Consider the following 228,171-nt stretch of genomic DNA (forward strand, 5'->3'; position numbering starts at 1 on the left):
TGACGGTGCCGACGTTGGCCCAGCGCAACACCAGCGTGGGCGAGAGAGCATGTTCATAGTCGAGCGCGGTGGTGGAGCCGAAGCTGTCATCCACCGACCAGAACAGGCTCTCGCGAAAATACACCGCATCACGTGGCGAGAGCATCCACTGGGTGCGGTAACGCGCCTGGGCGTAGAGATTGAAGCCGCCGCGCACGCCCAGGCGCAGATCGATGTCATCCTTGAGGGCATAGCCCAGCCCGGCAAAGAAGGACTGGTCGCCGCTGCGGCTCTCCCGCAGCAGCAGTTGCTCGCGGCGAAACGCTTCGGGCTGGTCGATGATTTCCTCGCGCTCATTGTCCTGGCCAACGAAGGCATAGGCGCTGCGTCGGAGGTTGGGCAGACCCGCACGCAGGCGAAAGCGCGCATTGGCCTTGGTGCCCTGGCCTTCTTCCCACAGGGTGTTGACACGCACATAGCCCGAGACCTTGCCGCGCTGGTCGAAGGGTTCGTCGCCAAACCAGCTGTCGACGGTACTCACCAGGGCATGGGAGCCGCGATACGTCCATGCTCGCACCGATTCGAGCACCGGAATATCGCCATCGGCATCGCCCTGCGGGCCGCTCACTGCGACGGGCACCGCCCCGTTCTGCGCCTCGTTCGTCGCTGCGCTCCGTGCGCCGCTCATGTCGCTCATGTCGCTCAGCCCGTTATGCTGCGCCTGTGCGGCGCCGGGCAACACCCAGGACAGGGCCGCCAGCAGCCCGATGCAGACGACGGCCCAACGCCGCGGCCTCGAAGCCAGGAACAGCGGCGCGCTTGGTGCGCCAGATGGCGGATTTGGCAAGTCTCGCATCGTGGTCTGTCTCCCATTGCGAATCGCCTGCGGGCATATTCTGACCATGGCATGGCAGCCCGCCCGGAGCGTCACAGGCCGATTGTCATGGCCCGGGTGCCGGCGTGCTGTCGGACAAGGCAGCATCCGCATGCCATTCCTGTACCCACTGGCGCAGTTGCAGCGCGGCCTCGGCCACACCGGTCTTCTTCAGGCCGGAGAACATCTGCACGCTGCCACCACCGGCGTTGAGGCGCATCACCGACAGCGCCTTCTGCTGCTGCGAGCGGTTGAGTTTGTCCGCCTTGGTCAGCAGGATCAAAAAACGCAGGCCCTGCTCCACGCGCGGGCGAATGATCTCCAGCAAGGCCTCGTCGAGTTCCGTCAGGCCCAGGCGCGCATCGCACAGCAGCGTGATGCCCAGCAGGTTGCCACGGCTGACCAGGTAGTTGGCCATCACGCGCTGCCAGCGCAGCTTGTCCTGCCGCGGCACCGCAGCGTAGCCATAGCCGGGCAGGTCGGCCAGTACGGCATCGGCCGCGCTCTTGGGGCCGAGCTCGAACAGGTTGATGTGCTGCGTGCGACCCGGCGTCTTGGATGCATAGGCGAGCTGGCGCTGCTGTGTCAGGGTGTTGATGCAGGTGGACTTGCCGGCATTGGATCGGCCCACGAAGGCGATCTCGGGCACCTCCAGCGTCGGCAGCTGGTGCAGCTGCGCCGCCGTGGTCAGGAAACGCGCGGTGTGCATCCAGCCAAGCGCCTGGCGGCCCAGCTCGGCCTGCGACGCCTGCGGCTTGTCGGAATCAGGGGAATTCATGCCGAAGAGTATGCACTGCAATTGAGCAATCGCAAGGACTCGTTAGATAGAATGCCGCGAAAATAAACAAGGTGTATCAGCCTGCTTCACGCGTCCATTACTGCGCTGTATCCGTGCATTGCGCGGACGCTGTGGCAGGCTGTCACCCCATGAACAAGTAGATCGCCAAGGCCCCGTATGAAATTGCTTGCCACCCTGTTTTCCCTGGCTGCGCTGCTGGCAGCGCCGCTGGTCAGCGCACAGACACCCGCCGAAACCGCCGCGCCGAACCTGGCCAAGGGCGCCGAAGGCTTTGCCGGCGTCTGCGCGGCCTGCCACAACGCCGACGGCAATTCGACCATTCCGATGTATTCGAAGCTGGCCGGCCAGCATCCCGAGTACCTGCTCAAGCAATTGCACGAGTTCAAGAGCGGCAAGCGCGTCGATCCGGTGATGCAGGGCATGGCCTCCATCCTGAGCGACGAGGACATGCGCGACATCGCGTGGTGGCTCGCCAGCCAGACCAGCACACCCGGCTTCGCCGCCGAGAAGGACTTGGTCACCGAAGGCGAGCGCATCTACCGCGGCGGCATTGCCGACCGCAACATTGCCGCCTGCGCAGGCTGCCACAGCCCCAATGGCGCCGGCATTCCCTCGCAATACCCCCGCCTGGCCGGCCAGCATGCCGAATACACCTCCAAGCAGCTGAGCGCCTTCCGTGACGGCACGCGCGACAACAGCATCCCGATGCACCAGGTGGCCGCCAAGATGAATGACCGCGAGATCCGCGCCGTCTCAGACTACATCGCGGGGCTGCGCTGAAGCACGAACCCCTGCATCGGTCACGGCATCTGACCATATCCGTATGCGCGAGCGGCAGTACACGCCTGTCGCAACACCGGTACACTGCGCAGTCGGCACCGCCGGGCACCCAGCCATTCGATTCAGTCCCGCTCCAGTTCCCATGATCGGCCGGCCCGGGCACCGGCAGGCCTCCTTCTGATGGCGCGAAACCCCACCGCGCCGCCCCTCCCGCCTCCGCTTCTGCCATGACCTCGGCCCCCGCACCCGCCCCGCATCCCGCACCTGCCGCGCATGGTCACATGCACGCCTTCTGGCGCGGCAGCTACGAACTGCTGTCGTCGATGCGCTTTGCCATCGCGCTGCTGACGGTGATCTGCATCGCCTCGGTGGTGGGCACGGTGATGCGCCAGCACGAGCCGCTGGTCAACTACGTCAACGCTTTCGGACCGTTCTGGGCGGAGTTGTTCCTGACGCTGCAGCTCAATGCGGTCTACAGCGCCTGGTGGTTCGTGCTGATCCTGGCCTTCCTCGTCATCAGCACCAGCCTGTGCATTGCGCGCAACACCCCGAAATACCTGGCGGAGATGCGCCGCTACAAGGAAAACATCCGCATCGGCAGCTTCCGCGCCATGCCCTTCAGGGCCGAGGCGCGGCTGGCCGGCGCCCCTGGCGACCTGGCCCGGCAACTGGGGCAGGCGCTGGTGCAGGGTGGCTGGAAGGTGCGCCTGCAGGAGCGCGGCGGCCGCGCGCAGGAGAGCGGCTGGATGGTGGCCGCCAAGGCCGGTTCAGCCAACAAGATCGGCTACATCGCCACGCATGGCGCCATCGTCATGATCTGCCTGGGCGGCCTGGTCGATGGCGACCTGTGGCTGCGCATGCAGACCTGGCTGGGCAACAAGGAGCCCTACCACGGCACCGGCATGCTCGCCGACGTGCCGGCCAAGCACCGGCTCGGCATGGACAACCCCTCCTACCGCGGCAATGTCATGGTCGGCGAGGGCACGCGCTCGGGCACAGCACTGCTCAATGTCTCCAACGGCATCCTGCTGCAGGAGCTGCCCTTCGTCATCGAACTCAAGAAATTCGACGTGGAGTACTACTCCACCGGCATGCCGCGCCTGTTCGCCAGCGACGTGATCATCTACGACCGCGCCACTGGTGCCGCCAGCGAGCACCGCATCGAGGTCAACCACCCGCTGCGCGTGCATGGCGTGGACATCTTCCAGTCCAGCTTCGACGATGGCGGCTCGCGCGTGCGTCTGCGCCCCGTCGGCCTGACGCGGCCGCTGCAGGCCGAGCCCGTCGACGGCGTGATCGGCGAGCAGGCCGAGGTCGGCACGGCCCAGGGCCTGCCCGAGCAGACCCTGGAGTTTGCAGAGCTGCGCGTGCTCAACGTCGAGAACCTCAGCGAGGCCGCGCGCGGGGCGCCGGGTCAGGGCGTCGATGTGCGCAAGGTCGACCTGCGCAGCAGCATCGACGCGCGCCTGGGTGCCGGCAACAAGAGCACCCGCACGCAGGACCTGCGCAACGTCGGCCCCAGCATCACCTACCGGCTGCGAGATGCCTCCGGCCAGGCCATCGAGTTCCACAACTACATGCTGCCCATGGACCTGGGCGACGGCGTGCCGGTCTTCCTGCTGGGCGTGCGCGAATCGCTGGTCGAGGCCTTCAGCTATCTGCGCGTGCCGCAGGACCAGGAAGGCGGCATGCAAAGCTTCCTGGGCATGCTGCAGGCGCTGCACAACCCGCAGCAGCGCGTCCGCGCCGTCGACCGCTATGTGAACCAGGCCGTCGATGACGACCGCCCCGACCTGCAGGAGCAGTTGCGCCTGTCGGCGCAGCGCACCCTGGACCTGTTTGCCGGCGCCAGTGCCAGCGCCTCGGGTGCCCAGCCGGCCGGCAGCGAGGCCGGGCTGATCGCCGTTTCGCGCTTCATGGAGCAGAACGTGCCTGCCGGCGAACTCGAACGCGCCAGTGAGGTGCTGCTGCGCATCCTCAACGGCGTGCTGTTCGAGCTGCTGCAGACGAGCCGCGCAGACGCGGACCTGCCCGCCCTCGATCCGGCGGACCCGGCCACCCAGGAATTCATGCGCGTGGCGGTGTTCTCGCTCAGCGACGCCTTCTTCTATCCGGAGCCGGTGGTCTTCACACTGCAGGACTTTGACCAAGTGCAGGCCAGTGTCTTTCAGGTCACCAAGGCACCCGGCCGCTATATTGTTTACTTGGGCTGCCTGTTCCTGATGGTGGGCGTTTTCGTCATGCTCTACGTGCGCGAGCGCCGCCTGTGGATCTGGCTGCAGGCTGCTGCCGGCGCGACGGACGGCGAGGCCAGCCAGGCGAGCATGGCCATGTCCTCCAACCGCAAGACGCTCGAGTCGCAGCGGGAATTCGACCAGTTGCGCGAGCGGCTGCTGCCGGACCCCACACCCAAGGCCTGAACGCCGGAAAAAACCATACACAGCGAGCCCGCAGCACCCGCACTGCCTTGTTGGATCACACCATGAGCACCACGATTGAACACAGCTACACGCTCGACCCCGGCTACTTCGCGCGGCGCAACTGGCGCGACTGGGCCTTTGCGCTGCTGGCCTGCGCCGGCGGCCTGTTCGCGCTGCAGCGCTATGGCGGCTTCATGGATGGTTACGAGAAAGCCATCCTGGTGGGCAGCATCCCGGCACTGGTCTGGCTGGGCTGGTTCTGGCGGCCGCTGCAGGCGCTGATGGTGGCCGTCGCCGCCCTGTCGCTGCTGGCCATCGGCCTTTATCAGGATGGTGGCCAGGCCGATCTGGCGCGCTCCGAATCGGTCTTCCTGCTCAAGTACTTCCTCTCGAGCCAATCGGCCATCCTGTGGATGTGCATGCTGTTCTTCATGAGCACGCTGTTCTACTGGATCGGCCTGCTCAGCCGCCAGCATGGCGCGGCCATGTCGCTGCTGGGCTCGCGCCTGGCCTGGGTGGCCAGCACGCTGGCACTGGTGGGCACGATGGTGCGCTGGTACGAAAGCTACCTGCTCGGCCCGGACATCGGCCACATTCCAGTGAGCAACCTCTACGAAGTGTTCGTGCTGTTCTGCTGGATGACCGCCGTCTTCTACCTCTACTACGAAGCCCAGTACCGCACCCGCAATCTGGGAGCCTTCGTGATGCTGGTGGTCAGCGCCGCCGTCGGCTTCCTGCTCTGGTACACACTGGTGCGCGAAGCCCACGTCATCCAGCCGCTGGTGCCAGCGCTGCAGAGCTGGTGGATGAAGCTGCACGTGCCGGCCAATTTCATCGGCTACGGCACCTTCGCCATCGCCGCCATGGTGGCCTTTGCATGGCTGATCAAGCACTACGCCAGCGAGGGCCGCTGGTGGAAGCTGGCGCCGCTGTGGCTGCTGGGCGTGGTGCTGTGCTTCGAGCCAGTGGTGTTCCGCGGCGCCGGCAGCGCCAGTGGCGGCGGCTACTGGATGGTCTACTTCGGCATATCGGCACTGGTGGTGGCAGCCATCCTCGCGCTGCGCCGCCCGATCGCCGCTCGCCTGCCGGACTTCGAGGTGCTCGACGATGTGATGTACAAGGCCATCGCCGTCGGCTTTGCCTTCTTCACCATCGCCACCGTGCTGGGGGCTCTCTGGGCTGCGGAGGCCTGGGGCGGCTACTGGAGCTGGGACCCCAAGGAGACCTGGGCGCTGATCGTCTGGCTGAACTACGCGGCCTGGCTGCACATGCGCCTCATCAAGGGGCTGCGCGGCGCGGCATCGGCCTGGTGGGCGCTGGTCGGGCTGGTGGTCACCACCTTCGCTTTCCTGGGCGTCAACATGTTCCTCTCCGGCCTGCACAGCTACGGCGAACTGTAAGAGCCTGCTCGCGATCTTTTCGAGGACCACGTGGCCCCGTCAGGGACGGCGTAACAGACGGCGGACAAACGGCTAACAAACGGCGGCCTTCCGGCCCGCCGCAACGCGGGCGCTTATGGTATGTTTGCAGGGTTTCCAACCCCTGCCCTGCGCCACCTATGCTGCCCACATCCTCCAAGACGTTCACTGTTGCCCTCTGCATCAGCCTGGCCTCTGCCATCCTGACCACCGGGTGCGCGCCCATGATCATCGGCGGCGCGGTGGTGGCCGGCTCGGTGGCCGTCGATCGCCGCACGGCCGGCGCGCAGGTCGATGACCAGGCCATCGAGATCAAGGTCCGCACGGCGCTCAACGAACACATCGCCGAGGGCTCGCACGTCAACATCAACAGCTACAACCGCCAGGTCCTGCTGACCGGCGAAGTGGCCACCGAAGCCGACCGCCAGAAGGCCGCCGAGCAAACCAGGCAGGTGGAAAACGTGCGCAACGTCTACAACGAACTGCAGGTCATGCCCAGCACCGGCTATTCGCAGCGCTCCAGCGACACCTACATCACCGGCAAGGTGCGCACCCGCATCATCAATACCGAGAACCTGCCAAGCAAGTCACTGAAGATCACCACCGAGCGTGGCGTGGTCTACCTGCAAGGGCTGGTGACACCGCGCGAGGCCGAACTGGCGACCGAGGTGGCGCGCACCACCGATGGCGTGGCCCGCGTGGTGCGCCTGTTCGAATACATCTCGGAGACCGAGCTGGCACAGTCGCAGGCCGACCGCGAAGCACGCACACCGACCGAACCGATCGCGCCCTGATCCGCTGCAGCGGCCATGACGTGCCAAGGCCTTGGCCTTGGCACGTCATATGTAAATTACCCCTGCTCATAACAAACGGCGGACAATGGGCCACTTCCCGTCACAAGTCCCTGCTCCGCCGCCATGCAAACCCTGGTCCGTCTCGCACGCGCGCTCGCTGCCACCACCGCTCTGGCCGCTGCAGCCCTGCCCATCACCCCTGCCGCCGCACAGGACGCGGCCTGGCCCACCAAGCCGATCAGCCTGATCATGGGCTTTCCAGCCGGCTCCGGCGTGGATGTGGTCGCCCGTGTCTTCCAGGAGCCGCTGGGCGAGAAGCTCGGCCAGCCGCTGATCATCGACTACAAGTCCGGTGCCGCCGGCAACATCGCCAGTGAATACGTGGCGCGCGCCAGGCCCGATGGCTACACGCTGCTCTTTGGCACGGCAGCCACGCACGGCAGCAATGCCGCTCTGTACAAGAACCTGCCATTCGACGTGGAAGCCGACTTCGTGCCGGTGGCGCCGGTGCTGGACGTCTCCAACGTGCTGACCATCAACCCGGAGGTCATCGACGCCGCGACGCTGGCCGACTTCGTGCGCCTCGTGCGCGAGAACCCGGGCAAATACGCCTTCGCCTCCACCGGCAATGGCGCCGGCACGCACATGGCCTTTGCCGAATTCAACGCACGCCTGGGCCTGGACATGCTGCACGTGCCTTACAAGGGCGGCCCGGAAGCCATCACATCGGTGCTGCGCGGCGAGACCTGCTGCATCATGAACCAGGTGCAAACCGTGCTGCCGCACTACAAGTCGGGCAAGGTGCGCCTGCTGGGCGTGACCACCGCCAAGCCGGTGGCGGCCGTGCCGGAGGTGCCCACCATCGCCTCCAGCGGCGTGCCCGGCACGGAAGGCTTCGACAGCTCGATCTGGTTTGGCATCTTCGCCCCCAAGGGCACGGATGCGGCCATCGTCGAAAAGATCAACGCCGCCGTGCAGGAGGTGCTGCAACGCCCGGACATCCGCGAACGCTATGAAAGCCAGGGCAATGCGATACGGCTCGAATCCCCCGAGCAGTTCCGCCAGACCGTGCACAACGACCGCCTGAAATGGCAGCAGGTCGTCGAGGACGCCCACATCCGCCTCGAATGAGGCCGCCACCGGTGGCCTAGAATCGTCGCTTTGCCCGCAAGCGAACAACATGCCTGAAGAGACCCCCGTCGGGCTGGCCGATCTGGAGCGCCGACTGGCCCATGACCTGGCCTGCCTGAACTGGCCGGCCGGCCAGTGGCTGCCCGAACGCCGCCACGACGGCCAGCCGCTTGAGCCGGTCGTCATCATCGGCGCCGGCCAGGCCGGCCTGGCGCTGGCCTTCGGGCTGCGCCAGGCCGGCATCGACCCATTGCTGCTCGATCGTGCCCCGGCCGGCTCCGAAGGCCCCTGGGCCACCACCGCGCGCATGGAGACGCTGCGCTCGCCCAAGGAGCTGACCGGCCCGGCCATGGGCGTGCCCAATCTCACCTTCCGGGCCTGGTTCGAGGCGCAGTTCGGCGCAACCGGCTGGGCCCGACTCGACAAAATCCCCCGGCTGCAGTGGATGGACTACCTGCGCTGGTACCGCCAGGTCACCCGGCCGCGTGTACGCAACGAGACAGCGGTCACCCGCATCCTGCCGCACGCCGATCACGTCGAACTGCGGCTTGCATCCGCCGCGGGCACGGCTGGCACCACTGGTGCCACTGGTGCCACCACCTTGCTGGCGCGCCACGTCATTCTCGCTACCGGTCGTGACGGCCTGGGCGGGCCGGCCATTCCGGCCTTCATGCGGGGGGTGGACCGCCGCCTCTGGGCGCACTCTTCCGATCCCTTCGACTATCGCAGCCTGCGCGGCAGACACGTGGGCGTGATCGGCGCCGGCTCCTCGGCCATGGACAGTGCCGGCACCGCGCTGGAGGAGGGGGCGGCCAGCGTGGACCTGCTGATCCGCCGCGCCGAGATCCCGCGCATCAACAAATCCAAGGGCTCGGGCGTGCCCGGCCTCACGCACGGCCACGCCGACCTGCCCGATGCATGGAAGTGGCGCATCCGCCACTACATCAACCGCCAGCAGGTGCCGCCGCCGCACGGCAGCACACTGCGCGTCTCGCGCCATGCCAATGCCTTCTTCCATACCGGCTGTGCGATCGAACGGGTCACCGCCACCGGCGATGCCGCCGCGCCGCTGCTGGTCGACACCACGCAGGGCCGCTTTCACTTCGACTTCCTGTTCGTGGCCACCGGCTTCGTGCCCGACTGGTCGCAACGGCCCGAGTTCGCCGCGTTCGCGTCGCAGGTGAAGCTCTGGCCACAGCGCTACCAGCTGCCGGAGGCGGCCGATGATGCCGAGCTCAACGGCATGCCCGATCTCGGCCCCGCTTTCGAGTTCCAGGAGGCGCAGCCCGGCGCCTGCCCGGGCCTCTGGCGCCTGCATGCCTTCTGCTACCCGGCCGCGCTCTCCTTCGGCACCATCTCGGGCGACATCCCCGCCATCAGCGATGGCGCCCGGCTGCTGGCCACGCGGCTGGCCTCGGCGTTCTACCGCGAAGACCTCGAATACCATTGGGAAAAGCTGCAAGCCTATGCCGAGCCCGAGCTCGACGGCAGCGAATGGACGCGCGCCAATACGCCCACGCGAATCCAGGCCCTGCGCGAGGCCCATGCGCCGGCCGCTCCCCAGACCCTGCCCGACTACAAGCAATGACGCCCGACGCCCCTTCCTCGTCCACATCCGCCACGCTGCTCGAACAGCTGGCATCCATTGCCCCAGAGACAGCCGCCGCGCAGGTGCTCCGGCAACGCCAGAAAGTGGTGTCCGGTGTGCAGAACTGCTTCGAACTGTTCTTTCCCGCCAGCACCAGCACCAGCGCCAGCCCCGGTGCCGACGCCGACCTGACGCCGGCCGAACGCCTCTTCGCGGCCACACTGGTGGCCCGGCAAGCCGATAGCCCCGCGCTGGCAGCCCACTACAGCCAGGGCCTGCAGGCACTGGCCACAGCCGGCGCTGCGGATGCGCGGCAGGTACTGCAGGCACTGGATGCGCCGCGGGCCGCCTCCGCCCGCCTGCAGGCCATCGCCCGGTTCACGCAAAGCGTCGCGGCCGACCCGGCCGCCGCCGCACAGCAGGCGCCAGAGCAACTGGCCGCCCTGCGGCAGGCCGGCCTGGATGCGCCGGCCATCGTGCTGCTGGCGCAGCTGATCGGCTTCGTCAGCTTCCAGCTGCGCCTGCTGGCGGGCTGGCAGGCCTGGCGGCAGCTCGCCGAGCACGCCAGCGCAGCCACCCAGGCATTGCCCGAGACCGACGCCGGCTTCGTCCATCCGGCACGGCTGCCGCCACCGGGCAGCGTGCTGCGCATCCACGGCTTCACCAACGAGACGCTGGACTGGCACGCCTGGCTGCCGGTGCTCGATGTGGCGCAGGCCAGCGCCGAGCAGAACGCCATCCTCGATGCCAGCCACCCCAAGGCGCGCAGCTCGGATTTCTACCTGCTGCTGGCATTGCAACCGGCCATCCTGGGTGAACGCTCGAGCGTCTTCAACACCATCATGTATGCGCCAGGCGGCTTGCCGCGTGCCGAGCGGGAACTGGCCACGGCCGTGGTCTCGCGCATCAACCGCTGCGTTTACTGCCTCTCGGTGCATGCGCAGCGCTTCGAGCAACTGGCCAAACGCAATGACGTGGTCGCGCAATTGTTTGCCGATCCGCACAGCACCGGCACCAATGCACGCGAGCGTGCCGTCGCGCAGCTGGCGGCGGCACTGACCGAGGCGCCCGCCAAGGTTCGCGCCGAGACGCTGGCGCCACTGCAGGCCGCTGGCGCCACGCCGCTGGAAGTGCTCGATGCCATCAACGCCAGCGCGCTGTTCGCCTGGGCCAACCGGCTGATGCTCAACCTGGGCGAAGCCGTTCAGCCCGCCTCCTGATCGCACCGTTGTGCCTGGCCCTGGCCAACAGGCGGGGCGGCCTCCAGCCGGGCCTGCAACTGCGCGCAGCATTGCGCCAGCCAGCGGTGCAGTTGCTGCATCGCCGGGGTGAGCACGCTGCGATCGGCGCACACCAGGTGCAGCGGTGCGGGCTGGCCCCACTGCGGCGGGAACAGCTCGACCAGCCGCCCGGCCAACAGGTCGGCCGCCACGTCCAGGCGGGACTTGTAGAGCAGCCCGTGGCCGGCCACGGCCCAACGCCGCACCACGTCGGCATCGTCGCTGATGCGGTCGCCCCGCACGGCCGCCGTCTGCATGCCGCCGGGCAGGTGGAACGGCCAGCGCTCGAAGAGTTGCTCGCCCATCACGAAGCGCAGGCAATTGTGGTGCGCCAGATCCTGCGGCCTGCGCGGCGCGCCATGCCGCGCCAGATAGGCCGGGGCAGCGCACAACGTGCGCCGGTTGTGCGGCGCCAGCGGCAAGGCCACCAGACTCGAATCGGCCAGCGCACCCGAGCGGATGCCGGCATCGAGCGGGGCGCGAAAGAAATCCGCCAACTGGTCGCTGATGCGCACCTGCAGCGTGAGCAGCGGATGCTGTGCCTGGAACGCATCGAGCCACGGCAGCAGCACGTTGCGCCCCAGATCGGAGGGCACCGACAGCCGCAGCGGCCCGGCCACCGCCGCCTGTGCTTCAGCCAGCGCCAGCGCACCGTCACCCAGCGCAGCCAACATCGCACGGGCGTGGGGCAGGTAGCGCTGGCCGTCATCGCTCAGACGCAGGCTGCGCGTCGAGCGCAGGAACAGCCGCACGCCCAGCGCCCGCTCCAGCCGCTGCACGGCGGCGCTGGCCCGTGCCGGGCTGGTGCCTTGCTGGCGGGCTGCGGCGGAAAAGCTCCCGGCATCGGCGGCCAGCACGAAGACCTGCAGGTCATCGAGGCGCGGCATCTTCGGAAAATCCATGAAAGTGTTTCCAGATCGACGTGGTTTTTCAACATTCTGCAGGCAATCACAATCTCCTTCATGTTCATCCGTCCGTGAGGATTTCCCCATGAAAGCCATTGGTTTCCAACAGCCGCTGCCCATCACCCATCCCGATGCCTTGCAGGATCTCGAACTGCCCGAGCCCGTGGCCGCGGGCCGCGACCTGCTCGTCGAGGTCCAGGCAGTCTCGGTCAATCCGGTCGACGTCAAGGTGCGCGCCAGCGCCCAGCCCGCCGATGGCATGGCACGCGTGCTGGGCTGGGACGCCGCCGGCATCGTGCGGGCGGTGGGCGAACAAGTGCAGGGGTTTGCTGTCGGCGACCGGGTCTGGTACGCGGGTGCGCTGAACCGCCCCGGCAGCAATGCCCAGTTGCAACTGGTCGATGCCAGCATCGCGGCACCGGCCCCGCGGAGCCTGGATTTCGCCCGGGCCGCCGCTCTGCCGCTGACGCTGCTCACCGCCTGGGAACTGCTGTTCGAGCGCCTGCAGGTGCAAACCGCCGACCTCACGCAGGCGCCAAGCCTGCTGGTGGTGGGTGCGGCCGGCGGCGTCGGCTCCATCCTGCTGCAATTGGCGCGCCAGCTCACCGGCCTGACGGTGGTCGGCACCGCTTCGCGGCCTGCCACGCGCGAGTGGGCGCTGCAGCAGGGCGCGCACCACGTCATCGACCACCACCGGCCCTGGGCGGCGCAATTGCAGGCGCTGGGCCTGGCCGACGTCACACATGTGGCCGGCCTGACGCACACCGCCGATCACCTGGCGCAAATCGTCGAGGTGCTGCGTCCCGAAGGGCATCTGGCGCTGATCGACGACCCCGAGCAGCTCGATATCCGTGCCCTCAAGCCCAAGTCGCTGTCGGTGCACTGGGAGCTGATGTTCACGCCCACGCTGTTCCAGACCCGGACCATGGCGCGCCAGCACGCGATCCTGCGGCGCGGCGCCGAACTGGTTGACGCGGGGGTGCTGAAGAGCACGCTGACCGAGCGTATCGAGGGCATCAGTGCCGCCAACTTGCGGCGCGCCCACGCGCAGATCGAAAGCGGCACAAGCTGCGGCAAGATCGTGCTCGCAGGCTGGCCGGCCTGAACGGGCGGAGCGAATCAAGCGGGCTGGAAACCGGCCCTGTCTCAGGTGTTCAGTCCCGGCATTAGATGGATCGGATTGATCCTGAACCGCTCGGGCTCGGTTGTCCACTGCTTGCAGATGCATTCGCAGGGAGTCAGGCCCTTCCATCTCCTGGGCCTGCGCCTTCTGATTGATGCCATGGCGCTTGCAACTGAACCTGGAGGCGACGGTTTTCCACGCTGGCCGCTACTGCGGTGCCTGACAGGCTTCGACGCGAGGCGCTGGCAACCGAGCTTTCACATGGTTCTGGATGGTGAATGCTGGCTGCATCGCCCGGGCCAGGCGTCGGTGCGGCTGCACGCCGGCGACAGCAGCGAGCGCGCCGCCGGCCACGTGGGCTATCGTTCCAGCCCGACGTTCGCGTCGCTGCTGGCGGGGCGCTGCTGTAGCGGCGCCGGCAGCATGGGCGTGGCGCACGGGGGCTGACAAGGGCTGTGGGGAAAATGGGGCGGGCTGGTAAAATCACCGGTCCGGCGGCTGACAGCCGCTCATGCAAAGCCCGCCATGAACACCATCACCGATCCCGTCCGCATCCACAGCGCCGCCGAGAAGGCGCGGCGCGAAGCCATCAAGCTGGAAAAGCGCCTGTGCCGCGAGGTGGGGCGCGCCATCGTCGATTTCAACATGATCGAGGAAGGCGACAAGGTCATGGTGTGCATGTCCGGTGGCAAGGACAGCTACACGCTGCTGGACATTCTGCGTCGGCTGCAGAAGCGCTCGCCGGTGCGATTCGAACTGGTCGCCGTCAACCTCGACCAGAAGCAGCCGGGCTTTCCGGACCACATCCTGCCCGAGTACTTCCAGAGCATCGGCGTCGACTACCACATCGAGACGCAGGACACCTACAGTGTCGTCAAGCGCGTCGTGCCCGAGGGCAAGACCACCTGCGGCCTGTGCAGCCGGCTGCGCCGCGCCATTCTCTACAGCGTGGCCGACCGCCTCGGCTGCACCAAGATCGCGCTGGGCCACCACCGCGACGACATCCTGCAGACCCTGATGCTCAACATGTTCTTCGGCGGCCGCATGAAAGGCATGCCGCCCAAGCTGGTCAGCGACGACGGCAAGCATGTGGTGATCCGGCCGCTGGCCTACGTTCCCGAGAAGGACACCGCCCAGTGGGCGGCTCACCAGCAGTTTCCCATCATCCCGTGCAACCTGTGCGGCAGCCAGGACAACCTGCAGCGCCAGATCGTCGGCGACATGTTGCGTGACTGGGACAAGAAGTACCCGGGGCGCCTCGAGAGCATGTTCCGGGCCATGGGCCATGTCGTCACCACGCACATGATGGACCCCAACCTGCACGATTTCCGCAATGCCCGCGCCACCGGCGTTGCCGATCCGGCCGGCGATACCGCCTTTGATCCGGAAACTTTCACCGAGAGTTTCATACCCAATGCGGATGGCGATACCCTGGGCATCGCCGTGAGCGTGACAACCGCGCCTGAATCACGGGCACAATCGCAGACGCTGTGTTCCTGACCACCCCTCCAGCAGGGCCGGGATTTCAGGCGGTCCGCGCGGGCTGATGCAGCAACGGGCCCTTCCATCAGGGCGGGCCGACAAGGAGAAAGCGATATGGCAATGGCACAGGCAAAAAGGGGCTTGGCCCCGGGACACTGGAGACATTGGGCACTGGGTGCGGCAGCCGCGCTGGCCCTGCTGCTGGGGGGCTGCAGCAGCACCCGCATCATCGACAACGATGTGCAAAGCTACTCGACGCTGGCGGCCATGCCCGAGCCGCCAACCTACCGGATCGAGCGCCTGCCGTCCCAGCAACAGCCCAGCCCGCAGCGCGGCATGATCGAGCGCCTGGCCACCGAGGCCCTCGGCCAGGTCGGCATGCAGCGCGATGACGCCAATGGCGCGCTGCGCCTGGAGCTCAGCAGCTACGCCAACGCATACCTGCCCAATTGGCCGCATTACAGCAACTTCGGCTTCGGCATGGGCTACGGCCCCTGGGGCTGGGGCCCGGGCTTTGGCTACTACGGCTACATGCGCGATCTGCCGCCGACCCTGTATGTCTACCAGGTCCGGCTGGTGCTGCGCGACGCCCAGGGCCAGCCGGTCTACGAGACCAGCGCGCGCTATGACGACATCTGGCGCAGCGACGAGCAGATCTTCCGCCTGCTGTTCCAGTCCGCGCTCGATGGCTTCCCGACGCCACCGCAGGGCGAGCGCCGCATCCGCCACCAGATCCAGCCCTGAACCTCGACCTGATGGCCATTTTCTCCACCACGCCCGCCATACCTGCCGCCGGCGACGACCCGCTCTCCGTCACTCGCCTGACGGTGATCCGCCATGGCGAAACCGCCTGGAACCATGCAGGCCGCGTGCAAGGACACACCGACATCGGCCTCAACGAGACGGGACGCTGGCAGGCCGAGCGCATGGCCCGGGCACTGGTTGGCGCCGACATCGACACCCTCTACAGCAGCGACCTGGCGCGCACCTGGCAGACGGCCAAGCCGTTGCAGGCGGTGCTGGCCGTGCACCTGCATGGCGAGCCCGGGCTGCGCGAGCGTTGCTATGGCGCACTGGAGGGGTTGACGGCAGCGCAGATGCGTGAGCAGGACCCGCGCATGGCGACAGCCATGCGCGACCGCGACAGCACCTACGCACCGCGGGGCGGCGAAAGCATGGCGGCGTTTCGGGTGCGCGTGCTGGAGGCCTTGCAGCGCATTGCCGCCGCATGCCGGGGCCAGCACATCGGGCTGGTCACCCACGGCGGCGTGCTGGACATCCTGTATCGCCATGCCGCGGGGCTTGACCTGCAGGTGGCGCGCGGCTGGCCAATCGAGAACACTTCGATCAACCGCTTCCTGTGGGCGCCACATGGGCTGACCCTGCTGTCCTGGGGCGACAACGCCCATCTCGAAGGCGCAGCCACGCTGGACGAACGCGTCGGCTGAGGGCGGATTGCAGAAGGATTGCCGCAAGGCCGACGCCTCAGCGCTCCGCCAGCATTGTCCCTGGTCGGGTGCGGGGTGAGGTTTGCTGTTGGGGCAGGCCGTGCGAGTGGTTCTTCGTGCCCCCAATCGATCACAGCCGCCTGGTACGCACTGCGCATGAGCGGGATAGCCCGCGTCGCCCATGAGAAAAGCCAGGCATGACGCCTGGCTTGATGGTTTTTATGGCCCCCGCCACCGATGTGGCAGTTGGCAGGGGCTTTGGCAAATCACCGGTCAGATCACAGGTGATAGGCCACTTCGCCATGCGAGGTCAGGTCCAGGCCTTCGCGCTCGGCATCGGGTTCGACGCGCAGGCCGACAGTGAACTTGGCCACCATGTAGGCGATGTAGGCAACCACGGCGGACCAGACGATGGTCAGCAGCACGCCCTTGAGCTGGACCAACACTTGGTGGCCCATGGCGTAATCGTCCACGCCCACGCCGCCGAGCGACGGAGAGACGAACACACCGGTCAGGATGGCGCCGATGATGCCGCCGACACCGTGCACGCCGAACACGTCGAACGAGTCATCGGCACCCAGCAGGCGCTTGAGGCCGGAGACGCCCCAGACGCAGACCACGCCGGCGACGGCACCGATCACGATGGCGCCCATCGGGCCGACGAAACCGGCCGCCGGAGTCACGCCCACCAGGCCAGCGACGGCGCCGGAGGCGGCGCCCAGCAGCGAGGGCTTGCCTTTGACGATGCTCTCGGTGGCCATCCAGGCCAGCACGGCGGCGGCGGTCGCGACGATGGTGTTGACGAAGGCCAGGCCTGCCGTGCCGTTGGCGGCACCGGCAGAGCCGGCGTTGAAGCCGAACCAGCCTACCCACAGCAGCGAGGCACCCACCATGGTCAGCGTCAGGCTGTGCGGAGCGAACGATTCCTTGCCCAGGCCGATGCGCTTGCCCAGCACGTAGGCGCCCACCAGACCGGCCACACCGGCGTTGATGTGAATCACGGTGCCGCCGGCGAAGTCCAGCGCGCCGTCCTCGGCCAGTAGGCCACCACCCCAGACCATGTGGGCGACCGGGATGTAGCTGAAGGTGAACCAGATCACGGAAAACACCAGCACGGCCGAGAACTTGATGCGTTCGGCGAAGGAGCCGACGATCAGCGCCACGGTGATGGCGGCAAAGGCGGCCTGGAAGCCGACGAACACGAACTCGGGGATGGTCGAGAGGGCCGAGGAGATCGTGTCCGGCGTGATGCCTTTGAGGAACACGAAGTCGAAGCCGCCGAAGAACTTGCCCTCGCCGCCGAAGGCCAGCGAGTAGCCGTAGATGGCCCACAGGAACGTGATCAGCGAAAAGACGGCGAAGACCTGCATCAGCACAGACACCATGTTCTTCGAGCGGGCCAGACCGCCGTAGAACAGGGCCAGGCCCGGCAGGCTCATCAGGATCACCAGCACGGTGGAGGTCAGCATCCAGGCGGTGTCGCCGCTGTCGATGGCCGGCGCGGTCTCGACCACGGCGGTCACGGTCTCAACCACGGCAGGGACCGCCTCTTGTGCATGGAGCAGGGGGGAGGCTGCCAGGAGACCCAGGCCCAGGGCAGTCGCTAGGTTCTTTTTCATACGATTCCTTCGAATGATGTGAATGCGGATGGGATGTGCGGGATATCGCTCAGATGGCGTCCTGGCCGGTCTCGCCGGTGCGGATGCGGATCACCGCCTCCAGCGGCGCGACGAAGATCTTGCCGTCACCGATCTTGCCGGTGCGCGCGGCGGTCTCGATGGCTTCGATAACCTGGGGCACGGTCTCGTCGGGTACTGCCACCTCGATCTTGATCTTGGGCAGAAAGTCCACCACGTACTCGGCGCCGCGGTAGAGCTCGGTGTGGCCTTTCTGGCGGCCAAAGCCTTTGACCTCGGTCACGGTGATGCCTTGTACGCCAATGGTCGAGAGGGCTTCGCGCACCTCATCGAGCTTGAACGGTTTGATGATGGCAGATACCATTTTCATGAGCGAAACTCCTGTCACTGGGCAATGCACTGCATTGCATGATGCTGATGGGTTAAGGGTTAATCCTTCAGAAGCCTTGCACGGCAGGCATGCGGAAAGCTTCATCACACCGTTGCACAAGAGCCGGTTGGCTGCATCTTGTCCATGCGCAGGTATGTGGGCAGGAGCAATGCACAGACCATGCCAATCGTTAATCGGCGTTTACATATGGCGTCATGCCCCAGCAATGGGCAAAGAAACGCGGCAGTCTGGCTGAATCGCGTCTTTATGCACCATGATGATGCGAAACCGCACAAAAAATGTGCGTCGCTCTGCCATGGCTCAGCTATGGTGCCAATGTTGGGGTCTGAAATGAGATGACGGGCTATCCATGCCCATGATTGGGGAGGAGTCGGAACATGGGGCTGGCGCAGCTACACAGTCGTGCATTGTTGGGCCTACAGGCACCGGTAGTCACCGTTGAGGTGCATCTGGCCAATGGACTGCCCAGCTTCTCGCTGGTCGGCCTGGCCGAAGTCGAGGTGCGCGAAGCCCGTGAACGGGTGCGCTCGGCCATCCTCAACAGCGGACTGGAGTTTCCTGCCAACAAGCGCATCATCGTCAACCTGGCGCCCGCCGACTTGCCCAAGGACTCCGGGCGTTTCGACCTGCCGATCGCGTTGGGCATCCTGACCGCCAGCGGCCAGCTCGATTCGGCGCGCCTGCACGACTTTGCCTTTGCGGGCGAGCTATCGCTTTCGGGCGCGTTGCGGCCTGTGCGCGGCGCCTTGCCCATGGCGCTGGCCGCGCATGGCGCGGCGCAGGAGCCCGGGCCGATCGATGCGGCCACGCCCTGGGTCCTGCCGCCGGGCAGCGCAGAGGAGGCCGCGCTGGTGCCCGGTTGCACCGTGTACCGGGCGGAGCATCTGCTGGATGTGGTGGACTTCTTCCGTCCTTCCGGAGCTTCGGATGCCGGTGCAGCCGAAGCGGCCGAGAATGCGGCTTCCGGCTGGCAGCGCCTGCCGCAGGCTGATGCTGCCGGGCAGGAACCGCCCCGCTATCCGGACATGGCCGATGTGAAGGGCTTGCCGGTGGTGCGCCGCGCGCTGGAAATCGCCGCTGCGGGCGGGCACCATGTGTTGATGGTGGGGCCGCCGGGTGCTGGCAAATCGATGCTGGCGCAACGTTTTGCCGGTCTGTTGCCGCCGCTGGAGACAGCTGACGCCCTGCAAAGCGCCGCCATGGCCAGTCTTGGCGGGCGCTTCCAATGGTCCCAATGGCGCCAGCGCCCGGTACGCAGCCCGCACCACACCGCCAGTGCGGTGGCGCTCGTTGGTGGCGGGACGCCGCCGAAGCCGGGCGACATCTCATTGGCGCACCAGGGGGTGCTGTTTCTCGACGAGCTGCCGCATTTTCCTCGTGCCGCGCTCGAAGCGCTGCGCGAGCCGCTCGAGACCGGCAGCGTCCACATCTCGCGCGCAGCACGCCAGGCCGAGTTCCCGGCACGCTTTCAGCTGATTGCGGCCATGAACCCTTGTCCATGCGGCTACTGGGGCTCCAGCACCAGGCCGTGCCGCTGCACGCCCGATCAGGTGGCGCGCTACCAGGGGCGGCTCAGCGGTCCGTTGCTGGACCGCATCGACATCCATATCGAAGTCCCCAGCCTGACGCCGCAGGAACTGTTGGAGGCGCAGCCGGGCGAGGACAGTGCCAGCATTCAGCGCCGCGTCATCGCCGCCCGCACATCCGCCCAGGCCCGCCAGGGCTGTAGCAACCATTTGCTGGAAGGACAGGCCCTGCAGCAGCAGGCGCAGCTCGACGGGCCGGCCAGCGAATTCCTCTACCAGGCGGCGCAGAAGATGGCCTGGTCGGCGCGTGCCATGCACCGGGTCATGCGGGTGGCGCGCAGCATCGCCGATCTCGACGGGGCCGAGGCGGTGGCCCGCCGGCACATTGCCGAGGCGGCCCAGTACCGCCGCGCGCTGACCGTGACGTGATCTGACGGACACCCAAATCCAAAGCCAAGGCAAGGTGATCCATGATGGTCGGCAGGCCGCAGCCGGCGATCGTGGTACGGATGAGACGGGGTGAGGCTGGCTTTGCAGCGCGGGCGTCACAAAAGGCGTGATGCAGTGCAAAATAGGGAAAACCCTTGTATTCACAACATCCTGACACGTACCTGCCCGGCATCCGCCATCACGATCTGCGAATCGCCCCATGACACTGACGACCCAGCCCTCCCAGAACCAACAACAAAAGACGGCCGACCAGTCGCAGGCTGAGGCTTCCAAGCGGGCGCCGGTACAGCCACTGATGGTGCCGATCCGCTCGCTGGGACCATCGCACCGGGGGCAGATTCTTGAGCACCTGCTCAAGCTCTCCCCGCAAGACCGCTATCTGCGCTTCGGCTATCCGGCCTCGGACCAGCAGGTTGAGCGCTATGTCGATGGCCTGGACTTTCAGCGTGATGAAATCTTCGGCATTCACAACCGCAAGCTGGAGCTGATTGCCATGGCCCACCTGGCGTTCCCGGCCAGTAGTCAGCCGCAGACGGCGGCCGAATTCGGGGTGTCGGTACTGGGTTCGTACCGCGGCCGGGGTCTTGGCGCACGCCTTTATGACCGTGCGGTGATGCATGCACGCAACGAAGGCGTGGAGACACTCTACATCCACGCCCTTTCGGAAAACACGCCAATGCTGCGCATCGCCCGCAATGCCGGCTCCACCGTGCACCGTGAAGGCTCGGAGTCGGAGGCCTACCTGAAGCTGTCACCGGCCAACCTCAACTCCCGCCTGACGGAAGTGATCGAGCAGCAATATGCCGAGTTCGATTACCGGCTCAAGTTGCAGACGGCGCAGTTCCAGGGCTTTCTCAACAGCCTGCAGCCTTGGCGCTTTTTTCCGGGTGGCGTGCCAGTAGCGTCCAGCGACCCGGGCGACGACAAGTCGTCCCGGACCAGCTGAATTTCCGGCGCCAAGGCGCACAATGCGCGGCTGGGCGTCTGGTGCGACGGGGCATGGGACATAAAGGTCCCATAATTTGCCTATGTCCGAGAAAACCGCTTCCATCCTGGTCGTCGACGATGAGCCGGACCTGCGCCTGCTCTACGAATTGACACTGGTTCGTGAGGGATACACCGTCGAGACTGCGGAAAGCCTGGCGCAGGCGCGTGCCAGTCTGGCGCACCGGTTCGATGTGGTGCTGCTCGATATGCGCCTGCCCGACGGCCTGGGCATCGAGATCCTGCAGGAGCTGCAGGCGGCCGGCCGGCCGGAGCGCTGCGTGGTGGTGACCGCCTATGGCTCGGCGGAGAACGCGGTCGAGGCGTTGCGCGCCGGTGCCTTCGATTACCTCAGCAAACCCGTCGAGCTCAAGCAATTGCGCAGCATCGTGGCGTCGGCCGTGCAGGGCCTGTCCGGCGCATCGGCTGGCATACCCAATGGGCTGCCCAGTATTCCATCCAGTGGCCCACCCAGTGGCGTGAACCAGACGGCTGTGCCGCCAGTGCCCCTTGAACAGGAGGCCGCCACCGCCCCGGCTACCCCCGCAAGTGCAGCGGGGGGGCGTCCCGCCACCCGGGTCGAGGCTGCAGCGCCGTCGCCAGGGCAGCCACAGCAACATATGCAACCGGTTGCCATGAGCCGCGCAGGCCGCGTCGCGCTCGAGCGCATGGTGGGCCGTTCGGCGGCCATGCAAGCGGTCAAGGAGCGCATCGTCAAGGTCGCACGCAGCATGGCGCCGGTGCACATCCATGGCGAATCCGGCACCGGCAAGGAACTGGTGGCACGGGCACTGCATGCGAACAGCCAGCGCGCCGAGGGGCCGTTGGTGGCGGTCAATTGTGGCGCCATTCCGGAAAACCTGCTGGAGGCGGAATTCTTCGGCGCCAAAAAGGGCTCCTATACCGGTGCCACGCAGGACCGCGAAGGGTTTTTCCAGGCGGCCCGTGGCGGCACCCTGTTCCTCGACGAGATCGGCGATCTGCCCCTGGCCATGCAGACCAAGCTGCTGCGGGCCATTCAGGAGCGTTGCGTGCGCCCGCTGGGCAGCACGCAGGAGGAAATGGTCGATGTGCGCCTCGTCAGCGCCACGCACCGCGATCTGGCCAGGGAAGTGGCGGCCGGACGCTTCCGGCAGGACCTGTTTTACCGCCTCAATGTCATCGAGGTACGCATTCCGCCCCTGCGCGAGCGGCGCGAGGACCTGCCGGAACTGACCCGGGCCCTGCTGCAGCGTCTGGCGCAGGATTCCGGCATGGGCCCTTTGCACATGGAGCCCGGGTTCCTCGAAGCCATGGCCAGCAGGGCCTTTCCCGGCAATGTGCGGGAGTTGGAAAATCTGTTGCATCGCGCCGTGGCGCTCAGCGAAAATGGCTGGCTGCTGGTGGCGAGCGTCTGCGATGAAGGCGAGAGTGCTGCCTCTGTTGCGCGCGCCACACCAGCCATGGCGGTGACTCCCGCAGCCGATGTGCTGATACCGCCACCGGCACCGCCTTCTGCGCCGGTCGTCCCGGCGCACGCCCTTCCGCCGGTCGATGCTCCGGTGGCAGCCGTACCTGCGGCTCCGCCCGCGCCCGCCCCGGCAGATGGCGAGACTACGGCGGTGGGGGCCGCGCCCGCTGCCGTGGAAGCCTTGCCGGATGACCTGCAAGCCTGGCTGGACGAGCAGGAGCGCCAGATCCTGATCCGTGCGCTCAAGGAGACGCATTACAACCGCACCGCGGCGGCCAGCCGCCTGGGCCTGAATCTCCGGCAGATCCGCTACCGGATCGAGCGGCTGAACATCCCGGTCGGACCGGAGGAGCGGGGCTGAGGACGTGTCCAGAGTGGCTGATGGTGATCTGCTGCCGTTGTGGCAGGGCGGTGTCTATCGGCCGGCGCAGTGGCTGGCCTCGCCCAACTGCAATGCCCGTCCGGCCGGTGTGCTGGTCGACCTGATCGTCGTGCACTCGATCAGTTTGCCGCCGGGAGTGTTCGGTGGTGACGCTGTGCAGCAGCTTTTCACGAACACGCTGGACTGGGATGCCCATCCTTATTTCCAGGCCATCCGGGGCCTGGAAGTCTCCACGCATTTCTTCATCCGCCGCGATGGCCGCATTCTGCAGTTCGTCGACTGCGATGCGCGGGCTTGGCATGCCGGCGTCTCCAGCTACGGTGGCCGGCAGGCTCGCAATGACGATTCCATCGGCATCGAGCTGGAAGGTTTGGAAGGCGGCCTGTTCGAGGCCGCGCAATATGAAACCCTGGCAAGCCTGTGCCAGGCGATCCGGACCCGTTATCCGATCGCCGATATTGCCGGGCACGAGGACATTGCGCCGGGACGCAAGCAGGATCCGGGCGCCGGTTTCGACTGGCTGCGGCTAGGACGACGGTTGGGCTGGCCTCGCGCGATGTTTCCTGCGCGGGTGCAGGCGTCGTTGGAGCCTTGATGCCTTGATGAACGGGCCTGCAGGTGCTGGCGCGGGCTCAAGGACGCGGCCGCGCCGGCGCATCAGCGCCGGTCATGCCTGCGGCCGTGGTGGTGGGATGGCTGCCGGTGGTGGTGGAGCTGACGCGGCCGGTGATAGACGGGCGGCGCCACGTAGACTGGCGCAGGCGCCAAGTAAACGGGCACGGGAGGAACCACATACACCGGGCTCGGCGGTGCCACATAGACCGGCGGTGGGCGGTGGTAGCCGCTGCCAACGTTGACTGCGACATGCGGCGGCTGGTAGTAGGGGCTGCCGGAACTCACGCCAATGGACCAACTGATATTGTTGCCGGCCTGCGCCTGCGTGGTCATGCCCAGCAGCGCCAGGGATGCTCCTGCGCCCAATGCCAGTCTGCGCATTGCAGTGGGTAGAAACCGTGTCATCTTCGGACTCCTTCTGGTTGCCTGTGGCGCGAGGCGCCCTGCGGCCAGGGTGTGTGGGGGATATCGGTACCGGCCGTGGTGCGACCGTGCCTGCATCTTGCCGCCATCGGCGCCGATGCGTATGTCGGTGCCGTGATTTTTTGTGTCGGGGTGCAAGGACTGCCGATCCGCTTTCACATGTCGCGGGGGGCGTTGGCGTCGCTGGCGACGCCAAACCAAGTGGCCCGGCGTGCATGGATGCGCGCCGGGCCACTTTGCCTGTGATGATAGAGCGCGGCCGACTTACTCGGACTTGTCCTTGAAGATCAGGCTGGCGACGGTGGCTACCAGCATCGAGCAGATGATCACGGCCAACGACACCCAGGTGGAGATTTCCGGGGCCCAGTGAATAGGCTCGCCACCATTGATGAACGGCAGTTCGTTGACATGCATGGCGTGGAAGAACAGCTTGGCACCGATGAAGGCCAGGATGAAGGCAATGCCGTAGTGCAGGTACTTGAGCTTGTCGAGCAGGCCGCCGAGCAGGAAGTAGAGCTGGCGCAGACCCATCAGCGCGAAGATGTTGGCCGTGAACACGATGAACGGGCTCTTGGTGATGCCGAAGATGGCCGGGATCGAGTCGATTGCGAAGATCAGGTCGGTGAAGCCGATGGCGATGAAGACGATGATCATCGGCGTCCAGACCTTCTTGCCCTCGAAGATGGTGCGGATCTTGGCGCCGTCGAAATGCGGGGCGATCTGCATGCGCTTGCGGGCGATGCGCACGATGGCCGGCTCGTGGTTTGCATCCTCGTCGGACTCGCCCGAGAAGGCCTGGTTGTACGCGGTATAGACCAGGAAGGCGCCGAAGATGTAGAAGATCCAGCTGAAATTCTGGATCAGCTGCGCGCCCAGCAGGATGAAGATGCCGCGCAGCACCAGCGCGAGAATGATGCCCACCATCAGCACTTCCTGCTGGTACTTCTTGGGCACGTTGAACTGCGACATCAGCAGCACGAAGACGAACAGGTTGTCGATGGAGAGCGAGTACTCCGTCAGCCAGCCGGCGACGAACTGGCCGGCATACTCGCCGCCGGCAAAGTAGTACATCAGGCCGGCAAAGACCAGCGCCAGCGACACGTAGAAGACCACCCAGGCGGTGGCTTCCTTCATCGAGGGGATGTGGGGGCGCTTGAGGATGATCAGCAGGTCGGCGATCAGGATCAGTGTCAGCACGATGAGCGAGCCGACTTCAAATTTCCAGGGGAGAGCGAGTTCCATGCGTTACCTTGTGGGGAATGGCAGTTGATCGGCTCGAAAGTCTCTCCCCTGCCAGCTGTGGCAAGCTGGCAGCACCCTACCCGGAACGCCCGCCAGGGCATTCGTGATGACGGATAGGGTGGGGCCGACAGGGCGTGTGTGGAGGCCACGCCATGCGCCAGGGATACTCCCCTTCGAATTTGGAAGACGGATTAGACCACAAGTGCGAGCCACTCATGGCCAGGTGAAGCGGCAGCGAAACGACAGGCACCAAAGAAAAGCGCGGGCCGGAGCACGCGCTGATTCTGGCCACATGACCAACCGAGGAGCTTGCGAGCCGAGGTTCCCGCAGCTCAGATGCGCCGTGCCAGCTCGATCGCCTTGCCGGTGTAGCTACCGGGCGTCAGCGCCAGCAGCTGTGCTTTGACCTGCTCGGGAATGTCCAGGCCCTGGATCAGCCCATGCAGGTCGCTGCTGCTGACGGTCTTGCCGCGCGTGACGGCCTTGAGGGCCTCGTAGGCACCCTGGATGCCATAGCGGCGCATCACGGTCTGGATCGGCTCGGCCAGCACTTCCCAGGCGTTGTCCAGATCGGCGGCCACCGTATCGGCATTGAGTTCGAGCTTGTTCAGGCCGGTCAGCAGCGCGTTGTAGGCCAGCACCGAGTAGCCCAGCGCCACACCCAGATTGCGCAGCACGGTGCTGTCGGTCAGGTCGCGCTGCCAGCGGCTCACCGGCAGCTTCTCGGCCAGATGGCGCAGCAGGGCATTGGCCAGTCCCAGATTGCCTTCGGCGTTCTCGAAGTCGATCGGATTGACCTTGTGCGGCATGGTCGAGGAGCCGATCTCGCCCTCCTTGAGCTTTTGCTTGAAATAGCCCAGGCTGATGTAGCCCCACACGTCGCGGCTGAGGTCCACCAGGATGGTGTTGGCGCGCGCGACGGCATCGAACAGTTCGGCCATGTAGTCGTGCGGCTCGATCTGGATGCTGTAGGGCTGGAACACCAGACCCAGGCCTTCGGGGAGGGGGCTTTCAATGACCTTGCGGCTGAAGGCCTCCCAGTCGAACTCGGGCCAGGCCGCCAGATGGGCGTTGTAGTTGCCGACCGCGCCATTCATCTTGGCCAGGATGGCGACGGCCGCGATATTGCGCGCGGCCTGCTGCAGGCGCGCGACCACATTGGCCAGTTCCTTGCCCACGGTGGTGGGGCTGGCGGTCTGGCCGTGCGTGCGGCTGAGCATGGGCACATCGGCATGCTGGTGCGCGAGCTGGCGCAGGCGCGCAATGACTTCCTGCAGCGCCGGCAATACCACCTGGTCGCGTGCGGCCTGCAACTGCAGCGCATGGCTGGTGTTGTTGATGTCCTCGCTGGTGCAGGCGAAGTGCACGAATTCCGAGGCATTCTCCAGCGCCGGGCGGCCCTTGAGTTTGTCCTTGATCCAGTATTCGACCGCCTTGACGTCGTGGTTGGTGGTCTTCTCGATGTCCTTGATGGCCTGGGCATCGGCCTCGCCGAAGCCGCTCACCAGGCCCAGCAGGTAGTCGCGGTCAGCGGCTGCGATGGGCGGAAACTCCTCGAAGCCGGCCTGCGAGAGGGCCAGGAACCAGGTGATCTCAACCTGCACGCGGCGATGCATGTAGCCGAATTCGCTGGCAATCGGCCGCAGCGTGGCCAGTTTCTTTTCGTAGCGCCCGTCCAGGGGCGAGAGGGCGGTGAGTGCGGATAGGTTCATGCTCCGTATTGTACGGTTCGCACGCCTTGGCGCCGTCGCGGGCCGCAGAGGGCCGATCGGGAATGAAAGGGAAAAAGAAAAAGTTACGAGGCTACCCAGAGTGAAGATAGAGAGTGAGGGAGGAGAAGCACTCTGGGAGTCGTCCGTCAGGGCTGGCCTGAAAGCCTCGTAACTGGAAAGACAGGTCTTGCTTGCAATGCTTCCATCAGAGCATGGCAACTGGAGGAAAGTTCCGGCCGATTGCGTGACAGCGCGTGCGGAAGTTTGTCGTTTTGTATCGTCCGTCGCTGCGCAGGAAGGTACTTTGCACGCTGTTTGACAATCGGTTGACTGATTCTACGGTGCGTCGCGAATTCGTGCTGGGTGCCCGTGAAAAATGGCCTTAGCCGGCCGCGGGGCTATGCCCACGCAGGGTGGCCGCGGCAATGCATGCGCCCCATGCGCAACAAAGGCCAAGGGCGGAGCAGGCTACCCCGTTCCTCCCTTGGCCTCGGGCCTGGCTGCGCTGGCGTGCCCGGCGTGTCAGCCCAGACCTGCGGCCGCGCGCAGCGCGGCAGCCTTGTCGGTGGCTTCCCAGGTGAATTCCGGTTCCTCGCGGCCGAAGTGGCCATAGGCGGCGGTCTTCTCGTAGATCGGGCGGCGCAGGTCCAGCATTTCGATGATGCCGCGCGGGCGCAGGTCGAAGTGCTGCTGCACCAGTTCGGCAATCTGCTCGTCCGGGATCACGCCAGTGCCCTCGGTGTAGACCGTGACGTTGATCGGTTTGGCCACGCCGATGGCGTACGAGACTTGGATCTGCGCCTGCCGCGCCAGACCGGCCGCGACAATGTTCTTGGCCACGTAGCGGGCCGCGTAGGCGGCCGAGCGGTCGACCTTGGTGGGGTCCTTGCCGCTAAAGGCACCGCCACCGTGCGGGCAGGCACCGCCGTAGGTGTCGACGATGATCTTGCGGCCCGTCAGGCCGCAGTCACCCTGCGGGCCGCCGATGACAAAGCGGCCGGTTGGGTTGACCAGGTAGCGGGTGTTCTGGAGCCATTCCCTGGGCAGTACCGGCTTGATGATCTCCTCGATCACCGCCTCGATGAAACTGGACTTGAGCTTGGTGGCCGATTCGCTCTGGTCGGGGCTGTGCTGGGTCGAGAGCACGACGGTGTCGATGCTGTGCGGCTTGCCGTCGACGTAGCGCATGGTCACCTGGCTCTTGGCGTCCGGACGCAGGAAGGGCAGGCGGCCGTCGCGGCGCAGCTGGCTCTGGCGCTCGACCAAGCGGTGCGCGTAATAAATGGGCGCGGGCATCAGCTCGGGCGTCTCGTCGCAGGCATAGCCGAACATCAGGCCCTGGTCGCCGGCGCCGATGTTGAGCTCGTCGTCGCTGGCACGGTCCACGCCTTGGGCGATTTCCTGGCTTTGCTTGTCGTAGGCCACCAGCACCGCGCAGCCCTTGTAATCAATGCCATACTCGGTGTTGTCATAGCCGATGCGCTTGATGGTGTCGCGCGCCACCTGAATGTAGTCCACCGTGGCGCCCGAGGTGATCTCGCCAGCCAGCACCACCAGGCCGGTGTTGGTCAGGGTCTCGGCGGCCACGCGGCTGGCCGGGTCTTGGCGCAGCAGCGCATCTAGAATAGCGTCCGAAATCTGGTCCGCCACCTTATCGGGGTGGCCTTCGGAGACCGATTCGGACGTGAAGAGAAAATCGTTGGCCATGAAAAAAGCTCCTAGCAATCGGAAGATCCAGGCGTTGCCGGAAACCATCCATTGAGAGAAGCTCTGGCGAACGCTTTAGCAGTTTTGTTTTGAGTCGCCCTGCAAGTTGCTCTGTTAACTCGGCGACAGTCCCGATTCTATCCCATTGCCGCATGGCCATCTTGTTGCGTGTCTTGTCATTGCTGCCGTCGCGGTTGCTGTATCTGCTGGGTTGGCCGCTGGGCTGGGCGGTCTTTCTGCTGGCGCCCCATTACCGGCGCCGCTTCATTGAGAACGCGGTGCAGGCCGGCTATGCCTTAGCCGAGGTGCGCGCCGCCGTCGGCCAGGCCGGCCGCATGGTCACCGAACTGCCCAAGGTCTGGGCCGGCCGGGCCATCGAGGTCCGCATGGACGATGCCACCCGGCAGGTGCTGGATGCAGCCTGGGCGGCCGGGCGGGGCGTGCTGCTGTTCACGCCGCACCTGGGGTGCTTCGAGCTGTCGGCGCAAAGCGTGGCGCGCCACTGGGGCGACGCGCGCGGGCCGCTGACGGTGCTTTACCGGCCGGCGCGCAAGGCCTGGCTGGCGCGGCAGATGCAGACCATCCGCAACCGCCACGGGCAGGAAGCGGTGCCCACCGACATGGGCGGCGTGCGCGCCATGCTCAAGCGCCTGCGCAAAGGCGGTGCAGTAGGCCTGCTGCCCGATCAGGTGCCGCCCTGGGGCATGGGCATCTGGAGCGATTTCTTTGGCCGGCCGGCGTATACGATGACGATTGCCGCACGCCTCGTGATGCAGACGCGGCCTTCGGTGCTGGTGGGGCGTTGCGAGCGCCTGCCCTGGGGTGGCGGCTACCAACTGCATGTGGAGCAGGTGCCGTATGACGAGGGCGCCGATCAGGAAATGCTGGTGCGGCAGATGAACGCGGCGCTGGAGGCGCAGATCCGCGCCTGCCCGCAACAATACCTGTGGGGCTACGCGCGCTACAAATGGCCACGTGGCATGCCGGTCGATGCGCAGCCGCCGGGGAATAGCTGATGCGCAAGACCTTTTCCGGCTATGCGGTGATCGCGCTGATGCACCTGCTGTCTTGGCTGCCGCTATGGCTGCTACGGGCCATCGGCTGCACCGCCGGGCAATTGCTGTTCTGGCTGGCGCGGCCGCGCCGCCGCGTGGCGCTGACCAATCTGCGCCTGTGCTTTCCGCAAACCGATGAGCCCACGCGGCGGCGCTGGGTCCGCGCATCCTTCATCTATTTCTGCCAGACCTGGCTGGACCGCAGCTGGCTGTGGTTGGGCTCGCCTCGGCTGCTGCGTCGGCGTCTGCACCTGCATGGCGCGCTGGAGCAATATCAGCAGCCCGGCGCGGTGATCGTGCTGACGCCGCATTTCTATGGGCTCGATGCCGCGGCAATGGCGATGGCATTGCACAACGATCGGCCCGTTGCCAGCATCTTCATGAAGCAGCCCAACCCGGTGCTCGATGCCTGGATCAAGGCCGGGCGGGCGCGCTTTGGCGAGGTGCGGCTGATCAACCGTGCGGAGGGACTGCGCCCGGTTATCCAGACCCTGCGCAAAGGCGGTGTGCTGTACCTGCTGCCGGACATGAACTTCGCAGCCGATGAATCGATTTTCGTTCCCTTTTTCAGCGTGCCAACCGCCACAGTGCCATCGCTCTCGCGCTTCGCGCAGATGGGCCGGGCCCGGGTGATGCCGTTGCTCTCGCGCGTGACGCGGCAGGGCTACGACATCGAGTTGCTGCCGGCGTGGCAGGACTTCCCCACTGGCGATGTGCCGGCCGACACCACGCGCATGAATGCCGAGCTGGAGGGGTGGATCCGCAGCATGCCGGCACAGTACTTCTGGGTGCACAAGCGCTTCAAGTCGCGGCCGCCGGGCGAGCCGCCGGTGTACTGAGCCGGCATCCCGCTCCGTCCACGCGCATGCTTGTTCAGCCGAAATGGTCGAACGATGGCAGATCCAGCGGGACGGGCTGGCCGTCGCCATCGACCACGGTGATGCCGTGCCCGGCCACGATGCGGCCAATGCGCTGCACCGGCACCGCCAGCGCTGCGCCGATGGCGGCAATGGCGGCGCGTTCGGCGGGGGCGGCGGTGAACAGCAGTTCGTAGTCATCGCCGCCGGCAAGCGCAAAGGCGATCTGGCGCTGCGCTGGCCAGGCCGCCAGCGCCTGCCACAGCGCGGGGCTGGTGGCCAGCACGGCCACACCATCGATGTGGGCGCCGACCCCCGAGGCCTTGAGAATGTGGCCCAGGTCCCCGCGCAGGCCATCACTGAGGTCCATGGCGGCGCTGGCGATGCCACGCAGGCGCTGGCCCAGCGCCAGGCGCGGTGTGGGCGCCTCGAGGCGCTGGCACAGGTGCTGCCGCAGGGCGGCATCGGCCAGCGTCCATTCGCCACGCAGCAGCGCCAGACCCGCGCGGGCTTCGCCGATGGTGCCGCTCACATACAGATCGTCGCCCGGGCGGGCGCCACTGCGCAGCAGCGCCTGGCCCTGCGGCAACTGGCCGAACACGGTGATGTTGATGGTCATCGGTCCCTTGGTGGTGTCGCCTCCCACCAGTGGGCAGTGATGCTGCCCGGCCAGCGCCAGCATGCCGCCGGAGAAGGCCTGCAGCCAGCGCGCCTCAATGGTCTCGAGCGCCAGCGCCAGCGTGAAGCCCAGCGGCTCGGCGCCACAGGCGGCCAGATCGCTCAGATTCACGGCCAGCGCTTTGTGGCCGAGCCGCGCCGGATCGGTATCGGTGAAAAAGTGGCGGCCGGCCACCAGCATATCGCTGGAGATGGCCAGCTGCATGCCGGGCGAGGGCTGGAGGATGGCGCAGTCATCGCCGATACCAACGGCCACCGCCGCCGTATAGCCCGCCTGGGCAGGGCGTGTGAAGAAGCGCTCGATCAGGTCGAATTCGCCCATGCGCCGCACCGCCGCCGTCAGTGCAGCAACCGGCTGCTGCTCATGCGCGTACTGATGCCGGCCGGCATGTCGGTGGCAATCAGCTCGAAGGTCTCGATGGGGCATTCGAACACATCGCCCTCGTCGGTCACGCACAGATAGTGCCCTTGCATGGTCCCCGAGGCGGTCTGCAGCTGGCAACTGCTGGTGTATTCGAAGGATTCGCCCGGCTCCAGCAGCGGCTGCTGGCCCACCACACCGAGGCCGCGCACCTGCTCGGTCTGGTTGCTGCCGTCGATGATCACCCAATGCCGCGCGATCAGCTGTGCGCTCTGGTTGCCTTCGTTGGTGATGGTGATGGTGTAAGCGAAGCGGTAGACGCGTTGCGCAGGATCCGACTGCTCGGGCAGATAGCGGGTCTGGACCTGCACGTCGAAGGTATTGGAGGTGCGGGCATGTTGGGGCATGGCGCAATGGTAGCGGCTTTTGCGCTGGTGTTCGCCTGGGCGTTCCCCTTGGCGTTTTTTGCGACAATGCCTGCATGACCGCAGCCCAACGCCCCACCTACCGCATCGCTCCCTCGATCCTCTCGGCCGACTTCGCGCAACTGGGCGCCGAAGTTCGCCATGTGATCGATGCCGGCGCCGACTGGATCCACTTCGACGTGATGGACAACCATTACGTGCCCAACCTGACGTTCGGGCCGATGATCTGCAAGGCCCTGCGTCCCCACGCACGGCTGGCCGACGGCACGCCGGTGCCGATCGACGTGCACCTGATGATTGCGCCCGTCGATGCGCTGGCAGCCGAGTTCGCCGATGCCGGCGCGGATCTCATCAGCTTCCACCCCGATGCGAGCGGCCATGTGCACCGCAGCATCCAGGCTATCAAGGCCAAGGGCTGCCAGGCCGGCCTGGTGTTCAACCCGGCGGCGCCGCTCGACGTGCTCGACTGGGTCATCGACGATATCGACCTGATCCTCATCATGAGCGTCAACCCCGGCTTTGGCGGGCAGGCCTTCATCGACTCGGCGCTGCGCAAGATCGAGGCGGCACGCCGGCGCATCGATGCCAGCGGCCGGGACATTCGGCTGGAAGTGGATGGCGGCATCAAGGCCGGCAACATCCGTCTGGCCGCCGATGCCGGTGCCGACACCTTCGTGGCCGGCAGCGCCATCTTTGGCGCCGCCGACTACCACGCGGCCATTGCGCAGATGCGGGCCGCGCTTGGCTGAGGTGTTCAGTCCCGGCATTAGGCTCGGATTGAGCCTGAACCGCTCGGGCTCGGTTGTCCACACTGCTTGCAGATGCATTCGCAGGGAGTCAGGCCTTTCCATCTCCTGGGCCTGGGAGCGAAGTTGTAGGCATCGATGACGTTGGCGAGGTGCTGCCGCAGCTGTGCATGATCGTCGTAGTGTGAGCGCTTGACGGTGGCTTCCTTGAGGTTCCGGCTCATCCGTTCGACCTGCCCGCTGGTCCAAGGGTGAGCGCGAACTTTGAGGTCCGATCGATGGTCACGAAAAGATAGAGCATGCCCTCGGCCATCTGTACTTGGCCGATGTCGACATGGAAGCAGCCGATCGGGTCGCTCTTGAATCGATTCTTGGCGGGTTTGTCGCCCTCGATCTCGGGCAGCCGCGAGATGCTCCAGCGCCAGCAGGGTGTGCCTGCGAAAGGCGACGAGCTGCCTCAGCCTCGACGGATAAAACGGTGGAGCATGGCTGCCTGGGCCCGGTGGGCAGGTCGGCGGCCGAGGTCCGTTTCTTCCACTTGGCCTACGCCTTCTGATTGATGCCATGGCGCTTGGACAGCGCCCTGAGGCTCTCTTGACTATTTTGTATCGCTGCACGGATCGCCTTTGCTTTGTCATGGTGGCGCTCCCATGCAGAACCTGGCCCATAGTGCTTCCTTCCATTCGAGGGAGAAGATCGCACCATCAAAACGGACGGGCACCGCAGCCAGGCGGCGAAGTCCGCTTTCTCGGCCAGCCACTCGTGTGGCCGCACCCACACGCGACGCTGGTGTTCCAGCACGCGAGGCTGCTGCCCTGGCGCTCGATGCGCTCGAACGTGCTCTTCGGCCTGGACTTCAAACGCCATCACCCGCATGCAGATGCAGGCCCTGCTGCTGGTGACACACGACATCGACGAGGCCATCGTGGTGGCCGACCGCATTCTGCCGATGGACCGCGAGGGCGGCGGGCCGGCGCGCATTGTGCGCGAATGGCCGGTCGGCATCGCCTGGATCATGCTGGTGCCCGCCGGGATGCTGGGCGTGCCCTCGGGCCAGGGCTGCCTCATCCTCGATACCCGACCGTCTCGCCTACGACGAGCTGATGGCCACCATCCTCGTCATCGGCGTGCTTGGCCTGCTGCTGGACGTGCTGGTGCGGGGTGCGCACCGGCTCTGGACACACGGCCAGGGGCATGGCGGCAGACGCAACGGCAGGCCGCATCACGGCCGCCGGTTCAGCGCTGACTTAAAATGGCGCCGCAGACCACACCATCATCCCCGCGGGCCCGGTGCCGGACCCACTGGCGCGGTTGATGGGGCTGGTCATTTTCTTTGCCCGTGTTTCTTTGCCTGTTTCGCTGTCCGCCGCGAAAACCGTTCGACCCGCCTACCTCTGGAGCTTCCCCCATGGCCAACACCACCACAATGGCCAATGCGATCCGCGCATTGGCCATGGACGCCGTTCAACAAGCCAATTCCGGTCACCCCGGCGCTCCGATGGGCATGGCGGACATGGCCGTGGCGCTGTGGTCGCGCCACCTGCGGCACAACCCTACCAATCCGCACTGGGCCGACCGCGACCGCTTCATCCTCTCCAACGGCCATGCCTCGATGCTGCTGTACGCACTGCTGCACCTGAGTGGCTACGACCTGCCCATCGAGGAGCTGAAGAACTTCCGCAAGCTCCACAGCAAGACCCCCGGCCACCCGGAAGTGGACGTGACGCCGGGCGTCGAGACCACCACCGGCCCGCTCGGCCAGGGCATCACCAACGCGGTCGGCTTCGCGCTGGCCGAGAAGCTGCTGGCGGCCGAATTCAACCGCGGCAAGCACGCCATCGTCGACCACCACACCTACGTGTTCCTGGGTGACGGCTGCCTGATGGAAGGCATCAGCCACGAAGCCTGCGCGCTGGCCGGCGCCTGGAAGCTGAACAAGCTCATCGCGCTCTACGACGACAACGGCATTTCGATCGACGGCAAGGTCGCGCCCTGGTTCGTCGACAATACCGCCGAGCGCTTCAAGGCCTACCAGTGGAACGTGATCGGGCCGGTCGACGGCCATAGCGCCGAGGCCATCGACCAGGCCATCGCAAAGGCCAAGCAATCGGCCGACAAGCCCACGCTGATCATCTGCAAGACCCACATCGGCTATGGGGCACCGAACCGCCAGGACACCGCCAAGGCCCACGGCGAGCCGCTGGGTGCTGACGAGATTGCGCTGGTGCGCCAGGGACTGGGCTGGAGCGCCGCGCCCTTCGAGATTCCCACCGACGTCTATGCCGCCTGGGATGCCAAGGCCGCCGGCCAGAAGCTCCAATCGGCCTGGGACAAGCGCTTCAAGGCCTATGCCAAGGCCCACCCCGAACTGGCGGCGGAATTCACCCGCCGCATGGCCGGCGAGCTGCCCGCCAACTTCGGCGAAATCGCCGCGCGGATTGCCTCCGACGCCCACGACAAGGCTGCCACCGTGGCCAGTCGGAAGGCCAGCCAGTTGGCGCTTGAGGGCTTGACCGCAGCCCTGCCGGAACTGCTGGGCGGCTCGGCCGACCTTACGGGCTCCAACCTCACCAACACCGGTTCGACGCCAGCCCTGCGCATCGATGACAAGGGCGCCGTGGTCAAGACCGAAGACGGCCGCATCGGCCGCCACATCAACTACGGCGTGCGCGAATTCGGCATGGCTGCCATCATGAACGGCGTGGCGCTGCACGGCGGCTACATTCCCTATGGCGGCACTTTCCTGACTTTCAGCGACTACAGCCGCAACGCCATCCGCATGGCCGCGCTGATGAAGCGCCGCGTGGTGCATGTGTTCACGCACGACTCCATCGGCCTGGGCGAGGATGGCCCCACGCACCAGTCCATCGAACACGCCGCCAGCCTGCGCCTCATCCCGAACCTGGATGTCTGGCGGCCGGGCGATACCACCGAGGCCGCCATTGCCTGGACGGTGGCGCTGAGCCATGCGGACCGCCCCACTGCCCTGCTGCTGAGCCGCCAGAACCTGGCCTACGCGCCCAAGCGCGAGGAAGTGCTCGACAACATCGCCAATGGTGCCTACGTGCTGAGCGAGCCGGCCGACATCGGCCTGAAGAAGCAGGCCCAGGCCGTCATCATCGCCACCGGTTCGGAAGTGCAACTGGCGGTGGCCGCACAGAAACTGCTGGCCGAACGCAAGATCGCCGTGCGCGTGGTCTCCATGCCCAGCACCACCACCTTCGACCGCCAGGACGAGGCCTACCAGCGCAGCGTGCTGCCAGCCGGCCTGCCGCGCATCGCCGTCGAGGCCGGCGTGACCGATTTCTGGTGGAAGTACGGCTGCGCCGCCGTGGTCGGCATCGACCGCTTCGGCGAATCGGCCCCGGCGGCCGACCTGTTCCAGTATTTCGGCTTCACCGCCGAGAACGTGGCCGATACCGTGCAGGTGGCGCTCCAGCGCCGATAAGGCACCCGCCGATAAACCGCAGTCAGGCGAGTCGCTGCACCGACACGCCGCGGCATCGCAGCCAAAAGGCCTCCGAACGGAGGCCTTTTTCATTCTTGCGCCGTTTCGCACGGCATCCGGCGCAGCCCGCTGTTTTTTGCCGGCAACTATATTTTTCATGAAACCGGCACAAACACCATAAGGCATGTACCATGAACCCGTTGATATGTGCAAGACCGTCAGTTCATAGGTTCTTTTTACTCTTTCCGGCTCGCGTCGGCGGATGTGTCTAACTCCATTGATGATTTTCTTGACGTCTCTTCGCCGGGCGTGTTTTTTGCGTTCGGCAATTTCGAAAGGAAACCGATATGACGACACAAACCGGAACCGTGAAATGGTTCAACGAAAGCAAGGGCTTTGGCTTCATCGCTCCCGATGACGGCGGCAAGGATTTGTTTGCCCACTTCCGCGAGATTCAGGACAACGGCTTCAAGACCCTGGCTGAAAACCAGCGCGTCGAGTTCGAAGTCACCCAAGGTGCCAAGGGCCCGCAGGCTTCCAACATTCGCACCGTGAGTTGAGCGCCACGGGGCCCGGCAGTTCCGCCGAGCCTGTGATCACGCCACCTTCAAAGCGCGGGGATTCCCGCGCTTTTCCTTTTTGAGAAAGGCCCTGGCGATGAAGAATCTGCAAGAAGCCACCGAGCGCATCTGCCAGCTCAAGGGCAGCCTGATCGCGATCGACGCCTTGCTCCCGGCCCTGCTGGAAGCACAACCACCGACGCGGCATGCAGCCTTGGCGCGTTCATTCGAGGCCCATGCGGAAGCGGCCCGCACCGTCATGCTCAACGCCGCCATCTCCGACCATGTGCTGGTCGCCTTCGAGCGCGACGTTGCCCGCATGCGCTCGATACTGACTGGCATCGGCCAGAGCGGCCAGCGCGCGGACCAGCACGATAGCGCCACCGCCGTGCTGATGACGACGACGCGCATCACCACCTTTCTGGGACAGTCGGCACTCTCGGGTGCCAGCGGCTTCTTCTTTCGCCGCGACGGCGCGCTGTTCCTGGCGACCAATCGCCATGTGTTCTCTGACGAGAAGGGCAACCACTTTCCCGACCGCATCGAGATCGAGGTACACACCGATGCACAGAATCTGACACGCTATGCGGTGTTTTCGATTCCCCTGTACCGCAATGGCCTGAGCCTGTGGCGCGAGGCCGCCGACAGCGCCGGCGTGGTGGATGTCGCCGTCATCGAGCTGGAAGAAGGGCGCCTGCCCGCCTCATCGGTATTCCAAGCTTTTGACTCGACGCATCTGGAAGCCCGTGGCGAGGATCCGGCCATTGGCGATGCGCTGGCGGTCATCGGCTTCCCGCTGGGCTTTCATGACACGGTGCACCATCTGGCCGTGGCGCGCAGCGCCTCGATCGCCTCGGCCTATGGCATCCGTTTCCAGCAGCAGGGCTACTTTCTCACCGATGCCCGCACCCACCGCGGCAGCAGCGGCTCGCCGGTGTTGCGCCGCCGCGGCGACTACAGCAAGGACGGCTCCGCCCTGTCGTGGCAGTTGCTGGGCGTGCACTCGACCCGCATCGACATGCTCACACGCAATCTGATGGAAGATGAATCGCTCGGCCTCAACGGCGCGTGGTACGCCGATGTGCTGATGACGCTGACCGAACCGCGCCAGCCCATGTTGTGAACAAGGGTTTTCGCTCGGGCATGTCACCGCTCTTGTGCACCATATCCGCATGAAAGTCATCCAGAGAAACCAGACCTTCGGCGAGGAACTGGCCAATGCCATAACCCATGGCATTGGTTGCGCACTGGCCATTGCGGCGCTGCCCATCCTGTCCATCAACGCGGCACAGCATGGCTCGGCGCACGATGTCGTGGGCGCGAGCATCTTCGGCAGCACGATGATCCTGATGTACCTGGCATCGACGATCTACCATGCCCTGCCGGCAGGCCGTGTCAAGGCCTGGATGAACCGCGCGGACCACGCCGCCATCTACATCTTCATCGCCGGCAGCTACACGCCCTTCACGCTGGGGCTGCTCAGGGGCAGCTGGGGCTGGTCGCTGTTCGGGCTGGTGTGGACGATCGCGGCCATCGGCGTGGTGCTGAAGCTGCTCCAGCGGCTGAATTCACCATTGCTCTCGACGGGCCTGTACCTGCTGATGGGCTGGCTGATCCTGGCCGCCACCGGCCAATTGCTCGAGAAGATGCCCACGGCCGGCCTGCTGTGGCTGCTGGCCGGCGGGCTGAGCTACTCCGTGGGCGCCGTCGTGTTCATCTTCGACTCGCGGTTCAAGTACGCCCACTGCTTCTGGCACCTCTTCGTGATCGGTGGCACCGTCTGCCACTTCTTTGCGGCCTTGAGATACGGCTACTGAAGATCTGCTGGTTCGCCGCCCACCTGCCGGGATGACGCCATCAGTGCTGCGCATGCCTGGCGCAGCGCCTGGGCAAACAGCGCCTGCTCGGCCGATTGCGCGCCGCTGGTGCGCTCGAACAGCGTGATGGGCGGCAGCGTCCAGCCGAAGTGGTGCTGCACGATGTCCACGCCGGCGATGCGCGCCAGTTCGTCCGCGATGTCGGCCGGCACGATGGAGATGGCGCGCTCGTTGGCGGCAATCAGCTCGCCAATGAGCTTGGCCGAGAGGCTCTCGACGATGGGCGCGGGCGGCGGCACGCCGGCGCGCAGGAAGAAATCGGTGACCTGCTCGCGCATCGGCGTCTGGCGCGCGCCGAGAATCCAGTCCAGCTCGGCCAGTTCCTGCCAGGCCAGCGGACGGCGGCTCAGCCTGGCGGCCAGGCGCCGATGCGCGATCAGCCGCGGCACCTGCTCATAAAGCACCTCATGGCGCAGGCCATGCATGTCCAGGATCGCCGAAGTGCGGCCGACCACGCAGTCGAGTTCATGGGCGCGCAAGCGTTCGAGCAGGTGGTCGCTGGTGCCCTCGTGCAGGCTGACCGTGATGCGCTTGCCCTGTGGCCGCGTGCGCGCGATGGCGGCAGCCAGCAGGCGTCCGGGCAAGAACGGGATCACCCCCACATGCAGGTGCGCGGCACGCCCGGTCCCGGCTGCGGCACAGTCCTGCGCCCAGTGGTCCAGATCGGTCAGCATGGCACTGGCGCGTGCCAGCACCAGCTCGCCCAGCGGCGTGGGCGCCATGCCGCGCGCCGAGCGGATGAACAGCGGCGCGCCAAACAGTTCCTCCAGGTCGGCCAGCGCCTGCGTCACGGCCGGCTGGCTGGTGGCCATGTGCTGTGCCACGCGGGTGAGTGAACCGTGCTCGCCGATGGCCTGCAGCAGGAGCAGGTGCTTCATCCGCAAGCGCGCGGCCAGGCGCCGCGCCAACGCACTGTTGGAGGAGGAAGTGAACATGGACGTGTCCGGGGATGTGCGCGCAGGCATAAGTCAATTCATATCCAATCATCAGAACATATGATGTTTATCTTATATATGCGATCCTACAATTCCTTCCGGACATTGCGCGCATGTCTCTGACTGACAACCTTCAACAGTGAGAGATGACAATGGATGGCGTTTATCTGATCGTGGCCCTGGGGGCCATCGTGGCCGGCCTGATCCAGGGCATTTCCGGCTTTGCATTCGGGCTGGTGGCCATGTCGTTCTGGGCCTGGGTGCTGGAGCCGCGGCTGGCGGCCACGCTGGCCGTGTTCGGCGCGCTGCTGGGGCAGCTCATCGCAGCCATCACGGTGCGCCGAGGCTTTGATGTGAAGCTGCTGGCGCCCTTCGTGCTGGGTGGCCTGGTGGGCGTGCCGCTTGGCGTGGCGCTGTTGCCGCGGCTTGACATGGACTGGTTCAAGGCCCTGCTGGGCATGTTGCTGGTGCTGTGGTGCCCGGCCATGCTGCTGAGCCGGAGCCTGCCGCGCGTCCGGCTGGAATCGCGCCTCGCCGATGGTGCCGTGGGCCTGGCAGGTGGCGTGCTCGGCGGCCTGGGCGGCTTCAGCGGTACGCTGCCGACACTATGGTGTACGCTGCGCGGCTTTGCGAAGGACCGACAGCGTGCGGTGATCCAGAACTTCAATCTCTCGATGCTGCTGGTGGCCATGGGCATCCATCTGGGCAGCGGACTGGTCACGCGCGATGTGCTGCCGCTGTTTGCCATCGTCGCGCCGGCAATGCTGCTGCCATCGCTGCTGGGCGCGCGGCTCTACATCGGCCTGAGCGAGGCGCGCTTTCGCCAGATCGTGCTGGGGCTGCTGACACTCTCGGGCCTGGCGCTGCTGGCCGCCTCGCTGCCCCGGTTGTTGTGAATGAAGAACCCGCTACTGTCGTGAATCAGAAGTTCGTTGAATAAATGAGGATGTCGAAATCGTTGTCAGGCAAGGCGCAAACCGCCGTGATAGCCATCGCCATCACGAGGATTTGCAACGCAGCATGGCGGCAATCCTCGGCCTCTTTATGAGACGAACTTCTGATTCAGGGCACCAGGGTTGCCACACCGGCAGCCTCCCGATGGACTGCGGCGCTCTCAACGCAGCGGAAAACCCAGCTCGAGCAGGATCTCGCGCAGCTCGTAGCGCGCGTCACCCTTTTGCGCAACGTTGCCCAGCCGCGTGGCCAAGTGCCTGGTCCACAGCGGATGATCGATGTGCTGCTTTTTCCAGAACGCATCGAGTGCCTGGTCGTAGCGCTGCGCCGCCTGTGGCTGGGCGCTGGCGTCGTAGTACTCGCTGTGCAGCACGGCCGGCTGGGGCAGGCGCGGGCGGATGTGGCTGACCAGCCCCTCGGCCGGGTAGCCGATGGCCGTGCCGAATACCGGGAACACATAGGGCGGCAGTTTCAGGTCCTCGGCGATGGCCCGCACATGGCTGCGGATGGCGCCTGCGTAGACAGCGCCCAGGCCCAGCGATTCGGCTGCCAGCACGGCATTCTGCGCGGCGATGGCGGCGTCGATGGCGCCCAGTACCACGGATTCGAGATAGTCCGTGCCGTCGATGGTGACACCCTCGGGCGCATCGGCCACCAGCCGGTCACGCGAGAGGTCGACGAGCCAGACCAGAAACAGCGGCGCCTGGCGCACGAAATCCTGGTTGTTGGCCCAGATCGCCAGCTGGTTCTTGTGTGCCGCATCCTGAATGGCCACGACGCTCCAGACCTGCAGGTTCGACGAGCTGGAGCCCGACTGCGCCGCGGCCACCAGTGTCTCGAGGGCATGGGGCGGCAGCGCCGTGGGCGCGAAGGCGCGCACCGAGCGGTGCTGCAGAAGATGGCGCAGGATGGCGTTGTCCAGCACCTCATAGTGCTGGCTCGCTCCATAGCGTTCCTGCAACAACTGGGCGATGTCGGATGCGGACGGGTTGGCGCCGGGATTCTGACTCATGGAAAGCAACCTTTCGAATCAAATGGGAGGCAAGGACACAGAGGAGCAGCAGGCTCGACGCCAGCAGCGCGGGCCGGCGCAGGCCGCTCAGGCGGCAGGCGCGACTGCCGGCACACGCCCCTCGACCGGGTGACCCGGGTCGTTGAAGCCGGGCGTCGAGGGGTGGCCCGGCGCCACCAGGCGGTCCACCAACGCCTCGTCCTCGGCGCTGAAGCGGTAGTCCAGCGCCTTCACATAACCCTCCCATTGCGCCAGTGTGCGTGGCCCGGCAATCGCCGACGTCACCAGCTGGTTGTTGAGCACCCAACCCAGCGCGAACGAAACCGGGTCGATGCCCTTGTCCGCGACGTATTCGCGCAGCTGCTGGGCAATGCGCACCGATTCCTCGCGCCACTCGGTCTCGAGCAGGCGCTTGTCCTGGCGCGCCGCGCGCGAGCCCTCTTGCGGCGCCTGCCCCGGCAGGTACTTGGCGGTCAGCACGCCGCGCGCCAGCGGGCTGTACGAGACCACGCCCAGCCCATAGGCCGCGGCGGCGGGCAATTGCTCGGCTTCGGCGGTGCGGTTGACGAGGTTGTAGAGCGGCTGGCTGGCCACCGGGCGGTCGATGCCCTCGGCATCGGCCAGGTGCGCCACCTCGGCGATGCGCCAGCCACGAAAGTTCGAGACGCCGAAATAGCGCACCTTGCCGGCGCGGATCAGATCGGCAACCGCCCGCACACCCTCGCCCAGCGGCGCATTGAAATCGGCCCGGTGGAAGTACAGGATGTCGATGTAGTCGGTGCCCAGACGCCGCAGGCTGGCCTCGACGGCCTGGATGATCCACTTGCGCGAGGTGCCACGCTGGTTGGGGCCCTCGCCGGCCGGGTTGGCGAATTTGGTGGCCAGCACCCAGTCGTCGCGGTCCGGCGCAATCGCGCGGCCCACCACCTCTTCGGTGCGGCCCTGCTGATAGACGTCGGCGGTGTCGATGAAGTTGACGCCCTGCGCCTTGGCACGGGCGATGATCTCGTGGGAGGAGGCCTCGTCGGTCGGGCCGCCGAACATCATGGTGCCCAGCGCCAGGCGCGAGACTTTGAGGCCACTGCGGCCCAGATAGCGGTAGCTCATGGATCCAATCCCTTGGCAGTGAAAAACGCAGCAAAAACACAGCACATCCAGCGCCGCGGCGACCGGCGACCGATGCAGGTCCCGGCCATTCTAGGCAGCGCGCCGGCGCGCGCCAAATACGCTTTCGCGATAACCACATGCCCGGGCGCCGCAACACCCCCAACGTCTGCGCCGGCATGGCATTCGGCCAACCGTGCGGAGTGCAGGCTTTGGCGAAATGTGGCACAACCATGGCATGCGCGCCGCTGCGCCACCTCCACTCGCACCAGGACAAGGACTGCCAAACATGCCATCGCCTCGCCAACTCAAGCTCGGCGCCTTCATGCGCCCGGTCAGCATCCACACCGGCGCCTGGCGCTATCCGCAAGCCTGGCGCGATGCCAACTTCAACCTCACGCGCCTGAAATACCTGGCCGAGCGGCTGGAGCAAGGCCGCTTCGATGCCTTCTTCATGGCCGACCATCTGGCGGTGCTCAACATGCCCATCGACGCGCTGCAGCGCAGCCATACCGTGACCTCGTTCGAGCCGTTCACGCTGCTGTCTGCGCTCTCGCAGCACACCACGCACCTGGGGCTGGTGGCCACCGCCTCGACCACCTTCGAGGAGCCCTTCCACATCGCGCGGCGCTTCGCTTCGCTGGATCATCTCTCGGGCGGGCGCGCGGGCTGGAACATCGTCACCACCAGCAACCCCGATGCAGCGCGCAACTTCGGGCTGGAAGACCACGTCGAGCATGCCGAACGATACCGCCGCGCGCGCGAGTTCTACGACGTCGTCACCGGCCTGTGGGACAGCTGGGCCGATGACGCCTTCGTGCGCGATGCGGGCAGCGGCCAGTTCTTCGACCCGGCCAGGCTGCACGTGCTCGATCACAAAGGGCCGCATTTCTCGGTGCGCGGGCCGCTGCACATCGCCCGGCCGGTGCAGGGCTGGCCGGTGATCGTGCAGGCCGGCGCGTCCGAAGCCGGGCGCCAGCTCGCCGCCGAGACCGCCGAGGTGGTGTTCGCCGCGCACGGCACCCTGGAGGAAGGCCGGCGCTTCTACGCCGACGTCAAGGGCCGCATGCGCGCCATCGGCCGCGACCCCAACCACCTCAAGATCCTGCCCGGCGCCTTCGTGGTGGTGGCCGGAACGCTGGCCGAGGCGCGCGCCATCCGCGCCAGGCTGGACAGCCTGGTGCACTACGAGAGCGCCATCGCCTCGCTGTCGATCTCGCTGGGCGTCGATGCCTCGCAATTCGACCCGGACGGGCCACTGCCCCGCGATCTGCCCGACACCAACGCCAGCAAGAGCGCGCGCGAGCGCGCCATCGCCCTGGCCGAACGCGAGGGCCTGACGGTGCGCCAGCTCGCCCAGCGGCTGGGGGGCTTTTCCGGCCTGTCATTCGTGGGCACGCCGCAGACGATCGCCGACGAGATGCAGCAATGGCTGGAGCAGGAAGGCTCGGACGGCTTCAACATCATGTTCCCGTGGCTGCCCGGCGGGCTCGATGCCTTCGTCGATACCCTGGTGCCCGAGCTGCAAGGCCGCGGCCTGCTGCGCCGCGAATACGAGGGCACGACCCTGCGCGAAAACCTGGGCCTGCCGCGCCCGGGCAACCGCTTCTTTCGCTGACGGCTTGCGCTGACGATCAGGGCCGCGCCGCTCAAGCCGCCGATGGCATGAACCGGTCCATCGTCTGTGCCAGCACCTCGAAGGCCGGATCGATCCGCTCGCTGGGCACGCAGGCGTAGCCCAGGATCAGGCCCGTGTGCATGGTGCGCACCGAGTTGTAGTAGCCGCTGAGCGCGCGCGTCAGAATGCCCTGCGCCAGCGCGGCCTGGCTGACGGCCAGATCGTCGCGCACCTGCGGCAGCCCGAGCACCATGTGCAGACCCGCCTCGCCACCGAAGACGGGCAGTGCATCGCCATAGTGACGGTGCACGGCATCGATGAGCAGGCCGCGCCGCTCGGCATACAGGCCCCGCATGCGGCGGATGTGCGAACCCAGGTAGCCCTCGTCGATGAATTCCGCCAGCACCGCCTGCTGCATCATCTGGCCCTCGCGGTAGAGCTCGGCAATGCCCTGCGCGAAAAAATCCGCCATGCTGGTGGGTACCACCATGTAGCCCACCCGCAGGCCGGGAAACAGCACCTTGCTGAAGCTGCCGACGTAAATCACCTGACCGTGCGGGTCCAGCCCCTGCAACGAGGCCAGCGGATGGATGCCGTAGCGGAATTCACTGTCGTAGTCGTCCTCGATGATCCAGCAGTCGTTGGCCGCGGCATAGTCGAGCAGCATGCGCCGGCGCGTCAGACTCATCACGCAGCCAAGCGGATACTGGTGCGAGGGCGTGCACACGATCAACCGCGGCGGCCTGGCCAGATGGCGTGGCGAGGGGTTCATGCCCTCTTCGTCGACCGGGATGGGGATGGCCTTGAGGCCCGATGAAATCAGCAGGTTGCGCACGCCCCAATAGCATGGGTCCTCGACCCAGACCTCGTCGCCCACATCGCACAGCAGGCGCACCGCCAGGTCCACCGACTGGTGGATGCCGGTGGTGATGACGACCTGATCCGGCTCGCAACTGGCCGCACGCGCCACCCGCAGGTAGTCGGCCAGCACGCGCCGCAGCGGGCGGTAGCCGCCACCCTGGGCATAGGTCATCAGTTCGGGGCGGATCTGCCGCCAGACGCGGTTGTGCAGACGGTTCCAGACCTTCAGCGGGAATTCGGTCACGTCCGGCACCCCCGGCATGAAGGCGCCCCACTGCAGCTTGCTGACCCCGGCCATCTCGATGGTGCGCCGGCCCCGCTTGGAGAGACGCTGGTGGTCGCGCAGCGGTCGCCGGCCCGTGCGAGGCTCGGCACGCAGGCGCTCCAGGCTGGTGTCGGCCACATAGGTGCCACTGCCGCTGTGCGACTGCACATAGCCCTCGGCCGCCAATTGTTCATAGACGTGCGTGACCGTGTTGCGCGCGATGCCCAGTTCGGCCGCCAGCGCGCGCGAGGAAGGCAGGCGCACGCCGCTGGCGAGCCGCCCCGACAGGATGGCCTGCTGCAGCAGACGCGCCAGGCGCCGGTAGGCCGGCTCCTCCCCGGTCTCGTCAAGCCGCGCGCGCAACCACTCGGACAGATTCGACAGCATGCCTTCTCCTCGTTAACCCGTACAAATTGGCTCTATGGATATACACCAAATGGCTCTAAGCGCCAGAGCCATACCTGATGATACTGCGCAACATGTTCCAAGCCAGTCCAACCGTCATGGGAGTCGAGATGAACAACGCTTCATTGCAGCGCCGCCGCGAAGCCGCCTCGCCGCGCGGCGTCGGCGTCATGTGCAGCTTCTACGCCGATCGTGCCAGCAATGCCGAACTGTGGGATGTCGAAGGCCGCCGCTACATCGACTTTGCCGCCGGCATCGCGGTGCTCAACACCGGCCACCGCCATCCCAAGGTGACGGCGGCCATTGCCGCACAACTCGAACGCTTCACGCACACCGCCTACCAGGTCGTGCCCTATGCCTCCTATGTCTCTCTGGCCGAACGCATCAATGCCGCCACGCCGGGCACGCATGCCAAGAAAACGGCCTTCTTCACCACCGGTGCCGAGGCAGTGGAAAACGCCATCAAGATCGCCCGCGCCCACACCGGCCGCCCCGGCGTGATCGCCTTTGGCGGAGCGTTCCATGGCCGCACGCTGCTGACGCTGGCGCTCACCGGCAAGGTGGCGCCCTACAAGACGGGTTTCGGCCCCTTCCCGGGCGATGTCTACCACCTGCCTTTTCCCAACGCGCTGCATGGCATCACACCAGAGCATGCGCTCGAGGCGCTGCAGCAACTCTTCAAGGTCGACATCGAGCCCGGCCGCGTGGCCGCCATCATCGTCGAGCCGGTGCAGGGCGAAGGTGGCTTCAACCCGTTGCCGCCGCTGTTCTTCCAAGCGCTGCGCACGGTCTGCGACCAGCATGGCATCGTGCTGATCGCGGACGAGGTGCAAACCGGCTTTGCCCGCACCGGCCGGCTGTTCGCCTGCGAGCATTTCGATGCGCTGCCCGACCTCATCACCTTCGCCAAGAGCCTGGCCGGCGGCATGCCGTTGTCAGGCGTGTGCGGCCGCGCCGAGATCATGGATGCACCCGGCCCCGGCGGCTTGGGCGGCACCTATGCCGGCAACCCGCTGGCCGTGGCCGCCGCCCATGCGGTGCTGGACGTGATCGCCGAGGAGCGGTTGACCGAACGCAGCCAGGTGCTGGGCGAGCGCCTCAAGGCGCGGCTCGAGGGCCTGCACGCGCAGGTGCCGCAAATCGCCGAGGTGCGTGGCCTGGGCGGCATGGTGGCAGTGGAATTCAGGAATGCCGAGGGCCAGCCCGACGCAGCGTTTACCCAGGCCGTGCTGGCGCGTGCGCTGCAGCGGGGCCTGCTGCTGCTCAGCTGCGGCACCCATGGCAATGTGATCCGCTTCCTGTTTCCGCTGACCATCGGGGATGCGGTTTTCGACGAAGCGCTGGACATCCTGCAGGCCGCGCTGCTGGCACAGCCGGACACCGCCGGCACCAACGCCACGCAACCTGCCACCGAATCGGCCCCGCCGACCGCCGACCTCCGCACCAGCATCAAGCTCGGGATGCGCAAGCATTTCGACAACATCGGCAAAAGCCTGGCCCGACTGGAAAGGAACCCATGACCGCATCCTCCGTCCCCGCCGCCACCAGCGCCGACGTGCTGGTCAGCTTCCGCGGCGTCAAGAAGACCTATGACGGCGAGCATCTCGTCGTCAAGCAACTCGACCTGGACATCCGCAAAGGTGAATTCCTCACGCTGCTGGGCCCCTCGGGCTCGGGCAAGACCACCTGCCTGATGATGCTGGCCGGCTTCGAGTTTCCGACCGGCGGCGAGATCCGCCTGGATGGACAGTTGCTCAACCGCGTGCCGCCGCACAAGCGCAACATCGGCATGGTGTTCCAGAACTACGCGCTGTTCCCGCACATGACGGTGGCGCAAAACGTGGGCTACCCGCTGCAGGTACGCGGCGTGCCGGCCGCGCAGCGCAGGCAGCAGATCCACGAGGCGCTGGCGATGGTGCACATGGAGTCGTTCGCAGCGCGCTACCCCTCGCAGCTCTCCGGCGGCCAGCAGCAGCGCATTGCGCTGGCACGTGCCCTGGTCTTCAAGCCGCAACTGGTGCTGATGGACGAGCCGCTGGGCGCGCTCGACAAGCAGTTGCGCGAACACATGCAGATCGAACTCAAGGCCTTGCACCAGCAACTGGGCATGACCTTCGTCTACGTCACGCACGACCAGAACGAGGCGCTGACCATGAGCGACCGCGTGGCCGTGTTCGAGCAGGGCGTGATCCAGCAGCTCGCGCCTGTGGACCAGCTCTACGAAGCCCCGGACAACCTGTTCGTGGCCGGCTTCATCGGCGACAGCAACCGCTTGAGCGGTCAGCTGCGCGCCGGTGCTCCGGATCAGGCCGGCCAGACCGCTCTTTGCACCCTGGCGCTGCCCGATGGCCAGGCCATTCTGGGCCAGGCCATCGGCAAGACGGCGGCAGGGCAGGAGGCCACCGCCAGCATCCGGCCCGAGCGCATGCGCCTGCTCGATCCGGCCGAGGCCGCCCCGGCCGCCGGCAGCCTGCTGCGCGGACGCGCCGCCGGGCTGATCTACTTCGGCGACCACGTGCGCCTGCAATGCGAATTCGCGCAGCAGCCTCACCAGTGCTTCGTCAAGGTGCCGCTGGGCACGCCGGCACTGCGGCACATCACGCCCGGCGATGCCGTCACGCTGGCCTTCGAGCCCGAGCATCTGCGCGTCTACGCCTGAAACCGTCCCCCCCCTGTTTTTCTCCCATCCACCACTTCCCGAGAGGTTCTCCATGGCCACTTCCCATTTCGTGCGCAAGCTCAGCATCCTGTCTGCCACCGCCCTGTTCTCCATGGGCGCGGCAGCCAAGGACCTCACGGTCGTCAACTTCGGTGGCGCCAATGGCAACGCCCAGAAGACGGCCTATTTCGAGACCTTCGAGAAAGCCAGCGGCAACCCCATCATCGGCGTCGAATACAACGGCGAGCAGGCCCGCGTCAAGGCCATGGTCGAGACCGGCCGCGTGACCTGGGACGTGGTCGAGGTCGAGACAGGCGATCTCACGCGCGGCTGTGACGAGGGGCTCTACGAGAAGATCGACTGGTCGCGCGTCGTCCCCGAGGATGCGCTGATTCCCGAAGCCGTGACCGAGTGCGGCGTCGGTGCCTTCGTCTGGTCCACCGTGCTGGCCTATGACAGCAACAAGCTCAAGACCACGCCAACGGGCTGGGCCGACTTCTGGGACGTGGAAAAATTCCCCGGCAAGCGCGGCATGCGCAAGCAGGCGCTCTACAACCTGGAGTTCGCGCTGATGGCCGACGGCGTACCGGCCAAGGACGTCTATGGCGTGCTGGCCACCAAGGAGGGCGTGGACCGCGCCTTCAAGAAGCTCGACGAGATCAAGCCGCACATCCAGTGGTGGGAAGCGGGCGCGCAGCCGCCGCAGTTCCTGGTGGCGGGCGACGTGGTCATGTCCACCGCCTTCAATGGCCGCATCGACGCCGCCAAGCGCGAGGGCCAGCCCCTCAACGTGGTGTGGAACGGCGGCATCTACGACCTCGACTACTGGGTCATCCCCAAGGGCACGCCCAACAAGGACCTGGCCTACGACTTCATCAAGCACGCCAGCGGCGCCGACACCCAGGCGGTGTATGCGCAGCACATCGCCTACGGTCCGGTCAACCTCGAAGCGCTCAAGGCACTGGACGCCAAGACCGCTGCCGACCTGCCCAGCACCCCGGAAAACGCCGCCGTCGGCGTGCTGATGAACGGCGAATTCTGGACCGACCACGGCGAGGAGCTGCAACAGCGCTTTACCGCCTGGTCCGCACGCTGACCCCCGGCATCGCCCTCCCATACCAGCAGAGACCGCCATGCACACCGAGGCCATTCTTCCCCCCCAGGCCATACCGGCCGAGGACGCGCGACGCCTGCGCCGTGAGCTGCGCCACGCCGAATGGCGCAAGAAGGCCCAGGCACTGGCGCTGATCGCACCGCTGGCGCTCTTCCTGTTCGCGGTGTTCCTGGTGCCGATCGCGCTGTTGCTGCAGCGCTCGGTGGACAGTCCCGAAGTGCACGATGCCCTGCCGCAAACCGTCGAGGCGCTGACAGGCTGGGACCGCCGGGCATTGCCCGCCGATGCCGCCTATGCCGCGCTGGCTGCCGACCTGCAGCACCTGACGTCCGGCGATGGCAACGCCGGCAACCTGGCGCGGCGCCTGAACAACGAGATCAGCGGCTACCGCTCGCTGATCACCAGGACCGCCCGCGCCCTGCCGCTCGAAGGCCCTCCGCGCGAGGCGCTGATCGCGCTCGATGCGCGCTGGGGCGAGCTGCCCTACTGGCAGGCCATCGCCAAGAACGGCGCGCCCTACACTCCCTTCTTCCTGCTGGCCGCACTCGACCTGCAGCAGGACAACTTCGGCAAGATCGAGGCGGCCGATCCGGACGCGGCCATCTACCGCGCCATCCTGGGGCGCACCCTGTGGATCGGCGTGGTCGCCACGCTGATCACGCTGGCGGTGGCCTTTCCGCTCGCCTACTGGGCCTCGACGCTGTCCGCGCGCAGCGCCAACCTGGTGATGATCGGCGTGCTGATCCCGTTCTGGACCTCGGTGCTGGTGCGCATCGCCGCCTGGATCGTGCTGCTGCAGCAAAACGGCCTGATCAACTCGGCGCTGCTGGCCAGCGGCATCATCGACTCGCCGCTGGCGCTGCTGTTCAACCGCACCGGCGTCTACATCTCGATGGTGCACATCATGCTGCCCTTCATGATCCTGCCGCTCTACAGCGTCATGAAGGCCATCCCGCCAAGCTACGTGCGCGCCGCCATCTCGCTGGGCAGTCATCCCTTCGCCGCCTTCTGGCGCGTCTACATCCCGCAGACCTACGCTGGCGTGGCCGCGGGCGTGCTGCTGGTGTTCATCACCACCATCGGCTACTACATCACCCCCGCGCTGCTGGGTGGCCCGGGCGACCAGATGGTGAGCTACTACATCGCCTACTTCACCAACACCGTGGTCAACTGGGGCATGGCCTGCGCCCTGGGCGCGCTGCTGCTGGCGGCCACGCTGGTGCTGTATGCCGTCTACCAGCGCGTCGCCAGGCCCGGCGCGGCCGCGACGGTCCGCTGAGGAGGAACCCCCATGAACCGCCTGCTGCCCACCTTTCCGCCCTACACCTCGTGGCCGGAGCGCCTCTGGTACTTCGCGCTGCGCGGCATTTGCGCGCTGGTGCTGCTGTTCCTGATCCTGCCGATCCTGGCGATCATCCCGCTGTCTTTTTCCAGCGGCAGCTTCCTGGCCTACCCGATGCCGGGCTTCTCGCTGCGCTGGTACGAGAACCTGCTGGGCGCGCCCGAATGGCTGCGTGCGGCCAAGAACAGCTTCATCATCGCGCCGGCGGCCACGCTGATCGCCACCGTGCTCGGCACGCTGGCGGCCACGGGCCTGGCCAAGGCCGAGTTCCGCGGCAAGGGCCTCTTGATGGCGGTGCTGATCTCGCCGATGGTGGTGCCCGTCATCGTCGTCGGCGTGGGCATGTACCTGTTCTTCGCACCGCTGGGCCTGGCCGACAGCTACACCGGGCTGATCCTGGCGCATGCGGCGCTGGGCGCCCCTTTCGTGCTGACCACCGTGCTGGCGACGCTGCAGGGCTTCAACCACAACCTGGTGCGCGCCAGCCTCTCGCTGGGCGCGGGCCGGCTGACCACCTTCTTTCGCGTCACGCTGCCGCTGATCGCGCCGGGCGTGATCTCGGGCGCGCTGTTCGCCTTTGCCGTCTCGTTCGACGAAGTGGTGGTCACGCTGTTTCTCGCCGGCGCCGAACAGGTCACGCTGCCGCGCCAGATGTTCACCGGCATCCGCGAGAACATCAGCCCGACCATCGCTGCCCTCGCCACCATCCTGATCGTGCTCTCGACCAGCCTGCTGCTGGTGCTCGAATGGCTGCGCGGGCGCCTGGCGCGCCGGCTCAAGGCCTGACCAGTCAAACGGGACAGCGATCCGCTGTCCCGTTCATCCCGCGCACCTTGGCGGGCAAGCCTCCCGGAAGCTCAGGCCTCAAAAGGCGTGCCGGATGCCAAACGAGTAGCCCTGCTCCTTGCCGGATTCGGAATACTTCGTGTGGTTGAAGTTCACGAACAGCGCCGTCTGTTTGGACAGTGCGTAGGTGCCGAACAACTCATAGGACTTGCTGGTGCCATCGACCAGCGCCAGCACGTCCGCGTCGGTGTTGTAGCCAGCCTGCGCGCCGACCCGGAAATTGCCCAATGGCACGGCCACACCGGCCGTATAACCCTTGCCCAGCGTGCTGTGCGCCATGCGGTTGTAGCTGGCGCTGACCTCGGCCGGCCCGAAGTCGTAGCGCGCGGCCAATGCGTAGGCCACGCGGTTGTCATCGCCGCCCTTACCTTCCACCGTCGCACCCAGCATCAAGGCCTCATGACGATACATGGCGGCGGCCTGGATCAGCGTGCGTGCCTCGCCCATGCCGTGCCAGAGGGTCGACTGGCCGGAACTGTCGCTGATGTCATCCTTCAGGGCCACGCCGACGCGGGCCTGGAAGCCGCCGACCTCCGGCGTGATGTACTGGAACTGCCCGGCCCCGCCGATCGGGCTGTCGTAGTTGAACCAGGAAATCAGGCCCGCCTTGTAATAGGCGGAAAACGAGGTCGTGCCATTGATGTCGAACCAGAACGTGGTGTCATCCACCACGGTGAACATGCGGCCCAGGCGCACTTCGCCGAAGGTGCCCGACAGGCCGACCCAGGACGCGCGCGAGAAATAGGGCGTGGCCGCCTCACCCGTGGTCGGCGTCAGACCCGCCTCGTACTGGAAGTTGACCTTGGTGCCGCCGCCCAGGTCTTCCGAGCCCTTGATGCCCCAGCGCGAGGCGAGATCGGGATTGCGCAGGAACATCAGGCCTTCGCTGGTCGACGGGCCCGACAGCGGCGTGAACTTGGTGCCACCAAGCCCGACATCGATGAGGCCGTACAACTGCACGGACGACTGCGCAAAGGCGCAGGAAGAGCAGGTCAGCAGGGCTGCCAGGGGAATTGCAAAGGGTTTCATCGCTCGGGCTCCTTGAGACAGGGTGGACAGGGGTGGGACAAACAGGAAAGAAGGGAGAAGCCGACACGCAGGCAACAGCACACCATGGCAGGTGCAGGCACCGGCCAGACAGACCACCGGCACCGGACCGATCCGGTCACCGGGAAGAGAGCGAGGGACCGTTCAGCCGCTCACGCCGATTTCGTGGTAGCGGCGATCGAAATACACCAGGCTGCCCGTGCCAGCGCCAAGCTCCACCGCCAGCACCTGGCAGAACAGCACCTCGTGGGTGCCGATGCAGGTACGGCTGGTGACACGGCAGTCGAACGAGACAGCAGCCTGCGCCAGGATGGGCGCGCCCGAAGCGGCCGTCTTCCAGTCACAGGCGGCAAAGCGCTGTGCCATCGGCGTCTTGCCGCCAAAGAGGTTGGAGAGGTGCTGGTGCCCCGGCCCCAGTGTGTTGACGCACAGCGCCTGGTTGTCACGAAACGCCGGGTAGACCGAGGCACTGCGGTTGAGGCAGACCAGCAGGGTGGGAGGCGTATCGGTGACGCTGCTCACGGCAGAAGCGGTGAAGCCGGCACGCCCGCCCGGACCATCGGTGGTGATGATGTTGACGGCAGCGCCAAGCCTGGCCATGGCATTGCGGTAGTCCTCCCGGGACAGCCCGCCGACGGGCGGCGGCATGGTGGCGATGGACAGGGCCGCATGGCGGCTGTCATCCACATGGAGATTCTGGGCAACGGACATGAAATCCTCCGGAAGGATCGGGTCGGGAGCGGGAACGGCACGACAGGGGCACGGCAAGGACTGGCGCGGCAACCTTCAGGGCTGCGCCAGGCCCTGCAGATAGTCGATCAACTGGGCATTGAAGCTGCCGCTGTCGGTGACGCTGTTGGCATGTCCGCCATGCGGCATCAGCGCCAGCGTGGCATGGGGCAGGCCATCGGCCAGCTGGCGCGAGCGCGTCCATGGCACCAGGACGTCATCCATCGTGGCCATGACCAGCGCGGGCGCGGCAATGTCCGGCAGGCGCTGCACCACATCGAATGCCGACAGCGCCGCGATGCGTGCCTTCATGGTGGCCGCGCCAGGAAAATGCTGCAGCGCATGTTCGACTTCCGCCTGCACCTGGTCGGCGTGTTCCGCACTCCAGGCGGCCGGGTACAGAAAAATCGGTTGGGCCTCGACATAGGCCCGCGGTCCGACGGCATCGAGCAGCGCCAGTCGCGCCTTGAAGCAGCGCGCCGAGTGCGGGTTGGGCCCCGCCCAGGCATTAACCAGCACCAGGCTGGCGATGCGGTCGGGCGCCTGCAAAGCCAGTTGCAGGCCCACCAGCCCACCCAGCGCATGGCCGACCAGATGGCATTGGGACACCTGCGCGGCGTCCAGCACCGCCAGGACATCGGCTGCCATGTCCTCGATGCGGTAGTCCTGTGGCAGCTCGGCGCGGCTGCGGCCGGTGCCGCGCTGGTCGTAGGTGATGACTTCGAAGCCGGCCTGCCGCAGGGGCTCGATCTGCGTGCCCCAGAAACCGGCCACGCCCCCCAGGCCCGAGGCCAGCAGCACCGTGCCGCGGCGCGGCGCCGCAGGCGGATGGATGTCGTAAGCGGGCACCATCGGTTCAGCCCTTGGTCCCGACGTGGGCGATGGTGGCGATCTCCACCAGCGCATCGGGCTTGACGAGGCCGCACTGGATGCAATAGCGCGCGGGCTTGTCACCGGGGAAGAATTCGGCATACACCGCGTTGACGGCTGCGTAGTTGGCCCAGTCGGTGATGAAGATCGAGTTGAAGGTGACATCGGCCATGGTGCCGCCTGCCGCCGTGATGACGCCCTGGATGGTCTCCAGCACATGGCGCGCCTGCGCCGCCGGATCGCCCGGGTGGACGACGTTGTTGTCTTTGTCGAATGGCAGGGTGCCGGAGACATAGACCACGCCGTCGGCCAGCGTGCCCGGCACGAAAGGAGCGATGGGGGTGCCGGTTCCCGGCGGGATGATGACTTGCTTGGGCATGGACAGACTCCGTGATGGCAGTGAATGAATGAAAAGTGGTGAACAGGCCGGGACAGATGGATGCGGGCGCTGCGGGTTCATGCCTTGCCGGCGCCGGCGGCCGCGGCAAGGCAGAAGGCTTCGACGCTGGAGACCCAACCGAAGAAGGTCTCGACGTTGTAGACGCTGGCCGCCTGGATGGCCGGGCCGCCCAGTTCATGGGTGGCGTCCTCGAGCATCACGCAGAAATATTCGAGATGGAACGCATCCCGAATCGACGATTCAACGCAGACGTTGGTGGCAATGCCGGTGAATACCAGGTTGCGGATGCCGCGCGCGCGCAGCGTGCTGTCGAGCGTGCTGTTGAAGAAGCCGCTGTAGCGTGTCTTGGGCACGACGATGTCGGCCTGCTGCGGCGCAAGCGCATCGACCAGCGCATAGTCCCACCCTCCCTTGGCCAGGAACCGGCCATGCAGTTCGGGCCTGGCGCGCATGGTCTTGAGCGCGTTGGACTTGTGCCAGTTCGGCGAGCCAGGCCCGCCAGCCTCGACATAGCGCGCGTCCCAGCCGTTCTGCAGGAACACCACCTGGATGCCCGCGGCGCGCGCGGCGTCCACCGTGCGCTGGATGTTGGCGATCACGCCCTGTGCGCCGGAAATGTCAAAGCCGGCCTTGTCCACGTAGCCGTCCAGCGAGGCATAGGCGTTTTGCATGTCGACCACGATGACGGCCGTGTCATCGGTGCGGAAGGTCACCGGCTCCGGCCGCGCCGGCAGCACACGGCGCAGTGGATCGCCGTCGGCGTAGGGCAGTCCCACCGGCGTGTTCGATGTGAGGGTGCGGTTCTTTTCCTGCATGCGTGTCCCCTCAGGCCGCCGATGCGACGGCCACCGCCCGGGATGGCACGGGGGAGTCGGCACCGACCCGGCTGCGCATCAGCGGCTGGATGCGTTCGCCAAAGTTGCGCACGCCAGCGACGAAGTCATCGAAGGTGAGCAGCACACCCTCGGTGCCGGGCACCTCGGCCATTTCATCGAGCATGCGTGCCACACTCGCATAGGACCCCACCAGTGTTCCCATGTTGATGTTAACGGCCGACGTGGGATCGGCCATCTGGCGCACATTCGTGTCGCTACCCGAGCGCGTGTCGGCCGCGCCCTGCTCGCCCAGCCAGGCAATGGCCACCTGGTCGGCACCGGCCTTGTAATGCTCCCACTTGGCACGGGCGGCCTCATCGGTTTCGTCGGCGATCACCATCATCAACACGAAGGTCGTGACGTGCCGGCCGGTCTGGGCCGTGGCCGCAATCAGCTTCTCGGCGGCGGGCGCGAAGGCCTTGGGCGTATTGACTCCCTTGCCAAAGGCGAAGTTGTAGTCCGCATACTTGGCCGAGAACGCCATGCCCGCGTCGCTCTGGCCCGCGCAGATGACCTTCATTGGCACCTGCGGCACGGGTTTGACCTGGCAGTCCTCCATCGTGAAGTGCTCGCCCTTGAAGTCGGAGCGGCCGGTGCCCCACAGGTCGCGCAACACCTGCACATACTCCGTCAGGTAGTTGTAGCGGGTGGAGAAGAACTCGTCGCCGGGCCACATGCCCATCTGCGAATACTCGGGCCGCTGCCAGCCGGTGACCAGGTTCACGCCGAAGCGCCCGTTGGAGATGGAGTCGATGGTCGCGGCCATGCGGGCCACGATGGCCGGCGACATGACCAGCGACGCCGCCGTGCCATACAGCTTGATCTTGCTGGTCACGGCCGCCAGCCCGGCCATCAGCGTGAACGACTCCAGGTTGTAGTCCCAGAATTCCGTCTTGCCGCCAAAGCCGCGCAGCTTGATCATCGACAGCGCAAAATCCAGGCCGTAATGCTCGGCCGCCAGCACGATCTCCTTGTTGAGCGCAAAGCTGGGCTTGTATTGCGGCGCATTCTCCGACAGAAGCCAACCGTTGTTACCGATGGGGATGAAGACACCAACTTTCATACCTGCCTGTCCTGACTAAGATGTGAAGGATCCGTATGGCAGGCCTAAAGCAATTCAGATGCCAGTTTTTTTATTAAATAAAATCAATATGTTAATTATTCATTCCGTTTATTTTTTACCAAATGATCCATTCTGGATCACTCAGTTCCAAAAGCAGCCTCCAACTGGTGCGGGCATCGCCCAAGCCTGGGGCGGCCCGCATCCACCTGGGGCCGGCCTGTTTGTCGTATCCTCCCCATACAAGAGATAGAGACGCTCCCCCGCCGAGGATCACAACACCTATGAGAAAACGCACCCAGCAGGCCGAAGATTTTCCCGAGCAGCGCACCCCATCGAGTCGCCCGGCGGCGACGCCTGGTCGTGCCAGCACCGAATCGGCCCGCGCCGCAAGTTCGCGCCGACGCCAGCGCAAGGTCGAGGAAAAGCGCAGAGCCATCACGGAGGCCGCGCTCGATCAGTTCTCCCGCTTTGGCCTGCATGGCACCAGCCTGGACCAGATCGCCACGCTCGCGGACGTCTCGAAGACCAACCTGCTCTACTACTTTTCCAACAAGGAAGACCTGTACGTCAAGGTGCTGCATGAGCACCTGACGTGGTGGCTGGTGCCACTGGAGGGCTTCAGCGACGAACAGGATCCGCAGCAGGTGGTGGGCGACTACATCCGCCGCAAGCTGGAAGCCTCGCGCGATCAGCCCCAGGCCTCACGCCTGTTCTGCCTGGAGATGATCCAGGGCGCGCCGCTGCTCTCGCCGATCCTGGTCAGCGAGCTCAATGACCTGGTCCGGCGCAAGGCCACCGTCATCCGCAACTGGGTCGAACGAGGGGCCATGGCCCCGGTGGACCCATACCATTTCATCTTCGCCCTGTGGGCCACCACCCAGCATTACGCCGACTTTGCGGTGCAGGTCGAGGCCGTGACCGGGCGCACCCTGCAGGATGCCGACTTCTTCGAGGAAACCGTGCAGAACGTGCAGCGCATCGTGCTCCACGGTGCCCTTGCCAACACCCCGGTGGGGCCGGCCATGCTCGATCAGGCTGGCGCCGGCTGATAGGCCGAGAGGCGCCAGATCATCAGGGCCACCGTCAGGTCGAGCCGGTGGTGATGGTCGCCCAGGGAGCGGCCCGTCAATGTCTCGATGCGCTGCAACCGGTAGCCCAGGGTATTGCGGTGCACCTGCAGGCGCTGAGCCGCCAGCGCCAGATTGCCATTGCACTGGAGCCAGGCCTCCAGCGTGGGCATCAGCACCGGGCTGTGGCGGCCATCATCGTGAATCAGCGCGCCCAGCACGGCGGCAACGAAACGGTCGAGCAACTGGCGGTCGCGCACCGCACTGAGCAGCTCCAGCACCCCCAGTTCGCCAAAGCAGGACAGGCCCAGCCGCTCCGGGAAGGATTGCGCCACCACCAGCGCCTGGCGCGCCTCGCCCAGCCCTGCTGCATAGTGCTGCGGCAGGTGGCCGGTGGCGCTCAGACCCAGGAAGAGGCGCAGCGGCGCCAGCCGTGTGTTGGCCCGCACCAGCAGCGCCTGCATGCGCTGGCGGTTATGCCGCCCCTGCTGCGCATCGGCGGCGGGCAGCAGCGCAATCCAGTGCTCGCCCTGGCAGATCAGCGCCAGCGCATCCCCCAGCCCGGCGACCACCTGTTCGATCTCGTCATGCAATTGCTGGCGATACCCCTGCAGTCGTGATTCCGCCTGCAGCGGCGCATCATCGGTGAAGAGCTGTTCGCCACCGGCCAGCCGGAACAGGGCGAGCTGGCGCGGCACCGCCAGCGGCAATGCCAGGCTGCGGGCGCGCTGCAGCAGCACCTCCAGGGATTGGTAGCCGCCCTCGAGCAGTTGCTCGAGGACATGCTGGCGCGACCGTCCCAGCATCTGCGCCTGCACCAGCGCCGTGCCGATGGCCTGCGTCACCACCACCATCTTGAGCTGGTAAGGCTGCTCCAGCAGGGGCAGCGAGAGCCGCTCGGCCTCAGCCACCACGGCCACGGGAATGGCGCGAATGAATTCCTCCCCCGTCAGGATGACCATGCCGGCGACCCGCTGCTGGTGCGCTTCGCGCACCAGTTGCAGCAGATTGGCCTCCTGGCGAGGGTGGTTGATGCCGGTGACGAACACCAGCTCACCGCCCATGACCCAGTCGGCAATGCCCTCGTTTTCCGCCACATACGGCCAGCGCACCACATGGTCGAGGCCCGCCGCACCTGCACGCAGACGCAGCTCGTGCAGGCCGGGCAGCGCAAGAATGTCGGCGATCCTGAGCATGTACCCACTCCCCTGGCAAGGCCTTCAGCGCCGGTCCTGCCGCAGGTAAGCCACGCCCAGCGCCGCCGGCTCCTGCGCATGGCCGGCCCGGCAGGCAGAAATCGCCAGCACCAGGATGGTCAAGGCGTAAGGCAGCATGCCCATCAGGTACACCGGCGCTTCCCAGCCGATGGCCTGCAGCCGTGGCAGCAAGGCCTCCACCGCGCCGAAGAAGAACGCGCCGAAGATTGCCCGCACCGGGCTCCAGCGCGCAAAGATCACCAGCGCCAGCGCAATCCAGCCGCGTCCGGCCACCATGTTCTCGACCCAGACATTGCTGGCCACCACCGACAGGTAGGCGCCCGCCAGGCCTCCCAGCGCACCGCAGCAGGCCACTGCCAGCAACTGGTGCAATGGCACGTTGACGCCGGCCACATCGGCGGTGGCCGGGTCTTCGCCCACGGCCCGGATCCGCAGGCCCAGCCGGGTGTGTGCCAGGGCCCATCCCAGCAGCAGGCACAGTGCCAGCGCGCCGTAGGTCAGCGCATCCTGGCGGAACAGCAGCGGCCCGATGAGGGGCAGCCCCGCCAGCGCGCCGACATCCAGTGGCGCCAGCCCCTCGAATGGGCGGTGCACCTGGGAGCGTCCGAGCAGGCCCGCCAGCCCCAGGCCGATCGCCATGGTGGCCAGGCCCGCCAGCACCTGCTCGGCCCGCATGAGGACCACCGCGACACCAAAGCCCAGCGCCAGCAGCATGCCGGCCAGCATGGCCGCGGCCACGCCCAGCCACACCGGCGCGCCCTGCAGAATGAGCACCGCCGAGGTCATCGCCCCCATGGCGAGATAGCCTTCTATACCCAGGCTGACCACGCCGGCGCGCTCCGACAGGATCAGGCCGACACAGGCCAGCAGCAGGGGCATGGCCGCCAGCGGTACGCTGCCGAGCCAGCCGCTCAGAAAAGCGAGATCCATCAGGCCGGCTCCTTTCTGGCATCGATGCGAAAGTGCGCAAAGAACAGGCACACCAGCAGACTCATCAGGATGACACCCTGCAGCAGCAGCACAACCGCCTCCGACAGGCCATAGAAGACCTTGAGCGTGCCGCCGGCGTTGTAGAGGCCGCCCAGCACGAAGGCCACCGGCACCACCCACAGCGGCTTGAGCCGCGCGATGAAGGCCACCACGATGCCGCTGAACGTCATGTTCCAGCCGATGTTTTGCGTCAGCCGGTACTCGGTGCCGCTGACGATGATGCCGCCGGCCAGCCCGGCCAGCGCGCCCGACAGCAGCACCATGCCCGCCAGCGTGGCGGTCACCGGGATGCCGGCCGCCCTGGCCACCTGCGCATTGGCACCGATGGCATTGGCATGGAAGCCGGCGCGGCTGCGCTCCAACAGCGCCGCCACCAGTAGCGCCGCGAGCAACGCAACGACAATGCCGCTGTGCAGATTGCCCATTCCCAGCAGCGCCAGCCGCCCTTCCGGGCCGATGCGGGGCGAGACCGGAAAGCTGTTGGCCGGATCACGCCAGGCCCCGAACAGCAGGTGCTGCAGCAACAGATAGGCGATGTTGGACATCAGCAGCGTCACCACCAGCTCGCTCACCTGCAGCCGCAGCCTCAGCAGCAGCGGCAGTGCAATCCAGGCGGCGCCGCACAGCGCCGCCGCCAGCAGCATCAGCGGCAGCCGCAGGACTGGCGGGCCGAAGCCATGCAGCGCCACTGCGGTGGCACCGATGGCGCCCAGCCATAGCTGGCCTTCGATGCCGATGTTCCAGAATTTCAGCCGCATGGCCACGGCCGAGGCCAGTCCGGCCAGCACCAGCGGCACGCTCAGCGTCAGGGTCTGCGCCAAGCCCTGTTGGCGCAGGAAGACCTGCACGACCAGGTCGTCGAACAGCGCCTGCGCCGGCACGCCAACGGCCATCAGCAACAGCAGGCCCAGCACGATGCCCACCAGCAGGCCGCCCGTGAAGGTGAGCACGGCGCGCGGCGTGGAAACCGCCAAGCGCCGCTGCAGCGCAAAGGTGTACTCAGGCATGGTGCGCGGCCGCCTCCCCCAGCGCCGCGCCGGCCGTCCCCAGCATCAGATGCCCTACCCGCTCGGCACTGGCGCCGCCGGGGCATTCGCCGGTGATGCGGCCGGCGCTGATGACCACGATGCGGTCCGACAGGGCCAGCACCTCCTCCAGGTCTTCACTGATGAGCAGACAGGCCGCGCCCCTGGCAGCGGCGGCGCGAATGGCCGCATGCACGCTGGCGCAGGCCTTGACATCCAGGCCCCGCGTGGGCGAATGAGCGATCAGCAGACGCATGTCCGCATCCAGCTCGCGCGCCAGCAGCACTTTCTGCGCATTGCCGCCGGACAGCAGGCTGGTGCGCGTGTCGGGTCGCGCCCCGGCGATGTCATGCTGCGCAATGCTGGCCTGCGCATCGGCACGCATGCGCCACCGGTCCAGCCACCAGCGCCGGTAGCGGCCCGTGCGCACCCGCGTCAGGGCCAGGTTGTCGGCCACCGGCAGTTCGCCGATCAGGCCGCTGGCGGCTCGATCGGAAGGGATGATGCGCAGGCCCAGGTCGCGGCGCCGGGCCACGCTGGCGTCGTTGACGCGGGCGCCGTCGAGTTCGATGCTGCCGGCCTCCACGCGGGCCGTGCCCAGCAGGGCGTCGGCCAGCTGTTGCTGGCCATTGCCACCCACGCCGGCAACGCCGACGATCTCACCGGCACGCACCCGCAGGCTCAGGTCCACGATGCCAACGCCGCCATCGGGCCGGCGCACGCACAACGCCTGGGTGTTGAGCAGGTCCGGGCCATTGGCGATGCGGGAGCTGGGCTGGCGCTGCGGGCCATCCGGATGCTCGCCGACCATCAATGCCGCGATCGCGGCCTGCGACAGCGCGTCGGTGGCCAGGTTGGAGGCGACGGTGCGGCCCTGCCGCATGATGGTCAGACGCTGGCTGTGGCCAACGACCTCGCGCAGCTTGTGGGTGATCAGGATGATGCTGCAGCCGCCCTCGGCCATGCGGTTCATGGCCGCCAGCATGTCGGCGGCCTCGCGGTCGGTCAGCACGGCCGTGGGCTCGTCGAGCACCAGGATGCGCGCGCCCAGCGCCAGGATCTTGCAGATCTCCACGCGCTGGCGCTCGGCCACCGAGAGATCGGCCACACGACGGGCCGGGTCGATGCCCAGGCCGGTCTGACCGGCCGCCTGCCGCAGCGCGGCCACGGCCTGCGGCACGGTGCGCAACTCGCGCCGGCCACCGGCGGCCAGCAGCAGGTTCTCGGCCACGCTGAAGCGCTCCACCAGCCGGAAGTGCTGGTGCACCATGCCGATGCCGGCGGCGATGGCGTCGGCCGGCCTGCGCACCGGCAGGCGCTCGCCGCGCAGCAATATATGGCCCTCGTCGGCTTGGTAGACGCCGGTGAGAATGTTCATCAGCGTGGACTTGCCCGCGCCGTTCTCGCCCAGCAGGGCATGCACCTCGCCCTGGCGCAGCTCCAGGCTGGCGCGCTGCAGCACCGGGCGGTCGCCGAAACGCTTCGAGAGACCGCACAGCTCCAGCAGCGGCGGCGCGGCGGTGTGTGTCATCGAACGCTTCCTGTGATGCCCTGGATCAGGTAGTCCATGGCCCACAGCGTGGCATCATCGGGGTGCTGGCCCTCAACCACGGCCACCTCGCCGTTCTGCTTGAGAAGCGGCCCGGCAAATGGCGCCAGGCTGCCATCGAGGATCTGCTGGCGCGCCTGGGCAATGCGCTCGCGCGCCCCAGCGGGTACCTTGTCGCCCAGCGGAGTGATGTCGACCACACCTTCCTTCATGCCTGGGAAGGCGCCATGCTCCGTCGGCGTCCATTGGCCACCGACGATCTGGCGGATGGTGGGCACGAGGTGCTTGTCCCAATGGAACACCACTGAGGTGAGGTGCCCCTTGGGAGCGAGCTTGCTCATGTCGAGCTGAAAGCCCACCGAGGCCTTGCCCGCCTTCTCGGCCATGGTGAACGGCGCCGCCGACGACAGGTTGTTGGCGATCACGTCGGCATTCTGCTCGAGGATGGATTGCGCGGCCTGCCCTTCCTTGGCCGGATCCCACCAGGAGTTGGTGTAGAGCGCGATCGTCCTGATGGCCGGATCGACGGCCTGCGCGCCGCGTGTGAAGCCATTGATGTCCCAGTTGACCACCGAGACCGGAAAGCCGCCGAGCATGCCCAGCGTCTTGCTCTGGCTGACCGCGCCGGCAGCCATGCCGGCCAGGTACCAAGCCTCGTAGGTACGGGCGTAGAAACTCTCCAGGTTGGCGGCATTGGTGGTGCCGGAGGCCGCCAGGAAGGCCACGCCCGGGTACTTCTGCGCAGCCTCCAGCACTCCGTCGGAGTAGCCGTAGGAAGTGGTGACGATGATGTTGAAGCCGCGCTGCACATAGAGGTCGATGGCGTTCTTCAGCGCGCTGGCCTCCTCGGCGATGCTCTCGGCCGCCGCCACCGGATAACCCAGCTCCTGCGCAACGATCTGGCGCGCATTGTCCATGGCCTCGTTCCAGCCGCCGTCGCGCGCCGTGGCGGCGTAGATGAAGGCGATCTTGGGCGGCCCGTCGAGCTTGAAGGCCTCGGCGGCGGGAACGGCGGTGGCCGTCAGCAGCGCGGCACCGGCCAGCAACAGGGCGCGGCGACCGGCGGAAAAGAAGGGGCTCTGGTTCATGGGGGCTCCAGGTGGTTGGGGTGTGGACGCGGGATGCCGGGTTCAGGGCGCCGGGGCGTCGCCCTGCCGATGGAAATAGGTGTCGTCAAAACGCGAGCGGATGTAGTCGCCGGTGCTGATCGGTGGATAGCGCGGCGGCCAGTCGGCGTTCTGGCAACTGGGCAGAACCTCGATCACCCGCTTGGAACTGGTGCCGAAGAAAAAGGGGATCGAGTAGCGCTGGCGCCCCGAGGTATTGATGGCACGGTGCAGCGTCGAGGCGAAGTAGTCATTGGTCCAGCGCGCCATCAGGTCGCCCACATTGACGATGAAGCAGCCCGGCAGCGGTGGCGCCTGAATCCATTCGCCCGCGCTGTTGAGTACCTGCAATGCCGGAACCTCGTCGGTGCAGAGGATGGTGAAGCACTCGTAGTCGGAATGCGCGCCGATGCCGATCTGCGCCTCGTCGATCGGCCCGTCCTGGCTGGGATAGGACAGCACCCGCATGTGCGCCATCGGCTTGTCCAGGTAGGCCTCGAAGAAGTCCTCGGGCAACTCCAGCGCCAGCGCGAAAGCGGCAAAAATGCGGTGACCGAACGCAATCATCGCGGCGTGATACGCCAGCAGCGCCGGCCGGAACCCCGGCAAAGCCGCCGGCCACTGATTGGGGCCGTAGCCGAACACGCCGGCCTGCACGTCCGGGTCCTGCTGCGGCACCTCCAGCGCGAGGTCGAAACCTTCGTGCATGTCGCCCTTGCTCTCGGTATTGGTGTTCTCGCCAAGCATGGGGGTATAGCCTCGCATGTTCTCGGAGTTGCCGACGTGGATGGCCATCTTGTCCTCCAGCGGCAGCGCAAAGAAATCCTGCGCGGCGGCAAAGGTACCTTCGATCAGGCCCTGCGGCACACCATGCCCGCGCGCATAGAAGAACCCCACCTCCGTGCAGGCCTTGCGCACCGCCTCGCCGACCTGTGCGCGGGCCGCCGCGTCACCGCCGAACATCGGGGCGAAGTCGATCACCGGGATCTCCGAGAACGGGGCCTGCCTGGCCTGCAGGCCCGAGGGGTTGAAGCTGCGCGGGCCATTGCCTGTGGTGATGGTTTGCATAGATGCATCCTGTGGATTCAGCGTATCCCCCCAATGCAAGGGACATGCCAGTTGGCCAGGCGGGACCGTTCACCACCACCACCGGCTTTTTCACCACACGATTTGTGCAAACTGCACAAATCATTCCGGTGTTTATCGTCGCTGCGCCCCCGACCTTTGTGCCCTACTGACAAATCCGATCCAAAGTAGTGCTGCCTCGGTGCCGATGTGCCTCAAAACCGGGATTGCCATGTCGCGTAGCCGCAACGCCAGCCTGGCGCATGGCATGGCCTCCCGACCGGCGCTTGTGCCCACGTCTGCCAGCATGGCTAGGCGCGATGAAAAGAGCGCAGGTTTTGGGTCGCTCAGGTGCGTTCCTCGCGCGTGAACGGCAGGCCCAGCGCCGAAGGCTGGGCCTGCCGCGCCATGCCGCTTCGCGCCACCAGCACCATGACCACCAGCGTGACGATGTAAGGCGTCATCATCATGAAATACTGCGGCAGCTTGACGCCGCTGGCCGCCAGTTGCGGGATCAGCGCCTCGATGCAGCCGAACAGCACCGCGCCCGCCAGCGCCTTCCAGGGCGACCAGCGCGAGAAGATCACCAGCGCCACTGCGATCCAGCCGCGCCCACCGGTCATGTCGGCAATCCACAGCTTGGTGCTGACCACCGAGATGTAGGCACCGGCCAGGCCGATCAGCATCGCGCCGGCCACGATGGCCCCCAGCCGCATGCCGGTCACCGAGATGCCCGCCGCATCGGCGGCCTGCGGATTCTCGCCAACCGCGCGCAGCCGCATGCCGGTGGTGGTGCGCTCGAACACCCAGACCACGGCCAGGAACAGCAGGGGCGTGGCATAGACCAGCGGGTTCTGCACGAACAGCTTGCCGACCAGCGGCAACTCCGACAAGGGCCACAGGCCCCAGGCCGGCAGGCCCTGCACGGGCCGGTTGGTCCACTCCAGCAGAGTGCCCAGCAGGCCCGTGAGCCCCTGGCAGAAGAACACCAGGGCCAGGCCGGCAATGATCTGGTTGAGCCGCAACACCAGCACCATGAAGGCAAACAGCAGCGAGACGAGCGCGGCTGCCAGCATGGCGATGCACAGCGACAGGCCGACCTCGCCGAAATGCAGTTGCGCGCCAATACCCGCGAGCGCGCCGACCAGCATCAAGCCTTCCGCGCCGATGGCCAGCACACCCGACTTCTCGGTGATGATCAGGCCCAGCGCCGCCAGCGCAAAGGGCACCACGAATACAGGGGCGTTGCCCAGCCAGTTGGCTACCATGTCCATCACACCGCTCCCGATTGAACCCGCCGGACGCGATGGCGGATGAAGAAGTCCGACGACGCGACGCAGATCACCAGGATGGCCTGGATCAGCTGCACCATCGAGAAGGGGATCTGGTAGAACACCTGCAGGCTGCGCCCGGCCACGAACAGCATGGCCATCAGCAGCGCCACCACCAGTGCCGCAACCGGGTTGTTGCGCGCCAGAAAGGCGATCAGGATGCCGGAGAAGCCATAGCCCAGGTAGAACGACTGGGTCAGGCGCCCTTCCTGGCCAGCCGTCACCAGCAAGCCGGCCAGCCCGGCCAGTGCGCCGGATCCGAGCACCGCCGCGAGCGTGATGCCGACGACCGGCACACCCACCGCCGTGGCAACCCGGGTGCTGGCATCGACGAAGCGCAGGTACAGGCCGGCCCTGGAGACGTTGAGCAGCCACAGCGCCAGCAACGCGACGATGGCCGCGATCGGCACCGCCAGGCTGATGCCGTCGAGCACATCCGGCAGCCGCTCGAAAGGACGGAACTGCGGCGAATAGGGAAAGGCGTCCTTGGGATCCTTCCAGCTGCCATAGACCAGATGCAGCAGGAAATTGCCGGCCACGTAATTGAGCATCAGGGTCGAGATGATCTCGTTGACCTGCAGGCGGATCTTCAGCAGCGCGGGCACTATCACCCAGGCCAGGCCTCCCAGGCAGGCGGCCAGCATCATCAAGGGCAGGCGCAACGCGGGCGGCCCCACCTCGAAGAGCGACACCGCGGTGGCGGCGATGCCGCCCCAGATCATCTGCCCTTCGAGCCCGAGATTCCAGAACCGCGCCCGGAAGGCCACGCAACCGGCCAACCCGACCAGGATCATCGGTGCGGCCTGAAACAGCACGGCCTTGAGGCTCTGGCTGTCCAGCACGGTCATGACGACGAATTCATTGAGCAGCTCATCGGCAGGCACACCGGCAGCCACCAGGATGGCGACCGAGATCCCCAGGCCGACCAGCAGCGACAGCGCGATGATGGCGGCTTGCTGCCACCAGGGCATCTGCTGGCGAATTTCGATGGTGTAGCGGCGCGTGAACAGCGGCTGGCGCGCCTCGGTGGCGCGTGCCGGCGCGGCGGTTCCGGATGAAAGAGTGGCTTGTTCAGGCATGAGAGACCATCGCCTTTCCTATGGCCTGCCGATCGGCAGGCCGGCCGAACTCCGCGACGATGCGGCCCTTGTTCATGACACCGATGCGGTCGGCCAGGCCCAGCACCTCATCGAGATCCTCGCTGATGAGCAGCACGGCCGCTCCCGCATCGCGTGCGGCGCGCAGCCGTGCATGCACGGCCTGGCTGGCCTTGACGTCCAGGCCGCGGCTCGGGCTGTGCACCAGCACCAGTTGCGGCCGGCGGCCGAACTCCCGTGCGATCACCAGTTTCTGCGCATTGCCGCCGGACAGCAGTGCGGCCTTCTGGCGCAGCAACCGCACGCCCTGCACGTCGAACTGCGCCACCGCCGCGGCGGCAGCCCGGTCCATGCGCCGCCGGTCCAGCCACCACCAGGGGCCATAGGCGCCATCGGCCACCTGGCCAACGCCGTGGTTCTCCGAAACCGACAGCCCTGCGGCCAGGGCCGCACCATAGCGATCAGCCGGAATGCAGGCGATGCGCAGTTCGTGGCGCTGGCGACCGCTGGCGTGCAGGAGGTCGCCGAACCCGGCCAGTTCGGCACTGCCTTCGCAGGGCTGAGGAATGCCCATCAGGGCGTTGGCCAGCTCTCCCTGGCCATTGCCGCCCACACCAGCGATGCCGTAGATCTCGCCGCTGCGCAGTTGCAGGTCCACACCACCCGGCACCGCCTCCTGCCCGCCGGAGCCGGTGGCACTGCCGGATGGCACACGCAGTTGCCGCACCGTCAGCCGCACCTCGCCCGGCTGGCCCGGTTCATATGCCACCCGCGGCGACGACTCGCCCACGGTCAGTCGCACCAGATCATCCTCGGACGCATCACCTGGCGCCAGGGTCTCGATGGTCCGGCCGCCCCGCATCACGGTAACCCGGTCGGCAAAGCGCTTGACATCGGCCATCTTGTGCGTGACCAGCACCACCGCCGCGCCCTGCCGCGCCAGTGCTTGCATCGTGGCCAGCAGGCGCTGCGCCTCCTGGTCGGTGAGCACTGCGGTCGGCTCATCGAGGATCAGGATGCGCGCACCCGCCAGCAGCACCTTGAGGATCTCGACCCGCTGCTGCTCGGCGATCGACAGGGCCAGCGTGGATTTGGCCGGATCGATCTCGAAGCCGAGTTCGGCGGCCTTGGCCTCGATGCGGCGGCACACCCAGGCCAGCCGCTTCGTGTGCGTGACCGGTGCCTCCGGGCTGGCCGGCAGGCTCAGCAGAATGTTCTCGGCCACGCTGAAGGGCCGCACCAGCTTGAAATGCTGGTGCACCATGCCGATCCGGTGCCGGCTGGCATCGCTCGGACCGCCCAGGCGTACCGGGTTGTCGTCGATGAGCATCTCCCCGCTCTCGGGCGCGTACAGGCCGGCGGCGATGTTCATCAGCGATGACTTGCCCGCGCCGTTCTCGCCAAGCAGCGCATGCACCTCGCCCCAGCGGACCGTGAAGCTGGCCTGCGAGAGCGCCTGGAAGCCGTCGAACGACTTGCTGACGTTCCGCAGTTCAAGCGCATTGTGGGCGGCCATGGCGGTCAGTCCTGCGTGATCACACCCTTGACGAACCAGTCCATCTGCCAGAGCTGCGCATCGGGCATCACCGCGCCGGCGGCGATGCGCTCATTGCCGTCGCGATCGGACATGGGGCCGCTGTAGAGCGTCTTCTCGCCCTTGAGGAATTCCTCGCGGGCGGCCATGATGCGCTCGGCCTGCTCAGCGGGAACCGCCGGTCCGCAGCAGGCGGCGTCAGTGCCACCTTCCTGCATCGACAGCAGCGCGCCGTTCGGATTGGGCTTCCAGTCGCCAGCGGCAACCTTCTTGAGTTCGGGAATCAGAAAGCGGTCCCATACCCAGACCGACGAGCAGACGGTGGCTTCGGGCGCGAACTCGCGCATGTCGCGGTGGTGGCCGGTGCCGTGGGCGCCGCGCTCCTGCGCGACGATCTGCGGCGTCGGGCTGTCGACGTGCTGCCCCAGCACATCGGCGCCGGCATCGAGCAGCGCGGTGGCGGCGGCGCGCTCCTTGACCGGGTCGTTCCAGGCGCCGGTGTAGATCACCGTCACCGTGGCGGCAGGGTTGATCGACTGCGCACCCAGTGCGAACCCGTTGATGGCCCAGTTGACCGGGCCAACCGGATTGGCCGCCACATAGCCGAGCTTGCCGCTCTTGGAACTGGCCGCCGCGGCCATGCCGCACAGGTACTGGCTCTCGTAGGTGCGGCCATTGAAGGACAGCAGATTGGGCGCACTGGTCGTGCCCGAGGCATTGAGGAACGCCACCTGCGGGTACTTGGTGGCCAGCTCCTTGAAGGTGTCCGAATAGCCGAAGGCCGTGCCGATCACCACATTGGCACCGCGCTGGATCAGGCGCTCGACCGTCGGGCGGATCGCCGAGGCGTTCTCCGGCACACTCTCGACGTACTGGATCTTCACGTCCAGCTCGTTCTCGATCTTCTGGCGCGCCTCGTCAAACGCCTGGGTCCAGCCGCCGTCATTGCGGGGGCTGATGTAGAGCATGGCGATTTTCATCGGCTCTTTCAGGGTCAGGCCGTCCTGGGCCAGCGCCGGCATGGCGACGCTGACGGTCAGGCATGCGGCGCAGGCCAAGGCGGGCAGAAAGCGATGGGACATGTCACGTACCTCCATGGGTTCGGATTTCAGGGGTGGGGGAAAGGGGTCGTCAAGGGCCGGGGGTCACAGCATGTGATTGATGCGAAAGACGTTCTGCTCCGGATCCAGCAGCACGGCCTGGTACCAGTTGTAATAGGTCTTGTAGGGAGGCTTGACGAGTGTGGCCCCCTGCGCCTGGGCCACCGGCACCAGCCGGTCGACCTCCTGCGGACTGTCCACGTCGATGTTCAGCAAGAATTTCACGCCCCGGGAATCGGCATGCTCGGCCAGATGCAGCATTTCATAGGCGTCATGGGCGTTGAAGCCCAGGCAGGACTTGCCGGTATCGAGGCCGCGAAAGATCGGCGAGCGGATCGCCTCAATCTCCGGGAAGCCGAACAGCTGGCTGTAAAAAGCGCTGAGCGCCTCGATGTCGCGGGCAAAGACGTTGACATAGGAGAGCGTGCTCATGCTGCGATGCCTTTTCCGAAGGTGGTCTGCTTGACGAACTTGGAGTGCAGGTGATCGCCGGAGGTGATGGGGCGGTAGTGAGGTGGATTGGCGGCGCTGCTGCAGCCGGGCAGGCATTCGATCACGGCGTCATAGTTGGGCTGGTGGAAGAACACCAGCGACTGGCGCTTGTCATCGGAGGTGCTGTCCTCGGGCGGGTTGATAACGCGGTGCAGCGTCGAGATCCACTCATCGTTGGTCCACTGCATCATCAGGTCGCCAATGTTGACAACAAAACCGTCCTCGACGTGCGGCACGTCGACCCAGTTGCCATCGCGGTTGCAGACCTGGAGGCCGCCACGCGCGCTGTCCGGACGCACGATGGTCATGCTGCCATAGTCGGTGTGCGCGCCGGCGCGCATCTGTCCGGGCTGGATGCCATCCTTGAGGTGCGGATAGCTGAGGCTGCGGAACATGCTGATGTGCTCGTCGATCTTGTCGTCGAAGTAGTGTTCCGGCAACTTCAGTGCCAGGGCGAAGATGCGCATCATGGCGGCAGCCAGCTCGCTCATGACCTGGAAGTACTCCTCGTAGGCCTCCTTGAAGCCCGGCAGGTTCTCGGGCCAGACGTTGGGCGCGAAGTGCGGGCCGGCCGCTTTGCCGCGGTGGTATTCATCGTCGGGCACGTTGCTGGGCCCGATCGAGAATGATTCCTTGAGGTCGGGCGGCGCCTCTTCCTCGAGCGAGTACGAGAGGCCTTCCTCGGCCACGCCCGAATAGCCGCGCACCATGTCCGGACTGGGACGGTCCACCTTGCGCTTTTCCTCCAGCGGCAGCGCGAAGAACCGGCGCGTCAGCACATACACGCGTTCGATCAATTCCCGGGGAATCTGGTGATTGACGATGACCAGAAACCCGATGCTGCGGCACGCCTGGTCGACGGCCTCCGCTACTTTCTCCTTGCCTTCGGACGTACCGGAGAAATATGGTTGCAGGTCAATGATGGGAACATGTTGCAAGATCATGGTTTTTCCTGGAAAGGCAGGGGAAACGAGGTGGGCCGGCCAAACGGCAAAACCTGGGCTCAGGCCGCCTTGCGGTAGTCGTGGTTGCGGTTCAGCCGCTCCATCAGGTAATCGCCATAGACCACGGGCGGAAACTGGGGCGGGTGCTCGGCGTCGATGCATGCTGGCAGGCATTCGATGCGGCTCTTCATGTTTGGGTCGAGGAAGTAAGGCATCGAGTAGCGGTCGCCACCCGAACGGTTGATGACCCGGTGCGGCGTCGAGACCAGACGCCCGTTGGTCCAGCGCGAGAGCATGTCGCCCACATTGAGCACATAGGCGTTCGGGATGGGTGGCGCCTCGATCCAATCTCCACCCACCGGGCGCACCTGCAGGCCGCCGGAATCGTCCTGCGCCAGCAGCGTGATGACGCCATAGTCGGTGTGGGGTGCCGAACCCATTTGCACATCCTCCTGCGGCGCCTGGGGCGGGTAGTGCAGCAGGCGCAGAAAGGTCGTCGGCTTCTCGAAGAAGCTGTCCAGCGCGGTATCGGGCATGTCCAGCCCCATGGCGACCAGACGGATGATGTAGCGCCCCAGCGCGTCGACCTGCGCGATATAAGCCTCGATGGCGGGACGGAAGCCCGGCAGCCACTGCGGCCATTGGTTGGGTCCCTGGATCGGCTCGCCTGCCAGCAGAGCCGGATCATCGGCGGCCAGTTCGTGCATCAGCATCAGCGATTCGCTCATGTTGGGGCGGGTCACCTTGGCCACGGACGAGGTCCGGATGGTTTCGGTCGCCATGCCGATGTAACCGCGGTGGAACGCATTGACGGCCAGCGACTGTTTGAGCGCCAGATCGGAGGCATGGAAGCGCCGGGAAGCCTCGAAGGCACTGACACGCACCGCAGGATCAACGTTGTGCCCGCAGATGTAGGCGAAACCGATGGTGCTGAGCGCCTCGTAAAGCACCTTGGCAACCGCATCGGCGGTAGGATGCTGGCTGTCGATGTTCCCCTGGAGATCAATGAGCGGAATCGATTGCATGGTCTTCCCTTTGCGTGAGCAAGAACGACACTGTTCCCGCGAAGCTGAGCAAGAAGCGTGCCCATACTGACCAAACGGACAAAAACAGACCAGATGGAATAATTTGACAGGGGATCAGCCGTTCGCAGGCCGCCACAAGCCATGTGATCCGGCTGAACCTGACTGCAGCTGGTGCATCAACAGCGTAAAGCGCCGCCCCATGTGGTGCGTTCGCGCCCCGTGCGCTGATTCAGGCACTTTCCTTGTGCATGGGGGCGCAGATCAGTCGGCCCGGAAAATGGCCGCGCGGGGGGCGCCACGCCGCCAGCGGCGCAGCAGCAGCCCATCAGGCCAGCAAGGCCCCCAGCGCGCGGCCGATCGCCGGATCGAGGCACTGCGCGGCATTGAAGCGCATGAAGCTGCCAGCGCTTTGCGACAGGCTGAAGGCATTGCCCGGCGCCAGCACCATGCGGTGTTGCAGCAAGGCCCGCTGCGAGAGGTCCGCGGCATCGACGCCGTCCGGCAGCCGGCACCACAGGAACATGCCGGCCTGCGGCCGGTGCCAGGGCTGGATGCCAAGCCGCTGCAGGCGCTCGATGGTCAGTCCCATCGCATCGGCCAGCCGCGCGCGCAAGCCGTTCATGTGGCGCTGGTAGGTACCTCCGGCCAGCAGGGTGTGCAGCAGCTCGGCCGAGAAGTGGCCGGATTCGAATGCAGTGGCGAGCTTCAGGTCCACCAGCTGGCTGATCCAGTCCGCGCGCGTGGCAATGTGGCCGACTCGCACCGAAGCCGACAGCGTCTTGGAGAAGCTGCCCACGTACACCACGCGCTGCAGGCCGTCGAGCGCGGCCAGGCGCGGCGCGGGGTGGTGTTCGAAGTCGGCGAACACGTCGTCCTCGATGATGGTCAGCTCATGCTGCGCAGCCAGCACCAGCACCTGGTGCGCCACCTCCAGGCTGAGGCTGGCCCCGGTGGGGTTGTGCAGCGCCGCGTTGGTGAGATAGAGGCGCGGGCGGTGCTGCGCCAGGCACTGCGCCAGCGCGACGAGATCCGGCCCCTGCGGCGTGTACGGCACGCTGACGACCTCGGCACGGTGCGCGCGCAGCATGGCCTGGAAGCTGAAATAGCACGGATCGTCCACCAGCACGGTGTCGCCCGGCTGCAGCAGGAAGCGGCACAGCAGGTCCACCGCCTGCGTGCCCGATTCGGTCAGCATCAGCTGCGCGGGCGCCGCCTTGACGCCGCGCTCGGCCAGCCGGTGCGAGAGCAGCTGGCGCAGCTGCGGCGAGCCCTGCGGCGTGCCATAGCCGGTCAGCGGCGCGAGCGCACGGCGCGAGAGCGTGCGCAGCGCGCGGCGGATGTCCTGCTCAGGCATCCAGGTCTCGGGCAGCCAGCCGCAGCCGGGCTTGAGGCTGGCGGCATCGGCCAGCAGCGACTGGCGCGTCACCCAGACCGGGTCACTCTGCGGTGCCATGCCGGGCTGCACCTCGGCGACGCTGAACGGCGTGAGCTGCCGCCCCACGTAGAAGCCCGAGCCGGGGCGCGACTCGATGACCCCTTCGGCCACCAGCCGTGCATAGGCATCCACCACGGTCGAACGCGCCACGCCCAACGCTTCGGCCTGTGCGCGGATCGAAGGCAGGCGCTTGCCGGCGCACAAGCTGCGGCCCTCGATGCGCTGGCGAATATCGCGCATGACCTGCTCGACGCGCGTGGATGCGACGCCATGGTCGGCCGTTGGCTGCAGCTGTGGCTGGCCGGGAATGGGGGTTTCGGGCATGGTATCGGGGAAGGGAACCGTACTGGCAGTTGATCAGTACGGTTTGTTCAAACCGTACCGCAATCATAGCTGTTGCGGCGGCCCGGCCTTGCCTACCATGCAAGACTTTCCACCCCTGACTGCTGAACCATGACCAGCGACACCCGCACCACGCCCTCCGCCTTATCCCAACCCGCGCTCTCGGATGCGCAGCGCCTGAAGATCGGCCTGGCCGAGATGCTCAAGGGCGGCGTCATCATGGACGTCTGCACCACCGAGCAGGCCCGTATCGCCGAGGCCGCCGGCGCCTGCGCGGTGATGGCGCTCGAACGTGTGCCGGCGCAGATCCGCGCCCAAGGCGGCGTCGCGCGCATGGCCAACCCGCGCCTGATCCAGGAGATCATGGCCACCGTCTCGATTCCCGTGATGGCCAAGGCCCGCATCGGCCACTTCGCCGAAGCCCAGGTGCTGCAGCACCTCGGGGTGGACTTCATCGACGAGAGCGAAGTCCTCACGCCCGCCGACGAGGTGAATCACATCGACAAACAAGCCTTTGCCATCCCGTTCGTCTGCGGGGCGCGCAACCTGGGCGAGGCGCTGCGCCGCATTGCCGAAGGCGCGGCGATGATCCGCACCAAGGGCGAGGCCGGCACCGGCGACGTGGTGCACGCCGTCAAGCACATGCGCCAGATCATGGCCGACATCCGCGCGCTCGCCGCGCTGCGCACCGATGAACTGTATGTGGCCGCGCGCGACCTGCGCGTGCCACTGGAGCTGGTGCGGCAGGTGGCGCAGACCGGTGCCCTGCCGGTGCCCAACTTCTCGGCGGGCGGCATTGCCACGCCGGCCGATGCCGCGCTGATGCGCCAACTGGGCGCGCAGGCCATCTTCGTCGGCTCGGGCATCTTCATGAACAACGGCCAGGAATATGCCACGCCCGAACAGGCCGAGCAGCGCGCCCGTGCCATCGTGCGCGCCTGCACGCATTACGACGACGCGGCCATCGTGGCCGAATGCAGCGCCGATTGCGACAGCGCCATGCAAGGCCTGGCGGTGGCCTCGCTGGAGCCGACGGCGCTGCTGCAATCACGGGGTGACTGACAATGGCCGCGGCCACCAATCCCACCACCGGCGCTGGCACCGGCATCACCATTGGCGTGTTGGCGCTGCAAGGCGCCTACACGGCGCACCAGCGCATGCTGCACGATATGGGCGTGGCCACCCGCCAGGTGCGCCTGCCGCAGGACCTGCAAGGCCTTGACGCGCTGGTGCTGCCCGGCGGCGAATCGACCACGCTGCTGCATTTCCTGCAGCAGGGCGACTTCTGGCCGGCTTTGAAGGACTTCGCGGCAACGCATCCCTGTCTGGGCACGTGCGCGGGGCTGATCCTGCTGGCACAACACGTGCAGCCCGATCAGCCCAGCCTCGGGCTGCTGGATGTGACCGTGCAGCGCAACGCCTACGGGCGCCAGCGCGATTCGTACATCCACATCGGCCCATCGGAACTGCCCGGCGGCCTGCTGGAGATGGTGTTCATCCGCGCGCCGCGCATCGTGCAATGGCAGCCCGAGGCGCAAGTGCTGGCCTGGGCCGGCGGCTCGCCGGTGCTGGTGCGCCAGGGCCGCGTGATCGGTTGCGCCTTCCACCCCGAACTGGGCAGCGACACACGTGTGCACCAGTTGCTCGTCGATGCCTGCCTGACGCCCTGATTCCAATACGGCGCGGGGCGGCTGGGGCGAGGCATCAGCCCACGAACCACTGCGTCACGGAGTGGATCACCAGTCCCACCAGGCCACCGACCAGCGTGCCGTTGATGCGGATGTACTGCAGGTCGCGGCCCAGGTGGGTTTCCACCTCGCGCACCAGCTCGCGCGTATCCCACTGGCCAACGCGTTCGGCCACGTAGCGGCGGATCGCCGGGCGGTAGCGTTCGAGTACCTGCGGCACGATCTCGCGCACCTGCCGGTTGAGCCAGTCGCGCATCGGCGCGCTCGCCTGCAACTGGCCGCCCAGGTGCGCGGCCGCCGCTTCGAGGCGCTGGCGCACGCCCGAACCGGGCTGGCGCAGGTCATCGGCCAGCCAGGCCAGCAGATCGTTCCAGACCGTGTTGAGGTAGTCGCCCAGGGCCGGATGATCAAGCAACTGGTCGCGCAGCTGGTTGGCTTTCTCGCGCACCGCCGGGTCGGCCTTGAGCTGCAGGATCCACTGGTGCACCGCCTCGTCGAAGCGCTGGCGCAGCGGGTGCCCGGGGCTTTCGCCCATTTCGGCCAGGTTGCGGGCCACGGCGGCGACGATCTTGCGCGTCGTCAGCCGCGCCGCCGCCTTGTCCAGCGCCAGGTAGCGTAGCGCGCGCAGCTCGCGCGCGATCGCCTCGCTGATCTGCTGCTGCACGGCCTCGCCCTGCAGCAGGCCGGCGAGCTGGCGCAGCACATCGTCGAGCAGCACCTGGTGGCGCTGCTCGGCCGTCAGCGCATCGAGCATGGCGGCAGCGCTGGCCGAGACATCAAGCTGCCGCAACGCCGTGCGGATGTTGCTGGTGACGAACTGCCTCACATGCGCCTCGTCGAGCGCGCGCAAGCCGAACTCGGCACTGGCCAGAAGCGGCTGCGTGAGCGTGCGCACGTTCTGCGGCTTGCACAGCCACCCGGCCAGCCAGGCCGCCGCGTCCCAGCCGGCCAGGCGTTCGCGCACCAGCGCCGCACCCAGGAAGTTCTGGTCCAGGAAATCGGCCAGCCCCCGGCCGATGCGCTGCTGGTTGTTGGCGATCACCGCCGTGTGCGGAATCGGCAGGCCCAGCGGATGGCGAAACAGCGCCACCACGGCGAACCAGTCGGCCAGCGCCCCCACCATGCCGGCTTCGGCAAACGCAGCCACATACGGCCAGGCCGGGTGCCGGCCGGCCAGTGCCGTCGCCACGATGTAGAGCAGCGCAGCCGCCAGCAGGAGCAGCAGGGCGAGATGCTTCATGAAAAGCGGCCTTTCCTGCGACCGTGTGCGTGCACACGTGCATGTGCGCGCACCGGGGTTATCGTGCTGGCGGGGGACATGCGGAGCCGGTACACTCGTTTTTCATCCGTCAAGGCGATCCAGTCAAAGCGATCCATCATGAAGCTCATCGATTCTATCGTCGGCCAGGCCGACGCCCTCACCACGATCCGCAAGGACATCCATGCCCACCCGGAGCTGTGCTTCGAGGAGCGGCGTACCGCCGATCTGGTGGCCGAACGCCTGGCCGCCTGGGGCATCCCCTGCGACCGGGGCCTGGGCACCACCGGTGTGGTCGGCATCGTGCAGGGCCGTGACGGCGGCGCCAGCGGCCGTGCCATCGGCCTGCGCGCCGACATGGACGCCCTGCCCATGCAGGAGGCCAACAATTTTGCCCACGCCAGCACCATCGCCGGCAAGATGCACGCCTGTGGCCACGACGGTCACACCGCCATGCTGCTGGGTGCCGCCCAGCACTGGGCGCACGGGGCGCACCGCGATTTCGACGGCACCATCTACCTGATTTTCCAGCCCGCCGAGGAAGGCGGCGGCGGCGCGCGCGAGATGATCAAGGAAGGCCTTTTCGAGCGATTCCCGATGGATGCCGTCTTCGGCATGCACAACTGGCCCGGCATGCCGGCAGGCACCATGGCCTCCAGCAGCGGCCCGGTGATGGCCTCGTCCAACGAATTCCGCATCACCGTGCGCGGCAAGGGCGGCCACGCCGCCATGCCGCACATGACCGTCGACCCGATGCCGGTGGCCTGCCAGATGGTGCTGGCCTTCCAGACCATCGTCAGCCGCAACGTCAAGCCCATCGAGACCGCGGTGGTCTCGGTGACCATGATCCACGGCGGCGAAGCCACCAACGTCATCCCCAACACCTGCGAGCTGCAAGGCACGGTGCGCACCTTCACCATCGAGATGCTGGACCTGGTCGAGACCCGCATGCGCCAGATCGCCGAGGATTTCGCGCGTGCCTTCGACTGCAGCGTCGATTTCACCTTCCACCGCAACTACCCGCCCACCATCAACACCGCCGCCGAGGCCGAACTGGCCCGGCGCGTGATGGCCGAGATCGTCGGCCCCGAGAAAGCCCTGCCGCAGGAGCCTTCGCTGGCCGCCGAGGATTTCTCCTTCATGCTGTTGGAAAAACCGGGCGCCTACTGTTTCATCGCCAATGGTGATGGCGACCACCGCGCCCTCGGCCACGGCGGCGGCCCGTGCACGCTGCACAACGCCAGCTACGACTTCAACGACACGCTGCTGCCGCTGGGCGCCACCTACTGGGTGCGGCTGGCCGAGCGCTGGTTCGCCGAGCATTCCAACGCGTAGGCACCCGTTCACCCAGGCAAGGCGGCGGCCGCGCCAAATGGCCGCCAACACCCGAACGGCCTGCAGCCACAGCGCGGCGCTCATGGCGCGTCGGCGCTGTCCGACAGCGCCGACCCCGCTTCTCCGACAAGCGGCTGCGCGCTTGCCCCTCCCGGGCCGGCCTGTGCTCCACCTACAGTCGAGGCGTCCCCGATGCTTGCGCTCCTGCGGCCGCAGGAGCAGCATCGCGACACCCCAATCGAATGAAATCCAAGGAGTACACCATGACCCAACGCCCGAACCTCTTGAGCCGTCCCCGCCTGGCCATGCTGCTGAGCTCCGCGCTGCTGATCGGCGGCGCCCACGCCCTCACCAAGGAGGAGTATGACGCCCAGAAGGACCAGATCAAGGCCAGCTACCAGGCCGACAAGGAACGCTGCGACAGCCTCTCGGGTACCGCCAAGGACGTGTGCCAGGCCGAAGCCCAGGGCAAGGAGAAAGTGGCCCATGCCCAGCTGGACGCCCGGCACGAGCCCGGCCCGAAAGCCGAGCATGACCTCGCCAAGGCCCAGGCCGACGCCGCCTACGACGTGGCCAAGACACAATGCGGCGCCCAGGAAGGCAATGCCAAGGATGTCTGCGAGAAGGACGCCAAGGCCGAGCAGGTGCGCGCCATCGAGACCGCCCGCCTGCACTACACCGAAGCCAGCAGCGAGGCCACCGGCGACGCCCGCGAGGCCGAACTGAGCAAGGTCCGCCTGCAGGGCGAGGAAGCCGTCCGCAAGGCCGAGTACGAAGCCGCCAAGGAACGCTGCGACGACCTTTCGGGCGACGCCAAGAAGACCTGCGGCAACGACGCCAAGGCACAGTTCGCACAGTAAGAACCTGTTCACGATCTTTTCGTGGGCCACGTTGCCCCACCAGGCGATGCGATGCAAGGCGCAAACTACAGTCGGGCCGGTGGCCCGGCGAGGATTTGTAACGCCGCAGCGCGCGCCTGCCGGGGCAACCCGAAGGGCAGGAGGCAAAAACGCCGTGGGCAAGACGCCCGTCGCAGCCCAGACTGGCGGTCTGGGCAAGGCGGGCAACGCCGCCCGCGAAAAGACCCGAGCAGGTTCCTAGGCGCCTTCCGCACCGCCCCAGGGCGGCAGGCGCACCTGCTTGAGGCGGGCGCGCTGCTCGGCGTAGTCGGGCATCACCTCGGCCACCCACTGCCAGAAGCGCGGACCGTGGTTCATCTCATGCAGGTGGGCCAGCTCGTGCACCAGCACGTAGTCGAACAACGGCAAGTCCATTTGCGCCAACCGCCAGTGCAGGCGGATGCGGCCGTTGCTGCTGGCGCTGCCCCAGCGCGTCTGCGCGCTGGTCAGACCCAGGCCGCTGGGCGTCACGCCCATGCGCGGCGCGTAGATGGCCAGGCGCTCCTGCATCAGCGCCAGCGCCTGCTGACGCAGCCAGCGTTCCACGCTGGCTGCAATCTGCGCGGCGCTGCTGCGCGGCGGCAGCGGCAGGTGCAACACATGGCAGGCCACGTCGCCCTGGCCGGTCGCCGCATCCTGCCCATTGCCTTGCTGCGCACCGTCCTGGCCGGATGGCGCGGCCATGGCCACGGGCTGCAACACGGCACGGCGGCCTGCCAGGCCCAGCACCACACGCACCTGACCGCCCCGGTAGGCGAAACAGGCGCCATCGTGCCAGCGCAGCGGCGCATGCGCGCCTTCCTGCGCCGCCGCGTATTGCTGCTGCAGCTTGCTGATGATCCAGGGCGCGCGTTCCTGCAGCGCGGTATCGATATGACGCTGGGCCAGCCAGTGCGGCGCACGCACGCGCAGGCCCTGCGCGCTGACGCTGATGCCGATGGTGCGCCGCCGCGCCGCCTCCAGCCTGTAGGCAATGCGGTAGACCTGCCCGTCGCAGTCAAGGCTGAGCTGGCGGTTGGCCTGCGGGTGCGGCCACACGCCATTGGCGCGGTCGAGCGCATCCTGCGCATCGCCCCACAGGCTTTGCAGCGGCGAAGCGGCGGCTCGCGCGGAAGCGGGGCGGGTCACGCGTGGCCGCTGTCGCCGTGGTGGGCGTCGGTGGCGTCCGTTCCGGGCGCTTGGGTAGCTGGCGCCGGCTCGGCCGAAGAAGCCGGGTTGGCCGGATAAGCCGCCGGGTCGAGGCGGCGCATTTCGGTCTCGATCCAGTCCTGCGCCTCCTGCGTGAGCTGCTGCGGCGTCTTGCCCTCGGAACGGATCGGTGCGCCGATCGAGACATCGACCATGCCCGGGTACTTGACGATGGCGCGCGGCCCCCAGCAACGGGCCGAGGCCACCGCCACCGGCACCACCACGGAGCCGGTCTCGATGGCCAGGCGCGCACCGCTGGTCTTGTAGTTGCCCACCTGGCCGCGTGCCACGCGCGTGCCCTCGGGGAACATGATGATCCAGTTGCCCATGCCGATGAGCTTCTTGCCCTGCTGCAGCACTTTGTGGAAGGCCTTGGCGCCCTGGCTGCGGTCGATGTGGATCATGTCCATGCGCCCGATGCCCCAGCCGAAGAAGGGAATCGAGAGCAGTTCCTTCTTGAACACATAGGAGAGCACCACGTGGCGCAGCACCAGCGGCATCAGAAAGGTCTCGTAGGTGGACTGGTGTTTGACCAGGATCACCACCCCCTGCTCGCGGCTGTGCGCCGGCAGGTTCTCCAGACCCTGCACCCGGTGGTGGATGCCCAGCAGCCAACGCGCACTGCTGACACAGATGGCCAGCCAGGCCACGCCGACGCGGTAGATCGGCTCGCCGCGCCTGAACAGCGCCACCACGAACAGTGTCAGCGCGTAAACCACCATGGTGCTGCCCATGACGAGCAGGTGCAGCCAGGAGAGCAGTGCGGCCCTGGCATAGCGCAGGCCGGTGGGGCGTGGAGGCAGGGAGAATGAAGGGGGGGTCGGTGGCGCGGTCACGGGTGGCTCGGTCCTCGGGAAACTGGGCGCGAATATACACCCCTGGCGCAATGCCCCCCGCAACAGGGGCCTTCAGTCGATGGCCACGCCCGAGCTCTCGACGATGCCCCGCCAGGCCTCGTAGTCCTGCTGGAGGAAGGTGGCGAATTCGGTCTGCGTCATGGCCAGCGGCTCGGCGCCCTGGGCCTGGATGGCCTTTTGCATCTCGGGTGTGGCCAGCAGCGCATTGACCTGCGTATTGAGCGCGCGGACCACTTCGGCGGGCGTGCCGGCCGGCGCCACCATGCCGTACCAGGTGCTGACGTCGAAATCACCCACGCCCTCGATGCCCGATTCGGCAATGGTCGGCACATCCGGCAGCGAGCTGCTGCGCCGAGCCGAAGTCACCGCCAGCGGCCGCAGGTTGCCGGAGTTGATCTGCCCGATGGCCGAGGGCACCGAGGACACCAGCAGATCCACGTTTCCGGCCAGCACATCCACCAGCGCGGGGTTGGATCCGCGGTAGGGAATGTGCGTCAGCTGCACGCCGGCCGCCTGCTCGAAGAGGTGCGCGGCCAGGTGGATGGAAGTACCGTTGCCGGGCGAACCATAGGTCACGGCAGTGGGCCTGGCCTTGGCGGCAGTCACCACGTCGGCCAGGGTTTTGTACGGGGACTGGGCGCTGGTGGAAATCAGCACCGGCGAGTAGGCTACGTGGGCGACGGCGGTCAGATCGTTGACCGGGTTCCAGGTGAGACTTTTGTAAAGCCAGGGGCCGATGACCAGGTTGTCCTTCTGGCCCAGCGCGATGTCATAACCGGCCGGCGCGGCCCGCACCAGTTCGGTGATGCCCAGTGTGCCGCCCACGCCCGGCTTGTTGTCTGCGACGATGGTCCAGCCATTGGCCTCACCCAGCTTGGCCGAGACCAGCCGTGCCAGGATGTCGGTGCCGCCGCCGGGCGGAAAGGGCACGATCATGCGGATCGGCTTGGTCGGCCAGTTGGCGCCCGCGCCTTGCGCCATGGCAGCGGTGATGCCCAGGCCCATCATGGCCAGGCCGGCAAGCAGTTTCTTGAACATGGAATCTCCGGATACGCTGTGGATATGAAGGTCGTCCGCCCGACTTTCGGGGCTGCCATCCCGCCTGTCAAGGCGGGATGACCAGCAGGCCGGTGGCGCGGCAAGCCTGTTCAGGCGGCCAGGCGCGAGAGGTCCGCCACCTGGTTCATGGCCTGCTGAAGTCTCTTGAGCAGGCCCAGCCGGTTGGCCTTGAGCGCAGCGTCCTCGGCATTGACCATCACCTGGTCGAAGAAGGCATCGACCGGCGCCTTGAGCGCGGCCAGCGCCTGCAGGCTGGCGGTATAGTCGCCGGCGGCGTAGGCGGCCTGGGCCTGGGGAGCAACAGCCTGCAATGCGGCGTAGAGGGCCTTCTCGGCCTCCTCCTGCAGCAACCCCTGGTTCACCGTGGCCTGTACCTCGCCGTCGGCCTTCTTCAGGATGTTGGAGACGCGCTTGTTGGCCGCAGCCAGCGCCTCGGCTTCGGGCAACTGGGCGAAGACGCGCACGGCCTGCAGGCGCTGGCCCACATCGGCCAGGCGCTGCGGCTGCTGGGCCAGCACGGCATCGACCTCCTGCGCGGTGTAGCCCTGCTCGCGCAGGCTGCCGGCCAGGCGCTCGTAGATGAAAGCACTCAGCGAGGCGCTGGCATCGCCGAACTCGGTACCTGTGGGCAGGTGGCTGGTGAAGGCCGCCTGCGCGGCCTGCAGCACGTCGTCCAAGGCCAGTTGCGGCGCCTTCTCGACCAGCATGCGGATCACGCCCAGCGCGTGGCGGCGCAGCGCGAACGGGTCCTTGTCGCCAGTGGGCAGATTGCCGATGCCGAACATGCCCACCAGGGTCTCGAGCTTGTCGGCCAGCGCCACGGCAACCCCCACCGCGCCGCGCGGCAGCGCATCGCCGGCGAAGCGGGGTTTGTAGTGATCCTCGATGGCGTCGGCCACTTCCTCCGCCAGGCCGTCATTGAGCGCGTAGTAGCGCCCCATGACGCCCTGCAGTTCGGGGAATTCACCCACCATGTCGGTAACGAGATCGGTCTTGGCCAGTTGCGCGGCGGTGTCGACCAGCGCCACGTCCACGCCGAGCCTCTCGGCAATCGCGCGGGCAATGGCGCGCACGCGCTCGACGCGCTCGCCCTGCGTGCCCAGCTTGTTGTGGTAGACCACCCTGGCCAGCTGCGGCAGGCGGCTCGCCAGTGTCTTCTTGCGGTCCTGGTCGAAGAAGAACTTGGCATCGGCCAGGCGCGGGCGCACCACGCGCTCGTTGCCCCCGATCACGGCACTGGCGTCCTCGGGGCTGATGTTGCTGACCACCAGGAAGCGGTTGGTCAGCCGCCCCTCGGCGTCGAGCAGCGGGAAGTACTTCTGGTTGGCCTTCATGGTGAGGATCAGGCACTCCTGCGGCACCTGCAGGAATTCCGCCTCGAACTGGCAGGTCAGCACATTGGGGCGCTCGACCAGCGCGTTGACTTCGTCGAGCAGGTCTTCGTCATGCACCGGCCGCGCGCCCTGGCCCACCCGCGCGGCGGCGGCCTGCAGCTGCTCGGCAATGCGCTGGCGGCGCTCGGCGTAGCTGGCGATCACCGCGCCCTCGTCATGCAATTGCCGAGCATAGCCGTCGGCGTGCTGCAGCACGATGGGTTCGACGCTGGCCTCGAAGCGGTGCCCATGCGTGGCGTTGCCGCTTTGCAGGCCCAGCGCCGTCACCGGCACCACGGCGCTGCCGTGCAGCGCCACCAGCCCGTGCGCCGGGCGCACGAACTGCACGCTGTCCCAGCCCGGCAGGGCCACGCCGGTCTCGAGCTGGTAGGTCATGACCTTGGGAATCGGCAGGCTGCGGATGGTCTCGTCCAGCGCCTTCTGCAAGCCTTCGGCCAGCGTGGCGCCGCTTTGCACACTGTCGAGGAACAGCGCTTCGTTCTTGCCTTCGCCCTGGCGCTTGAGCTGCGCTACCGCGCCCTCGTCCAGCCCCAGCGCGCCAAGCTTCTTGAGCAGCGCAGGCGTGGCCTGGCCGTCCTTGAGGCCGACCGAGACGGGCATGAGCTTTTGCGAGACGGGCTTGTCGGCCGCCTTGGCTGCCACGCCGATGATGTGCACAGCCAGGCGGCGCGGCGTGGCGTAGCCGGTGACGGCCGCGCCACTGGCGACCAGGCCCTGGCCTTCGAGACTGGCAGCGATGCCGCTGGCAAAGGCATCGCCCAGCTTTTGCAGGGCCTTGGGCGGCAGTTCTTCGACGAAGAGTTCGACAAGCAGGTTTTCGGTGGTCATCTGCGTTCTGGAATGGGTGATGGCGGTCAGGCCGCGCAGCGGCTCGAATGACAGAAGGCGTGATGCGCGGGCAGATGTGGCCCGCCAGCCTTGCAAACCCTGCATTATCGGCGCGATTTCCGCGGCGCCCGGTTCAGCGGGTTTTGGCCGTGAGCGTGCGCACATCCCGCAGCAGATCGGCGGCCAGCGCGGTCAGCTCCTCGACAGCGGATGCCTCGATGTCCAGGTAACCCTCATATTCAGCCAGGTTGCGCTTCTGGTGCGCGGCATCCAGCACCCGCCAGCGGCTGGCCGGCCAACCAATCGTATGGGCCAGGCACTGGAACACCGTGAAGCGGTTCTCGCTGCGGTAACCCCACCAGCGCAGCGCCGCCAGCGCGGCGCCATGCGCGGCGTTGTAGGCACTGGTGAAGTGGCCTTCGAGCGAGAGGCTGTCCAGCCGTGCATCCGCCAGGCGCGTCTGCGCCAGCTCCAGCATGCGGCCGATCTCCTGCGCATTGGCCGGCTCGGCCTTGAGCTGGCCGATGCGCCGCAGGTTTTCCAGTTCCGGTTTGCTCACGGCCCGTCCTTCATGGCGTTTCCGGCAGGCTGCCGTACAGCACCACCGTCGGCTGCGACAGCATGCGCCGCACGAACGAATCGGGCTGCTGCAGGCGCTGCGCGAACTCCCGGGGGGTGAACAGATTCGGATTGATCCTGCGCCCCAGCGCCTGCTCCACCGGCAGCAGGCGCTCAAGCACCTGCGAAAGGGTCAGCGCCTCCCCCACCAGCAGCACATCGATATCACTGTGGGCCGTGTCGGTCTGCTTGGCTACGGAGCCATAGATCAGCGCCAGATTGAGGTTGGACTCCAGTGGTTCGAGCGCGTCATGCAAACGCACGGCCATACCCAGGGTCTTGCGCGTGAGCGCAACCAGTTCCTCGTAGATGGGGCTGTCCGGGGCGGCCTGGAAACGACGCAGGTTGCCCACCCGTTCAGTCCGCACCAGGCCGGCCTCCACCAGGCGCTTCAATTCCCGCTGGATGGAGGCGCTGCCCAGCCCCGATAGGCGGCGCAGCTCGTTCAGATGGAAGGCGCGGTCAGGCTGGCCAAACAACCATTCCAGGGTGCGGGCCTGACTGTCGGAGAACAGGGCGCTGGCGAGACTCATGCGCCGGATTCTAGCATTATCGATCCAATTTTTGGCATGATAATGCTCAATAATGGCTTGATCGATCCAATTTCCGACATGGATTCCAACGTTCCAGAAGGAACTATGCCGCCCTCAGAACCTGTTGACGATCTTTTCATGGGTCACGTTGTCCCGCCAGGCGATGCGATGCAAGGCGCAAACCGCAGTCGGACCGGTGGCCCGGCGAGGATTTGTCACACCGCAGCGCGCGCCTGAGGGCGCAACCCGAAGAGCAGGAGGTCAAAAACGCGCCGGGCGGCGTTGCCCACTGCGTTTTTGGCCTCCTGCGTGGCCCATGAAAAGATCGTCAACAGGTTCTCAGCGCAGCTTGCGCCCCAGCAGCACCAGCAGCGCCGCACCCATCAGCGGCAGCCACACGGTGAAGAATTCGTTCTGCAGCGTGGCCAGCCCGCGCGCCGAGAAGAAGCGTTGCCAGTTCACCGGCGAGACCAGGATGAACTGCCAGGCGCTGACATAGCGCGCATCACTGAACGGCCACAGCAGCGGCACGCCATAGCGGCCGGTGGTGCAGGCATCGAGCAGCGGGTGCGAGAAGCAGCAGACGAACATCCACAGCCAGGCCTTCCACATGGCAATGCCCCAGCGCCGCGCAAAACCCAGACCGATACAGCCCACCGCGAAGGCAAAGCCGATCGAGTGCGTGAAACCGCGGTGGCCCCAGATACCGTCCAGGCGCATGCCGAACTGGTTGGGGATGCCGTCGAAATCCGGCAGGACGGACGCGAGCATGCCCATCAGCAGCATCGATGCGGGCACGCGCGCGCCCAGCGCCACCTTGGCGGCGAGCGGAACGGCAACGTGCGTGAAGATCGTGGGCATGGCGGGCAGGCTCGTTGTGATGCAGCGGTGGCGACGGAACGGCGACTGGGCCGCTCAGGCCGCCTTCCTGTCGGTGCCGGCGGCCTTCTCGATCTGCGCCACCCATTCGCGCGGCGCCATCGGGAAGCCCAGGCGCTCGCGGCTCTCGTAGTAGGCGCGCGCAACGCTGCGCGCCAGATTGCGGATGCGGCCGATGTAGGCGGCGCGCTCGGTCACCGAGATCGCCCCGCGCGCGTCCAGCAGGTTGAAGGTATGCGCGGCCTTGAGCACCTGCTCGTAGGCCGGCAGGGCCAGCTGCTTTTCCATCAGCAGCTGCGCTTCCTTCTCGTAGGCGGCAAAGGCGGTGAAGAGGAAGTCCACATCCGAATGCTCGAAGTTGTAGGTCGACTGCTCCACCTCGTTCTGGTGGAACACGTCGCCATAGCTCACGCCCTCGGAATAGGTCAGGTCGTAGACGTTCTCGACGCCCTGCAGGTACATTGCCAGGCGTTCGAGCCCGTAGGTGATCTCGCCAGTGATGGGCCGGCAGTCGATGCCGCCAACCTGCTGGAAGTAGGTGAACTGCGTCACCTCCATGCCGTTGAGCCAGACCTCCCAGCCCAGGCCCCAGGCGCCGAGCGTGGGGTTCTCCCAGTCGTCCTCGACGAAGCGGATGTCGTTCTTCTTCAGGTCGAAGCCCAGCGCCTCCAGGCTGCCCAGGTACAGGTCGAGGATGTTGGCCGGCGCCGGCTTCAGGACCACCTGGTACTGGTAGTAGTGCTGCAGGCGGTTGGGGTTCTCGCCGTAGCGGCCATCCTTGGGACGGCGGCTGGGTTGCACATAGGCCGCCCGCCACGGTTCGGGGCCGATGGCGCGCAGAAAGGTCGCCGTGTGGCTGGTGCCCGCGCCCACCTCCATGTCATACGGCTGCAGCAGCGTGCAGCCTTGCTGGTCCCAATAGTTCTGCAGGGTGAGGATGATTTGCTGGAAGGTCAACATGGATGGAGGATGCATCAAAGTGCGCGCGCCGCCGGGCTGGCAGCCGCTCAGGCACCGCCATGCTCGCCGTACTGCCTGGCAGCGCGACCAGCCCCGACATGTCGGGGCGAAAGCGCCGATTCTACGGCAAGGGTGCGGCCGGGCGCCTTGGCGGGGCAGGGCCCACCGCGCTTCGGGGTGCTTCGGGTGCTTCGGGTGCTTCGGAGCGCCTTTGGTCACTTGGCGCGCACCAATCCGGGTCAATCATTTTCATTTCACGAGCCGAGGCGGCGGTTGAGGGGATCCGCGGTTCCAGGCTCCCGAGCCCGATTTCAGGACATTCACATTCAAGAAGGCCGCCAAAGAAGGCTGACGGCTCGGCTTAACCTGCCAGCCCATCAGCCGGCCAGCCCGAAGACTCGAACTGCGGGGCCGCAGGGCATTGGGGGAGGAGAGGCGCCGCACCATTGTGCATTTATGGATGCATTGCGCATTCCAGCATATCGCTTCCCTGCAGAGTCCGAAGTTCGTAAGCTGACGGTACGTCCATCACCTCGCGCCGTAGTGGCACAGGGGGTATGGGTGCGGTTGACGCAAACGCAGAGGGAGCGTGGTAGATGGATATGTGGGTGTTTCTGGCGGTGCTCGCCGGCGCGGCCTGTCATGCGGGCTGGAACGCGATCGTCAAGACCGGGCTGGACCCGTTCCTGTCGATGACCTTGGTGGCGCTGGCGGTCACTGCGCTGGCCCTGCCGATGGCGCCGTTCGTCGCCGTCCCGGATGTGCAGGTCTGGCCCTGGCTGCTGGCCTCGATGGGGCTGCATACCGGCTACAAGCTGTTCCTGATCCAGGCCTACCGCACAGGCGACCTGGCACAGGTCTACCCCATTGCGCGCGGCACGGCGCCCCTGCTGGTGGCGATTGTCATGGCATTGGGCTTTGGCGAATCGCTCGGGGCGATGGCCCAGACCGGCATGGGGCTGCTGATCGCCGGCATCTGGCTGATGTCCGTGCGGGGCGGACGGCAGCGCTCCCGGCCCGACAGGCGGGCCATCGGCTTTGCGCTGCTGACCTCCGTCTTCATCGCCGGCTATACGCTCGTCGATGGGCTTGGCGCACGCCGCAACGCCGACGCGCACGGCTATGTCGTGTGGCTTTTCGTATTCGATGGGCTGGTCATGCTGGCCGTGCTGCTGCTGCGCCGCGGCCCCCGCGCGCTGGGTGCGCTGCTGCCGTTCTGGCGCAGCGGGCTGTGCGGCGGAGCCATGTCGCTGGGTTCCTACTGGGTGGCGATCTGGGCCATGACGGTGGCGCCCATCGCGCTGGTGGCGGCACTGCGCGAAACCAGCGTACTGTTCGCGCTGGGCATCTCGGCGGTGATGCTGCGCGAGCCACCCTCGCGCTGGCGGCTGCTTTCGGCGTTGACCATCATCGCCGGCATTGCCGCCATCCGGCTGGGGTAGCTGGGATAGCGTGTGTCTGCAAACCCCGGCACGGGGGCCGCGTCACAGCGGCCGGAAAGAATTCAGCCCGTCAGCCACAGCAGCGGCTGCAGCAGCAGGCTTTGCCCCAGGTTGACCAGCGGGATCAGCCAGTAGCGGTCGAGCACGCCCACCAGCAGCAGGCCCATGACGATGAAGAAACCGAAGGGTTCGAGCCGCGCCAGCATGCTGGCGGGCTTGTAGGGCAGCAGGCCGACGGCGATGCGGCCGCCATCGAGCGGCGGAAGCGGAAAGAGGTTGAGCACGCCCAGCACCAGGTTGACCACGATGCCGGCATTGGCCATGCCGATGAAGAAGGGCTCGCGCACGCCTGCCAGCAGCAGGCCGGCCATCAACGCGGTCCACAGCACCGCCTGGATGAAGTTGGAGGCCGGGCCGGCCAGCGCGATCCAGACCATGTCGCGGCGCGGATTCTTCAGGTTGCGGCCGTTGATGGGCACCGGCTTGGCGTAGCCGAACATGAAGCTGCCGCTGGTGGCGAAGAACAGCAGCAGCGGAATGACGATGGTGCCGATCGGATCGATGTGCTTGAACGGGTTGAGCGTGATGCGCCCGAGCATCTCGGCGGTGCGGTCGCCGAAGTGGCGGGCCGCATAGCCATGCGCGGCTTCGTGGATGGTGATGGCCAGCAGCACGGGGATGGCCATCATGACGATGGTCTGGATGATGTTGTCGGTATTCACGGCTATGGGTGTCGGAGGGGAAGCGGCCGTACCGTGGCACGGCCGATGTTCAAGGGATGACGGGTTGGCGGAGGACGTCGGGCAGGAACGCGGCGCCCCTCATCCGCCCAGGCCCAGCGCCTGCAGGCTGCCCTGGCCGGCGCGCAGCACGGTGGCATCGCCGCCGCCATCCATGCTGGTCAGGTCCAGCACGGTGGTGGGTTTGATGGGCACGGTACCGGCGTCGATGACGGCGCCCAACTCATGGTCGAGGCGCTCGCGGATTTCCTCGGGATCGCTCACCGGATCTTCCTCGCCGGGCAGGATCAGCGTGCTCGCCAGCAGCGGCGCGCCCAGGATGTCCAGCAAGCCGCGGATGACGGGGTGCTCGGGCACGCGCAGGCCGATGGTCTTGCGCTGCGGGTGGCTGATGCGCCTCGGTACTTCCTTGCTGGCCGGCAGCACGAAGGTGTAGGGCCCGGGCGTGGCCTGCTTGAGCAGGCGGAACTGGCGGTTGTCCACCCGCGCGTAGCTGGCCAGCTCCGAGAGGTCCTTGCAGATCAGCGTCAGCAGGTGCTTGTCGTCGACGCCGCGGATGCGCCGCAGGTGGTCCACCGCCGCCTTGTCATCGAGCTGGCAGACCAGCGCGTAGCTCGAATCGGTGGGCACGGCAAGCACCTCGCCCTGGCGCAGCAGGTCGGCGGCCTGGCCAAGCAGGCGCGGCTGGGGGTTGACGGGATGGACTTCGAAATATTGGGCCATGGCGGTGCGATTGCCTGTGCGCGGCGCTGACGCCGCCTGATACGAGATGCGGGCGAAAGAGGGCCATTGTGCCGCAATCGCCAGCGGCGAGCCCAGGCTCTTGGGGCATCCACCATTGCCGCCCGCTACAATTTGCCGATTCATCCAGGGACGTTGGGCACGACGCAAGCAGCATGAGCATCAAGAGCGACAAGTGGATCCGCCGCATGGCCGAGCAGCACGGCATGATCGAGCCGTTCGAACCCGGCCAGGTGCGCGAGGCCGACGGCCAGAAGATCATCAGCTACGGCACCAGCAGCTATGGCTACGACATCCGCTGCGCGCGCGAATTCAAGGTCTTCACCAACATCCACAGCACGGTGGTGGATCCGAAGCACTTCGACGAGAAGAGCTTCGTCGACTTCGAGGGCGACCACTGCATCATTCCGCCCAACAGCTTCGCGCTGGCCCGCACGGTGGAGTATTTCCGGATTCCGCGCAATGTGCTGACGATCTGCCTGGGCAAAAGCACCTATGCGCGCTGCGGCATCATCGTCAACGTCACGCCCTTCGAGCCGGAATGGGAGGGCTATGTGACGCTGGAGTTCTCCAACACCACGCCGCTGCCGGCCAAGATCTACGCTGGCGAAGGCTGCGCGCAGGTGCTGTTCCTCGAAGGCGACGAGCCGCCCGAAGTCAGCTACAAGGACCGCGGCGGCAAGTACCAGGGCCAGCACGGCGTGACGCTGCCGCGCACCTGAGAACCTGCCCCGGCGCGTCCGGGGCGCCGCCCGCCGCCGCGTGGCGCGACGTAAAATACGCCCATGCCCAAGCCGCCCGCCCCGTCCATCGACCTGACCGGACACCTGCTCATCGCCATGCCCGGAATGGAAGACGAGTTGTTCGGCGGCAGCGTGGTCTATCTGTGCGAGCACAACGATCAGGGCGCGCTCGGCCTCATCATCAACAAGACCACCGACATCCGCGTGCGGCACCTGTTCTCGCGGCTGGAGATGCCGCTGCCGCGCAAGGATCTGGCCGACCTGCCGGTGCTGCTGGGCGGCCCGCTGCACCAGGACCGCGGCTTCGTGCTGCACGACGTGGCCGGCGAGGGAGAGGATGGCTATGCCTCCACGCTGCCAATCACCAGCGGACTGGCGATGACCTCCTCGCGCGACGTGATGGACGACCTGGCCCAGGGCGCCGGGCCCCGCCACGCACTGCTGGCGCTGGGCTGCTCCTCGTGGGACGAGGGCCAGCTCGAGAGCGAACTGGCCGCCAATGCCTGGTTGACCGTCAAGGCCGATGCCGACTGGCTGTTCGCCCTGCCGCCGCAGGAACGCTATGCGCGCGCCTTCGCGCTGCTGGGCATCCTGCCGCAGCAGATCGTCCCCACCGTCGGTCATGCCTGAGAACATGCCTCCCGACGCCAGCGTGCAAGCGCACTGGCAGACCTTCCTCGCCTTCGACTACGGCACGCGCCGCACCGGCGTGGCAGTGGGCACGCGCATGCTCGGCAGCGCCAATCCGGTGGGCACCCTCGCCGCCGAGGGCAAGGCGCAATTTCCGCTGGCGGCGGCCTACCTCGATGAATGGCGGCCCGACGCGCTGGTGGTGGGCATCCCCTTCCACCCCGATGGCGCCGAACACGAGAACACGCTGCGCGCGCGCAAGTTCATGCGCGGGCTGCACGGGCGCTTCGGACTGCCGGTGTTCGGCGTGGACGAGCGCTACAGCACCACCGAGGCGCTGGCGGGCGGGGCCGACGAGCGCCAAGTCGACGCGCAATCTGCGGCTATCATCCTCGCACAGTTTTTAAGGAGTCTGGAATGAGCGAATCTGGGTCTTCGGGCCTGCTGGCACTCGATGCCGAGAGCCTGTATGCCGACCTGCGCGCGGGCGTGGCGCGCCTGCTGGACAAGGACACGCAGCTGGCCGGCATCACCTCCGGCGGTGTCTGGCTGGGGGAGCGGTTGATCCGCGACCTGCAGCTGCCGCAGCCGCTGAGCACGCTCTCCTCGGCGCTGCACCGCGACGACTTCGCCCAGCGCGGCCTCACCGCCAGCGCCCAGACCTCGCTGGCCTTCGACGTCAACAGTGCCGACATCCTGGTGCTCGACGACGTGCTCTACACCGGCCGCACCATCCGCGCCGTCATCAACGAACTGTTCGACTATGGCCGCCCGGCGCGCGTACGCCTGGCGGTGCTGGTCGATCGCGGCGGACGGCAGCTGCCGATCCAGGCCGACTTTGCCGCCGCGCGCCTGTCGCTGCGCGCCAGCCAAAAGCTGGCACTGGCCCGCCGCGACGACGGCAGCCTGCACTTTGCCATCGAGGAGGCTTGAGAACACCATGCTGGCCCGCCACAACCCGCAGCTCAACAAGCACGGCGAACTCATCCACCTGCTCTCCACCGAGGGCCTCTCGCGCGACATCCTCACGCACATCCTGGACACCGCCAGCAACTTCGTCTCGGTGGCCGACCGCGAGGTCAAGAAAGTGCCGCTGCTGCGCGGCAAGAGCGTCTTCAACCTGTTCTTCGAGAACAGCACGCGCACCCGCACCACCTTCGACATCGCCGCCAAGCGCCTCTCGGCCGACGTGTTCACGCTGGACATCGGGCGTTCATCCACCGCCAAGGGCGAGACGCTGCTCGACACCGTGGCCAACCTCTCGGCCATGGCCGCCGACATTTTTGTCGTGCGCCACAGCGAATCGGGCGCGCCCTACCTGATCGCGCAACACGTCGCGCCGCACGTGCACGTCGTCAATGCCGGCGACGGCCGCCATGCCCACCCCACGCAGGGGCTGCTGGACATGTACACCATCCGCCACTACAAGAAGGATTTCAGCAATCTCACGGTGGCCATCGTCGGCGACGTGCTGCACTCGCGCGTGGCGCGCTCGGACATCCACGCGCTCACCACGCTGGGCTGCCCCGAGGTACGCGTGGTGGGCCCCAAGACGCTGGTGCCCGAAAACTTCTCGGCCATGGGCGCGCGGGTCTTCCACAATCTGGAAGACGGCATCCGTGGTGCCGACGTGGTCATCATGCTGCGGCTGCAGAACGAGCGCATGAGCGGCGCGCTGCTGCCCTCCAGCCAGGAGTACTTCCAGACCTTCGGCCTCACGCCCGAGCGGCTGCAGCTGGCCAAACCCGATGCCATCGTCATGCACCCGGGGCCGATCAACCGCGGCGTCGAGATCGATTCGGACGTGGCCGACGGCCGCCAGAGCGTGATCCTGCCGCAGGTGACCTTCGGCATCGCCGTGCGCATGGCGGTGATGTCCATCGTCGCCGGCAACGAGGCCTGACGCGGCGTGCACGGCACCTCCCGCGTCCCCATCCAGCATCGCAAGGACATCGCATGAAAACACTGATTCAGGGCGGCCGCATCATCGACCCAGCCAGCGGCCTGGACACCATCGGCAGCATCGCCATCGCCAGCGGCCGCATCGTCGGCATCGGCAGCCTGCCGGCCGACTTCGCCCCTGATCGCCAGATCGACGCCAACGGCCTCTGGGTGCTGCCCGGCCTGGTGGACCTGTGCGCACGCCTGGGCGAGCCCGGCTACGAGCATGCCGGCCTGCTCGAGACGGAAATGCATGCCGCCGCGGCCGGCGGCGTCACCAGCGTGGTCTGCCCGCCCGATACCGCCCCCATCCTCGACGAGGCGGGCCTGGTGGAGATGCTCAAGTTCCGCGCCGCCAACCTGCGCCAGTCCCGCCTGTTCCCGCTGGGCGCGCTCACCCGCGGCCTCAAGGGCGAGGTGCTGACCGAGCTGGCGCACCTCACCCACGCCGGCTGCATCGGCTTCAGCCAGGCCGACGTGGCGCTGCGCGACAACCAGGTGCTGCAGCGCGCGCTGCAGTACGCCAGCACCTTCGGCTACTCGGTGTGGCTGCGCCCGCAGGACCATGCACTGGGCAAGGGCGTGGCGGCCAGCAGCCCGCTGGCGCAGCGCCTGGGCCTCTCGGGCGTGCCGGTGGCGGCTGAGACCATTGCGCTGCACACCATCTTCGAACTGCTGCGCAGCGCCCCCTGCCACGTGCACCTGTGCCGCCTCAGCAGCGCCCAGGGCGTCGAGCTGGTGCGCCAGGCCAGGGCCGAAGGCCTGCCGGTGACCTGCGACGTCAGCATCAACTCGCTTTTCCTCACGGACCTGGACATCGGCTTCTTCGACAGCCGCGCGCGCCTGAACCCGCCGCTGCGCCAGCAGCGCGACCGCGAGGCGCTGGCCGCCGCGCTGGCCGATGGCACCATCGACGCGCTGGTCTCCGACCACACGCCGGTCGATGACGATGCCAAGACCATGCCCTTTGCGGAGGCCGCGCCCGGCGCCACGGGCCTGGAGCTGCTGCTGGCGCTGGCGCACAAGTGGTCGGACGATGCGCAGGTGCCACTGGCGCGCGCAATCGCTGCCGTCACCAGCGGCGCCGCGCAGGTCGCCGGCGAGGCGCTGGGCACGCTGCGCGCCAGCGTCGGCCGGCTGGTGCAGGGCGGCGTGGCCGACCTGTGCCTGTATGACCCGGCCGCCAGCTGGGTGGTCGGCCCCGATGCGCTGCAAAGCAGCGGCAAGCAGACGCCTTTCGAGGGCTACGAGCTGCCCGGCCGCGTGCGCGCCACGCTGGTGGCGGGCGAGGTGGCCTTCGAGCGCGCCGCGCAGCCGGCTCCTCAGCCGGCCCATCCCTGAGACGCCGACAAACCATGCCTTCGAATCCCCCCACCTCCCTGTTCGATCCCAAGCGCATCCTGGCGCTGGCGCTCTACGTCATCACCCGGCCGGCCGACTACTTCCGCACCATGCCGCGCACGGGCGCGCTGGCCGAACCACTGGTGTTCGCCAGCGCCATGGCGGTCGTCTCGGCGCTGCTGGCGGCGCTGATCATGCTGGCCGGCGGCGGCGCCCGCGCCTCGCTGCTGGACATCCTGGTGACGGTGCCGCTGATGACCATCGGCGCGGCCTTCATCGTCGGCGGCATCCTGTTCCTGGTCTGGAAGCTGCTGGGCTCGCAGCAGCGCTATGAGACGGCGTTCCGCTGCGTGACCGCGACGCTGGCGATCAACCCGCTGACGGTGATCATCAACCTGATTCCTTACCTGGGCATCCTGGTGGGCATCGCCTGGACCAGCTACCTGCTGGTCGTCGCCAGTGTCGAGGTGCACGGCATCGCCCGCCGCAAGGCCGCCATTACGTTCACGGTACTGGGCGTGCTGCTGGCGGGCTCGGCCCTGGTGGGCGAGTATTCGAGCCGGCAATTCAGCGCACGGCTCGAGGCCATGGGCATCACGCAGGAAGAATTCAGCCAGATGTCGGCCGATGAAATCCGCGCCGTGGTCGAGAAGATGCTGCAGCCCGAGCTTGAGCCCCTGCCCTGAGAACCTGCTCCCAGGCGTTGCACTCAGCCGAGCGCGCCCCGCGCATCGACACGCAAAACCTCCTCGACCACGCCTTCGCGCAGGCCGCCGCGCACGCCGATCATCACGTCGTGCAGGTTGACGGTGGGATCGCAGTGGCCCGGCACCAGCCAGAGCGTCTCGCCCAATGCCGGCAGCCCCCCGCCGGTACCGGGATGGGCACTGGCACCGGCTGCCAGCGTGAGAATGCCATGCTCGTCGCCGCCATTGCCGAAGGCCAGCGCGGGCGGCGCGCCGAAGTTCCATACCGTGGGCAGGCCCGAGTCGATGGCGTGGCTCTTGTGGCCGGCGTCGCAGACGGCACGCTCGGCATGGCGCGAGATCACCTGGGTGTGCACGAAAAGCGCATGCTCAAAGGCGGGCGCGCCGACCGGCCATTCGTTGCGGGCGTAGTCCGCATCCATGAACAGGAAGGAGCCTGGCTGCAGCTCGGTGTAGAGGCCGCTGGCGGCCTCGCTGACCAAGGTGCCGGTGCCCGCGCCGGTGATGCATGGCACGGCAATGCCGGCCGCCTGCAGCAGGGTTCGGGTCAGCACCACCTGCTGGTAAGCCTCCTGCATGGCCTGCGCGCGTTCGGTGTATGCGCGGATGTGCTGCGCGCCGCCATGGTAGGCGTGCAGGCCGGCAAAGGAGAGCGCCGGGTGGCGGCCGATCTGCTGCGCCAGCGCCAGTGCCTCGGCGCCGGGGGCGGCGCCGCAGCGGTCCTGCCCGATGTTGATCTCCACGAACACCGGCAGCGCCTCGCGCGGGCGCCGGGCAGGCGGCAGTGCCGCGATGGCGGCGGCCAGCTGTTCGATGCCATGGGCGCTGTCGGCCGCCAGCGCCAGCCGGCCACCCTCGGCCTGCAGCCGGACCGCCAGTGCCACCAGCCGCGCCAGCTTGGCGGGCGCGACCAACTGGTTGCTGAGGTAGATGTCGCGCATCCCGGCGGCGGCCAGCGCCTCGGCCTCGCCGGTTTTCTGCACGCAGCAGCCCACCGCCCCGGCCGCGACCAGCCGCTGGGCCAGCTGCGCGCATTTGTGCAGCTTGGCATGTGGGCGCCAGGCCACGCCGTGGGCGCTGGCGAAAGCGGCCATGCGGGCGATGTTGCGCTCCATGGCGTCGAGGTCGATCACCAGCGCCGGGGTGTCGATGCTGGCGGCTGGTCTGCCCGGTGCGGGAATGGTCGGTGGTGCGTGCATGGTTCTTGCTCGGAATGCGGGTGGCGCCAGCGCCACGACATTGGCGGGCTCCGGGAGATGGGACAGAGCCGCCCTTCAGTATGATGACGCCACTGCCGCGATAAGAATCCGTTCAAAGCAACACCCAACCCCACCATTGCCATGAAAATCATCATCCTCGGCGCCGGCCGCGTGGGCCAGGCAGTGGCCGACAGCCTGGTGCTCGAGCGCAACGATATCACGGTGATCGACACCGATCGCCAGCGCCTGCGCGACCTGGAGTCGCGCTACGACCTGCGCGGCGTGCTGGGCAATGGCGTGGACCCGGCCGTGCTGGCCGATGCCGGTGCGCAGGACACGGACCTGCTGATCGCCTGCGCCAGCGCCGACGAAACCAACCTGGTGTGCTGCAAGATCGGGCACATGGTCTTCAACATCCCGACGCGCATCGCGCGGGTGCGCTCGGGCGCCTGGATGGAGGAGTCCAAGCTGCTCGGCCCCGAGGGCTTCGCGGTGGACCATTGCCTGCGGCCCGAGGACTCGCTCACGCGCTACCTGAACCTGCTGGTGGAGTATCCGCAGGCCATGCAGGTGCGCGAGTTCGCCGGTGGCCGCGCCATGCTGGCCTCGGTGCGCGCGCGCGCGGCCGCGCCCATGGTCAGCCGCACCATCGGCGAGGTGCGTGCGCTGATGCCCGAGCTGCCGATGCGCATCGTGGCCATCTACCGGCGCTTTGCCGACCAGCCCGACCGCTTCATCCAGAGCGATGGCAGCACCCGCATCGAACCCGATGACGAGGTGTTCGTGCTGGCCGCGCGGGAGCACATTGCCGAGGTGCTGACGCTGCTGGCCAAACCCATCGAGGCGCCGGCCGTGACGGTGCGGCGCATCATGATCGTCGATGGCGGCATCGTCGCTCTCAAGCTGGCGCAGTCGCTGGTGCAACAGCGCAAAGGCTATTACCGCATCAAGGTGGTCGAGCGCGACAGCGAGGTCAGCACGGGCCTGTCGGCCACCATGCCCGACGATGTGCTGCTCTTCAACGCCGAGGGCACGGACGAGGACTTCCTGGAGCAGGAAAGCATCGAAGAGGTGGACCTGCTGCTGGCGCTCTCCAACGACGACGAGAACAACATCATGACCAGCCTGCTGGCCAAGCGCATGGGCGCCAAGCGGGTGCTGGCGCTGATCAACCAGCGCAGCTACGCCGACCTGATGCACGGCACGCAGGTGGACATTGCGCTCACGCCCGCGCAGGCCATGCTCGGCGAGTTGCTGACCTTCGTGCGCCAGGGCGACGTGCAGGCAGTGCACAGCCTGCGCCGCGGCGTCGCCGAGGCGCTGGAGATCGTCGCGCGCGGCGACGCGAAGACCTCGCGCGTGGTGGGCCACAAGGTCGGCGAGCTCAAGCTGCCGCGCGACGTGCACATCGGCCTGATCGCCCGGGGCCTGGAGCCCGCGCAGCCGCAGCCTGGTGCCGCCGGCGCCGATGCTGCCGCCAATGCGGCAGCTGACGCAGCGGCGCCACCGGCACCGGACGCGCCAGCCTCCCCATCGACACGGGAGGCGTCGGCGCTGCCGGAGATGCAGGCCGCACAGGCTGCCGCTGCGGCGCCCTCGCCGGCCTCGGCACCCGCGCCCGCGGCCAGGCCAGCCGCCGAAACCGAGGCGGCAGCGGCACCGCCGGCACCGGACGCGCCCCGCGAACCCCAGGTCATCTTCCCGAACCGGGACACGGTGATCGAATCGGGTGACCACGTCGTCTTCTTCCTGCCACACAAGCGCCTGGTGCGCGAAATCGAGAAGGTCTTCAGCGTCAAGCCGACCTTTTTCTGACGCAGACCGACATCGACATCCATCGTCATGAATGACTTTCAGCCCGTCCTGCGTGTTCTCTGCGGCCTGCTGGTGCTGTTTTCGCTGTGCCTGGCGCTGCCGCTGGGCGTCTCGCTGCTGAGCCATGACGGCCTGTGGCAGGACTACGCGCTGGCGCTGCTGCTGGGCGTGGGCCTGGGCGTCATCGGCTTCTGGCCGCTGCACCGCGACCGGCGCGAGCTGCAGCCACGCCACGGCGTGCTGCTGGTGACCATGGTCTGGCTGGTGCTGCCGCTTTTCGCCACCGTTCCGCTGCTGCTGGTGATGCGCCATCTGCATGCCGGCATTTCCTTCACGCACGCCTATTTCGAGGCGGTCTCGGCGCTGACCACCACCGGCTCGACGGTGCTGCACGGCATCGACCGGCTGCCGCTCTCGATCAACGTCTGGCGCACCTTCATGCAGTGGCTCGGCGGCATGGGCATTCTGATCCTGGCGGTGGCCATCCTGCCGATGCTCGGCGTGGGCGGCAGCCAGGTTTTCAAAGCCGAGGTGGCCGGCCCGGTCAAGGATACCAAGCTGACGCCGCGCATCACGCAGACCGCCAAGGGGCTGTGGAGCGTGTACGTGGGCCTGTCGCTGGCATGTTTTGCCGCCTACTGGGCCGGCGGCATGGGCTGGGCCGATGCGCTGATGCACATGTTCACCACCGTCAGCCTGGGCGGCCTCTCCACCCATGACCGCAGCTTCGGCTACTTCGACTCGCCGCTGCTCGAGGCCATCGCGGTGCTCTTCATGCTGGTGGCCAGCTGCAACTTCGCGCTGTACTTCGTCGCCATGCGACGGCGCAGCCTGCGCGGCTTCTGGCGTGACGTGGAAGTGCGCGCGACCTTGCTGACTCTGGTCATCGGCGGCCTCTTCGTGACCGCACTGCTGTGGCTGCGCGGCACCTATGCGCCACTGGAGGCGCTGCGCCACGGCATGTTCAACACCATCTCGCTGGCCACCACCACCGGCTTTGCCAACACCGACTACCTGCTCTGGCCGGTGTTCGTGCCACTGCTGATGCTGTTCCTCTCGGGCCTGGCCACCAGCGCCGGTTCGACCGGCGGCGGCATCAAGATGATCCGCGTGCTCATCCTCGTGCAGCAGGGCATGCGCGAGCTCACCCGGCTGGTGCACCCACGCGCCATCAAGCCGGTGCGCCTGGGCAACCGCATCGTCGAGCCCAACATCATTTTCTCGGTGCTGGCCTTCATGCTGTTCTACTGGGCCACCATCCTGGTGCTGAGCATGCTGCTGATGCTCTCGGACCTGGACATCATCACCGCCTTCTCGGCGGTGATCGCCAGCCTGCATTGCGCCGGCCCCGGGCTCGGCCTGGTCGGTCCGGCCTCGACCTATGCGGAACTCAACGACTTCCAGCTCTGGGTGTGCTCGCTGGCCATGCTGCTCGGGCGCCTGGAGATCCTCAGCTTCATGGTGCTGCTGATGCCCTCGTTCTGGCGCCGCTGAGCGCGGCGGCTGCGGGTCGCCGCAGGTCCGCACGACTTACCTCAACAAAACAGTCCGGAAGTCTCCCGCCACGGGCGTCGCTGGTGGATACTTGGCGCCAACACCGTCAACCATCGCTTTGCCGCTGCACCGCCATGCCTTCCCTGCCCCTCATCGACATCAGCCCCCTCTACCAGGATGACGACGACGCGCTGCGCGCCGTGGCGCAGCAAATCGACCAGGCCTGCCGCGAATGGGGCTTCTTCTACATCACCGGCCACCCCATCACCCAGGCGCGCATCGACGCGGTACTGGGCATGATGAAGGACTTCTACGCGCTGCCGCTGCAAGAGAAGCTCCAGATCGACATCACCCACAGCCCGCACCACCGCGGCTACGGCGCGCTGTCGGCCGAGCAACTCGACCCCGCCCAACCGGGCGACTACAAGGAAACCTTCAACATGGGTTTCCACATGCCCGAGGACCACCCGGATGTGCTGGCCGGCAAGCCGCTGCGCGGCCCCAACCGCCACCCGGACATCGCCGGCTGGCAGACGCTGATGGACCACCACTACCGCGACATGCACGCTCTCTCGCTGACGCTGCTGCGCGCGCTGGCGGTGGCGCTGGGTGCCGGCAAGGATTTCTTCGACGCGCGCTTTCACGAACCCATCAGCGTGCTGCGCACCATCCACTACCCGCCACGCCCCGAAGGCAGCGGGGTGGTGCCGCACGGCGCCGGCGCCCACACCGACTATGGCTGCGTCACGCTGCTCTACCAGGACAAGGTCGGCGGCCTGCAGGTGCGCAACGCCCAGGGCGAGTGGATCGACGCACCTTCCATCGACGGCAGCTTTGTCGTCAACATCGGCGACATGATGGCGCGCTGGAGCAACGACCGCTACAAGTCCACGCTGCACCGCGTCGTCAGCCCGCATGGTGCGGACCGGTACTCCATGCCGTTCTTCGCCGAACCCAACCCGGACACCGTGATCGACTGCCTGCCCGGCTGCTTCGATGCCGACAGCCCGCCCAAGTACCAGCCCACCACCTGCAGCGCCTACATGCTCGGCCGGTTTGCCGAGACCTATGCACACCGGCGCACCGAGCCGCAGCCCGCCGGCTGACAAGCCGTTCGCATGCCATAAACTCTGCTAGAATGCGCTGCTTCGCCATGCAGCGACCCAACCAGGAGAGGTGGCAGAGTGGTCGAATGTACCTGACTCGAAATCAGGCGTACGTGCAAGCGTACCGTGGGTTCGAATCCCACCCTCTCCGCCAGAAAGCAAAGTCATTCTTTGATTTTGACCGTAAAGAAGCCACCGAACCGGTGGCTTCTTTGCTTTTGGTCACACCAATGCGACCCATGGCAATGCGTGCGGCTGAGTGCGTTGGCTTGAGCCCCCTTTTGACCTTATTCCACACAAAACCGATTGATCGCTTCTGGCATTGACAGCACCGGGGAGTTCCATGGCGAAAACCAGGCCTGCCTGCTCGCCATCGACAGCATGTGGAACTGGGCGCCAAGAAATGGCGAGACATCGGCGATCGGCCTGTTGCAGGCCTGAATTGCTGGCGTTTCCGCCATGATCGCAAAACTCGAAACCCGATTGCTCACATGTTCCGGATCAACCACGCATCGAACCGCATCGTCAAGTTGAAGGAAGTGAGTTTCTCGGAGCTTGGCTTCACGGAACGGCACCATCTTCAGGAATGGCTGGCCAACCAGCCCGACGCGCTCGGGGAGGAACTGCTGATCATCCAGAAGGAGTTCGACGGTTTCGACGACACGCGTGAGCGCTTGGACCTGCTGGCCATCGACAAGAACGGGAATCTGACCATCATCGAGAACAAGCTCGATGACTCCGGAAAAGATGTCGTTTGGCAGGCGCTCAAGTATGCATCGTACTGCTCGACGCTTTCAAAATCGCAGATCGCCGAGATATTCCAGAAGTATCTCGACAAGGCTCGGCCAGGGCAGGATGCGAAGGCGCTCATCTGCGACTTCCTCGGACAGGAGGAGTTCGCCGAAGTGGTGCTCAATCCGGGGAACGATCAGCGACTCATCATGGTGGCCGCACAGTTCCGCAAGGAAGTGACATCCACCGTCCTTTGGCTCCTCAAGCATCGCGTCTTCGTCAAGTGTTTTCGAGCGACACCATTCAAGGATGGCAATGATCTTTTCCTGACGGTCGAGCAGGTCATTCCGCTTCCAGAGGCTGAAGAACTCATGATCGGCATCTCCGAGAAAGAAGATGAAGAGCAATCATCGGAGCGCGGGCAGGCGACACGGCATCAACTGCGCACCGACTTCTGGCATGCGGCTCTCGAAGCACTACGCACGGCGAACGTCGCCCTGTACGCCAACGTCAGTCCTAGCCGAGATCACTGGCTCAACGCTGGCTCGGGCACAAGCGGCATCTACTACTCGATGATCTTCAACCGTGACGAAACGCGGGTTGACTTTGCGCTCGGCACCCGGTCGAAAGAGGCCAACAAGGCTCTATTCGACCATCTCTTCGCGCGCCGTGAACAACTGGATGCCGAATTCGGTGCCCCACTGTCATGGCGCCGCATGGACGACAAGAAAGTCTCACTCATCGAATGCGCCGCGCCTTTCGATGGGCATGACCGGGAAAACTGGCCCGTGATGATCGATTGGCTCGTCGATCACGTGAAGAAAATGGAGAAAGTCTTCGACAAGGAAGTCCCCGGGCTTCGGAACCTGGCGCGTACGCAGTTCTCGAAAGAAGCGGCGGCGTAACCAGAGGATCCAGCCGTCCCGGCTTTCGTCATGTTGTGCCCTGCGCGCCTTGCACCGCCTCCCAGTGCCGCAGCACAGACCAGGCCAGCGCCTGGTTGGGGTCGACGCTGAGCCCCAGCAATGGCGACTGCCGATGCGCCAAGGCCAGCGGCACCTCCGTGCAAGCCAGGATCAGGTGCCGGGCGCCGCGCGCTGCCAGCGCGGCGGCGGCCTTCTCCAGCAGCGCGCTGCCTTCATCGAGCGCATTGCGCTTGATGGCGTAGCAGCCTGGCGTGAAGAGCTGCTCAAGCTCCTCGCTGGTGTTTTCCAGCACGCGCCAGCCATGCTGCTGCAGCCTGTCCTGGTAAAGGCGTGCCCGCAGCGCGCCTTTGGTCGCAACGAGCCCGACGCACCGCTCCGCGCGGCCCGCTCCATCCTCGCCCGCATGGCGCTGCTCCAGGACTTCGAGCGTCGCATCCACGATGTGCAGGAGTGGCGCCGGGCTGGCCCTTCTGAGTGGCTCGATCCAGTGGTGCACCGTGTTGCAGGGCATGACGATCAACGTCGCCCCGGCCTGATTGAGGCCGGCCACGGCGTCAAGCAATTGCGGCAGCGGTGAAGGCCCGGCACCGGCAATGGCTTGCTGGCGGTCCGCGATCTGCGGCACGTTCCACACCACGGTCGGCACGTGGTCCTGGTCTCTTTGCGCGGGGGTTGACAGCACCAGCTTGTGCAGAAAGTCGACCGTGGCCAGCGGCCCCATGCCGCCCAGCACGCCAAGCCGGAACGTGGGCGGCATGGCTTCAACAAGGTGTCGGATCTCGTTCATCTGTGCAAAGGGAACATGGAGAGCCAATTGCGCGGCCATGGCGGCCAGGCTGCCGGCTTGCTGAATCTCAGGCGACCTTGGCCGCAACGTCCGGCGCGTCCGCGGGCAACTCCAGCGGGGCCTGGCCCAGCATATGGCTGCTCTCTTCGCGCAACGCCTGCAGGATCTGCTTCTTGATGGGTGCGTATGCGCGCTCCAGAAAGAGCGCATCGGGCCGGCGCGGGCGCGCGAACGGCACGTCGATGATCTCCCGGACCCGCCCGGGGTGGGCGCTCATGAGGACGATGCGATCGGCCAGGAACAAGGCCTCGTCCACGTCATGCGTGACGAACACGATGGTCGTACCGGTCTGCGCCCAGATGCGATTGAGCAGATCCTGCATGACCAGCCTGGTCTGGGCGTCCAATGCGCCGAAGGGCTCATCCATCAGCAGCACCTGGGGCCCGGGCAGCCAGGCGCGGGCAAGCGCCACCCGCTGACGCATGCCGCCCGAGAGCTGCCAGGGATAGTGGTCGGCATACTTTTCCAGGCCGATCTGCTGCAGGTAATGCCGTGCCGCAGGCAGGTAGTCCTGCTGCGCCTGCCTGGCCATGCGCGGGCCGAACACGACGTTCTGCAGCACGGTCAGCCAGGGAAACAGGTTGGGCTGCTGGAAAACCATGCCACGCTGCGGCGAAGGCCCCTGGATGGGGCGTCCATCGAGGCTCAGGCGGCCCTGGTCCTGCCGCTCGAAGCCGGCGAGCAGATTGAGTATCGTGGACTTGCCGCAGCCCGACGGCCCCAGCAGGCAGACGAACTCGCCGGCCAAGACGTCCAAGCTGACGCCCTCGAGTACGGTGAGGGTTTGCTCGGCATGCCGGCCGTGGGCAAAGGATTTCCCCACCGATTCCAGCCGGATCTTGACTGTCTGGTTCATGCGTCCTTCCCTGCCCAGGGCACCAGGCGACGCTGCAGGAGCACCAAGGCGGCATCAAAGAGGTATCCGATCAGGCCCAGCAGGAAAATGCCGACCATGACCACATCGGTGCGCAGGTAAGTGCCTGCATTGAGCACCATCCAGCCCAGGCCGGATTCGGCCGCGACCAGTTCCGCCGCGATCAGCGAGGTCCAGCCGATGCCGATGGCCAGGCGGATGGTGGTGAAGATCTCCGGCAGGGCATTGGGCAGGATGACGTGCCAGAAAATCTGGTGGCGGCTGGCGCCCAGCGTGGCCGCAGCCCGGATGCGTTGCTGCCCGACATTGAGCACGGCAGCGGCAGACCCCACCAGCACGCTGAGCAGGGTGGAGATGAAGATCAGGAAGAACTTCGAGCCCTCGCCAATGCCGAACCACACGACCACCAGCGGAATCAGCGCGATTTTCGGCAGTGGCCGCAGAAACTGGACGAACGGATCGAGCACGGCGGCCAGCCATGGCGTGCGGCCCATCAGCAGGCCCACCGGCACACCGATGGCAATGGCCGCCACAAAGGCCGAGCCGGCCCGGGCCACGCTGATGCCGATGTGGTGCCACAGGCTCGATTGCCGGTAGCCATTCTCGGCAAGATCGAGCGTGGTGCGTAGCACCTCCCCCAATGGTGGCAGCAGCAAGGGATTGATCCAGCCGGCCGTGCCGGCGATCTGCCAGAGTGCCAGAAATGCCAGCACCGATGCCACGCTGATGGCGGCCAGCTTCCATGAAGCAGAAAAGGCCAGACGCCCGCGTCTGGCCGCACGGTTCGCAGGGGCCGTCATTCAGTTCTTGCCGGCCTTGGCCGCTTCTTCCAGATAGCGGGTATTGATGGCACCGGCATAACTGGCCGGCACATCGGACTTGCGAAGCTCCCCGATGGCCGCCAGGAACTCGGCGGCTTCCTGGTAGGACCTGGCGATGCGGGAACTCGCCTTGGTGTGGCTGTCACCCAGGTAGTCCGGCGTCAGCTGCTCCTGGATGGAGGGGTATTGCAGACCACCCAGCGTGCTGCGCACGGTGTCCACCGGAATGTCCAGGTGCTTGGCGATCTTCTGCGAGGCGGCTTCCGGATCGGCCGTGTATTCATCGATCTTCTGCTGCGCCACCTGCAGGAACTTCACGATCAGCTCGGGGTTCTTCTCCGCGAATTCCTTGCGCGCCACGAAGTTGTTGAAGACCAGGACCCCATGCCTGGCCAGGTTCTGCGTGGCATAGATCTCTTTGCCGTCTGCCGCTTCGAGTTGCTGGCTGAAGGGCCCCCAGACGTAGGCCGCATCGATGTCACCGCGCTGCCATGCCGACACGATCTCGGCCGGCTTGAGGGCCACGGTGCGAATCTTCGAGCGGTCCGCGCCATTGCCATCGAGCTTGACGGCCAGTTCGAAGGCGAACTGTGCCGTCGAGTTGGCCGGATAGGCCACGCGCTTGTCCTCCAGGTCCTTGATCGAAGCGATGCCGTTCTTGACAATCAGGCGCTCGGCCGTGGCAATGATTTCCGGCGTGCCAATGACCTCAATGGGCAGCTTGCGGGCGATGCCTGCTGCGGCCGGACTGGAGCCGAAGCGGGCAATATCGATTTCCTTGGCGGCGAAGAGCGAAAGCACGTCTGCGCCGGAATTGAATCCCACCCACTTCACCGGTACGCCGAAGGCCTGATCGAATGACTTGTCGATTTGACCCAGCACCCAGGCACGCGGCCCGCCGGCCCACGCGAAACGGACCTCCTTGATTCCCTCCTGCGCCCAGACGTTTGCGCTGGAAGCCAAGGCCGCGGCGGCCAGAACCACCGCCATCAGTTTTTTCAATGACTGCACTTCACTCTCCAATAAATTGACAGGCGGAGTGTAGTTGGGCTCATTGCTTATTGGAAAGACATTGTTTCACTTAGTTTATGAATATGGGTTTTATAGGGGTTGGCATTTGCCCTTCGGGCGCGTCCAAGCATATGTTTCATTCCTATATCACAACTTCAGGCACGAAGTGCAAAGGAATCAGTAAAAAATAATAGCAAGAAGCGGCCTCATACCCCAGAATCATATGACATGCATATTTATGCATAAGTCCTTGAAAATCGCTTCCTCAATCCATGCCGAGTGCATTGCCTGCGAAGGGTCGCATCCCGAATGCCTGTGGCAGCGAGACCGGCCACCCCTGTGATGACCCATGGCACGCGCCGGGACTGCCGGGCGCGGCAAAGACTCGTGCAGCGACATCACCGAGCCGGCGCCAGCTGGCGACCAGCGACTCGGGCTTGCCGTCCTCCGCAGGAGTGGTGCCCGGCGATCGCATAAGCCCTGTCACTATTAGCTAATGGAATTTTATTGTTTGACGCTACCGCATGGCGTCATCAGAATCGGCGGTCTTTCAATCCTCAAGCGATGCGGAGTTTCCTGATGACGAATTTCAAGCGCTGGCGTATGGGCGTGCTGCTTTCCTTCATGAGCACATGGGCACTGGCCAGCGGCCATGCCGCGGAACCACGGCATGGTGGGACCTTGACGGTGATTGCACAGCCGGAGCCGGTGATTCTCACCGCAGCGCTAAGCACATCTTCGCCCACGGGGTTTTTCAGCGGAAATGTTTTTGACGGCTTGATCGAATATGACCGCGAATTCGGCCTGAAACCGGGTCTGGCGGTCAAATGGGGACTGTCGGAAGACGGGAAAATCCTGACGCTGAATCTGCGCGAGGGCGTGCTCTGGCACGATGGCGAGCCATTTACCGCGGCCGACGTCAAATGGACGCTGGAGAATGTCTGGCAGAAATACCATCCAAGGAATCAGGCGCTGTTTGCCAATGTCGAGCGTGTCGAAACGCCGGACGACCATACGGTGGTGATTCATTTCAGCAAGCCGTCGCTGGCGATTCTCAGCTCCCTCAATTCGAATGGCGCGCAAGTCTTGCCGCGCCACCTGTATGAAGGCACGGACATTCTCAACAATCCGTACAACAACAAGCCGGTCGGGACCGGCCCGTTCGTCTTCAAGGAATGGAGCAAGGGCAACCACATCGTGCTGGAACGCAATCCCCACTACTGGGACGAGGGCAAGCCCTACCTGGATCGGGTGATCTACCGCGTCATCCCCGATGCCGGGGCGCGCACCGCCGCCATCGAGAAGGGCGAGGTGCAGTACGCATTCTTCAGTCCGGTACCGGCACGCGATGCCGAGCGGCTCTCCAAGCTGCCGACCATCCAGCTGGAGACCAAGGGCTACGAGTGGCTCTCGCCCTGGCTGTTCCTCGACCTGAATGTCGAGCGCGAGCATTTCAAGGACGTGCGGGTGCGGCAGGCGATCTACCACGCAATCGACCGGGAAGCCTACAAGCGCGTGGTCTGGTTCGGTTTTGGCAAGCCGGCGATCAGCCCGGTCGTCTCGACGCTGGCGACCTTCCACGACGCTTCGGTTCCGCAGTATCCATACGATCCGGCCAAGGCCGAGCAGCTGCTGGACGAGGCGGGTCTCAAGCGTGGTGCCGACGGCACGCGCCTGCGCATCCATCTCGACTACCTGCCGTACGGGGAGGAGTTCCGGCGCAGTGCGGAGTTCTTCAAGCAGGCGCTCAAGCGGGTGGGCATCGAAGCGGAGATCCGCACGCAGGACACCCCGACCTACACGCGGCGCATCTATGGCGATCGTGACTTCGATGTCACCGTCCAGTGGTACTCCGGATTTGCCGATCCGCTGGTGGGCGTGACGCGCGAGTACAACTCCGACGGCATCGGCAAGAACATCCCGTTCACCAACGGGCCGGGCTACCGCAACGAGAAGGTCGACCAGTTGATTGCCCAGGCGCAGAGCTCCGGCAACCAGGACGAGCGCATCCAGCTGTTCCATGCATTCCAGCAGCAGGTGCAAAAGGATGTGCCATCCCTGCCGGTGCTGGAGCTGGAGTTCTTCACGCTGCATGCGGCCGACCTGAACGACACGGTCACCAGCGTCGACCAGATCTACGCCTCCTTCAAGAACGCCTGGTACACCGATCCGTCCAAGCGCTGAGATGCCGTCGAACCGGGTTTGGCGCGCGAGGGCACGTGGATTGCTCTCGCGGCTTGCGCAGCTGGTGGGGGTGGTTCTGGCCATCGCCACCATCAATTTCTTCCTGTTGCGCCTGGCGCCGGGTGATGCCGTTCAGGTCATCGCCAGCGAGGCCGGCTCCGCCTCGCAGGAGTATGTCGAGGCCTTGCGCGCGCAGTTCGGCTTGGACCAGCCGCTGTGGCTGCAGTTCTGGCACTACCTCTCGGGCCTGCTGCGTTTCGACCTGGGCTATTCGTTCCGGCATGGGGCGCCGGTTGCCGAGCTGATCGCCGACCGCCTGCCGGCCACCCTTTTGCTGATGGGCGTGAGTGTGCTGCTGGCCGTCTTCATCGGTGGCACGCTGGGTATTCTGGCGGCCTACCGCGCCGGCCGATGGCCCGATCTGCTGATCTCCATCGTCGCCCTGCTCTGCTTTGCCACGCCGCTGTTCCTCATCGGCCTGGGCCTGGTGGTCGTTTTCTCGGTCTGGCTGGACTGGCTGCCGGTTGGCGGCATGTTCAACCTCGCCGCGCAGGCGCAGGGTTGGGCCCATGTGCTGGATGTGGCCCGGCATCTGATCCTGCCGGCCTTGACCCTGGCGCTTTTCTACATGGCCGTGTATGTGCGGCTGATGCGCGCCAGTGTGATCGAGGTGCGGCGCCAGGACTATGTGCGCACGGCCGTCTCGCGCGGCAATGCGCCACTGCGCGTGCTGCTCGTCCATGTGCTGCGCAACGCAGCGCTGCCGCTGGTGACGATGCTGGGCGTGCAGGCCAGCTCCATCATCGGCGGTGCCGTGGTGGTGGAGACCGTCTTTTCCTGGCCGGGCCTGGGGCGGCTGGCCTTCGAGGCCTTGTACCAGCGCGAGCTGACCCTGCTGGTGGGGATCCTGCTGTGCAGTTCCATCCTGGTGGTGCTGGTCAACTGGCTGGTCGATTTCACCTATGCCGTCCTGGACCCCCGCATCCGGAGTGCCCGCTCATGAGTTCCGTGGCAATCAAGACCCCCGAAGCCATACGCTGGCGGCTCTCGCCGCAGCTGCGCCAGCTGGCGCGCTCGCCTTCCGCCGTCGTTGGCGCCCTGCTGCTGCTCGCGGTGCTGCTGATGGCCGGCAGCGCCGGCTGGCTTTTTCCGGAAGATCCGCTGGCCATGGTCGCGGAGCCATTTCTGCGACCCGGCGCGGACCCCGCCTTCCCGCTGGGCACCGACATGATGGGGCGGGACATCCTGGCGGGCATCTTCCACGGCGCCCGCAGCTCGCTGGCCATTGCCCTGGCCGCGACCCTGGTGTCCCTGGTGCTGGGCGTGATGCTGGGGCTGATCGGCGGCTTTTATGGCGGCTGGCTCGATGCCGCCGTGGTGCGCGTCACCGAGTTCTTCCAGACCGTGCCGCCGTTCCTGTTCGCGCTGACCATCATCGCGGTCATCCAGCCATCGCTGTGGACCATCGCACTGGCCATCGGGCTGACCTCGTGGCCAGGTCTGGCCCGTCTGGTGCGGGCAGAGACGCTGCGCCTGCGGCATGGCGAGATGGTGCAGGCCAGCATCTCGCTGGGGGCCAGCGACGCCCGCATCATCGCCCGGGACATCCTGCCCAATGCCCTGGCGCCCATCCTGGTCTCCACCTCGCTGATCGTGGCCACCGCCATCCTGACCGAGTCGGCGCTGGCTTTCATGGGCCTGGGCGACCCCAACGTGGCCAGCTGGGGCAACATGGTCGGCTCCGGCCGCGAGGTGCTGCGCACCGACTGGTACATCGCGGCACTGCCTGGCCTTGCCATCCTGGTGACGGTGCTGGGCCTGAACCTGCTGGGCGACGGCCTGGCCGATGCGCTGGATCCGCGCAGCCGGCAGTGAGTGGGGACCGAGAGCGTATGCAGCACGGAGGAGCGGCAGGCGGCCCCATCCCAACCTAAGAACCTGATCACGATCTTTTCGTGGGTCACGCAGGAGGTCAAAAATGCCGCGGGCAAGACGCCCGTCGCCGCCCAGACTGGCCGTCTGGGCAAGGCGGGCAACGCCGCCCGGTGCGTTTTTGACCTCCTGCCCTTCGGGTTGTCCCGGCAGGCGCGCGCTGCGGTGTGACAAATCCTCGCCGGGCCACCAGCCCGTCTGCGGTTTGCGCCTTGCATCGCATCACCTGTCGGGGCAACGTGGCCCGCGAAAAGATCGTGAACAGGTTCTAAGCACCAACGGCGATGGGAAGCAGCTCTGCTGCCTGGGGCGGCCGCGCCAGCGGCACGGCATCGATCAGCTGGCGGGTATAGGCGTGAGCCGGGGCGCGCCAGATGCTCTCATGGTCGCCTTCCTCGACGATCCTGCCGCCGTACATCACCAGCACCCGGTCCGAGAAGTAGTGCACCACGGAGAGGTCGTGCGAGATGAACAGGTAGGACAGGCCGAACTCCTGCTTCAGATCGACCAGCAGGTTCAGGATCTGCGCCTGGATCGACACATCCAGCGCGGAGACGGGTTCATCGCAGATGATCAGTTCCGGCTGCAGCACCAGTGCGCGGGCAATACCGATGCGCTGGCGCTGGCCGCCGGAGAATTCGTTCGGATAGCGCCTGAGCGCGTCCGACGGCAGGCCGACGGCATCGACGATCTTGCGGATGCGGGCGCGCCGCTCGGCGGCATTGCCGATCTTGTGAATGGCCAGCGCCGTCTCCAGCAGGGTCTCGACGTTCTGGCGCGGGTTGAGCGAACCATAGGGGTCCTGGAAGATCATCTGCACGCGCCGCCGATAATCGCCCAGCGCGCGGCGCGGTGTTTTCTCGTAGTGCTGTCCGCCCAGGACGATGCTGCCGGCATCGTTGTCGATGAGGCGCATGATGGCCTTGGAGAGCGTCGACTTGCCGCAGCCCGACTCGCCCACCAGGCCGACGCTCTCCCCACGCGCCACCTGCAGCGAGACGCCCTTGACGGCCTCGACCGGCCCATCCGCGCCGGGATAGGACACGCGCAGATCCTGCACGCTCAGCAAGGGCCCCGCCTGCAGGTGCTGTTCGTGGCGCTGCTCCTGCACCAGGATGCGCGGTTGGGTGGACGTCAGCTCGAAGCGGGCCTCGCCCGGCCCGCCGCCTGCCATGGCGGCGATCTCCGGCAGGCGATAGTCGTGGTAATGACGGCCATCGTCGAGGTGCAGGGCGCTGCCGAGCAGGCCCCGGCTGTAGGGATGCGCCGGGCGCTCGAACAGCGCATGCGTGTCCGCCTCCTCGACCTTTCTGCCCTGGTACATCACGGCCACCCGGTCGGCCCACTGGGCGACGACGCCCAGGTCATGGGTGATCAGCAGCAGGCTCATCGACAGTTCCTTGCGCAGCGTGCCCAGCAGCTCGAGGATTTGCGCCTGGATGGTGACATCGAGCGCGGTGGTCGGCTCATCGGCAATCAGCAGCCGCGGCCGGCAGGCGATGGCCGCGGCAATCATCACGCGCTGGCGCTGTCCGCCCGAGAGCTGGTGGGGATGGTCATGCAGGCGCCGGTGCGGCTCCGGAATGCGCACCAGATCGAGCAGTTCCTCGGCGCGCGCCAGCGCGGCCCGGCGCGAGAGCCCCTCATGCAGGCGCAGCGCCTCGCCGATCTGGAAGCCGATGCTGAGCACCGGGTTGAGCGAGGTCATGGGCTCCTGGAAGATCATGCCGATGCGGTTGCCCCGGATCTTTCGCAGCGCGGGCTCGGGCAAGGCGAGCAGGTCCTCGCCATCAAACCGGATAGCCCCTTGCAGCCGGGCCGAGGCCGGCAGCAGTCGCAGGATCGACAGCGCCGTCGTCGACTTGCCGCAGCCCGACTCCCCGACCAGCGCCACGGTTTCGGATGCGTGGATATCGAGGTTGAAATCGGTGACCGCCGCGCGCCCGGAGAACGCAATGCTGAGGTCTTCAATGGAAAGCAGGCGGGTCATTGGCGGTGTCGATCAAAGCACCCTGACGGCAGGGCGGCCCATCAGGCAGGGGAATGGAATGGCGAGGCCATGCGGCCCCATCAGTTTATGCATCCGGAACACATTGGAAACGACCGGGGACGATGAATGAAAGATAGAAAAATCATGAGCTTATCGATAAATCGTATTTATCGATCGGGGGGCCATGCATAGAATGGCCGCACCAGGCCTCGGGCCTGTCATTCCCGCCCGTGATTCCCATTTCCCGCAGAATTTCCACCAAGAACCAATGACCCGAATTTCTCTGAAACAGCGGCAGGATTTGCCGGAACACCTGCATCCGCTGTGGGACCGGATGCTCGGCTATGGCGATTTCGCCGATTCGGCCGGTGTGATGGCGCATCGCCTGCCCGTCTTCGCGCATTCCTGGCGCCTGTTGACCGATCTCGCCGACGAGGCGCTGTTGCCCAAACGCTATCTGGAGCTGGCGCTGGTCGCCGTCTCCCTGCTCAACGAGTGCCCTTATTGCGTCGCGCACCACACCCCAAAGCTCAGCATTCAGGGCATCTCCGAACAGGGCGCCACGCAGATTCTCGATTACGCGGCGCACCCGGAGCTCGATGCGGTGGATCGCCTGGTGGTGGAGTACGCCATCACCGTCACCAGGCATTGGAACCGCACGCGGGATGAAATCTTCGATCGCCTGAAGCAGCACTTCAGCGAAGCGCAGATCGTGGAGCTCACCTGGCGCATCGCCCTGTGCGGCGCCTTCAACCGCTTCAACGATGTCCTGCAGGTGGAGTCGGCGCAGCCGGCTCCTGCCGATGCGCAGCACGAGACCCCGTCGCCCGCCTGAAGGCGGCGGCACAAGAGGCCGGCATCTGCAGGGCAAGGGCCCGGCGGACCTTGCCCTGCCGAAACCACTGTGACCCGCCCCCAGCTGTCCATGACCCAAGCACGCGAGCTGCGCCTCAACACGTTCCAGATGGCCGCGCCATCCCACAACTGGGCCGGCCTATGGCGCCACCCCAGAGACAACCAGGCGCAGTACAACCGGCTGCGGTACTGGACAGAGATGGCCCGCACGGCCGAGCGCGGCCTGCTCGACAGCATCTTCATCGCCGATGTGTTCGGCATCTACGACGTCTACGGGCACAGTGCCGATGCGGCCCTGCGCGCCGCGGCCCAGTCGCCAAGTGCGGACCCGGCCATGCTCGTTTCCGCCATGGCGCTGGTGACGGGGCACATCGGCTTTGGCATCACCTCCAACCTCACCTACGACCATCCGTTCTCCTTCGCGCGGCGCTTCTCGACGCTGGACCACCTGAGCGATGGACGGCTGGGCTGGAACATCGTCACCGGTTATCTGGAAAGCGGCGCGCATGGCATGGGGCTGGCGCAGTCGCGCAGCCATGACGAGCGCTATGAGGCCGCCGAGGACTACATGCGCGCGATCTACCAGCTGTGGGAAGGCAGTTGGGAGGAAGAAGCCGTGTTGCGAGACAGGCAAAGCGGCATCTTCACCGATCCTAGCAAGGTCCACATGGTCGACCACGACGGGCCTTACTACCAGGTGCATGCCCGCGCACTGGCCGAGCCATCCCCCCAGCGCACGCCCGTGCTCTACCAGGCGGGCACATCCAGGCGTGGCCGTGTTTTCGCGGGGCGCCATGCCGAAGCCGTCTTCCTCAATGGCCAGACACCCCCCATCGCGGCACAAGCCGTGCGTGCCGTGCGTGAAGCCGCACAGGCCGCCGGCCGGGCGCCGCACGACGTGCTGGCCCTGCTGGGCGCCACGGTCATTGTGGCGCCCACCTCCGCCGAGGCGCATGACCTCAAGGAGGAGTACCGCCGCCACCTCGATGTGCAAGGGCAGCTCGCGCTGGTCTCGGGCTGGACCGGGGTCGATCTCTCGCAGCTGTCGCCGGACGATGCGCTGCCGTTCGTGCGGAGCAACGCCATCCAGTCCACCCTGGAAAATCTGACGATCCGCGCCGAAGCGCCGGCGCGCGTGCGCGACCTGATCGACTTCTCGCCCGCCGGCGCGCGCGGCCCGGTGCTGGTGGGATCGCCCGCCGAGGTGGCCGACCAGATCGAAGCGTGGGTCGCTGCCACCGACGTCGATGGTTTCAACCTGGTGCGCACGGTCATGCCGGAAAGCCTGGAGGCAATCGTCGATCTGCTGGTTCCGGAACTGCAGTCGCGCGGCCTCTTCAAGACCCGCTACCGCGAGGGCACGCTGCGGGAAAAGCTGTTTCCGTCCGGCAGCGCTTATTTGCCAGCCCGCCACCCCGGTGCGGCCTATCGACAGCAGGCCCCCCACTGAGCCTGCCGGGGCGAAGGGCCAGAGCCCAACTGAATTGCCCCGCATTTTGAGGAGGCCGTTGGGTTTAGGCTTTTTGGGTTTGGCCCGGACGCCACGCAACGCAGCATCCAGGCCTACCGACAGCCGGAACCATCCCGACAAAGACTCTGGCTGCAGTCTGCTTGGCGGATGCGAGAAAGAGGGCGGCGAATGCGCAAGCACCCCCAGTGCCGGAGCCCGGCCCCCGCGGCGATCGGCTGTTGACCGCTTTGGCCTGATGCGAAAAGCCCTGCCGCAAAGCGACCACGACATGGATGGTCGCCATTCTGAATGAATCTCCCGGATTTTCTCTGAACAGCGTCCAAAAATTGACGCTGGCGCTGATTTTGCCCTTGTTTTGATTTTCAGGAAATTGGGGGGCGCGATTGAGAATCGTGGTAATGAGCCCTGGCCAGCAAAGCATAGCGCCGGGCAAACCGGCTCAGCATTGGCTTAGAATACGGCCGCCTGACCACTTACGGAGATTCTGTTGAGAAACGCATTATTGATTGCAATTGGTTTCAGTGGCTTTCTGGCGGCAGCCCCCACCTTGGCCCAGGAAACGGCCTGCATGATCGAAGGCACTTTCAGCATCCTCGGACAAACCATCAAATCCAGGGATTGCATGCAAGCCGACCCGAATGAGAATGAAGCTGCCTTCAAGGCCTCCTGCGACCAACTGGCCAATACCTCTGCGGGCATGGGAGGTGGGCGCGGCACGATCACCTATATGAAGCAATGCCAGAAACCGGCCCAGGGGATTTGCAAGAATGTCCTGGGCAGCCAGCGCGATGCCTATTATTACGAGCGATCCGCCGAAGACTTGCGCATACTGCCGGATGGATGCCAGCGCGGCGGCGGCCAATGGCAAAGCGGTGGCTGACAGCGCGGCCATCGGCACCTGCACTGCACACGCTCCCTGTTCCGGAACCGGGCCAAACGAGCCGCCGCGGGCCCATCCCCTTCCTCTTTTGCCGCGTTGGGCCACATGGCGAGCAGGCTCCATCAGCCATGCCGCATCCCTGCAGTGAACGCGGTGCGGCTGCATCCTCCATCCCCCCACAACCGCTCGCCGTCAGAGGCGCTTGCCCCGGCAACTCCTGGCGTCCCTGCCATTCCTGCGGGCCATCTCCTGAGTCCTGAAGACGATTCTTCGCAAGTCCGGGGAGCGTCAGGCCCCGGTCTTTCTCAGAACCTGTCCAGGTGCATGTGACTGCAGGCCTGCTGCCTTGCGCACTGACGCCGAGCAGATCCTCCCCCAACCGTGACAGAAGAGAACGCGCGAGCAGAAGGCCTCGGTGGCGACGGTTCTGCCATGGCGGCCGTTCATCCATGTGGTTCATCCACCCGGCACCTGACACACCGTTGTCAAATTTACTTGTTAATGAATGAGGTAATCAATCACTACACACAAAACATTTTCAAACAATTGACCCTTCATTCAATTATGTAAAAATCCAACCTCTATGTAACAAAATAATTCGTTTTCAAGGATTTCTGCCTAGGCGCGCCATCGTTCTGAAACATTTCTGATATTTATTTGTAATATTCATTTGAAAGGCGTGGACTAGAATCCGCCGCGCTACGTACCGCATCGGGGATGCGTAGCCTAATCTCAAATTCCATAAAGGATGGGTCTCATGCGTAATCTGAATCTCAATAAGCGGAAATCCTTGGGTCAAGGCATGACCGAATACATTATTATCGTGGCGCTGATTGCCATCGCCGCCATCGGCGTCTATACGGCCTTCGGCAACGTGGTCAAGGGCCAAACCGGCGCCATGGCTGCTGAATTGGGCGGCAAGGATGGCGCGCAGGCGGCAGGCCGCGCCAAGGACCAAGGGCAGCAGGCAAACACCCGCGGAAATGCGACGCACAATCTGGGTAGTTTCCAGGAGGCCGCAGCCAAGGGCGGTCATCAGTAATCTGAATGGCAGGGGCCGGCAATATGATCGGGCCGGCCCTTTCATTTAATCATTGATGATGAAGTCCATGCACCAATTGCGACGATCCGCAGATGCACAGCGAGGGCAGGTGCTGGTCTGGTTTCTTGCCTTTTCCGTGGTGCTGGCCCTTGTTTTTGCGGGGGTATACAGCGTCGGACAGGCAACTTCCGAGAAGCAGAAGGTGGTCAACGCCGCAGATGCCGCAGCCTATTCGGGCGCATTGACCCAGGCGCGCGCCTTGAACATCGCGGCCTATACGAACAGGGCAGTGATTGCCAATGAGGTGCTGATCGCCCAGGCCGTCAGCCTGGACTCGTGGACGCATTACTTCGAGCGCGCCACCCGCTCCTATGAACAGGAATTCAAGGCGCTCAGCGCCATTCCCTATGTCGGGGTGGTGTTCAGGGCGCTGTCGGTGATCATGCAGGCAATGAACAAGCTCGCCCAGGTGCAGGAGAAGGCGCTGGACGTGGCGGTGCCTGGCCTGATCTACGCATGGGAAGGCCTCTACGCCGGATGGTATACCGGCGTGGTATCTCCGGCCTTCGCGGCACCCGTGATGGCATCGGCGTCGAACAGTGCAGCCAAAACGGTGCTGGCTCAGAGCGTGGCCACCCAGGATGGACGGTCCGATGCGGCGCCGCACATGATCAACGTGGCACCGTTATGGGCCAGGAACGAGATGGCCTGGCAGGGCTTCACCAAGCTCTACAGGAAGAATGGCAGTGGCGCCGGGAACTCCGGCGACGGCAGAAAAATCGCCGCGGAAATGATCCTCGAATCACGGGATCGATTCTCCAAGGAGCGCCCCGGCAGCGATGTCGCGATTCTGGACTCGTTCTTTGGGAATAGCAGCATGTGCATTCCCTTTACGCTCAAGGTCGGATCCGAGAAAAAGGGCGACACCCGACTGGTCAACTACGACCGCTGGGAAGCGCAGGACACCGTCGAGCTCAAGGTCAAGATGGGGCCGACTTTCTGCAGCTGGGGCAAGGGTGTGGTGGCAGTGCCGCAAGGCTGGGGCCGGGCCGTCGCGAACCAGACCCAAACCCGTGGGACGCGGCAATCCGGCAAGGCGGCGGCGCTGGCCTACCAGGACACGCACCAAATGGCGGGCTACAGCGGCATCAAGTCGATCTGGGACGTGGACAGGGATGCCAGCGGGCGCCCCAGGAACGAAGAGCTGACCTACGCAGTCGCCGTGGCCAAGGGTGGTGAGGGCCGGGCCGGCGAGATCCGTGACAGCCATGCGCTGGGCTTCATGGACCGCGAGATGACGGGGCCGCTGGGCTCCCCGGATCTGAAGCCGGGCTATGAGAACGACCAGATTGCGGCGATTGCCGAGGCTCGCATCTTCTTCGAGCGCCCGGTGCGCAACAGCCTCGACATCACCGCGGCCAGCCTGTTCCGGGCAGACGGCAACAAGGAATACGCCAGCTTGTACAACCCGTACTGGCAAGTCCGGCTGAGTTCCCCGACTGCGACGACCAAGGCACTGGTTTACAGCACCACGGGCATCAATCCGGCGTTGGTTGTCTTCTCCCAATGATCCCGGTGACGGCAGATACAGGAATCAGGAAGAAACCATGTCCGGATATTCATGCCCCGCTTCAAGCCAACGTGGGCAGGCGACGGCCGAGTTCATCGTCGCGCTGCTGGTGATGATTCCATTGTTCATGGGCGTCTACTACCTGGCCCGCTATGCCGACGTCAAGCACTCGGCCATTCAGGCCAGCCGCTATGTCGCCTTCGAGCGGACCTGGGACCCGGCCGGCAAGGTCAAGTCCGCGCAGCAGTTGGCCGACGAGACCCGGGCCCGCTTCTTCCTGCCGGTGTCGCGCAACGACGGCGTCATCAGCCACAAGGACAGTGTCGCCAATGCCAATCCGTCGAGCCACCGGATTCCCCTGTGGAGCGATCTGACCTACCAGCCGCTTCTTGCAAGATTTTCCGATGTCGCGATCAAGGAGGTGCCGGCCGGCCAGTTGAATTCCGGACTCGTCGGCGCCTTGCAGGACAAGCTTGCCAAGCCCGTGTTCAGGCTGCCCGATTCGGGCGTGATGCGCGCCGAAGTCACGGTTTCGCTGGCGGATGTGGCGCACTACGAGGTGCTGAGGAACATCCAGGTGGGGCTGCCGGCCGCCACCGCGATTGGCGCGGGAGCATGGAATGCCAGCGGCGCCAACGTCGGCAGCGACAGCGTCTGCCAGCGCATCAAGCCGGCCGTGCTGACGACCTACACGGAGCCCGCCGTGTCGGTGCTAGGCGCGCTCATGGTGCCGTTCGAGAAGTACCGGCCGGAGGGGAACCTCACCAAACCCGATTACGCGCCGCCTGGCAGTGTCAGGACCCATCCCGGCGACCAGAACCGTTCCTATCCTCAGCAGAACGGGAACAAATGTTGAGCAAGCCTTTGCATGCCGCGGGCCCGTGGATCGCCCGGCTCTGGATCCTGGCATGGCTGGCTCTGCAGCCGGCGCATGCGCAAGCCCTTTTTGTCGACAAGGCCACGCCCTGGCCCGACATCCCTGCCCCCCCACGCGCGCATGTCTCCTGGGTCTCGGAGCAGATGCGCGTCAACGGCATTCCGATGCGGGTGCAGGTATTCGAGAGCGCAGCCTCGCTGGAAGAGGTGGTGGCCCACTACCGCGCGCACTGGAAGATACCGGCCAGCCGGGCCGCCCTTCCGTCGGACAAGGCCTATGTGCTCGAACGCGATGGCGAAACCATGATCGCCCGGATCAAGGAGCCCTTTTACGACCTGGTCAAGGTGCGCGCCATGCAGGATGGCTCCTCGCAAGGAACCATGTCGAGCTCCCTGGTACTTGGCAGTGAGCCCAGGCTCGATGTGTCCAGCATCCCGTTTCCTTCCGGAGCCGAGGCGGTCAGTGTCGTCGAGTCCATCGATGTGGGGAGCCGCAGCAAGCAGGTGCTGTTCGCGGCCAGCCAGTCGTATGCGCGCGTGGTGGACTACTACCGCGTCAACCTGGCGGCGGCGGGATGGCAGCCGCTGCAGAGCCAGGCCACCCCGAACGCGCAGGGGGAAAGCGCGGCGGTCATGCTGTTCATGCGCGACAACCAACAGCTCAGCGTCTCGGCCGGGGTCGATGGCGACAGGCGGCTGACCGTCTTCAATGTCAATCTAGTTACCTTTGATCAATGACGCATATGTCCCTCAGCAAAGCCCAGCGCAGCCGTGGCGTGGCAACGGTCGAGTACTGCATTGTCTGTGTCCTCGTGATGGTCGGCCTGTTTGCAAGCGGTGCGCCAACCGAGCTGGCCGACGCCTTCAAGGCGCTGTTTCATGCCCTCACCTTTTCCGTCTCCCTTCCCTGAGGCCTGACCGTGGCAGTATCCTTCAACAAAAACTGGTTGATTCTCGTCGGCGCCCTGGCACTGGGGGCGGCGGCGTTCTACCTGAGCAACAAGACGATCTCGAACCGGATCGCCCAGATCGAGGAAGAGGCGGCGCGCGGCCGCATCATGGTTCCGGTGGTGGTGGCGGCCATCGACCTCGGTGCCGGGGATGTCATAGACAGCAGCGTGGTGGCGGTGCGCGAGATCCCACAGGACTACGTGAACGCCAACGCGGTCGTGCCGGACAGCTACGACGGCGTCGACGGCGCGGTGCTGGATGTCAACGTGCAGCGCGGCGAGCCCATCCTGAGCACCTACGTCGCCAACCGTGGCAGCAATGTGCTGGCGCTGGCCGTCAAGGACGGCCGGCGCGCGCTGACGATTGACGTGGATGATCTGAACTCCCTCTCGCGCATGTTGCGGCCGGGCGACATCATCGACCTGATGCTGACGGTCGAGCAAGAGGTCAGTGGCGGCCAGCTGCATCAAACCGAGAAGCAAAAGGTCACCTTGCCGCTGCTCTCCAACGTGGAAGTGCTTGCAACCGGGCAAAGCGTGAAAAATGCGATGCCGAGCGGCGATGGCAGCAGCCAGTACTCGACCGTCACATTGAATGTGACGCCCGAGGAGGCGACGCAGATCCTGGTGGCCAAGGAGGGCGGCACCCTGCGCGCCGTGCTGCGCGGCGTCTCCGATACGGTGGTGCCCAACCCCAGCAGGCCCCAGACGCTGGACGATGTGCTCGCCGGACTGGACATGCCCGTGCACGGGCGGCGCGGCGGCCCGGAGGTCGAATTCATCATCGGGGGATCATCACAGACCGTCAGTGGCTACTACCCCGGCAAGGCCACCGAAGCGGCCGCGCAGGAGTTGGTGCAAGGACTGGCGACGGCACTGGGCGCCGGCAGCGCCGCCCCCAACCCGCGCTCCACCGGCTCCGGCGCACAGCGCAATGGAATGACAGCAACCGGAGCCAGGCCCAATACCGGCAGTGCCTCCGCCGTTCCCGACGCGGTGGGCAGCCTGGCGACGTCGGCCACGGGTGGGCTGGCGCCTGCCGCCGGCTCGACTCCGGCATTTGCCCCATCGAACTGATTCCCCCAAGTTTTCCCATCGCTGTCATGATCACTTCACGTTTTTGCCCAGCTCCTGTGTCGTCTTCCGCCGCGCTGCTCAGCGCGCTGCTCGTGCTTTGCGGCATGGAGGCGCATGCAGATGCACCGCCCGAGTTCTTCAACGCGCAGCCGCCGGCAGCGGCACAGCCGTCCGCACCGCGCGCCACCACGCCGCGCCTGGCCGCGGCGACCAAGTCCAACCTCACGCTGTACGCCGGACAAGTCAAGGTGCTGAATCAGGCCGATGTCGAGCGGGTGGCCATCGGCAATGGCGCTTTGTTGACCGCGTCGGTGCTGGCCGATCGGCAGATCGTCCTGCTCGGCGAGAAACCCGGCGCGACCACCCTGCACGTCTGGCTGCGGGGCGGCCGGCAGCTGACCTACGAGGTCACGATCACCGCCGACATCACGGAAAAGACTGCATTCGAGATGCAGCAGCTGTTGCTGGCCTACCCGGAAATCCGCGTCAAGGCGGTGGGCGAGCGCATCGTGCTCGACGGCAGCTACCCGACTTCGGAAGCCGCCGTCAAGGTTGGCAAGATCCTGGAGGCGTATCCGCAGGTGCTGAACCTGATCGACGACCGGCCGGGCGACATGACCGTGCATCCGGACCAGATGGTTCAGCTGGATGTGAAGGTGGTGGAGGTCCGCAAGCAGGCGCTGGACAACATCGGCATCAAATGGAGCAATCTGGGGGTTGCGGGCCCCACATTGGCAACCTCCGGCTACTTCTACGCCAACACGACGTGGCGCGGCACCAACCAGGACAATTATCCGACCACCAACTCGTCGCGCCCGTTCGTGACCTACTTCGGCCTGGCCACGCAGATCACGTCGGTACTGAACTTCCTGGAGTCCAACGGCGACAGCTGGACGCTGGCCGAACCCCGCATCAGCAGTGTCAGCGGCGGCATCTCGAAAGTGCAGGTCGGCGGGGAAATTCCGATTCCGGTCAATTCCGGCTTCGGCCAGATCAGCGTCGCCTACAAGCCATATGGCGTGATGCTGGATTTCCGCCCGGTGATCGACAAGAGCGGCAATGTGCGCTCCACCATCATCGCCGAGGTCAGCCAGCCCGACCGCTCCTACGGCACCGGCGATTTCGTCGCCTTCACCACCAACCGGACCGAGACCGAGGTCAGCCTCAAGGAGGGCGAGACACTGGTGATCTCGGGCCTGTTGAAGAACGTGGGCGCGCGCAACAAGGAGGGCATCCCGGTCGTTGGCCGCGCGCCGGTGGTCGGCCGCCTGTTTTCGTCGGAAGAAACCTCCAATGAACAGACGGAGATGCTGGTGGTGGTGACGCCGCGCCTGCACGCGGCGGCCGCGGACCGCGAGGCGACGCTCGCTGGCGAGGCGGCCTACCGGAACATGAACGCGGTCAAATCCATGATCGAGACCAAGCTGGAGCGATAAGGACATCCCGATGCTGTATCTGCAGGTATCCAACGGCAAATCCGCTGCCCAGGCGCATTCCCATGACGGTCAGCGCTGCGTGTGCGGGCGCTCGCAGAAGTGCGATCTGCCACTGTCCGGCTGGAAGGTGCATGCCCAGCATGCCGAGTTCTTCGTCTCCAACGGACAGGTCTACGTGCGGGACCTCGGATCGGTGTTCGGCACCTTCGTCGGCGACAACCGCATCACATCGTATGGCCCGCTCGGCGCCGAGGAGGCTGTGCGCATCGGCGGCTATTCGATCACCGCGCAGTGGGGCAAGCTGCGCAGCCCCGATGGAAGCGACCAGGCCAGTGAGGCGGACCGGCCGGCGGCAGCCGATCGTGCGCCAGAGGCCATGCCGGCCGGCGCCGGCGGAGTTACCGCGCCGGTCCCCGCGATGGCAGGCGGTGCAGCCCAGGCGGGCGGCGACGCGCGCCAGACCACGGTGGTCATTGACCAGCAATGGCTGCACTACCGCCGGGTCATCCATGAACTGCTGATCCAGGCTTTCGATGTGCGTCGCATGGATGTCCACAACATGGACGATGGCGAGTTGCGCCGCCTGACGGAGCAGGCGATTGCCGAAATCTTCCGCAACATGCCCGATGAGATTCCCAAGGATGTGGATCGCACGCGCCTGCTGCAGGAAGTCCGCGACGAGGCCATCGGCCTGGGGCTGCTGGAGCCGCTGCTGGCCGACCCCACCACGACCGAGATCATGGTCAACCGCGTCGACGAGATCTTCGTCGAGAGCGAGGGCCGCCTCAGGCGGCTACCCCTGGCATTCTCCAGTGAGAAGACCATGATGGGCATCATCGAGCGCATCGTCGCGCCGGTGGGCCGGCGCATCGACGAGAGTTCGCCGCTGGTCGATGCGCGTCTCAAGGACGGCTCGCGCTTCAACGCCATCATCCCGCCGCTGGCACTGAAGGGACCGTCGATGACGATCCGCAAGTTTGCCAAGCGCAAACTCGATGCGCGCGATCTGCTGCGCTTTGGCTCGGCCAACGAGCAAATGGTCAGTTTCCTGCAGACGGCCGTCCAGAACCGCATGAACATCATCGTCTCCGGCGGCACCGGCTCGGGCAAGACGACACTGCTGAACATCCTCAGCAACTTCATTCCGGATGGCGAGCGCATCGTCACCATCGAGGATGCCGCAGAGTTGCAATTGCCGCACGAGCACCTGGTTTCGCTGGAATCGCGTCCGCCCAACGCCGAGGGCAAGGGCCAGGTGGCGATCCGCGATCTGGTGAAGAATTCGCTGCGCATGCGGCCCGATCGCATCGTCGTCGGGGAGTGCCGCGGCGGCGAGGCGCTCGACATGCTACAGGCGATGAACACCGGCCACGACGGCTCGCTGACCACCGCCCATGCCAACAGCCCGCGCGACATGCTGGCCCGCCTGGAGGTGATGGTGCTGATGGCAGGCATGGACCTGCCGGTCACGGCCATTCGTGAACAGGTGGCCTCCGCGGTGGACATCATCGTGCAGCAGACGCGCTTTGCCTGCGGCAGCCGCAAGATCACCCGGATCACCGAGGTGACGGGTGTCGAGAGCGGCAAGATCCAGCTGCTGGATCTCTTCCAGTTCGTCGAAACCGGCGTGACCGAGGACCACAAGACGGCCGGATACTTCACCGGCTGCGATGCCGTGCCGGAGTTCTACCAGAAGCTGCGGCAGATTGGCCTGGACGTCGATCTGGACATATTCAAGAAGGTGTCGCCGTGATGGAGATGGTGGTATCGCTGATCGCCGCGCTCAGCGTCATGCTGCTGCTGTTCTACGTCTACCGCATCTGGGACCGCTACCGGTCGCAGTTCACGCACAGCGCCAAGCTGTCGCTGGACAACCTGTTCTTCTTCGTCGATCCGCAGCAGCTGTTCTTCGCCAATGTCGGCATGGTGCTGGTGGTGCCGGTCTTCGTGTTCTTCGCCACCGGCGCCATTCCGGTCGCCATCGGCGCGGCCATCCTGATGTTCTTCCTGCCCGGGCTGGTCTACCGATACCTCAAGCGCCGCCGTCTGGACAAGCTGCTCGAGCAAATGCCCGATGCGCTGAACATGATGGCCGGCGCGATGCGCTCCGGCGGCAGCCTGGCGATGGCGATGGACCTGATCGTCGAGGAAACCCCACCCCCGTTCAGCCAGGAGATTTCCCTGGTGCTGCGCGAGCAGAAGCTGGGCGTCTCTCTCGACGACGCACTGGAGAACCTCGCGCAGCGGGCGCCCCTGCAGGATGTCGAGTTGCTGGTTTCGGCGATCACCATCTCCAAGGACGTCGGCGGCAGTCTGGCGGAAGTGCTGGAGCGGCTGGCGTCGACACTGCGGGCCAAGGCCGCGATGGAAGGCAAGATCAAGGCACTGACATCGCAGGGCAAACTGCAGGGCATCGTCGTCGGCCTGCTGCCGGTGCTGCTGGCGCTGGTGCTGTTCCAGATGGAGCCGGAAGCCATGGCACCGCTGCTCAACACCTATTACGGCTGGGCCGTGATAGGCGTGATCGCGGTGCTGCTGACGATGGGTGGCTTCATGATCAAGAAAATCGTCTCGATCGACGTGTAAGCCATGGACAAACTGCTTTTTGCCATCTGCCTGGGCGGCGCCGTGGCGCTGGGGTTTTACGCGATCTTCCAGCTGTTCGCGCAAACGCCCGGCGAGGACCGCACCTACAAGGACCGCCCGCCGCTGCTGTTCCGGCTGTTCTGGCCGCTGATCCAGCTCATTGCGGCCAGCTTTCGCTGGGCACTGTCGGCACGCAGCGAGAAGCGCTATCTGCTGGCCCTGCAACGTGCCGGCCAGAGCTACGCGCTGACTCCTGCGCAGTTCTTTGCCGGCAAACTGGTGTCGGCCGCCATCGGCCTGCTGTTTGGCTGGCTGATCGTTGGCATGCTGGGGAGTTCCAGCCTCGTGATTCCGGTGGGTCTTGGTGTCTTCGCCTTCTTCTACCCGGATCTCTGGCTCAAGGACATCACCAAGAAGCGCAATCTGGTGATCCTCAAGTCGCTGCCCTTCTTCATCGATTTGCTGATCCTGTCGGTCGAGGCCGGCCTGAACCTGTCGGGCGCCCTGCAGCAGGCGGTCAACCGCAGCCGGCCCGGGCCATTGGTCAATGAGATCAACCGCGTGCTGCGCGACGTGCGCGCCGGCAAGTCGCGCATCGATGCGCTGCGCGACTTTTCCGAGCGCCTCGATTTCACGCCGGTAACCAGCTTTGTCAGTGCGCTGGTGCAAGGCGACCGGACCGGCTCGAATCTCGGCCCGATCCTGCGCGCCCAGGCCGACCAGCGCCGCATCGAACGCTTTCTGCGGGCCGAGAAGCTCGCCATGGAGGCGCCGGTGAAGATGCTCGGTCCGCTCATCATGTTCATCTTCCCCTGCACCTTCATCGTGATCGGTTTCCCGATCGTCATGAAGTTCATGGCCTCGGGGCTGTAAGCATGTCCACGTACTGCTTCGACCACCAGTTGCTGATCAACGAGCGCGATTCGGGATACCGCGTCGGCATGGCGCGGCGCTTCCATCAACGCGCCGCAGGCCTGCTGTTCGGCCGTCCGCTGCGCGCTGGCGAGGCGCTCTGGATCGGCCAGTGCGGCAGCATCCACACCGTGGGCATGCGCTATGCCATCGACGTGGTGTTCCTCGACCGCAACGACCATGTGGTACGCGTGGCCGGGAACGTCCCGCCATGGCGTTTTCGCATCGCCCGGCATTCCGCCTCGGTGCTTGAAATGCCCGCCGGCCAGGCCCGTGCCGCCGGCCTGCATGCGGGCGACCGCGTGCAGATCATGCCTGCCTGTCCATCATCCAGCTAGCCAAGCCATGCCCACCATCCATCCCATGTCCGACCCAGCCGCCGTGCGCAGGATCCGCGCCACCGCGCTGACCCTGTTGTGTTCCATGCTGCTGGCCGCCTGCGGCACGACCTCCCAGACATCTGCCGCGCCTTCCCCGTTCATCACCGCCACTCCCGGCGTGCTGGGCGGCAACTATCCGCCGAAGACCGCCGAGGAGCAGCGCGCCGCACGGGAGCGGCAGACAGCGCCGGCGGACGATCCAAAGGCACAGGAGGCCCAGCGCATCCAGTCGGCCCAGGCCATGGAGGCCCTCAAGCAGGCCGAGCAGGCCTATGCGGATGGCGAGTGGGAGAAGGCCGCATCCGCCTTCAAGGGGCTGATCCAGACCCATCCCCGCAATGCCCAGGTGTGGTTCGGCTATGCCACGGCGACGGCATTCGGCGGTGATCTGGCCGAGGCGGCCATGGCCTTCGAACAGGTGCTGGCCATCAATCCGCAGGACGTGCGCTCGGCCTACAACCTGACGCTGATCCGGCTCTCGCAGGCCGAGTTGGCGCTGCAGATGGCGCGGGCGCAGGAAAGCGCGGCGCCGGAGCGTCTGAAACGCGAACTGCAGGAACTCAGCGCGCAGTTGACGCCGCTGTTCCGCGATGCAGCGCAGGCCACCGGCGCGGCTGCATCTGACGCCGCATCCGCCATCGTCACGACGGTGCCCGCCCCGAATCCGAATGCCGGTGCCGCATTCCGCGTTCAGGATCCCGCGCGTGCGGCTGATCAGGGCAGAAATTCGACCGCCCTGTCTGGCCTGGAAGTGCCAACGACCCAGCCCTAGTCCGGAGGCTCCAGATGCAGCGAATCCAGCACCGCCGACGAGCCTGCGCCAGGCCCTTGTCCCTGCATCGCATCAAGGGGGCGGGCATGGCCGAGTTCATCATCGTGACGCCCGTTGCCATCCTGCTGACGTTCTGCCTGATACAGGCCGGCCTGCTCTACATGGCCAAGCTGACCCTCAACAACGCGGTGTTCATGGCTGCGCGACATGGCGCCACGGAACACGCACAGCGTTCGGCCATCAAGGAGTCGCTGATCAAGGGCTTGCTGCCGTTCTATGTCAACGCGCTGGATTTCAAGGGCAGTGAAGTCTCCAGCCTGGTAGCCGCACGCATCAAGGCCGAGCTCGACTACCAACTCTATACAACGCTGGAGATCCTGAGTCCGTCCGCGGAAGCATTCCGTGTCTATGGACTCAAGGACAAGAACAATCGCACCTATATTCCGAATGACAATCTGGAGTTCCGCACCGCCACGCCGGTCAATGGCGCGAGCATCTCCCTGCGAGACGCCAATGTGCTGCGCATCAAGGTCACATATGGCTACGAGCTGAAGGTGCCATTGATGAAGGCCATCGTCTCGCGCGTGATGTGTCCGCTGATGAGCAGCGATTCGGAGGTCACGGCATGGAAGAAGCCTTCGGTGCTGGGGCAGTCCTCCGCTTCGGATTGCGTTCGCTATTACCTGCAGGGACGGGTGCCGATCGTCTCTTTCGCGACCGTGCAGATGCATACCGACCCGCGCCCGAACTAGCCATGACGACGAAAGCCATGGCGCTTGCACACAGGCTGCTTCAACGGGCCTGCCTGATGCCGATCTGCCTGATACCGGCCGGGCCGGCGATGGCTGCCGAGCCACTGCTGTGCTCGGAACACAATGTCCAATACATCATCGGCGGTATGCGGGAGAGCGCGACGGGGCCGTCCGGCATGGACGGCCGCTGCTCCAGTGGCATGGAAAAATCAACGACGACGACGCTGGCTGGCGGCGTTGCGGCAAGCCCGGCCAAAGCTGGCGCCGGAGCCCTCCCTGCGGCGCGGCCCAGAGTCGTGCCGAATGACGACGAACGGCGACTGATCCTCGAACACGAACTGTCCCGGGAGCAGCAGAGCCTGGAGGCACTGCCGCCGGACTCGGCCGATCACGATGCGCGCAGGCTGCGCATCGAGGAAAACCTGCGCTCCATCCGGTCGGAGCTGGACCGCTTGTGATGGCGGGGCGCGGCGGCCTTCGCGCAACGAGGCAATGGTGATCACCTCAGCGGTTGCGGCCCGCTACCGCGTGGCGACAGCCTTCGGCCTGGGGATTCTGCTGGGCCTCCCGGTCGCTCTGCCCGCAGGATGGCTATGGATGCTGCTGGCAGCCACGGCCCTGGGCCTCTTTCTGCGCCGGCATGCAGCGTACCGCACCGAACTGCTCTCGTTGAGCCTGGCGATGGGGGGGTACCTGGCTGCGGCCCTGTTCTGGCTGGGCCTGGCGGTTTATCGACCACCAGCCAACGGGATCGGCAGCACCGCGCTGATCTGCACGGCATTGTTGATGCTGCATACGGCCCTGTATGCCATTGGCTACGGCATGGTGCGAGGCCTGGGCCCATGGCTGGGCGTGCCTCGTGTCGCGTCGCAGGCCTTGGCCCTGGTTCTTGGCCTGCCCCTGGCCGAGGGCATGCGCTGCAGCGGAATCTGGGCCATGCCGTGGGCCATGCAAGGGGACATGCAGATCGACAACCCGCTGCTGGCGCCGTTCTATCCGCTGGTCGGCGCACCCGGCGTCACCGCTTTGTTCTGGATGCTGGCCTGGTCACTGGGTGCGGTGGTTGCCGATCTCCATCGGCCGACGCGGCCGGCATGGCTGCGCCGCCTGCGGCATTCGACGGCATTCTGGGCACTGCTGGCATGGGTGGCGGTCGCCTGGCCGCTGCGGCAACTGGAGTGGACCCACGCCCTTGATGCGCCGCGCCACGTCAATCTCGTGCACACGCAATGGCCGGGCGACGAGCGCTATGACCCGGCGGTGCAAACTCTCGGGCTGATGCAACTGCAAGATGCCGCGTCACAGTTTGCGGGGCAGCTGGTGATCTTCCCCGAACTTTTCCTGGTCGAACCGGCAGAAGCCCTCCATGCAGACTACCGGCAACAGCTGCTGGCGCTGCTGCAGCAGCATCGCACGGAGGTGATACTGGGCGCCCCCTTGACGGCAATGGACGGGGTGCACCGCCGGCAGTACAACGCCGCCTTGGCCCTCGACGGGACGGGCGCGCCGCAGTGGTACCTGAAGGAGCGACTGCTGCCGTTCTCCGAGTACTACCCGGAGCATTGGATGATCCGCTGGGCCTACCGCTTTCTATACCGCTATCCCATGGCCGACCTGCTCGCCGGGCCGGTTGTCCAGCCTGGGATTTCCTTGGCCGGCGTTGATCTGGGCCTGACGATCTGCAGCGAGCTGGCCTACCCCGACGTGGCGGCGCGGCAGGCGCAGGCCGCGCAGTTGCTGGTCAACATCTCGAACGATGGCTGGGTCCCGTCGCGCAGTTACTTCCGGCAGGCCCTGATGATCGCCCGAGTCCGGGCCGCCGAGGCCAACAAGCCGCTGGTGCGCGCCAACAATGTCGGGTTCAGCGCCATCATCGGCACGCGCGGCGAGCTGCTGCAGAGCTGGCGTGGCGCGCCGACGGTGCTCCGCGGTGCGGTTCTGCCCCGCACCGGGCAGACGCCATACATGCGGCTGCGCCAGTGGCTGGCGACGCGCGTGCAATGATGCAGCCAGGCGCGGCCTTGCCCGATTTCAGTCGAGTTTGACCAGTTCGACCCGGCGATTGGCGGCGCGGCCGGCTTCGCTGCGGTTGTCCTGCACCGGCTGCTCGGCGCCATGGCCTTCGGCCCGCAGCCGCGCCGCGTCGATGCCGGCCTGCACCAGCGTCGCCACCACGCTCTCGGCGCGCCGCTGCGACAGCGCCTTGTTGGCGGCGGCAGTGCCGACGTCGTCGGTATGGCCTTGCACGGCAAGACGCAGTTGCGGATCCTGTTTCAGCAATTGCGCGACCTCTTGCAGCGCCGGAGCGGCGTCGGACCGGATGTCCGCCTTGTTGTTGTCGAAATTGATGTGCAAGGTGGCAAAACCCTGGGTCTCGATGGATTGGCGCAGCTGGTTGGCGCTGATCAACTGCCCGGCTTCCTTCTGCTCGATCTGCGTCAGCTTGTAGCTGGAGCTGTAATTGACCTCGGTGACGATCCAGGTGCTGCTGCCGGGCTTTTTCAGCAGGTAGACATGCATTGGCATCGAATCGGGCACCGCCGTCAGCAGTTCGGCCCCGGCCTGCCGCAGTGCTGCGTCGAGATTGCGGTTGATGGCCTGTTCGCTGAGGCGGGTGTCGGTGGGGTTTTCCGAGAAGACGAATTGCGCCAGCGTCCCCTCGACGACAAGATGCCCCTCTTCATCGAAGCCGGGGGCCTTGCCGTCGCAATAGGTATTTTCCGTGCACCAGAAGCGCTCCATCATGGCCTCTGGATAGCCGGCGGCATTCTCCTGCTTGGTCGAGCTGAGGGTGTAGCCCGGCAATGCCGGCAGCAGCGGCTCGCCGGCATGGGCGGCGGCACACAAGGCCGTGGCAATGATCGGTATCCAATAATGCGTTTTTCTCATAAAAAATGTGCGCGATGGGTTTGCCGGAAATGCGGTGACGGGGAACAAGGGATATTCGGAATCATCCAGCTTTCAGTACCCCTGGCCTTTGCGGCGCCAGTGCATCGGCTGTTGGTATTGGGTGGATGCGGAGCGATCGAATCTGCAAGGGCAGGATGGGCTGGATTCTATGGCCCGGGTATTGCGGATATTTGACCGGGCCGGTATCCAATTGTCAGAAGTCACTGATTTTGTTGGACTTGTTTTCCATCGCCCGGGCCGTTTTCCCGGAAGCGATGAATCCCGGGGCAGGAACCCGGGATTCATCAGCCGCCGGCGCGCGCCGGCTGTGCGCCTTTCTCATTCAGCCGGAGGTCCGGACGCGGGCGCAGGCTTACTCGACCTTGACCTCCACCGGATCCATGAAGACATGGTAGATGTAGGAGCTGCCCGGAATGCGGTGGGTGTAGCCGAACAGCACCGAAGCCGTGCCGGCTTGCTGGAACACCACCGAACCGGCAGCGCTGGCCTCGTGGGCGGGTGAGCCCGGCAGCACCAGCGCGTGGCTGGGGTAGGCAACGCTGGCCTCGCCCTGCTTGTTGATGACGCGGATCATCGGACGTGCCATGGCTTGACCGACGGAGGCCGTCGGCGCATCCCCGGCCAGCTCGATCTGCTGGATGAAGCTCGAGGCCCAGTCGCTGTGGTCGGTCGTGATGCCGTGCACCCCCTGCACGTACAGGCGCTGGAAGGCACCCTGGTCGTTCACCGTCCATGGCCAGAAGGTCACGCCGCGATGCTTGGCCGCCTCCAGCAGCGGCTGGGTCAGGGAGCCATAGCCCGGGTTGTAGGTGGTGGAATAGTTCTGCGTGGCCTCCAGAACGTCCTTGAGGTTGCCGCTGCCGCCGCTGAGGAAGCCGACGGCAACCTCCGGCATCACATTCTTCATGCGGTTGATCTGCGCCGTGTGGAAAGAGATCGTGGCGACCTGGTCGCGCACGCCCGCCGCCTCGACTTCCTCGGCCAGCAGGTCCACCACTTCCGGGGTGGCGCTCTTGATCTCGACGAAGTGGACCATGGGCTGGCCCTTGAAGGTGTCGAAGAATTCCATCAGCGTCGGGACTTCGGCCCCGCGCGACGTGCGCAACTGCTTGACCTCGGCCAGCGTCATGTTCTCGATCGGGCCGCTGCCGCCCGTGGTGCGGTCCACCGTGTCATCGTGCATGATGACCAGATGGCCGTCCGTGGTCTTGTAGATGTCGTTCTCCACGGCGTCGGCGCCCACCTGGACGGCCAGCTTCGCGCCTTCGAGCGTGTTCTCGTCCAGGAAGCCGGGGATGCCGCGGTGGCCGACCACCAACGGGTTGCGCAGCAGCGTGTTCTCCGGGAACATGCCCAGCACCTCGGTGAAGACCTGCGGGTGATTGGCCAGCACGCCGTTGACCCCGCTGGTCAGGATGGCCGCGGCGACCTGGATGTCATCGGTATCGGTGGCGGCCCAGGGGGTGATCAGCAGCTGCTGCATGCGCGTGATGCTCCCGCGCGTGGCCAGCGACGGCGGCACGATGGCGATCTTGGCCAGCGCCTTGTTGGTCTCGCCCACCACATGGAGGATGTTCTCGGTCGTGCCTTCGAGCGCGCTGCGCGAGAAGTCCAGCGCGACCCGCGAGTTCGGCACCTGTACGCGGATGCGCCGCAGCAGCTCGGCGTTGTCGGAAGCCAGCGTCACGTCCGAGAGATCCAGCGCCTTGCTCTTCTCGATCAGCATGTCGGCAGTGGCCTCGTCCGACACATAGAACACGGCCAGGGTATTGCGCTCCCCATTGGCCAGGTAGTCCTGCAGCGCGCCCTGCGACGCGCCATCGCCGGCCTGCACGTTCAGGCTGCTGTCGAGGCAGAACATGTGCTGGCTGGGCGTGGCCTGATCCAGCGCCGCGCCGGAGGCGACGGCCTGCACGATGGTCGGCGCCATGGGCACGCCCGTTGGCGCCTGCTGGACCGCAATCGGGTCCTTCAGCTCCGGCAGGGCCTCGCTTTGCTCGTAGATCCGGACGCTGTTGACACGCATCCTCACACCCGCGGTGGACAGCCCGAAACCGCCCGATGCGCGCGCGTCCTCGGGGAAGACCACGTCCTGCTGCAGCACGTTGTCGAGGTACTGGCGCACGCGATTGCCATGCACCACCACGGTGGCTGTATAGGTCTTCTGCGCGTCGATGACCTCGCCGTAGGCCTTCGAGGCCATCACGTTCCAGCCTTCGGCGGCGGTGCGCTGGGCGAATTCCGTGCCGTTGGAAGCAGTCGCCGTCTGCCGGATGGCGAACTGGAAATAGGGCGACTTCTTGTCGCCGGGCGTCGTGCGGTACATCAGGCTGCCCCAGCGCGAGGCGTTGTTGGCCGAGAGGAAGGTGAACTCGACTTCCATGCGGAAGTTCTCGATGCCGTCGAACTCCGCGGGCAGCGCGAGTGTCGTCATGCTGCTGTCATGGCGCGTGCCATCGAGAATCAGGCTGCCATTGTCGAAGCTGATGACCTCGCTGCCGGATTCGGCGCCCGGATGCGCCACCACGCTCCAGCCCGCCGGCAGGGTGGTGGCGGTGTCGAAGTTCTCCTCGAGCAGGACCTGGGCTTCGGCCGCCTTCAGTAAGCTGCCCAGCGCCTTCGTGGAGGTGATGGCACTGTTGCAGATGCCCGGATAGGCGCCCGCGCCTGCCTCCGGATCGCTCCCACCGGGGTCGGTCCCCGGATTGCTGCCGTTGTCCGTATCGCCGGGCGCGGGCTGCGGGTCATCGCCGCCACCGCCGCAGGCGGCCAGCATCACGGCGCACATGATCGAACTCAGGAAGAACTTCGCTTTCATCGGGCCATCTTTCAGAAAATTCAGAAGGTGCGGAGTCTATGGAGCGCATATTTCAGTTATTTGATGATGCATCCCGTGAAATATCTGGTTTCATTTCTTGTGTCCGGCTTGTAGAAAACAAGGAGCTCCCTGACTCTGGTTCTGGCTCTCGCCCTGCGGGCGCTCATGAAAAGCTGCGAACGCCCATGGGGGCGAATGAAAGCGCGTGCCCCCGCGACGGCCGGGGACCGCGGCCATGTCATGTCCATGACACATTGGCTGCCTAGATTCGGTGTTTTCATTCCACGCCATGACCTGACTCCATGAAAGCACCGACCCTCACCACGTTCACCGCACTGGGCCGCGCGATCGCCTGCTTCGCCGGCGCACTGGCCCTGGCATCGACCGCCCAGGCTCTCGACCCTCGCTATACCGATGCCAATGGCGACCTGGTGGCCGATGCGCCCACCGACGCGGCACAATGGATCGACCCGGCCACCATCGTTTTCGCCTACACGCCCGTCGAGGATCCCGCCGTGTATGCCAAGGTCTGGGATGGCTTTCTGCAACATCTTGCGCAGGTGACGGGCAAGAAGGTCCAGTTCTTCCCGGTCCAGTCCAATGCGGCGCAGCTCGAGGCGATGCGCGCGGGCCGCCTGCACGTCGCGGGCTTCAATACCGGCTCCAATCCGCTGGCGGTCAATTGCGCCGGGTTCGTGCCGTTTGCGATGATGGCTTCCAAGGACGGCCGCTATGGCTACGAGATGGAAATCATCACCTACCCGGGCAGCGGCATCGACAAGGTCGAGGACATCCGCGGCAAGCAGCTCGCCTTCACCTCCGAGACCTCCAACTCCGGCTACAAGGCCCCATCGGCACTGCTCTCCAACGAATTCAAGATGGAGGCCGGCAAGGACTACACGCCGGTGTTCTCCGGCAAGCACGACAACTCGATCCTGGGCGTGGCCAACAAGGACTACCCGGCCGCCGCGGTGGCCAACTCGGTGCTGCAGCGCATGGAAGGCCGCGGCGTGGTCAAGCCCGAGCAGCTGAGCACCATCTACAAGTCGCAGACCTTCCCGACCACCGGCTACGGCTACGTCTACAACCTCAAGCCCGAGCTGGCCGACAAGGTCCGGCAAGCCTTCTTCAGCTTCGACTGGGAAGGCTCGGCCCTCGCGGAGGAATTCAACAAGAGCGAGCCGCCGCAGGAGAAGTTCATCCCGATCGAGTACAAGGAACACTGGCAAGTGGTGCGCGACATCGACGCGGCAGTGGGCGTGAAGTACACCTGCCAGTGAGCGCCGGGACCGCGAGAGACGGCATGCTTGAACTGCAAGGGCTGGAGAAGCGCTATGCGACCGGAGACCTGGCGCTCAAGGGCGTGTCGCTGCAGCTGGGGGCCGGCGAGGTCGTCGGCCTGATCGGCCCATCGGGCGCGGGCAAGTCGAGCCTGATCCGCTGCATCAACCGGCTGGTCGTGCCCAGCGCCGGCAGCGTGGTGTTCGATGGCGTGGACATGGGGCGCCAGAATGCGCGCGGATTGCGCGCGGCACGCCGGCGCATCGGCATGATCTTCCAGGAATATGCACTGGTCGAGCGGCTCACCGTCATGGAGAACCTGCTCTCGGGCAGGCTGGGCTACACGGGCTTCTGGGCCAGCTGGTTCCGGCGCTTCGATGCGCGCGACATCGAGCGCGCCTTCGGCCTGCTCGAACGCGTGGGCCTGGCAGGCATGGAGGACAAGCGCGCCGACGCGCTCTCGGGCGGCCAGCGCCAGCGCGTGGGCATTGCCCGCGCACTGATGCAGGACCCGCGCCTGCTGCTGGTCGACGAGCCCACCGCCAGCCTCGATCCCAAGACCTCGCGCCAGGTGATGCGCCTGCTGCTGGAGCTGTGCCAGGAGCGCGGCCTGGCGGCCATCGTCAACATCCACGATGTGGTGCTGGCCACCGAGTACCTGCCCCGCATCATCGGGCTGCGCGCCGGCACCGTGGTCTACGACGGTCCGGCCAGCGGCGTGGACCAGCGCGTGCTCACCCATATCTATGGCGATGAGGACTGGAGCGCCATCACCCGGCAAATCCCCGGCGGCGCTGCGCAGGCCGACGAGACACTGGCGCCGGCCCTCGCGCTGCAGGAAGCCGCCGCATGACGGCTGCGGCGCTGCGGCGCTGGCGGCGCCCGCCTCTGATCGCCAACCCGCTCTGGCGCTGGGCCCTGATCCTGGGCGCGCTCGCCTACCTGGTGCTGGCGCTGTCCACACTGGAGATCAACTGGAGCCGCATCAGCGAGGGCTGGGTGCGCGGCTGGCGCTTCATCTCGGCTTTCGCCCACCCGGATTTCTCCTCGCGCTGGGGCGACATCGTCACCGGCTTTCGCGAAAGCCTGACCATGACCGTGACCGCCACCGCGCTGGGGGTGGCCCTGAGCATCCCCATCGCGCTGGGCGGCGCCCGCAACCTCGCGCCGCTGCCGATCTACCTGCTGTGTCGCGGTTTCATCGCCCTCTCACGCACGCTCAACGAAATCATCGTGGCGATCTTCCTGGTGGTGATGTTCGGCTTCGGCCCGTTCGCCGGCTTTCTGACGCTCACTTTTGCCACCATCGGCTTCATGGCCAAGCTGCTGGCCGAGAGCATCGAGGAGATCGCGGCCAACCAGCTCGAGGCGCTGCGCGCCACCGGCGCCGGCGTGGCGCAGGTGCTCGACTTCGCCGTGCTGCCCCAGGTGCTGCCCAGGCTGGTGGGCCTGTCGGTCTACCGGCTCGACATCAATTTCCGCGAATCGGCCGTCATCGGCATCGTCGGTGCCGGCGGTATTGGCGCCACGCTCAACACCGCCATGGACCGCTATGAATTCGACACGGCCGCCGCCATCATCCTGGTGATCATCGCCATTGTGCTGGCCTGCGAATACGCGGCCGGATGGATCCGCCGATGGATACAGTGAACAGCCGGCATGCGGGGCCTGCAGTGGCCCCGCAACCCTGGCGCCGGCGCACGCGGCGCCAGGAATGGGCGGTCTTCCTCGGCTGGCTACTGGCCCTGTGCGTGGTGGTCTGGTGCTTCCGGGTGATGACGCAGGACACCATCTGGGCCTTCGTCTCCGATGCGCCGCGCCAGGTCGCCGACGTGGGCTGGCGCATGCTGCCACCCGACTGGGCCTTCATCGGCGAGCTGTGGCTGCCGCTGTGGGATACCTTCAACATCGCCACGCTGGGCACGCTGCTGGGGCTGCTGCTGGCCGTGCCCGTCGCCTTCCTGGCCGCGCACAACACCACCCCGAGCCGGCTGGTGCTGCGGCCGCTGGCGCTGACGGTCATCGTCGCCTCGCGTTCCATCAACTCGCTGATCTGGGCCCTGCTGCTGGTGGCCATCGTCGGCCCCGGGGTGTTCGCCGGCATCATCGCCATTGCGCTGCGCTCGATCGGCTTCATCGGCAAGCTGCTGTATGAAGCCATCGAGGAAATCGATGCGCGCCAGGTGGAAGCCGTCACGGCCACCGGCGCGACCGGAACCCAGGTCATGGCCTGGGCGGTGGTGCCGCAGATAGCGCCGGCGCTGGCGGGCATCAGCCTGTTCCGCTGGGACATCAACATCCGCGAATCCACCGTGCTGGGCCTGGTCGGCGCCGGCGGCATCGGCCTCAAGCTCGATGCGGCGCTGGGCACGCTCGCCTGGCCGAAGGTGACAACGATCCTGCTCGTCATCCTTGCCACCGTGGCGCTCAGCGAATGGGTCACCGCCCGGGTTCGGCAGCGCTTGATCTAGGGCGTTGCCGCACAAGCCGCCGTCGATAGACCCTTCTATCGAACGGGCGGCAGGCATTGGCAACACGAAAGGCGGCACAATCGCCGGTACCGCCATGCCGCCAGTGCATCTTCCCGGCCAGGCCGGTGCATGGCATTGCGCCCGATATTGCGGCGCCCTTCCGGCGGTCCGTTCCGTGAATTTTCAGGTGATTTCCATGCTGTTATCGACAAAACCGATCCACATGACGCTGCTTTCCATCGCTTTTTGCGGGCAGATGCTGTTCAGCAGCGCTCAGGCGGCCGAGCCGCCATTGCGCGTGGGTGTCATCCCGGTCGTGGCCAACGAGGCGACGGAACTGGCCATCGCCAAGGCCCGCGAGCAAGGGCTGGAGGTGGAACTGGTGGAGTTCAGCGACTGGGTGGTGCCCAACACGGCGGTGGTTGATGGCGCGGTGGATGTGAACTTCTTCCAGCATCAGCCCTTCCTGGAGCAGTTCAACCGCAACCAGGGCGCCAATCTCGTGCCCATTGCCTACGGCTACTCGACCACCATGGGCATCTACTCGAAGAAGCTGCACAAGGGTGAAGCCCTTCCGGACGGCGCGACGGTGGCGATTCCGTCCGATCCGGTCAACACCGCCCGGGCGCTGCTGCTGCTGCAATCGGCGCAGCTCATCACGCTCAAGGCCGGCGTGACCTCGACGGCCACGCTCGATGACATCACCGCCAACCCGAAACGCATCCGCATCGTGCAGATCGACGGCGCGCACTCGGCCCGCTCGTTCGACGACGTGACCGCCTCGGTGACCTATGCCACCTTCGCCAAGCAGGCCGGCATTGCCGAGACCGATGGCCTGCTCTACGACAACACCGACCCCGAGAACGTGCGACGCTATGCGATCCGCTGGGTCACCCTGCCCGAACGGGCCGATGACCCGCGCATTCGCCAGTTCATCGAGATCTACCAGCAGACGCCCGAGGTCAAGCAGATCCTGCGCAGGCTCTACGGCGAACTGATCGATTTTCCTTGGTGAGTGCCCGGCTTTTCTGGGCAGGCAAACTGCACCAACCCAGGCGGCAACAGAAGCAATACCCACCATGAAAAATGCCTGCACAAGGCAGGCATTCAGCAGGGCTTCACGCGACCCGATCAAAAATCATACGTCGCGGATATCCAGAGTCTGCGACCTTCCTCATGCGTGTTGTAGAGAGAGGTGTACGCTGTATTGCCGTTGCTGTTGGTATAAGAGCCATACTCCAGGAAGTCCTTATCAAGCAGGTTGTAGATGGCGGCATTGATGCGGAAGGCCTTATTGATCTGGTAGCTGCCACCGATGTTCAGTACGGTCGCGGCCTTCAAGTCGCCAAGCTGGGCACGGGCCACGGTGTCACTGCGCAGACGTTCACCACGATAGGTCAGACCAGCCCAGCTGCTGAACTGGTTGTTGATTTTCCAGTGCAGTTTCGCATTGAACATATGCTTGGGCGTATTGACCAGTTGCGCGCCTGTGGTCTTGTTCTTGCTGCGTGTGAAGGTGTAATTGGCAGTCGCATAAAGGTCTTGGCTGACCGGAATGCGGCTGTTCAATTCAACCCCCTTGGTCTCGGCCTTGTCCACGTTGGCCTTTTGGCTGTAGGTATCCACGGAAGGGAAATTGCCATAGTCCACACATCCCGGACGATTTGGCTGGCCGTTCCAACTGCAGTTTTCCACCGAGTTCCCGGAGGTGATCTTGTCTTTGAACTTGTTCAAGAACACGGTACCACCAATATTGAAGCCTTGCAGGTCGTCGAACTGGGCACCGAATTCGAAGTTCGTGCTCTTCTCCGGCTTCAGGCCCGGTGTACCGATCAATGGAATGGTTCCCTGACCACTCCAGCCGTTGATGCCATCCACGAGGTCATTGAGGTTGGGTGTCTTGAAGCCGCCACTGACACCACCCTTGAGCGTCAGGTTGGGGGTGGTTTCCCAAACGGCATAGACACGCGGACTGATATGGCTGCCGAAGGCGCTGTGATGATCATAGCGGGCCCCCAGCGTGACGGCCAGCGATTCGGTCAGACTCCACTCATCCTCGCCAAACAGCGCCCACTGGGTGTGCTTGAAGGGATCAGAGTCGGCTGCACCGTCAATCATCTTGGCGCGCCAGTACTGCGCTCCGACCGACAGCAAGTTGGCCTCGCCGAGCGTTGTGATCAGCTTGGTATCGAGAATGGTGTTCTCGCCTTCGATGGTGCGAGGATCACCGGCTCTTGCCGTGCTGGTGTCGTTAGGCAATGTGCGACCGATATTCTGGGTCTTGTTGTGCGTCAAGGCACTCTCAAGACGGCCGAAACTGAAGTTGCCGTTATGGGCGAGAACGATTTGATTGCGTTCGAACTTGAGCTTTTCCTCGTAGCCCCGCACGCCGATGGTGCCCAACTGGCCCTCGCTGTTGTCATAGCTCTGGCGAGCAATGTCGGCGTCCAGATAGATTTCGTTCTGCTTGTTGGGGGTCAGTGTCAAGCGCGTGCCCAGCGTATGAATATCGGCTTTCACCGGACTGGGGCCACGGGTGCTGATGGTGGAGCTTCCAGCATCGCCAGTAGCCTCCAGCAGGGACTCCTCACGGTGTTTGGTGCTGGCTCGGACCTGAATGCCCAGCAAATCCTGCTGAATGGGAGCACTCAGGTAAAGGTTGCCGCCATAGAGATTGCCCCGGTCGCTGTTTTCCTGGATGGTCGCATCGACGGATACGCTGCCTGTCAGCCGATCGGAGACCTTGCGGGTGATGATGTTGATCACGCCTCCCATGGCATCCGAGCCGTAGAGGGTGGACATGGGGCCTCGGATAACCTCGATGCGTTCGATGGCAGCCACCGGCGGCAGAAAAGCGGCGGAGTAGCCCTCGAAGCCGTTGGGACCCAACGCTCCTGCGGCCCCTTGCCGCTTGCCGTCCACCAGGATCAGCGTGTAATCCTGCCCCATGCCGCGAATGCTGATATTGGGGTTGCCCATCTTGTCGACACTCGTGCCCACATCCACACCTTCGACTTCCGAGAGGGCTTCTGCAAGAGTCGTGGTACGGTTGTTCTCAAGCTGCTCACGAGTTACCACCGTGATGCTGGCTGGTGCCTTTTTGATTTCCTGCTCGAAACCGGAGGCGGAAACCACCACCTCACTCAGTGCTTTGGCTTCTTCTGGGGCGCTGGTCTGCGCGACTGCAGTGCTTGCGGCGCACAACAGCGCCGCAGAAAGGGCAATCGGGGTTTGGTTCAGGGCGAAAGGTTTGCGCGGCATCTTGGCTCCGTGTGTTCATCTGCACGGTTTGTGCAGATATCGTCCTCAAATGGTGGGGAAACCCCACGAAAGCCTGCATTGTGAAAAAATCATGACGGTAACGCAAACCATTATTATTTGTTTGGCGGTTTCCGTTACGTTTATGCAACAGATCGTGTCCGGGGTGGTGGAACCGCAGCAACCGTGCCGCTTCGTTGTTCCGTAGGGCCAGGCATGGACCCGCCGCCTTGCACCGATAATGCGGCATGCAGCGAGAGTTACTGGAGAAGTACCAACTGGTGGTCTATTTGCTGGCCATCGGCACTGGCCTGTCGGCAGGGCTCATCTGGCCGGCAGGGGCAGGACTGCTTGAAGCCCTGCTCTGGCCCGTGCTGGCCGTGTTGCTGTTCGCGACCTTCGCGCAAACGCCCTTGACGCGGCTGCGCGCCGCGCTGTTCGACAGGGTCTTCCTCGGTTGCGCCCTGTTCGGCAACTTCGTCGCGGTGCCGCTGCTGGTATGGCTGCTGCTGCCACTGGCCGGCGATGACATGGCGCTGCATCTGGGCGTGGCGCTGGTGCTGCTGGTGCCTTGCACCGACTGGTTCATCACCTTCACCCAACTGGCAGGCGGAGACGTGCGCCGGGCCATTGCCTTCACGCCGCTGAGCCTGGTACTGCAGGTGCTGCTGCTGCCGCTTTACCTGTGGTTGTTCTTCGGCAACCAGTTCAGCATTTCGCTGATAAGTCCGCAATTGCTGCGGGCGTTTGCGCTGCTGATCGTGTTGCCGATGGCCCTGGCGTATGCCTTGCAGCGCTGGTGGCCGCAACGCCCCGGACACCCCCACCCGGCGACGGTGCTGGCCTGGCTGCCGGTGCCCCTGCTGGCGCTGGTGGTGGGGCTGATTGCTGCGGCCCAGGCGACGGTGGTGCTGCAGGCACTACCGGTTCTGCTGGGTCTGCTGCCGGTATTCGTGGCATTCCTGGTTATGGCCCTGCTGTGTGCCTGGGGCCTGGCGCGGACCTGCAAGCTGCCGGCTGCTTCGGGCCGAACGCTGATGTTCAGCCTGGGGACGCGCAATTCGTTCGTGGTGCTGCCATTGGCCCTGACCTTGGGGCCGGAGCTGGCGCTGGTCAGCACGGTGGTGGTGCTGCAGTCGCTGGTCGAATTGCTGGGGCTGGTGGCCTATCTGTGGTTGGCGCCACGGCTGTTTCCGCAAGCGCCGGCGGCCCATGGAGCGGTCTGACGATGCGCAAGCTCATCATCATCGCCGTGGGACAGAAGGTGCCGGACTGGGCGCAGCATGGCTTCGACGACTATGCCAAGCGCTTTCCCCCCGACATGCGGCTGGAACTGCGCACGGTGAAGACCGAACCGCGCTCGGGCGGCAAGACCGCGCAGCAGCTGATGGCGGCGGAGGCCCAGCGCATCGAGGCCTGCATTGCCCGCGATGCGCATGTGGTGGCGCTCGACGAACGGGGCAAAAACGGCACCACGCTGCAGCTTGCCGAACGCCTGGCCGGTTGGCGCGACCTGGGCAAGGATGTGGTGTTCCTGATCGGTGGGCCCGACGGCCTGCTGCCTCAGCTGCGCGCCCGGGCGCATGAAAGCCTGCGCCTGTCGGACCTGACGCTGCCGCATGCGATGGTACGGGTGCTGCTGGCCGAGCAACTGTACCGCGCCTGGTCGATCCTGAACAACCATCCCTACCACCGGGAGTGAGAACCTGTTTACCTCACGCGTGCATGCCGTGGGCGGTTTGGCTGGGCATGGAGCATGGGGCAATGACGGCCCTCCAACGCAACACGATCGCACCATAGCTGTGCAATCACGCCAATTGGTCTGACCAATTGAATGAAAAATTGGCATTCAAACGAAGTTCCTAGGGTTTGTCCCGATCATTTTGGTGCAGAAGGCGTTTCTATAATCGCGGCGCGTAGCGGTTGGCTGCCATTGGTATGACCAGAATGCCGGAGCCGGACCACTGCGAGTTTCCCTGCCGCCAGCCTCCTGTGCCATGTGTCATTGCATGGGGTGCCGGTCAGCTTCGAACCATCGCCGCCGCTGCCTGCCATGCCGTCCTCGCGTGGCGGGTGTGGTGGCGGCAAGCGGCAGCGGGTTAGCACCCGCTGCCATTCCCTCCTTGTCAAGGAAGATACAGGAAGTTAGGCAATGCAATCCATCTGGCAACAAAACTACGACCCCGCCGGGAACATCTGGATCTCGGCCCTGGTCGCGCTGATTCCCATCATCTTTTTCTTCATTGCGCTGACCAAGCTGCGCCTCAAGGGCTATGTGGCGGGCACCATCACAGTGGCACTGGCACTGGCGGTGGCGCTGGTGTTCTACCGCATGCCGGTCTCGGCGGCGCTGGCCTCGGGGGTGTATGGCTTCCTGTATGGCCTGTGGCCGATCGCCTGGATCATCGTGGCCGCGGTGTTCCTCTACAAGATCTCGGTGAAGACCGGGCAGTTCGACATCATCCGTTCGTCGATCCTGTCGATCACGCCGGACCAGCGCCTGCAGCTGATCCTGGTGGGCTTCTGCTTCGGCGCCTTCCTGGAGGGCGCGGCCGGCTTCGGCGCGCCGGTGGCGATCACCGCCGCGCTGCTGGTGGGCCTGGGCTTCAAGCCGCTGTATGCGGCGGGGCTGTGCCTGATCGCCAATACCGCTCCGGTGGCCTTCGGCGCGATGGGCATTCCGGTCATCGTGGCCGGGCAGGTCTCGGGCATCGATCCGTTCCTGATCGGCCAGATGGCCGGCCGCCAGCTGCCGTTCATGACCATCATCGTGCTGTTCTGGCTGATGGCCATCATGGACGGCTGGCGCGGTGTCAAGGAAACCTGGCCGGCCGTGCTGGTCGGCGGCGGCTCCTTCGCCATCATGCAGTTCCTGACCGCCAACTACATCGGCCCTGAGCTGCCGGACATCACCTCGGCCATCGTGTCGCTGGTGGCGCTGACGCTGTTCCTCAAGGTCTGGCAGCCCAAGAGCGTGTTCCGCTTCGAGACCGATGCCTCCGACGCCAACCCCGAAGCCATTGCCGCAGCCAAGGCCGCCGCATCCGCCGCGCCGGTCAAGCTGACTACGGGCATCGTGCTCAAGGCCTGGTCACCCTTCATCATCTTGACCGCGATGGTGACGATCTGGAGCCTCAAGCCCTTCAAGGCGCTGTTTGCCGCCAATGGCGCACTGGCGAGCTGGGTCGTCAACATCCCGGTGCCGCTGCTCCATGGTCTGGTGGAAAAAACGCCGCCGGTCGTCGCCACGGCAGCGCCCTACCCGGCGGTCTACTCGTTCAACTGGTTCTCCGCCACCGGCACGGCCATTCTGCTTGCCGCGCTGATCAGCATCGTGTTCCTGCAACTCAAGCCCGCCAAGGCCATCGAGACCGCCGGCGAGACCTTCAAGGAACTGGCACTGCCGATCTACTCCATCGGCATGGTGCTGGCTTTTGCCTTCATCGCCAACTACTCGGGCCTCTCGACCACGCTGGCGCTGGCGCTGGCGCACACCGGCAGCGCATTCACGTTCTTCTCGCCGTTCCTCGGCTGGATCGGCGTGTTCCTGACCGGTTCGGACACCTCGGCCAACGCCCTCTTCGGCGCGCTGCAGGCCACCACCGCCCAGCAGCTGGGTCTGCCCGAAGTGCTGATGGTCGCGGCCAACACCACCGGCGGCGTGACCGGCAAGATGATCTCGCCGCAATCGATCGCCATTGCCTGCGCGGCCGTGGGCCTGGCTGGCCGCGAATCGGACCTGTTCCGCTTCACCGTCAAGCACAGCCTGGTGTTTGCCGTCATCATCGGCATCATCACCACGCTGCAGGCCTACGTGTTCCCGTGGATGATTCCGGCCATCCACGCCACGCACTGAGCACGGCCCCTGGCTCCAAAGCTGTGATGCGCCTGGCAGACCACGTTGCCGAGAAACTCCTGGCCCTGGTGCAAACCCGGGGGCTGCAGCCGGGCCAGCGCCTGCCTGCGGAGCGGCAACTGGCCAGCGAGCTGGGCGTTTCGCGGCCCTCGCTGCGCGAGGCCATCCAGAAGCTGGTCAGCCAGGGCGTGCTGATCAGCCGCCGTGGCGACGGCACCTATGTGCGCTCGGCCCAGCCGGGCGCCAGCTGGCTGCAGCAGGCGTTCGATCCGCTCGCCAGCCTGCTCCATGCCGACCCGGAGTACCGCTACGACGTGCTGGAGGCGCGCCATGCGCTCGAGAGCAGCACCGCCTGGCACGCCGCGCTGCGCGCGACGCCGGCGGACCAGGACAAGATCCGCCGCTGCTTCGACGTGATGGTGCAGCACCAGCAAAGCGGCAATGCCGAGCTGTCGGCCCGCGCCGATGCGCAGTTCCACCTGGCCATTGCCGAGGCGGCGCACAATGTGGTGCTGCTGCGCGTGATGCACAGCCTCTTCGAGCTGGTGCTGTCGACCGTGGTGCAGAACCGGCGTACCATGTTTGCGCTCGACTCCCCCGACGCCCTGCGGACGCTGACGGCCCAGCACGAGGCCTTGATGCAGGCCATCTGCGAGGGCCAGGCACAGCGGGCCCGCGACGTGATTGGCCAGCACCTCGAATATGTGCGCACCACCGTGCGGCGCCTCGACGAGGACGACGCACGGCGGGCCCGCTCCAGCCGCCTGCCGGTGGATGCGCGCCTGCCGCTACCCCTGCTGTGAAGGCCGGCACAGGCGCCGGTGCTTCCCCGTTCCATCCGATTGTTCCGAATTGAGCCGAATGTCATGATCATCTCCTCCACCACCGACTACCGGGCCGCCGCGCAAAAACGCCTGCCGCCCTTCCTGTTTCACTACATCGACGGCGGCGCCTATGCCGAGAAGACGCTGCGCCGCAACGTCGAGGACCTGGCCGACGTCGCGCTGCGCCAGCGCGTGCTCAAGGACATGAGCCAGCTCGACACCAGCATCGAGCTGTTCGGCGAGAAGCTCTCCATCCCGGTGGCGCTCTCGCCGGTGGGCCTCACCGGCATGTACGCGCGCCGCGGCGAGGTACAGGCCGCCACCGCCGCCGATAAAAAGGGCATTCCGTTCACGCTCTCGAGCGTGTCGGTCTGCCCTATCGAGGAAGTCGCGCCCAAGCTCGGCCGGCCGATGTGGTTCCAGCTCTACGTGCTCAAGGACCGCGGCTTCATGAAGAACGCGCTCGAGCGCGCCCAGGCCGCCGGCGTCTCGACGCTGGTGTTCACGGTGGACATGCCGGTGCCCGGCGCGCGCTACCGCGATGCCCACTCGGGCATGAGTGGCCCCAACGCCGCGCTGCGCCGCTACTGGCAGGCCGTCACGCACCCGCGCTGGGCCTGGGACGTGGGCCTCAACGGCAAGCCGCACGACCTGGGCAACATCTCGACCTACTTCGGCAAGCCCATCGGCCTGGAAGACTACATGGGCTACCTGGGCGCCAACTTCGATCCGTCCATCTCGTGGAAGGACCTGGAGTGGATCCGCGAGTTCTGGAAGGGCCCGATGCTCATCAAGGGCATCCTCGACCCCGAGGATGCGCGCGATGCGGTGCGCTTCGGCGCCGACGGCATCATCGTCTCCAACCACGGCGGCCGCCAGCTCGACGGCGTGCTCTCGTCGGCGCACGCGCTGCCGGCGATTGCCGATGCGGTCAAGGGCCAGATCAAGATCCTCGCAGACTCGGGCATCCGCAACGGCCTGGACGTGGTGCGCATGATCGCGCTGGGCGCCGACTGCACGATGATCGGCCGCGCCTTCATCTACGCGCTGGCCGCCGGTGGTGGCGCCGGCGTCTCGCACGTGCTGGACCTGATCGAGAAGGAGATGCGCGTGGCCATGACGCTCACCAGCGTCAAGAGCATCTCCGAAATCACCGGCGATCTGCTGGTCAAGGAAGCCTGAGCCCATGACGAACACCACCGCAACCGCCGCGCCCGCTCCTGCGGCCACGCCTGCCATCGCCGCCGACACGCTGCTGGCGCAGCTGCGCCAGCTGGTCGGCGCCGGCCATGTGCTCACCGACGACCAGGCTACGCGGCGCTTCCGCAAGGGCCACCGCACCGGCGAGGGCAACGTGCTGGCGGTGGTGTGCCCCGGCACGCTGCTCGAGCAGTGGCAGGTGCTGCAGGCAGCCATCGCGGCCGGGCGCATCGTCATCATGCAGGCGGCCAACACCGGCCTGACGGGCGGCTCCACGCCCGACGGCAACGACTACGACCGCGAGATCGTGCTCATCAGCACGCGTCGTATCACCGGCGTGCAGGTCATCAATGGCGGCGAGCAGGTCGTCTGCCTGCCCGGCGCCACACTCGACCGGCTTGAGCAGACCCTCGCGCCGCTCGGGCGCGAGCCGCATTCGGTGATTGGCTCCTCGTGCATCGGCGCCTCGGTGCTGGGCGGCATCTGCAACAACTCCGGCGGCGCGCTGGTGCGGCGCGGGCCAGCCTACACCGAGCTGGCACTCTACGCGCGGGTCAAGGACGACGGCACGCTGGAGCTGGTCAACCACCTGGGCATTGCGCTGGGCAGCACGCCCGAGGACATCCTCTCCCGCCTGCAGAACGGCCAGTACGGCGAGACCGACATCATCAACGACCCGCAGCGCGCCGCCTCCGACCCGCGCTACGGCGAGCATGTGCGCGAGGTCGATGCCGACACGCCCGCACGCTTCAATGCCGATCCCGCACGCTTGTTCGAAGCCTCCGGCTCGGCCGGCAAACTGTGCCTGTTCGCGGTGCGGCTGGACACCTTCCCCAAGGAGCCCAGCACCGTCTTCTACATCGGCAGCAACGACCCTGCAGACCTCACCGAGGTGCGCCGCCACCTGCTCACCCGCCTGCCGCGCCTGCCGATCGCCGGTGAATACATCCACCGCACCGCCTACGACATCGGCGAGAAGTACGGCAAGGACACCTTTTTGCTGATCGACAAGTTCGGCACCGCCAAGGTGCCGGGCGCGTTCGCGCTCAAGAGCCGCATCGACGGCTTCTTCGAGCGGTTGGGCTGGCGCGGCGTGACCGACCGCGCCATCCAGCTCATCATGAACCTGCTGCCCAGCCATCTGCCGGCGCGCATGAAGGAGTGGCGCGACCGCTTCGAGCACCACCTGCTGGTACGCGTCTCCAACGACACCGCCGAAGCCACCCGCGCCTTCCTGGCCGAATACTTCGCCGGCCGCAGCAGCGGTGCATACTTCGAGTGCGATGCCGAAGAGGGGCGCAAGGCCTTCCTGCACCGCTTCGCCGTGGCCGGAGCGGCCATCCGCTTCCGCGAGGCACACCCAAAGAGCGTCGAGGAGATCGTCGCGCTCGACGTCGCGCTGCGCCGCAACGACCGTGACTGGGTCGAGAAGCTGCCCGCCGAGATGGAAGGCGAGATCATCCACAAGCTCTACTACGGCCACTTCTTCTGCCACGTGTTCCACCAGGACTACATCGTCAGGAAGGGCGTCGATCCGCTCGACATGGAGCACCGCATGTGGACGCTGCTGGACGCGCGCCGCGCCGAATACCCGGCCGAGCACAACGTCGGCCACCTCTATGTGGCCAAGCCGGCGCTGGCGAGCTTCTACCGCGAGCTGGACCCGACCAACACCTTCAACCCCGGCATCGGCCACACCAGCAAGCTGCGCGGCTGGGGCGAATGCTGCGAGGGCGCGCCAGGTTGGGGCGAAGGCTACCGCGAACAGACCAACTGATTAGCCTGACCCCCCTGATCTGCCGGATTCGCCACCGGCGCGGCGGTTCTGCAGCCGTGTCATGATGGAACAAGACCGCCGTCCCGACGTGCCGTTCAGGCACACGGGGCGGCGGTCTTGTCGTCTGGAATGGCCGCGTGCCTCTTGCCAGTCAGCCCGCTGGCGCCTGGCATGTCAGTGCCGCCCTTCGAGCAGCATGCCCAGATAGATCAAGTTCGGGCCCGGCGTCCGGGCCATTCCCCGCGCGATCAGGCCGAAGGCAAGCAGGCTCGACGGTGTAGGCATGGTGTTTCCTCGGGCGTCAGGGCGTCGGGGCGTCGGTGTCAGTCATAGGTGATGGTGTAGATCAGGTCCACCGCGCTGGTCTCGCCAGTCTGGCCGCGCGCGGTCAGGCGCCGGGTGATGTCGTAGAACACGTACAACGTGCTGGCGGCGCCGGCCATGCCGGCCTCGTAGGTGACGTAGAGCTGGTCGGAGAGGCGCTTGCTGACCGAGACTCCCGATTCGCTCAGGCCCACCTCGTCGAAGCCGAAGCCGGTGGCCAGGCTGTCGCCGACACTGCCGGCCAGCAGGCCCAGCGCGGCCTGCTGCATGGAGCCGCCTTCGGCTCCGCCGCTGGCGGCGGCGCGGCCCAGCACCACCCAGGAGAGCTTCTCTGCCTCGGGCAGCTCCGGCTCGGAGTAGAGCTGCACGCGCGGCGCATTGGCGGTGCCGGTCACGCGCACGCCAGCGCGCACGTCGATATTGGGGCGGATGGCCAGCAGGTTGAGCGAGGGATTCGCATACGGGCCGTTGAAGAGCACGATGCCGGTTTCCACGTTCAGCGCCTGGCCCCAGGCACGGTAGCGGCCCTCGTCGGTGCGGATCTCGCCGACCACGGTCACCGGGTCATTGCCGCTGGTGGCATTGCGCACGGTGAGATTGCCCTCGAGCCGGGTGGTGATGCCATAGCCCTGCAGCGCGAAGTCGCGCCCGAGGTCGAGCTTGAGTTCCAGATCCATCGGCTTGGCGCTTTGCAGCTGGCCGCGCGCTTCGGGGCCCTCCGCCGCGGTCTCCGCTTCGGCCTTGGCTTCGGCGGCGGCCTTGGCCTGGTCGCTGGCGCGCACCACCACCACGTCGGTGCCCAGCGTTGGCGCGCCCGATTCCGGCAGCGTGATGGAAGCGCGATCGACCATGATGCTGCCGCGCACGCGCAGCGCACCCTGCTGCAGGCCGGCCGAGAGATCGCCGCTGAGGCTCATCTGCCGATCGCTGCGCACCAGCACCTGCATCTTCTCGAGGCTGGCGCGCACATCCATGGCGATGCCGGTGCCGGCGGTGCCACTCCAGTCGATGAAGCCGCTGGCGGTCATGCGGCCGCGTTCGGTGGGTGCCGGCGTGCGGTTGCCGCTCAGGCCCCGCACATAGGCATTGCTGCCGGTGCCGCCCTGCAGCGTGAGTTCGGCGATGTCGAGGCGGTTGCCATCGAGGGTGGCACGCAACTGGCCGTCGTGCAGCTCCACGCCATCGAGCACGGAACGGATGTTCAGGCCGCTGCCATTGATGCTACCGCGCAGCTCGGGGGCCTGCACGCTGCCGCCGAGGGCGATGTCGGCATCGAGTGCGCCGGCCACGCGCCAGCCCGGCGGCGCCAGCGTGCCCCAGACGCTCAGGTCCTGCAGGCGCGCCTGCACGCTGCCCGAGAGCGGCGCCGGCTCGGACAACTGCCAGCCGCCGCCCTGGCGGACCAGCTGGGTTTGCGCGCGCGCCTTGATGACGCCGGCACGCTCGGTGTCCCAGTCCAGCGTCAACACCAGCGCATTGGCCTCGGACTGCACGTCCAGCGACAGCGTACGGATGCCGGCGGCGATGGCCTGGCCGCGCGTGCTGGCACTGGCCTGCACGGTGGTGGCAGCGTCGGTCTGGCTATCGACGGCGCCCAGCGCCGGCTCGCCAAGCCACAGGTCGCCGCTGTCGCGCTGCAAGTGCAGGCGCACGCCCAGGCTCTCGGCCATCTGGATGTCCCAGTTGCCGCTGAGGAGGAGGTCGGTGCGCATGCCGGCGTTCTTGAGCGGCGGCTGCGCGGGTGCCAGCGCGTCGATCCAGGCGGGGCGGATGCCGCGGATTTGCCCGGTGCTCTGCAGGCTGGCGGCACCGCTGGCGCTTTGCTGCCAGTGCAGCGGCTCCCAGGCCAGTTCCAGCGCCTGGCCGTCGGCCGCCACGCTGGCGGGCGGTTTGAGCGTGGCCTGCCCGGCGGTGCTGCGGATATCGGTGCCGGAGCCGGTCTGAATGGTGAGCTGCAGGCCTTCGGCAACCTGCAGCTGCCAGGTGCCGCCGCCCTGGCCGGTGGCACCTGGCAGGGTGGCCGAAGCGGCCAGTTGCTCGACCGCGACGCGCCAGCTGGGCGCGGCACCATTGCGGCCGCTGGCCTGGGTCATCTGCAGGCGGGTATCGAGCAGGGCGCGGGTGTCATTGGCACGGATGTCGCCATCGACCACCAGGCTGGCGGCGGCCAGGTTGCCCTGCACGCGCGCGTCGAGCTTGGCGACGTCGATGCGGGTGGGCTGCTGGCCGGCCTCGGCGGCGGGCAGCTCGATGCGCAGGTCCTGGCTTTGCGCACGCAGGTCCAGCCGCAGCGCGGGGTGCGCGGCGGGGTTCTGCAGGCCATCGAGCCATTGCTGCCAGCCACCCTGCCAATCGGCCTGCAGCTGGGCGCCGCCATTGGCGCTCAGGGCCGGCAGGCTGGCACCGACCACCGGCAGGCTTTTGAGCCAGGCCGCGACCTGCTCGGCCGAGGCGAGGTTCAGCGCCAGCTTGCCGCCGCCCGATTGCTGCTGCATGGCGGCATCGGCGTCAAGGCTCAGGCCGGGTGCGCGTGCCGTCAGGGTGGCCTCGATGGAGGCCAGGTCCGGCAGCGCCACCTGCAGGTGGCTGGAATCGACCTGGGCCTGGAAGGCATCGAGGTGGATGCGCTCGACGCGCAGCAGCTCGGGAGCCCAGTGCCCCTTGGCTTGGATGGCGCGGATGTCCCAGGGGCTGCGCTGGCGGCCACTGCGGCCATTGCCACCGGCGGCCTGGCCATCGCTGTGGATGTCGACGTCGAAGCCGATGCCCTGCTGCAGGTCGCCCTGGGCGTTGAGGGTACCCGAGAGATCGGGCGCGCGCTCGGCCGCGAGCTGGCTGTGCACCTGCACCAGCGGCAGTTGCAGCAGCTGGCCCTGCACGTCCAGCGCCTGGCTGGCGGGGTCGTAATGGCCTTGCAACTGCAGCGTCCCATCGCCGATGCGCGCCTGCAGGGTCTCGGCGCTCCAGCGCTCGGGAGTGATGCGGGCTTTGGCTAGCAGCTCGCGCAGCGGCAGCAGTTGCTGGTCGACCAGGCCCGGCCTGGCGTTGCGGATATCCACCTCGATCAGCCAGCGGCCCTCGGCCACGTCCGCGCTGGCGGACGCCGGGCCATCTTCCAGCGGCGCCACGCTGGCCTGGCCGCCGAATTCGGTTTGCGGCAGGCTGGTCAGCAGCGGCTGCAGATCGAGCCGATCGAGTGCCAGCGTCAGCCGGGCCTGGTCCAGCCGCTGGGGATGGAGCTGGCCCGAGAGGTCGATGTGGCCGGCCGGCGCCGTGCCTTCGAGCGCGGCCTGGGCATGGTGGATGGTCAGGCCTTCGGCATCATCCCAGCGGGCGCTGGCGGTGAGGGCGCGCAGCGGCGCGTGCTGCTGGTCCCAGGCACCGGGCCGGGCATTGGCCAGGTCGACCAGCAGATCCCAGGCCGCGGCTGCGCCGGCACCGCCGTCGGCCGGCTCGATGGCGACGCTGCCGCCCAGTGTGGTGATGGGCGCCTGCGCGTGGAAGTCGTGTGCGTTGAGCTGCGCCAGCGCCAGCCGCGCCTGCTGCACGGGCTGCTGGCGCCATGGGTGCAGCGTGGCCTGGCCGTCGATGCGCGCCGCGCCGCTGGGCGTCTCGGCTGCAGCGGCCGCCACGGCCTCGGCTGTACCAGCGACTTCGGTATCGCCGGTGACGTTGGTGCTGTCATCACCTTCCGTTGCATTGGCGTTGGCGTTGGCGTTGGTGGCCGAGGCCGTGACGGTCGGGACCGGCAGTGCGGCCAACAAACCACCGGCGACTGGCGCGGCAGTGCCGGGAGCCTGCTGCCGGGCAGCGAGCTGCAGGTTCAGCGTGGCGGCATCGCCACCGGCCAGGCTGCCATCGGCATGCAGGCCGGCCAGCATCGTGAACGGTGTCTCCGGCACGAGTTCGTGCAGGTAGGCGCCCACTCGGCCGTGAACATCCAGGTTGCGCGCGCCCACTTGCAGGTCGGCCTGCAACTGGCTCTGGCCATAGTGCAGGCTGTCGAGCTGCAGCGCATGCTGCGTGCCGTCGTATTGGTAACGGGCGGCGATCTGCTCGATGCTTTGCTGGCTGCTGCTGCCGTCGGCGGCCACGGTTTCGATGTCGAGCCGGCCGATGGCCAGCGGCAGCGAAACCCGGATGGGCAGGGCCAGGTCGGCCGGCATGGCGAAAGGCTGGGCGGGCGGCTCGGGCTCCTCGGCCTTGGACGTGAGCCGCAGGTGCACGCGCTTGGCCTGCAGCGTGCGCACGTGCAGCGCGCGGCCGAAGAGTTCAGCCAGCGCCCAGTCGAGCTGAAGCCCGTCGATGCGCACCTCGGTGCCGGGCATGGCCCATTGCAGCTGGCCGATGCGGCCGCCACCGGTGATGGAGCCCTCGGCATCGGCAAACTGCAGGCTTTGCCCTTCCGGCAGGTATTTCTGCGCCAGTGCCAGCGCGCGCGGCAGCGAACCGGCGCTGGAGGCCCACCACCACAGGCCGGCGAATGTCAGCAGCACGATGGCCAGCAGGCCGGCGAACAGCCACAACAGGCGGCGCAGCCAGCGGCGGGGCTGGGGCTTATTGGGCTGAAGAGTGGAGGGGGGGGCGGCCGGGGAGAGGTTCGTCATGTCTGCCACTGTCTCAGAAGTTGAAGCCCATGCGCAGGTGCAGACGCACTTGCTGCTTCTTGATGCCATAGGCCACATCGGCCTGCATCGGGCCCACCGGGCTGTTCCAGCGGATGCCGGTGCCCACGCCGGTGTAGAGGGTGACATCGGAAGTCTCGTCCGAGACCGTGCCGACATCGACGAAGGTGGCGTGCTCCCAGTCGGTGGCATTGCCGAACAGGGTGATGGGGCGTTGCCATTCGATGCTGCCCACGGTCATGTAGCGGCCGCCGTAGAGCTTGCCGCCCTGTGAGCGGGTGCCGATGCTCTCGTAGCTGTAGCCGCGCACGGTGGTGTCGCCCCCGGTGAGAAAGAGCAGCGTCACCGGCACTTCCACGTCGTCCTTGGCGATGATGGCTCCGGCCTCGCCGCGCAGCGCCAGGCGGCTGCGCCGGCCCATCTCGTTGCGCTGGCCCAGCGGCCAGAAGCGCAGCGCCCGCAGGCGCGCCCGGGCAAAAGGCTCGCGCTGCGGCGTCAGGGTAAAGCCCGCGCCGACCTCCGCGCCCAGGCCATAGCCGCTGGTGGGGTTGGTCTTGTTGTTGAAGTAGCGGCCCGTCCAGGCGTAGTTGGCCAGCAGCGAGGAGCTGCTGCCGGGCGCGTCGCTGCCCTCGGTCTTGCTCATGTCGTATTGCAGGTAGTAGCTGCGGTCGATGTGGCCAACCGACTTGGTGCGCCCGCCCACCAGCGACAGGCTGTTGGCCTTGTAGTCGCCATACTCGGCGCGCTCGATCGAGGCACCGGTGTACCAGGCCCAGCCGGAGGCATGGGGCATGGCGGTCCATTTCGTCGACAGCGCCTGCGTGTTGGCATCGAGCGCGATCTGGTTGACGGCGCGCCAGCCCAGCGGCCACATCTTGTTGTGCGTGTGGTCGACCGACAGGCGCAGCCCCGCGTCGGTGCTGATGCCCACGCCGAACACCAGCTTCTGGTACTTGGCCTCACGCAGCTGGGCAATCACGGTGGCGTTGTCCGGGTCGCTGTTCTCGGTGTCGAGCATCAGGAAGGCCGCATCGAAATAGCCGCTGCTGGCCAGGCGCTGCTGGGCGTCGAGCAGCGCCTCCTCGCTGTAGTCGGAGCCGGTGGGAATGCGGGCGATGTTCTTGATGCCTTCGGGGTCATAGCGCTTGACGCCCTGCAGCTCCACGGTGCCGAAGCGGTAGGGCGGCCCGGCGTCATAGTCCACGCGCAGCGTGGCCCGGTTGGCATCGGCATCGACGGTGGCCTGACTGTCGGCAATGCGCGCGGTGGGGTAGCGGTCGCGCTGCAGCACGCGCAGGCCGGCGCTCTTGGCCGAGGACCATTCCGATTGCGTGAAGGGCGTGTCATCCTTGAGAGACCAGCCACGCTCGACGCGCTGGCGCTGGCGGGCCGCCGAGGGATCGCTGTTCATCGGCTCGGCAAACCCGATCCGGTGGCCGGCCACGGTAGTCTGCTCGCCCGGCTCGACCTCGATGACGATCCGGCGCGGCGCGGCGCTGTCGGCCGGTGCGTCCTCGACGCGCAGCGTCAGCTCCGGATTGAAATAGCCCAGCGCCGCCAGCAGGTCGCGTGCGTTGGTGTCGGCATCGGCGAGCAGACGATTGAATTCGGTGGCGCGCAGGTCCGGAAAGCGCGTGTAGCGCTGGATGTCCATGTGCTTTTCGAGGTGGCTGGCAATGCCACTGTTGGCGCTGCGGACCTCCACCGTGAACGAGAGCGGCGCCTCGCTGGCCTGCACGGCCGCAGCCTGCTCGGCGTCTTCGCCATCCTCTGCCGCGCTGCCGTTGCCAGCCAGGCCGCGAAGTGCCCCGCAGCCCTGCAGCAGGGTTGCCGCCGCCAGCAGGGTGAGCAGCGCTGCCGTGCGCGCACCGGGGATGCGCCAGCCGGGCTGCGCTGGCCCGCGAAGGCGGAGGCGGGTGGTGCCAGGGCGTGTGGCTGGCAGATCCGTACACTCGATGGGCTGGTTTTTCATGGGCGTTATTCTGACATTGGCCAGCCGCGCAGCCTGTCAACGATTTTTTCATGGACCACGCAAGAGGGCCAAAGCACCGCGGGCGGGCGTACCCGGTGCGCCTTTGCTCTCCTGCCCCACGGGTTGCTGCCACCGTCGCTCGCCATGGTTTGCGCGCGCATCGCACCTCGCCTGCCGGCTCAGCGCGGCCCCGGGAGCGGTAGCGAACGCCCGTTCACGGCTCCTCGCAGGCCCGGCGCACCGTGGTGAGCCGGCTGCCGCTGCGGTACAGGATGAACCGGTCCAGCGTCTCGAGGGTATCGAGGCGCAACTGGCCGCTGACCAGAAAGTAGTCGCTGCCCACGCCGAAGGCATTGGCATCGAGCTGCACCCCGGGGCCGGCGAGCGCCTGCGCCGCGTCCAGGTTCTCGAACGGCTGCATGCTGCGCACCGCGACCATGCGGGCCGCCGTCGATGGCTCGCCGCCCAGCGCGGCCCACAGCACCAGCTCCGGCGCGGTGTTGAGGTTCAGGCGCGTGCGCGTGGGCAGCACCGTGACATAGGGGCGCAGCAGTTGCACCTGCTCGGTCGTCAGGCCCAGCCAGGGCAGCTGCTCGGTGCACAGCGGGGTCAGCGGCACATCGGCATCGGGGTCGGCCTGCAACGAGGCCAGGTAGCGCTGGGCCAGCCGCGCCACCTGCTCGGGGGGCAGGCCCAGCGCCTCGAACAGGCGCTCGAACTGCTGCTGGACCTGCGCATCGACGGCATTGGCGCTGACCAGGTTGCTGAGGTTGAGCCGTCCCTGCAGGTCGCTGATGCTGCCGGCGAAGAAGGCCTCGCCCATGTTGGCGTTGGCATCCTGCGCCACATTGCCCTCGGCAGCCAGGAAGGGGCCGATCTTGGCTTCGGCCAGCGGCACCGCCCAGGGCTCGTTGAGATTGTCGTTGCGGGTGAAGCGACCATCGAGGTGCATGATGATCTTGGCCCAGTCGAGCGCGCCGCGCGTGAGCGCATGGGCCTGCAGCTGCGCGCGCTCGTCGGCCTCGGCCTGCACGCTGGACCACTGCCGCCAGCTGGCGGTGGCGGCCAGGCTCGCCACCAGTGCCACGATCAGCATGGCCAGCAGCAGTGCGGCGCCCCGCTGGCGGCGCCTTCCATGCCAGGCGCCCATGCGGCCGCTGATGGAACCTTTGACGGGGCTGCCGACAGGGTCTCTCATGGCCGCGTCATGCCCAGTTGCGGGTTGAGCCAGTCGCGGCTGATCGCCCCGCTCAGCGCCTGGCCCGGCGCCAGGTCCAGCTGCAGGCGGATGGCATCGGGCAGCGCGAACGTCGATGCCGGCGCCAGGTAGCCGGCCGCATCGCCACTGCCTGTGCCATCGACACCATCGCGGGAGCTGCCAGCCTGGGTCTGGTCACTCGAGAGCGGATTGCTCCAGCGGCCATCGCGGGCATAGAAAAGCCGCCAGTCGGTGATGGGCAGCAAGGCGATGTCCTGGCCCAGCTGGCTGGTGGTGCCCGGCATCTGCGACCAGCGCTGGGCCGCTTGCCAGGCCTCATTCCATTGCGTGCGGCCAAAGAGCGGGCCGGACTGCCAGCGCACCCAGTAGCGCCGGCCATCCACGTTGCGATCGGACCAGGCCACCACCCGCAGCGCCGGGGTGTCCTGGGCGCGCACGCGCGGACTGTTGCGGGTGATGCGCAGCACCTTGCCGTCCCAGTCGAGGGGTGTGAGCGCCACCGGGCTGGCGAGTTGCTCCAGATCGGTCTGCCACTGTGCCAGCGCCGTCTGCACCACCGCCAGCTCATCGGCATTGCGGCGCGCGAACTCCTGGGCCCGCAGCATGCCGTCGATGCCGCGCCAGCTCACCGCCGTCACCAGCGCCAGCAGGGCCACCGCCACCATGACCTCGATCAGCGTGAAACCATGGCCGCGCCGGCCGGGCCGCTGCATCTGCTCCGGTGCTCGCCGCATCAGTAGCGCCCCACCATGGTCGAGAGCGAGAGCACGAAATAGGCCTCGGTGCGCACTTGCGCGTCCACGCGGCGCAGCGCCGGGTTGACGGTGGCGCTGCTGACCAGGCGCACCTGGTAATTGCGGCCGGCCTGCTGACAGTTCGAATCGGTCGCGCCGATCGGCGGCAGCTGCAGGCGCAGCCGCATCTCGACCAACGCGTTCTCGGCGCACCATTGCGCCAGCATGATGTCGTGGCGGCGCTCGGCGTTGTGCACCAGCGCCCCGGCCGCGCGCGTGCCGGCCGCCAGCGCAATGGCCACAATGGCCAGCGCCACCAAGACCTCGATCAGCGTGAAGCCGGCGCTGCGGCCGGCCGGCACTGCAGGGCAAGGGCGCATCACGGCACCTCGACACGGAACGGCAGCAGGCCGTTGGTGGCCACGCGGATGCGCTGCTCGGGATGGTCGCGCAGCGTCAGCAGCACCGACTGCGCCGGCAGCAGCGGCTCGGGCCCGAGCAGCAGCGGCTGCCCGGCCAGCGCCTGCACGCGGTCATTTTCCCAATGGCTGGGCAGGGTGGCGATGAAGTGGGGCGCCCGTCCCTCGAAAACAAAACCGTCCTGGGTGCCGCGCCACTGGATGGCCTGGCCGCTGGAGCGCGAATGGGTGCGCGCCGATTCGAGCAGCGCCGCGAGCCGGTCGCCCTCGCGCTCGAGCGCGCGCATGCCGCCATCGGGCCAGGCCAGCGTCATCACCGCCGCGCCAATGCCGATGATGGCCGCCACGATGGTGATCTCCATCAGCGTGAAGCCGCGCATGCCACGCCAGCCGGCCAGCCGGCCGGGTGCGCGCAGCGCCGCCGGGCGCAGGCTCATTGCCAGCTGCCGATGTCGGCGTCGGCCCCTTCGCCGCCCGGCTTGCCATCGCCGCCGTAGGACATCACGTCCACCTCGCCATGGATGCCCGGATAGATGTAGACATAGGGGTTGCCCCAGGGATCGACCGGCAGCTTGCCGTTGTCCAGATAGGGACGGCTCCACTTGGTGGGCACCGGCTCGGTGCTCGGGCGCGCCACCAGCGCCGCCAGGCCCTGCTCGGCGGTGGGATAGCGCATGTTGTCGGTGCGGTAGAGCTTGAGCGCCGTCATCAGCGTGTTGATATCGGCGCGCGCGGCGGTCTGGCGAGCCTCGTCCGTGCGGCCCATGATGCTGGGCGCCACCAGGGCTGCCAGCACGCCGATGATGACCACCACCACCATGATTTCGATCAGGGTGAAACCCCGCTGGAGGCGGGCGCGGATGGCGAGCGGTGGCGCGGCGCGCCTTGCCGCCACCATGGCGGAACGATGAAGCTGGATCATGATGTCAAAAGAGAAGGGGAAGAGGTGAAACCGGAAGCTGCCAGTCCATCGGCCGGACCTTTGCGAGCTGACCCCGAAGAACCCGCACAAGTTCCTGCCGGGGAAATTTGTCAATCATAATCGCCGCATGCGTAAACCCATATTACAGAGCCTGTGGATGCCGCGCCTGACCACCGTCGTGATCTGGGCGCTGGCGGCCGCAAGCGTCGTGTTCTGGACCCTGCGCCTGCAGGACATGGCCGGCGCCAGCGCCGCCGTGCCGGTGGCCCAGGCCGCGCTGGTGGCAGACACCCAGGGCCTGCGAAAGCTGCTGGGCGCGCAGGCCGCACCCGTCGCCCTCCAGGCGCCCAGCCGGGAAGCCACGCGCTACCAGCTGCTGGGCGTGCTGGCCGGCACCACCAGCCAGGGCGGGGCGGCCATCATCGCGGTCAACGGCCAGCCGGCCAGGCCCTACCGCGTGGGCACGCGGATCGGCGACGGCGACGGCGATGACCTCTACCTGCAGTCCCTGCAAGGGCGCCAGGCGCGGCTTGGCGCCAGCCTGGACGGACCGGCCTCGGTGGTGCTGGAATTGCCCGAATTCAAACCGGCCGCTGCAGCGCCCACCGGCACCAACATCCGCCCGGGCCCTGCGCCGATGGTGAACCGCAACACCTCGCTGCCTCCGGTCGGCCAGCCCCTGGTGCCCCCGGACGACCGCTGAACGCCGGTGCGCGCCGATGGACGGAACGCGCAAAACCCGCGCTGGCTATCGCCATCAATCGACAGATTCGGGCATAACAGGGAAATAGTAAGAAATAAAAAGTCATTAGACTGTTGGATAATATTCTGATCGCTTCTTAGCATGTAACAGAATATGAACCTGCACCAGTTCCGCTTCGTCCAGGAAGCCGTGCGCCGCAACCTGAACCTGACGGAAGCGGCCAAATCCCTGCACACCTCGCAGCCGGGCGTCTCCAAAGCCATCATCGAACTGGAAGACGAGCTGGGCGTGGAGATCTTCGCGCGGCATGGCAAGCGCCTCAAGCGCGTGACCGAGCCTGGCCAGCACGTGCTCGCCAGCATCGAGGTGATCCTGCGCGAGGTCGGCAACCTCAAGCGCATCGGCAGCGACTACAGCGCGCAGAACTCGGGCACGCTCAGCATTGCCACCACCCACACCCAGGCGCGCTACGTGCTGCCGCCGCCGGTGGCCAAGTTCCGCGAAATCTTCCCCAAGGTCAACATCAGCCTGCACCAGGCCACGCCACACGAGGTGGCCAACATGGTGCTGACCGAAGTGGCCGACATCGGCATGGCCACCGAATCGCTGGCCGACTATCCCGACCTGGTGACGCTGCCCTGCTATGAGTGGCAGCATGTGCTGATCATGCCGCCGCACCACCCGCTGGCGCAGAAGGAGCGCGTCACGCTCGAGGACATTGCCAATGAGCCGCTGATCACCTACCACCCCTCATTCACCGGGCGCGGGCGGGTCGACCGTGCCTTCGAGCGGCGCAACCTCAAGCCCCACATCGTGCTCGAGGCCATCGATTCGGACGTCATCCGCACCTATGTGCAGCTGGGCCTGGGCATCGGCATCGTCGCCGAGATGGCCGTGCAGGGCGAACTGCGCGGCAATCTGGCGGTACGGCCGATGGGCGACCTGTTCGGCCTGAATGTGGCGCGCGTGGCCTTCAAGCGCGGCGCCTACATGCGCCAGTTCGTCTTCCGTTTCGCCGAGCTGATCAGCGACCGCCTCAGCCGTGAGCAGGTCATGCTGGCCATGTCCGGACGCGACAACGACTACGAACTCTGAGTACCCCTTGCATTGAGCACCTGCCTGCAGGTTCTGGTCCAGAATACGGATTGCGGCCGTCGCAGCATTGCGCCGGGCCGCATTGTTTCGTTCCGCACTACTGTGGTGTCCCGTGAATAGTTCGATGAAATGAAATCGATGGATTCGCCTGCAGGGCAAGGCGCAAACCGCAGCGATAGCCGTGGCCATCGCGAGGATTTGCAACGCGGTCTTGGGGGTGAAGACGCTTTTTTCCATGTTCCATGCACGTTATTTGCGGGACGCCACACGACACCATGACGCCTTCCACCCCTGCCATCACGAGCCGGCTGCCGCAGGTCGGCACCACCATCTTCACCACCATGTCGGCACTGGCCGTGCAGTGCCGCGCCGTCAACCTGGGCCAGGGCTTCCCGGACTTCGGCTGTGACCCGCGCCTGGTCGATGCCGTTGCCGAGGCCATGCGGCAAGGCCACAACCAGTACCCGCCAATGACCGGCGTGGCGGCGCTGCGCGAGGCGGTGGCCGGCAAGATCGCCGCACTCTACGGCCATGGTTACGACGCGCAGGCCGAGATCACCATCACCGCCGGCGCCACGCAGGCGCTGCTGACGGCCATGCTGGCGGCCGTGCAGCCGGGCGATGAGGTCATCGTGCTCGATCCCTGCTACGACAGCTATGTGCCCGCCATCGAGCTGGCCGGCGCCACCGCCGTGCGCGTGCCACTGACGCCCGGCAGCTTCCGCCCGGATTTCGACCGCATCGGCGCAGCCATCGGACCGCGCACCCGCCTGATCGTCATCAACAGCCCGCACAATCCCAGCGGCACGGTCTGGAGCGAGGCCGAGATGCTGCGCCTGCAGGAGCTGCTCGCCCCCACCAATGTGCTGGTGCTCAGCGACGAGGTCTACGAACACATGGTCTACGACGGCCTGGCGCATTGCAGCGTCTCGCGCTACCCGGGCCTGGCCGCGCGCAGCTTCGTGGTCTCCAGTTTCGGCAAGACTTTCCACGTCACGGGCTGGAAGGTCGGCACCGTGGCGGCGCCGGCGGCGCTGACGGCGGAATTCCGCAAGGTGCACCAGTTCAACGTGTTCACCGTCAACACACCCATGCAGGTGGGCCTGGCGCGCTACCTGCAGGATCCGGCCCCATACCTTGGCCTGCCGGCCTTCTACCAGACCAAGCGCGACTTCTTCCGCGCCGGTCTGCAATCCTCGCGGCTGCGCCTGCTCGACTGCCAGGGCACCTACTTCCAGAGCGTGGACATCTCGGCGGTCACCACGCTGCCCGAGGTCGACTTCTGCGAATGGCTCACGCGCGAGATCGGCGTTGCCGCCATCCCGACCTCGGCCTTCTATGGCGACGGCTTCGAGCAGGGCATCGTGCGTTTTTGCTTTGCCAAGCAGGAAGCCACTCTGGTGCAGGCGCTGGAGCGGCTGCAAAAGCTCTAGCCGCTCCACAGGACCGGGCCGCGTCGCGCGGCCTTCATCGTCGTGTCACCAATGGTTCGAACAATCGGCCATTTTCAGGAGAGGCACGATGAACATGCAACCGCGACGATACCCCCTCCGCGTCAGCGCCCTGGCGCTGGCCTGCCTGCTGGCCGCCTGTGGCGGCAGCGATGACGACAGCAACAGCCCCGAACCGGCCGGCAAGGCACTGGCGCTGACCATCCTGCACATCAACGACCACCATTCCCACCTGGATGGCAGCAGCAAGACCCTGCTGCTCGACACCGGTGCTGCCGAACGCAGCCAGGTCCAGGTCGGCAGCGCCGGCTTCCCGCGCGTGACGCAGGCCATCGAGGAGCTCGCGGCACAGCACAGCAATGTGATCAAGATCCATGCCGGCGACGCGCTGACCGGCACGCTGTACTTCAACCGCGTCGGCGCCGATGGCGAGGCCGATGCCGCGCTGATGAACACCGTCTGCTTCGACAGCTTCACGCTGGGCAACCACGAATTCGACAAGGGCGACACCGGCCTGAAGAACTTCCTGGACCTGCTGCGCGCAGGCAACTGCCCGACCCAGGCCGAGGTGCTCAGCGCCAATGTCGCGTTCGGTGCCACATCGGCGCTCAACCCCGCCAATGCGGCGGATTACGTGAAGGGCTCGACCGTGATCGAGCGCGACGGCGAGAAGATCGGCCTGATCGGCCTGACCATCGCCGGCAAGACCAAGCAATCGTCCAGCCCCGACGCCGACACCACGTTCGAGGACGAGGCCACGGCCGCGCAGCGCGAAATCGACCTTCTGCAGGCCCAGGGCATCAACAAGATCATCGTGCAAAGCCACATCGGCTACGAATACGACAAGGAAGTCATCGCCAAGCTGCGCGGCGTCGACGTGGTCGTCGGCGGTGATTCGCACACGCTGCTGGGCCCGGACACGCTGGCGACCTACGGCGTCGGCACGCGCGGCGGCGACTATCCGACGCGCCTGAGCGATGCCGATGGCAAGCCGGTCTGCCTGGTGCAAGCCTGGGAGTACGGCCAGATCGTCGGCGAGCTGACGGTTTCCTTCGATGCGGACGGCGTCGTCACCGACTGTGCCGGCACGCCGCACGTGCTGATCGGCGACGACTTCATGGACGCCAGCGGCGCTCCGCTGGACGAGGCCGCGCGCGCCAAGGCGCTGGCGGACGTGGCGGCCAGCGGCTTTCTGCGCGTGACTTCGGAGAACGCCAGCGCCGCCGCGGTGCTCGCGCCGTATGCGCAGAAACTCGATGTGTTCAAGAACACCCAGGTGGCGGTGGTGACCAGCGACGAGCTGTGCTCGCGCCGCGTGCCCGGCGGCCAGGGCAGCATGGACTACAGCCGCTCCAGCGCCGCATGCAATGCACTGGGCGAAGTCTCGCGGCGCGGTGGCGACATCCAGCAGATCGCCGCCCAAGCCTACCTGGAAGTGACCCAGGCCCATTACGGCGGCGCCGACATCTCGCTGCAAAGCGGTGGCGGCGCCCGCATCCCGCTGCTGCGCGGTCCGCTGACGGCCTCCACGGCCATCGAGGTGCTGCCGTTCGGCAACCTGCTCTACAAGATGGAAATCACCGGCACCGAGGTCAAGAGCATGATCGAGGACGGCCTCAGCGCGACCTTCGACAACAAGAGCACCGGCCCCTACCCGTACACCGGCGGCCTGCGCTTCGATGTCGACGCCTCCAATGCCAAGGGCAACCGCGCCAGCAACTTCGAGGTGCGCAATGCCACCACCGGCAACTGGGAAGTGCTCGACGAGCAGCGCAACTACACCCTGGCGGTGCTGAGCTTCAATGCCGCCGGCGGCGACGGCTACACGACACTGGCCAATGCCAGTGATCGGGTGACCGATGTCGGGGTGCTGGATTCGGACGTGTTCTTCGCCTATATCGAATCGCTGAGCAAGAGCGCCGACGGCTGGCCGCAACTGGGCAAGCTGGCCGACGATCTCTACAGCACCAAGTCCTTCATCGGACCGAACGGCAACTGAGTCGCCGATGCGGGTCTGGCGCAGGCGCTGCGCCAGACCGGCCACGCGACGCAACGCGACGCGACGCAACGCAAGCCCCCACAGCAGAATCCACGGTGGCCGCCATAATGGCGGCCACCGTGTTTTCACAAGCCGTGCCAATGAACACCGCATCCACCCCTTCGCACCCGCTGCGCCAGAACGTCCCCCTCGAGAAAGCCTATCGCCTGCTCAATCACGGCCCGACCGTGCTGGTCAGCGCAGCCCATGGCGATCGGCGCGACATCATGGCAGCGGCCTGGGCCATGCCGCTGGACTTCCAGCCCGGCAAGGTCGCCGTGGTACTGGACAAGAGCACCTGGACGCGCACGCTGCTCGAAGCCTCGGGCTTCTTCGGCCTGCAGGTGCCCACGGTGGCGCAGGCGCCCATGGTGCAGGCCGTCGGCACCAGCTCCGGCAAGGCGCTGGCCGAAGAGGAGGGCACCGACAAGTTCGCCACCTATGGCCTGGCGGTGTTTGCCGGCAGTGCATCCCCAGCGCCGCTGGTCGAAGGCTGCGCGGCCTGGCTGGAATGCCGGCTGCTGCCCGAGCCGCACATCCAGCAGACCTACGACCTGTTCCTTGGCGAGATCGTCGCCGCGCAGGCCGATACGCGCGTGTTCAGCGAGGGCCGCTGGCACTTCGAGGGGCATGACACGCTGCGCAGCATCCACCATGTGGCCGGCGGCCACTACCTGGCCGATGGCGCGGCCTTTGACGCCACACCCATGGCGCGTGTCGACCAGCCAGGGTTTTGCAAACCGTCCCTGGTCAGCCCAGCCCGGCCAGCGGGTGGAGCGCAGCCGGCCACGGACTCCTGAAGAAGGCCGCGACCTCGGCCGGGTCGACCTCCTCGATGCGGCCGGGCTTCCAGTGCGGTTGGTGGTCCTTGTCCACCGCCAGCGCGCGGATGCCCTCGATGGTTTCGCTGTTGTGGCGGCGGTCATCGCGCAGGTAGAAGCAGTGGCGCACCAGATCGCGCTCCATGCGCAGGTCATCGGCCAGGCCCATGCTGCGCGCGCGGCGGATCTGCTCGAGCACCACGTGCAACATCAGCGGCGAGCGCTTGCGCAGCGTCGCGGCCGTATCGCGGGCCCAGTCTGCCGCACCGGCATCGCCTTGACCACCTGCGGCCTCCAGCGCATCGACGATGGCCTTGACGCTCGGCAGCGCAAACACGCTGTTGATGGCGGCCAGGTATGCGCTGGCGGGTGATTCGGCCGGCACGAAGTGCTGGCGCACGTACTGCGTGATGGCCGCGCCATCGGCAAAGTCACCGGCCAGCCCGTCCCACAGAGCCGCCAGTCGCGCAGCCGGCACCACGCCATCGGCCAACTGGAAGGCCACCGCATCGCCCGCGCCAATGGTGCTGCCCGTCAGCGCCAACCATTCCCCCACATGGCCGGGCGCACGGCCGAGAAAATAGCCGCCGCCCACGTCGGGGAAGAGGCCGATGGCCGTCTCGGGCATGGCCATGCGGGTGCGTTCGGTGACGATGCGCAGGCTTGCGCCCTGCGAGATGCCCATGCCACCGCCCATGACCACGCCATCCATGAAGGCGATGTAGGGCTTGCCCAGGTGGTGGGTGAGGTGATTGAGCTGGTATTCCTCGGTGAAGAAGTCCTCCAGCGCCGGGTTGCCATCACAGGCCGCCTGGTGCAGGAAGCGGATGTCGCCGCCAGCGCAGAAGGCGCCGAACGGCCCTTCGCGGCCATTGCCGCGGATGGCGATGGCAGCAATGGCCGGATCATCGCGCCACTGCAGCAGGATGCGATGGAGCTCGCGCACCATCGCCAGCGAGAGCGCGTTGAGCGCGCGGGGGCGGTTGAGGGTGATGAAGCCGGTGTTGCCGCGCACTTCGGCGAGGACTTCTGCGGTGTCGTTCACGTGCGGTCTCCTGATTTTCGTTGGCACCAGCGGACGATTATGCCGCGCAGCCACCGATCGCGGAAACCGGGTCGCCACCGGCCTGTCGCCCATTCGTCAGGACTGCGCAGCGCGGCCGGGAGCAGGGGCGCGGCCTGGTTCAGAACGTCAGAACGGCAGCTTCGGAAACCCCCCGCCCATCATGCCCTTGGCGCCGCCGAGCTTCTTGAGCATCTTCATCATGCCGCCGCCCTTCATCTTCTTCATCATGCCCTGCATCTGCTCGAACTCCTTGAGCAGGCGGTTGACTTCCTGCACCTGGACGCCGGCACCGGCGGCGATGCGCTTCTTGCGCTGGGCCTTGATGAGTTCGGGGCGGCGGCGTTCCTTGGGCGTCATGCTGCAGATGATGCCTTCCTTGCGGCGCACGTCCTTCTCGGCACGGTTCATGTCCATCTGGCCGGCCTTGGCGGCGAGCTCGCCGGGCAGCTTCTCCATCAGCGAGGACAGGCCGCCCATCTGCTTCATCTGCTGCAGCTGCATCAGAAAGTCGTTGAGGTCGAAGCCGTCACCGCTCTTGACCTTCTCGGCGAGCTTTTGCGCGGCCTGCATGTCCACGCCGGCCGAGACCTGCTCGACCAGCGCGACGATGTCGCCCATGCCGAGGATGCGCCCGGCGTGGCGCTCGGCATCGAAGATCTCGATGCCATCGATCTTCTCGCTGGTGCCGGCGAACTTGATCGGCGCGCCGGTGATCTGCCGCACCGACAGCGCCGCGCCGCCGCGCGAGTCGCCGTCGAGCTTCGTCAAAACGATGCCGGTGAGCGGCAGCGCCTCCTTGAAGGCCTTGGCGGTGTTGATGGCGTCCTGCCCCTGCATGGCATCCACCACGAACAGCGTCTCGGCCGGGTTCAGCGCCGCATGCAGCGTCTTGATCTCGTCCATCAGCACTTCGTCGATGGCCAGGCGCCCGGCGGTATCGACGATCAGCACGTCGAAGTAGTGCTTCTTCGCGTAGTCGAGCGCGGCGGCGGCGATGTCCAGCGGCTTCTGCTCCGGCGTGCTGGGAAACCACTCGGCACCGGCCTGGGCCGTGACGGTCTTGAGCTGCTCGATGGCGGCAGGCCGGTAGACGTCGCCCGAGACGGTGAGCACCTTCTTCTTGAGCTTCTCGCGCAGCAGCCGGGCGATCTTGGCCGTGGTGGTGGTCTTGCCGGCGCCCTGCAGGCCGGCCATCAGAATCACCGCCGGCGGCTGCACGTTGAGGTTGAGTTCGGCCTGGCCCTCGCCCATGGTGGCGGCCAGTTCCTTGTTCACGATGCCCACCAGTGCCTGGCCGGGCTTGAGCGAGCCGACCACGTCCTGGCCCAGCGCCTTCTCCTTGACGCGGGCGATGAAATCGCGCACCACCGGCAGGGCCACGTCGGCCTCGAGCAGCGCCATGCGCACTTCGCGCAGCATGTCCTGCACGTTGGATTCGGTGATGCGGGCCTGGCCGCGCATCTCCTTGACGAGGCGCGACAGCTTGTCACTCAGGGCAGTGGCCATGGGGGAAACTCCGGGGAAAGGGAAGAGTCGAAGATGCGCCGATATCCGCCATGCGGCATGCATCGACAGGGAGCCCAGCCGCTGGGGGCGGGGCCTTTTCTGGCCGCGGCGACCAGTTGCGCAAACCTGTTCAAAGGTACACTTGCAGCATGATTTTAACCAGTGCGCCCACTCCGTCGCTGCTGCTGGCCATTGCGGCAGCACTGGCCTACGGCGTGGCGGCGGCATGCCACGCCTCGGCCTCTCCCCATCCCCCACGGATGGCACTGCTGCTGGCCTGGCTTTTGCACGGCCTGAGCATCGTCCTTGAACTGTGGACCACCGAGCCACGCTTCGGCTTCGGCCCGGCTCTGTCGGTCACGGCCTGGCTGGCCCTGACGGTCTATGGCATCGAATACCACCTGCTGCCGCGCCTGCAGCCCCACTGGTGGCTGGCGCTGTGTGCAGCGCTGGCGGCGCTGTTGGGCGCGCTGTTTCCCGGCCAGCCGCTGCAGGGGCAGCACAGCCCGTGGATGGGCGCGCACCTGGCGCTGGGCATCGCCTCCTATTGCCTGTTCGCCATCGCGGTGGTGCACGGCTGGATGATGCAGCGCGCCGAAAAGCGCATGCGCGCGGGCACCGCCGCCGAGGAAACGGGCCTGCCGCTGCTGTCGCTGGAGAACCTCACCTTCCGCTTCGCGCAGGCAGGCTTCGTGCTGCTGACAGCCACGCTGCTGGCCGGCCTATTCTTTGGCGAGGAGGTCTACGGCCGCGCCTGGAGCTGGCGCCACAAGGAGGTGTTCTCGGTGCTGGCGTGGCTGAGCTTTGCCGGCCTGCTGCTGGCGCGCTGGCGCCATGGCCTGCGCGGCAAGAAGGCGGTGCGCCTGCTCAACATTGGCGCGCTGCTGCTGCTGCTGGCCTATGCCGGTTCGCGCTTCGTGATCGAAGTGCTGATGCGTTGAGGCACCAGGCCCTCCCGCCATGAGCAAGCTGCTTCTGACCTTCTGCGTGCTGGCCGTGGCCTTGTGGCTGTGGCAGGCGGCGCGGCGCAAGACGCAGCAGCTGCGCCGCCAACAGAACCAGGCCCGCCAGGCCGTGCGCCATGGCCCGCCACCGCCTGCGGATCAAATGGTGCCATGCGCGGTCTGCGGCAGCCATCTGCCGGCGGCCAGCGCACACCGCCAGGGTGGCCGCAGCTATTGCCCCGAACACGCGCCCGGCGGCGCGGCGCGGCGATGAGCCTCTGGCACCGGATCTGGGGCCTGCAGCGCTCCAATGCGGCGGCGCCGGGTCCGTTCGAGCGGCTCTGGCATGGCTTTCTGACCGGCCGCATGATGCTGGCACTGGCCGTGCTGGCACTGTTGTGGACCGAGCGCATGGTCACCGGCACGGTGGCCGACCGCGTGCTGTGGCTGGCCGGCGCGTACTTCATCCAGACCGTGGTGGCGCGCATTGCACTGCGCCGGCACTACCCGCGCCGCGGCCCGGCGCTGCACTGGATCTGCACACTGGCGGTGGACGTGCTGGCCTCCTGCCTGCTGCAGCTGTGGCACGCCAGCGCCGGCTACAGCTTCGTGGCGCTGTTTGGCCTGCCGGTGCTGATGGCCGCGGCCGTGGGCAGCTTCTCTGTGATGGTGGGCACCGTGCTCTCGGTGCTGGTGGCGCTGATGTTCGTCACGCTCTGGCCGCGCGGGCTGCTGGCCACCAGCCCGCAGCAGTTCCTGCAATCGCTGCTGGCGGGGCTGGGCTTTTTCGTGCTGGGCCTGCTGGTGCACCAGATGGCCTCGCGGCTGCTGCGCGAGGAGCAGGAAGGGCGCAAGAGCCGGCAGGCCGCGCTGCTGCAAAGCCAGGTCAACGCCCTGGTCATCAGCAACCTCGACGACGGCGTGCTGGTGGTGGATCGCAAGATGCGCGTCGATTCCGCCAATCCGGCCGCGCTCGAGATGCTGGGCCTGCCGGCCGGCACCGCCATGCCGTTCTCGCTGGAGCAGAACCCGGTCTGGCGCCCGCTGGTGGCGCTGATCCAGTACACGCTGCGCCGCCATGCGCCGCAAGCGGCCGACCTGAGCCTGGTGCCCCCCGGACACAGCCCGGTGGGCCTGCGCGCGCGCGCCTGGATGACACCCGGCATCCAGGCGCGCCGCGGCGAAGCCGACGTGCAGTGCGTGGCCTTTTTGCACGACCTGCGCAGCATCGAGGCGCAGGTGCGCACCGAGAAGCTCGCCTCGATGGGCCGCATGTCGGCAGCCGTCGCGCACGAAATCCGCAACCCGCTCTCGGCCATCATCCAGGCCAATGCGCTGCTGGCCGAGGACCTGGCGGACGACCCTGGCGCGCAGCGCCTGACGACCATGGTGCGCCAGAATGCCGAGCGGCTCTCGCGCATTGCCGAGGACATCCTCGATGTCGCCCGGGTGCAGCGCCAGATCGATGCCGACGAGCAGGCCGAGGCCCTGGCACTGGACCACTGGGTGCGCCAAAGCTGGGACGAGTGGCGCGAGCAGGCGCCGGCGCAGCGCACCGGCGAGCTGAGCCTGAACACCGCGCCGGCGCTGGTGGTGTTCGGCCGCGACCACTTGCGGCGCGTGCTCGTCAACCTGCTGGACAACGCCCTGCGCTACAAGGGACCGCACGCCGATTCGCTGCAGGTCCATACCGCGCTGAGCGCGCACGGGCAAGCCATGCTGCAGGTCTGGAGCGATGGCGCGCCACTGGAAAAATCGGTGGAGCGGCACCTGTTCGAGCCCTTCTTCTCGTCCGAGAGCCGCTCCTCGGGCCTGGGCCTGTACCTGTGCCGCGAACTGTGCGAGCGCCATGGGGCCAGCATCGGCTACCAGCGCATCGAGCGGGCGACGGCTCGCGGGCCCATGGCCGGCAACGCCTTCACCGTCCAGTTCCGCCGTCCGGTGCAGGGCCACGATGGTGACACGCACCCGCTCACCGAACTGGTGGTTTGAACCGGGCTCCGATCACAGCCTGGAGAAATCGGGCTTGCGCTTTTCCATGAAGGCGCTGAAAGCCTCGCGCGCGGCCGGGCTCTGCAGCAGTTCGCCGAAGATGCGCGCCTCCTCGTCGATGCGTGCGAGCACCTCGGCCTGCTGCGCGCCCTTGAGCAGGCGCTTGGTCGCCAGCAGCGCCGCCAGCGGCTTGGCCGCCAGCTTGACCGCCTGGATCTGCGCCATGGCATTGGCTTCCTGCGGCGGCACGATGCGGTTGACCAGGCCCACTTCCTGCGCCGCCTCGGCAAAGAACGGCTCGCCCAGCAGCAGCGCCTCGCTGGCGCGCTGGTGGCCCATCAGGCGTGGCAGCAGCAGCGAGGAGCCTGCCTCTGGGCACAGGCCCAGGTTGACGAAGGGCAGCGCAAATGCCGCGTTGTCGCCCGCATAGACCAGATCGCAATGCAGCAGCAGCGTCGTGCCGATGCCCACCGCCGGGCCGCACACCGCCGCCAGCACCGGCTTGGGGAAGGCCGCGATGGCGCGCAGGAAGCGGAACACCGGCCGGTCGCCGTCGTCACGCGGCGCCTGCTGGAAATCGGCGATGTCATTGCCGGCGCTGAAGACCGTCACGTCCCCTTGCACCACCACCACCCGCACGGCGGCGTCATCGGCGGCCTGCTCGAAGGCATCGGCGAACAGGCCATACATGACCTGCGTGAAGGCATTCTTCTTGTCCAGGCGCGAGAGGGTGAGGGTGAGCACGCCGTTCTCGGCATGGCGCAGGATGCCGGCGCCTTCGGCCTTGTCGGCGCGGCCCGTGCTGCCGGCGCTGTTCGTGCTGTTCGTACTGCTTGTCGGGCTGGAATGGCTCATGACGGGGTTCACTCCTTGAAATAGGCGATTTGGTGGGTCGTGGCCAGCATGTTGCCATGCCGGTCCCAGACCTGGCCGGTCTGGTCGAACAAGGTGTCGCGAAACTCCTGGCCCTGTGCCTGCGCCAGCAGCCAGTCGCTGCCGGCCGCGTCCAGCATCGCTCCGCTGGCATGGAAGTACACGGTGATCGAGACGGTGCCGGCCGGCACGCGGTGGGCGCGGCGCAGCCACACGCGCGGATAGAACACGTCGCAGAATGCCGCCAGCGCGCAGAAGTCCAGCGCGCGCTCGGCCGCCTTGCGCACCCACAAGCGCGAGAGACTGCCCTCGCGCTCGCGGCCATCCCAGGCGCCGGGCATCTCGCCTTCGAGCGGCACGAAGGCGTACTGCCGGAACCAGCTCGGCACGCCCGGCGGCAGCGCCATCGGTGGCTGATCAGCCTGCGGACCGCCCTGCAGCGGCGCCGAGAAATCGCTGGCCGACCAGGTCTGGCGGCGCGCGGCGGTGAGCACCGTGGCGGTAGTGGCAATGCTGGTGCCGCCATCGGCATCCTGCACGTGCTGTTCGATGATCCAGTGCTGGGTCGAGCGGTTGGTGCGCACCGGCCGCACCAGCAGGCGAAACGGCCCTTCGGGCACCGGCCCGGCAAAGTTCACGGTCATCGCCGCCGGCTCGCCCAGCCGCGCGGGGTGCTGCAGCACCGCATGGAGCAGCACGGCCGCTGTGATGCCGCCGAACGGCCCGACCATGTTCCAGTATTCGGGCGTGGTACGGCCGTGGAAGACGCCTTCGGCATCGCGGCTGAGGGCAATGGCCTCGTCAAAGGGGTGCATGCATGTCTCCTTGTCTGTTCTGTCTCGTGACCCGATCCGGCCCGGTCATGGTGTCCAGCCGCGGCCGCGGTTTCGTCGACTGGCGCCGCTCACGCACAACCGTGCGACGTGTCATGCACGCCACTATGGCAGGCTTGGCCGCCCCGTCAGCCACGGCGGCGACAGCGGGCCCTCAGAACCTGTTCACGATCTTCCAGTGGGCAAGACGCCCGTTGCAGCCCAGACTGGCCATCTGGGCAAGGCGGGCAACGCCGCCCGGTGCGTTTTTGACCTCCTGCCCTTCGGGTTGTCCCGGCAGGCGCGCGCTGCGGTGTGACAAATCCTCGCCGGGGCAACGCGACCCATGCAAAGATCATGAACAGGTTCTCAGGCCAGCGCGTGACTGGTTTTCATCAGGCTGGCCGAATTGGCCTGCAAGCGCCTGAAGGCGGTCTCGACCTCGGGCAGCAGCCGTGCGAAATAGAAGCGCGCGGTCTCCAGCTTGGCGCTGTAGAACGGGTCGGTGCTGCCGGCCGCGATCGCCGCCTGCGCCACCTGGGCGGCGCGTGCCCACAACCAGCCGAAGCTCAGGTGGCCGACGACGCGCAGGTAATCCACCGCCGCCACGCCGATCTCCTCGGGGTTGCGCTGGGCCTTGGCGGCAATCGCCTGGGTCAGCTCGGTGAGGCGCTCGCCCAGATCCTGCAGCGGCAGCAGGAACTCGGCCATCTTCGGCTCGCGGGCGTAATCGGCCGCCCAGCCGGCAATGGTCTTGCCGAACTGCGTCAGCGCCTTGCCCTGGTCGCCCATGACCTTGCGGCCCAGCAGGTCCAGTGCCTGCACGGCGTTGGTGCCTTCGTAGATCAGGTTGATGCGGGCATCGCGCACCAGTTGCTCCATGCCGGTCTCGTGGATGTAGCCATGGCCGCCAAAGACCTGCTGGCAGCCGATAGTCGCTGCCAGGCCGTTGTCGGTGAGGAAGGCCTTGACCACCGGCGTCAACAGCGCCAGCTGCGCGGCGGCCGCGACGCGCGCGGCCTCATCGGGGTGGCTGCGCGCCTGGTCGAGCAACAGCCCGCAATAGCTGCCGAGCATGCGGCCGCCTTCGGCCCAGGCCTTGGCGGCGAGCAATTGGTGGCGCACGTCCGGGTGGACGATGATCGGGTCGGCCGGCTGCTCGGGCGCCTTGGGACCCGAGAGGCTGCGCATCTGCAGCCGCTCCTTGGCGTAGGCCAGCGCGTTCTGGAACGCGATTTCGGTCAGTCCCAGCGACTGGTTGCCCACACCCAGGCGCGCGCCGTTCATCATCACGAACATGGCCGCCAGGCCGCGGTGCGGTTCGCCCACCAGGTGGCCGATGGCGCCATCGAAGGCCAATTGTGCGGTGGCATTGCCGTGGATGCCCATCTTGTGTTCCAGGCCGGTGCAGAAGACCGGATTGCGCTCGCCCAGCGAGCCGTCGTCGTTCAACCTGAATTTGGAGACCACGAACAGGCTGATGCCCTTGCTGCCGGCCGGCGCATCGGGCAGACGCGCCAGCACCAGGTGCACGATGTTCTCGGCGAGATCATGTTCGCCGGCGCTGATGAAGATCTTGTTGCCGGTGATGCGATAGCTGCCATCGGCCTGCGGCTCCGCCTTGGTACGCAGCAGGCCGAGGTCGGTGCCGCAATGCGGCTCGGTCAGGCACATGGTGCCGGTCCACTCGCCGCTGGTGAGCTTGGGCAGGTAGCGTTGCTTGAGCGCATCGCTGCCATGCGCGTGCAAGGCCTCATAGGCGCCGTGCGAGAGGCCCGGGTACATGGTCCAGGCCTGGTTGGCGCTGTTGAGCATTTCATAGCAGCTCTGATTGAGCACGAAGGGCAGTCCCTGGCCGCCATAGGCCGGGTCGGCGGCCAGCGCCGGCCAGCCGGCCTCGATGTACTGGCGATAGGCCTCCTTGAAGCCATCGGGCGTCTTGACGCTGTGGCTGGCGACATCCAGCGTGCAGCCCTGCAGGTCGCCCACCGCATTGGTCGGCGCGACCACCTCGGCGGCAAACTTGCCGGCCTCCTCGAGCACGGCGTTGAAGGTGTCCCGGTCCAGCTCGGCATAGGGCGGCAGCTGGGCCAGCGCGTCCACCGCGCCATACATTTCGTGCAGCACGAACTGCATGTCGCGGATCGGGGGGATGTAGCTCAGGGCCATGGTTTGTCTCCTTGTTGAATGATGGGGGAATGACGAGCGCGGGTTGCCGGAAGAAGGGGAGGCCAAGCGCGTCAGTGCTGACCGGAATGCACCGGGCGGCTGGCGCGGATCAGGCGCGCAAAGCCGTTCTGTGCGCGCTGCAGCGAATCGCCATTGCCCAGGAAGCGCGCGTCGTAATGCAGCGCCAGCACCAGCCCGTGGATCTCGAACACCAACTGGCGCGCATCGGCGTCATCGCGCAATTGACCCAGCTCGCGGCATTGTTCGGCCGCGCGCAGCAATGCCGCCATCCATGTGCGCACCGACTGGTTGAGCGCCTCGCGCACCGGGCCGGGCCGGTCGTCGAAATCGACCGCGCCGCTGATGAAGATGCCCGAATCGACATCGGAGAGCACGCGCTGCATCCAGCGGCCGACCATGCCTTCGAGCCGTGGCAGGCCACGCGGCAGCGCCAGTGCCGGCAGGAACACTGCCTGCTCGAAGCTGTGGTGGTAATGTTCGACCACGGCGATCTGCAGTTCCTCGCGCGAGCCGAAATGCGCAAACACGCCGGACTTGCTCATGCCGGCCAACTCGGCCAGCGCGCCAATGGACAGCCCCTCGAGCCCGACCTGGGCCACCAGCCGCATGGCGGCGTCGAGGATGGCGTGGCGGGTCTGCTGGCCCTTGTTGAAAAGGGCCGTCTTCTCCGCGGCGGAGGCAATGGATTTCGATGGCATGGTGCGGTTGCGAAGCGACAGCCCGCAAAAAATAGAACGATCGTGCTATTTTAGGAAGAATCGATCATTTGGCAAGTGTTTGGCGATATTGGGAGGCATTGGGAATGTCTTTGTCCCATGGCCTGCAAGCCATGCCCTGACTGCCGGCCCATGCTGCCCTGTGGGGGACTGACGCATGGGCGCTGCCAGGCGGGGCCCAGGCTGCTATAAACCGCCTCATGGTCCGCCCCCACACGCATCTCCATCCGCCTGCACCGCCAGCCGCGCCGCGGCTGGCCGTTTCGCTGATCCTCGTGCGCGATGCACCGGCAGACAAGGCCGATGACGGCGGCATCGAGGTGCTGCTCTCGCGCCGCTCGCCTGCGGCGCGCTTCGTGCCAGGCGCCTACGTCTTCCCCGGCGGCAGCGTCGATGCGCAGGACGCCCGGGCACTGGCCGGTGCCGACGCGCGCTCGGACCAAAGCGCACAGGACCTCACGCTCGCCCACGCCGCCGTGCGCGAAAGCCTGGAAGAGGTGGGCATTCTGCTGGCCCGCACCGCCGAAGGTGCCTGGGTAAGCTCGGCGCAGATCGCAGCACACATTGATCGCCACCAGCCCCTGGCACCGCAGATCGCCGCGCGGGGCTGGCGGCTGGCGCTGGATGCCGTGTTTCCGTTCGGCCACTGGACCACCGATCGCGACTACCCAATCCGCTTCGATGTGCCGTTTCTGATCGCGTCCGCGCCACAAGGGCAGCAGGCCGAGGCCGATGGCGTCGAACAGTTCGACCCGCTCTGGATCCGACCGGCCGAGGCGCTGCGGCGCCATGCCGATGGCCAGCTCGCACTGGTCTACCCCACCGTGCGCAGCCTGCGCCGGCTGGCCGGCTTCGACAGCGCAGAAGCCTTGCTGGCCGCGTGTGCGCGCGGCCCGGTGATGCCGCCGAGCTGCCCACGCGCCGGCCTCGTGCAGGGACGCGAAGAGCGCTTCATGGAGCATGAGTTGCCGTTCGGCGAGTTGGCGCTGGTCTGCCCGGACGGCCAGCTGGCGCATGAACTGGCCTGGCAGTCTGAACAGCCCGTGGCGCTGCTGCGTCACCTGCGCCGCCTGACCGCACCCAACGCTGGCGTGATGACCGGCCCCGGCACCAACACCTACCTGATCGGCGAGCCGGCGACCGGCTATCTGGTGCTCGACCCTGGCCCCGACGACGCGGCACACCTGCAACGCATCATGGCAGCGACGAACGGCGACATCCGCCACATCGTCTGCACCCATTCGCACCCCGACCACTCACCCGGCGCGCGGCCCCTGCAAGCCCTGGTGGAAACCACCCGGATGTCCGTGCCTCCCATCACCGGCATGGCCTCCCGCCCCACGGCCCGCGCCGACAGCCGCTTCACCCCCGACCGGGAACTGGCCAGCGGCGACGAACTGCAGCTGCACGGGCAGGCCCACGGCCAGCCGCTGGGCCACACGCTGCTGGCCGTGCACACGCCCGGCCACGCGGCCAACCACCTGTGCTTCCTGCTCAAGGAAGACGCCCTGCTGTTCAGCGGCGACCATATCCTCGGCGGTACCACCACCGTCATCAGCCTGCCCGACGGCAACATGCAGGACTACCTCGATTCGCTGACGCGCCTTGACACCCTGTGCGAGACACACGGGGTGGAATTCGTCCTCCCAGCCCATGGCCATGTGCTGCATGGTGCCCGGCAGGTCATCGCCCAGCTGCGCAGCCACCGGCTGCGCCGCGAGGCACGGGTGCTGGCGGCCGTCCAGCAGGCACCGCAAGGCGCGGTGGACGACTGGCTGGCGCTCGCCTACGCGGACACCCCCCGGGCCATGTGGCCGGTGGCGCGCCACTCGCTGCTGGCGCACCTGCAGCGCCTGGCCACGCTGCATCCGCAGTTTGGGATTGAGCGCGTGCTCTCAGCCTGAGCACATCCGCCCAGGCAAGGGGTCTGACTGTCACAAACAATAACGATAATTTAGTATTATTATTGTTATCCGATTGTTCAACAGCCAGGATGCCTGCGCATCCACGCCGCCGTGCCGCCCCGGCCGGTCTTCCTCCCTCTCCATCCCTCATGTCCACCTCGACCGCCACAGCGCCCCTGCAGGCGCCATCCTCCATTGCCGCCGCACGCTCGCGCCTGCAGTCCATCGACGCGCTGCGCGGCTTCGTCATCGTGCTGATGCTGCTCGACCACGTGCGCGAAACCTTCTACCTGCATGCCCAGGTGAGCGACCCGATGGACGTGACCGCCACACCACCGGAGCTCTTCTTCTCGCGCCTGCTGGCGCACCTGTGCGCGCCGGTGTTCGTGTTCCTCACCGGACTTTCGGCGTGGCTGTATGCGCAAAAACACGCTGGCGACGGGGGCGACGGGCGCGCCGCCGCATCGGCGTTCCTGTTCAAGCGCGGCCTGTTCCTGGTGCTGCTGGAGCTGACGCTGGTCAACTTCGCCTGGACCTTTCAATTCCCGCCCAGCGTGGTCTACCTACAGGTGATCTGGGCCATCGGCCTGAGCATGCTGGCGCTGGCCGCGCTGGTGTGGCTGCCGCGCCCGGCACTGGCGCTGCTGGGCCTGGCGCTGGTGGCAGGCCACAATCTGCTCGACGGTCTGCATTTCCCGGCCGGCCACGCGCTGCACGTGCCCTGGGCCATCCTGCACGACCGCGGCTGGCTGGAGGCCGCCCAAGGCCTGCGCCTGCGCACCTCCTACCCGGTGCTGCCCTGGATCGGCGTGATTGCGCTCGGCTATGCGGCGGGCCCCTGGTTCGGGCGAGGCACCGATGCCGCCAAACGCCAGCGCCTGCTGCTCGCCAGCGGCCTGGGCGCGCTCGTCCTGTTCCTCGTGCTGCGCGCCATCAACGGTTATGGCGACAAGCCCTGGGTGGCCACCGATAGCCTGCTCGCCAATGTGATGGGCTTCGTCAACATCACCAAATATCCGCCCTCGCTGCTGTTCCTGGCGCTGACGCTGGGCCTGGGCCTGTTGCTGCTGCGCTGGCTGGAGCGCTGCCAGCAGGCCCACGGCGGCCAGCTGCCGCCTGCGCTGGCCTGGCTGATGGCTTTTGGCGCCGCGCCCATGTTCTTCTATCTGCTGCACCTCTATGTGCTCAAGCTGCTGTACCTGGCGGCAGTGGCGATCTGGGGCACCAACCAGGGCCAGTATTTCGGCTTCGATGGCATCTGGGCGGTCTGGCTGTGCACCATCGTGCTGGCTGCGGCCCTCTACTGGCCGGTCAAGGCCTTCGCCGGTTTCAAGGCACGCCGGCGCGACATCGCCTGGCTGAAGTACTTGTGAGAACCTGTTGACGATCCTTTCGTGGGTCACGCAGGAGGTCAAAAATGCCGTAGGCAAAACACCCGTCGCAGCCCAAACTGGACGTCTGTACACGACGGACAACGCAGCCCGCGAAAAGATCATGAACAGGCTCCAAGGCCACTGCGGGCATTTGCCCATGGCGCTGCCGGGCCAATCCGACTAGTGTGCGTGGATTATCACATGCCACCAGCGGGAGAAGCCCCATGTCCGACCTGAACAGCGCCTTCGAAGCAGCCGTGCGTGAATCCAAGACACTGCCGGAAAAACCCGACAACGAACTCCTTTTGCAGCTCTACGCACTCTACAAGCAGGCCACCCAGGGCAACAACACGACCGAGCGACCCGGTGGCTTCGACTTCGTCGGCCAAGCCAAGTGGGATGCCTGGACAGCCCAGCAGGGCCTGAGCCAGGACCATGCCAAGCGATCCTACGCCGAGCTGGTGGCCGCGCTTAAGCGGTCCTGAACAAGGACGCATGCCAGCCAGTTGGCTCAGGCGCCCCGGAACCTGTTGACGATCTTTTCGTGAACAGGTTCTCAGCCCGGCAGGCCCAGATAGGGCCGCAGGTAGCGGCCGGTGAAGCTGGCCGGATTGGCCGCCACGGTCTCGGGCGTGCCCTGCGCGACGACTTGGCCGCCGCCCTTGCCGCCTTCGGGGCCCATGTCGATGATCCAGTCGGCCGTCTTGATGACGTCCAGGTTGTGCTCGATCACGACAATCGTGTTGCCGGCGTCGCGCAATTGCTGCAGCACCTGCACCAGCAGCGCGATATCGGCGAAATGCAGACCGGTGGTGGGCTCGTCAAGGATGTAGAGGGTGCGCCCGGTGTCGCGCTTGGAGAGCTCCAGCGCCAGCTTGACGCGCTGCGCCTCCCCGCCCGAGAGCGTGGTGGCGCTCTGGCCCAGGCGGATGTACGAGAGGCCCACGTCCATCAGGGTCTGCAGCTTGCGCGCGATCGTCGGCACGTCCTGGAAGAAGGCCAGCGCGTCTTCCACGGTCATGTCGAGGATGTCGGCGATGTTGCGGCCCTTCCACTGCACTTCCAGCGTCTCCCGGTTGTAGCGGCGGCCGTGGCAGATGTCGCAGGGCACGTAGACGTCGGGCAGGAAATGCATCTCCACCTTCACCACGCCATCGCCCTGGCAGGCCTCGCAGCGCCCGCCAGCGACATTGAACGAGAAGCGCCCGGGCCCGTAGCCGCGCTCCTTGGCGGTGGGCACTTCGGCGAGCAGTTCGCGGATCGGCGTCATCAGCCCGGTGTAGGTGGCCGGATTGCTGCGCGGCGTGCGGCCGATCGGTGCCTGGTCGACGTTGATGACCTTGTCGAACTGCTCGATGCCGACGATGTCCTCGTGCGGTGCGGGTTCGGCATGCGCGCGGTAGAGGCGCTGCGCAACGGCCGCATACAGCGTGTCGTTGACCAGCGTGCTCTTGCCGGAGCCGGAAACGCCGGTGACGCAGGTGAGCAGGCCCACCGGGAAGTCGACCGAGACGTTCTGCAGGTTGTTGCCGCGCGCATGGATGATGCCGAGCCTTTGCAGCGCCGCCGCATCGCGCTGCGGGGATGGCTCTGGCGATGCGGCGGCGCCACGCTGGCCGGCGGCGCGCGGGAAGGCCTTCCCCTCGGCAGCCGGTTTGCCCGCGGCGGCCGCGTCGCCGCGCAGCGGCAGCCAGGGCGTGCGCCGCGCCGGCACCTCGATGCGCAGCGCGCCGCTGAGGTAGCGGCCGGTGAGCGAGGCCGGATCGGCGCAGATGGCGACATAGTCGCCCTGCGCCACGACCTGGCCGCCATGCACGCCGGCGCCCGGACCCATGTCGACGATCTGGTCGGCCGCGCGCATCATGTCCTCGTCGTGCTCGACCACGATCACGCTGTTGCCGATGTCGCGCAGATGCCGCAGCGTGGCGATGAGCCGGTCGTTGTCGCGCTGGTGCAGGCCGATGCTGGGCTCGTCGAGCACGTACATCACGCCGGTCAGGCCCGAGCCGATCTGGCTGGCCAGGCGGATGCGCTGCGCCTCGCCGCCCGAGAGGGTCTCGGCGCTGCGATCCAGGCTCAGGTAATTCAGGCCCACGTCATTGAGAAAGCGCAGCCGCGTGGCGATCTCGCGCACCACCTTGGCAGCGATCTCGGCCTTGCTGCCGGCCAGCTGCAGCTGCTCGAACCAGTGCTGGGCATCGGCCAGCGTGTCGTGGCTGACATCCTGGATCGGCCGCGCCGCCGCGCCCTCGCCCAGCATCACGTTGAGCGCCTCGCGGCGCAGGCGCGCGCCGCCGCAGGTCGGACAGACCTGCGTGGCCCGGTACTTGGCCAGCTCCTCGCGCACCACGCTCGATTCGGTCTCGCGGTAGCGCCGCTCGATGTTGGGCACGATGCCCTCGAACGGATGCGTGCGCACCACCGGCTTGCCCTTGTTGGGGCCGCTTTCGGTCACGTAGGTGAAGGCGATGTCCTCATCGCCCGAGCCGTACAGGATGATCTGGCGGATGCGCTCGGGCAGGGCCTCGAAAGGCGTTTCCTCGGCATCGAAGCCATAGTGCGCGGCCAGGCTCTGGATGTGGCTGAAGTAGTAGGCATTGCGCCGGTCCCAGCCCTTGACGGCGCCAGCGCCCAGACTCAGCGTCGGGAAGGCGATGATGCGTGCCGGATCGAACACCTCCTGCTGGCCCAGGCCGTCGCAGCCCGGGCAGGCGCCAATGGGCGAATTGAACGAGAACAGGCGCGGCTCCAGCTCGGGCAGCGTGTAGTCGCAATGCGGGCAGGCGAACCTGGCCGAAAAGCCGTGCTCGACGCCGCTGTCCATCTCCAGCGCGATGACGCGGCCGCTGGCATTGGTGCCGCCAATGGCCAGCGCCGCCTCGAAGCTCTCGGCCAGACGCTGGCGGATGTCGGGCCGCACCTTCAGGCGATCGACCACCACGTCGATGTCGTGCCGGTCGTTCTTCTGCAGCGGCGGCAGCGCATCCTCGGTGACCACCTGCCCGTCGACGCGAAATCGCACGTAGCCACGCGCGCGCATGGCCTCGAACAGATCGGCAAACTCGCCCTTGCGGCCGCGCGCCACGGGCGCAAGAATCATCAGCCGGGTGTCCTCTGGCAATGCCAGAACGGCATCGACCATCTGGCTGACGGTCTGCGAGGACAGCGGCACGTGGTGCTCGGGGCAATAGGGCGTGCCGGCGCGCGCATACAGCAGGCGCAGGTAGTCGTTGATCTCGGTGACCGTGCCGACGGTGGAGCGCGGGTTGTGGCTGGTGGCCTTCTGCTCGATGCTGATGGCCGGCGAGAGGCCCTCGATCAGGTCGACGTCGGGCTTGTCCAGCCGCCCGAGGAACTGGCGGGCATAGGCCGAGAGGCTCTCGACATAGCGGCGCTGGCCCTCGGCATATAAGGTGTCGAAAGCCAGCGAGGACTTGCCCGAGCCGGACATGCCGGTTACCACCACCAGGCGGTGGCGCGGGATGTCCAGATCGATGTTCTTGAGGTTGTGCGTGCGTGCACCGCGGATGCTGATGCTGCCCGCGTCGGCCGGCGTACCCGCGCAGCCACAGCCACAGCCACAGCCACAGCCTTGGCCTTGCGCGTGCGGCGCCGCGTCGGCGCCGGCGGACAGGGCCGGCGGCACATCATCGGGCAACACGTCGTCACGCGGAAATGTCTGGGAATGGAGATGATTCACGTCTGGAGGCTGCACCAGAAAAAGCAGAACCTGACATGATACCCACCCTTGACCGCCCATGCCGCGGCACCGTCTCGTCGGGCAACCTGCGCACCTCGGCCGAGGCGCCGGATTTTGCTGCAGTTCTAGATCGGCGTGGTGATCGGCTCGAACGTGGCGAATCTTCCCCCCAGCCATCCAAGCGGCAAGGCACCACCGTCACGGCCAACGACTCCGGTCACCTCGCCGATGAAAAGGGAATGCGTGCCGAATGGAATCTCCATTCGGGTATCGCAAAAGATGGCCGCACATGCCGACGGCAAATAGGGAATGCCATCCCGACCGACCCAGTCGTCGGTCGAAAACCGCTCATCGCGACGCATGCTGTCGGAAAATGGCGCGACCAGATCGACTTGGTCCACCGCGAGCAGATTGATGCAGTATTTGCCCGTGCGCGAGATCGGGCCACAGGCGCTGGCGGCATTGTTGACCGAGATCAGCATCGAGGGCGGATCCATCGAAACCGGAATCACCGCCGAGGCGGCGAGACCCACTGGCAATTTCCTGTCGAGATCGATGGTCGTAATCAAGGATATGGGCCCTGGCATTTTGCGCATGGCGGCCTTGAGGAGATCTCTGTATATGCTTTCAGTCATATTCAATACCTGATTGATGGCTTCATCCAATCTTGTTCGGATGGGCATGCTGCGTAATGGCACACGCTTGTCTTGTGCGCGCATGTCCGTGCGCCACAGAGGGCCACGGAGGAGCGCATCGCATTGCCCATCCGGTTTCAGAAAACGCGTGCTTCAGCTGTATTTCTCGACGCCGAGGTGATCGCGCAAATGCTGGCCCGTGTATTCCTTGCGGAAGATTCCGCGTTGCTGCAATTCCGGCACCACGAGACGCGTGAAATCTTCCACGCCCTGCGGGAAATGGGTGGGTACGGCCAGGAACCCATCGCAGGCGTCGTTCTCAAGCCACTCCTGCATCGTGTTGGCGATCGTCGCAGGGGCCCCCACCATCTTCATGTAACTGCCTTCTGCAAACCGCCGCGCTGTTTGCAGAATGGACAGATTCTCCCGGCGCGCCAGGTTCACGATCGCGTCGCGATGCGATTTGCCGGCGTTCGTTTCCGGCAGATCCGGCATGGGCCCGTCGAGGTCGTAATCCCTGAAGTTCAGGCCTCCGGAATGGGGCATCAGGTGGGTGATCGCGAGCTCTTCGGGAATGAGGTCCCTCATGCGTTCACGGAACGCCTGCGCTTCCTCGTCGGTCTTGCCGACGATGGGAGTGATGCCCGGCAGCACCTTGATCTTGTCGGGGTCCCGGCCGAAGCGCGCCGCGCGTTGGCGAATATCCTCGCGGAACGCGCGGCTGGCCGCCATGTCCGTTTGCAGGGTGAAGACCACATCGGCCGTTCTCGCGGCCAGCTCCCGCCCCGGTTCGGACGAACCCGCCTGGAAAATGACGGGGCGGCCCTGCGGACTTCTGCCCATCGTGAGCGGCCCCCGAACCTTGAAGAACTTCCCTTCATGCCGGAGGAAGTGCATCTTGTCCACATCGAAGTAGACCCCGCTTTCCTTGTCGCGAATCACGGCGCCCTCGTCCCAGCTGTCCCATAGCCCGGTCACGACATCGATGAACTCGCTGGCGCGCTCGTAGCGCTCGGCATGTCCGAGATGGGCATCCAGTCCGAAGTTCTGCGCCTCGCTCTCGTTGAAGGAGGTCACCAGATTCCAGCCCACGCGTCCATTGCTGATGAAATCGATCGAAGCAAATCGGCGCGCCAGGTTGTAGGGCTCGTTGAAACTGGCGGTGGAGGTCGCCGCAAGGCCGAGATGCTTGGTGGCCATCGCCAATGCCGGCAGCAGCATCATCGGATCGAAATGGATCGACCGCGGGTTGGCTGCGCCATAGGTGTCGCCTTTCATGATGTCGTTGCTTCGGGGCACCGCCGCCTGGTCCTCGAAGAAGATGGCATCCAGCTTGGCTTCTTCGGCAAGCTTTGCCGCCCTGACATAGTGCTCGATACCCACATCCACTTCAGGAATGGCATCCGGCAGGCGCCAGGCGCCCAGATGCTGCCCCGGGAAAAGAAAGAGCGCCAAACTCATCGTTTTTGTCGTCATCGATATGTCCTTGTTGGTTCAAAAAGTGTTCGAATACCTGAATGGGTCGTCAGAGGGCACCCCTGGAAAATCGGCGGGAGTTCACCTTGGATTCATCATGAAAGACTCCTTGCTGATGAAAATCAGAGAGAAAAGGGGAAACAGGTCGGCCTTGCATCATGCAGAGCTGGGGGTATGCGTCAGCCTCCCAGATAGGCCTTGCGGATGTCCTGGTTGGCCAGCATCTCGCCGGCGGTGCCTTCAATGACGATGTGTCCGTTCTCGAGCAGATAGGCGCGATCGCACATCTCAAGCGCGGCATAGGCGTTCTGCTCCACCAGGAGCACGGTGGTGCCCTCGCTGCGGATTTCGGTGATCAGGGCGAAGATCTGCTCGACGATGTTGGGTGCCAGCCCCAGGGAAGGCTCGTCGAACATCACCAGCCGGGGGCGCGACATCAAGGCGCGGGCAATGGCCAGCATCTGCTGTTCGCCGCCGGAGAGCGTCCCGGCCACCTGGCTGACGCGTTCGCGCAGGCGCGGAAAGCGGTCGAACATCTGCTCCATGTCGCGGCGCACGCGCTGGCGGTCCTGCCGGCGATACGCGCCCATTTCCAGGTTCTCGCGCACCGTCAGCTGCGGAAACACGCGCCGCCCTTCCGGGCAGTGGGAAATGCCCGCATCGATGATGGCCGCCGGCGTGGCACCGGAGATGGTCTCGCCATCGAAGACGATCCGGCCATGCGCCAGGGGCTCCAGGCCATTGATGGCGCGCAGGGTCGTGGACTTGCCGGCGCCGTTGGCGCCGATCAGCGTCACCAGCTCGCCCTCGCGCACCTCAAGGCTGATCCGGTCGATGCCGCAGGTCGCCCCATAGTTCACGGAGACTTGTTCAAGCTTGAGCATTTTTGATTCCCGAACCCAGGTAGGCCCGAATCACTTCGGGATTGCTTTGAATGTCGGCGGGCGAGCCCGTGGCGATCAGCCTGCCATAGTTGAGCACCACGATGTGGTCGGAAATGCTCATGACCATGTGCATGTCGTGCTCGACCAGCAGCACCGTCACGCCGCTGCCGCAGATGCGGGTGACCATCCGCTTGAAGTCCTCCGTCTCCGAGGGGTTGAGGCCCGCCGCCGGCTCGTCGAGCAGCAGCACGCGCGGCTTGGCCGCCAACGCCAGGCCCACGCCGAGAATGCGCTGCTCCCCGTAGGACAGGTTGCTGGCCTGTTCATCGGCGCGGTGGTCCAGGCCGAGAAACTCCATCAACGCCTCGGCCTGCCCGCCCAGGCGCCGCTCCTCGGCGCGAAAGCCCGACGGGCGCAGCAGCGCCTGCAGCACACCCGACGTGCCCTGCAGGTGCAAGGCCGTCAGCAGGTTCTCCTTGACCGTGCAGTTCGGAAAGACGCTGGTTCTCTGGAAGCTGCGGATCAGGCCGTGCCGGGCCACCTGCTCCGGTGCCAGGCCGGTGATACTTTTGCCGAACAGCAGCACCTCGCCGGCCGTGGGCCGCATGTAGCCGGAGATCACGTTGAACGTGGTGGTCTTGCCGGCTCCGTTGGGGCCGATCAGGCTGACGATCTTGCCGGCAGGCACGTCGAAGCTGACCTCGTCCACCGCCTTGAGGCCGGCAATGTGCATGCTGATGTTGCTGACGCGAAGGGCCGTCTCGCTCATGCGGCGCTCCTCGGTGCCAGGGCACGCTTGGCGGACTTGCCGGCCCCAGGCCATTTTCCGAACCGCTTGTGAACGGTGCGGCCCGCGGCCGGCACGATCCCCTGCGGCATGAAGATCAGCACGGCGATCATCAGCAGGCCATAGATGATCCACTGGACTTCCGGTGCAACCGTGCCGCGCAGCAGCTCCGGCAGCAGGCCGAACAACAGGCCCCCGACCACCGGCCCCGCCAGGGTGCCCTTGCCGCCGATGATGACCATGATGATCATCGTCACCGTGAACATGAACATGAACACGTCCGGATCGATGATGCGCACCGTGTGCGCGTAGAGGCCGCCGGCCGCCCCGGCGATGGCCGCCGATGCCACCGTGGCGACGATCAGGTAGTGGGTCACCTTGATGCCCACCGAGCGGGCCAGGGTTTCGTTCTCGCGCAGGGCGATCATGGCGCGGCCGACGCGGCTGTGGACCATGGCGGCCACTACCAGGTAGGCGATGACGGCCACGGCCAGAATCAGGTAGTAGGTGGACTTCTTGGTCACGATATCGATGGTGCCGCCGGGCAGCCACAGGGTCAGCGCGGGAATGCTGTTGAGCGCCATGGGGCCCTCGGTCAGGTCGATCCAGTTCATGGCCACCATGCGCATCACCTGCGCAAAGCAGATCGTCACGATCACGAAGTACGCGCCACGCACCCTGAAGGCGACGCGGCCGATCAGCCCGCCCGCCAAACCGGCGACGGCGATGCCCGAGACGAACGCCACCCACACCGGCTTGGGGGCGACCACCCAGGGCTCGGCAAAGCCCGGCAGGGTGAGGTCGAACCCCAGGGCCAGCAACGCAGAGGTGTAGGCGCCGATGCCAAAGAAGGCAACGTGGCCGAGACTGAGCTGCCCGGTAAAGCCCAGCAGCAGGTTCAGGCTGATGGCCGCAATGATGAAGATGCCGGTCGACGCCATGATGGACAGCAGGTACGGATCGGGCATGAGCACGGGCACCAGCGCCAGCGCGACGGCGCTGGCGAGGAAGAGAATGGTCTTGAGTGGATGCATCGCCGCTTACCCCACACGCTGCTTGGTGGAAAAAATGCCCTGTGGACGGAAAGCGAGAATGGCCAGGATGATCAGGAAGCCGAAGGCATCGCGATACGCCGTGGAAACATAGCCCGCGCCGAACTCCTCGACAAAGGCCAGCACGAAGCCGCCGATGGCCGCGCCGCTGATGCTGCCCAGGCCGCCCAGGATCACGATGGCAAAAGCCTTGAGGTTGACCAGATCGCCCATCGTCGGGCTGACGACGAACACCGGCGCCAGCAATGCCCCCGCGACGGCCGCCATGCACGAACCCAGCGCAAAGGTGAACATGTAGATGCGGGAGACGTTGACCCCGACGATCTTGGCGGCGTCCTTGTCCTGGAAGGTCGAGCGCATGGCCAGGCCGATGCGGGACTTCTCGATCATGAAATAGAACACCACCAGCAGCAGCACCGCCGTGCACAGCACGAAAAGGCGGATGGGGGAGATCGACACGCCCGCCCAGTGCAGCGACTCCGGGCCGAAAGGCGATTCCACCGCCTTGGCAATTCCGCCCCACAGCAGCAATTCCGTGTTCTGCATGATCAGCATCAGCGCGATCATGATCAGCATGACCTCGTCCATGGATTCCAGCTTGCGCTTGCGCAGCAGCACGAACTCCACCGCCGCGCCCACCACGAAACCGAAGATGGCAGCCAGCACGAGCGAGCCGAAGAAGTTCAGGCCCATCAGCGAGACCAGGGCGTAGGTGACGTAGGCGCCCAGCGCATAGAACTCCCCATGCGCGAAGTTCACCACCTTCATGATCCCGAAGATCAGGGTCAGCCCGATCCCCAGCAGCGCATAGGTCGAGCCCAGCACCAAGCCGTTGGCAGTGTGTTGGAGAAACTGTTCCATGTTGCAATCCGGTTGGCAGGCTCCCGTGCGGGGCCTGGTTGTTCATCGTGGCGGTGCAAGCGGCCAAGCGGCTAAACGGCGGGCCGCTGCCGAGGGGGCAAGGGGATGCAGGCAAATGGCAGGCCTTGCCCCGCAAGCGGGCTCCACCCGGCAGCGTGCCCGGCCCTGTCACTTGACCGAGGGAACGCCATCCTTGAGTTCGACCACGTACACGTTGGGCGCAGCCTGGCCGCTTTCCTTGCCCTCCGGGCCCACCTTGGCGAACGCGATGTCACCATTCACGCCAGCCAGATCGACCTTCCAGAGCGCCTCGCGGATGGCCTCCGGCTCGGCCTTGCCGGCCACCCGGATCGCCTCGGCGATCGTCAGGATGGCGTCATAGCCACGGAAGCCCTCGGTCTGCCCCGGAAAGTCCAGGCCCTTGGCCGTCCAGCCTTCCATGAACTCCTTGGCCACCTCGGGGTGCTTGGCCTTCTCCACCGCCCATGGCGCGAAGAACACCAGATGCTGGCTGGCATAGCCCTTGGCCGCCGGCGCCTTGAGCAGCAGCTCGGGGAAGGAGCCGCCGGTCGTGATGACACGCTGGGGCACCTTCTGCTCGCTGGCCTGGCGGATCGCCAGCGTCAGCTGCTCGATGCCGGACGTGATGATCAGGGTGTCCGAGCCCGTGCCCTTAAGCGCCGCCAACTGGGCGGAGAGGTCCGTGGCATCGGCCGTCATGGTCTCCATGCGACCGATGGCGATGCCCTTGGCCTCGAACATCTTCTTGAACTCAGTGGCTGCCCCCAGTCCCCAGTCGTTGTTCACCGACAGGAAGTCCACCTTCTTGATGGCGGGGTCATAGGCATCGACCAGGCTGGCAAAGGCCTTGGCCTCCATCTCGGAGGTGGGGCTGGTACGGAAAATCCATGGGTTGCCAGCCGTGGTGATCTTGCCGGAGGAGGCCGTCTCGACCACCATGGGCACGCCATACTCTTCGAGCTTGGGCATGACCGCCAGCGTGTAGGTGGAGCTCCAGGCCCCCATCAGAACGGGCACCTTGTCGCGGAGGATCAGCTTTTCCACCGAGTTGACCGCCTCGCGCGGGTTGGACTTGTTGTCCTCGATCACCAGTTCCAGCGGCTTGCCCAGCACGCCGCCCTTCTTGTTGATCACGTCCGCGGCGATTTTCGCGCCCTCGGTCACATAAGTTCCAGAGGCCGCAACCGCGCCGGTCAAGGGCTCGGAGATGCCGATCTTGACGGTATCTTGCGCCTGCGCGGTCATCGCCGAAGCCAGCAAGGCCGCCGCGCCGGCAAGATGCATGCGGGATGAACACTTTTTCTTCATTGCTCGAAATCCTTTCAAACGTGGAAAACTGGCCTTCACTTAGGTGGTATACCACTTTAATGACGGGCTGACGGGCCTGCCGAACCGGCGCACCGCACCGCCATCGCTGCGATCCGCACGCCGGAACATGGCGCATCAGATCGGTGGTACACAACATATGCAATATTCAGGCCAATCTTGTATCCAAGAAGCGCCGTGCCGTGCGTCCGGTCACCGGCCTGAAAAAGTCTTCTTTTGGTGCATCCGGCCACGATCGAGGCACCAACACGGCGTCCGCCGCGGCCCGCCCGGCGCAAACGCACCGAATTGGCCTGGAGAGGCGCTGCGGAGCAAGGCCGGAGCGCCATGGGCAACCGCATTTCATGCGCCCGCTCATGCTCCCACGGCCGCGCGCTCCGACAGCACGCGCAGCTCGGGAAGAATGGGCGCATCCGCCTCGAAGCGCTCGCCAGCGCGGTAGCAAAAGAGCGGGCGGAGCTGGCGGTCCGTGGAAACCTGCGTGCCTTCGTTGTCATGGATCACCCATTGGCCGCGCATGTCTTCGAGCACGGAAACGTCCGCGACGCCGCCGACCTTCAAGGTGCCGATCTCGCCCTCCATCCCGGCCAGCTTGGCGGCATTGCTGGTGACCATGGCCACCACATGGCCGAGCGGCAACCCCAGCGCCAGCATGCTGGTCATGGCCGAGGCCAGGCTGAAGCGTTCATTGCCCTTGAAGATGTGGGTGCTCTCGTCAGGGTGCCAGTCCGGCGTGCCCGGCGGTGGCGGCACGATGGTGTTGTAGCCGTGCATGTCCGCGCCCAGGGTGTCGGGAACAATGCCCGCATCCAGCACGATGCGCGCGGTCTTGAAGCTGAAGTGCGAGCCGTGGCCGACATCGATCTTGAGGCCCCGCGCAATGGCTTCCTTGACCATCGGGTGGATCTGGCCATTGAGCTCGACGAAGCCGCCGGGATGGCGGCTGAACGGGTGCGCCAGGATGTCGCCGGCCTTGAGCAGGTCCACCACCTGGTTGAAGATGCTGTCCGGATTGACGTCCTTGCCGCCCTGCTCGGGCTTGGGCCACAGTTGGCCGAAGTGGATGTAGACGGGCAGGTTCGATTCCCGGCCGATCTGCGCGGCCAGCTTCATCACGTCCAGCCCCCAGCGCGCAAAGCCGCCGATTTCGGCATGCGCCTTCAGCCCCCGCACGATGTCAGGGTTCGTCCTCGCGGCCTTGACCGTGGCGTCCACGTCCAGGCATTCGGGACGGTACAGCTCGGGGTAGTAATGGCCTTCGAGGCCGCCGACCAGGTACGCCGACAGGTAGGAGAGAATGCGCGTCTTCGAGCGCTCGATGATATGGCTGCGAAAGCCCGGCAGGGTGATGCAGCTGGCGCCGCCCTGATCGACCATGGTGGTCACGCCCGAATGCACGCCGCACATGTCCGGCTCCAGGCCGAAGCGGCCGGTCACCCCCTGATAAATGTGACCATGCGTGTCGATCATGCCCGGCAGCACCAGCTTGCCCCGGCAGTCGACGACCTGCGTTCCCGGCGTCATTTGCGCATCCAGATCCGGGCCTATCGCGGCGATGGCGTCCTGCCGGATGAGCACGTCGAAAATGCCGTCGCGCTGCGCGGCAGGGTCGATCACTCTGCCGCCTTTGAGGAGGATATCGGTCATATGGGGTTTCCTTTACTTGATGAAACGACTCGAGATTGAGTGGTATACCACGTAATAGCAATAATAGTGCCTGAATGGCACATGCGTGCCGGCGCCCGCCGCGCCTGCCGGCGCGCGACGGCGACACAAACGCCGGTGGTCCGGCGCCGAGTCGCTACACTGACAGCATGTGGGCGGCCAGGCCTGCAGGCACCAGGCGCAAACGGATCGAGGGACGCCTTGTGCAACCCCCGTGTACCCTGACGACATCCATATGACTCGACCAGCGACCAAGAAGACCAGAAAAACGGCCCCTGACGGCGCCATCTCCGGGCCGGAGAAAAATGCCGGCCGCAAGGCGCCATCTCCCCTTCCCGACCAACGGCCAGCACAACGGGCAGGCAAACGCACCGCCGGAACGCAGGCAAGGACAAGGGCCGAATCCAGTCTGCTCAGCCGGCCCGGCTTCCTGATCCGGCGCCTGCATCAGATCCACTGCGCCCTGTTTGCCGAAGAGGTCACCGATGCGGCCATCACTCCGGTGCAATACAGTCTGCTCTCCACCCTGAATGACCATGGCGAACTGGACCAGAACTCACTGGCCCATTACATCGGGCTGGAACGCACCAGCGTGGCGGAAGTGCTGCCGCGCCTGAGCGACCGGGGCCTGCTGGAGCGGCGCCGCAGCGAGCAGGACGGCCGCATCCGGCTGGTGAGGCTCACCGACGCGGGCCGCGAACTGGTCAAGGCCATCCAGCCAGCCGTGTTGCGCGCCCACGCGCGCACCATCGAGGCGCTGCCTGCCCCTGAGCGCAAGGAACTGGTCCGCATGATGGCGCTGCTGGTCGCCTCCGACACGAGCGAGCGGGCGCCGCTGCTCAAGCACCGCTGACGTCCCCGGCCGGTGCGTCCTCCGCGCCACCCACGTCATCGTCACCCGCATTCCCGAGCGACTGCAGGCTCTGGCGCTTGGCCATCTGGATCTGGTTCAAGGTGATCTTCCTGATTTCGGCCTGGCTGGCAACGATGTGCGCGCTCAGCAGCCGGCAGGCCTCTTCGCCTCGCCCGGCGCTGATGGCCCGCAGTATCTGTCCGTGCTCCTCATAGGTGGACTCGATGCGGGCGGCCCAGGTGAAATCCAGGCGGCGGATGATGCGGATGTGCTCGGTGACGTCGCGATGGACCCTGGCAATTTCCGCATTGCCGGCCGCCTCCACCAGCGCGCCATGAAACTGTTCGTCCAGGCCGCCGACGCGCACGGAATCGGTTTCGCGCGCCTCCATCGGGCCCAGCCAGATGGCCGCCAGCGCATCGTAGCGCTCGGACAGGAAGGCCGCCGGCTCCAGGCACAGGCGCCGCACGGCCTCGACCTCCAGCAGCCTGCGCAGCACGTACAGTTCCTCGAATTTCTTGAAGTCGATGGGCAGCACGCGCCAGCCGGCCCTGAACAGCACCTCGACATAGCCTTCCTGCTGCAGGCGATAGAGCGCCTGCCGCACGGGCGTGCGGGAGACGTCGAGCCGCGCGCAGATGCCGCCCTCGGTGAAGCGATCGCCCGGCACCAGGCGAAAGCTCGCAATGTCCTGCTTCAGCCGCAGATACACCTCTTCCGCACGGGATGGCCGCGACCTGGACGTGCTGCCATCCAACCGCACCTCCTTGCCGGCAGCCGCATCCATGGCGCCACCACCGGCATCGACGGTCTCGCCCAACTCGCGAGCCTTGCCACAGGACGGGTTGCCATGCTTTCCCATGGTCAATCCATCCAGCTCACGTGCGCGGACACCACACGCCATCCCTCCGCCTGCCGCAGCCAGGTCTGTGACTGCCGCCCGATGCGTGTCTGCCCCTGCCGGCGAAACTCCAGATGGCTGGTCGCAATGTCCCGTCCATACGTGGTGATCTCCCGCCGCAGAACCTCGCGCTCCAGGCCCTTGCCGGGCCGCTGCGCGCGAAATTGCTGGATCGCCGCGTAGCCGTAGAGGTTCTCGGATGCGCCATAGCGGATGGTGGTAGGGCTGCTCCAGAACAGTGCGTCCAGCTCCGCCACCGCATTGCCGGTCAATGCGCGCTCGTAGCGATCGCATTCGGCGCTGACTTCCGCCAGGACTTCTGGCAAATTGATCTCATGCATCCGGTTGGCCTCCCTTTCATGATTGGGTGTCTACGCACCATGCACAGCCGCAAGCGCGGCAGGGCGCACGCCAATGCCATCGTCATCCAGCCGGTCCAGCCAATGCGCTGCCCGCAGGGCCAGGCCCTCGCGCCAGGGGGCGGCAATCAGCTGCACGCCGACGGGCAGACCGCCAGCAGCATCCGGCCAGGTGGGCGCAACCACCACCGGACAGCCTGCAAACGAGATCGGCTGCGCCAGCATGCCCATGGACGCGCGGGTCGGCTGCGGCACGCCGTTGAGCTTCAGCCAGGGCTGCCCGATCGGCGTGGCCTCGCAGGGCGTCGCAGGTGCCAGCAGCACATCCCAATGCCGGAACAATTGATTGACCGCATCGCGGTAGGCCCGGCGAAAACGCTGCGCCCTGGCATACCAGTGCGCTGGCTGCAAGGCGCCGGCAATGAAGCGATCCACCGATACGGGCTCGAAATCCGCAGCCCGCGTGCGCAATTCCGCCAGGTGCAGGCTGCCGCCTTCGCTGGCGGTCACGATGAATGCGGCCGCACGGGCCCGCTCGGCCTCCGGCCACTGCACCCGCCCGGGGAGTGCGCCCAGCCGCTCGGCCACCATCGCCACGGCCTGCCGGGCCGAGTCGTAGGCATTGTCTTCAAAGTACCCGCCCAGCACCCCTACGCGCAAGCCGTCCAGCCCTTGCCCCAGTGCGGCACCCACCGGCTGGACCGTGGTGGCCAGGCAGGCGGGATCCTGCGGGTCCGGCCCCTGCAGCGCGTCATAGACAAGCGCCAGCAGCTGGGCCGAATCGGCCAGCGGACCGACATGGTCCAGGTTGTGGACGAAGGGGTAGGCACCGCGCCGCGACAGGCGGCCGAAGGTCGGCTTGAGGCCCCAGACGCCGCACAGCGATGCCGGAACGCGGATGGAGCCATTGGTGTCCGAGCCCAGGGCCACGGGCACCAGCCCCGCCGCCACCGCCGCGCCCGAGCCCCCCGAGGAGCCACCGGCGATGCGCGTGAGGTCATGCGGATTGCGCGTTGGCCCATAGTGGCTGTTCTCGGTGGTGAAGCCATAGGCAAATTCGTCCATGTTCAACGCGCCGGTCAGCACCGCACCCGCACTGCGCAGCCGTTCCACCAAGACCGCGTCGGACCGCGCTGCCGCCGCATGGCGACGGATCTTGGAGCCGGCCAGGGTCACTTCCCCCTCGATATCGAAGAGGTTCTTGACCGCATAGGGCAGCCCGGCCAGTGGCGGCAGCGCCCGTCCGGCGCGCCGCATGGCGTCAATGGCCTCGGCCTCGCGCTGCGCCCTGGCGGATGTCTGCAGCGTGTACGCATTGACAGCGGGATGGGTGGCTTCGATGCCGGATTGGCACTGCGCCAGCCAGTCGTTGGCGGCAAGATCCGCGCTGGCCACGGCAGCCAGGCATTCCAGACTGCCGGCGGGGATGCTCATGATGTCGGTTCTTTCTGATCTCTGTATGGAAATGCGGCCCTTTGTGCACTCGCTCAGGGCCTCGCTGCGTCAGGGTATGGCGCCGGCCAGTACAGGCTGGCTGGCTCGTCTTCCACCGGCAAATCGCAGGCTTCCAGCAATGCCGCCATGGCAACGGTTCTGGACAGGTGGTCCGCCACACGTGCCACCTGCGCGGCATCCAGGGGCAGCGACAGCAAGTCGGCACTGCTCCGCACATATGCTTCCAGATCCTGGCTGTTCCGACTCATCGACGTTTCTCCGGTTGAAAGACTGCCAAACTGCAAGCCCCAAGATCACCGGGGCCGGCACACCCAGGCAGACGTGCCTGCGCAGGACTTGCCGATGTGCGCACATGGTCGTCCGCACATGGACGTGCGCATGGAGCCGAGCGGCGTCCGTGAACGCAAGGACAAGCCCCATTTCGCACACGTCATCTTGGATACAAGCCCTGCACACGGGCAAGCAAGTGGCATGCCACATAATAAGCATACCACCGTGCGAGAAGAGCGCTGGCGGCGCGGCGTCGGCAAGGCCATCCGCGTGCGCACCTGCGTCCACCGATGCTCATTGCCTGGCCCATGCATTGCCGGTGCGTCGCTTTGGTGCATGCAGCACTCTGCTTTCGGTTCCCCCTCTCGGCGTGCCACCCTTGCCGCAGACCGCGCGCCGGGCAGCAGGCGGCTTCGCACGCAAAGCAATCGATCCCCCTGTCTTGCGCATGACACGGCTCTTTCATGCTAGATTTATGTTGTATACCTCTTACTTGCCGGGCTGCTGCGCCATGCCATGGCTGCTTTGCCGGTGCCACGCCCACTCCTATGCCGAGGTCAGGTCTGCATGGACATCTTCTCCATCCATCACATCGCTGGGCGGTTCAACGCCATCGCCCTGGTCGACATCGCGCCGCGGTCCGACGTGTTGCCGGAACTGCCCACCACCACCTTTCTGCATGCCGGCCCGCCCCTGGCCGGCGCCGTGCCGCAGGCAATGCGCCGCGCCACGCTGTTCGCCATCCTGTACGAAGGGCTGGCAGGCGATGCCGCGCAGGCTTGCCACATGCTCGATTCGGGTGCGGTGACCTTGCGCCCGGCCCAGGACTTTGGCGTCGTCACCCCGCTGGCGCAGGTCGTCTCGGCCAGTGCCCCGCTGGCCGTGGTGCAGGGAGCGAATGGGCGCCGCTTCGCTCCCCTCATCGAGGCGGGGGTGCCGGCATTGCGCTTTGGCAATCCGCCGGACGATGCCGCGGCCCGGCTGCGGATGATGGAACTGTTCGGCCTTCAGGTCCTCAGGCCAGCGCTCGCCCGGCAGCCTGTTGCCCTGGCTCCGCTGGTGCTCGCTGCCCTGCAGCAAGGCGAGGAATGCCATGCGCTGACCAGCGCCGCCAATGCAAGGCTGGTGGAGTCACTGTCCTTGCCCGCGCGGGACAGGGCCTTGCTCGCGGCCTATCCCGCCTTTGTGCTTCCCATCCTGATGGCCGCCAGCAGTGCATGGCTGCAGGAGAGCGCAAGCCCGATCAGCGCGGTCGGCGGCAATGGCCTGCAATTCGGCTGGCGCGGGCGTGGGGAAACGGCCTGGCGCACCGTGGATGCCGTGCCGCCGGCCGGCGTGTCCATGGAAGGCATGCAGACCCGCGAAGCCCTCGGAGCCATCGGCGACAGTGCCGTCATCGATTTCGCCGGCCTCGGCGGACAGGCGCTGGCGTTCAGCCCCGCGCTCGCGCAAACCTATGCCAGCTTTCTGCCGCAGGATCTCCGGGCGCATCGCGCCGCCGTTCTCGATGCCAGGACCGGCAATGCCAGTCCCGAAGCCATCGCCGCCAGCGGGCAATCCGCCCTGGTGAACCTGGCCATCCTCGGCGCGCCAGCCTGCTCGGGCCTGATCGGGCGCGGGGTCTACGCCGCCCCGCCATCACTATTCACGCCGGCGCGCAGGCAATAGGGCGCGCAGGCGCCTCAGAACAGGTACTCAGAACGGGAACTGGCGCTTGCCGAGCTGGAAGGTCACCCACTTCACCTCGGTCATCTCGTGCATGGAGGCCTCGCCGCCTTCGCGTCCCAGGCCGCTGTTCTTGACGCCACCGAAGGTGATGTGCGGCTCGTCGGCAATGGTGGTGTCGTTGATGTGCACCATGCCGGATTCGACCCGGTGGGCGAACTCGAAGGCACGCTGCAGGTCGTTGGTGACAACCGCCGATGACAGGCCGAAGCTGGTGTCATTGGCCAGATGGACGGCGTGATCGAAGTCATCGGCGCAATAGATGCTGGTGACGGGGCCGAACGACTCCTCGCCATAGATGCGCATGGCCGGCGTCACGCCCGTCAGCACGGTCGGCTGGAAGTACGGGCCCTCGTGCGTGCCGCCTGTCAGCACGCTGGCGCCCTGGCCCACCGCATCCTCGATCTGCCCCATGATGAAGTGCGCCTGCGATTCGCGCACCAGCGGCCCCACCACCGTCTCGGGTGAACGCGGGTCGCCCACCCGGATGGTTCGGGCCTTGGCCACGAATTTCTCGCAGAAGGCCTCGTACAGTGGCTTCTCCACGATGATGCGCGAGTTGGACATGCAGACCTGCCCCTGGTGAAAGAAGATGCCGAATGCGGCGGCATCCACGGCATAGTCCAGATCTGCATCCTGGAGCACCACGGTGGGGCTCTTGCCCCCCATCTCCAGGCAGACCCGCTTGAAATGCCTGCCGCACTCCGCGGCCAGCACGCGGCCGACCTTGCTGGAGCCGGTGAAGGTGATCATGCGCACGCGCTCGTCGCTGACCAGCAGCCTGCCCACTTCGGCATCGCCTGGCACCACGTTCAATACGCCAGGGGGCAGGCCGGCCTGCTCGAAGATCTCGGCCATCTTCAATCCCACCAATGGCGTCAGCTCCGACGGCTTGAGCACGAAGGTGTTGCCAGCCGCCAGGGCAAACGCCACCTTCTTCATGCCCAGCAGCAGCGGCGAGTTGAACGGCGAGATGCCGCCGATCACCCCCAGCGGCTGGCGGATCGTCATGCTCACCACGCCCGGCGTGGTGGTGGGGAACGTCTCGCCATGCGGCTGGCGGATGCAGCCGGCGGCGGAGCGCAGGCAGTCCACGGCGTAGTCCACCTCCCAGGGCGCCTTGATCCAGACGGAGCCGTTCTCCTGAATGATCAGGTCGCGCAGCGCATCGCGGTGGGCGGCAAACAGGTCCGCCGCACGCAGCAGCAGGGCCTCACGCTCGCCGGCCAGCATGGCCGCCCAACCCGTCCGGGCGGCATGCGCGGCGGCGATGGCGGCGTTCACGTCCTCGGCGCTGGCCTGCGCCACCTGGGCGAACACCGCGCCCGTGGCGGGGTTGACGTCGTCGGCCACCAGGCCGGCGCTGCTCAGGCACCATCGACCATTGATGTACATGGGTGCGACGCGGGTGCCGAATTCTGCGGGAGTAATGGGAGACAGGGGGCCGGTAGTCATGGTGGAACTTCTCATGGAAAGCGGAGGGAACGGAGATTCAAGACAAGGAAAGCATTCGAGGTCTAGCCATGCAACGGCCGTGCCACGCGCGGCAGGACCTGCCTGGGCAACGCACAGTGCACGCCCTTGTTGATGTCCACGGTCTGCGTGACGTGCAGGTCGCCGGCCACGCTGCACAGCGAATAGGCGTCCAGCGGTGCCATGCCATAGTCGGCCCCCAGCCAGGCGATCATCTCGCGCAGCGCTTGCCTGGCCGCTTCATCGAGATCCTCGTTAAGCCCCATGCTGATGAGGTGCGTGGGCGATTCGGCGCGGGGCATGCACAGCTGCGCATGCTTGATCAATTCAAAGCGGAAGGTGCCGCGCAGGCTCGTCTCGATGGCGGTGAGACACACCTCGCCGTGTCCCTGCGCGGCATGGCCGTCACCGGCGGAGAACAGCGCGCCCGGATTGAACACGGGAAAGCGCACGCAGGTGCCGGCCACCAGGTCACGGTTGTCCATGTTGCCGCCATGCGCCATCGGGATCATCGAATTGACGGCCCCCAGCTCGGGCGCCGGCGCCACGCCGAAATTGCCGAAGAACGGCCGCAGCGGCACATCCGAACCGAAGGGCATCTGCGCAACGCCGCGCGCCGCGTCCAGCGGAATGTGCATCAGGCGCCCGACGGGAAAGTCATCGGGCAGGGTGCCGCGCCCGGGCTTGACCAGGTTCCAGCCCCAGGACTGGCGCAATTCGATGGAGAGCAGATGAACCTCCAGCGCATCGCCGGGCTCGGCGCCTTCCACCCAGATCGGCCCGGTCAGCAGGTGCGGGCCGAGGCGCTTGTCGGTGCCGGCAAGCACGCCGCGGTGCTCCGCGAGGATGAGCCGCTCATCGGCAGGCAGGTCGGCGGGCTCGCCCGAGAGCGTGTCGATGGTGACCGTGTCGCCCGGCCGCACGCGCAGCACCGCCGGCCGGGCGGCGTCCCACGCGCCCCAGCACACGGTCTGCGGCGAAGCGGGCAGGTAATGGTGTGTCATGCAGGTATCTCCCCTCATCCCTGGCGCCTCAGCCCTTGACGGCGCCCATCGTCAGGCCACGCACGATGTGCTTTTGCAGCAGGAAGACCGCCAGCAGCACCGGCACCATGGACATCACGCCCACGATCGCCATCGCGCCCCAGCGCACGCCCTGCGTGGTGATCAGCAGCGGCATGGCGACCGGCAGGGTGCGGGTGCCCTCGCCGCCCAGCATGAAGGCGAACAGGAATTCGTTCCAGGCAAAGATGAAGCACAGCACGCCGGTCGAGACAATGCCCGAGCGCAGCAGCGGAAGCACCACGCGCAGGAAGATCGCCGGGCGGGAATAGCCCTCCACCATCGCCACCTCTTCCAGCTCGATGGGCAGGTCGCGGCAGAAACTGCGCGTCACCCAGATGTAGAAGGACAGGTTGAAGGTCATGTAGGCCAGCGTCAGGCCGATGAAGGAGTCCAGCAGCTCGACCTTGGCAAACACCAGATAGAACGGAATGACCAGGCAGATGGGCGGCGCCATGCGCGTGCCCAGCACGAAAAGGAACATGTCGTCCCGGTACTTCAGGTCGAAGCGGGCAAACGCGTAGGCCGCCGGTGTGCCCACCAGCACCACCAGCAAGGTGCTCAGCGACGCCAGCACGAAGGAATTGACCATGTAACCCAGGAAGCCGCTGTCGATGACGTACTTGAAGTGATCGAGCGTGGGCGTGAAAAGCCACTGCGTCGGGCGCGCGAACATCGCGGTCTCCGGGCGGAACATCATGGAGGCGAACCAGATGACCGGGAACAGCACGATCAGGGTGACGGCCACGACCACCAGGGTGGCCAGCCAGGAGACGGGCTCCGCAGAGCGAGAACGTTTCTTGAACATCAGACAACTCCCGGGGTTCGCTCAGAAGGCGTTCAGGCGCTTCTTGGCCACGTGGTAGAAGACACTGCACAGCAGGAAGAACATCACCCAGATCACCACCGCAAAGGCGGCCGACTCGCCAATGCGCCACTGCTCGAAGCTCATCTTGTAGGCGAGCATGCTCGGCGACTCGGTGCTGACCCCCGGCCCGCCGGCCGTGAGCATGTAGATGGAGTCGAATACCTTGAAGGCATCGATGAAGCGCAGCATGCCGATGACGGCCAGCAGCGGCGCCATCATCGGCAGCGTCAGGCGGTAGAACACCTGCCACGGGCTGGCGCCATCCACCGCGGCGGCGCGATAGGGGCTCACCGGCAGGGCCTGCCGGCCGGCAAAGAAGGCCAGGATCATGAAGGGCGTCCACTGCCAGATGTCCACGAACGCCAGCGCCACCAGCGCGTAATCGGCCGAGGAGAACACCGACGTGCCGCTCAGCCAGCCGAAGCGCTCGAGCACGTTGTAGGAAATCAGGCCCCACGAGCCGGCGAACATCACCTTCCAGAGCAGGCCGACCACGATGGGCGCCATCATGCTGGGGATGAACAGCAGCGGCAGCCACACGCTGCGCAGCCAGATGCCGCGGTTGAGCAGCAGCGCTCCCGCCAGGCCCAGCCCGAACTCCAGCGGGACGGCGATCAGCACGAACTTGGTCGCCACCCACAGGCTGTTCCAGAAGCGGTCGTCCGAGAACAGGCGCTGGTAATTGGCGAACCCGGCCAGATCGCCGATCTGGCCGTAGTTGACCTCCCGGAAGCTGATGTAGACCGCAAAGCAGAACGGCAGCAGGCTCACCACCACCAGCACCAGCATGGCCGGTGCAATCAGGGCCCACGGATACCAGTTTTTGTGCGTCAACTGCATACGGCCTCTCTCTTCGTTGGGATTGCGCGGGGGCGGCGTTACTGTTACTGGTCCAGCGTGCACTTGTCGCCGCAGATGGATACCAGCTTGGCCTGGCCCTGCTTGGCGGCCTGCTCGGGTGTCAGGCGGCCAAGGCCGACCTGCTGCACGATGGGCGCCAGCGCGGTGTCGATCTCGAAGAATTTCGGCAGCTTGGGCTTGGCCGGCAGGACTTCCAGCGTGTCCTTCATGGCACCGTAAAGGCTGGCCGTCTCGGGGTTCTGCAGCGCCGGCAGTCCGAAGACGGAACTGCGGATGGGCACGCCACCGGCACCCTTGGCGATCAGCTCGGCCTGGGTTTCCTTGTCCACCAGCCATTGCAGGAAGAGGAAGGTCGCCTCTTTCTTCTTGCTGGCCTTGGAGATGGCGATCAGAGAGGGCTCGCCACCGGCGTGCCTTGCGCCCTGGTAGGCCGGGTTGCGCGGAATGCCGCCATAGACGAACTGGCCGGCCAGCGCCGAGGCCCCCGGTTTGTCGATCCCCAGCACGAAATCGCTCCAGGCGATGGACTGCGCGGCAATGCCGTTGCCCATCACCGTGGGAACGTCCACCAGCGAGTACTCGGCCTGGCCGGGCGGCGCGTACTTCCACAGCTTCGCCCAGAAGGTCATGGCGGCGATGTTCTCGGGGCTGTCGAAGTGGGGACGACCCTGCGCGTCATACAGGCCGCCGCCCCAGTTGACCAGGAAGTTCTCCCACAGCGTGGTGAAGGTGGTACCAGCGGGAATGCCCTCCATCACGATGCCGTAGAAATCGCTGGCCAGGGGCTTGCCCGCGAGGGTCTGGCCGGACTTTCGCGTGAAGAATTCCGCGATGTCCAGCAGCTGATCCATGGTCTTGGCGGGTGCCAGGTCGTAGCCATACCTGGCCTTGAAGGCCGCCTGCTCCTGCGGGTCTTCCAGCAGGTCCTTGCGGGCCCAGTAGATCTGGTTGTAGTTCCAGGTCAGGTAGCCGTAGTGCTTGCCACCCCATTGGGTCAGCGTGCCCGCGGCGGGCTGGAGGAAGTCACTGGCGTCGAGCGCGGGATTGGCCAGCTTGGCATCGCTTGCAAAGCCATCGATGGGCTCGAGCACCTTGCCGGCCAGCAGCGGCCCCATCTGCAGGCCGTGCAGCATGATGCCGTCGTAATAGCCCCGGCCGGAGAACAGGTCGGCCTGCCCCTTGTTGATCACATCGGCATGGCCCAGCAGTTCATAGTCCACCTTGATGCCGGTCTCTTCCTCGAACAGCGGCACCAGCTGCTTCATGGTTTCCTGCAATGGCGTGATTTCGTCGAGCACGCGAATGGAGGTGCCGGCATAGGGCTTGGCAGCTTCCTTGTAGGACCAGCCTTGCGCCTGCACCAGGGAAGGGCCAAGCATCAGGCAACTCCAGAGGCCGACAAGAACCGGGCGGGCCAGGCCGCGCCGCGGGGCGATGGAGAATCTTTTTGTCATGGGGAGCCTTTTAACAGAGTGTTGAAAAAATGGCGCGAGCTTCATGGCGCCGGGGAGGAGACCGCGAGCAACCGCCCACTGTTCGGATGAAAGAGACACAGGCCCTGCGCCGGCATGCCCACCGAGACGCGCTGATCGATCGACCATTCGGACGCTGCGGGCACCTTGGCACGAATGCGCTGGCCCGCCACGGTGAGCGTCAGCAGCGTGTACTTGCCAAATGGTTCCACTGCGTAGACCGTCGCCGGCAGGCCGTCCGGGCCCAGCAGCACGTCGGCCTGGACCTCGGTGTGCGCGGGCAGGAAGCCCAGCGTGGCCGCCAGCACGCCCTCGGCGGCCATGCGTTCCCCCACCCACTGCGGCAACAGGGTGTCCGAGCCGTCGAAGCGCGCCCACCACTGCCCTTGTTGCTGGTGCAGCTGAATGGACAGCAGGTTCATCGAGGGATCGCCCGTCAGGCGGGCCACGTCGGTGTCGGCGGGCGACTGCGTCAGCGCCGCCGCATTGCCGACCTGGCGGATGCCGCCATCGACGAGCATCACCACGCGATCGGCCACCGCCATGGCTTCGACCACGTCCGGCGTGAACCAGAGCGTGGGTTGGGCCAGGGCCTTTTGCCGCCGGCGGATCTCACCGCGCAGCTTGTGGCGCAGCTTGGCATCGAGATGGCCGATGGGCTCGTCCAGGATGAACAGATCCGGCTGCTGCACCAGCGTGCGGCACAGCGCCACCCGTTGCTTCTGGCCGCCGGACATGTCCGATGGACGGCGCTCGGCCAGGTGCGCGATCTCCGTCAGTTCCATCAGATCCATGACGCGCTGGCGGATCCGCGGCGCATCGGGCTTCTCGCGGCAGGCGGGCGAGCGCAACGGCGAGGCAATGTTGTCGAAGGCCGTCATGTTCGGGTACAGCGCGAAGGACTCGAACATGTGCGCCACATGGCGCCTCTGGGGCGGCTGCGCCAGCAGCTCCCGCCCCGCCAGCTGCACGGATCCGGCATCCGCCGTCTCCAGCCCGCTGACGAGCCGGCCCAGCGTGGTCTTGCCTGCCCCGGACGGCCCCGCCACCGCCACGATTTCGCCCGGCTGAACGTCCAGGCCGACATGCTTCAAGACCTGCGTGCGCTGGAACGACTTGCTCAGGCCCGAAATGCGCAACCCGGCCTGCGCCAGTGCCGCAGCCTCCACTGTCAATGGGTCTGTGCTCACGCCTGCTCTCCCAGAAGGTTTCGGGTGGTTTTCGCATCGAAGACATGCACATGGCGTGGCTCGACCTGGAACCGCAGGGTCTGCCCGGCCAGGAAACCGCTGGGCCCGCCCACCTCCATCACCAGCGGCCCCATGGCGCTTTGCAGCTGCAGCACATCATGGTCTCCGCGTGTCTCCACGGTGTCGATGCAGGCGTCGAATGCGGGAATGTCCGCGCGTTCCGGCGCGGCCAGCCGCACATGCTCCGGCCGGATCCCCACCACCAGTTCGCGCCCCGTCGCGCCCTGCAGGATGGCGCCATGCGGCACCAGCGGCAGCGCCAGTTGCGCCCCTCCGGCCAGTGCCAGCTGAACGGCGGAGGCATCGCTGGCAAGCAGCTCGGCGGGCAGCAGGTTCATGGGCGGCTCGCCGATGAAGCTGGCCACGAACAGATTGGCCGGCCGTGCATAGATCTCGGCGGCGGTCGCCACCTGCTGCAGCACGCCCTTGTCCATCACGGCGATGCGGTCGGCCATGGAAATGGCTTCCGTCTGATCGTGCGTGACCAGCACGGAAGTCAGCTTGGCGGCCTTTTGCAGGCGGGCGATTTCGCTGCGCAGACCGACCTTCTGCGCGGCATCCATGTGGCTCAGGGGCTCGTCGAACATGATGAGATCGGGCTCCCGCACCAGGGCGCGGCCAATCGACACGCGCTGCTGCGCACCGCCGCTGAGCTTGCGCACATTGGCGTCACGCACATCCTGCAGTTCCAGCAGATCGATGATGCGATCGACCGCGCGCTGGACCTCGCTGTGGAGATACGAGCGAATGCGCAGCGGAAAGGCAATGTTCTCGAACACGCTCAGGTGCGGATACAGCGCATAGTCCTCGAACACCATCGCCACGTTGCGCGAGGCGGTGTCCAGCTCCGAGACATCCTTGCCATTGAAGAGAATGCGCCCGCCGCTGATGCATTCGATGCCTGCGATCAGTTTGAGCGTGGTGGACTTGCCGCACCCGCTGGGGCCGAGCAGTGCCAGCATCTCGCCCTGCCGGCACTGCAGGCTCAGGCCCTCGATGGCGAATGTGGTGCCGTCATAGCTCTTGCTGACGCCTTGCAATTCAACGGCTGCCATCATGACCTCCCATGCCGCAACCGCGGTGCGCTTCAAGCATCCCCTGCGCGGCCTGCTCGCCAATGAGCACGCAGGGTGCGTGGGTGTTGCCGGTCGTGACCTCGGGCATGATGGAGGCATCGGCCACCCGCAGGCCCTGCACGCCGTGCACGCGCAGCGCGCCATCCACGACGGCGTCATCGCCCTGGCCCATGCGGGCAGTGCCACTTTGGTGGAAATAGGTGCCGGCCGCCTGCCGCAGCCAGGCCTGCGACGCCTTGTCATCCAGATCTCCGGGCATCAGCTCGCGCCGGCGAAACGGTGCCAGCTCCGGCGCATTGCCAAGCTCCCGGCACAGCTTCACGCAGGCCATCAATGCCTGCACATCCTCCGGCGCCGAGAGAAAATTCGCCTCCACGCGCGGTGCCTGGTCCGGATCCGCACTGGCGAGGCGCACCCGCCCCCTGCTTTGCGGACGCACCAGTCCGGGCGCCAGGGTCCACGCCGCGGCACGATCACTCGGCAGGCCATAGGCCGGCCCCGTGACCTCGCTGCCGAAGGCGCATTCCTCCAGCACCGGCTGCAGATCGGGCCGGTCCAGCCCCGCCCGGCTCTTCCAGAACAGCGTGAACTCGGCCGCGTTGTTGCGGGGCGGCTCGGGGGTTTGGTATTCCCAGACACATCCGGCCACCAGGATGTGGTCCTGGAAGTTGGCGCCCACGCCAGGCAGATGGTGGCGGCACTCGATACCGTGGCGGGCCAGCTCCGCCCTGTCGCCAATGCCCGATAGCATGAGGATCTTCGGCGTGTTGATGGCGCCGGTGCAAAGCACCGCCTCGGCGTCCACCGCGACTTCGAGAACCTGGCCCCGATGGCTGAACTCGACACCCTTGACGGTTTGCCCATCGAGCACCAGCCGGCGCACCTGCGCATGCAGCAGCACCGTCAGATTGGGACGTGCCATGGCGGGGCGCAGGTACGCACCGGCAACCGACACACGTCGGGCACCCGCCGCCACATTGACGTTGGCGATGCCGCATGCCCCGTCGCCCTCCATCGCCGCGCCATTGAGATCGTCCACCTCGGGAATGCCCGCCGCCACACAGGCCCTTGCCAAGGCCTGCGCGACCGGCACCGGATCCTGCGGCTTGGTGATGAACATCGGACCATCGGTACCCCGGCGCTGCGGATCGGGCGTGCCCTGCCAGTTCTCGATGCGCTTGTAGACCTGCAGAACCTGTTCATAGGACCAGCGCGCATCACCGCTTTCCCTGGCCCACAGCTCGAAATCATTCCTGTGGCCACGGGCCCAAATCAGGCCGTTGGTGCTGGAGCCGCCGCCCAGCACCCGCCCCATCGGCAACGGCAACCGCCGCCCTGCCGTGTGTGGCGAGGCTTCGGCCACAAATCGCCAGTCGCGCTCGCCGCCGATGTTGGACATCCACAACCGGGAGTCCTCCACCGCCGGCACGCGTTCATCGCCGCCGGCTTCCAGCAGCAGCACCGTCGCATCCGAGTCCTGCGCCAGCCGGCTTGCCACCACGCAACCGGCCGCGCCACCACCACAGACCACATAGTCATAGGAGGGCAAAAGCTCCCTTGGCTGGCTCATTGATCAAGTTCTCCTGCATCTTCCCGAACCGCCGCCGGGTGATGCTCCAGGCCGCGCAAGCTGCTGCCGGGTCATGCATCGGGGCGGATCGTTTTGGTTCACCGTTCGACCACATAAATGTGGTACACCACCTAAAGCAAGCTTCATGCCAGGGCGAGTGAATCTAGCAGCAGGGAAGCACGCAGGCGGGCTCCCGCCGCCTGGCAAAACGGCTGGAAGCAGCGGGGCACGCAAGGAGTCTGCAGGGGAGGAAGTGGCCACAGGCCCCGATCTGGCGGGCACTGGCGCACATGTTCAGTGCCATCGCACCGTAGCGCTTCAGCGCGGCGCGGCATGGCGCCGCCCGCAGGCCCGATGGCACATGGGCGCAGCGTGCACCGCCATCGTGCATGGCGGCTCGGTGTCGCATGCCGAAGATCCGCGCACACCCTGGCACTGTGCGACCGGGTTTCGACATGCGCCCGTCGAAGCATCGGCGGCCGAAAGACCGTTCTGGCACCTGCTCACGTCACGTCAATCGCCACCGCCGCCGCAACCTCCGCAGCCACCACCACAGCCGCTTCCTCCATCAGCACCGGCATCGGTGCCTGCAGCACCTGCGGCGCCGGCACCGCTGTCCGGCGGATGGCGCAACTGGTGCAAGGCCCACAGGCCCGAGCCGGTCAGCACCACGGTCCCGAACAGCGCCACCGCCAGATCGGCCTCGTCGGCGGCCGGTGCGCGACGCAGCCGCTCGCTGCGCCGGCGCGCCAGCGCATACACGGCCTTGCCTTCGGCCGTGCGGGCATCGACGCTGCGCCAGCGCAGCAGCGCCACCACCGCCGTGACGGCCATGGCCAGCAGCAGCCAGCCCACCGGCTTGTCGCGGGCGAGGCCGAGCAGGCACTTGAGCATGCCGAACGCCACCAGCAACAGCAGCGGCAAGGCCTGATACAAGCCTTGCCGGGCCTGCCGCAAGACATCCAGCAACAGGCCGGCGCGCACCAGCGTCTGCGCCGCCGCCTGGGCCTGGTCATGCAAGGCGTACTCGATATCGCTCCAGCGGAACGGCGAATGCAACTCCAGCACCGCCTGGGCCGCGCCATCGCCGGCAAACGATTCCGTATCCCTGCGCGTGTGACGGAACTGCTGTCCGTCGACTTCGACCACGCCGGCAGCCAGCAGGCGCGCCATCACACTTTCGGCAAGGCGTACCGCACCGCCCCCCAGGTAAGCCAGCAAGGCGGAATCCTGCAGCGCCTGCTGCACACCCTGTCTGTCGCGTCGCGGCTGCCCCAGCCAGGCCGGCACCGCCAGGCTGACCGCCAATGCCAGCACGAACAACACGGCATACAGCTTCAGAAAAGGTCCGGCGGTCAGGTCAAGCGGTCCGAGCGGCATGGCAAAAGCTCTCAGGTCTTCAGGCGCTGGCCCCGACCAGGGTCTGCAGCAGCACTGCCAGCCCCAGTGCCAACAGCGCCAGCAGAAGGGCTTGCCGCAGCCAGCGACGCAGGGCGTGGCGGGGAATGATGATGGCATCGCGCGGATGCACGCGGCGCGCCCGCGGATCCTGCAACAGGCGCTGCGCGGCGCCAGGCCAGATATCTGCCGGAGCCGCTGCGCCGAAGACCTGCTCGTAGCGGCGCAGCGTCTGCGCATACTGCTCGAAGAAGCGTGCCCGCTCGGCCGGGCCGCCAGCCGTGGGCCGGTGATGCAGCGGTCGCCCCAGCACCTCGGGGCAGAAGCGTTGCCAGTAGTCGTGCGTGAACGTCAGGTGCAGGTGCCAGGCCTGATCAACCGCATCCGATGGTGTGGCCTGCCCGCTGCCGGTGACCGCCAGAAAACAGAAACGGCGGTACTCCTCCATCACCCGTCCGGACTGCGCCAGCGACCAGCCGTTCTCATGCGCCAGGCGCTGGATGAAAGAGAAATCCGCCGTTTCCGGTCCCACCTGGTAGGCGTCCAGTCGCTGCCAGACCGGATGGCTGCGGCTGGGGCCGGCAGCGGCGACCTCCACCGCCGGCTCCCGCAACCCGTCAGAACGGAATGTCGTCATCCTCGAAGTTGTCGAAGGCCTTGGGCTGGGCCGGTGGCGCCGGCGGGCGCTGTGCGGCGGCTGCCGCCGGTGCGCGGGCCGGGGCAGCAGGAGCCGAGCCGCCGCCGAAGGACGGGGCTGCACCGCCTTCATAGCCGCCACCACCGCCTTCGCCACGGCCGCCGAGCATCTGCATCACGTCCGCGCGGATTTCTGTGGTGTAGCGGTCATTGCCCTGCTGGTCCTGCCACTTGCGGGTGCGCAGGCGGCCCTCGATGTAAACGGGCGAGCCCTTGCGCAGGTACTGCGAAGCAATCTCGGCCAGGCGGTCATTGAAGACCACGTTGTGCCACTCGGTCAGCTCGCGGCGCTCGCCGGTCTGGCGGTCCTTCCACTGCTCGGTCGTCGCCACGCTGACGTTGGCCACCTGCCCGCCACTGGGGAAGGTGCGCAGTTCCGGATCACGGCCGAGATTGCCGACGAGAATGACTTTATTGACTGATGCCATGGCTGGTTTCCGCTCTTGAATGGTTGCTCACAAAGCGCCGCGCCCGCGAGGGCACGACCTTGCACAATCCCTCCATTGTGCCGCAGCTTGCGTCCACGGTCAGCAGCCCGGCTGGCCGGGGGCCGCCCCGGGCTCCGCCGCCCGGCCGACCGGACGCCCACCCAGCGCCACCAGCAGCCAGAGCAGGGCCAGCACGGCCGTCACGGCAAACAAGCCCACCGGGCCCCAGGCCTTGACCAGCAGCCCGCCAATGGCACCACCGGCAAACAGCCCGAGCGATTGCAGCGTGTTGTAGGCGCCCAGCGCAGCGCCACGCGCGGCCGGGCCGCTCAGGCGCGAGACCTGGCTGGGCTGCATGGCTTCGAGCGCGTTGAAGCCGCAGAAGAAGATGAACAGCAGCACGCCCAGGCCCCACAGCGGCGGCAAGGCATGGCTGGCGTGACTGCTGACGTAGCTGACACAGGCCAGCGCCAGCTGCACCAGCAGGATCAGGCCAATGCCGGCGCGCATGGCCAGCGTGAAATGGCCGCGCCGCTCCAGCGCGAACACCACGCCCAGAAAAAGCACCGAGGCCAGCACCGCCGGCAGGTAGAGCTGCCAGTGCGCCTCGCGGGCCAGGCCGGCGGCCACCAGCAGCGCCGGCACGGCGCTCCACATGGCCATTTGCACGGTGTGCAGGATGAACACGCCGAGATCCAGGCGCAGCATGCCCGGCGTCTGCCACCAAGGCGCGGCCGGCACGGCACCGGTCGCCGCGGCGGCCTCCGACCGTGGCGGCTCGACAGGCACCAGCCACAGCACCACCGCAATGCCCGCCAGCGCCAGCGCGGCGGTGAGCCAGAACAGCCCGGCCAGGCCGATGCGCGCGCCCAGATACGGCCCCAGCACCAGTGCCAGCGAGAAGGTCATGCCGATGCTGATGCCCACCAGCGCCATGGCCTTGGTGCGTACCTGGTCGCGGGTGAGGTCGGCCAGCAACGCGGTGACCGCCGCCGACACCGCGCCCGCGCCCTGCACGGCACGGCCGATCACCAGGCCCCAGACCGAATCGCTCAGCGCCGCCAGGCCGCTGCCAGCGGCGAACACCAGCAGCCCGAAGACGATGACGCGCTTTCTGCCAAGCCGGTCCGAGGCCATTCCCAGCGGCAATTGCAGCAATGCCTGGGTGAGGCCGTAGATGCCCATGGCCAGGCCGATCAGGGCCGGGTCGTCGCCACCCCGGTAGCCGCTGGCGGCCAGCGAGAACACCGGCAGCACCAGGAACAGCCCCAGCATGCGCAGGGCAAAAATGGATGCCAGCGCAAGACTGCTGCGCCGCTCGTCGGCCGTCATGCGCGCTTGGTTGGATGGGGTCACGAATGCAAGTGTGGGGAAAAGTAGGGGCAGGAGGCGGCGGGAAGCCAAGCGGGAATTCTAGGGCCTGTTGGGATTCATGAAGTGCCCTATGGCAAGGCCAGTTCGCGCCACTGCCCGGATGACAGGCCGTCAAGTGCCCAGTCGCCGATGCGCACGCGCACCAGCCGCAGAGTGGGCAGGCCGACGGCGGCTGTCATGCGGCGCACCTGGCGGTTGCGGCCTTCGCGGATGGTCAACGCCAGCCAGCTGGTCGGCACCGTCTTGCGAAAGCGCACCGGTGGCTGGCGCGGCCACAGGCGCGCCTGGGCCTCCTCGTCGGGCACGCGCAAGGCCTCGGCCGGCAGCGTTGGCCCGTCCTTGAGCAGCACGCCATCGCGCAGCGCCTGCAATTGCGCCTCGCTGGCCGTTCCTTCGACCTGCACCCAGTAGGTCTTGGCCAGTTTGTGGCGTGGATCGGCGATGCGCGCCTGCAGCCGGCCGTCATTGGTCAGCAGCAGCAGGCCTTCGCTGTCGAGGTCGAGCCGGCCGGCCGGATACACGCCCGGCACATCGACGAGATCCGCCAGTGTGGCGCGTCCCTGGCCATCCTGAAACTGCGTGAGCACACCATAGGGCTTGTTCAGCGCCAGCAGGCGCGGCTGCGCGGGAGCCGGACGGGCCACACGGCGTGGCGGCACTCCCGCTCGGCCAGGGGGCGATGGAGCACGGGGCCGGGAAGGGCGGGGAGGGGAAGAGGGAGCGCGCATCGGGGCACCAGTGGATGGTGAGGCATCTTACCGGTTCCGGAGCTGTCGATGCAGGCCGGAGGCGCCGAACCCCATGGCATCCCTGCATCGGAGTCAGGGCATATCAGTGAATACCAGTGGACAAAACAATCATCATCAGTATCGCCAGACAATACCATTGAACAGACCCAATACCGCTTCGGGACGCCATTGCGTATAAACCCATGATTGAAAAAACGTCAATCCATTGCAAAAGGCCTGGACAGCATGACAAACCATGATTGCACGGAGCAACCCAACCCAGCCGCCGGGGCGCCCGATATGCCTGATACGCCCGATACGCAGCTGACGCGGCGTCCAGCTAGCAACGGCCGTTTCAGCTCGCACGATGGGCTGTCGCTGTTCTACCGCCACTGGCCGGCGCAGCCTCCCGGAGGGGCCGAGGCCGATCAACCGGTGCGGACCATTGTGCTGCTGCACCGCGGGCACGAGCATTCGGGACGCATCGCGCATCTGGTCGATGAGCTGGATCTGCCGCAGTTCCAGTTCTTCGCCTGGGATGCGCGCGGTCATGGCCTCTCCGAGGGGGTGCGCGGCGACAGCCCCGGCTTCGCCACCAATGTGCGCGATCTGCAGACCTTTGCCGAGCACCTGCAAGCCGCGCATGGCGTCCAGGCCCGCGATATGGCGCTGGTCGCGCAAAGCGTGGGAGCGGTGCTGGCGGCCACCTGGGTGCACGACTATGCGCCGGACATCCGTGCCCAGGTGCTGGCCTCGCCGGCCTTCGACATCAAGCTCTATGTGCCCTTCGCGCGCCCCGGCCTGGCGCTCTTGCAGAAACTGCGCGGCAAGTTCTTCGTCAACAGCTACGTGCGGCCGCGCTTTCTCACGCACGACCCTGCGCGCGTGGCCTCCTATGCCAGCGATCCGCTGGTGACACGGCCCATCGCCGTGAATGTGCTGCTCGACCTGTATGCAACGGCCGAGCGCATCGTCGCCGATGCCCAGGCGATCCGCGTGCCCACGCAACTGCTGATCTCCGGCAACGACTTCGTGGTGCGTCCGGGGCCACAGAAGCAATTCTTCGCGCGCCTGGGCACCACCATCAAGGAGCAGCACGTGCTGCCGGGCTTCTACCACGATACGCTGGGCGAGCGCGACCGGCATCTGGCCGTTGCACAGGCGCGGCGCTTCATCCTGCAGGCCTGGCAGGCGCCGGCCGCCCCCAGCCTGCTGCATGCCGACCAGCTCGGCCCGACCTGCGCCGAAGCGCAGCAGCTGGCCGCGCCGCTGCCCGAGGGCTCGCTGCGCCAGCGCTACTGGCAGTTCACGCGCGCCGCCATGCGCTGGGGCAGCCGCTACTCCCAGGGCATCAGGCTCGGCTTCGAGACCGGCTTCGACTCGGGCAGCACGCTCGACTACGTGTACCGCAACCAGGCGGACAGCCCCTCCCGGCTGGGCCGGCTGATGGACCGCAGCTACCTCGACTCGATCGGCTGGAAGGGCATCCGCGCGCGCAAGCGCCATGCCGAGGAACTGCTGCACCTGGCCATGCAGCGCCTGCACGAGGCCGGCGAGCCGGTGCGCATCACCGACATCGCTGCCGGGCATGGCCGCTACATCCTCGAAGCCATCACCGGCCGCCCCGCCGGGCTGCCGCTGCCCGAGCACATCCTGCTGCGCGACTGGAGCGACATCAACGTGCGCGATGGCCAGGCGCTGATCGAGGCCAAGGGCCTGGCCGGCGTGGCCCGCTTCGCCAAGGGCGATGCCTTCGACCGGCAGGATCTGGCCAGGCTCGCGCCCAGGCCCAACCTGGCCGTGGTCTCGGGCCTCTATGAGCTGTTCGGCGACAACCGCATGGTGGGCGACTCGCTCGCCGGCCTGGCCGAGGCAGTGCCACCCGGCGGCTACCTGGTCTACACCGGCCAGCCCTGGCACCCGCAGCTGGAACTGATCGCCCGGGCGCTGACCAGCCACCGCGCCGGCCAGCCCTGGGTGATGCGACGCCGCACCCAGGCCGAAATGGACGAGCTGGTGGCCCGCGCCGGTTTCGTCAAGCTGACCGAGCGCATCGACGCCTGGGGCATCTTCACCGTCTCGCTGGCGCAGCGCAGGGCATGAGCGGCACGGCCACGGGAGTCCCCCAGCAGCAGCGCGAGCCGGGCCTGTGGAAGGCCGCGCTGTGGCGGCTGGCCTTGCTGGGCGCCTTCTTCTTCATCAGCTACGGCTTTGCCAACCAGGTCAGCGAGCAGCGCGCCATCGCCGGCGACGTGGGCAGTATCGTGTTCGATTGGGAACGCCACATTCCACTGTGGCCATGGACCATCGTGCCCTACTGGTCCATCGACCTGCTCTACGCCATCTCGGTGTTCACCTGCACCACGCGCCGCGAACTCAGTGTGCATTGCTGGCGCCTGCTGACCGTGCAGGTCATTGCCGTCACCTGCTTTCTGCTGGCGCCATTGCGCTTTGCCTGGGAGCGGCCCGCGATCGATGGCCCGTTCGGCGCCATGTTCGATCTGCTGATGGGTTTCGACAAACCCTTCAACCAGGCGCCTTCGCTGCACATTGCGCTGCTGGTGGTGCTGTGGCTGCAGTTCGGCCGCCATCTGCACAGCCGCTGGGGCAGGGCGTTGCTGCATGGCTGGTTCGTACTGATCGGCCTGTCGGTGCTGACCACCTGGCAGCACCATTTCATCGATGTGCCCACGGGCGCCCTGCTGGGCTTCTTCGTGGTCTGGCTCTGGCCGCAGGAGGCTTCTGCGGCAGAGGCCGTGACCGCGCATCCCCAGCAGGCCGGCACGCGGCGCCGGCTGGCCGGCGGCTATGCGCTCGGCGCGACGGCGCTGGCCGCGCTGGCGCTCGCCGGCGGCCAGGCGGGTCATGGCACCGCCTTGTGGCTGCTGTGGCCGGCCATCGCATTGATGATGGTGGCGAGCTTCTATGCCTGGGGCGGCGCGGCCGGCTTCCAGAAACGCACCAGCGGCCGCCACAGCACGGCCAGCCGCGTGCTGCTGGCACCCTACACCCTGGCCGCCTGGCTCAATGCCCGCTGCTGGACCCGCCGCCATCCGCACCCCTGCGACATCGGTCATGGCCTCTGGCTGGGCCGCCTGCCGGGTCAGAAAGATCTGGCCGACATGCGCCAGCATGCTTGCATGCGCTTGCGCGCCGTGGTGGACCTGTGCGCCGAACTGCCCTTCCCGCCTGCGGCTGCGGGCGGGAGGCAGGCCAGCATCGATTACCAGACCCTGCCGTGGCTGGATCTGGTCGTGCCCGATGCCCATCAGTGCCGCGCCGCAGCCGATGCCATCGAAGCGGCGCGCCAGCGCCATCCGCAGGGCACCATCCTGGTGTGCTGCGCGCTCGGCTATTCGCGCAGTGCCATGGCCGCCGCCAGCTGGATGCTGTGGCATGGTGGCGCCAGTAGCGCGGCCGAAGCCGAGGCATGGCTGCGCCGGCATCGGCCACAGGTGGTGCTGCGGGACGGGCACCGGCAAGTCCTGCAGGAAGTCGCCACGCATGCTCTGGCGGCACGACCATGACCAGGCGGTACCCAGACGAAAAACCAGACCATCATCAGAAAGCTCCCGCCCATGCCCGCGCCGCCCCGTGACCTGCACGACGACGAAGCCCTGCGCTACCAGTGGGCCACGCTGGCCGCCTTGCTACGGCAGACCCGCATACTCGACGGGCTCGGCACGCTGCTGCTGGCCCTGGCGCTGCTGGCAGCCCTGGCGGGCGCGCTGGCGCCTATCTTCGCGCCACACCAGACCGCCTGGCGCCCCGGCTGGCCATGGCAGGCCGGGCTGGGGCTGAGCATGGCCGCCGCGCTGGTGCAGAAGTACCATGCGCTGCGCTGCGCGCTCGATGCCGAGTTGTTCGACTGGCTCGCCAGGCAGGCCCCCAACCCGGCAACAGCCGCCGAGCAGCTGGATACGGCCCTCGTCCAGTTGAGACTGCGGCGCGCAGACCATCTGCCACCGCGCGACTGGCCCGAACGCCAGCGTGCCGCCCTCGCCCTGCTGCGCCGGCAAGGGCTGTGGCTGCTGCTGCAGGCGGTGACGCTGCTTGGCAGCTTCTGTTGGCTGCGACATTGAATCTGCCGCCACGCCGGACGGTCTCGGTCACCGGGAAAAGAAGGCCTCGGCCTTGCACGAAGGCGCGAAAAGCACGAAAGGCCACTCTGGAAAGTGGCCTTTCGTTGTCAGCATTCCATCAAGGGTGCCGGAGTACCGCTGCGCTTACCAGCGATCCGTGATCTCGTCGTAGGCGTAGGTGCCCAACTGGCGGTGTGCACTGGGGGTGACATAGACCGGATCGGCAAACATGTAGCTGTCGTAGCTGCTGTCGATCAGGGTGTCGGTCGTGCACTTGGCCGAGCTGACCTGGCCGGTGCCAATGCCGATGCCATTGCCGTCATCCACCGAATTGCAGACCGGATCGGCGATGTTGGAGAAGCTGAAGTAGGACGGATAGCCGTACATGTAGTTGACGTAGTACTCGAAATCCACCGACAGCGCGTTGCTCACCTTCTGCTCGACGGCGGCGATCTTGATGCCGTCATTGAAATGGCGCACCAAGCTGTCGGAATTGCCATCGAGCAGCCCTGTATAGCCGCTGTTGGCCGTGCCCCATGGCGTCTCATCGAGCCGGTACAGCAATGCGACGACGACGTACTTGGCGCCGTTGTCTTCCAGCCGCTTGACCTGCGTCATCAGGGCAATGCCTGCCTCGCGGGCCGATTGCCGTGCGGACGCGACATCCAGTGTGCCGTCCATGACCTGCCGCGCCAGCGCAATCACGTCGGAGGCACCGGCGCTGATCAACACCAGATCATCTTCTCCAAATTGATTGGAGGCGAGAAAATTGGAAACTTGGGCCTGCACGCTCGTGGCGCCCCCGCCGGTGGCATCCTCCGCGGTGACACGCGCATTGCCTTCTGCATAGCTGTAGCCGCCATTTGCCTGTGCAGTGATACTGCGTCCATAGCTGCTGGCAACCTGTTCCGTCCAGTTCTTCAGTGCCGCACTGTCATCGTTGACCGTGAAATAGGACCCGCTCTGGCCGATGTCCGCAGTCGCGTCGCCGAAGGCGATGAAGCGCGTCGGCGAAATGGCGGACTCCACCGTGCTGGACCCGCATGCGGTCAGGCTCAGCGCCGCCACGCCTGCTGCAACGAAAGCGATGCAGCGACTCCATTGAAATGCCATGTTCGTAAACTCCGGGTTGGTTTGCTCTGCCGGCAAGGCAGTTGGTCGATGTCCATCGGCCAATCGGTCGGTTTGTCCTGCCGATTGGCGTCAAAGGGGTCCTAGTTTAGCGGGGCTTGCCGCCGCATTGTGAATGCACTGGAAATTCCGTGCAAAGATCTTGCGGCGGCTCTTGCGGGATGTTGCAACCATTACCACCGATACCACCTCCATTGCGTGTGGTGTCACAGCATCAGGCGCTGGCGGCGGCGCGGTTGAGGCGGTCGCGCACACCATCCCAGGCGGAGCCGGCCGGCAGCTCCTCGATCCAGATCAGGCGCACGCCCAGGCCATCGAACTCGCGCAGCAGGCGGAACAGCTCGTGTGCGACCTGCTCGGGCTGCGCGGGCATGCGCCGCAGCACCAGTTCGCGCGAGGCGCTCTTCATCGGCGTGCGGCTGTAGACGGCGATGTGGCGCGCCTGGGCACCCAGCACATCGAGACCCGCCTGCAGCGACGCCGCATCCATCAGGCGGACCTTGGCGTTGGGCGCGTAATGAGCCGTCAGCGTGCCGGGAGCACGCGGCGTGTCATCTTCCGCGTCGTCGATCAGCGCGTGCTCACCCGGCCCGGTCGCGCCATGCACATCGACCGGCAAGCCGCACGCCTGGGCAATGGCCGCGGCCGCAATATGGCCCGGCCGCAGGATGACGGGCCGGCCCCGGCTGCAGTCGACGATGGTCGACTCGATGCCCACCTCGCAGTCGCCGCCGTCGAGCACCAGCAGGTCGTCACCGAACTCGGCCGCAACGTGCGCAGCGCTGGTCGGGCTGACGCGCCCGAAGCGGTTGGCGCTGGGCGCGGCAATGCCGCGCACCGGTGGCTCGGCCTGCAGCGCCGCCAGCATCAGCTGGCGCGCCACCGGGTGCGAGGGCGAACGCAGCCCGATGGTGGCCTGGCCGGCCGCCGCTGATTCTGCCGCGCCCGGACGGCGCGGCAGAATCAGCGTCAGCGGTCCAGGCCAGAAGGCCTGCATCAACGCCAGGGCAAATGGCGGAATGTCGGCGGCAAAGTGCTGCGCTGCCGCCACATCGGGCACGTGCACGATGAGCGGATGGTCGCTCGGGCGGCCCTTGCGCTCGTAGATGCGCGCCACTGCCGCGCCATTCTCCGCATCGGCGGCCAGCCCATAGACGGTCTCGGTCGGCAGGCCCAGCAGCTGGCCCTGCTGCAGCGCCTGAACGGCCGCGGCCATGGCGTGGGAATCGGGCAGGAGAATCATGGCGGGAGTGGCGGCTGGCGACGGCAATGCAGAAATGCGGAAATGTCAGAAGTCGAGTGGCAGGCCCAGTTGCCGGGCCGCGCGCGCGGCCGTCTCCAGCGCAACCTCCGTCGTGTCGGCAGTGATGGTGACGTGGCCCATCTTGCGGCCGCGGCGCGCCTCGGCCTTGCCATAAAGATGCAGGTGCACGCCCGGCAGGCCCAGAATGGCGGCCCAGTCCGGGGTGCGCGGGGCCTGCGAGCCGCTGGGGAACCACAGGTCGCCCAGCACATTGAGCATGACGGCCGGGCTGTGCTGGCGCGGCGCCGTCAACGGCAGTCCCGCCAGCGTGCGCACCTGCAACTCGAACTGCGAGACATCGCAGGCATCGATGCTGTAGTGGCCGCTGTTGTGCGGGCGCGGCGCCATTTCGTTGGCGACCACGCTGCCATCGCCAAGCACGAAGAACTCCACGCACAGCACGCCCACGTAACCGGTGCCCTCGGCGATGCGCCGCGCCGCCTGCAGCACCTGCTGGGCGACCGGCTCGGCGATGTGGCCCGGCAGCACCAGCGTGGTGGCCAGAATGCCGTTGCGGTGGATGTTGCGTTGCACCGGCAGGTGGACGATGGTGCCGTCGAAGCCGCGCGCCAGCACCACCGAGACCTCATAGTCGAGTTCCAGGCGCTGCTCCAGCACGCAGACCACCTGCCCAAGCGTCTGCCAGGCCTCGCGCAGCGCAGCGCGGTCGGCCACGGTGATCTGGCCCTTGCCGTCATAGCCGAGCCGGGCCGTCTTGAGGATGCCGGGCAGCAATTCCTCATCGACCGCCTGCAGCGCAGCCTCGGAATCGATGACGGCAAACGGTGCGCAGGGCACACCGAGCTGGCGGAAATGGTTTTTCTCGGTGGCACGGTCCTGGGCAATGGCCACCGCGGCCGCGGCCGGTGCCACACGCTTCAATTGCGCCAGTGCGGTCAGCGCGGCCGCCGGCACGTTCTCGAATTCGGTGGTGATGGCATCGGCCTCATGGGCCAGTGCGGCCAGTCCCTCGGCATTTTCATAGCCGGCGGCGACGTGTCGGTGGCTGACCAGTCCGGCCGGGCTGGCGGCATCCGGGTCCAGAACCGCCGTGCGGTAGCCCATGGACTGGGCGGCATGCACGAACATCTGTCCCAGTTGGCCGCCGCCCATGACCCCCAGCGTGGCGCCAGGCAGGATGGACGGGAAGGCGGCTGGCTCGTTGGTGGCATGCGCGCTCATATGCGGTGCAATCCTCTGTTGGTCGGTGGTTTTTCGTCCGGCGTCACGAAGCCAGGGGCGGCAGCGTCATGTTGCGCGCCACTTCCGTCTGCGCGGCGCGGAACTGCTGCAGCTTCTGCTGCAAGGCCTCGTCATGCAGCGCCAGCATGGCCACCGCAAACAGCGCGGCATTGGCGGCGCCGGCAGCGCCGATGGCAAAGGTGGCCACCGGCACGCCCTTGGGCATTTGCACGATGCTGTGCAGCGAATCAACGCCGTGCAGGTGCCGGCTGGCCACCGGCACGCCCAGCACCGGCACGGTGGTCTTGGCCGCCAGCATGCCCGGCAGGTGGGCCGCGCCACCGGCACCGGCAATGATGGCCTGCAGACCACGCGGACCGGCCGCCTCGGCGTAGGCGAACATGTCGTCGGGCATGCGATGGGCCGAAACCACACGTGCCTCATGGGCAACGGCGAACTGCTCGAGAATGGAGACGGCGTGCTGCATGGTGTCCCAGTCGCTGCTGGAACCCATGACCACGCCGACCTGAATGCGTGTCATGGCAAAGTCGGGGCAAGGCGGTTGAAAAGGCGGATTCTACGTGCTGGCTGGCCGCTCCATCGCGCCCGCCTTGCGAGGCACGGCCTTTTGCGGCCCATGCAAGCCCCATCCCCGCCCATGGCTGCGCCGGGCACTATATAGTTCTGTCATCCCCGTGCGCAAGCCGCAGACGCCATGGTAAACAGCCCGCGGCCATGCCATTCATCCCTTTCATGCCAACGCCGCCTGAGCGATTGAAGAGATTCCCATGATCGATGTCACCATTGAAAATTTCGAAGCCGAAGTGATCCACGCCTCCATGCAGACGCCGGTGCTGGTGGACTTCTGGGCACCCTGGTGCGGTCCCTGCCGCACGCTCGGACCCATCCTGGAAAAGCTGGAGACGGCCTATGGCGGCCGCTTCAAGCTCGTCAAGATCGACTCCGACCAGGAGCAGCAGATCGCCAGCATGTTCGGCGTGCGCAGCATTCCGACCTGTGTGCTGATGGTCGAAGGCCGCCCGGTCGATGGCTTCATGGGTGCGCTGCCGGAAGGGCAGGTGCGCGAGTTCCTCGACAAGCACCTGCCGGCCGGCGAAACCATCCCCGAGGAAGAGGACCTGCAGGAGCCAGAGCCGGAAACCGATCTGCAGACCCGCCTGGAGCAGCTGCAGAAAGCCGTGCAGGAAAAGCCGGACGATGAGCAGGCCCGGTTCGACTACGTCAAGCTGCTGCTGGAGATGGGCCTGGAGGACGAGGCCAAGGTGGCATTTGCCCCGGTCATCGCGCTGGCCGAGACGTCACAGCGCTACGGCGCGCTCAAGACCTGGATGGACGCGCTGGACCTGGTGCACCACCTCGGCGATGCCAATGCCCGCCTGAAGGAACTCGATGCCGCGATTGCCTCCAACCGCCGCGACTTCGCCGCCCGCTTAGAGCGCGCGCGCATCCTGCTCGCGCACAACCAGTGGACCGCCGCGATGGACGAGCTGCTGGAGATCCTGATGCGCGACAAGGGCTGGGAAGACGGCCTGGCCCGCAAGGCCTATGTGGCCATCCTGGAGCTGATTGAGCCGCCGCGCCCGCCGGTGGCCGAAGGCCAGATTCCGCCCGAGGACCCCACTGTGGCGAGCTACCGCCGGCGCCTCTCGAGCGTGGTGCTGAGCTGAGTCAAGGCCGGCCTGCCGCGCTTGCGGCACCATCGGGTGTCCGCAACGGCAGTTGCCATGATGGCCGATCCTTGCCCGCAAGAAGAGTGGCAGCCCAACAAGAATTCCCACGATGACATATCTCCTGGTCAAGGCCTTTCACATCATTTTCGTCACCAGCTGGTTTGCCGGCCTGTTCTACCTGCCGCGCATCTTCGTCAATCTGGCGGAGGTTCCGGCCAGCTCGGTGGCCGAGCAGGAGCGCCTGCTCGGCATGGCCCGCCGCCTGTTGCGCTTTACCACCATCCTGGCCGTGCCAGCCCTGGCACTGGGCCTGTGGCTGTGGCTGGGCTATGGCATCGGGCGCGGGCCCGGCAATGGCTGGATGCACGCCAAGCTGACCCTGGTGGTGCTGGTGCTGGGCTACCACCATGCCTGCGGGGTACTGCTGCGCAAGTTCGCGGCCGGACAGAACCAGCACTCATCGCGCTGGTACCGCTGGTTCAACGAAGTCAGTGTGCTGCTGCTCATCGGCATCGTGGTGCTGGTGGTGGCCAAGCCATTCTGAGCAGCCATCCCATCGTCGGAAACAGGCAATCATTTCACCGGGCATTCGCCCCGCATTCCAGACCTACAGGCGCAGTGTGACTGCGCCTGTTTTTTTGCCCATTTTTTCCGCCACTGCGCCATGACGGGGCCTGGTGACAGGCCTGTCAGGCAGAGCATTTGCACGTCTTTCCATTGTGCATTTCCAGCGTTTTCCGCATGTGGATAACTTTGTGGGGAAAACCGGGACTGATCGGAACTTATCCACAGGCAGGGGCATTTCCAGCCATCCATCCACATTGACGCATCCATCCCATCCCTTCTCCAACACATGGTTTAATGAATTCCAAGACATTGTTTTTCAATGAGAAAGAAAACTTATCCACAAAAAGATGGCAGGCTTACTACTATGACTACTTCTTTTCTTCCAAAAAGAAAACAGTGGTAGTGGAGCTGTTGAAAAGATGCTTTTTGCGTCGCGGCCATGCGTTGCCCATATCGGTTGAATGAAAATCAAGGAGCGGCGCCTGCGGTGCATGTGATTGCACGCCCGTCAGGTCACAACCCTTTTTGCAGTCGGCATTCATGGCAGAACAGATACAAGCACACACAATGACGGAAATCGATTTCGACAATCTCGATGCCTATGCACGCTACAAGCTGATGGCCAGTTTGATCGTGCCCAGGCCGATTGCACTGGTGACGACACTGGCTGCCGACGGCACGGTGAATGCGGCGCCGTTCAGCATGTTCAATATGGTCGGGGAGGAGCCACCGCTTCTGATGATCAGCATCAACAAGCTGGCAGAGGGATCGCTCAAGGACACGGCCGCGCACATCCTCCGCAGCGGCGAATTCGTGGTGCACATCACTGATGAGCCGATGGCAGCGGCCATGCACCGTTGCGGGGATGCCTTGCCGCGCACGCACAGTGAACTCGCCCATGCGGGCCTGACCGCCATGCCATCGCAGCGCGTGCGTCCGCCGCGCATTGGCGAAGCACCGGTGGCCTTCGAGTGCGTGCTGCACGAGACGCTGGAGAGCGCGAGTCGCTATGTTTTCATTGGCCGCGTGCTGTGGCTTGGTGCACGCCAGGGGCTGGTCGATACCGGGCGTTGGCGCGTGTCACTGCAGGATTATTTTCCGGTCGGGCGCTTCGGCGCGAGTTTCTACGTCGATTGCCGCAACCGCTTTGCCATCGATGGGGCGGGCCAGCCCGTGCGGTCAGGCACAGGCCGCGGTGTGCCTGCAGGCGCGGCCGACACCAGCACGGCAATCGATGAGATCTGATAGCGTTTTCAAAGCCTCGCCATGCTTGCCATGACACCTGAATGGCTCTGAAGGGCGCGCCGATGGCGCGTGGATGGAGCTCCGCCGGATTTCAACGGTTGGCGTCGAGGATGGCCATGGTGATGCGTGAAATGCAGACCATTTTGCCGGCGTCGTCGACGATCTCGATCTGCCAGACGTGGGTGGTGCGGCCCAGATGCACCGGTCGCGCCGTACCTGTGACCCAGCCGGAGGTGGCCGGGCGCAGGTGGTTGGCATTGATGTCCAGCCCCACGGCATGGCAGCCCTCGGCGGCGGCATAGTAGGCTCCCATCGAACCCAGGGTCTCGGCCAGTACCACGCTGCAGCCGCCATGCAGCAGCCCGAAAGGCTGCTTGGTGCGGGTATCGACCGGCATGCGGGCGCGCAGGAAATCATCGCCGATTTCGGTCGCTTCGATGCCCAGATGGCTCACCGCCGTGTTGGCATGTGACTTGGACATGAGTTCGAGGTTGAATTCTTTTTTCCAGATGGACATGGTGTTTGCGCCGCGTTGGAGAAATGGTCGCTCGATTCTATCGATGGGCGCAGCCGGCTGCTGTCGCCTGCGGTATGCGCCGGATGTCCCGCTTTCGCGGGCTATCACCGGGATGGCCGGACCTGGCGGCGCGGTATGCTTGACGCTTTGATTGTCAAAAGGAAACCCATGCCCGGACTGCTGCCCGATGTCGATCCCGATGGCCTGCTGGAGTTCTCGGTGGTCTACACCGATCGTGCGCTCAACCACATGTCGCAACGCTTTGTTGGCGTGATGCAGGACATTCTGGCCACGCTCAAGCAGGTCTACCAGGCCCATACCGCCGTGCTGGTGCCCGGTAGCGGCACCTTCGGCATGGAGGCGGTGGCACGCCAGTTCGCCAATGGGCAGAAAGTGCTGATCGTGCGCAACGGCTGGTTCAGCTACCGCTGGTCGCAGATCATCGGGATGGGCCAGTTCGGCCTGCCGGGCGGGGAGGTGGTCTGCCAGGCAAGCCCGCAGGGCGAGGGCGGCGAGGCGCCGTGGGCGCCGATGCCGGCGGAGCAGGTGGCCGAACGCATTCGCGCCGAGAAACCGGCGGTGGTGTTTGCCCCGCATTGCGAGACGGCCAGCGGCATACTGCTGCCCGATGCCTACATCCGAACTGTGGCCGAGGCCGCGCATGCCGTGGGCGCGCTGCTGGTGCTCGACTGCATTGCCTCGGGTGCCGTCTGGGTGGACATGCAGGCCACGGGCGTGGATGTACTGATCAGTGCGCCGCAAAAAGGCTGGAGCAGCTCGCCCTGCTGCGCGATGGTGATGCTTTCGCAGCGTGCGCGTGAAGCCATCGATGCCACGCAAAGTTCGAGCTTTGCCTGCGACCTGAAGAAATGGATGCAGATCGCCGAAGGCTATGAGAAGGGCCAGCATGCCTACCACACCACCATGCCCACTGATGCGCTGCTGCGCCTGCGCGATGTGATGCTGGAGACGCGCGAGCTGGGTTTCGAGCACATGCGCGAGCGCCAGATCGAACTGGGCACCAAAGTCCGCGCGCTGTTGGAGCAAAAAGGCTTTGCCAGCGTGGCCGCGGCAGGTTTCCAGTCGCCGGGTGTGGTGGTGAGCTATACCACCGACCCGGATATCCAGAGTGGCCGCAAGTTCCTGCAAGTGGGCCTGCAGGCCGCCTCGGGCGTGCCGCTGATGTGCGGCGAGGGGGCCGATTTCCGCACGTTCCGGCTGGGCCTTTTCGGCCTGGAGAAATGGCTGAACGTGGACCGCACGGTCGGCCACCTGCAGCAGGCGCTCGAACGAATGGGGGTCTGAGAACCTGTTCAAAGTCTCTGCATGGAGCCGCATGGCAACGCCATGCCCTGTGGGTTGCGGCTGAAATGCTGCGTCTGCGGCGTTGCAAAGCCTCGCCGGGCCACCAGCCCGGCTGCGTTTTGCGCCTTGCAGCCACAACCTTTCAACCACAACGGCTCTCATGCCAAGACTTTGAACAGGTTCTGAGACCAGTCTGGTCGTTGGCAGATGATGGTGTAGATGGTGGCCTGGTCCGGATCTGGGCTTGCGGTCAGGCGCTCCGCTTCAGGCGGCCACCGCTTCCCGGACCTTCATGCTGCCGGTGCGCTCGAAACGGGCATGCCAGGAAAGGGCCTCGTCCAGTAGCATCGGCGTGTGCTTGCCGCGTGAGTGGTGCAGCGCTCGCTCAAAATATTCCTGCAGCATGGGCCGGTACTCGGGCGCGCTGCAGTTGTCGATGATGAGGCGGGCGCGCTGCTTGGGGGCTAGGCCGCGCAGGTCGGCCAGGCCGCGTTCGGTCACCAGGATCTGCACGTCATGCTCGGTGTGGTCGACGTGCGAGACGGCCGGTACGATGCAGGAGATGTCGCCACCCCTGGCGCTGGACTTGGCCATGAAGATCGACAGGTAGGCATTGCGGGCGAAATCGCCCGAGCCGCCGATGCCGTTCATGATGGACGAGCCCATCACGTGTGTGGAGTTGACGTTGCCGTAGATGTCGGCCTCGATCATCGCGTTCATGGCGATCACGCCCAGGCGCCGGATCAGCTCCGGGTGGTTGCTCATCTCCTGCGGGCGCAACACGATCTTGTCGCGGTAGAAGTCGATGTTGTCGACGAAGTCCTGTTCGCCTTCGGGGCTGAGCGAAAAGCCCGTCGCTGAGGCGCCGACCATTTTGCCCGAGCGCAGCATGGCCAGCATGCCATCCTGCATGACCTCGGTGAAGGCCGTCAGGTTCTCGAACGGGCCATTGTTGAGCCCGGCCAGCACCGCATTGGCGATGTTGCCCACACCCGACTGCAGCGGCAGCAGGCTTTTGGGCAGCCGGCCATGGCGGACCTCGCTTTTGAAGAAGTCGATCAGGTGGCCGGCGATCTGCTCGGAGTCGGCATCGGCGGGCTTGAAGGGCGAATTGCGGTCGGCCTTGTGGGTTGGCACGACCGCGATCACCTTGGCCGGGTCGCAGCGCAGGTAGGGCTCGCCAATGCGGTCATGCGGGTGCACCAGCGGAATCGGCACGCGGTGCGGCGGCAGCTGCGTGCCGTAGTAGACGTCGTGCATGCCGGCCAGGCCCAGCGGCTGGCGTTCGTTGACTTCTAGGATGACGAGATCCGCCTGGTCCAGCCAGGTTTTGTTGTTGCCCACCGAGGTCGATGGAATCAGCCTGCCGTCGGGCAGGATGCCGGCGACCTCGATCAAGGCCACGTTGAGCTTGCCGAAGAAGCCGAACCAGACATACTGCGCCACATGCGAGAGGTGCATGTCGATGTAGTTGATGTCGCCCTGGTTGATGCGCTCGCGGCTGGTCGGGTCGGACTGGTAGGGCAGGCGCATGTTGATGCCATTGACCTTGGCCAGTGCGCCGTCGATCTCGGGCCCGGTGGAGGCGCCGGTCCACATGCCGATCTTGAAATGGTGGCCCTGGGCCAGTTGCGCCTCGATGCGCCTGGCCAGCGCCATGGGCACTTCCTTGGGCGCGCCCGAGCCGGTGAAGCCGCTCATGCCGACGTTGCAGCCTTCGGGAATCAGGGCCGCGGCGGCATCGGCGGACATGATCTTGCTCTTGAAGGCCGGACATTGGATGCGATCGTATTCAGGCATTGTCTCGTGGGTGTCAGAACCGGTTGGAACAAGCCTGTGATGCTACCCCTGACGGGTGGATCAGTCATGGTTTCTAACTAGGTATTAACCCTTGAATAATCGCTTCATCGGTCCGGCAGACCCTCAATTTTTCATATATCGATAATCGACCTCTGTATTTTGAAAATGCAGACCGATTATGTTGCATTGCAATAAATGCATATTGCAGTGCAATAAATACCGTGATTATGGGTCTGGATGCCTGGATTCGTGCCAGCCCTTGCAGCCAAGGCCCCGGCGGGCGGGCGCCGCCACAGAGGGGCAAGCCCGATATCGCATCGGTGACAGGCTCCCCGTGAAAACACCAAGGTGCCCGAAGGCCGCCGTGCTTACCCTCGAAGGCCATGAACACACCGGCCTACATCCCGCAAATCCGCCTCTACCAGGATTGGCTGGCCCGCACGCGTGGGCTGCATTTCGATGATTACGACCAGCTCTGGCGGTGGTCCACCACCGAACTGGAGGCATTCTGGGCCAGTATCTGGGAATATTTCGACATCCAGTCGCATACGCCATACGAGAAAGTGCTGGCAGAGAATGTGATGCCCGGCGCGCACTGGTTCACCGGCGCGCAGGTCAATTTCGCGCAGCAGGTGCTGCGGCATGTCGATGCGGCCGCGGCCGCCGGTCTGCCCGCCATCATTGCCGACAACGAGGAAGGCGTGGCCAGCACGCTGTCCTGGCCCGAGCTGCACCAGCAGGTTGCGGCGCTGGCGGTCCATCTGCAGGAGCTGGGCGTGCAGCCGGGCGATCGCGTGGCAGCCTACCTGCCCAACATCCCGCAGACCATCGTGGCGTTTCTGGCCACCGCCAGCATCGGCGCAGTCTGGAGTGTGTGCGCTCCCGACATGGGCACCCATGCCGTGTTGGATCGCTTCCGACAGATCGAACCGGTGGTGCTGATCGGGGTCGATGGCGTGTTCTATGGCGGCAAGGCCATCGACCGGCAGGACGTATGCCAGCAGATCCTCGCCGCGCTGCCCAGCGTGCGCCATGCCATCGTGGTCGGCAATCGTGACCCCGAGGTGTCATGGCCCGGCTGGCAGCGTTTTGCCGATCTGCTGCGGCGCGACAGCGCCTCCGTACAGGCCTTCGAGCCGCGCTGGCTGCCGTTCGAGCATCCGCTGTGGATCGTCTACTCCAGCGGCACCACGGGCCTGCCCAAGCCCATCGTGCATGGCCATGGCGGCATGATGCTGGTGCAGCTGCAACTGGGCACGCTGCACAACGACATCGGCTGCAGCTATGCTGCCAACAGCCTCGGCGAGCGCTACCACTGGTACAGCTCGACCGGCTGGGTGATGTGGAACGCCCAGGTCGGCGGCCTGCTGGCTGGCACCACCATCGTGATCTTCGACGGCAACCCCGCCGGCGCGCGCGACAGGCCCGACATGAGCACGCTGTGGCGCTTTGCCGCGCGCCACCGCGTCACCTTCTTCGGTGTGGGCGCGGCTTTCTACGCCTTGTGCGCCAAGGCGGATATCGATCCGGCCCAGTGCGGCGACCTGCGCCGCATCCGCGTGCTGGGCAGCACCGGCTCCCCACTGAGCGAGGACGTACAGAACTGGGGCACGGCGTTCATGCGCCGCGCCGGCGTGGCTGGCAAAGACGGGCAGGGCATCTGGTGGAGCAACATCTCGGGCGGAACGGATTTCGCCGGCGCCTTTCTCGGTGGCAACCGCGAGCTGCCACAGACGCCCGGACGCATGCAATGCCGCATGCTGGGCGCGGCCGTGCAGGCCTGGGACGAAACCGGCCAGGCGGTGGCAGACCAGGTGGGTGAGCTGGTCTGCACCCAACCGATCCCCTCGATGCCGCTGTACCTGTGGGGCGATGCCGATGGCAGCCGCTACCGCAGCAGCTATTTCGACACCTACGCGCCCGGCCACGGGCGCCATCCGCACGGCGGCGATCTGCCGCCCTCAGCCGGCGCGGTGTGGCGGCATGGCGATTGGCTGAGCATCGGTGGCGATGGCAGCTGCGTGATCTATGGCCGCTCGGATGCCACCATCAACCGCCACGGCCTGCGCATGGGCACCAGCGAGGTCTACAGCGCCGTCGAGGCCCTGCCCGAAGTGCTCGATGCGCTGGTGGTCGATCTGGAGTACCTGGGGCGCGCGAGCCATATGCCGCTCTTCGTGGTGCTGCGCGAAGGCGTGGTGCTCGACGCCGCGCTGCGCCAGCGCATCGACGATGCGATCCGAGTGGCGCTTTCGCCGCGCTTCGTGCCCGATGCCATCGTGCAGGTTGCGCAGGTGCCGCGCACGCTGAGCGGCAAGAAGCAGGAACTGCCGATCAAGAAGCTGTTGCTGGGCCAGCCGGTCGAGAAAATCATCAACCGCGACACCATGGCCAACCCCGACTGCCTGGATTGGTACGTGGACTTTGCGCAGCGGCACCTGAGCAACGTACCGGCCGCATCGCAGGCCTGAGAACCCGTGACAAGGGCCCGCTCGCGCCACATCAATGCATCATTGAATCACTGCACGGGCCGGTAGTAGCGCCTGCCGTTGAAGTCGCGGTATTCGTACTGCTGCGCCTGCACGGGCGCCGGCTGGGCCTGGTAGTAGGGCTGCGCAACAGGTGCCTGGTAGGTCTGCACCGGTTGGCTGTAGACCGGTTGCGACTGCACATAGGCCGCAGGCGGATAGGCTCCATTGTCGTAATAGCCGCCCTGATAGGACCCTTGGTAGGCCGGTGCGGGTGGCGCGTAGGCACTCGCCTGCGGCTGGCTGGGCGCGGCCGATTGCGACA

General features: G+C 66.4%; 203 protein-coding genes, 1 tRNA gene and 1 pseudogene (2 of these 205 running past the window's edge). 102 read left to right on the top strand and 103 right to left on the bottom strand.

Annotated elements, in window-relative coordinates; translation table 11 throughout:
* Both EV687_RS09540 and yihA read right to left on the bottom strand, forming a co-directional pair.
* Nucleotides 1-835, bottom strand: the 5' portion of a protein-coding gene (locus tag EV687_RS09540) for a hypothetical protein (protein WP_207226420.1). 275 nt of this gene lie to the left of the window's left edge; the window shows 835 of its 1,110 coding nt (coding positions 1-835); it begins with the start codon at nt 833-835; the stop codon falls past the left edge of the window.
* A gap of 85 nt (nt 836-920) precedes the next feature.
* Entirely contained in the window at nt 921-1,631 is a 711-nt protein-coding gene (gene yihA / locus EV687_RS09545) for a ribosome biogenesis GTP-binding protein YihA/YsxC (protein WP_122230414.1), read from the bottom strand.
* A 177-nt stretch (nt 1,632-1,808) separates the two neighbouring features.
* Here yihA and EV687_RS09550 point away from each other — a divergent pair, with 177 nt between their 5' ends.
* The 7 genes from EV687_RS09550 to EV687_RS09580 all read left to right on the top strand — a co-directional run bounded on the left by EV687_RS09550 (nt 1,809) and on the right by EV687_RS09580 (nt 11,003).
* A complete protein-coding gene (locus tag EV687_RS09550; protein WP_122230412.1) occupies nt 1,809-2,432 on the top strand; it encodes a c-type cytochrome in 624 nt (207 codons plus the stop codon).
* A 227-nt stretch (nt 2,433-2,659) separates the two neighbouring features.
* Nucleotides 2,660-4,852 carry a cytochrome c biogenesis protein ResB gene (locus EV687_RS09555; RefSeq protein WP_423201076.1) on the top strand — a complete coding sequence of 731 codons (2,193 nt, stop codon included), beginning with the start codon at nt 2,660-2,662 and terminating at the stop codon, nt 4,850-4,852.
* A 62-nt stretch (nt 4,853-4,914) separates the two neighbouring features.
* Nucleotides 4,915-6,252, top strand: coding sequence for a c-type cytochrome biogenesis protein CcsB (gene ccsB / locus EV687_RS09560; protein ID WP_122230408.1), 1,338 nt, complete (start codon nt 4,915-4,917; stop codon nt 6,250-6,252).
* 158 nt (nt 6,253-6,410) lie between these two features.
* Nucleotides 6,411-7,064, top strand: a complete 654-nt coding sequence (locus EV687_RS09565; protein ID WP_122230406.1) for a BON domain-containing protein — start codon at nt 6,411-6,413, stop codon at nt 7,062-7,064.
* 123 nt (nt 7,065-7,187) lie between these two features.
* Nucleotides 7,188-8,195: a Bug family tripartite tricarboxylate transporter substrate binding protein gene (locus EV687_RS09570; protein WP_122230404.1), complete on the top strand. Its 1,008-nt coding sequence runs from the start codon at nt 7,188-7,190 to the stop codon at nt 8,193-8,195.
* A 49-nt stretch (nt 8,196-8,244) separates the two neighbouring features.
* A complete protein-coding gene (locus tag EV687_RS09575; protein ID WP_122230402.1) occupies nt 8,245-9,783 on the top strand; it encodes an NAD(P)-binding domain-containing protein in 1,539 nt (512 codons plus the stop codon).
* A complete protein-coding gene (locus EV687_RS09580; RefSeq protein ID WP_122230400.1) occupies nt 9,780-11,003 on the top strand; it encodes a peroxidase-related enzyme in 1,224 nt (407 codons plus the stop codon). The genes EV687_RS09575 and EV687_RS09580 overlap by 4 nt, the downstream gene beginning before the upstream one ends.
* Here the strand turns inward: EV687_RS09580 and EV687_RS09585 are convergent.
* Nucleotides 10,988-11,950 (bottom strand): LysR family transcriptional regulator, encoded by a 963-nt coding sequence (locus tag EV687_RS09585; RefSeq protein ID WP_122230613.1) that lies wholly within the window; start codon nt 11,948-11,950, stop codon nt 10,988-10,990. The two genes, EV687_RS09580 and EV687_RS09585, sit on opposite strands and share 16 nt — an antisense overlap.
* Before the next feature lie 103 nt (nt 11,951-12,053).
* On the opposite strand from EV687_RS09585, the gene EV687_RS09590 reads away from it, so the two are divergent.
* The 5 genes from EV687_RS09590 (at nt 12,054) to EV687_RS09610 (ending at nt 16,021) form a co-directional block, all read left to right on the top strand.
* Complete coding sequence (locus EV687_RS09590) at nt 12,054-13,073, top strand: zinc-binding alcohol dehydrogenase family protein (RefSeq protein WP_122230398.1); 1,020 nt, start codon at nt 12,054-12,056, stop codon at nt 13,071-13,073.
* 75 nt (nt 13,074-13,148) lie between these two features.
* Complete coding sequence (locus tag EV687_RS19380; RefSeq protein ID WP_423201077.1) at nt 13,149-13,538, top strand: cupin domain-containing protein; 390 nt, start codon at nt 13,149-13,151, stop codon at nt 13,536-13,538.
* A 78-nt stretch (nt 13,539-13,616) separates the two neighbouring features.
* Nucleotides 13,617-14,591 (top strand): tRNA 2-thiocytidine(32) synthetase TtcA, encoded by a 975-nt coding sequence (ttcA, locus tag EV687_RS09600; RefSeq protein ID WP_122230394.1) that lies wholly within the window; start codon nt 13,617-13,619, stop codon nt 14,589-14,591.
* 96 nt (nt 14,592-14,687) lie between these two features.
* Complete coding sequence (locus EV687_RS09605; RefSeq protein WP_242612566.1) at nt 14,688-15,317, top strand: DUF4136 domain-containing protein; 630 nt, start codon at nt 14,688-14,690, stop codon at nt 15,315-15,317.
* Between the two features lie 11 nt (nt 15,318-15,328).
* Complete coding sequence (locus tag EV687_RS09610; RefSeq protein WP_122230392.1) at nt 15,329-16,021, top strand: histidine phosphatase family protein; 693 nt, start codon at nt 15,329-15,331, stop codon at nt 16,019-16,021.
* A gap of 278 nt (nt 16,022-16,299) precedes the next feature.
* Here EV687_RS09610 and EV687_RS09615 read toward each other — a convergent pair whose 3' ends face one another.
* Together EV687_RS09615 and EV687_RS09620 are read right to left on the bottom strand one after the other, a co-directional pair.
* Nucleotides 16,300-17,640 carry an ammonium transporter gene (locus tag EV687_RS09615; protein ID WP_122230390.1) on the bottom strand — a complete coding sequence of 447 codons (1,341 nt, stop codon included), beginning with the start codon at nt 17,638-17,640 and terminating at the stop codon, nt 16,300-16,302.
* A gap of 49 nt (nt 17,641-17,689) precedes the next feature.
* The gene (locus EV687_RS09620; protein WP_122230388.1) at nt 17,690-18,028 is read right to left on the bottom strand and encodes a P-II family nitrogen regulator; all 339 of its coding nucleotides are present in this window, start codon (nt 18,026-18,028) and stop codon (nt 17,690-17,692) included.
* Nucleotides 18,029-18,426: 398 nt separating this feature from the next.
* Between EV687_RS09620 and EV687_RS09625 the strand changes: the two genes are divergently transcribed.
* From EV687_RS09625 to ampD, 4 genes are all read left to right on the top strand, one after another.
* On the top strand, nt 18,427-20,004 hold the full coding sequence (locus EV687_RS09625; protein ID WP_122230386.1) for a YifB family Mg chelatase-like AAA ATPase: 1,578 nt from the start codon (nt 18,427-18,429) through the stop codon (nt 20,002-20,004).
* Between the two features lie 220 nt (nt 20,005-20,224).
* Nucleotides 20,225-20,971: a GNAT family N-acetyltransferase gene (locus EV687_RS09630; protein ID WP_122230384.1), complete on the top strand. Its 747-nt coding sequence runs from the start codon at nt 20,225-20,227 to the stop codon at nt 20,969-20,971.
* A gap of 82 nt (nt 20,972-21,053) precedes the next feature.
* The gene (locus tag EV687_RS09635; protein ID WP_122230382.1) at nt 21,054-22,820 is read left to right on the top strand and encodes a sigma-54-dependent transcriptional regulator; all 1,767 of its coding nucleotides are present in this window, start codon (nt 21,054-21,056) and stop codon (nt 22,818-22,820) included.
* A 4-nt stretch (nt 22,821-22,824) separates the two neighbouring features.
* Complete coding sequence (gene ampD, locus EV687_RS09640; protein ID WP_122230380.1) at nt 22,825-23,436, top strand: 1,6-anhydro-N-acetylmuramyl-L-alanine amidase AmpD; 612 nt, start codon at nt 22,825-22,827, stop codon at nt 23,434-23,436.
* Nucleotides 23,437-23,498: 62 nt separating this feature from the next.
* On the opposite strand, the gene EV687_RS09645 is transcribed toward ampD, so the two are convergent.
* The 4 genes from EV687_RS09645 to metK all read right to left on the bottom strand — a co-directional run bounded on the left by EV687_RS09645 (nt 23,499) and on the right by metK (nt 28,540).
* The gene (locus EV687_RS09645) at nt 23,499-23,861 is read right to left on the bottom strand and encodes a hypothetical protein (protein ID WP_207226421.1); all 363 of its coding nucleotides are present in this window, start codon (nt 23,859-23,861) and stop codon (nt 23,499-23,501) included.
* 282 nt (nt 23,862-24,143) lie between these two features.
* Nucleotides 24,144-25,121, bottom strand: a complete 978-nt coding sequence (locus tag EV687_RS09650) for a TerC/Alx family metal homeostasis membrane protein (RefSeq protein WP_122230377.1) — start codon at nt 25,119-25,121, stop codon at nt 24,144-24,146.
* 332 nt (nt 25,122-25,453) lie between these two features.
* Nucleotides 25,454-26,833, bottom strand: coding sequence for an adenylosuccinate lyase (gene purB / locus EV687_RS09655; RefSeq protein ID WP_122230375.1), 1,380 nt, complete (start codon nt 26,831-26,833; stop codon nt 25,454-25,456).
* Between the two features lie 522 nt (nt 26,834-27,355).
* A complete protein-coding gene (gene metK / locus EV687_RS09660) occupies nt 27,356-28,540 on the bottom strand; it encodes a methionine adenosyltransferase (RefSeq protein ID WP_122230373.1) in 1,185 nt (394 codons plus the stop codon).
* A 152-nt stretch (nt 28,541-28,692) separates the two neighbouring features.
* Between metK and EV687_RS09665 the strand changes: the two genes are divergently transcribed.
* Nucleotides 28,693-29,556, top strand: coding sequence for a lysophospholipid acyltransferase family protein (locus EV687_RS09665; protein ID WP_122230371.1), 864 nt, complete (start codon nt 28,693-28,695; stop codon nt 29,554-29,556).
* Nucleotides 29,556-30,434, top strand: coding sequence for a lysophospholipid acyltransferase family protein (locus EV687_RS09670; RefSeq protein ID WP_122230369.1), 879 nt, complete (start codon nt 29,556-29,558; stop codon nt 30,432-30,434). The genes EV687_RS09665 and EV687_RS09670 overlap by 1 nt, the downstream gene beginning before the upstream one ends.
* A gap of 34 nt (nt 30,435-30,468) precedes the next feature.
* Here EV687_RS09670 and thiL read toward each other — a convergent pair whose 3' ends face one another.
* Both thiL and apaG read right to left on the bottom strand, forming a co-directional pair.
* The gene (gene thiL, locus EV687_RS09675) at nt 30,469-31,452 is read right to left on the bottom strand and encodes a thiamine-phosphate kinase (RefSeq protein WP_122230367.1); all 984 of its coding nucleotides are present in this window, start codon (nt 31,450-31,452) and stop codon (nt 30,469-30,471) included.
* A 17-nt stretch (nt 31,453-31,469) separates the two neighbouring features.
* Nucleotides 31,470-31,898 carry a Co2+/Mg2+ efflux protein ApaG gene (gene apaG, locus EV687_RS09680; protein WP_122230365.1) on the bottom strand — a complete coding sequence of 143 codons (429 nt, stop codon included), beginning with the start codon at nt 31,896-31,898 and terminating at the stop codon, nt 31,470-31,472.
* A 74-nt stretch (nt 31,899-31,972) separates the two neighbouring features.
* Between apaG and rpe the strand changes: the two genes are divergently transcribed.
* Complete coding sequence (gene rpe / locus EV687_RS09685) at nt 31,973-32,665, top strand: ribulose-phosphate 3-epimerase (RefSeq protein WP_122230363.1); 693 nt, start codon at nt 31,973-31,975, stop codon at nt 32,663-32,665.
* Here the strand turns inward: rpe and EV687_RS09690 are convergent.
* Nucleotides 32,666-33,330: pseudogene (locus EV687_RS09690) on the bottom strand (transposase family protein); the annotation flags it as partial.
* 206 nt (nt 33,331-33,536) lie between these two features.
* Here EV687_RS09690 and EV687_RS19385 point away from each other — a divergent pair.
* From EV687_RS19385 to trhA, 5 genes are all read left to right on the top strand, one after another.
* Nucleotides 33,537-33,908 carry a hypothetical protein gene (locus EV687_RS19385; RefSeq protein WP_423201078.1) on the top strand — a complete coding sequence of 124 codons (372 nt, stop codon included), beginning with the start codon at nt 33,537-33,539 and terminating at the stop codon, nt 33,906-33,908.
* Nucleotides 33,909-34,070: 162 nt separating this feature from the next.
* Nucleotides 34,071-36,110, top strand: a complete 2,040-nt coding sequence (gene tkt, locus EV687_RS09705) for a transketolase (RefSeq protein WP_122230361.1) — start codon at nt 34,071-34,073, stop codon at nt 36,108-36,110.
* 347 nt (nt 36,111-36,457) lie between these two features.
* Entirely contained in the window at nt 36,458-36,670 is a 213-nt protein-coding gene (gene cspE, locus EV687_RS09710; protein WP_122230359.1) for a transcription antiterminator/RNA stability regulator CspE, read from the top strand.
* A gap of 97 nt (nt 36,671-36,767) precedes the next feature.
* On the top strand, nt 36,768-37,793 hold the full coding sequence (locus EV687_RS09715) for a trypsin-like serine peptidase (RefSeq protein WP_122230357.1): 1,026 nt from the start codon (nt 36,768-36,770) through the stop codon (nt 37,791-37,793).
* A gap of 49 nt (nt 37,794-37,842) precedes the next feature.
* Nucleotides 37,843-38,487, top strand: a complete 645-nt coding sequence (gene trhA, locus EV687_RS09720; protein ID WP_122230355.1) for a PAQR family membrane homeostasis protein TrhA — start codon at nt 37,843-37,845, stop codon at nt 38,485-38,487.
* Here the strand turns inward: trhA and EV687_RS09725 are convergent.
* Nucleotides 38,481-39,482 (bottom strand): LysR family transcriptional regulator, encoded by a 1,002-nt coding sequence (locus EV687_RS09725; protein ID WP_122230353.1) that lies wholly within the window; start codon nt 39,480-39,482, stop codon nt 38,481-38,483. The two genes, trhA and EV687_RS09725, sit on opposite strands and share 7 nt — an antisense overlap.
* 152 nt (nt 39,483-39,634) lie before the next feature.
* On the opposite strand from EV687_RS09725, the gene EV687_RS09730 reads away from it, so the two are divergent.
* Nucleotides 39,635-40,378: a sulfite exporter TauE/SafE family protein gene (locus tag EV687_RS09730; RefSeq protein WP_122230351.1), complete on the top strand. Its 744-nt coding sequence runs from the start codon at nt 39,635-39,637 to the stop codon at nt 40,376-40,378.
* A gap of 218 nt (nt 40,379-40,596) precedes the next feature.
* On the opposite strand, the gene EV687_RS09735 is transcribed toward EV687_RS09730, so the two are convergent.
* Both EV687_RS09735 and EV687_RS09740 read right to left on the bottom strand, forming a co-directional pair.
* Nucleotides 40,597-41,448 (bottom strand): nitroreductase family protein, encoded by an 852-nt coding sequence (locus EV687_RS09735; RefSeq protein ID WP_122230349.1) that lies wholly within the window; start codon nt 41,446-41,448, stop codon nt 40,597-40,599.
* A gap of 87 nt (nt 41,449-41,535) precedes the next feature.
* A complete protein-coding gene (locus EV687_RS09740) occupies nt 41,536-42,555 on the bottom strand; it encodes an aldo/keto reductase (RefSeq protein WP_122230347.1) in 1,020 nt (339 codons plus the stop codon).
* A 286-nt stretch (nt 42,556-42,841) separates the two neighbouring features.
* Here EV687_RS09740 and EV687_RS09745 point away from each other — a divergent pair, with 286 nt between their 5' ends.
* Entirely contained in the window at nt 42,842-44,170 is a 1,329-nt protein-coding gene (locus tag EV687_RS09745; protein WP_122230345.1) for an LLM class flavin-dependent oxidoreductase, read from the top strand.
* Nucleotides 44,171-44,201: 31 nt separating this feature from the next.
* Here EV687_RS09745 and pdxR read toward each other — a convergent pair whose 3' ends face one another.
* Nucleotides 44,202-45,683 (bottom strand): MocR-like pyridoxine biosynthesis transcription factor PdxR, encoded by a 1,482-nt coding sequence (pdxR, locus tag EV687_RS09750; protein ID WP_122230343.1) that lies wholly within the window; start codon nt 45,681-45,683, stop codon nt 44,202-44,204.
* Nucleotides 45,684-45,811: 128 nt separating this feature from the next.
* On the opposite strand from pdxR, the gene gabT reads away from it, so the two are divergent.
* From gabT to EV687_RS09775, 5 genes are read left to right on the top strand one after another with little or no spacing between them, the layout of a single operon-like run.
* Nucleotides 45,812-47,221 carry a 4-aminobutyrate--2-oxoglutarate transaminase gene (gene gabT / locus EV687_RS09755; protein ID WP_122230609.1) on the top strand — a complete coding sequence of 470 codons (1,410 nt, stop codon included), beginning with the start codon at nt 45,812-45,814 and terminating at the stop codon, nt 47,219-47,221.
* Nucleotides 47,218-48,360 (top strand): ABC transporter ATP-binding protein, encoded by a 1,143-nt coding sequence (locus EV687_RS09760; protein ID WP_122230341.1) that lies wholly within the window; start codon nt 47,218-47,220, stop codon nt 48,358-48,360. The genes gabT and EV687_RS09760 overlap by 4 nt, the downstream gene beginning before the upstream one ends.
* Before the next feature lie 52 nt (nt 48,361-48,412).
* Entirely contained in the window at nt 48,413-49,456 is a 1,044-nt protein-coding gene (locus EV687_RS09765; protein ID WP_122230339.1) for an ABC transporter substrate-binding protein, read from the top strand.
* Between the two features lie 37 nt (nt 49,457-49,493).
* Nucleotides 49,494-50,753 (top strand): ABC transporter permease, encoded by a 1,260-nt coding sequence (locus EV687_RS09770; RefSeq protein WP_122230337.1) that lies wholly within the window; start codon nt 49,494-49,496, stop codon nt 50,751-50,753.
* A 12-nt stretch (nt 50,754-50,765) separates the two neighbouring features.
* The gene (locus tag EV687_RS09775; RefSeq protein WP_122230335.1) at nt 50,766-51,602 is read left to right on the top strand and encodes an ABC transporter permease; all 837 of its coding nucleotides are present in this window, start codon (nt 50,766-50,768) and stop codon (nt 51,600-51,602) included.
* Nucleotides 51,603-51,680: 78 nt separating this feature from the next.
* Here the strand turns inward: EV687_RS09775 and EV687_RS09780 are convergent, their stop codons facing one another.
* From EV687_RS09780 to rutA, 6 genes are all read right to left on the bottom strand, one after another.
* Nucleotides 51,681-52,691 carry a porin gene (locus EV687_RS09780; protein WP_122230333.1) on the bottom strand — a complete coding sequence of 337 codons (1,011 nt, stop codon included), beginning with the start codon at nt 52,689-52,691 and terminating at the stop codon, nt 51,681-51,683.
* A 162-nt stretch (nt 52,692-52,853) separates the two neighbouring features.
* Nucleotides 52,854-53,420 carry an NADH-dependent FMN reductase RutF gene (rutF, locus tag EV687_RS09785; RefSeq protein WP_122230331.1) on the bottom strand — a complete coding sequence of 189 codons (567 nt, stop codon included), beginning with the start codon at nt 53,418-53,420 and terminating at the stop codon, nt 52,854-52,856.
* A 75-nt stretch (nt 53,421-53,495) separates the two neighbouring features.
* Complete coding sequence (rutD, locus tag EV687_RS09790) at nt 53,496-54,290, bottom strand: pyrimidine utilization protein D (protein WP_122230329.1); 795 nt, start codon at nt 54,288-54,290, stop codon at nt 53,496-53,498.
* Between the two features lie 4 nt (nt 54,291-54,294).
* Nucleotides 54,295-54,687, bottom strand: a complete 393-nt coding sequence (rutC, locus tag EV687_RS09795; RefSeq protein WP_122230328.1) for a pyrimidine utilization protein C — start codon at nt 54,685-54,687, stop codon at nt 54,295-54,297.
* Between the two features lie 77 nt (nt 54,688-54,764).
* The gene (rutB, locus tag EV687_RS09800; RefSeq protein ID WP_122230326.1) at nt 54,765-55,523 is read right to left on the bottom strand and encodes a pyrimidine utilization protein B; all 759 of its coding nucleotides are present in this window, start codon (nt 55,521-55,523) and stop codon (nt 54,765-54,767) included.
* A gap of 10 nt (nt 55,524-55,533) precedes the next feature.
* Nucleotides 55,534-56,646, bottom strand: coding sequence for a pyrimidine utilization protein A (gene rutA / locus EV687_RS09805; protein ID WP_122230324.1), 1,113 nt, complete (start codon nt 56,644-56,646; stop codon nt 55,534-55,536).
* Nucleotides 56,647-56,927: 281 nt separating this feature from the next.
* On the opposite strand from rutA, the gene rutR reads away from it, so the two are divergent.
* Nucleotides 56,928-57,695: an HTH-type transcriptional regulator RutR gene (rutR, locus tag EV687_RS09810; protein WP_122230322.1), complete on the top strand. Its 768-nt coding sequence runs from the start codon at nt 56,928-56,930 to the stop codon at nt 57,693-57,695.
* Here the strand turns inward: rutR and EV687_RS09815 are convergent.
* The 14 genes from EV687_RS09815 to EV687_RS09880 all read right to left on the bottom strand — a co-directional run bounded on the left by EV687_RS09815 (nt 57,677) and on the right by EV687_RS09880 (nt 73,947).
* Nucleotides 57,677-58,909, bottom strand: a complete 1,233-nt coding sequence (locus tag EV687_RS09815; protein WP_122230320.1) for a PucR family transcriptional regulator — start codon at nt 58,907-58,909, stop codon at nt 57,677-57,679. The genes rutR and EV687_RS09815 overlap by 19 nt on opposite strands.
* A 24-nt stretch (nt 58,910-58,933) precedes the next feature.
* On the bottom strand, nt 58,934-59,860 hold the full coding sequence (locus EV687_RS09820; protein ID WP_122230318.1) for an ABC transporter permease: 927 nt from the start codon (nt 59,858-59,860) through the stop codon (nt 58,934-58,936).
* Nucleotides 59,860-60,927: an ABC transporter permease gene (locus EV687_RS09825; protein WP_122230316.1), complete on the bottom strand. Its 1,068-nt coding sequence runs from the start codon at nt 60,925-60,927 to the stop codon at nt 59,860-59,862. The genes EV687_RS09820 and EV687_RS09825 overlap by 1 nt, the downstream gene beginning before the upstream one ends.
* Nucleotides 60,920-62,476 carry an ABC transporter ATP-binding protein gene (locus EV687_RS09830; protein WP_122230314.1) on the bottom strand — a complete coding sequence of 519 codons (1,557 nt, stop codon included), beginning with the start codon at nt 62,474-62,476 and terminating at the stop codon, nt 60,920-60,922. The genes EV687_RS09825 and EV687_RS09830 overlap by 8 nt, the downstream gene beginning before the upstream one ends.
* Complete coding sequence (locus EV687_RS09835) at nt 62,473-63,582, bottom strand: BMP family ABC transporter substrate-binding protein (RefSeq protein ID WP_122230312.1); 1,110 nt, start codon at nt 63,580-63,582, stop codon at nt 62,473-62,475. Before EV687_RS09835 ends, EV687_RS09830 begins: the two co-directional genes overlap by 4 nt.
* A gap of 42 nt (nt 63,583-63,624) precedes the next feature.
* On the bottom strand, nt 63,625-64,668 hold the full coding sequence (locus tag EV687_RS09840) for an isopenicillin N synthase family dioxygenase (protein ID WP_122230310.1): 1,044 nt from the start codon (nt 64,666-64,668) through the stop codon (nt 63,625-63,627).
* A gap of 344 nt (nt 64,669-65,012) precedes the next feature.
* Nucleotides 65,013-65,939, bottom strand: coding sequence for an ABC transporter permease (locus EV687_RS09845; RefSeq protein WP_122230308.1), 927 nt, complete (start codon nt 65,937-65,939; stop codon nt 65,013-65,015).
* A complete protein-coding gene (locus EV687_RS09850) occupies nt 65,939-67,075 on the bottom strand; it encodes an ABC transporter permease (protein ID WP_122230306.1) in 1,137 nt (378 codons plus the stop codon). Before EV687_RS09850 ends, EV687_RS09845 begins: the two co-directional genes overlap by 1 nt.
* Nucleotides 67,068-68,609 (bottom strand): ABC transporter ATP-binding protein, encoded by a 1,542-nt coding sequence (locus EV687_RS09855; protein ID WP_122230304.1) that lies wholly within the window; start codon nt 68,607-68,609, stop codon nt 67,068-67,070. Before EV687_RS09855 ends, EV687_RS09850 begins: the two co-directional genes overlap by 8 nt.
* 5 nt (nt 68,610-68,614) lie before the next feature.
* Nucleotides 68,615-69,709: a BMP family ABC transporter substrate-binding protein gene (locus tag EV687_RS09860; protein ID WP_122230302.1), complete on the bottom strand. Its 1,095-nt coding sequence runs from the start codon at nt 69,707-69,709 to the stop codon at nt 68,615-68,617.
* A 63-nt stretch (nt 69,710-69,772) separates the two neighbouring features.
* Complete coding sequence (locus EV687_RS09865) at nt 69,773-70,159, bottom strand: VOC family protein (RefSeq protein WP_122230300.1); 387 nt, start codon at nt 70,157-70,159, stop codon at nt 69,773-69,775.
* Nucleotides 70,156-71,163, bottom strand: coding sequence for an isopenicillin N synthase family dioxygenase (locus EV687_RS09870; RefSeq protein ID WP_122230299.1), 1,008 nt, complete (start codon nt 71,161-71,163; stop codon nt 70,156-70,158). The genes EV687_RS09865 and EV687_RS09870 overlap by 4 nt, the downstream gene beginning before the upstream one ends.
* A 59-nt stretch (nt 71,164-71,222) precedes the next feature.
* Nucleotides 71,223-72,188, bottom strand: a complete 966-nt coding sequence (locus EV687_RS09875) for an isopenicillin N synthase family dioxygenase (RefSeq protein WP_122230297.1) — start codon at nt 72,186-72,188, stop codon at nt 71,223-71,225.
* A gap of 325 nt (nt 72,189-72,513) precedes the next feature.
* Complete coding sequence (locus EV687_RS09880) at nt 72,514-73,947, bottom strand: aminotransferase-like domain-containing protein (RefSeq protein ID WP_122230295.1); 1,434 nt, start codon at nt 73,945-73,947, stop codon at nt 72,514-72,516.
* A gap of 129 nt (nt 73,948-74,076) precedes the next feature.
* On the opposite strand from EV687_RS09880, the gene pdxS reads away from it, so the two are divergent.
* Together pdxS and pdxT are read left to right on the top strand one after the other, a co-directional pair.
* Complete coding sequence (gene pdxS / locus EV687_RS09885) at nt 74,077-75,027, top strand: pyridoxal 5'-phosphate synthase lyase subunit PdxS (protein WP_122230293.1); 951 nt, start codon at nt 74,077-74,079, stop codon at nt 75,025-75,027.
* 2 nt (nt 75,028-75,029) lie between these two features.
* Nucleotides 75,030-75,635, top strand: coding sequence for a pyridoxal 5'-phosphate synthase glutaminase subunit PdxT (pdxT, locus tag EV687_RS09890; protein WP_122230291.1), 606 nt, complete (start codon nt 75,030-75,032; stop codon nt 75,633-75,635).
* 34 nt (nt 75,636-75,669) lie between these two features.
* Here pdxT and EV687_RS09895 read toward each other — a convergent pair whose 3' ends face one another.
* Complete coding sequence (locus tag EV687_RS09895; RefSeq protein WP_122230289.1) at nt 75,670-76,893, bottom strand: DUF445 domain-containing protein; 1,224 nt, start codon at nt 76,891-76,893, stop codon at nt 75,670-75,672.
* A 138-nt stretch (nt 76,894-77,031) separates the two neighbouring features.
* Here EV687_RS09895 and EV687_RS09900 point away from each other — a divergent pair, with 138 nt between their 5' ends.
* Nucleotides 77,032-78,246 carry a M20 aminoacylase family protein gene (locus EV687_RS09900; protein WP_122230287.1) on the top strand — a complete coding sequence of 405 codons (1,215 nt, stop codon included), beginning with the start codon at nt 77,032-77,034 and terminating at the stop codon, nt 78,244-78,246.
* A 263-nt stretch (nt 78,247-78,509) separates the two neighbouring features.
* A complete protein-coding gene (locus EV687_RS09905; RefSeq protein ID WP_130466484.1) occupies nt 78,510-79,106 on the top strand; it encodes a hypothetical protein in 597 nt (198 codons plus the stop codon).
* A 237-nt stretch (nt 79,107-79,343) separates the two neighbouring features.
* Here the strand turns inward: EV687_RS09905 and EV687_RS09910 are convergent, their stop codons facing one another.
* The 8 genes from EV687_RS09910 to glyQ all read right to left on the bottom strand — a co-directional run bounded on the left by EV687_RS09910 (nt 79,344) and on the right by glyQ (nt 87,461).
* The gene (locus EV687_RS09910) at nt 79,344-80,273 is read right to left on the bottom strand and encodes a M48 family metallopeptidase (RefSeq protein WP_162846636.1); all 930 of its coding nucleotides are present in this window, start codon (nt 80,271-80,273) and stop codon (nt 79,344-79,346) included.
* On the bottom strand, nt 80,270-81,067 hold the full coding sequence (locus EV687_RS09915) for a lysophospholipid acyltransferase family protein (protein WP_122230607.1): 798 nt from the start codon (nt 81,065-81,067) through the stop codon (nt 80,270-80,272). The genes EV687_RS09910 and EV687_RS09915 overlap by 4 nt, the downstream gene beginning before the upstream one ends.
* A 174-nt stretch (nt 81,068-81,241) precedes the next feature.
* Nucleotides 81,242-82,228, bottom strand: coding sequence for a Bug family tripartite tricarboxylate transporter substrate binding protein (locus tag EV687_RS09920; protein WP_122230281.1), 987 nt, complete (start codon nt 82,226-82,228; stop codon nt 81,242-81,244).
* 110 nt (nt 82,229-82,338) lie between these two features.
* Nucleotides 82,339-84,471: a glycine--tRNA ligase subunit beta gene (glyS, locus tag EV687_RS09925; protein ID WP_122230605.1), complete on the bottom strand. Its 2,133-nt coding sequence runs from the start codon at nt 84,469-84,471 to the stop codon at nt 82,339-82,341.
* A gap of 133 nt (nt 84,472-84,604) precedes the next feature.
* Nucleotides 84,605-85,030, bottom strand: a complete 426-nt coding sequence (locus EV687_RS09930) for a hypothetical protein (RefSeq protein ID WP_122230279.1) — start codon at nt 85,028-85,030, stop codon at nt 84,605-84,607.
* A gap of 10 nt (nt 85,031-85,040) precedes the next feature.
* Nucleotides 85,041-85,622, bottom strand: a complete 582-nt coding sequence (locus EV687_RS09935; RefSeq protein WP_122230277.1) for a MarR family transcriptional regulator — start codon at nt 85,620-85,622, stop codon at nt 85,041-85,043.
* Nucleotides 85,623-85,961: 339 nt separating this feature from the next.
* On the bottom strand, nt 85,962-86,483 hold the full coding sequence (locus EV687_RS09940) for a metal-dependent hydrolase (RefSeq protein WP_122230275.1): 522 nt from the start codon (nt 86,481-86,483) through the stop codon (nt 85,962-85,964).
* 54 nt (nt 86,484-86,537) lie between these two features.
* Nucleotides 86,538-87,461, bottom strand: a complete 924-nt coding sequence (glyQ, locus tag EV687_RS09945) for a glycine--tRNA ligase subunit alpha (protein WP_122230273.1) — start codon at nt 87,459-87,461, stop codon at nt 86,538-86,540.
* Nucleotides 87,462-88,057: 596 nt separating this feature from the next.
* Between glyQ and EV687_RS09950 the strand changes: the two genes are divergently transcribed.
* Entirely contained in the window at nt 88,058-88,903 is an 846-nt protein-coding gene (locus tag EV687_RS09950) for an EamA family transporter (RefSeq protein WP_122230271.1), read from the top strand.
* 62 nt (nt 88,904-88,965) lie between these two features.
* On the opposite strand, the gene EV687_RS09955 is transcribed toward EV687_RS09950, so the two are convergent.
* The gene (locus EV687_RS09955; RefSeq protein WP_122230269.1) at nt 88,966-89,625 is read right to left on the bottom strand and encodes a site-2 protease family protein; all 660 of its coding nucleotides are present in this window, start codon (nt 89,623-89,625) and stop codon (nt 88,966-88,968) included.
* A 99-nt stretch (nt 89,626-89,724) separates the two neighbouring features.
* Complete coding sequence (locus tag EV687_RS09960; protein WP_122230603.1) at nt 89,725-90,366, bottom strand: L-threonylcarbamoyladenylate synthase; 642 nt, start codon at nt 90,364-90,366, stop codon at nt 89,725-89,727.
* 173 nt (nt 90,367-90,539) lie between these two features.
* Between EV687_RS09960 and dcd the strand changes: the two genes are divergently transcribed.
* The 7 genes from dcd to EV687_RS09995 all read left to right on the top strand — a co-directional run bounded on the left by dcd (nt 90,540) and on the right by EV687_RS09995 (nt 95,725).
* The gene (gene dcd / locus EV687_RS09965; RefSeq protein ID WP_122230267.1) at nt 90,540-91,106 is read left to right on the top strand and encodes a dCTP deaminase; all 567 of its coding nucleotides are present in this window, start codon (nt 90,540-90,542) and stop codon (nt 91,104-91,106) included.
* Nucleotides 91,107-91,169: 63 nt separating this feature from the next.
* Complete coding sequence (locus EV687_RS09970; RefSeq protein ID WP_122230265.1) at nt 91,170-91,757, top strand: YqgE/AlgH family protein; 588 nt, start codon at nt 91,170-91,172, stop codon at nt 91,755-91,757.
* Nucleotides 91,750-92,178 carry a Holliday junction resolvase RuvX gene (gene ruvX / locus EV687_RS09975; protein WP_122230263.1) on the top strand — a complete coding sequence of 143 codons (429 nt, stop codon included), beginning with the start codon at nt 91,750-91,752 and terminating at the stop codon, nt 92,176-92,178. The genes EV687_RS09970 and ruvX overlap by 8 nt, the downstream gene beginning before the upstream one ends.
* Entirely contained in the window at nt 92,175-92,690 is a 516-nt protein-coding gene (pyrR, locus tag EV687_RS09980) for a bifunctional pyr operon transcriptional regulator/uracil phosphoribosyltransferase PyrR (protein ID WP_122230261.1), read from the top strand. The genes ruvX and pyrR overlap by 4 nt, the downstream gene beginning before the upstream one ends.
* 7 nt (nt 92,691-92,697) lie before the next feature.
* Complete coding sequence (locus EV687_RS09985; protein ID WP_122230259.1) at nt 92,698-93,660, top strand: aspartate carbamoyltransferase catalytic subunit; 963 nt, start codon at nt 92,698-92,700, stop codon at nt 93,658-93,660.
* Nucleotides 93,661-93,713: 53 nt separating this feature from the next.
* Nucleotides 93,714-95,039, top strand: coding sequence for a dihydroorotase (locus tag EV687_RS09990; protein WP_122230257.1), 1,326 nt, complete (start codon nt 93,714-93,716; stop codon nt 95,037-95,039).
* A gap of 14 nt (nt 95,040-95,053) precedes the next feature.
* The gene (locus EV687_RS09995) at nt 95,054-95,725 is read left to right on the top strand and encodes a YIP1 family protein (protein WP_122230255.1); all 672 of its coding nucleotides are present in this window, start codon (nt 95,054-95,056) and stop codon (nt 95,723-95,725) included.
* 23 nt (nt 95,726-95,748) lie between these two features.
* Here EV687_RS09995 and EV687_RS10000 read toward each other — a convergent pair whose 3' ends face one another.
* On the bottom strand, nt 95,749-96,945 hold the full coding sequence (locus EV687_RS10000; RefSeq protein ID WP_122230253.1) for a DSD1 family PLP-dependent enzyme: 1,197 nt from the start codon (nt 96,943-96,945) through the stop codon (nt 95,749-95,751).
* Nucleotides 96,946-97,086: 141 nt separating this feature from the next.
* On the opposite strand from EV687_RS10000, the gene trkA reads away from it, so the two are divergent.
* The 5 genes from trkA to EV687_RS10025 all read left to right on the top strand — a co-directional run bounded on the left by trkA (nt 97,087) and on the right by EV687_RS10025 (nt 102,997).
* A complete protein-coding gene (trkA, locus tag EV687_RS10005; protein WP_122230251.1) occupies nt 97,087-98,760 on the top strand; it encodes a Trk system potassium transporter TrkA in 1,674 nt (557 codons plus the stop codon).
* Between the two features lie 27 nt (nt 98,761-98,787).
* Entirely contained in the window at nt 98,788-100,254 is a 1,467-nt protein-coding gene (locus EV687_RS10010; protein WP_122230249.1) for a TrkH family potassium uptake protein, read from the top strand.
* A gap of 134 nt (nt 100,255-100,388) precedes the next feature.
* Nucleotides 100,389-101,360 (top strand): 2-oxoglutarate and iron-dependent oxygenase domain-containing protein, encoded by a 972-nt coding sequence (locus tag EV687_RS10015; RefSeq protein WP_122230247.1) that lies wholly within the window; start codon nt 100,389-100,391, stop codon nt 101,358-101,360.
* A 64-nt stretch (nt 101,361-101,424) separates the two neighbouring features.
* A tRNA-Ser gene (locus EV687_RS10020) sits at nt 101,425-101,514 on the top strand.
* A 229-nt stretch (nt 101,515-101,743) separates the two neighbouring features.
* Nucleotides 101,744-102,997 carry a DUF4268 domain-containing protein gene (locus tag EV687_RS10025; RefSeq protein WP_207226422.1) on the top strand — a complete coding sequence of 418 codons (1,254 nt, stop codon included), beginning with the start codon at nt 101,744-101,746 and terminating at the stop codon, nt 102,995-102,997.
* 28 nt (nt 102,998-103,025) lie between these two features.
* Here the strand turns inward: EV687_RS10025 and cuyB are convergent, their stop codons facing one another.
* The 4 genes from cuyB to EV687_RS10045 all read right to left on the bottom strand — a co-directional run bounded on the left by cuyB (nt 103,026) and on the right by EV687_RS10045 (nt 106,571).
* Complete coding sequence (cuyB, locus tag EV687_RS10030) at nt 103,026-103,775, bottom strand: cysteate racemase (protein ID WP_122230243.1); 750 nt, start codon at nt 103,773-103,775, stop codon at nt 103,026-103,028.
* Between the two features lie 97 nt (nt 103,776-103,872).
* The gene (locus EV687_RS10035; protein ID WP_122230241.1) at nt 103,873-104,721 is read right to left on the bottom strand and encodes an ABC transporter ATP-binding protein; all 849 of its coding nucleotides are present in this window, start codon (nt 104,719-104,721) and stop codon (nt 103,873-103,875) included.
* Nucleotides 104,718-105,539, bottom strand: a complete 822-nt coding sequence (locus tag EV687_RS10040) for an ABC transporter permease (RefSeq protein ID WP_122230239.1) — start codon at nt 105,537-105,539, stop codon at nt 104,718-104,720. The genes EV687_RS10035 and EV687_RS10040 overlap by 4 nt, the downstream gene beginning before the upstream one ends.
* Entirely contained in the window at nt 105,540-106,571 is a 1,032-nt protein-coding gene (locus EV687_RS10045) for a taurine ABC transporter substrate-binding protein (protein ID WP_242612567.1), read from the bottom strand.
* 579 nt (nt 106,572-107,150) lie between these two features.
* On the opposite strand from EV687_RS10045, the gene EV687_RS10050 reads away from it, so the two are divergent.
* Genes EV687_RS10050 through EV687_RS10060 form a run of 3 tightly spaced genes read left to right on the top strand, consistent with a single transcriptional unit; the run spans nt 107,151 to nt 110,630 of the window.
* Nucleotides 107,151-108,755, top strand: coding sequence for an ABC transporter substrate-binding protein (locus EV687_RS10050; RefSeq protein ID WP_122230235.1), 1,605 nt, complete (start codon nt 107,151-107,153; stop codon nt 108,753-108,755).
* A 1-nt stretch (nt 108,756) separates the two neighbouring features.
* Entirely contained in the window at nt 108,757-109,758 is a 1,002-nt protein-coding gene (locus tag EV687_RS10055) for an ABC transporter permease (protein WP_122230233.1), read from the top strand.
* Nucleotides 109,755-110,630, top strand: a complete 876-nt coding sequence (locus EV687_RS10060; protein WP_122230231.1) for an ABC transporter permease — start codon at nt 109,755-109,757, stop codon at nt 110,628-110,630. The genes EV687_RS10055 and EV687_RS10060 overlap by 4 nt, the downstream gene beginning before the upstream one ends.
* A gap of 325 nt (nt 110,631-110,955) precedes the next feature.
* Here EV687_RS10060 and EV687_RS10065 read toward each other — a convergent pair whose 3' ends face one another.
* A complete protein-coding gene (locus EV687_RS10065) occupies nt 110,956-112,677 on the bottom strand; it encodes an ABC transporter ATP-binding protein (RefSeq protein WP_122230227.1) in 1,722 nt (573 codons plus the stop codon).
* Nucleotides 112,678-112,870: 193 nt separating this feature from the next.
* Here EV687_RS10065 and EV687_RS10070 point away from each other — a divergent pair, with 193 nt between their 5' ends.
* The 18 genes from EV687_RS10070 (at nt 112,871) to lnt (ending at nt 130,240) form a co-directional block, all read left to right on the top strand.
* On the top strand, nt 112,871-113,512 hold the full coding sequence (locus EV687_RS10070; protein ID WP_242612568.1) for a carboxymuconolactone decarboxylase family protein: 642 nt from the start codon (nt 112,871-112,873) through the stop codon (nt 113,510-113,512).
* Nucleotides 113,513-113,602: 90 nt separating this feature from the next.
* Nucleotides 113,603-114,982: an LLM class flavin-dependent oxidoreductase gene (locus tag EV687_RS10075; RefSeq protein ID WP_122230223.1), complete on the top strand. Its 1,380-nt coding sequence runs from the start codon at nt 113,603-113,605 to the stop codon at nt 114,980-114,982.
* Between the two features lie 508 nt (nt 114,983-115,490).
* Nucleotides 115,491-115,883 (top strand): hypothetical protein, encoded by a 393-nt coding sequence (locus tag EV687_RS10080; RefSeq protein WP_130466485.1) that lies wholly within the window; start codon nt 115,491-115,493, stop codon nt 115,881-115,883.
* 757 nt (nt 115,884-116,640) lie between these two features.
* A complete protein-coding gene (locus EV687_RS10085; RefSeq protein WP_207226423.1) occupies nt 116,641-116,925 on the top strand; it encodes a pilus assembly protein in 285 nt (94 codons plus the stop codon).
* A gap of 67 nt (nt 116,926-116,992) precedes the next feature.
* The gene (locus EV687_RS10090; RefSeq protein WP_162846635.1) at nt 116,993-118,495 is read left to right on the top strand and encodes a pilus assembly protein TadG-related protein; all 1,503 of its coding nucleotides are present in this window, start codon (nt 116,993-116,995) and stop codon (nt 118,493-118,495) included.
* 37 nt (nt 118,496-118,532) lie between these two features.
* Complete coding sequence (locus tag EV687_RS10095) at nt 118,533-119,351, top strand: TadE family protein (RefSeq protein WP_122230214.1); 819 nt, start codon at nt 118,533-118,535, stop codon at nt 119,349-119,351.
* On the top strand, nt 119,348-120,109 hold the full coding sequence (locus tag EV687_RS10100) for a hypothetical protein (protein WP_147474991.1): 762 nt from the start codon (nt 119,348-119,350) through the stop codon (nt 120,107-120,109). Before EV687_RS10095 ends, EV687_RS10100 begins: the two co-directional genes overlap by 4 nt.
* A gap of 5 nt (nt 120,110-120,114) precedes the next feature.
* Nucleotides 120,115-120,282: a hypothetical protein gene (locus tag EV687_RS18940; protein WP_162846634.1), complete on the top strand. Its 168-nt coding sequence runs from the start codon at nt 120,115-120,117 to the stop codon at nt 120,280-120,282.
* 9 nt (nt 120,283-120,291) lie between these two features.
* Nucleotides 120,292-121,398, top strand: coding sequence for a Flp pilus assembly protein CpaB (cpaB, locus tag EV687_RS10105; RefSeq protein ID WP_162846633.1), 1,107 nt, complete (start codon nt 120,292-120,294; stop codon nt 121,396-121,398).
* A gap of 56 nt (nt 121,399-121,454) precedes the next feature.
* Entirely contained in the window at nt 121,455-122,834 is a 1,380-nt protein-coding gene (locus EV687_RS10110; protein WP_162846632.1) for a type II and III secretion system protein family protein, read from the top strand.
* Nucleotides 122,835-122,844: 10 nt separating this feature from the next.
* Complete coding sequence (locus EV687_RS10115; RefSeq protein WP_122230206.1) at nt 122,845-124,587, top strand: TadA family conjugal transfer-associated ATPase; 1,743 nt, start codon at nt 122,845-122,847, stop codon at nt 124,585-124,587.
* A complete protein-coding gene (locus EV687_RS10120) occupies nt 124,587-125,420 on the top strand; it encodes a type II secretion system F family protein (RefSeq protein ID WP_122230204.1) in 834 nt (277 codons plus the stop codon). The genes EV687_RS10115 and EV687_RS10120 overlap by 1 nt, the downstream gene beginning before the upstream one ends.
* 3 nt (nt 125,421-125,423) lie before the next feature.
* Nucleotides 125,424-126,293 carry a type II secretion system F family protein gene (locus tag EV687_RS10125; RefSeq protein ID WP_122230202.1) on the top strand — a complete coding sequence of 290 codons (870 nt, stop codon included), beginning with the start codon at nt 125,424-125,426 and terminating at the stop codon, nt 126,291-126,293.
* A 2-nt stretch (nt 126,294-126,295) separates the two neighbouring features.
* Nucleotides 126,296-126,670, top strand: a complete 375-nt coding sequence (locus EV687_RS10130; protein ID WP_122230200.1) for a DUF192 domain-containing protein — start codon at nt 126,296-126,298, stop codon at nt 126,668-126,670.
* A gap of 25 nt (nt 126,671-126,695) precedes the next feature.
* The gene (locus EV687_RS10135) at nt 126,696-127,484 is read left to right on the top strand and encodes a hypothetical protein (protein WP_130466486.1); all 789 of its coding nucleotides are present in this window, start codon (nt 126,696-126,698) and stop codon (nt 127,482-127,484) included.
* 56 nt (nt 127,485-127,540) lie between these two features.
* The gene (locus EV687_RS10140) at nt 127,541-128,236 is read left to right on the top strand and encodes a TadE family protein (protein WP_162846631.1); all 696 of its coding nucleotides are present in this window, start codon (nt 127,541-127,543) and stop codon (nt 128,234-128,236) included.
* A gap of 2 nt (nt 128,237-128,238) precedes the next feature.
* Nucleotides 128,239-128,694, top strand: coding sequence for a hypothetical protein (locus tag EV687_RS10145; protein WP_122230194.1), 456 nt, complete (start codon nt 128,239-128,241; stop codon nt 128,692-128,694).
* A 34-nt stretch (nt 128,695-128,728) separates the two neighbouring features.
* Nucleotides 128,729-130,240: an apolipoprotein N-acyltransferase gene (lnt, locus tag EV687_RS10150; RefSeq protein WP_162846630.1), complete on the top strand. Its 1,512-nt coding sequence runs from the start codon at nt 128,729-128,731 to the stop codon at nt 130,238-130,240.
* A 27-nt stretch (nt 130,241-130,267) separates the two neighbouring features.
* Here lnt and EV687_RS10155 read toward each other — a convergent pair whose 3' ends face one another.
* The gene (locus EV687_RS10155; protein WP_122230189.1) at nt 130,268-131,125 is read right to left on the bottom strand and encodes an OmpA family protein; all 858 of its coding nucleotides are present in this window, start codon (nt 131,123-131,125) and stop codon (nt 130,268-130,270) included.
* A 373-nt stretch (nt 131,126-131,498) separates the two neighbouring features.
* On the bottom strand, nt 131,499-133,964 hold the full coding sequence (locus EV687_RS10160; RefSeq protein WP_122230187.1) for a glycerophosphodiester phosphodiesterase family protein: 2,466 nt from the start codon (nt 133,962-133,964) through the stop codon (nt 131,499-131,501).
* 302 nt (nt 133,965-134,266) lie between these two features.
* Between EV687_RS10160 and phnD the strand changes: the two genes are divergently transcribed.
* The 5 genes from phnD to EV687_RS10185 all read left to right on the top strand — a co-directional run bounded on the left by phnD (nt 134,267) and on the right by EV687_RS10185 (nt 138,731).
* Complete coding sequence (gene phnD, locus EV687_RS10165) at nt 134,267-135,244, top strand: phosphate/phosphite/phosphonate ABC transporter substrate-binding protein (RefSeq protein WP_122230185.1); 978 nt, start codon at nt 134,267-134,269, stop codon at nt 135,242-135,244.
* 23 nt (nt 135,245-135,267) lie between these two features.
* Complete coding sequence (gene phnC, locus EV687_RS10170; protein ID WP_122230182.1) at nt 135,268-136,098, top strand: phosphonate ABC transporter ATP-binding protein; 831 nt, start codon at nt 135,268-135,270, stop codon at nt 136,096-136,098.
* Nucleotides 136,095-136,895: a phosphonate ABC transporter, permease protein PhnE gene (gene phnE / locus EV687_RS10175; RefSeq protein WP_122230180.1), complete on the top strand. Its 801-nt coding sequence runs from the start codon at nt 136,095-136,097 to the stop codon at nt 136,893-136,895. The genes phnC and phnE (EV687_RS10175) overlap by 4 nt, the downstream gene beginning before the upstream one ends.
* On the top strand, nt 136,883-137,716 hold the full coding sequence (gene phnE / locus EV687_RS10180) for a phosphonate ABC transporter, permease protein PhnE (protein ID WP_122230178.1): 834 nt from the start codon (nt 136,883-136,885) through the stop codon (nt 137,714-137,716). The genes phnE (EV687_RS10175) and phnE (EV687_RS10180) overlap by 13 nt, the downstream gene beginning before the upstream one ends.
* A gap of 223 nt (nt 137,717-137,939) precedes the next feature.
* Complete coding sequence (locus tag EV687_RS10185; protein ID WP_242612569.1) at nt 137,940-138,731, top strand: MetQ/NlpA family ABC transporter substrate-binding protein; 792 nt, start codon at nt 137,940-137,942, stop codon at nt 138,729-138,731.
* Nucleotides 138,732-138,847: 116 nt separating this feature from the next.
* Here the strand turns inward: EV687_RS10185 and EV687_RS10190 are convergent, their stop codons facing one another.
* On the bottom strand, nt 138,848-140,977 hold the full coding sequence (locus EV687_RS10190) for a TonB-dependent receptor domain-containing protein (RefSeq protein WP_122230176.1): 2,130 nt from the start codon (nt 140,975-140,977) through the stop codon (nt 138,848-138,850).
* Between the two features lie 245 nt (nt 140,978-141,222).
* Here EV687_RS10190 and EV687_RS10195 point away from each other — a divergent pair, with 245 nt between their 5' ends.
* The 6 genes from EV687_RS10195 to dld all read left to right on the top strand — a co-directional run bounded on the left by EV687_RS10195 (nt 141,223) and on the right by dld (nt 148,631).
* Entirely contained in the window at nt 141,223-142,200 is a 978-nt protein-coding gene (locus EV687_RS10195; protein ID WP_122230174.1) for an arsenic resistance protein, read from the top strand.
* Nucleotides 142,201-142,202: 2 nt separating this feature from the next.
* Entirely contained in the window at nt 142,203-142,676 is a 474-nt protein-coding gene (gene rlmH, locus EV687_RS10200) for a 23S rRNA (pseudouridine(1915)-N(3))-methyltransferase RlmH (protein WP_122230172.1), read from the top strand.
* A 450-nt stretch (nt 142,677-143,126) separates the two neighbouring features.
* Entirely contained in the window at nt 143,127-144,830 is a 1,704-nt protein-coding gene (lldP, locus tag EV687_RS10205) for an L-lactate permease (protein WP_122230170.1), read from the top strand.
* A 26-nt stretch (nt 144,831-144,856) separates the two neighbouring features.
* Nucleotides 144,857-145,633, top strand: a complete 777-nt coding sequence (gene lldR, locus EV687_RS10210; RefSeq protein ID WP_122230168.1) for a transcriptional regulator LldR — start codon at nt 144,857-144,859, stop codon at nt 145,631-145,633.
* Nucleotides 145,634-145,696: 63 nt separating this feature from the next.
* Entirely contained in the window at nt 145,697-146,836 is a 1,140-nt protein-coding gene (gene lldD, locus EV687_RS10215) for an FMN-dependent L-lactate dehydrogenase LldD (protein WP_122230166.1), read from the top strand.
* Nucleotides 146,837-146,840: 4 nt separating this feature from the next.
* Nucleotides 146,841-148,631, top strand: coding sequence for a D-lactate dehydrogenase (dld, locus tag EV687_RS10220; protein ID WP_122230164.1), 1,791 nt, complete (start codon nt 146,841-146,843; stop codon nt 148,629-148,631).
* A 323-nt stretch (nt 148,632-148,954) separates the two neighbouring features.
* Here dld and EV687_RS10230 read toward each other — a convergent pair whose 3' ends face one another.
* From EV687_RS10230 to gspG, 7 genes are all read right to left on the bottom strand, one after another.
* Entirely contained in the window at nt 148,955-153,562 is a 4,608-nt protein-coding gene (locus EV687_RS10230) for a translocation/assembly module TamB domain-containing protein (RefSeq protein WP_130466487.1), read from the bottom strand.
* A 13-nt stretch (nt 153,563-153,575) separates the two neighbouring features.
* A complete protein-coding gene (locus tag EV687_RS10235; RefSeq protein ID WP_122230160.1) occupies nt 153,576-155,552 on the bottom strand; it encodes an autotransporter assembly complex protein TamA in 1,977 nt (658 codons plus the stop codon).
* A 214-nt stretch (nt 155,553-155,766) separates the two neighbouring features.
* On the bottom strand, nt 155,767-156,750 hold the full coding sequence (gene gspK, locus EV687_RS10240; RefSeq protein ID WP_122230158.1) for a type II secretion system minor pseudopilin GspK: 984 nt from the start codon (nt 156,748-156,750) through the stop codon (nt 155,767-155,769).
* A complete protein-coding gene (locus EV687_RS10245) occupies nt 156,747-157,505 on the bottom strand; it encodes a prepilin-type N-terminal cleavage/methylation domain-containing protein (RefSeq protein ID WP_242612570.1) in 759 nt (252 codons plus the stop codon). Before EV687_RS10245 ends, gspK begins: the two co-directional genes overlap by 4 nt.
* A complete protein-coding gene (gene gspI, locus EV687_RS10250; RefSeq protein ID WP_122230154.1) occupies nt 157,505-157,885 on the bottom strand; it encodes a type II secretion system minor pseudopilin GspI in 381 nt (126 codons plus the stop codon). The genes EV687_RS10245 and gspI overlap by 1 nt, the downstream gene beginning before the upstream one ends.
* Nucleotides 157,885-158,361, bottom strand: a complete 477-nt coding sequence (locus EV687_RS10255; protein ID WP_242612571.1) for a prepilin-type N-terminal cleavage/methylation domain-containing protein — start codon at nt 158,359-158,361, stop codon at nt 157,885-157,887. The genes gspI and EV687_RS10255 overlap by 1 nt, the downstream gene beginning before the upstream one ends.
* The gene (gspG, locus tag EV687_RS10260) at nt 158,358-158,822 is read right to left on the bottom strand and encodes a type II secretion system major pseudopilin GspG (protein ID WP_122230152.1); all 465 of its coding nucleotides are present in this window, start codon (nt 158,820-158,822) and stop codon (nt 158,358-158,360) included. The genes EV687_RS10255 and gspG overlap by 4 nt, the downstream gene beginning before the upstream one ends.
* Nucleotides 158,823-158,973: 151 nt before the next feature.
* Between gspG and EV687_RS10265 the strand changes: the two genes are divergently transcribed.
* From EV687_RS10265 to EV687_RS10285, 5 genes are all read left to right on the top strand, one after another.
* Complete coding sequence (locus tag EV687_RS10265) at nt 158,974-159,549, top strand: type II secretion system protein N (protein ID WP_122230150.1); 576 nt, start codon at nt 158,974-158,976, stop codon at nt 159,547-159,549.
* 153 nt (nt 159,550-159,702) lie between these two features.
* Nucleotides 159,703-160,644, top strand: coding sequence for a CysB family HTH-type transcriptional regulator (locus EV687_RS10270; RefSeq protein ID WP_122230148.1), 942 nt, complete (start codon nt 159,703-159,705; stop codon nt 160,642-160,644).
* A 275-nt stretch (nt 160,645-160,919) separates the two neighbouring features.
* Nucleotides 160,920-162,077, top strand: coding sequence for a pyridoxal phosphate-dependent aminotransferase (locus EV687_RS10275; RefSeq protein WP_122230146.1), 1,158 nt, complete (start codon nt 160,920-160,922; stop codon nt 162,075-162,077).
* 88 nt (nt 162,078-162,165) lie between these two features.
* Entirely contained in the window at nt 162,166-164,094 is a 1,929-nt protein-coding gene (locus tag EV687_RS10280; protein WP_122230145.1) for a 5'-nucleotidase C-terminal domain-containing protein, read from the top strand.
* Nucleotides 164,095-164,234: 140 nt separating this feature from the next.
* The gene (locus tag EV687_RS10285; protein ID WP_122230597.1) at nt 164,235-164,933 is read left to right on the top strand and encodes a flavin reductase family protein; all 699 of its coding nucleotides are present in this window, start codon (nt 164,235-164,237) and stop codon (nt 164,931-164,933) included.
* Here EV687_RS10285 and EV687_RS10290 read toward each other — a convergent pair.
* Entirely contained in the window at nt 164,884-165,999 is a 1,116-nt protein-coding gene (locus EV687_RS10290; RefSeq protein WP_242612572.1) for an enoyl-CoA hydratase/isomerase family protein, read from the bottom strand. The two genes, EV687_RS10285 and EV687_RS10290, sit on opposite strands and share 50 nt — an antisense overlap.
* Before the next feature lie 147 nt (nt 166,000-166,146).
* Complete coding sequence (ffh, locus tag EV687_RS10295; RefSeq protein ID WP_122230141.1) at nt 166,147-167,526, bottom strand: signal recognition particle protein; 1,380 nt, start codon at nt 167,524-167,526, stop codon at nt 166,147-166,149.
* Between the two features lie 149 nt (nt 167,527-167,675).
* On the opposite strand from ffh, the gene EV687_RS10300 reads away from it, so the two are divergent.
* Genes EV687_RS10300 through EV687_RS10310 form a run of 3 tightly spaced genes read left to right on the top strand, consistent with a single transcriptional unit; the run spans nt 167,676 to nt 170,462 of the window.
* Nucleotides 167,676-168,467, top strand: coding sequence for a cytochrome C assembly family protein (locus EV687_RS10300; RefSeq protein ID WP_122230139.1), 792 nt, complete (start codon nt 167,676-167,678; stop codon nt 168,465-168,467).
* A 19-nt stretch (nt 168,468-168,486) separates the two neighbouring features.
* Nucleotides 168,487-168,744 carry a PP0621 family protein gene (locus EV687_RS10305; protein ID WP_122230137.1) on the top strand — a complete coding sequence of 86 codons (258 nt, stop codon included), beginning with the start codon at nt 168,487-168,489 and terminating at the stop codon, nt 168,742-168,744.
* Entirely contained in the window at nt 168,741-170,462 is a 1,722-nt protein-coding gene (locus tag EV687_RS10310; RefSeq protein ID WP_122230135.1) for a sensor histidine kinase, read from the top strand. The genes EV687_RS10305 and EV687_RS10310 overlap by 4 nt, the downstream gene beginning before the upstream one ends.
* A gap of 12 nt (nt 170,463-170,474) precedes the next feature.
* Here the strand turns inward: EV687_RS10310 and EV687_RS10315 are convergent, their stop codons facing one another.
* From EV687_RS10315 to EV687_RS10330, 4 genes are all read right to left on the bottom strand, one after another.
* Complete coding sequence (locus EV687_RS10315) at nt 170,475-171,317, bottom strand: enoyl-CoA hydratase (RefSeq protein ID WP_122230133.1); 843 nt, start codon at nt 171,315-171,317, stop codon at nt 170,475-170,477.
* An 8-nt stretch (nt 171,318-171,325) separates the two neighbouring features.
* Entirely contained in the window at nt 171,326-172,150 is an 825-nt protein-coding gene (locus EV687_RS10320) for an acyl-CoA thioesterase (protein WP_122230131.1), read from the bottom strand.
* A 366-nt stretch (nt 172,151-172,516) separates the two neighbouring features.
* A complete protein-coding gene (locus tag EV687_RS10325) occupies nt 172,517-174,316 on the bottom strand; it encodes an acyl-CoA dehydrogenase C-terminal domain-containing protein (RefSeq protein ID WP_122230129.1) in 1,800 nt (599 codons plus the stop codon).
* A gap of 71 nt (nt 174,317-174,387) precedes the next feature.
* Nucleotides 174,388-175,035 carry a TetR/AcrR family transcriptional regulator gene (locus EV687_RS10330; RefSeq protein ID WP_122230127.1) on the bottom strand — a complete coding sequence of 216 codons (648 nt, stop codon included), beginning with the start codon at nt 175,033-175,035 and terminating at the stop codon, nt 174,388-174,390.
* Nucleotides 175,036-175,253: 218 nt separating this feature from the next.
* Between EV687_RS10330 and EV687_RS10335 the strand changes: the two genes are divergently transcribed.
* The 3 genes from EV687_RS10335 to EV687_RS10345 all read left to right on the top strand — a co-directional run bounded on the left by EV687_RS10335 (nt 175,254) and on the right by EV687_RS10345 (nt 178,815).
* Nucleotides 175,254-176,957, top strand: coding sequence for an MBL fold metallo-hydrolase (locus EV687_RS10335; protein WP_122230125.1), 1,704 nt, complete (start codon nt 175,254-175,256; stop codon nt 176,955-176,957).
* A gap of 149 nt (nt 176,958-177,106) precedes the next feature.
* Nucleotides 177,107-178,330, top strand: coding sequence for an acetyltransferase domain-containing protein (locus tag EV687_RS10340; protein WP_122230123.1), 1,224 nt, complete (start codon nt 177,107-177,109; stop codon nt 178,328-178,330).
* Nucleotides 178,331-178,554: 224 nt separating this feature from the next.
* Entirely contained in the window at nt 178,555-178,815 is a 261-nt protein-coding gene (locus EV687_RS10345) for an acyl-CoA-binding protein (RefSeq protein WP_122230122.1), read from the top strand.
* A 71-nt stretch (nt 178,816-178,886) separates the two neighbouring features.
* Here the strand turns inward: EV687_RS10345 and uvrA are convergent, their stop codons facing one another.
* From uvrA to EV687_RS10390, 9 genes are all read right to left on the bottom strand, one after another.
* Nucleotides 178,887-181,976, bottom strand: coding sequence for an excinuclease ABC subunit UvrA (uvrA, locus tag EV687_RS10350; protein WP_423201082.1), 3,090 nt, complete (start codon nt 181,974-181,976; stop codon nt 178,887-178,889).
* A gap of 179 nt (nt 181,977-182,155) precedes the next feature.
* Nucleotides 182,156-182,749, bottom strand: a complete 594-nt coding sequence (locus tag EV687_RS10355; RefSeq protein WP_122230118.1) for a flavin reductase family protein — start codon at nt 182,747-182,749, stop codon at nt 182,156-182,158.
* A 69-nt stretch (nt 182,750-182,818) separates the two neighbouring features.
* A complete protein-coding gene (locus EV687_RS10360) occupies nt 182,819-184,141 on the bottom strand; it encodes an LLM class flavin-dependent oxidoreductase (RefSeq protein WP_122230116.1) in 1,323 nt (440 codons plus the stop codon).
* Between the two features lie 179 nt (nt 184,142-184,320).
* Entirely contained in the window at nt 184,321-185,025 is a 705-nt protein-coding gene (locus tag EV687_RS10365) for an ABC transporter ATP-binding protein (RefSeq protein ID WP_122230114.1), read from the bottom strand.
* Nucleotides 185,012-185,794 carry an ABC transporter ATP-binding protein gene (locus EV687_RS10370; protein ID WP_122230112.1) on the bottom strand — a complete coding sequence of 261 codons (783 nt, stop codon included), beginning with the start codon at nt 185,792-185,794 and terminating at the stop codon, nt 185,012-185,014. The genes EV687_RS10365 and EV687_RS10370 overlap by 14 nt, the downstream gene beginning before the upstream one ends.
* Entirely contained in the window at nt 185,791-186,846 is a 1,056-nt protein-coding gene (locus tag EV687_RS10375; RefSeq protein WP_122230110.1) for a branched-chain amino acid ABC transporter permease, read from the bottom strand. Before EV687_RS10375 ends, EV687_RS10370 begins: the two co-directional genes overlap by 4 nt.
* A 6-nt stretch (nt 186,847-186,852) precedes the next feature.
* Nucleotides 186,853-187,725: a branched-chain amino acid ABC transporter permease gene (locus EV687_RS10380; RefSeq protein ID WP_122230108.1), complete on the bottom strand. Its 873-nt coding sequence runs from the start codon at nt 187,723-187,725 to the stop codon at nt 186,853-186,855.
* A 168-nt stretch (nt 187,726-187,893) separates the two neighbouring features.
* Nucleotides 187,894-189,054, bottom strand: coding sequence for an ABC transporter substrate-binding protein (locus tag EV687_RS10385; protein WP_207226424.1), 1,161 nt, complete (start codon nt 189,052-189,054; stop codon nt 187,894-187,896).
* Between the two features lie 372 nt (nt 189,055-189,426).
* Entirely contained in the window at nt 189,427-190,719 is a 1,293-nt protein-coding gene (locus tag EV687_RS10390) for an amidohydrolase/deacetylase family metallohydrolase (RefSeq protein ID WP_122230104.1), read from the bottom strand.
* 253 nt (nt 190,720-190,972) lie between these two features.
* On the opposite strand from EV687_RS10390, the gene EV687_RS10395 reads away from it, so the two are divergent.
* Nucleotides 190,973-191,590 carry a MarR family winged helix-turn-helix transcriptional regulator gene (locus EV687_RS10395; protein ID WP_122230102.1) on the top strand — a complete coding sequence of 206 codons (618 nt, stop codon included), beginning with the start codon at nt 190,973-190,975 and terminating at the stop codon, nt 191,588-191,590.
* Here EV687_RS10395 and EV687_RS10400 read toward each other — a convergent pair.
* From EV687_RS10400 to EV687_RS10415, 4 genes are all read right to left on the bottom strand, one after another.
* Complete coding sequence (locus EV687_RS10400) at nt 191,577-192,377, bottom strand: GntR family transcriptional regulator (RefSeq protein ID WP_122230595.1); 801 nt, start codon at nt 192,375-192,377, stop codon at nt 191,577-191,579. The genes EV687_RS10395 and EV687_RS10400 overlap by 14 nt on opposite strands.
* Nucleotides 192,378-192,454: 77 nt before the next feature.
* Nucleotides 192,455-192,832, bottom strand: coding sequence for an oxalurate catabolism protein HpxZ (gene hpxZ, locus EV687_RS10405; RefSeq protein WP_122230100.1), 378 nt, complete (start codon nt 192,830-192,832; stop codon nt 192,455-192,457).
* A gap of 30 nt (nt 192,833-192,862) precedes the next feature.
* A complete protein-coding gene (locus EV687_RS10410; protein ID WP_122230098.1) occupies nt 192,863-194,284 on the bottom strand; it encodes an AtzE family amidohydrolase in 1,422 nt (473 codons plus the stop codon).
* Between the two features lie 53 nt (nt 194,285-194,337).
* A complete protein-coding gene (locus EV687_RS10415; RefSeq protein ID WP_122230096.1) occupies nt 194,338-194,553 on the bottom strand; it encodes a DUF4089 domain-containing protein in 216 nt (71 codons plus the stop codon).
* A 589-nt stretch (nt 194,554-195,142) separates the two neighbouring features.
* Here EV687_RS10415 and EV687_RS10420 point away from each other — a divergent pair.
* A complete protein-coding gene (locus tag EV687_RS10420; RefSeq protein ID WP_162846629.1) occupies nt 195,143-196,243 on the top strand; it encodes an oxamate carbamoyltransferase subunit AllG family protein in 1,101 nt (366 codons plus the stop codon).
* A 27-nt stretch (nt 196,244-196,270) separates the two neighbouring features.
* Here the strand turns inward: EV687_RS10420 and EV687_RS10425 are convergent, their stop codons facing one another.
* The 13 genes from EV687_RS10425 to EV687_RS10485 all read right to left on the bottom strand — a co-directional run bounded on the left by EV687_RS10425 (nt 196,271) and on the right by EV687_RS10485 (nt 210,555).
* A complete protein-coding gene (locus tag EV687_RS10425) occupies nt 196,271-197,755 on the bottom strand; it encodes an aldehyde dehydrogenase family protein (RefSeq protein WP_207226425.1) in 1,485 nt (494 codons plus the stop codon).
* A 62-nt stretch (nt 197,756-197,817) separates the two neighbouring features.
* The gene (locus tag EV687_RS10430) at nt 197,818-198,777 is read right to left on the bottom strand and encodes an acetamidase/formamidase family protein (protein WP_122230091.1); all 960 of its coding nucleotides are present in this window, start codon (nt 198,775-198,777) and stop codon (nt 197,818-197,820) included.
* Nucleotides 198,778-198,805: 28 nt separating this feature from the next.
* Nucleotides 198,806-199,642, bottom strand: a complete 837-nt coding sequence (locus tag EV687_RS10435) for a carbohydrate ABC transporter permease (protein WP_122230089.1) — start codon at nt 199,640-199,642, stop codon at nt 198,806-198,808.
* Nucleotides 199,643-199,663: 21 nt separating this feature from the next.
* Nucleotides 199,664-200,542 (bottom strand): carbohydrate ABC transporter permease, encoded by an 879-nt coding sequence (locus tag EV687_RS10440; protein ID WP_207226426.1) that lies wholly within the window; start codon nt 200,540-200,542, stop codon nt 199,664-199,666.
* 44 nt (nt 200,543-200,586) lie between these two features.
* Nucleotides 200,587-201,942, bottom strand: coding sequence for an extracellular solute-binding protein (locus EV687_RS10445; protein ID WP_122230087.1), 1,356 nt, complete (start codon nt 201,940-201,942; stop codon nt 200,587-200,589).
* 116 nt (nt 201,943-202,058) lie between these two features.
* The gene (locus EV687_RS19280) at nt 202,059-203,225 is read right to left on the bottom strand and encodes an ABC transporter ATP-binding protein (RefSeq protein ID WP_122230085.1); all 1,167 of its coding nucleotides are present in this window, start codon (nt 203,223-203,225) and stop codon (nt 202,059-202,061) included.
* Nucleotides 203,222-204,343: an ABC transporter ATP-binding protein gene (locus EV687_RS10455; RefSeq protein WP_207226427.1), complete on the bottom strand. Its 1,122-nt coding sequence runs from the start codon at nt 204,341-204,343 to the stop codon at nt 203,222-203,224. The genes EV687_RS19280 and EV687_RS10455 overlap by 4 nt, the downstream gene beginning before the upstream one ends.
* The gene (locus tag EV687_RS10460) at nt 204,327-205,931 is read right to left on the bottom strand and encodes a GMC family oxidoreductase (RefSeq protein ID WP_122230083.1); all 1,605 of its coding nucleotides are present in this window, start codon (nt 205,929-205,931) and stop codon (nt 204,327-204,329) included. The genes EV687_RS10455 and EV687_RS10460 overlap by 17 nt, the downstream gene beginning before the upstream one ends.
* Nucleotides 205,932-206,444: 513 nt before the next feature.
* Nucleotides 206,445-207,311: a TIGR04222 domain-containing membrane protein gene (locus tag EV687_RS18945; RefSeq protein WP_162846628.1), complete on the bottom strand. Its 867-nt coding sequence runs from the start codon at nt 207,309-207,311 to the stop codon at nt 206,445-206,447.
* 19 nt (nt 207,312-207,330) lie between these two features.
* Nucleotides 207,331-207,966, bottom strand: coding sequence for a glycine-rich domain-containing protein (locus EV687_RS10470; protein WP_207226428.1), 636 nt, complete (start codon nt 207,964-207,966; stop codon nt 207,331-207,333).
* Nucleotides 207,947-208,453 (bottom strand): single-stranded DNA-binding protein, encoded by a 507-nt coding sequence (gene ssb / locus EV687_RS10475; protein WP_122230081.1) that lies wholly within the window; start codon nt 208,451-208,453, stop codon nt 207,947-207,949. Before ssb ends, EV687_RS10470 begins: the two co-directional genes overlap by 20 nt.
* A gap of 99 nt (nt 208,454-208,552) precedes the next feature.
* Entirely contained in the window at nt 208,553-209,785 is a 1,233-nt protein-coding gene (locus EV687_RS10480) for an MFS transporter (RefSeq protein WP_122230079.1), read from the bottom strand.
* A 110-nt stretch (nt 209,786-209,895) separates the two neighbouring features.
* Nucleotides 209,896-210,555, bottom strand: coding sequence for a pseudouridine synthase (locus tag EV687_RS10485; protein WP_122230077.1), 660 nt, complete (start codon nt 210,553-210,555; stop codon nt 209,896-209,898).
* Nucleotides 210,556-210,855: 300 nt separating this feature from the next.
* Between EV687_RS10485 and EV687_RS10490 the strand changes: the two genes are divergently transcribed.
* The 3 genes from EV687_RS10490 to EV687_RS10500 are packed head-to-tail and all read left to right on the top strand — an operon-like array spanning nt 210,856 to nt 214,637.
* A complete protein-coding gene (locus EV687_RS10490; protein ID WP_122230586.1) occupies nt 210,856-212,658 on the top strand; it encodes a bifunctional alpha/beta hydrolase/class I SAM-dependent methyltransferase in 1,803 nt (600 codons plus the stop codon).
* Nucleotides 212,655-214,082, top strand: coding sequence for a phosphatase PAP2/dual specificity phosphatase family protein (locus tag EV687_RS10495; RefSeq protein WP_122230075.1), 1,428 nt, complete (start codon nt 212,655-212,657; stop codon nt 214,080-214,082). The genes EV687_RS10490 and EV687_RS10495 overlap by 4 nt, the downstream gene beginning before the upstream one ends.
* Nucleotides 214,083-214,133: 51 nt before the next feature.
* Nucleotides 214,134-214,637: a hypothetical protein gene (locus EV687_RS10500; RefSeq protein WP_122230073.1), complete on the top strand. Its 504-nt coding sequence runs from the start codon at nt 214,134-214,136 to the stop codon at nt 214,635-214,637.
* A gap of 144 nt (nt 214,638-214,781) precedes the next feature.
* On the opposite strand, the gene EV687_RS10505 is transcribed toward EV687_RS10500, so the two are convergent.
* The 4 genes from EV687_RS10505 to purE all read right to left on the bottom strand — a co-directional run bounded on the left by EV687_RS10505 (nt 214,782) and on the right by purE (nt 218,794).
* Complete coding sequence (locus EV687_RS10505; RefSeq protein WP_122230071.1) at nt 214,782-215,750, bottom strand: SGNH/GDSL hydrolase family protein; 969 nt, start codon at nt 215,748-215,750, stop codon at nt 214,782-214,784.
* Between the two features lie 232 nt (nt 215,751-215,982).
* Nucleotides 215,983-217,011, bottom strand: a complete 1,029-nt coding sequence (locus EV687_RS10510) for an L-threonylcarbamoyladenylate synthase (RefSeq protein WP_122230069.1) — start codon at nt 217,009-217,011, stop codon at nt 215,983-215,985.
* A gap of 45 nt (nt 217,012-217,056) precedes the next feature.
* The gene (locus EV687_RS10515) at nt 217,057-218,253 is read right to left on the bottom strand and encodes a 5-(carboxyamino)imidazole ribonucleotide synthase (RefSeq protein WP_122230068.1); all 1,197 of its coding nucleotides are present in this window, start codon (nt 218,251-218,253) and stop codon (nt 217,057-217,059) included.
* A 43-nt stretch (nt 218,254-218,296) separates the two neighbouring features.
* The gene (purE, locus tag EV687_RS10520) at nt 218,297-218,794 is read right to left on the bottom strand and encodes a 5-(carboxyamino)imidazole ribonucleotide mutase (protein WP_122230066.1); all 498 of its coding nucleotides are present in this window, start codon (nt 218,792-218,794) and stop codon (nt 218,297-218,299) included.
* 247 nt (nt 218,795-219,041) lie between these two features.
* Between purE and trxA the strand changes: the two genes are divergently transcribed.
* Both trxA and EV687_RS10530 read left to right on the top strand, forming a co-directional pair.
* Nucleotides 219,042-219,941, top strand: coding sequence for a thioredoxin (gene trxA, locus EV687_RS10525; protein WP_122230065.1), 900 nt, complete (start codon nt 219,042-219,044; stop codon nt 219,939-219,941).
* 112 nt (nt 219,942-220,053) lie between these two features.
* Nucleotides 220,054-220,488 carry a CopD family protein gene (locus tag EV687_RS10530; protein ID WP_122230063.1) on the top strand — a complete coding sequence of 145 codons (435 nt, stop codon included), beginning with the start codon at nt 220,054-220,056 and terminating at the stop codon, nt 220,486-220,488.
* 391 nt (nt 220,489-220,879) lie between these two features.
* On the opposite strand, the gene EV687_RS18950 is transcribed toward EV687_RS10530, so the two are convergent.
* Nucleotides 220,880-221,053: a hypothetical protein gene (locus tag EV687_RS18950; RefSeq protein ID WP_165392817.1), complete on the bottom strand. Its 174-nt coding sequence runs from the start codon at nt 221,051-221,053 to the stop codon at nt 220,880-220,882.
* A gap of 25 nt (nt 221,054-221,078) precedes the next feature.
* Here EV687_RS18950 and EV687_RS10535 point away from each other — a divergent pair, with 25 nt between their 5' ends.
* Nucleotides 221,079-221,756, top strand: a complete 678-nt coding sequence (locus tag EV687_RS10535; RefSeq protein ID WP_122230061.1) for a flavin reductase family protein — start codon at nt 221,079-221,081, stop codon at nt 221,754-221,756.
* Nucleotides 221,757-221,847: 91 nt separating this feature from the next.
* On the opposite strand, the gene EV687_RS10540 is transcribed toward EV687_RS10535, so the two are convergent.
* Entirely contained in the window at nt 221,848-222,273 is a 426-nt protein-coding gene (locus tag EV687_RS10540; protein WP_122230059.1) for a hotdog fold thioesterase, read from the bottom strand.
* A gap of 168 nt (nt 222,274-222,441) precedes the next feature.
* Here EV687_RS10540 and EV687_RS10545 point away from each other — a divergent pair, with 168 nt between their 5' ends.
* A complete protein-coding gene (locus EV687_RS10545) occupies nt 222,442-223,578 on the top strand; it encodes a pyridoxal-phosphate-dependent aminotransferase family protein (RefSeq protein ID WP_122230057.1) in 1,137 nt (378 codons plus the stop codon).
* A 264-nt stretch (nt 223,579-223,842) separates the two neighbouring features.
* Here EV687_RS10545 and EV687_RS10550 read toward each other — a convergent pair whose 3' ends face one another.
* On the bottom strand, nt 223,843-225,378 hold the full coding sequence (locus tag EV687_RS10550) for an acetyl-CoA hydrolase/transferase family protein (RefSeq protein ID WP_122230055.1): 1,536 nt from the start codon (nt 225,376-225,378) through the stop codon (nt 223,843-223,845).
* Nucleotides 225,379-225,761: 383 nt separating this feature from the next.
* Between EV687_RS10550 and EV687_RS10555 the strand changes: the two genes are divergently transcribed.
* On the top strand, nt 225,762-227,849 hold the full coding sequence (locus EV687_RS10555) for an acetoacetate--CoA ligase (RefSeq protein WP_122230053.1): 2,088 nt from the start codon (nt 225,762-225,764) through the stop codon (nt 227,847-227,849).
* A gap of 47 nt (nt 227,850-227,896) precedes the next feature.
* Here the strand turns inward: EV687_RS10555 and EV687_RS10560 are convergent, their stop codons facing one another.
* Nucleotides 227,897-228,171, bottom strand: partial view of a hypothetical protein gene (locus EV687_RS10560; RefSeq protein ID WP_122230051.1) — the 3' portion only. Its footprint extends 268 nt past the window's final position; only the last 275 of its 543 coding nucleotides appear in the window; the start codon falls outside the window, past its right edge; the stop codon is at nt 227,897-227,899.

The sequence above is a fragment of the Corticibacter populi genome, assembly GCF_004217315.1.
GTDB classification, from domain to species: Bacteria; Pseudomonadota; Gammaproteobacteria; order Burkholderiales; family Burkholderiaceae_C; genus Lampropedia; species Lampropedia populi.

Bases quoted from the DNA above. Each gene is read 5' to 3' on its own strand.
- yihA (WP_122230414.1), bottom strand. From the start codon at position 1,631: ATGAATTCCCCTGATTCCGACAAGCCGCAGGCGTCGCAGGCCGAGCTG.
- EV687_RS09550 (WP_122230412.1), top strand. From the start codon at position 1,809: ATGAAATTGCTTGCCACCCTGTTTTCCCTGGCTGCGCTGCTGGCAGCG.
- EV687_RS09555 (WP_423201076.1), top strand. From the start codon at position 2,660: ATGACCTCGGCCCCCGCACCCGCCCCGCATCCCGCACCTGCCGCGCAT.
- ccsB (WP_122230408.1), top strand. From the start codon at position 4,915: ATGAGCACCACGATTGAACACAGCTACACGCTCGACCCCGGCTACTTC.
- EV687_RS09565 (WP_122230406.1), top strand. From the start codon at position 6,411: ATGCTGCCCACATCCTCCAAGACGTTCACTGTTGCCCTCTGCATCAGC.
- EV687_RS09570 (WP_122230404.1), top strand. From the start codon at position 7,188: ATGCAAACCCTGGTCCGTCTCGCACGCGCGCTCGCTGCCACCACCGCT.
- EV687_RS09575 (WP_122230402.1), top strand. From the start codon at position 8,245: ATGCCTGAAGAGACCCCCGTCGGGCTGGCCGATCTGGAGCGCCGACTG.
- EV687_RS09580 (WP_122230400.1), top strand. From the start codon at position 9,780: ATGACGCCCGACGCCCCTTCCTCGTCCACATCCGCCACGCTGCTCGAA.
- EV687_RS09585 (WP_122230613.1), bottom strand. From the start codon at position 11,950: ATGCCGCGCCTCGATGACCTGCAGGTCTTCGTGCTGGCCGCCGATGCC.
- EV687_RS09590 (WP_122230398.1), top strand. From the start codon at position 12,054: ATGAAAGCCATTGGTTTCCAACAGCCGCTGCCCATCACCCATCCCGAT.
- ttcA (WP_122230394.1), top strand. From the start codon at position 13,617: ATGAACACCATCACCGATCCCGTCCGCATCCACAGCGCCGCCGAGAAG.
- EV687_RS09605 (WP_242612566.1), top strand. From the start codon at position 14,688: ATGGCAATGGCACAGGCAAAAAGGGGCTTGGCCCCGGGACACTGGAGA.
- EV687_RS09610 (WP_122230392.1), top strand. From the start codon at position 15,329: ATGGCCATTTTCTCCACCACGCCCGCCATACCTGCCGCCGGCGACGAC.
- EV687_RS09615 (WP_122230390.1), bottom strand. From the start codon at position 17,640: ATGAAAAAGAACCTAGCGACTGCCCTGGGCCTGGGTCTCCTGGCAGCC.
- EV687_RS09620 (WP_122230388.1), bottom strand. From the start codon at position 18,028: ATGAAAATGGTATCTGCCATCATCAAACCGTTCAAGCTCGATGAGGTG.
- EV687_RS09625 (WP_122230386.1), top strand. From the start codon at position 18,427: ATGGGGCTGGCGCAGCTACACAGTCGTGCATTGTTGGGCCTACAGGCA.
- EV687_RS09630 (WP_122230384.1), top strand. From the start codon at position 20,225: ATGACACTGACGACCCAGCCCTCCCAGAACCAACAACAAAAGACGGCC.
- EV687_RS09635 (WP_122230382.1), top strand. From the start codon at position 21,054: ATGTCCGAGAAAACCGCTTCCATCCTGGTCGTCGACGATGAGCCGGAC.
- EV687_RS09645 (WP_207226421.1), bottom strand. From the start codon at position 23,861: ATGACACGGTTTCTACCCACTGCAATGCGCAGACTGGCATTGGGCGCA.
- EV687_RS09650 (WP_122230377.1), bottom strand. From the start codon at position 25,121: ATGGAACTCGCTCTCCCCTGGAAATTTGAAGTCGGCTCGCTCATCGTG.
- purB (WP_122230375.1), bottom strand. From the start codon at position 26,833: ATGAACCTATCCGCACTCACCGCCCTCTCGCCCCTGGACGGGCGCTAC.
- metK (WP_122230373.1), bottom strand. From the start codon at position 28,540: ATGGCCAACGATTTTCTCTTCACGTCCGAATCGGTCTCCGAAGGCCAC.
- EV687_RS09665 (WP_122230371.1), top strand. From the start codon at position 28,693: ATGGCCATCTTGTTGCGTGTCTTGTCATTGCTGCCGTCGCGGTTGCTG.
- EV687_RS09670 (WP_122230369.1), top strand. From the start codon at position 29,556: ATGCGCAAGACCTTTTCCGGCTATGCGGTGATCGCGCTGATGCACCTG.
- thiL (WP_122230367.1), bottom strand. From the start codon at position 31,452: ATGGGCGAATTCGACCTGATCGAGCGCTTCTTCACACGCCCTGCCCAG.
- apaG (WP_122230365.1), bottom strand. From the start codon at position 31,898: ATGCCCCAACATGCCCGCACCTCCAATACCTTCGACGTGCAGGTCCAG.
- rpe (WP_122230363.1), top strand. From the start codon at position 31,973: ATGACCGCAGCCCAACGCCCCACCTACCGCATCGCTCCCTCGATCCTC.
- EV687_RS19385 (WP_423201078.1), top strand. From the start codon at position 33,537: ATGCAGATGCAGGCCCTGCTGCTGGTGACACACGACATCGACGAGGCC.
- tkt (WP_122230361.1), top strand. From the start codon at position 34,071: ATGGCCAACACCACCACAATGGCCAATGCGATCCGCGCATTGGCCATG.
- cspE (WP_122230359.1), top strand. From the start codon at position 36,458: ATGACGACACAAACCGGAACCGTGAAATGGTTCAACGAAAGCAAGGGC.
- EV687_RS09715 (WP_122230357.1), top strand. From the start codon at position 36,768: ATGAAGAATCTGCAAGAAGCCACCGAGCGCATCTGCCAGCTCAAGGGC.
- trhA (WP_122230355.1), top strand. From the start codon at position 37,843: ATGAAAGTCATCCAGAGAAACCAGACCTTCGGCGAGGAACTGGCCAAT.
- EV687_RS09725 (WP_122230353.1), bottom strand. From the start codon at position 39,482: ATGTTCACTTCCTCCTCCAACAGTGCGTTGGCGCGGCGCCTGGCCGCG.
- EV687_RS09730 (WP_122230351.1), top strand. From the start codon at position 39,635: ATGGATGGCGTTTATCTGATCGTGGCCCTGGGGGCCATCGTGGCCGGC.
- EV687_RS09735 (WP_122230349.1), bottom strand. From the start codon at position 41,448: ATGAGTCAGAATCCCGGCGCCAACCCGTCCGCATCCGACATCGCCCAG.
- EV687_RS09740 (WP_122230347.1), bottom strand. From the start codon at position 42,555: ATGAGCTACCGCTATCTGGGCCGCAGTGGCCTCAAAGTCTCGCGCCTG.
- EV687_RS09745 (WP_122230345.1), top strand. From the start codon at position 42,842: ATGCCATCGCCTCGCCAACTCAAGCTCGGCGCCTTCATGCGCCCGGTC.
- pdxR (WP_122230343.1), bottom strand. From the start codon at position 45,683: ATGCTGTCGAATCTGTCCGAGTGGTTGCGCGCGCGGCTTGACGAGACC.
- gabT (WP_122230609.1), top strand. From the start codon at position 45,812: ATGAACAACGCTTCATTGCAGCGCCGCCGCGAAGCCGCCTCGCCGCGC.
- EV687_RS09760 (WP_122230341.1), top strand. From the start codon at position 47,218: ATGACCGCATCCTCCGTCCCCGCCGCCACCAGCGCCGACGTGCTGGTC.
- EV687_RS09765 (WP_122230339.1), top strand. From the start codon at position 48,413: ATGGCCACTTCCCATTTCGTGCGCAAGCTCAGCATCCTGTCTGCCACC.
- EV687_RS09770 (WP_122230337.1), top strand. From the start codon at position 49,494: ATGCACACCGAGGCCATTCTTCCCCCCCAGGCCATACCGGCCGAGGAC.
- EV687_RS09775 (WP_122230335.1), top strand. From the start codon at position 50,766: ATGAACCGCCTGCTGCCCACCTTTCCGCCCTACACCTCGTGGCCGGAG.
- EV687_RS09780 (WP_122230333.1), bottom strand. From the start codon at position 52,691: ATGAAACCCTTTGCAATTCCCCTGGCAGCCCTGCTGACCTGCTCTTCC.
- rutF (WP_122230331.1), bottom strand. From the start codon at position 53,420: ATGTCCGTTGCCCAGAATCTCCATGTGGATGACAGCCGCCATGCGGCC.
- rutD (WP_122230329.1), bottom strand. From the start codon at position 54,290: ATGGTGCCCGCTTACGACATCCATCCGCCTGCGGCGCCGCGCCGCGGC.
- rutC (WP_122230328.1), bottom strand. From the start codon at position 54,687: ATGCCCAAGCAAGTCATCATCCCGCCGGGAACCGGCACCCCCATCGCT.
- rutB (WP_122230326.1), bottom strand. From the start codon at position 55,523: ATGCAGGAAAAGAACCGCACCCTCACATCGAACACGCCGGTGGGACTG.
- rutA (WP_122230324.1), bottom strand. From the start codon at position 56,646: ATGAAAGTTGGTGTCTTCATCCCCATCGGTAACAACGGTTGGCTTCTG.
- rutR (WP_122230322.1), top strand. From the start codon at position 56,928: ATGAGAAAACGCACCCAGCAGGCCGAAGATTTTCCCGAGCAGCGCACC.
- EV687_RS09815 (WP_122230320.1), bottom strand. From the start codon at position 58,909: ATGCTCAGGATCGCCGACATTCTTGCGCTGCCCGGCCTGCACGAGCTG.
- EV687_RS09820 (WP_122230318.1), bottom strand. From the start codon at position 59,860: ATGGATCTCGCTTTTCTGAGCGGCTGGCTCGGCAGCGTACCGCTGGCG.
- EV687_RS09825 (WP_122230316.1), bottom strand. From the start codon at position 60,927: ATGCCTGAGTACACCTTTGCGCTGCAGCGGCGCTTGGCGGTTTCCACG.
- EV687_RS09830 (WP_122230314.1), bottom strand. From the start codon at position 62,476: ATGACACACACCGCCGCGCCGCCGCTGCTGGAGCTGTGCGGTCTCTCG.
- EV687_RS09835 (WP_122230312.1), bottom strand. From the start codon at position 63,582: ATGAACCAGAGCCCCTTCTTTTCCGCCGGTCGCCGCGCCCTGTTGCTG.
- EV687_RS09840 (WP_122230310.1), bottom strand. From the start codon at position 64,668: ATGCAAACCATCACCACAGGCAATGGCCCGCGCAGCTTCAACCCCTCG.
- EV687_RS09845 (WP_122230308.1), bottom strand. From the start codon at position 65,939: ATGGACATGGTAGCCAACTGGCTGGGCAACGCCCCTGTATTCGTGGTG.
- EV687_RS09850 (WP_122230306.1), bottom strand. From the start codon at position 67,075: ATGCCTGAACAAGCCACTCTTTCATCCGGAACCGCCGCGCCGGCACGC.
- EV687_RS09855 (WP_122230304.1), bottom strand. From the start codon at position 68,609: ATGGCCGCCCACAATGCGCTTGAACTGCGGAACGTCAGCAAGTCGTTC.
- EV687_RS09860 (WP_122230302.1), bottom strand. From the start codon at position 69,709: ATGTCCCATCGCTTTCTGCCCGCCTTGGCCTGCGCCGCATGCCTGACC.
- EV687_RS09865 (WP_122230300.1), bottom strand. From the start codon at position 70,159: ATGAGCACGCTCTCCTATGTCAACGTCTTTGCCCGCGACATCGAGGCG.
- EV687_RS09870 (WP_122230299.1), bottom strand. From the start codon at position 71,163: ATGATCTTGCAACATGTTCCCATCATTGACCTGCAACCATATTTCTCC.
- EV687_RS09875 (WP_122230297.1), bottom strand. From the start codon at position 72,188: ATGCAATCGATTCCGCTCATTGATCTCCAGGGGAACATCGACAGCCAG.
- EV687_RS09880 (WP_122230295.1), bottom strand. From the start codon at position 73,947: ATGCCCGAAACCCCCATTCCCGGCCAGCCACAGCTGCAGCCAACGGCC.
- pdxS (WP_122230293.1), top strand. From the start codon at position 74,077: ATGACCAGCGACACCCGCACCACGCCCTCCGCCTTATCCCAACCCGCG.
- pdxT (WP_122230291.1), top strand. From the start codon at position 75,030: ATGGCCGCGGCCACCAATCCCACCACCGGCGCTGGCACCGGCATCACC.
- EV687_RS09895 (WP_122230289.1), bottom strand. From the start codon at position 76,893: ATGAAGCATCTCGCCCTGCTGCTCCTGCTGGCGGCTGCGCTGCTCTAC.
- EV687_RS09900 (WP_122230287.1), top strand. From the start codon at position 77,032: ATGAAGCTCATCGATTCTATCGTCGGCCAGGCCGACGCCCTCACCACG.
- EV687_RS09905 (WP_130466484.1), top strand. From the start codon at position 78,510: ATGACCCAACGCCCGAACCTCTTGAGCCGTCCCCGCCTGGCCATGCTG.
- EV687_RS09915 (WP_122230607.1), bottom strand. From the start codon at position 81,067: ATGGGCAGCACCATGGTGGTTTACGCGCTGACACTGTTCGTGGTGGCG.
- EV687_RS09920 (WP_122230281.1), bottom strand. From the start codon at position 82,228: ATGTTCAAGAAACTGCTTGCCGGCCTGGCCATGATGGGCCTGGGCATC.
- glyS (WP_122230605.1), bottom strand. From the start codon at position 84,471: ATGACCACCGAAAACCTGCTTGTCGAACTCTTCGTCGAAGAACTGCCG.
- EV687_RS09935 (WP_122230277.1), bottom strand. From the start codon at position 85,622: ATGAGTCTCGCCAGCGCCCTGTTCTCCGACAGTCAGGCCCGCACCCTG.
- EV687_RS09940 (WP_122230275.1), bottom strand. From the start codon at position 86,483: ATGCCCACGATCTTCACGCACGTTGCCGTTCCGCTCGCCGCCAAGGTG.
- glyQ (WP_122230273.1), bottom strand. From the start codon at position 87,461: ATGTTGACCTTCCAGCAAATCATCCTCACCCTGCAGAACTATTGGGAC.
- EV687_RS09950 (WP_122230271.1), top strand. From the start codon at position 88,058: ATGGATATGTGGGTGTTTCTGGCGGTGCTCGCCGGCGCGGCCTGTCAT.
- EV687_RS09960 (WP_122230603.1), bottom strand. From the start codon at position 90,366: ATGGCCCAATATTTCGAAGTCCATCCCGTCAACCCCCAGCCGCGCCTG.
- dcd (WP_122230267.1), top strand. From the start codon at position 90,540: ATGAGCATCAAGAGCGACAAGTGGATCCGCCGCATGGCCGAGCAGCAC.
- EV687_RS09970 (WP_122230265.1), top strand. From the start codon at position 91,170: ATGCCCAAGCCGCCCGCCCCGTCCATCGACCTGACCGGACACCTGCTC.
- ruvX (WP_122230263.1), top strand. From the start codon at position 91,750: ATGCCTGAGAACATGCCTCCCGACGCCAGCGTGCAAGCGCACTGGCAG.
- pyrR (WP_122230261.1), top strand. From the start codon at position 92,175: ATGAGCGAATCTGGGTCTTCGGGCCTGCTGGCACTCGATGCCGAGAGC.
- EV687_RS09985 (WP_122230259.1), top strand. From the start codon at position 92,698: ATGCTGGCCCGCCACAACCCGCAGCTCAACAAGCACGGCGAACTCATC.
- EV687_RS09990 (WP_122230257.1), top strand. From the start codon at position 93,714: ATGAAAACACTGATTCAGGGCGGCCGCATCATCGACCCAGCCAGCGGC.
- EV687_RS09995 (WP_122230255.1), top strand. From the start codon at position 95,054: ATGCCTTCGAATCCCCCCACCTCCCTGTTCGATCCCAAGCGCATCCTG.
- EV687_RS10000 (WP_122230253.1), bottom strand. From the start codon at position 96,945: ATGCACGCACCACCGACCATTCCCGCACCGGGCAGACCAGCCGCCAGC.
- trkA (WP_122230251.1), top strand. From the start codon at position 97,087: ATGAAAATCATCATCCTCGGCGCCGGCCGCGTGGGCCAGGCAGTGGCC.
- EV687_RS10010 (WP_122230249.1), top strand. From the start codon at position 98,788: ATGAATGACTTTCAGCCCGTCCTGCGTGTTCTCTGCGGCCTGCTGGTG.
- EV687_RS10015 (WP_122230247.1), top strand. From the start codon at position 100,389: ATGCCTTCCCTGCCCCTCATCGACATCAGCCCCCTCTACCAGGATGAC.
- cuyB (WP_122230243.1), bottom strand. From the start codon at position 103,775: ATGCCGCCCACGTTCCGGCTTGGCGTGCTGGGCGGCATGGGGCCGCTG.
- EV687_RS10035 (WP_122230241.1), bottom strand. From the start codon at position 104,721: ATGAACCAGACAGTCAAGATCCGGCTGGAATCGGTGGGGAAATCCTTT.
- EV687_RS10040 (WP_122230239.1), bottom strand. From the start codon at position 105,539: ATGACGGCCCCTGCGAACCGTGCGGCCAGACGCGGGCGTCTGGCCTTT.
- EV687_RS10050 (WP_122230235.1), top strand. From the start codon at position 107,151: ATGACGAATTTCAAGCGCTGGCGTATGGGCGTGCTGCTTTCCTTCATG.
- EV687_RS10055 (WP_122230233.1), top strand. From the start codon at position 108,757: ATGCCGTCGAACCGGGTTTGGCGCGCGAGGGCACGTGGATTGCTCTCG.
- EV687_RS10060 (WP_122230231.1), top strand. From the start codon at position 109,755: ATGAGTTCCGTGGCAATCAAGACCCCCGAAGCCATACGCTGGCGGCTC.
- EV687_RS10065 (WP_122230227.1), bottom strand. From the start codon at position 112,677: ATGACCCGCCTGCTTTCCATTGAAGACCTCAGCATTGCGTTCTCCGGG.
- EV687_RS10070 (WP_242612568.1), top strand. From the start codon at position 112,871: ATGGCCGCACCAGGCCTCGGGCCTGTCATTCCCGCCCGTGATTCCCAT.
- EV687_RS10075 (WP_122230223.1), top strand. From the start codon at position 113,603: ATGACCCAAGCACGCGAGCTGCGCCTCAACACGTTCCAGATGGCCGCG.
- EV687_RS10085 (WP_207226423.1), top strand. From the start codon at position 116,641: ATGCGTAATCTGAATCTCAATAAGCGGAAATCCTTGGGTCAAGGCATG.
- EV687_RS10090 (WP_162846635.1), top strand. From the start codon at position 116,993: ATGCACCAATTGCGACGATCCGCAGATGCACAGCGAGGGCAGGTGCTG.
- EV687_RS10095 (WP_122230214.1), top strand. From the start codon at position 118,533: ATGTCCGGATATTCATGCCCCGCTTCAAGCCAACGTGGGCAGGCGACG.
- EV687_RS18940 (WP_162846634.1), top strand. From the start codon at position 120,115: ATGTCCCTCAGCAAAGCCCAGCGCAGCCGTGGCGTGGCAACGGTCGAG.
- EV687_RS10115 (WP_122230206.1), top strand. From the start codon at position 122,845: ATGCTGTATCTGCAGGTATCCAACGGCAAATCCGCTGCCCAGGCGCAT.
- EV687_RS10120 (WP_122230204.1), top strand. From the start codon at position 124,587: ATGGAGATGGTGGTATCGCTGATCGCCGCGCTCAGCGTCATGCTGCTG.
- EV687_RS10125 (WP_122230202.1), top strand. From the start codon at position 125,424: ATGGACAAACTGCTTTTTGCCATCTGCCTGGGCGGCGCCGTGGCGCTG.
- EV687_RS10130 (WP_122230200.1), top strand. From the start codon at position 126,296: ATGTCCACGTACTGCTTCGACCACCAGTTGCTGATCAACGAGCGCGAT.
- EV687_RS10135 (WP_130466486.1), top strand. From the start codon at position 126,696: ATGTCCGACCCAGCCGCCGTGCGCAGGATCCGCGCCACCGCGCTGACC.
- EV687_RS10145 (WP_122230194.1), top strand. From the start codon at position 128,239: ATGACGACGAAAGCCATGGCGCTTGCACACAGGCTGCTTCAACGGGCC.
- lnt (WP_162846630.1), top strand. From the start codon at position 128,729: ATGGTGATCACCTCAGCGGTTGCGGCCCGCTACCGCGTGGCGACAGCC.
- EV687_RS10155 (WP_122230189.1), bottom strand. From the start codon at position 131,125: ATGAGAAAAACGCATTATTGGATACCGATCATTGCCACGGCCTTGTGT.
- EV687_RS10160 (WP_122230187.1), bottom strand. From the start codon at position 133,964: ATGAAAGCGAAGTTCTTCCTGAGTTCGATCATGTGCGCCGTGATGCTG.
- phnD (WP_122230185.1), top strand. From the start codon at position 134,267: ATGAAAGCACCGACCCTCACCACGTTCACCGCACTGGGCCGCGCGATC.
- phnC (WP_122230182.1), top strand. From the start codon at position 135,268: ATGCTTGAACTGCAAGGGCTGGAGAAGCGCTATGCGACCGGAGACCTG.
- phnE (WP_122230180.1), top strand. From the start codon at position 136,095: ATGACGGCTGCGGCGCTGCGGCGCTGGCGGCGCCCGCCTCTGATCGCC.
- phnE (WP_122230178.1), top strand. From the start codon at position 136,883: ATGGATACAGTGAACAGCCGGCATGCGGGGCCTGCAGTGGCCCCGCAA.
- EV687_RS10185 (WP_242612569.1), top strand. From the start codon at position 137,940: ATGACGCTGCTTTCCATCGCTTTTTGCGGGCAGATGCTGTTCAGCAGC.
- EV687_RS10190 (WP_122230176.1), bottom strand. From the start codon at position 140,977: ATGCCGCGCAAACCTTTCGCCCTGAACCAAACCCCGATTGCCCTTTCT.
- EV687_RS10195 (WP_122230174.1), top strand. From the start codon at position 141,223: ATGCAGCGAGAGTTACTGGAGAAGTACCAACTGGTGGTCTATTTGCTG.
- rlmH (WP_122230172.1), top strand. From the start codon at position 142,203: ATGCGCAAGCTCATCATCATCGCCGTGGGACAGAAGGTGCCGGACTGG.
- lldP (WP_122230170.1), top strand. From the start codon at position 143,127: ATGCAATCCATCTGGCAACAAAACTACGACCCCGCCGGGAACATCTGG.
- lldR (WP_122230168.1), top strand. From the start codon at position 144,857: ATGCGCCTGGCAGACCACGTTGCCGAGAAACTCCTGGCCCTGGTGCAA.
- lldD (WP_122230166.1), top strand. From the start codon at position 145,697: ATGATCATCTCCTCCACCACCGACTACCGGGCCGCCGCGCAAAAACGC.
- dld (WP_122230164.1), top strand. From the start codon at position 146,841: ATGACGAACACCACCGCAACCGCCGCGCCCGCTCCTGCGGCCACGCCT.
- EV687_RS10230 (WP_130466487.1), bottom strand. From the start codon at position 153,562: ATGACGAACCTCTCCCCGGCCGCCCCCCCCTCCACTCTTCAGCCCAAT.
- EV687_RS10235 (WP_122230160.1), bottom strand. From the start codon at position 155,552: ATGAAAAACCAGCCCATCGAGTGTACGGATCTGCCAGCCACACGCCCT.
- gspK (WP_122230158.1), bottom strand. From the start codon at position 156,750: ATGAGAGACCCTGTCGGCAGCCCCGTCAAAGGTTCCATCAGCGGCCGC.
- EV687_RS10245 (WP_242612570.1), bottom strand. From the start codon at position 157,505: ATGCGGCGAGCACCGGAGCAGATGCAGCGGCCCGGCCGGCGCGGCCAT.
- gspI (WP_122230154.1), bottom strand. From the start codon at position 157,885: ATGCGCCCTTGCCCTGCAGTGCCGGCCGGCCGCAGCGCCGGCTTCACG.
- EV687_RS10255 (WP_242612571.1), bottom strand. From the start codon at position 158,361: ATGAGCCTGCGCCCGGCGGCGCTGCGCGCACCCGGCCGGCTGGCCGGC.
- gspG (WP_122230152.1), bottom strand. From the start codon at position 158,822: ATGGTGGCGGCAAGGCGCGCCGCGCCACCGCTCGCCATCCGCGCCCGC.
- EV687_RS10265 (WP_122230150.1), top strand. From the start codon at position 158,974: ATGCGTAAACCCATATTACAGAGCCTGTGGATGCCGCGCCTGACCACC.
- EV687_RS10270 (WP_122230148.1), top strand. From the start codon at position 159,703: ATGAACCTGCACCAGTTCCGCTTCGTCCAGGAAGCCGTGCGCCGCAAC.
- EV687_RS10275 (WP_122230146.1), top strand. From the start codon at position 160,920: ATGACGCCTTCCACCCCTGCCATCACGAGCCGGCTGCCGCAGGTCGGC.
- EV687_RS10280 (WP_122230145.1), top strand. From the start codon at position 162,166: ATGAACATGCAACCGCGACGATACCCCCTCCGCGTCAGCGCCCTGGCG.
- EV687_RS10285 (WP_122230597.1), top strand. From the start codon at position 164,235: ATGAACACCGCATCCACCCCTTCGCACCCGCTGCGCCAGAACGTCCCC.
- ffh (WP_122230141.1), bottom strand. From the start codon at position 167,526: ATGGCCACTGCCCTGAGTGACAAGCTGTCGCGCCTCGTCAAGGAGATG.
- EV687_RS10300 (WP_122230139.1), top strand. From the start codon at position 167,676: ATGATTTTAACCAGTGCGCCCACTCCGTCGCTGCTGCTGGCCATTGCG.
- EV687_RS10305 (WP_122230137.1), top strand. From the start codon at position 168,487: ATGAGCAAGCTGCTTCTGACCTTCTGCGTGCTGGCCGTGGCCTTGTGG.
- EV687_RS10310 (WP_122230135.1), top strand. From the start codon at position 168,741: ATGAGCCTCTGGCACCGGATCTGGGGCCTGCAGCGCTCCAATGCGGCG.
- EV687_RS10315 (WP_122230133.1), bottom strand. From the start codon at position 171,317: ATGAGCCATTCCAGCCCGACAAGCAGTACGAACAGCACGAACAGCGCC.
- EV687_RS10320 (WP_122230131.1), bottom strand. From the start codon at position 172,150: ATGCACCCCTTTGACGAGGCCATTGCCCTCAGCCGCGATGCCGAAGGC.
- EV687_RS10325 (WP_122230129.1), bottom strand. From the start codon at position 174,316: ATGGCCCTGAGCTACATCCCCCCGATCCGCGACATGCAGTTCGTGCTG.
- EV687_RS10330 (WP_122230127.1), bottom strand. From the start codon at position 175,035: ATGCCATCGAAATCCATTGCCTCCGCCGCGGAGAAGACGGCCCTTTTC.
- EV687_RS10335 (WP_122230125.1), top strand. From the start codon at position 175,254: ATGGTCCGCCCCCACACGCATCTCCATCCGCCTGCACCGCCAGCCGCG.
- EV687_RS10340 (WP_122230123.1), top strand. From the start codon at position 177,107: ATGTCCACCTCGACCGCCACAGCGCCCCTGCAGGCGCCATCCTCCATT.
- EV687_RS10345 (WP_122230122.1), top strand. From the start codon at position 178,555: ATGTCCGACCTGAACAGCGCCTTCGAAGCAGCCGTGCGTGAATCCAAG.
- EV687_RS10355 (WP_122230118.1), bottom strand. From the start codon at position 182,749: ATGCGCGCACAAGACAAGCGTGTGCCATTACGCAGCATGCCCATCCGA.
- EV687_RS10360 (WP_122230116.1), bottom strand. From the start codon at position 184,141: ATGACGACAAAAACGATGAGTTTGGCGCTCTTTCTTTTCCCGGGGCAG.
- EV687_RS10365 (WP_122230114.1), bottom strand. From the start codon at position 185,025: ATGCTCAAGCTTGAACAAGTCTCCGTGAACTATGGGGCGACCTGCGGC.
- EV687_RS10370 (WP_122230112.1), bottom strand. From the start codon at position 185,794: ATGAGCGAGACGGCCCTTCGCGTCAGCAACATCAGCATGCACATTGCC.
- EV687_RS10375 (WP_122230110.1), bottom strand. From the start codon at position 186,846: ATGCATCCACTCAAGACCATTCTCTTCCTCGCCAGCGCCGTCGCGCTG.
- EV687_RS10380 (WP_122230108.1), bottom strand. From the start codon at position 187,725: ATGGAACAGTTTCTCCAACACACTGCCAACGGCTTGGTGCTGGGCTCG.
- EV687_RS10385 (WP_207226424.1), bottom strand. From the start codon at position 189,054: ATGAAGAAAAAGTGTTCATCCCGCATGCATCTTGCCGGCGCGGCGGCC.
- EV687_RS10390 (WP_122230104.1), bottom strand. From the start codon at position 190,719: ATGACCGATATCCTCCTCAAAGGCGGCAGAGTGATCGACCCTGCCGCG.
- EV687_RS10395 (WP_122230102.1), top strand. From the start codon at position 190,973: ATGACTCGACCAGCGACCAAGAAGACCAGAAAAACGGCCCCTGACGGC.
- EV687_RS10400 (WP_122230595.1), bottom strand. From the start codon at position 192,377: ATGGATGCGGCTGCCGGCAAGGAGGTGCGGTTGGATGGCAGCACGTCC.
- hpxZ (WP_122230100.1), bottom strand. From the start codon at position 192,832: ATGCATGAGATCAATTTGCCAGAAGTCCTGGCGGAAGTCAGCGCCGAA.
- EV687_RS10410 (WP_122230098.1), bottom strand. From the start codon at position 194,284: ATGAGCATCCCCGCCGGCAGTCTGGAATGCCTGGCTGCCGTGGCCAGC.
- EV687_RS10415 (WP_122230096.1), bottom strand. From the start codon at position 194,553: ATGAGTCGGAACAGCCAGGATCTGGAAGCATATGTGCGGAGCAGTGCC.
- EV687_RS10420 (WP_162846629.1), top strand. From the start codon at position 195,143: ATGGACATCTTCTCCATCCATCACATCGCTGGGCGGTTCAACGCCATC.
- EV687_RS10425 (WP_207226425.1), bottom strand. From the start codon at position 197,755: ATGACTACCGGCCCCCTGTCTCCCATTACTCCCGCAGAATTCGGCACC.
- EV687_RS10430 (WP_122230091.1), bottom strand. From the start codon at position 198,777: ATGACACACCATTACCTGCCCGCTTCGCCGCAGACCGTGTGCTGGGGC.
- EV687_RS10435 (WP_122230089.1), bottom strand. From the start codon at position 199,642: ATGTTCAAGAAACGTTCTCGCTCTGCGGAGCCCGTCTCCTGGCTGGCC.
- EV687_RS10440 (WP_207226426.1), bottom strand. From the start codon at position 200,542: ATGCAGTTGACGCACAAAAACTGGTATCCGTGGGCCCTGATTGCACCG.
- EV687_RS10445 (WP_122230087.1), bottom strand. From the start codon at position 201,942: ATGCTTGGCCCTTCCCTGGTGCAGGCGCAAGGCTGGTCCTACAAGGAA.
- EV687_RS10455 (WP_207226427.1), bottom strand. From the start codon at position 204,343: ATGATGGCAGCCGTTGAATTGCAAGGCGTCAGCAAGAGCTATGACGGC.
- EV687_RS10460 (WP_122230083.1), bottom strand. From the start codon at position 205,931: ATGAGCCAGCCAAGGGAGCTTTTGCCCTCCTATGACTATGTGGTCTGT.
- EV687_RS18945 (WP_162846628.1), bottom strand. From the start codon at position 207,311: ATGCCGCTCGGACCGCTTGACCTGACCGCCGGACCTTTTCTGAAGCTG.
- EV687_RS10470 (WP_207226428.1), bottom strand. From the start codon at position 207,966: ATGACGACATTCCGTTCTGACGGGTTGCGGGAGCCGGCGGTGGAGGTC.
- ssb (WP_122230081.1), bottom strand. From the start codon at position 208,453: ATGGCATCAGTCAATAAAGTCATTCTCGTCGGCAATCTCGGCCGTGAT.
- EV687_RS10480 (WP_122230079.1), bottom strand. From the start codon at position 209,785: ATGACGGCCGACGAGCGGCGCAGCAGTCTTGCGCTGGCATCCATTTTT.
- EV687_RS10485 (WP_122230077.1), bottom strand. From the start codon at position 210,555: ATGCGCGCTCCCTCTTCCCCTCCCCGCCCTTCCCGGCCCCGTGCTCCA.
- EV687_RS10490 (WP_122230586.1), top strand. From the start codon at position 210,856: ATGCCTGATACGCCCGATACGCAGCTGACGCGGCGTCCAGCTAGCAAC.
- EV687_RS10495 (WP_122230075.1), top strand. From the start codon at position 212,655: ATGAGCGGCACGGCCACGGGAGTCCCCCAGCAGCAGCGCGAGCCGGGC.
- EV687_RS10500 (WP_122230073.1), top strand. From the start codon at position 214,134: ATGCCCGCGCCGCCCCGTGACCTGCACGACGACGAAGCCCTGCGCTAC.
- EV687_RS10505 (WP_122230071.1), bottom strand. From the start codon at position 215,750: ATGGCATTTCAATGGAGTCGCTGCATCGCTTTCGTTGCAGCAGGCGTG.
- EV687_RS10510 (WP_122230069.1), bottom strand. From the start codon at position 217,011: ATGATTCTCCTGCCCGATTCCCACGCCATGGCCGCGGCCGTTCAGGCG.
- EV687_RS10515 (WP_122230068.1), bottom strand. From the start codon at position 218,253: ATGAGCGCGCATGCCACCAACGAGCCAGCCGCCTTCCCGTCCATCCTG.
- purE (WP_122230066.1), bottom strand. From the start codon at position 218,794: ATGACACGCATTCAGGTCGGCGTGGTCATGGGTTCCAGCAGCGACTGG.
- trxA (WP_122230065.1), top strand. From the start codon at position 219,042: ATGATCGATGTCACCATTGAAAATTTCGAAGCCGAAGTGATCCACGCC.
- EV687_RS10530 (WP_122230063.1), top strand. From the start codon at position 220,054: ATGACATATCTCCTGGTCAAGGCCTTTCACATCATTTTCGTCACCAGC.
- EV687_RS18950 (WP_165392817.1), bottom strand. From the start codon at position 221,053: ATGAATGCCGACTGCAAAAAGGGTTGTGACCTGACGGGCGTGCAATCA.
- EV687_RS10535 (WP_122230061.1), top strand. From the start codon at position 221,079: ATGACGGAAATCGATTTCGACAATCTCGATGCCTATGCACGCTACAAG.
- EV687_RS10540 (WP_122230059.1), bottom strand. From the start codon at position 222,273: ATGTCCATCTGGAAAAAAGAATTCAACCTCGAACTCATGTCCAAGTCA.
- EV687_RS10545 (WP_122230057.1), top strand. From the start codon at position 222,442: ATGCCCGGACTGCTGCCCGATGTCGATCCCGATGGCCTGCTGGAGTTC.
- EV687_RS10550 (WP_122230055.1), bottom strand. From the start codon at position 225,378: ATGCCTGAATACGATCGCATCCAATGTCCGGCCTTCAAGAGCAAGATC.
- EV687_RS10555 (WP_122230053.1), top strand. From the start codon at position 225,762: ATGAACACACCGGCCTACATCCCGCAAATCCGCCTCTACCAGGATTGG.